The organism is Streptomyces sp. RLA012 (genome assembly GCF_056270325.1).
The window spans coordinates 5,321,667-5,549,925 of record NZ_JBWDPA010000002.1 but is presented as its reverse complement, the minus strand read 5'-3'; the positions used below and the strand labels follow the sequence as shown (position 1 = coordinate 5,549,925).

The window sequence follows — 228,259 nt, the reverse complement described above, 5'->3', positions numbered from 1 at the left end:
GTGCTGGTGTGGAGCCCGCTGGCCTCGGGCTGGCTGTCGGGCGCGATTCGCGAGGGCCAGGAGATCACCACCAGCCGCTCGACGTTCATGCCGCAACGCTTCGACATCACCATTCCCTCCAACCGGGCCAGGCTCGACGCCGTCGAGCGGCTGGCCGGCGTCGCCGACGAGGCCGGTCTGACGATGATCCAGCTCGCGCTCGGGTTCGTGACCGCGCACCCCGCCGTGACCGGCGCGATCATCGGCCCCCGCACCCTGGACCACCTGCACGCGCAGCTCGCCGCCGCGGACACCGTGCTCTCCGCCGACGTACTCGACGCGATCGACGCGATCGTCGCCCCCGGCACCGACCTCGCCGCACACGAGAAGTTCGACACCCCGCCCGCCCTGCTCGACCCCTCGCTGCGGCGCCGCCGATCGCTCGTGTGACGGGTGGCCGCCGACCGGCGAGTCGGCGGTCCACAGGCGTCCGTATGGTTCTTTTTCGCCTCAACAGGCAACCCAGGCACTGTTTTTACCGGTCTCACAGATTGCTCACAGATTCGGCCTCGGGCGCGTGGGGTGCGCCCGTGTCGTCGGCCGGTCGTGAGCTGTCCAGTCCGATGCCACTGACCCTGGCACTCGCAGACGAGGAACCGATGACCAGTCAAGAACGCCGTAGTCGCCTCAAGCGTGTGGCCCTCGCCACCGGGGCCGCACTCACCGCCGTCGCCGCCGGGGCCGGAGCCGCTCCCGGGGCCGGCGCGGCCCAGGCGGGCACGGCCGTGCAGCCGAAGCTCAAGCTGATCGCCGCGACGAACTCCGTGACGCTCGACCGCTGGGAGGTGGAGCCCGGGGTCAACGGGGTCTATCTGGACCTGGGGACGTATGTCACGGTCGACGGGGCGCCGCTGGAACTCAAGGTGACCCGGAAGTCGTACAAGGACCCCGTGGTCGCCCAGCAGATCATCCGCAACGGAACGAGTACGCAGACGAAGACACTGCCCGCCGGACTGGTGAAGGACTTCTCCGGTCTGCCCGGCTTCCTGGAGGTGTCGATCAAGAACGCGGCCGGTGCGGAGGTGTCGAAGAGCCTGGGCACCTTCTGCCCGAACAACGCCTCCGGGCGGCTGCGTCCGGACGCTCCGGCGACCTCGCACTATCCGGAGAGCTGCTCCACCAATCCGTTCACGCTGGGCTCGGTGTGGGGCGTCGAGAAGGGCTGGGCGGCCAACTCCAGCACGGTCGACTACGACCGGCCGGTGGATCTGCCGGCGGGCGAGTACACGGCCAAGGTCTCGGTGGCCAAGAAGTACCGCGACCTGTTCGGCATCCCCGACGACCGGCCGACCGTCAAGGTGACGGTACGGGAGAACACCGACGGGGGCGGAGTGGGAGTGGCCTCGGGGTCCCTCGCCCGCCACGCCGGCGGACACGACATGCACTCCGCTCACCACGACGGCCCCCGTGGCGCGGACGCGCCCACGCCGCCCGCCCTGTCGCACGCGCTTGAGGACCGCGGCACGGCACACCACCTGGGTGACGGACGTGGGCACACCGACGGCTCGCGCATCGCGCCCGCGCTGAAGCCGGCCGCCCAGCGGCCCGTCGGCCGTGCGGGTGCCCCGGCGAACGTGCCCAAGCCGGACCTGCGTTCGCTGCCCGCCTGGGGCATCGCCATCACCGACGGCGAGGACGGGGACGCGCCCGGCAAGGACTACCTCGCCTTCAGCGCGAACGTCTGGAACGCGGGCCCCGCTCCGCTCGTCGTGGACGGCTTCCGCAGCCCCGGCAAGGACCTGATGGACGCGTACCAGTACTTCTACGACGCGGCCGGCAAGCAGGTCGGGTACACGCCCACCGGCACCATGGAGTGGGACCCGCGGCAGGGCCACGAGCACTGGCACTTCACGGACTTCGCGAGCTACCGGCTGCTGAGCGCGGACCAGACCAAGGAGGTGCGCAGCGGCAAGGAGGCGTTCTGCCTGGCCAACACCGACGCCATCGACTACACGGTGAAGAACGCCAACTGGCACCCGTACAACACCGATCTGTCGACCGCCTGCGGCCAGCAGAACTCGATCTCCGTCCGCGAGGTCCTCGACGTCGGCTCCGGTGACACCTACACCCAGACCCGTCCCGGCCAGTCCTTCGACATCACCGGTCTGCCGAACGGCACGTACTACATCCAGGTGATCGCCAACCCGGCGAAGCGCCTCCAGGAGACCGACCTGAACAACAACGTCGCGCTGCGCAAGGTCGTCCTGGGCGGTACGCAGGGCGCCCGGACCGTGACCGTACCGCCGTACGACCTGATCAACGCCCCCTAGCGGAGCGCGGTACCCCCGGGCCCCGGCGCGTCGCCGCGGGCCCGGGGGTACCGCGGCGTCGCGCGAACGGCTCCTGCCCGGATCACCAAGTGCTTTTGAAGCGCTTTTCACGTGCTTCCGAAGTCTCTTCGAGTGTCAGGAGTTCAGGGTGGAGCTACGCGCGAGACCAAGGCGTGCGGTCGTGGCGGCAGGAGTGGCGTCCACGGCCCTTCTGCTGGCCGGTGCTCCGGGCGGGACGGCCCGGGCCACGCAGCCCGGCGGGTCGGCCGACGGGCGTACCGGGGTGGTGCTGGCCCAGGGCGCGCACGGCGCCGGTACGGGCAAAGCGGTGCAGACGGTGAAGACGGTGAAGACGGTGACGCTGGTCACCGGCGACCGGGTGCTGCTGGACGGCGCCGGCCAGGTCGCCGGGGTGGTGCGGGCGGAAGGCCGGGAGCGGATGCCGTTCTCGGTCCGGGTGGTCGCCGGGCACACCCAAGTGGTGCCCGCCGACGCGGAGTTGCTGCTGGCCCGGGGCAAACTGGATGCCCGGCTGTTCGACGTGACCCAGCTGGTGGCGGACGGCTACGACGACGCCGGCCGTTCCGACGTACCGCTGATCGTCACCTTCCGCGGCAAGAAGGCGCCCTCGATGAGCCCGTTCACCGGGGCCGGAGCGCGGATGGGCCGTGCGCTGCCCGTCGTCAACGGCAAGGCGATGCGCCCGGTGAAGAAGCGTGGCGCCGAGTTCTGGGACGCCGTGACCGGCGCCGCCGACCGCGACGCACGGGGAACGGCGGAGTTCACCGACGCGACGGCGGTGGAGAAGGTGTGGCTGGACGGCAGACGCCGGGCCGGCCTCGACAAGAGCGTGCCGCAGATCGGCGCACCGACGGCCTGGGCCGCCGGTTACGACGGCACCGGCGTCAAGGTCGCCGTGCTGGACACCGGGATCGACACGACCCACCCCGATCTCGCGGGCCAGGTGATCGCGGAGCAGGACTTCTCCGGCTCCTCGGGCCCCGGTGACAAGTTCGGCCACGGCACGCACGTGGCGTCCATCACGGCCGGTACGGGTGCCAAATCCGACGGCAAGTACAAGGGCGTCGCCCCGGGCGCGAAGCTCCTGAACGGCAAGGTCCTGGACGACGACGGCTACGGCTCGGACTCCGGCATCATCGCGGGCATGGAGTGGGCGGTGGCCCAGGGCGCCGATGTCGTCAACCTCAGCCTCGGCGGCACGGACTCCCCCGGTATCGACCCGATGGAGGAGACGGTCAACCGGCTCTCCGCCGAGTCGGACACGCTGTTCGTCATCGCGGCGGGCAACGACGGCGAGGCCGGCGAGCGGACGGTCGGCTCGCCCGGCAGCGCCGACGCCGCGCTGACCGTCGGCGCGGTCGACGACGGCGACAAGCTCGCCGTGTTCTCCAGCCGTGGCCCGCGCGTCGGTGACGGCGGGGTCAAGCCCGACCTGACCGCACCCGGTGTGGCCATCACCGCCGCCTCGGCCGCCGGCAGCGTCCTGGAGGGCTGGTTCCCCTCCGACATACCCGGCTACGTCACCCTCGACGGCACCTCCATGGCCACCCCGCATGTCGCGGGTGCCGCCGCCCTCCTCGCCCAGCAGCACCCCGACTGGACCGGTGAGCGCCTCAAGGCGGTGCTCACCGGCTCCGCGAAGCCGGGCGCGTACAGCTCCTTCCAGCAGGGCACCGGCCGTACCGACCTGGTCCGGGCGATCGACCAGAGCGTCGTCACCGAGCAGCAGCCGATCGACTTCGGCGAGCAGCGGTGGCCGCACGGCGACGACGCTCCGGTGACCAGGCAGCTGACGTACCGCAACCTCGGTACGGAGCCGGTCACCCTGGACCTGTCCGTCGACGCGTTCGCGGTGGACGGCAAGCCCGCCGCCGAGGGCATGTTCGCCGTGTCGCCGCAGCGGCTCACCGTGCCGGCGGGCGGCGAGGCGAGTGCCGCCGTGACGGCGGACACCCGCGCCGGCAGCGCCGACGGCACCTTCGGCGGCTCGGTGGCCGCCGCCTCGGCCGACGGCAAGGTCCAGGTGCGTACCGCCGTCGGGGTGGAGCGCGAGGTCGAGTCGTACGACCTGACGCTGAAGCACCTCGACGAGAACGGCGAGCCGACCGGTGACGCCGCCACCGCCGTCATCGGCTTCGACAGCGACTTCTACGCCGATTACGCCGACGAGCAGGACGGTGAACTCACCGTACGGCTGCCCAAGGGCGACTACAGCCTCAGCGGTGTGATCCACCCCACCTTCGAGTCCGCCACCCACAGCGTGCTGGTGCAGCCGAAGCTGAGCCTGGACGGGGACACCACCGTCACTGTCGATGCCCGGCAGGCGCGGCCGGTGGAGATCACCGTGCCCGACGCGGCGGCCGAGAACACCGAGGCCACGGTCGCCTTCGGCTACGACCGGGGCGAGGGGCAGCGCGCGGGCAGCCTGGAGTACCTGCTGCCGACCTTCCAGGGCTCGCGGTTCGGGCAGCTCGGAGCGGATGTGGCCGCCGGTGGGGCGTCCGCGCTGTTCGCCGGCGACTGGACACGCCAGGACGACGAGGGCCGGCCGGTCACGTACCACCTGGCCTGGGACCGCGCGGGCCGGCTGGACGGCTTCGCCGCCGAGGTCGAGCGCAAGCAGCTCGCCAAGGTCGACCTGCAGGCGGGTGTCCCCGTCGGGGACAGGCACGCCCAGGTCGAGGTCAGCCCCTTCACGGCCGACGGGGACCTGGTCTCCAGCTTCTCCGACCTGAGGGGAGAACTGCCGCTGCGCACCACGGACTACATCCTCGACAACGGTGTCAAGTGGTCCTTCCGCATGTGGCAGAGCAGCGGCGAGGGCCACGACACGCGCTACGAGAACTTCCTGATGAGGATGCCGAGGACCTGGCAGGCCGGACGCAGTTACGTGGAGCGGTTCAACGTGGGTGTCTTCGGCCCGGTCCTGAACGGCGCCGCGGACCTCGGACCCGAGCGGGGATTCCCGGGTATCGGGCGGCACGGGAACGTCATCAGGGCCTATCTGCCGCTCTTCGGCGACGGCGCCGGGCACTGGGGCATCAGCGACGGCACCTCGGTGGAGAGCACGCTGCGGGCGGACGGCAAGGAGATCGCCGACAACTACGAGACCTCGCCGGCCGACGGCATCACCGAGTACACCGTTCCCGCCCAGGACAGCGCGTACCGGCTGACCCTGGACAACACCCGTGATCCCGCGGTGTACCCGGTCAGCACCCGCGTCCGGGCGGAGTGGACCTTCCGCTCCGCCACCACCCCCGAGGACGAGCTGTCCGCGCTGCCGCTGTCGGTGATCCGCTTCTCCCCCGAACTGACGCTGTCCAGCACGGCGCGGGCGGGCAAGCGGTTCGAGGTTCCCTTCAGCATCGAGGGCGCGGCCGCCGGACAGCGTCCCGCGAAGCTCGCCTTCCAGGTCTCCTACGACGAGGGCGCCACCTGGCAGCCGGCCAAGGCCGTCGGCGGTACGCACCTGTCGCTGACGCACCCGGCCGAGGCGGGCTCCGTCTCCCTGCGGGCCGAGCTGACCGACCGGGCCGGCAACACGCTGGTCCAGACGATCGAACGCGCCTACACCACCACGCGGTGACCGCAACGGCAACCGCGACCGCTGGACCTCGCGCGTGATCTCGCCCGGGGCGGTGCGCCGACACCGTCCCGGGCGAGGCTCACGTGTTTCCTTAGATATCCGTAGTCGTTCGTCGTCTGCCGGCGCCATGCCATGTGCCGTTTTCGCGTGAGTGTGTGCGGGTCGAATGCGTGACCCTTTCCCGGGATGGTCGTTGATCGGATGACACCATCACGGACAGGCCCTCGGGCCCGGCGGGCAAGCGTCCGGAGGGACACGCTCACACGGACCGGACCCGGCTCCCCCGCGCAGCCCACCGGCACCAGGACGTGACAACGATCAGCACACCCACCACCGGCCACAGGCCACGAGGAGCAGCACTGGGCGCCGGGTTCCACCTGCACGCTCACGCCACCCCTCCACGGTGGACAGATCCCCCGCCAGACACCACGTCTGACATGGGATCCCTTAGCTGATCAGAGACGCTGTGCCGTCCGACAGCCGGCGTCCGGCGTCCGGGAGGCGGTCAGGTTCCGCTGATGGTGATGGCCAGGTCCGTGATGTTCAGCGGGAACTGGCCGATGGGGGTCGGCTCGCCGGTGAGGACGTTGAGGCTGTACAGCGACGGCGTAGTGGCGCCGTACGGCGTGAGCGTGGCGAAGGCGGCGGTCGAGGTCGTCTTGCCGTTGGTCAGGTAACTGAAGATGTCCAGGCCCGCGTTGAGACCGGCGTCGAAGCCGAGGAGGCCGGTCGTGACCAGGTTGCCGGCGTTGGGGGGCGACTGGATGACGACCTGGTCGTTGAGCGTGTCGATGTCGAACAGGGTCGTCCCGGTGGATCCGACCAGGTCGTTGTTCGTGTACCCGGCGGCGGTCACGCCCTGCGCCATCGTGGTCGACGGCGGGATGTTCAGGGCGCTGTCGGCGATCGTGGTGTGGTCGTTGAGGTTGTGCCGCAGATTCTGGCCGTAGTCGCTGATCACCCGCAGCCGGTCGGCCGCCGGGTTGAAGTCGATGTCGAAGGTCGTGCCGTAGAGCGCGATCTGGAGCTGGGAGACCTTGGTGACGACCACGTCGGCGGTGGTCGGCGGCGTCGTGATCGTGTAGAGGCCGCCCTTCTCGCCGAGGCCGTACATGAGGCCGTTCTGCACCCGGTGGTCGATGCCGACCAGCTTGGTGTCGCCGACGAGCCCGGTGATCTGCCGGACCCAGTCGAGCACCTGCGGCCGGTCGGTGGTGAAGGTGGCCATCAGCGTGCCGTCGCCGGTGATCCCGAACGCCCGTAAGCTCGGGGTGGCCGTGGGCGCGGCGGAGCTGGAGCCGGGCGCGCCGACCATGAGCGCGGTCGCCGCGGACATGAGGGCGACCGCCGTCGCGATTCTCTTTCTGGTCCCTGCTTTCATCGTTGTTTCCTCCCGTTTGAATGAATGTCATTTCTCGCCGCGCACAGCGAAATAGGGCGCCCTGGACGCCCGGTGAACAGCGAAGGAGCGCGTTGTCCGGCGGTTCGAATTACTCGCCGACCCGTCCGCCACGGGCGGCTGCGCGGTTCCCATTAAGCCCAGGCCGCAGCGGCCCCACAAGCGGATCGAGCGACAAGGAGGCCCCGGTCCGGGAACTTTGCGCAAGGTGATAAATCCACCGTCATCACATCCTTCACTGATTCACCCGGAGTGATATACGCCCGTCCGGTTTTCATCTGTCGGCACCTTTACCGCGGGTGACATGCTCACGCTCATGGGGAGCCTCTTCGCCGAACTGGCCCGGCAGGTGTCGACCAACGCACGCCGGGAGGTCGAGACGTATGTGCGCGAGATCCCGGAACTCGGGTCCCTGGACGCGAACTCCAGGGCCCGGGCCGAGACGTTGGAGTACGCGGTGTGGTTCCGACGGCGTACGGTCGAACTGGCCCCGGGCAACGACATGCTGACCGACGACGACCTCGGCTACATCGCGTCGATGGGTGAGTTGCGGGCCGGGTCGGGAATGTCGCTGGAATCGCGACAACGGGTCCTGGGCGTGCACACCGCGCTCATGCTGCGCGAGATCAACGAGGCGACAGAAGCCCAGCGTGGCGGCGACATCGACGAACTCATGCGGATCATGAGCTGGTTCGCCCCGCAGGGCGAGCGCGGCATCGGCGCCTACCACCAGGGCTTCGTGTCGGTGCTGCGGCGCCGCATGCCGTACGTCGAACGCGTCGCCCTGCTGGCCAGGGCGTTGCTGGCCGAGGACCCCGCGGCGCAGGAGCTCGCCCAGGTCGCCGGCATGGAACTGGCCGAGTACTACGCGGTCACGGTGATCCGGGTGCCGGACCGCCCCGTCGGCGACCGTGACCTGGAGCGCGAGATCGAGGCGCTGGTGCAGACGCACCGGGTGCCGGTCACCTGGTACCCGGAGCGCGCGGGCAGGGGCGGCGAGCTGATCGCCCTGGTCCCCGGTGCCGCCGAGACCGTGGGGCCGCACACCGAACCGGACCTCTTACCCGACTTACCCGACCTCTTACCGGATCTCTTACCGGATCTCGCCCCCGACCTCTTGCAGAACTTCGCCCAGGCCCTCGGCCGGCCCTGCGCCGCCGGCATCGCCACCGCACCGCTGTCCGGGCTCGCCGACGCGCTCGTCAGGGCCCGGCGGATCAGCAGGGCGGCCCCGTTGCGGCGGGCGTCGGCGCGGCTGCGGCCGCACACCATGGCGGAGGTCTTCGTCGAACTCGCGGTCGCGGACATGCCGTTCGTCGACGAATGGCTCCACACGGTGGCCCGCCGCCTGGAAGCAGGCCCGGACCTTCTTGCCACGCTCGACGCGTACTACCGCTACGACATGAACCGCGGCTCCACGGCGGCAGCCCTCAACGTCCACCCGCGCACCCTGGACTACCGCCTTCGCCGGGTGCGGGAGCTCACCGGCATCGACCCGGGCTCGACGCACGGCGTGCGGATCCTCAGCTCCGTCGGCACCCGGAGCCTGTCGGGGGCGTGGCGCTGAACCGGGCGAGCGCCCGGCGGAACCCGGGGCGGAGGGGCACCCGAGAAGGGCGCCACCGCGCCGCGGTGAGCCGTGTCGCACGACCGGAGGTGTCACGGGCCGGAGGTGTCACGGGCCGGAGGTGTCACGCGGCCGGAGGCGGTGAACCTCGGTGCTCGGGCCGGACGGTCGCCACGCGCCGGAGGAGGTCGGCGACGGCTCCGGGCTCGGTGATCGTCAGGTCGTGGCCGGTGTCGATGTCCCACAGGCGGCCGGCCGTACGGGCGGGCTCCAGGTCGGCCGGGTCGCGGTGCGGCAGGGTCGAGGTGCACACGATCCGGGTCTGCGGGATGCCGCGCAGGCGCGCCTCGTTCTCCAGGGGCAGCGGCCGTACGAAGCACTTCCAGGGACGGGGGGTGATCTTCGGTGCCGGCCAGGCGATGTCGTCCGGGTCGGTCAGGCCGTAGTGCGGCATGGGCTTCGGGCCCTCCTGTGCGACGAGGGCAGCGCCCGGATGATCAGCCACCTGCTGCACCGCGTCGCGCTCGCCGCCCGCGTCAGCCGCGGCCTGGCCGACGAGACCCCGCCCGCCGGAGCCGACCACGCCGCCGAGGCACCCCATGACCCGGTCGACGCCTTCCTGGCGGGCGCCGTCCTGGGCACGGTCATCGACTGGCTGCGCCGGGACTGCCCCGGCACGCCCGAGGAGATCGGTGCCGCGATCCGGCGGTACGCCCTTGCCTGCGCGGAGGTGTCGCCCGGGACGGGTCGAAGCTGAGCGCGCCCGAGGGCGGACCCGTGCTCTCAGCCGGCCGGGCCGGGTGTCTCCACAGGGGTGGTGTGCGGCCCTGTGGAGGATGTGGCGGATGCGGTGCTCCAGCTGGCGAGGATGTCGAGGGCCTCGGCTGAGGGGGAGGCGGGTTCGGGGGTGTAGAGGACGAGGGTCTGGTCGGGGTCGCCCTCGACGGCCAGGACCACGTAGTCGAGGGCGAGGTCGCCGACGAGCGGGTGGTGGAGGCGTTTGGTGCCGGTGGTGTGGGCCTGGACGTCGTGGTCGGCCCACATCCGGCGAAAGGTGTCGCTGTGCAGGGACAGCTCGCCGATCAGCTCGGTGAGCTGCGGGTCCTCGGGGTGGCGTCCGGCGTACAGGTGCAGGGTGGCCACACAGTCGCCGGCGACCCGCTCCCAGTCGCGGTACAGCGTGCGGGCGGCCTCGTCGAGGAAGACGAAGCGGGCGGAGTTGCGCTCGCGGCGGGGCCGGGCCTCGAAGTCGGTGAGGAGGGCGCGGCCGAGCCGATTGGCCGCCAGAACGTCCATGCGTCGCCCGAGGACGATCGCGGGGACGCCGAGGGCGTCCAGGGCCCGGTACACGGCGGGGCGGACCTTCTGCGGGCCGAGCGGCCGGGTGCGGTGGGTCCGGGCGGGGGTGGGCCGGGCGAGGTCGAGGAGGTGGGCGCGTTCGGCGTCGTCGAGTCGCAGGGCGCGGGCGACGGCCTCCAGGACGGTGTGGGAGACGCCCCGGGTACGGCCCCGCTCCAGGCGGATGTAGTAGTCGACGCTGACCCCGGCGAGCTGGGCGACTTCCTCACGGCGCAGCCCCGGCACGCGGCGGGCGCCCGGGTGGGGGACGAGGCCGGCCTGCTCGGGGGTGATCCGGGCCCGGCGGGTGCGCAGGAACTCGCGGATCTCGTTGCTGCGGTCCATGGGTCCACGGTACGGCGGGGCCCGGCCGGTCCGGGCGGGTGAAAGGGGCACTGGCAGACCCCCGGGAGAGCGGTACCTCCTACGGGAGCCCGGAGGGCGTCGGCGGGTGTTTGCCTGGACAGCGGGCCCACCGCACCGCACGACCAGAGAACAGGACACCTCTGTGAACCCCCCTGAGAACCCGCTTGTGAACCCCCTTGTGAACCCCCCTGCGAAACCCCCGGTGAAAGCCGCCGTGAAAGCCGCCGTGAAAACCCCCACGGCATCGACACTGTCCGGCACCGTCGCACTCGTCACCGGCGCGAGCAGCGGAATCGGCGCCGCCACCGCCCGCAGGCTCGCCGGGCACGGTGCCTGCGTCGCGCTCGTGGCCCGCCGCAAGGACCGTCTGGACGACCTCGCCGCCGAGATCGACAGGGCGGGCGGCACCGCCCTGGTGGTGGAGGCGGACATCACCGACCGCACCCGGGCCGAGGCGGCCGTCCAGCGGACCGCCGAGCACTTCGGACGCCTGGACACCCTGGTCAACAACGCCGGCCTGATGCTCCTGGGACCCGTTGTCGGCGCGGACACCGAGGACTGGGAGCGCATGATCGCCGTCAATGTCCAGGGTCTGCTCCACACCACCCACGCCGCCCTCCCGCACCTGCTCAGGGCCGCCGAGGAGGGTCCGCGCCGGGTCGCCGACATCGTCAACATCAGCTCGATCGCCGGACGCGTGGCGTGGAACGGCTACGGCGTCTACAACCTCACCAAGTTCGGCGTGAACGGCTTCACCGAGTCCCTGCGCCAGGAAGTCACTCGGCGGCACGTACGCGTCGGTGTCCTGGAGCCGGGCGGTGTGGACACCGAACTGGGCTCGCACAACAGGCCCGAGGTCCGGGGCGAAATGATCGACCCCTTCTACGAGTCGACCGAGGTCCTCGCCCCCGAGGACATCGCCGACGGCGTCGCCTACATGGTCACGCGCCCCCGCCACACCGCTGTCGGCGAGCTGTGGATCATGCCCACCGATCAGGTCTGACCGCGTCCGCGCAGCATCACCACACACGGGTGCCGGGTACGGCGCCCGAAAGGAAACCCCTCATGAGCAAGGTCATTTTCGTCACCGGTGCCGGACGCGGTCTGGGCACGGACATCGTCCGCGAGGCCCTCGCCCGCGGCCACCGGGTCGTTGCCACCGGACGTCGCCCCGCGGAGGTCGAGAAGACCCTCGGCGGGCCGCAGGACAACCTGCTGGTCACCAAGCTGGACGTCACCAGCCTGGACGACGCGCGGGCCGCCGCGCAGGCGGCCGTCGACCGCTTCGGCGGCATCGACGTCCTGATCAACAACGCCGGGAACTTCTTCGCCGGCTACTTCGAGGAGATCTCACCCGCGCAGATGCGGCGGCAGATCGAGACCAACCTCTTCGGTCCGATGAACGTCACCCGCGCCGTCCTGCCCGTCATGCGGGGGCAGCGTGCCGGCCACGTCATCACCATCTCCTCGTCCGCCGGTCTGATCGGGCAGGAATTCTGCGCCGCGTACGCCGCCTCCAAGTTCGGCGTGGAGGGCTGGATGGAGTCGCTGCACCACGACGTCGAGCCGTACGGCATCCGCACCACCGTCGTGGAGCCCGGCTTCTTCCGCACCGAACTGCTGGTGGACGCCTCCACCAGCTGGCCCGAGCTGTCCATCGACGACTACGCCGAGCGCACCGGCCCGACGATCGAGGCCTGGAAGAGCATGAGCGGCCGGCAGACCGGCGACCCCGCCAAGCTCGCCGAGGCCCTGCTGGTCCTCGCCGGCCAGGAGGAGCCGCCGCTGCGCTTCGTCGCCGGCGCGGACGCCATCGAGGGCGTCGAGGCCAAGGCCAGGGAACTCCTCGCCCAGGCCCAGGCGTCCCGGGCACTGGGCGGCAACCTGGCATACGACGCCGACGCCTGAGCATTCCAAGCGCTCGCCATCACAAGGGACTTGGTCCGGTCAGGCGCGGCCCTTCGCCGCGTCGTAGTCCTCCCGGGCCTTCTCCACCCGGTCCATCCGGTCGTTGGTCCACAGCGCCAGCGTGCGGATCTGTACGGCCGCCTCGTGGCCCAGCTCCGTCAGGGAGTAGTCGACGTGGGGCGGGATCACCGGCCTGACGTCGCGGTTCACCAGACCGTCCCGCTCCAGACCCTGCAGGGTCTGCGCCAGCATCTTCTCGGTCACCGGGCCGACGGAGTCGGTGGAGTCGATCGCCCGGCGCAGTTCGGCGAAGCGGTACGAACGCTCCAGGAGCCGGATCAGGACGAGGACACCCCATCGGCTGGTGACGTGCTCCATGGTCAGGCGCTGGGGGCACAGTCGCCCGGTACTCACGGCCATGTCAGTACCGTACTTCAAAGTACGTACTCACACAGAGTGACGAAAGCTCCTAGGGTCTTGGGCAGAGCCCCGCACACCCTCACACCCCCGACCAGGAGTCGTCATGAGCTTTGTCGTCACCGGAGCCTCCGGGCAACTCGGCCGTCTGGTCGTCGGAGGACTGCTGGAGAAGGTCCCGGCCGACCGGGTCACGGCGGTCGTACGGAGCGAGGAGAAGGGCGCCGCCCTCGCCGCTCGCGGAGTCCGGACCGCGATCGCCGACTACAACGCCCCCGAGACCTTCGACGGTCTCTTCACGGCGGGTGACAAGGTGCTGCTGATCTCCAGCAGTGAGATGGCCGAGGACCGTGTGGCCCAGCACGAGGTCGTCGTGGACGCCGCGCGGGCCGCCGGGGTCGCGCTCGTCGCGTACACCAGCGCCGCCGGCACCCACGAGGCCCCGCTCACCGAGGCCCACCGGGGGACGGAGAAGGTGCTCGTGGGCTCCGGCCTGCCGTACGTCCTGCTGCGGAACAACTGGTACAGCGAGATCTTCGTCGACCGGCTGGAGACGGTGGTCGAGCGCGGTGTCCTCGTCCGGGCCGCGGGCGAGGGCCGTATCGCCTCCGCGACCCGTGCCGACTACGCGGCCGCCGCCGTCGCGGTGCTCACCGGCGAAGGCCACGAGAACACGACGTACGAACTGAGCGGTGACCACGCCTGGAACTTCGCGGAGTTCGCCGCCGAGCTGGGCCGGCGGACCGGCAAGGAGATCGTCTACCGGCCGGTCGGCGTCGAGGCGTACGTCGACCTGCTGGTCGGCGCGGGGATGCCCGAGCTGTACGCCAGGATCCTGGCGGACGCCGACGCGTCCTTCGCGAAGGGCGAACTGGCCTTCACCAGTGGCGAGTTGTCCCGGCTGACCGGCCGCCCGACCACGCCGATCGGCGACACCGTCGCGGCCGCGCTGAAGGCAACGCGACCGTGACCCACCGACGGGGGAGCCGGAGCCGGTGGCTGCACCTGGCCGCACCCGACAGACTCACAGGGCGGTGCGGCGCAGGGTCAGATGGACGTCGCCGGCCTGGTCGGTCTTCTCGGTGAGGACCTCGTAGCCGTGTTCCCCGGCGAAGGAGAGCGCGCTCTCATGGCCGTACGTCTGCGTCAGCCGGCGCAGCCAGGCCGCGTTGAAACGGCTTCGGTCGTAGTCGCTGATGACGGCCTGGAAGCCGCCTTCGGCGGTGCGGGCGAAGCCGATGTCGTTGCTCGCGGCGCCGATGTGCGCGCGCCTGACGATCACTTCCGCCTGCTGGCTGCGGCGGTCGCCCTGGTACCCATAGAGCGACTGCGGCTGGGTGTGGCTCTCGACCTGGGCGAATCCGAGCCTCTTCAGGGCGCGTACCAGCGTGTCCTGGTCGTGCAGCGAGGTGCGGACGCGGGTGTAGTGGGACACGGGGACTCCTTCAGGCGAGGCGCACGATGGGTTGCCGGTCGAGGACCCAGATACGGCGTTCCAGGTCGAAGGCGGACACGGTGAGGCGCTTGTGCGCGTCGATGCGGAAGTCGACGCGGAACCGGTCCGCGCCCGCGCGGGCGGGCGGCTCCGCCTCCAGGAAGGTCGGGTTGTCCTCGTTGAGCCACAGCTGGGAATGCTCCTGCCGGTGCTGGGCGGTGACCGCGACGGTTCTGGCACCGCCGTCGGCGTCGAAGACGATCTCCAGATCGGCTCCCGCGTCCCGGTAGGTGGCGTGGGCCAGTTCGTAGACGGCGAGCCCCAGATTGCGCTGTCCGTCCCGGATGGCCTTGATGGTGAGGGTCCGGACCGGCTCCTCCGTCGGGTACTCGCTGCCCGCGCGGACCAGTGGCTCGAACTCGTAGACGCCGGTGTCACGGTTGACGTGCCGGATGGCGTAGTCGTGCTGGATGTGGTCGTGCAGCTCGTATCCGCCCGCGATGCCGGCGGCCCCGGCCGCCACCGCCTCCAGCGGACGGTCCAGACGCAGGACCTCCGGGGCGAACTGCCAGCGCAGCAGCTCCTGGACGGCCGGCATGAGACTGGAGCCGCCGACCAGGAACACCTGGGAGATCTCCTCGGCCGGGTAGCCCGCCGAGGACGCGCTGTCGAGGGTCTTGCGCAGCGCCCTGCCCACGCGCCCCAGCACGTCCCTCTCCCGCAGCAGAGTCTCGAAGTCATGGCGGGAGAAGTCGGTGCGGTACAGCTCTCCGGTCTCGGGATCCGAGGCCTCGACCACCGCGGTGGTGGCGTGGGTGAGCGCGGTCTTGGCCGCCTCGGCGGAGCGCAGCAGCCGTCTGAACACGCGGTTGTACGCCGCTGTGTCGCCGAGCGGCACCCCGGTGGCGTCGGCGGCGTGCTGGGCGATGAGGGCGTCGATGTGGTTGCCGCCCAGGTCGGCTCCGGCCTTGGCGATGGCCCTGACGCCGGCCCCGCCGCCGGTCGCGGACGGCTCCTGCACCCGCACCACGGAGATGTCCAGCGTGCCGGCGCCGAAGTCGAAGACCATGAAGGCGTCCCCGGGACGGAGCCGGGCGCTGTAGCCGACCGCGGCGGCGGTCGCCTCGTCGACCACGCGCAGCCGGCTGAGCCCCGCCGTCTCGCCGACCTCGCGCACCAGCCAGTCCCGGTAGGTGTCGAAGGCCTCGACCGGAGCGGTCGCCACGATCTCCAGGTCGTCCGTGCCGACGGCGAGCGTGGCGGCGGCCATCACATCGCCGAGGAACTGGGTGGCCGCGTCCCGGTTGCTGACCCGGCGGCCGCCGATCGTGCGCGGAATGTCGATCGACTGCCCGGTGACGCTGCTCTTCGTGGACTGGAACACGGCCACCGTCGGGTCGTCCAGCAGGGCCGTGTCGTGGGCGACGGCGGCACCGGTCCAACGCCGTTCGCCGTCCGCGGCGAAGGCGATCAGTGAGGGGATGACACGCTGACGTACGCCACCGCTGCCGTCGCGCAGCAGGTCGAGTCCCTCCAGCGGGATGGGCTCGCCACGGTCCAGGGCGTGGTCCCATCCGGCGACCACCGTGTTGGCGGTGCCGAAGTCGATGCCGATACGGGTCGTCATGGGGTCTCGGGGCTCCTCGGGGCTTGCTCCTGGTGCGGTCTTACAGCCGGTCTCACATGCGGTCTCACAGGCTGATGTCGTACTCACCGGCGGACAGGGTGGCGAGGTCGCCGATCTCGCCGATCTCGATGTCGAAGCGGAAGCGGTACTCCAGCAGGTCGTGCAGGAGTTCCAGGTACTCCCGTGCCGCCGCGGGCAGATCCGGCGCGGCCCGCGCGCCGGTCACGACGCCCAGGTCCGCGGGCACGCAGGCCACCAGGGGTCTGGCGATCAGCGAGGGCAGCGACCAGGTGCGCAGGTCGTAGAGGTCGGTGTGGCCCGCGTCGTACCCGACGGCGAGGAACTCGCCCCTCGGGGAGAGGTGGGCGCTGGTGACCGCGGGCCAGGCCTTCTCCGGCTGGGACGACCACTTCTGCTCCAGCGACTGGGCGTCCAGGACGACGATCTGTCCCCTCTCGTCGACGAGGACGACCTCGCCGCGGCCGGGGAGTGCTTCGAGGCCGCGGATCATCCCGGCGTTGACAGCGCCGGGGACCAGCTTTCGGCCCTTGCGTGTCAGCTGCTGGATGGTGCCGCGTTTGCTCGCCACGACCAGCGAGTCGGCGCCGGTGAACACCGCCCGGCCGATGATCATCCCGCCGTCGCCGTGGGCCACGACCTTGGTGGCGGTGCCGTCCGTGACGGCCAGCTCGCGGGCGAGGACCGCCAGCCGGCCGGATTCGAGGTGCGCCGTCACCGCCCGGGGCCAGTCGCTCTGGGGGTTCAGGCCGAGCTTCTGCACGGAGACCGCCTCGACCGTGCCGTCCGGTGCCCCCAGCAGGATCCGGCCCCCGCGCGTTCCGGCGGCGAAGGCGCCGTCCGTGGTCCTCAGGGTGAGCGCGGTGATGGGGCCGTCTTTGTGCAGCACCTGGTGGCCGCCGTCGCCGCAGCGCACGAGCCGGCGGCTCGCGTGGCTGTTGTTGGTGCGTTCCGCGCCGACGAACGAACCGCCGCCGGTGTGCACCACGTATCCGACCGAGGAGTGGAAACAGTCGTAGCGCTCGATCAGCTGTCCCCGTGTCAGGTCGACGACGCCGGCGACCTGTTGGGTTCCCGCGATCGCCAGCAGGGGAGCGTCGGGGGCGAAGGAGACGTCGTTGACCCTGCCGTAGAAGTGGATACGGCTGCTGCGCGTGACCGTCGGCCACCAGTCCTGCAGCCCCCGCACCAACCTGCGCGCCGACTCGGGGTCGGCCCGCCGCATCATCTCGAAGACCCGGCGGCCGTCCTCGTCGCGCGGCGCCCAGTCCCCGAAGAGAGCCATCAGCCCGAGCCCGACGGAGGGGGCCACGTCCTGCACCGTGTTCCACAGCTGCGGCCATTCCCCGCGCGCCGCGAGCTGCCGGGCCAGATAGGCGAGCTCGTCCTCCGCCATCTCCGGTATCCGCGCCCGCCGGTCGCTGCCCACCAGGATCCGCACCAGATCCAGGCCGCCGGTGGCGCGCATGGCCTGCTGGAGCCGGGTGCGGGTCTCCGGGGCGGCGGAGGCGTAGGCGAGTTCCAGCAGCCGGCCGTCGGGGTCCATGCCCCGGTACTGGTCCAGCTGCCCGGTCAGCAGGAAGAACACGACCCGCCGGACGGGGTCCTTGGGGGCGAGCCGCTTCTCGACGCAGAGCGGCACCAGCTCCGGGACGGACAGCGCCTCGTCGCAGAGGGCCTCCACCAGCTCCGGTGTGAGCGCCGCCAGGATCTTGCGGCGGGCGATGTCCCCCAGCGGATGGCCGGTGCGTGCGGCTGCCCGGAACAGGGCCGCACGGGTGGCCGGTCCGGTCAGCCGGGAGACGTCCGGCTCCAGGACGACGAGACTCGCGCCGCGTTCCGGCTCTCCCGGAGCGGGTGCCTGCCACGCGGACAGGGCGGTCAGCAGCCGCTGGTCGGGGGAGTGCAGCCAGGCGGTCCACAGCGCGGCCAGCGCCTCGGCGGGCGGTGCTGCCGCGGCGCGCAGCAGTACGGAGGTCAGCGGGGGCAGGTCCGTGGGGACCGGCGCGGACGCGGGCCCGTCGGCGGTGTGCTCGAAGGGGCGCGAGGCGATCCGCCACAGCGCCCGCGACAGCTCTCCGGTGGCGGTCGTACAGGCCGTTTCCACGGAGTGCCGGATCTGCGGGTCCGGGTCGGACAGCAACTCGTGTACGGCATCGGCCTGTTCCGGGGGCCAGAGGTCCGACAGCCGCTCGTGCAGGGCGGCCGTCCGGAGCCGGGCGAGGCCGTGCGGCGCCAACGCCCCGGTGTCCAGGACGACCTGACGCAGATCCGGATCGCGGGTGGTGTCCCAGCGCTCGGCGATCACTTCACCGGCGGCCTGCCGTCGTGGATGGCCGTCCTCCCGCGCGGCGCGCGACAGCAGCGCCACGGCCTGCGGATCGCCCTCCAGCGCGGTCGCGGAGAGCCGCCGCCAGGCTCCGCGCGCCCTGAAGCCCCACCACGAGGTGGCGTTCTCCCCCGCGGACACGCGCAGCCAGCGCTCGCTCCGCCGTTCGCTCAGCACCGGCCTGCTCCCCCCTGCGGACCCGTCACGCCGTACGTCGTACGCCGTCTCTCGCTGTTTCTCGTTCCCCGCGGTCCTTCGTCACGCCAGTTCCAGCCGTACCTGCGCCTTGGCCGCCCGTTCGGCCTCGGCGAAGGAGGCGGACTGTGCCCGCCCGTCGCGCAGCCACATCCGCAGGTTCTCGATGGACTCCCGCTGGGAGCGGCTGAGCGGGACCAGCCGCCCGATCGCCTCGACGATGTCACCGGTGGTGATGTCCCGGTCCTCGGCGAAGGCCCGGTACATGGCGTCGACGACGGCCTGTTCCAGCTCGGCGCCCACACAGCCGTCGGACAGCCGCGCGAGCTGCGCCGTGTCGAACCGGCCGGGGTCGCGGCGCCGCTTGCGCAGGTGCACGTGGAGGATCTCGCGGCGCTCGGCCTCGGTCGGCAGGTCCAGGAAGAAGACCTCGTCGAAGCGGCCGCGGCGCAGCATCTCCGGCGGCAGCGCGGCCACGTCGTTGGCGGTGGCGACGACGAAGACCGGCTTGGTCTTCTCCTGCATCCAGGTGAGGAGGGTGCCCAGAACGCGCTGCGACGTCCCCGAGTCACCGCCCCCGCCGACGGCGAACGACTTCTCCAGCTCGTCGATCCACAGCACGCAGGGCGCCACGGTCTCGGCCAGGGTCAGTGCCTGGCGCACCCGTTCCTCGGACTCGCCGACCAGCGATCCGAAGAGCGCGCCGACGTCCAGCCGCAGCAGCGGCAGCTGCCACATGCCTCCGATCATCTTGGCGGTCAGGCTCTTGCCGGTACCCGGAATGCCGATGAGCGCCAGCCCCTTCGGGGCGGGCAGCCCGTAGGCCGCCGCCTCGTCGCCGAAGGCGCGCTCGCGCAGGGTGAGCCAGCGCTTCAGCGCCTCCAGACCGCCGAGGTCGTCCGGGGTCTCCTCCGGCGCGGTGAACTCCAGGGCCTGGGAGGAGCGGATGACCGCTTTCTTCTCGGCCAGTACGGCGCCGATGTCCCGGTCGTCGAGCACCTGGTCGCGCACGATCGCCTTGGCGAAGGCACGCCGTGCCTGGGTGGAGGTGAGGCCCAGCGCCGCCTGGGCGAGCCGGGCCATGCCGTGCACGGTCAGCTCGGAGCGGATGCCGCCGGTCGCGGTGATCATACGGTCCAGTTCGGACCGCAGGGCCTCGGCGTCGGGCAGCGGCAGGTCCAGGATCACGGCGTCGTCGTTGAGCTCCCGGGGCACCTCACGGACGGGCATGGTGACCACCAGCGAAGACCCGGTGTACACCAGCTCGTGCGCCAGGTTGCGGACCTTGCGCCGGACGACCGGGCTCTTCGACCAGAACTCGTGGAAGTCCTTCAGTACGTAGAGGTCGCGCTTCTTGGGCGCGGCCTTCACCATCTCGCCGATCTTCTCCAGGGCCTTTTCCGGAGTCGGCGCCTGGGGCATGCTGCGTCCGGCCGCCGACCGGAACCCGTCGGCGATGTCCCAGCTGACGAGGTCCCCGGACGCGTCCCGAGCCGTACGCGCCGCGTCCAGCACCGCGAGCGCGCGCTGTTCCTCCACCGTGACCAGTACCAGAAGCGGGACACGGGCCCGCAGATACAGGCCGATGTCATTCTCGATGGTCACCGTGGACCGCCCTCCCACATCTGCATGCCCGTCAGGGTGATCGAGCCGTCCGCACCGATCACCAACTCCGCCTCGGGTACGTCGGCCAGGTCCGCGGCGCCGTACCGGTCGGTCAGTGCCCAGTACTCCTTGTTGGACGAGCCGCGCAGCCCGGCGCCCAGCCGCAGCCGCGCGTTGTACCGCCCGGCGATGACCAGGTCCGCGTCGGCCACCGCCGCGGCACGGCGCGTGTCGCTCTCCACCTCGGCGCGGGTGAACCCCGTCAGGACGATGATGCCGAGGTTCGTACGACGCCGGATCGCGGCACAGAACGCCCCGGTCGCGTCCGGCTGTTCCAGGGGCTCACCACCGGTCAGGGTCACTCCCTCGATGCCGTCGGTGGCGAGCACCTCGTCGACCACGTCCGCGACCCGCCGCACCTCGGCTCCGTGCGGGGAATGCGTGTGCGGATTGAAGCAGCCGGAGCAGCCCAGACCGCACCCCTGGCTCCACACCACGAAACGCACGCCCGGACCGTTCGCCGCACTGCGGGGGAGCGTCGAATGCAGCCGCCACCGGGGATCGGCGGCGGCCGGTTCACCCGCTACTCCCATAGCCGGTCGTGGTGTTCCTCGCCGATCTCGACGTACGCCTCGGCGGTGAGTTCCTGCGCCTCCACCTCGCCGCCGAGCCGGGAGATCAGTTCCTGGGTGTCGGCCAGGCATGCCATGCCCTCCACACCTTGGAGGTGCATCTCGACCCGTCCGTCCGCCCTGATGGTCACTTCGAGGATCTCGTCGGCCAACTCGTCCCCCCGGATCGGCTTCTGACCTGATTGACCGGCAATATATCTTTCCGAGGAGAGTCGCGTCAGGAGATCCGCACGACCCGGGAGACCGAGGAGGGTGGGATGGCGGCCGTGGAACTGGCGGAACTGATCGCGCAGTTGAGGGCGGAACTCGCCGAGGCCATGCGCGCCGGTGAGGACGCCGGGCTGCGGTTCGAACTGGGACCGGTCGAGCTGGAGCTGGCCCTCGCCGTGGGCAAGGAGGGCGGGGCCGGGGGAAAGGTCAGGTTCTGGGTCGCGGAACTGGGGACCGAGGGCAAGGTGTCCCACACCGCCACCCAGCGGATCAAGCTGGTGCTGGAGCCCCGGATCACCGGATCCCCCGATCGCAGGCCGTTGATCTCCGGCGAGGAAGTCGACGGCGAGCGGTGAGTACCGGGACCCTCGACCGTGCTCGTGTCGCCGAGCTGCTGGTGACCCACACCGAGGGGCGGCGGCGCGGTTCGGGCTACCGGGCCACCGCCGAGGTGGTCCTGACCGCCGCCCACCTGCTGGAGGACGCCGTCTTCGTACGCGTACGGTTCGAGCCCGATCTGCCCGGAGAGTGGACCACGGACGCGGTGTCCTGGTCGGCCGACGCGGCCTCGGACATCGCCGTGGTGACCATCCCGCCACGGCCGGGCGAACCGGCGCCCGCGCCGGCCCGGTTCGGGCGCATCGGGACACGGGCCGCCCAACTGCCGGTGCAGGCGGTGGGTTTCCCCCGGTGGAAGCTGCGCCGCGACCGCGGTGGTTCGCGTGCGGCGGACACCGGGAACACGGGCACCCGGACCACGACGACCTGGTTCAGGGACAGCGCGCACGTGGTCGGGTCGGTGGCGCTCCTGTCGCACTGGCGGGAGCGGACCCTGGAGGTGGTCGTGTCCGCCCGGCCCGCGCTCCTCGCCCCCGGGACGGGCGGCGCGGTGTCTCCGTGGGAGGGCATGTCGGGGGCCGCGCTGTGGGCGGAGGACCGGATCGTCGGCGTGGTCACCCAGCACCACCCGGGGGACGACCTGGGGATCCTGACCGCCGCGCGGTTCGACCTGGCGCTCGACGGACTCGATGCCGAGCGGCGGGCCCGGCTGCGGGAACTGCTGTCGGTGCCCGAGCGGTCCACGCAGTTGCCCGACGTGGTGCCGGCCCCCGACCGGGCGGACGAGGAGTTCGCCGACAGGTACCGCGCCTTCGTGGCACGCACACTGAACCGCTTCGAGTTCTTCGGCGTGGACCCGCGAGGCATCCCGCGCCGCCACACCTTCGCCACCGGCTACGTCCCCCTCACGGTGAGCCCGCGGGACACCGGCGACGAGCCGAAGAACGCCGTGACCGCCGGAGTCCGGGCCGACCAGGCCCTCGGAGACCAGGAGCGCGCCCTGGTGCGCGGCGTGGCCGGCTCGGGCAAGAGCACACTGCTGCGCTGGCTCGGCGTGCACGCCGCGCGGTCCTCGCGGTCCGCGCAGGACACGGGGGACCCGGCCCCCGTGCCGTTCGTCCTGGAGCTGGCGCGGTTCAGCGGCGGCCGGCCGCCCTCCCTGGACGAGCTGATCGCCCCCGTGCTGCGCCCGGAGATGCCCGCGGGCTGGGTACGGCGCATGCTGGCGGCGGGCCGTGTGCTGCTGCTCCTCGACGGCCTGGACGAGATACCCCCGCGTGAGCGGGTGCACGTCGAGGACTGGGTGGACGAGCATGTGGACGCGCACCCCGGCACCCGGTGCATCGTCTCCACCCGCCCCTCCGCGGTGGCCGAGCAGTGGTGGGCGGACCGTGGTTTCCAGCGGTACGACCTGCTGCCGATGAGCCGTCACAGCATCGACCAGTACGTGCACGGCTGGCACGACGCGGCCCGCGACGACCAGCCCGCCACCGCCCTCGGCGACGAGGTGCGCAGGGAACTGACCCGCTGTGAGCGGCAGTTGCTGATCACCCTGTCCAACCGGCCCGCGCTGCGCGGGATGAGCGCCAACCCGCTGCTGTGCGGGCTGCTGTGCGCGCTGCACCTGGAACGCGCGGAGCATCTGCCGGAGAGCCGCAAGCAGGTCTACGACGCGGCCCTGGACCTGCTGCTGGTGCGCTGGCCGCATCTGCGGCTGCGGCACCGCGCGCTGGACGACGGCGAGCGGGCCGGCGGCGCGTCCGACGGCTCCGCACCCGACTCGGGCGTCGGGGCCGAACCGCCGCTGCGTGGCGAGGGGATGCTGAAACTCCTCCAGCGGATCGCGTTCTGGCTGGTCACCAACCGCCAGCTGGTGCTGACCCCGCAGCTCGCCCGGCGCCGGGTGCAGTCGTCCATGCTCGGGCTGCGCGGCGACGGGGACCCGGAACGGGTGCTGCAGTACCTGGCTCACCAGAGCGGGGTCGTACGCGAACTGCCCGACGGCTCGCTGGAGTTCGTACACCGGACCTTCCGTGACCACCTCGCGGCGAAGGAGGTGGTCGAGGAGGACAACCTGCCGCTGCTGCTGGACAACGCCGACAAGCCGCACTGGCACGACGTGGTGGTGATGGCGGGCGCGCACGCCCGTCCCTCCGAACGGATCCTGCTGCTGCGGCAGTTGCTGGAGCGCGGCGACGCCGAACCCGGCCACAGCGACGCCCTGTACCTGCTCGCGGCCGCCATCCTGGAGCAGACCGACGTCCTCCCGGAGCAGGACGGGAACTCGCCCGACGTCCGCGTTCAGGTCAACAGGGCCATAGCCAAGCTGATTCCGCCCCGCGGCCAGGCCGCCGCCGACCAGCTCGCCGAGGCCGGCCCGTTCGTCCTCGACCTGCTGCCCGACCCCCGAAGCGTCGATGAGGAGCAGGCCGTGCTGGTGGTGCGCGCGGTGGCCCGGATCGCGGCCCGCTGGAACCCGCCCGGCGGCGTCGAGAAGATCCTCCAGTACATCGTGGCGGGCTTCTCCAGCCGCATGATCAACGAACTGCTGGAGGCGTGGGGCCGGCACGGGGACTACGAGACGTACGCGCGTGACGTGCTCGGCGAGATCGACTTCAGCCGGTTCGACGTCGAGTTGCAGAACGGCCGCCGCATCGACCACATCCGCCATCTGAGAACCATCCGCACCCTGACGCTGCGCAACAGCGTCTTCGATCTGAGCCCGCTCGCCGACCTGCCCGACCTGCGCCGCCTCACCCTGCGCGACAACGACATGACCTCGCTCCGCCCCCTGGCCGGGGCCCGCTCGCTGCGGGTCCTCGTCCTGGACCGGTGCGCCAGGAACGCAGGCGCCCTGCCCGTGGACCTGTCCCCGCTGCGCGAGCTGCGGCTGTCCAGGCTCGTCATCTCCGGCATCACCACCCAGGCGGACCTGGCCAGGCTGGCCGGCGTACGGCTGGACAGCCTGCGCCTGGAATCACGCCCGCGCGGCCTGGAACGCCTCCCGGCCGGCCTGCACGTACGCCGTCTGAGCCTGGTGGCCGGCGCGCGGGGGATCAGGTTCGACGAGGTGAGCGGCATCCGCTCGGTCATCCTCAACTGGTCACCGGAGGCGGACCTGCCCGCCATGACCGCCGGACTGCCGGACCTGCGCCGGCTCGTCCTGCGCCGGGTCCCCCCGGACACCCCCGTCCCCTCACTCCCCGGCATCCGGATCACCACCTGCCCCGTCCACCCGCCGACGGGCTGAACCGGGCGGACACTGCCGAAGGCAGCGGCTCCAGTTGTGTACAGGCACCGCATCGCGTATCGGCCGACGGCGTCACGTGGCTCGGCCCGGCGCCGCGAGGTTCGCGGGCACGTCCTGCCAGGCGTCCTGGGCGCTGGCGTACGGGGGGAACCGGTCCAGGAGATCGGCGGCCCGGAACACGAGGATCGCGCACGGCCGGGTGTACACGACGCGCACCCACCCCAGCCGTTCGCGGCAGTCCTCCCACGCCGAGCACAGCGGCGCCAGGACGCTGCCGTCCATGAACGTCACGCCGCTCAGATCGACGATGAGGTACGGGCGGCAGGTGCCTCGGCGGGCGTCCTGCAGGGCGTGGGCGAAGGCCGGGGCGGTCGTCAGATCCAGCTCGCCGCCCGCCCGGACCACGTGGCACTCGTCGAACAGGTCGGGATGCAGGCCCATATGACCCAACTCCTAGGTCTGTGGGGTGGCTTTCGCCTTGCGCAGTGCCTCTGTTGCGCGGTGCGGGACTGCACGGAGAGGGCCGGGGTCACGGGCTGCCGTACGGTCAGCGTACGGCCGTGCGGGGCGGCCGGTCGTGGAGCTTCGGGGATGTGCGGAAATACCGGCTGATGGGGAGGTATCCGACCGGTTCTGGCGGCCGCGGGGGCGAAAGCCGATCGGCGCGCTGTCAGCTCGACGGGGGAGCCGCCGCGCGGAGGTCCTGGAGGAGGGACGGCGGCACCGGAGCCGTCGGAGTGCCGAGGAGCAGGGGAGTGGAGCCGGTGCGTGCGAGGAGCCGCGCGGTCGGTGGGGACGGGTGGTGCAGCCGCAGCGACGCCTGCGTCGTGGTGGCGTGTTCCGACACGTCGAGGAAGACGTTCAGGCCGCTGTTGTCGCAGGAACCGACCGTGGTCAGGTCGACGTCGATGGTGGCGATGCCGTCGCCGAGGCACCGCTCGAGAGCGGCGCGCACCAGAGGTGCCGTGGCCGAGTCGATCTCACCGGCCAGGGTGACGAGCGCGCGACTCCCCCGGTCGTGCCGGTAGATGTTCAGGCGCGGAAGAGTCATGGCGTGTGCCTCGGTTCCTGGGATCCGCCGGTCGACGAAGGGGAGTGTCCGGACGGCTCACCTCTCGTTGTGGGCGGTGCGGCTCCGGTGGCGGCGCGGCGGGAAGCGGCCGCGGCCTCCGTCGCGGTGGTCGCGTCGGTCGGCCCGCGTCGTCTCGGACGGGTCCGGCTGGGCGGCCGGCCGGGCCGTGTTGTGGCCGTGCCGGCGGCTGGGCAGAAGGCTGCTGTACCGGTGCACGGCGATCCTTTCGGCGTGCTGGCTGTTGAGCCGGTGGATCACGTACGCCGCCGCCGCGATGAGCAGCAGGAACGCGGCGATGGTCAGGTAGATGTCCATGGTGCTGGCGCCTCACCTTCCGACGACGAGGCGGCTGGGCCGGCCGGAGACGGCCGCGGAGACGGGGGCGAAGGCGCCGTGGTGAGCCCGGTCGGCGGCGATGAGCGCGGTCGCGGTCGGCGGCGGGCCGTCGCCGTCGGTGTTCAGCGCGAGGCGGGCGGGCGGAGCCGCGACGGGTGCACGCCGTGGCAGGGTTGCTTCGAAGGTCGCGGACATGATGCGGACCCGTCTCCGGGCTGTCCCCTGGGGCCACGGCCCGGCTTCATCGCTCACCGAGAACGACCCGGCGTGGAGCCGGTGTGCGAAATGCTCTCGGTACCGTCCACCGTACTCTCGCCCGCACTCTGGCGGTTGGGGCGGCCGACAGGAGTACGGTGGGGTCTGCCGAGGGCACGTCGTACGCCGGTGACCTGACCGGTCTCGTCCTCGTCGCGCAGCGGACACGGGCCGCTTTGGTCCGGGGCAGGTTCCGCCCTATGACATCCGAAAGCCGCGCACCGACCTGACAGTCCCTGGTGGGTCCGGCCGACCCCGAAGCGTGTCCGTTCCGCGGAGTGCGGGGATGCGCCGCGGACCTGACGCACACCGACCCCCGCGCCACCTGATTGCCTCCCCTCAGCTCCCCTCCTCTCCCCTTTCTCCTCCCCTTTCATTTCTTTCGTCGGCGCGTTCCCTTTCATCCGCAGGACCGCCGAAGAGACGCAGCCCGTGACCCCGGCCGCACTGTTCGCCCCGAGGTCAAGGAGTGCCCATGTCTCTCAGCTCTGTCCGCCGTCCGTCCGGCGCCCCGCCGGACGTCGTCCAGCCGCCCGCCGCGGGGTACGACGGGACCGGAGCCTTCCCGTCCCACGGTCCGATTCCCGCCCGCAGCAGGGGCGAGCGGCTGTACGTGACCATCACGGCGCTGATCGTCGTGCTGCCGTTCCTGGCGCTCGGCCTGGCAGGCCGGCTGCTCTGGGGCAGCCTCATCCATCCCGCCGACATCGTGCTCGCCCTCGTCCTGTACACGGTCACGGGACTGGGCGTGACCGTCGGCTTCCACCGCGGCTTCACCCACAGCAGCTACCGGGCCGTGCGGCCGTTGCGCATCGCGCTCGCGGTGGCCGGGTCGATGAGCTTCCAGGGCGAGGTCATCGGCTGGGTCGCCACCCACCGTCGCCACCACGCCTTCACCGACCGGCCGGGTGATCCGCACTCCCCGTACCGCTACGGCACGCATCTGCGCGGCCAGCTGCGCGGGCTGGCGCACGCGCACGTCGGCTGGCTGTTCCGCAACGACCGCACGCCCGCGGAGCGGTACGCGCCCGATCTGCTGGCCGACCGCGACATCCACGCCGTTTCCCGGGCCTTCCCGGCCCTGTGCGTCCTCACGCTCGCGCTGCCGTTCGCGCTGGGATGGGCGATCGGCGGTTCCTGGCTGCACGGGCTGACTGCCCTGCTGTGGGCGGGAGTCGTGCGTATCGCTCTGCTCCAGCACGTCACCTGGAGCGTGAACTCCCTCTGCCACGTGATCGGTGAGCGGCCCTTCCGGACCCGCCGCCATGACCGGGCCACCAATGTGTGGCCGCTGGCCCTGCTCTCCTTCGGCGAGAGCTGGCACAACCTCCACCACGCCGATCCGACCAGCGCCCGGCACGGTGTCGACCGCGGTCAGCTCGACCCGTCCGCCGCCGTCATCCGCCTCTTCGAACGCCTCGGCTGGGTACGGGATGTGCGCTGGCCCACGCCGGACCGCATCGCCGCCCGCCGGGTGTGAGACGGCCGGCGGGCCCGGCCCCTACGAGCGGTCCGCCGTGGGGGCCGCGGCGGCCGGGTAGGCGGTGGTGTCACCCTCGTCCTCCCCGGTCTCCCCGGTCTCCGCGGACCCCGCGGAATCCTGGTCCCCGTCGGCCACGGAGCAGCCGTGGAGGGCGTGTTCCGCCGCCATGAGCGCGCTCGCGGTCGTCCGCGGGTCGGAGCTCCCGCTCGCGGCGGCCATCAGACGTGCGGCCGCCGGGGCGCTGGTCTCCGGCGGGATCACCAGCAGGTCCCAGCGGCCCGCGGTGTAGGACAGCAACAGGATCTCGTGGGGATCCAACTCCCGTGTGAACCAACCGACCTTCACCGCATGGCCGTTGACGGGCACGCGACTCGGGATGGTGGGCCAGTACGTCGGGTTGACGGCGATCCGGGTGATCCGCCCCCACAGCGGATCCAGTACGTCGGCCAGAGCGGAGAGCTCGTGGCTGAGGTCCCGGGAGCGGGGCCACCAGGCGCCGTCCAGAAGCCCTGGGGACGTGTTCACGGGATTCAGCGCGAGGCGGACGGTCGGCGCCCTGAAGGGCACGATCCGCAGCTGGGCTCGTTCGGTGGTCGCGGACATCGCGCGCACCCGTTCTCCCGGCGGCTGCCCGTGGGCGGCGGCCCGGTGTCGTCACTCGCCGAGAACGACACCGGCATGAAGGCCGGTGTGCGAAATACTCTCGATGGCTCCACGCTACTCCCCGGACCCGCCGAACGGACCCGGCGGACGGGACGGAGCGGTGAGCACCTACATGCGCAGCAGCCTCTGTGTGATCTCCCTGTACTGCCTCAGTGCGAGCCTGAGTTCGGTCGAGGGCGATTCGGGGTCCTGGTCCTGCCAGCCCGCGTGAAGCACGTGCCGGCGTTCGGTGAGGGCGCTCATGAGGTGAGCGACGGCCTCGTCGAATGCGCCCTCGGCCTCTTCCAAGGCCTGGCGTGGGCTGTCGGGGAAGGTGTTGATGGCGTGCTGGAGCCGTAGGCCGAGCTCGTCCGCTTTGTCCGACGGGACCAGCGGCTCCGGACCCGGCGTTCGGCGCCCGGCGGAACCGGGCCGTTGGTCCGGGGACTGCTGGGCGCGTGTCTGGTCGTACATCATCGTGTGCCGCTTCCCTGTGCGTGGTGCCGGCCGGACGTCATGGGTGACGGCGGGGTCGTACGTGGGCGTCGGACCCGTTCGACCTTTCCCTGCCGTTCGAGGGTTTTGTGACGGGCGGCCCGGCCCAGCGGAATCCGTGACATCGCCGGGCCTCCGGATCGCGGGGATTTCCTGGTTCCGCGGGGGCCGGGCGGAGCGGGAAGGGGGAATGCCGCGCCCGAATGATCCGGAGTGACATGGCCCAACGCCGTGCCTGTCAGTCAACGCCCGGAGCCTTCCGGAGTCAACGTGATGTCGACACGGGGCGACACGGGGCGACACGGGGCGACACGGGGCGACACGGGGGAGTTCTTGGGGCTTGGCCCGGCGGTCTGCTATTCGGGCCGCTGGGTCCGGTCGTTGTGGGCGAGGCCGTCCGGATGATTCGCCGTGCGCTCTCCAAGGGGAAGAACCAGTAGCCGTAGGGCTGTCGGTCCGGGCAGCCGGTGCATCTGCCCCACGTCCTGCCAGCCCCAGTCCTTCAAGGCGGCACGGGCCGGACGATCGGACTGAACCACCAGGGTGACGCCGAGCGAGGCCTGGTGGTCGGAGAGCAGGTGCTCCTGCATACGACGGGCGAGTCCGCGGGCGTGCTGGTGCGGATGGACGACGGTCTCAAGGATCGCGAAGACATGCCCGGACGCGGTCAGTTGCTCCAGATTCTGCGGCAGCGGCCCGTCGAACCCCCGCCACCAGGAGCCGTCGCGCGGCACGGGGAACCCGAGGACACAGCCGGTCAGGGCCGCCGCCTCGGCGACCAGCATGTCGAATCCCGGCAGTTGCACGTCGTCCGCCAGGCGGTGCAGGAACTCCTGCCGGTCGTGGAACTCCTCACCCGGCAAGGCGGGGGAAGACTCCACGTACAGATCCGCCAGGTCCTCCCGCAGGCCCTCGGCCTGCCAGCGGTTCAGCCGGCGCAGACGTACCGTGTCCATGGCGGAGGCCTGTGAGCGTTCGGGTTCGTGCGGTTGCCGCGGGGTGCGCATGGGGCGCCTCGGTTCAGGAGACCGGAAGACGTGCCGGGACCGGCATCGTTGCCAACTGGCCGTGCACCGCCGGGGTCTGGGACGTCTGCTCATCAGCATAGACCCCGGACCGCCGCGACGCCGCTGCCTGCCGGAGGGGACCCCGTGGGCGGCCGACGGGGTCCCCAGGGCCGCCGATCGCTGCTGCCGGGTCCTGGCCGGAACCGCGCCACCCGGGCGCCGATGACGGTGGATTCCGTGCCGACCTCGGCGGTCTCGTGCTCGCGGGCGAGGCACATCTTCCCGCCTCGCCCATGGCCTGTTCCCCAGCCGCATCGAGGCGAGAAATCGTACGTCATGCCCTGTTCCGCTCGTCCTGCATCTGCTCTAGGCTCCGAGCAGGGCAGGCGGGACTTCCTCCGTGTGAGTCACCAGCGGAACCGGAAAGTCCCCCACCCAGGCTCCCAGCCCCCGAGTCGCAATCGAGGCCGGCCGGAGCCGCATCGCCGGAGACAGCGGCTCCAGCTTCCGTCCTCCTGGCGTTTTCCACTCGGGGTGCTCCCGCCACCCCGCCGCCGCGGAGGACAGCGCGCGAGGACACGATGGCCGGGGGGCCTCGCGTCCTCGCGCCACGGCCGCCGCCGAGCACCATCGGCGGCGGCCGTCCGGCCCGGAAAGCGGAGTCGGTGAACCACAAGCCCGTGAACCACAAGTCCGTGAACCACAAGCCCGTGAACCACAGCCTGGGAGCTGCTGCTGACAGGCCGTGACATCGGTCAGGACCGCAGGCCGGGGAGGGGTTCGGATTCGTCGATGAAGGCGCGGGCCAGGTCGGACAGGCGCCGGTTGTGAGCACGGGCGTAACCGCGCAGTGTGGTGAAGGCCTGTTCCATGTCGATACCCCGGCGCTCGGCGAGTTTTCCCTTGGCCTGTTCGATCAGGACGCGGCTGTTCAGCGCGCTCTGCAGTTGCTCGTTGAGGACGGTGCTGCGGTGCGTCGAGCGCTGTTGCAGCAGGCTGATGGTGGCGACGTCGGCCAGGGCCTGGGCGAGTGGCGTGGCATCCGGGTCGAAGGGACCGGGGGTGGTGCGGAAGAGGTTCAGGGCTCCGACGACCTCGTCCCGCAGACGCATCGGCAGGGCCTGGACCGCCCCGAACCCGCTGCGGTGGGCCGCCGTGACGAAGCGCGGCCAGCGGTCGATCTCCCGGGTCAGGTCGGGGACGATCACCGGCGTTCCGGTGTGGAAGCAGTCCAGGCAGGGCCCCTCGTCGTTCTGGAGCTGGAAGAGCTCCAGCAGACGCACCTGTTCGTCGGAGGCGGCCATGACGCGGAGTTCGCCGTCGCGGTCCGCGAGCAGTACGCCCGCGGCACTCGCGCCGAGCATGCCCACACAGCGGTCGGTCAGCAGGCGCAGGAAATCGATCAGGTCGAAGTCGGCGACCAGGTTGTCCGCCAGCTCGACGAAGGTCTTGGCCAGGAGTCGCTGATTCATCGTGCACACCTTCTGTCGAGACTGATCCCGGCCCGGAGCGGCGGGAAGCGCTGCGCATTTCCTGGTCCGGTCTCTTGGTTCGGTCTCTTGCTCCGGCTCTTGGTCCGCTCTCTTGGCCGGGCTTCTCGGCCGGGCTTCTTGGTCCGGCTTCTTGCGTGGGCTTCCTGGTTCGGCGTCTTGGTTCGGCGTCCTGGCCCGACGAAGCAGTCAGGTTTCATCATCGGTCCGCTCCGCGTCCGTGCCCAGGGGGAATGTGAGCCGGTGGGCCACCACGTCGGCGGCCACCGCGCCGAGGCGGCGTCCCCGCGCGTAGGCGTAGGCGCGCAGTCGGACGAAGGCTTCTTCGACACCGACTCCGAGCTGGGCCGTGAGCATGCCGGTGGCCTGGTCGATCTCCGCACGGTACGCGCCCAGGTCCTCGAAATGACCGTCCGTCGGCCATCCGCCGGCCAGGTCCTCTTCCCCGTCGATCCGGGAGTCGAGCAGGACCAGAGTGGCGGCGTCGGCGAAAGCCAGGGCGTCGGCCAGCTCCTCCGCGTTCAACCGGCACGGGACGTGGGAGTACAGGTCCAGAACTCCGGGGCTGATCGCCCCCATTTGCAGAGGGAGGGCGAAGACGGCACGTGCCCCGGCTTCCAGGGCCGCGTCGGCGAACACGGCCCAGCGGTCCTGTACTTCAGCGATGAGCAGATCGGGCGTCAGCACGGCCGAGCCCTGTGTGAAGGCATCCACGCAAGGCCCCTCGCCCAGGGTGAGCTGGAGCTCCTCCAACTGCTCGCTGACATCGTCGGTGCTGCACAACGGATGGCTCGCCGCGGTTCTGGACATCGCGGAGAGTCCGGCCCCGCCGACCGGCAGCGCGGCCACGGCCGCGGTGCACACATCCACCACGCCGACCCGGGCACCCCGCCGGGCCGCCTGCTCGGCGACCAGCAGCTGGATCCGGGCCGACCGGCTGTCGGACCTCACCTGGGCCACCGGGTCCGGGCGAGGGCCGGGCGGTCGGCCCGATCCACCAAGGTGGCGCCGAGGGCCGCCTGGTGGTCGGTCAGCAGCCTCTCCCGCTCGAAGCCGAGCCACCGGCGGCCGTCGCTGTGTACCGGAAACCCGAAGGCGCACCCCACCGGACTGTCCGTCTCCGCGATCACCATGGCGAACCCCGGCCGGGCCATCACACCGCACCGCCCGACAGGACAGGTACAGGCGGAACGGACCGATGCGGCAGGACGGGAACGGTAGTGCCCGGGGCGTTCGCGGGAGGAGGCGGAAGATGCCCGAACGGGACGCCCAGGAGCAGGAATGCGCAGCCGGTGATGTCGAGCATGAGGACCAGTGTCCGGGGCGGACGGTGCAGTCGCAGCGTCCCCCCGGCCGCGGTGATGCGCTGTGAGGCGTGGAGGAAGGCGTTGAGGCCGCTGCAGTCGCAGAAGGTGACGGGGGTGAGGTCGACGTCGATGGTGCGGATGCCGTCGTGCAGACACCGTTCCAGTGATGCGCGCACCAGGGGCGCGGTTTCCAGGTCGATCTCACCGGCCAGCGTGATCAGTGCCCGTTTCTTGCGATCGTGACGGTAGACGGCGAGCTGCGGAAGGGGCATGACGCCTCGGTTCGGAAAACCATCCGGCAGCGGACTCGGAGGCGCCGGGATTCCGGCACCGTCGGCCCGCTTCCGGCTGCGGAGTACATTCGGCGGAGGTTGGGCAACGGCCGACTCGCCGGCCTGCGTGGCAGGACTGCGGAACCACCCGGTTCCCTCCAGGGATACGCCGCGCGACGGGCCTGCTCCCCGCGGCGATCTGTGCTCAGCAACGACGTGCCGTCGGGGTCTGGGACGTCTGTGCAAGCAGCGTAGTCCTCGCCAGGTGCGAGAGCGGGGCGGAGTGGCTCATTCCCAGCATGTGGACGGTATCCAGGCGTGGTGGCGTGCGGATGTCCTGTGCACCGCGCGGTACTTGGGAGTTCGACCTCGCGGAGATCCGAGCCGGGTGAGCCCCGCACCGGGCGTGCAGGTGCCGTGGTCACCTCGCGCGAGCCGGACACACGAATACCTCCGGTTCCACTCCCCGGGCCGACTGACTCTGATGCAGGCCCCTGTGTGTTCCGAGGGCAGGTCGGATGATCGGAAGTATGAATTTCAATGTTTTTTATCGCGCTTGCGCCGTTTGAATGAGAAGAAATTTCCCCCCCTTGTTTATGGTCGATGCGCGAATGTTCCTGCGTAATATGCGGCGCAGTAAAAAGGCTTCCCGGGCGATCCGTAGGGCCCGGTACGCCCCGGCCCGCACAGGAAATGGCCCTTAGATGAAGCTGAAGATCCCTCAAGCGGCTCACCGCCGTACTTTGTCCGGCTTGCTGGCCTCGGCTCTTGCCGCATCGGTCGCCGCTGCGATGGTTTTCCTGACGCCCACGGCGGCGTCGGCGATCGCATTGCCCGTACCTTTGGGCACAACCGCCAGCTATTCCGTTCTGGCGGGTCAGGGAGTCACCAACACCGGCAACTCGGTGCTCGCGCACGACCTCGGGACGCACCCGAATCCGGCCATCACCGGATTCCCTCCCGGCCTGGTGGGAGGTGCCGTGCACGCTGCGGACGCCGCGGCCCTCCAGGCGAAGGCCGACCTGCTCGTGGCGTACAACAACGCCGCCGGCCAGGCCGTGGACTTCGCGCTTCCGGCGGGAATCGGCGGAGGTCCGGCGCTGATTCCCGGCGTCTACCATGCCACGGCTGGTGTCGGCATCACCGGCGACCTGGTGCTGGACGGTCAGGGCAGCGCCGACGCGGTCTGGGTGTTCCAGATTCCCGAAGCCCTGACGACGGCGACCTCCAGCCGGATTCTCCTCACGAACGGCGCTTCGGCGTGCAACGTGTTCTGGCAGATCGGTAGTTCGGCGACGCTCGGCGTCACCTCCAGCTTCGTGGGCACCCTCATGGCCGGGATCTCGATCGGCGCCAACCAGGGGGCGAACATCGAGGGCCGGTTGCTGACCCAGGCAGGCTCTGTGACCCTCAACAACAACAGGATCTTCCTCAGCAACTGCGCGGCCGCCACCACTGGTGGAACGACGACCGGAACCGCCGGCACGACCGGTGGAACGACAACCAGTGGGCTGGTCAGCGGAGGGCTGGTCACCGGTGGCGTCCTGGGTGGACCCATCCTCGATGTCACGAGCGGTGGCACCGCGGGCAACATCGCCGGCAGCACGTCCGGGAACACCGCGGGCAACACCGCCGGGAACTCCACCTCCGGGAACACGCAAGGCAACACGGCCGGGAACGGCACCGCCGGAAACACCGTCGGCGGGAACGTCACCGGTGGGAACGTCACCGGCGGGCCGGAGCACGGGGGCAGGCCTGAAGCGCCGGACCACGACAGCAGGCCGGGAGGGCCGGAGCACGGCGGCAGGCCCGAAGCGCCGGAGCACGGCGGCAGGCCTGAGGCGCCGGACCACGGCGGCAGGCCTGAAGCGCCGGAGCACGGTGGGAAGCCGGACGCCGGGCACGATGTCGCGCCCGGTAAGCCGGACCACGACAAGCAGCCCGACGAGGACTACGGCTACGCCGACGTACCCAACGGCCACGAGGCCGACGACTACTCCAAGGGCTACGAGGGCTCCAAGGGCTCCAAGGACTAGGCAGCGCGCTGCAGCAAGCCCGCTCATCGGATGACGGCGCGCGGCGGAATCCTCATCGAATCCGCTGCGCGCCACCGATGGCAGGGTCCGCAGAAAAAGTCAGACGCGAGCAGCTGATATGAGAAAGACCGGGTGGGCGGTGTCGAGCGGAATTGAATCAGCGGACGTGCAGGAACTCCAGCACTCCGATTCCGGTCCGGCCGTACAGGAATGTCCTGACGACGATCCCCTGTCCGTCAGGCGGTCGAAGGGTGCCCGTGCACTGGAAGTGGGGCTGTGCACCGCCGTGATCCTGTGCGTGGCGACGACTCTCGTCCATGTCGTTCTGGTCTTCCTTCATGTGGCGCCCGTCAACACCGTCTCCAAGAGATACAGCCCGCTGATCAACGCATGGGTGTATCCCTTCTTCGAACAGAATTGGCGGCTTTTCGCCCCGGACCCCGAATCCGTCAACCGGCAGATTCTGGCGAGAACCGCGCATACCGACTCCGGCGGCTCGGTTCGGGTGAGCGCCTGGTTCGACCTGACCGCCGTGGACAGTTCCGCGGTCGAGCACGACCCGTTCCCCAGCCACACCGCGCAGAACTTGTTGCGCCGCGCCTGGACTTGCTATGTCGATTCACACGGCGGGGACGACAAGGCGCACACGGAACGGGCCTTGATGATGCAGAGGTATCTGCGCAACATCGCCGCGGACCGCGTCGCTGCCCACAACGGCGGCGCTGTCGACTTCGTTCAGCTCCGCGTCGTCACCCTGCCCATCGCCGCCTCCGGCGCCGCGGTCGGCAACCGCCCGCCGACACCCGTCGAGAACCGGCTTCTGCCCTGGTGGAAGGTGACCCCCCATGGGAAATGAGCAGACCCCCCAGCCTCCCCAGCCTCCCCAGGTCCCTCAGATCCCGCAGAACGCCCCCACGGCACCCACACCCCATCGGCCGACGGGGCACGCGACTGCGTCCTCCGGCGTTGCCTGGCGGCTCGTCAACCGGATCAGTGCCGTGGGGGAGCTTCTGACCGGCCGGCCGGTGTCCCTGTACGCCGCGTCGGTGCTGCGCATCGGCTACGGACTGCTCTACCTGATCTTCCTGCTGCGCGAGTTCCCGCACCGTACCGAGATCTGGGGCCCCGACTCCCCGTGGACACCCGCGTTGGCGCGACAGCTCTTCGACCAGACAGGGTGGAACAGCATCCTGACCCTGTCCGACAGTCGCACCTACTTCGAGCTCTGCTACGCGCTGGCCCTCGTCACGTCCGCGCTGTTCCTGCTGGGCTGGCGGACCCGCGTCATGTCCGTGCTCTTCGCCGTCGTAGTGATCTCGTTCCATGCCCGAGCGATCTTCATGACGGACGGGGGCGACAACCTGCTCCTGCTGATGTCCGTCTACCTCGTCCTCACCGCGTGCGGTCGGCGCTGGTCCCTGGACGCACGCAGACACCGGCTCAGGGCGGCCGGTGCGGGCAACGCGCCGCAGCCGGTGAGGAGCCGCTCCGCACAGCAACTCCGAGATGCCCGAACCACCTTGACCACGGTGGTGCACAACTGCGGCATGCTCGTCATCGCGGCACAAGTCTGCTTCCTCTACGGGTCAGCAGGCCTGTACAAGGTCCAGGGCGCTTCCTGGGGCGGCGGCACCGCTCTCCACTACGTGCTGAACCTCGGACTCTTCCAGCCCTGGCCCGCCCTCTCCCACCTCGTGGACGAGCACACGATCCTGATCTCGATCGCCGGCTATATGACGGTGCTCTTGCAGGTGGCCTTCCCGTTCGTGCTCTTCGGCAGGCTCAAGTACCCCGTTCTCACCATGCTGCTGGGCATGCACCTCGGCATCGCGGTGCTCATGGGGCTGCCTCTCTTCTCCGGCGCGATGATCGTTGCGGACGCCGTGTTCCTGTCCGACCGCTTCTACGCCTTCCTGCCTCACCTGTGCCGACGCGTGGCAGGGCGGACAGGCGTGCGGCGGCCGGAACCCGGACGAGCGACACCATCCGGATCCGTGCCTCCGCAAGGCAGGCCCGGCGTACTCAGCTCGACGCGTCGTGGAGACCGGGAAGGCATCGCGCTCCCCGCCGAGCTCGCGTCCGACCAGAGCTGAAGGCGGCTCGGGGCTCGACGCCTGCACCCTGCTCGACACCACCGCGCTCAAGCGCCTCCCCGGCGTCGACACGGACGCCGCACCGGAGGACCTACCCGAACTGGCGAGCGGCGCGTCGACGTCCGCCCAGCCGGGGACGATCACGGTGTCGGCGTGCCGGAGCCGGTCGAGCCCGTGGTCGGGCTCCAGCCGGAACCGGCCGACCCGCACGGCGTTCGGCGCGCAGACGGCGAGGTCGTACCAGGGGACGGTCACGTCGGCCGGGGCGGGGCCGAACACCTCGTACGCCACGGAGAGTTCGAAGTGAAGCATCCCGTCGGTGACGGCCAGCGCGACAGAGGTCATGTCCGGAACTGTACGTGGTGTGGCGTTCCGGACACTCACGGCGGAACGCCCGCCCTCGTCAGGCCGGTGCAGATCGAGGCCAACGTCGACACGTTCGCGCACTTCACGGACCGCGCCCGCGCCGCGGGAACGGTGGTGGTCCCGGCGATGGCCTTCTACGGCGGCCTCGGTGATCTGCTGGCCACCGCGGCGATGGGCGACTGGACGGCGGCCGACGAGGCACACATCGCGTACGGGCTGAGCGGTTGGCACCCCACCGCCGGGACACGCGCCGCGGGCAAGGTCTCCGGGGCGCGGCGGGGCGGCCGGCACGTCCGTTACACGAACGGGCGGCTGGAGCACCACGACGACGACCTGCCCACCCTGGAGTGGCCCTTTCCCGACCCGATGGGCACCAGGGCCGTCATCGGGGAGTTCACGATGGCCGATGTCGTCACCGTCCCCAGCCACCTGTCCATCCCCGAGGTGCGTACCTACATGACGACCGAGGCGGCCAGGGACCTGTCGGCCCCGGACACGCCGCCCCCGGCCGCGGTCGACGAGCGTGGGCGGTCCGCGCAGACCTTCCTCGTCGACGTGGTCGTGCGCTCGGGCGGCACCGAACGGCGCGCCGTGGCGAGGGGGCAGGACATTTACGCGGTCAGCGCGCCGCTCGCGGTGGAAGCGGTCCACCGCATCCTCACGGGGCGGACCAGGACGGTCGGAGTCGCCTCCGCCGGCGAGATCTTCGACGCCCCCGACTTCCTTCGTACGCTGTCCACGCACATCTCCTTCGAATTGTCCCAGCAGTAGACGGACCGCCCGTTGGAAGTCTTCGAGTGCTTGCACCGGCACGGAAAGGGAGGTCAGCGGTCCGGCGTGGCCGGTCGATCCGGCGCCGACGAGCAGACCCCCGGAAGGTGGTCCTCCGCCCACACAAGCAAGGCGGCCAGGGGGATGAGGAAGGCGTTGCCGTGCGGGGAGAGCGTGTACTGGGTTCGCGACGACGGGCCGGGCAGGACGTTTCGGGCGACGAGGCCGACCGCGGTCAGTTCCCGGAGGCGCTGGGCGAGCATGCGGTCGCTGATGCCGGGGACGCGCTCGCGAACCTGTGCGAAGTCGGCCGGGCCCTTGGCCAGGGCCGCGAGGATCAGGCCGTTCCAGCGTCTGCCCAGCAGGGCGAAGGCCCGAGTGGCGGCCGGAGGGGGCCCGGTCGGCTGCGGGGGGTCGGACCGGTGTGCCGCCTGAGGGTGGTGTGGGGTGGTCATGGTGTGTCCGCTCCGGCACGGCGCGAGGCATCGCGGTTCAACGCCTCGCGCCGTACGTCGTAGTCGTTGCTGTGTCGGGAGTCGGCCCGTGTGTCCGCCGGGCTGCGAACATGGCGCCCACGGCGACCAAGGCCAGGGGGTGGCCGTGCGTCGGCGGCTCATCCGCCTTCGACACCGGGCCGACGTCCTCGGTGGCCAGGCTCTGACGGCGGGCATGAAGCGCTCGGCGTCAGCCGTCACCGTCATGGCGACGTGCGTGCGCGTGCGCGTGACGCCGATCCGGCGAAGCGGCGCCGGACGGCAGGGCCGGGAGCAACGCTCCGGAAGCCGTCGCACCGGTCTTCGCACCGGTCTTCGCGCCGGGGACCTTCCCGGTGACCGAGCGGCCGAACAGGACTGCTGTGAGTCCGCAGACGCTCCACAGGGTGAGGACGGCAAGGTGGCCGGCGCCGCTGTTGCCGTCGAAGTACGCGGTGTCGCGAAGCAGGCCGGCTCCGGCGCCGGGGGGCAGCCACTGGCCGACGTGGGCCACTCCCTCGGGGAGCATCTCCGGAGCGGAGGTGGCGCCGGAGAAGGGGTTCCCGACGAAGACCATGAGCGCGGCGCTGAGTCCAAGACCCGCCGGCCCGACGAGCCGGATCAGCCCGGCAGTGGTGGTGCTGATGGAGATCAGGACGAGCGACAGGACCGCCAACGTGGCCATGTGATCGTGGGGCAGCGCACCCAGGAAACCCTGGGCCACGAGATAGGCACCGAGGCTCGCGGTGGCGCATGCGACGAGGAGTGTCAGCACTCGGTGCCACGGGCGTCGCAGGCCACGAGCCGTCGCGACGAACGACCCGATCAGGATGCCGCAGATCGTGAGCGGGAAGACCGCCGAGCTGAACACCACTCCCCTGGGGTCCTCCGCGGCGAGGGGCACCACGTCGACCGCCCTCACGTGGATCTTCGCCCGGGACTTGGCACCGGCGGTCTCCTGCTGGGCGGCCCGGTCGGCCAGCTGCTGTCCGACCTCGCCCAGAAGCTGGGCCACGGAGGCGCCGGCGGCAGAGGCCTTCAGCACGGTGATGTCCTGGCGTGAGATGGCGAGGGCGCCGTAGACGTCCCGGTTCTCGATCGCCGACCGCGCGGCCTGCTGGTCGGGGTAGAGGTGGAAGTCGAACGCGCCGGGTTTCCCATGGACCAGTGCCTCGACCGCGTGCTGGCTGGCCGCCCCGGTGCCCACGATCCCGACCGGGACGTCGCGCGGCGCGGACCGCCCCGCCGGCCAGGCGAACGCCATCACCACCAGGGTGATGACCAGGGGCAGCGCCACCGCGGCGACAGCCACTTCACGCCATGCCGGGTTTCCTGACAAGGGGCTCTTCACGGTCAGCCCTCCTATAAAAAAAGAAATGGTCGTTCTCTTAAATCCCCAGTCTGGCCCGATGTGCGAGGAACGTCAACACGAACGTTCGTTTTTTGATAGAGTGGGACCATGCCCAAGGTCACCCAGGAGTACATGGACGCCCGTCGTGAGCAGATCCTGGACGCGGCGCGCCGCTGTTTCCTTCGCGACGGTTTCCACTCCGCGTCCATGCAGGACCTGTTCGCGGAGGCGGACCTGTCCGCGGGTGCGGTGTACCGGCACTTCACCAGCAAGGACGAGATGATCCTCGCGATCGCCGAGGAGAACATGCGCGAAGTCCTCGGCATCACGCTCGCCGTCGCCACGAACCACCAGGGCCGATCCATGGGGGCGGTCATGGCGGAGCTTCTCGATGTGGTCCGGGCCAAGTCCGCCGAGGGGAACCTGGCCGGGCTCGCGGTTCTGGTCTGGGGAGAGGCCATGCGCAACCGCTCGCTGGCTCACAAGCTCGACCAGCTCATGGGCGGCATGCGCGCGAACCTGACCATCCTGGTCCGCGACCACCAGGAGCACGGCGACCTGCCCACCGGCGTGACGGCCGAGGCGATCGCTTCGACGATGCTCTCCGTCCTGCCGGGCTACCTCCTCCAACTGGCCGTGCTCGATCCGGCTGTGGTGGCCGAGGTGCCCGACGCGGTGCGGGCGCTGTGGCCGGAGTCGGCCGGCGAGCACTGAGCGGTCTCGCCGCCTCTCGCCGCCTTTCGCCCCCGTAGCGTTCCCGGCGGCGGGCGAGGTCCCGGCTCTTCGCCGGCGGTTCGCCATCTGCCCCGGGCCGCCCGCCGGCCGGCTTCCACCGCCCTGCGGCCCGGCCCTGCGGTGGCGGGGCGCGTCACAGCGGATACCAGGCCGCCCCCTCCCCGTCCGGCCGTACCCGGCCGAAGACCACGTCCGCGAAGTGGATGCCGAAGCCGAGGGTGTCCGGGCGCTGAAGTTCGGCGATCAGGCGGCGGCGGTGGCGTGCGGACTGGCCGGGGTCGTCGTCGGAGACCGCGGACCACTCGGGGTGCCGTACCTGGAGGGCGGAGAGCAGGGCGTCGCCGAAGGCGAGCAGGCGGGTGCCGTGGGAGGCGATGACGAAGCCGGTGTGGCCCACGGTGTGGCCGGGCAGCGCCAGCGCGTGGACACCGGGGAAGATCTCGTCGCCGGGCAGTACCAGCCGTACCCGGGGTTCGAGGGCCGCCGCCGCGGGGCCGCGGTGGTCCCACTCGGCCTTGGGGACCACGAAGGTGGCCCGGGTGAAGAGGGGCGGCTCGGCGCAGGCCCAGCCGATGTGGTCGGGGTGCAGATGGGTGAAGGCCACCGTCTCGATGTCCTCCGGCGACCGCCCCAGCAGGGCCAGATTGCCGGGCAGCGCGCCGCCGTGCACCGCGCCCCGGTAGGGATGGCCGGGGTCCTCCGGTACGGCGCGCGGGCCGAACCCGGCGTCGATCAGCAGGGCCCGGCTGCCGTGCTCGACGAGCAGGCCGCCGGTGTTGGCGACCAGCCGGCGCGTGTCGTTGAGGTAGGCGCCGTACGTGATCCAGTGCCGGTCCACGGCCGCGGGCAGACAGCCGGCCGGCTTCAGCAGCATGGCCCCGTCGGGCACATAGCTGACCTTCATCTCACCCACGCGCAGGGTGCGCACCGCGGAGGGCCTGCGCAGTCGGCTGTCGTTCACGGATGGTCTCCTCGCAGGCGGCGAAGGCGCCCGGAGCGGCTCGGACACGGGGGCGGCGCGCCCGTCCGCCGGGTGGGGGCGGACGGACGCGTCGGGTGCGCGGACGGTGCCGGCGCGGGGTGCCGGGTGCCGGACACGGGACGGCCTAGGCCGTGGTCCGCTTGCGCAGTACGGCGCCGACGAGCAGGGCACCGGCGAGGGCGACGACACCGGCCGTGACCATGCCCGCGTGCAGCCCGCCCAAAGTGTCGGCGTGGGACGGGGCGGCGCCGGACGCGAGGGCGTTGGTGCGGGCGGCGGCGATGGCGCTCAGCCCGGAGACACCGATCGCGGCCACGTACTGCGGCAGCTGTGACAGACCGCCGACGACACCCTGGTCCTCCTCGCTGACACCCGAGGTCATCACGGTGATGAAGGACACGACGCTGAAGACGTGACCGAGGCCCATGACGGAGGAAGTGACCAGCAGGACGGGCAGGTTGACGTTCTGCGGCAGGGCGAACATCGCGACCGTGCCGACGCCCTGGATGAGCAGGCCCGCGGTCAGCACCCGCACTCCGCCGAACCGGCCCAGCAGCCGGGCGACGACCAGCCCGCCACACACCGCGGCCGCGCCCTCGCCGAGATAGCTCGTGGCGTGGCGGTGCCAGCCGGGGTAGGACCGGCCGGCGAAGTCGTGCAGGCCCAGCTCGGCCTCCGCGACCCCGACCCGCGCGGCGGTGGCGGAGCCGATGACCGCGAGGGCCTGGGCCCGCCACGCCGGGGGCAGGTTGGTCAGCCAGATCCGGTCGGGCCGGAAGAGCGAGGTGGTCCAGACGCCGACCAGCAGGGCGGGCCGGGCCCCGGCCGGCAGCAGTACCGGCACGGCGCTGAGCCGGGGGTGCCCGGGGGCGAGGGAGGTGGCGGTGCGCGCCCCGGCATGCCGGCGCAGCAGGTCGACCGCCGCTTCCGGGGCCGGGTGGGGGGCCGGGTGGGGGGCCGCCGAGCCGGCCGGGTGGGGATCCGCGGCCGGGGCGAGGGACAGGGGCAGGGTGTCGGGCACGGCCACCTCGTCTTCTCGCAGGGTGCCCCGGCCTTCAGGCCGGGGGTGAATGCGAGCTCCTGCGGAGCAGGGCGGGAATAGCCGTTACGCCCCCGGGGCGGAACGGCGTTCGCTGTCCTCGACCGCGTGTCGCACGAGTGACACCAGCCATGAGTTGAGGGAGCGGTCGTCTGTGGCGGCAAGCGCCTTGGCTTTGACGTACAGATCGTCAGGAAGTCGAAGATTCAGCTTGATCACACATCAAGTGTGGCCCCAAAATGGGGCCATGTCCAGATTCCGGATGTACCCGACGAGCGAGCAGGCGGGCATCATGCTCCACCACTGCGCGCACGCCCGGTACGTGTGGAACCTGGCCGTCGAGCAGCACTCCCACTGGCGAAGGGGCAAGAAGACGGCGCCCGGTTTCACCGAACAGTGCCGCCAGCTCACCGAGGCCCGGCGCGAGAACGAATGGCTGCGCGAGGGCAACGCCGATGTGATGCAGCAGGCCCTCAAGGACTTCGCGCAGGCCAAGAACGCCCGCTTCACCTCCGGGTTCGGTGAACCGACCTGGCGCAAGCGGTTCCAGCACGAGGGCTTCCGCGTCATCGGCACCGACCGTGTTCCCGAGTCCGGACCGGACGGCAGCGCGAAGCTGAACGCCAGGACCGGCAAGCAGGTCATGGGCCGCTCAGTGGTGGTGCAGAAGCTCAACCGCCGCTGGGCGCAGGTGAAAGTGCCCGGCTGCGGGTGGGTGCGTTTTTGGCTCACCCGTGCAGGGCTGCCGAAGGCGAAGACGTTCCGCGTCACCTTCCGCGACAACCAGTGGCACATCGCGTTCGCCGTCATCCCCGTACCGGTCCCCGAGCCCGGCACAGGTGAGGTCATCGGCATCGACCGGGGTGTGACCATCACCGCCGCCCTCTCGGACGGGCGCAGGCTCGACTGCCCCCAGCTCACGGTGAAAGAGCGGGCGCAGATCCGCAAGCACCAGCGCCGCGCCGCCCGCGCCCCGAAAGGCAGCGAGCGGAAATCCGCCGAGTACGCGAAGGCCGCCAAACTCAAGGCCCGCGAAGCCGACCGGCGCAAGGACTGGTGCGAGAAGACCTCAACCATGCTCGCCCGGACGTACGGCGTGATCCGGTTCGAGAAGCTGAACATCAAGAACATGACCGCCAGGGCCAAGCCGAAGCCCGACCCCGAGCAGCCCGGCACGTTCCTGAAGAACGGCCGTGCCCTGCGCCGCCTGACGGGAAGCCGGAGTCCGGCGGACTCCACCGCGACCCCGCCGGACATCCAGGGGACCCGCACGCGGCTGCCGGACCGATGAGGCCGGCATCCTCGATGGCTGCTTGACACCGCCATCGCGAGCTTCCACGCTGGTGGATAATTCGCTTAAAGGCTCAAAGGGAGATAATCATGGCCATAAGCACCCGGAAGTACACCCGATACCTTTTCGGCGCGTCCTGCGCCGCCGCGCTGCTCGCCGGAACGGTGGGTGTGCTGGGCGCCCAGGCGTTGCCGCCGACCACGGCGCAGGCATCGAGAGCGGCGCCGCACGGGGACTGCACGGGTTACCACTACGACGAGAATCGCAACCGCGTCTGGGACCCGCCGGGCTGCACCCCGCCATGAACTGTGGCAGCCGTCATCGGCCTTACGCCTGTGCCGGAGCCCGGCGTCGTCACCACCGGTGTCTGTGCTGTGGCGAAGTGTGTCGTTCAGGGTGTGACCTGACGGCGAACGCCCTCTAGAAGGCGATCACCGACACCGAGTCCGAGCCCTTGTTGGCCACGTAGACCTGGCTCTCGGCCGGGGACACCGCCACCCCCTCCGGGGAGTTGCCGACAGGGATGCCGTCCGCGATGTCGTTCGTCGCGGTGTCGATCTCGGACACCGAGTCCGATTTCCCGTTGGCCACATAGACCTCTTGTCCGTCCTGGGACACCACCACGCCCGTGGGCCGCTTCCCGACGGGGATGGGCCTGCCGACGGTGCGGTGCTTCGTGGTGTCGATCACCGACATCGAGTCCGAGCTGAAGTTGGTCACGTAGACCTGGTGGCCGTCCGGGGACACCGCCACCCCTGTCGGCCGCTTCCCGACGGGGATGGGGCTGCCGACGATGCGGTTCGTCGCGGTGTCGATCTCCGACACCGAGGCCGGCTTCATGCTGGTCACGTAGACCCGGCGGCCGTCCTGGGAGACCGCCACCCCCGCCGGGAAGCGGCCGACCCGGATGGGGCTGCCGATGGTGCGGTTCGTCGCGGGGTCGATCACCGACACCGAATCCGATTTCCCGTTGGCCACGTAGACCCGTCCGTCCCGCGACACCGCCACCCCCTCCGGGGTGTCGCCGACGGGGATGGGGCTGCCGATGATGCGGTTCTTCGTTGCGTCGATGACGGACACCGAGGCCGAGTCGTTGTTGGCCACGTAGACCCGGCGTCCGTCAGGGGACACGGCCACCCCCGACGGGGAGTTGCCGACGGGGATGGGGTCGTCCACGGTGCGGTTCGTCGCGGTGTCGATCACCGACACCGAGTCCGAGCTGAAGTTGGTCACGTAGACCCGGCGGCCGTCGGGGGACGCCGCCACCCCAGCCGGGGAGTTGCCCACCCGGATCGAGGTCAGTTCGGCATCGGAGGAGGGGGGCTGTGTCAGGTAGATACCGCCGCCCACCGCGGCCAGCGCCACCGCCGCCAGCCCCGCGATGAGCCTGGCCCGTCGGTGTCCGGGCCGTCGCGGGCGGGGCGGGAGCCGGGCCTCGTCACCTTCGTGCGTCGGCGGTCCCGGGGGCGGGCCGGCCGGTTCCTCCGGCTCGGCGGTCGGCACGTACTCGGCCGGCAGCATGTACTCGGACGGCAGCATGTGGTCAGACGGTGGCACGGGCTCGGCCGGTGGCACGGGCTCGGCCGGTGGCACGGGCTCGGACGGTGGTACGTACTCGGTCGGCGGGTCCGATTCCCAAGGACGCGGCGGCTTCGAGTCGGGGGGCTGATCGGGCGCCGACGCCCCCGCCGGGAGAGTCGGCTGCCGCACAGGGGACGACGGGTGGGGCTGGTCGGCTATGGAGGCGAGCCGCTGGGCGGCCTCGTCGCCGGCCATTCTCGCCGCGGGGTCCTTGGTCAGCAGCCCGAGGAGGACCGGGGTCAGCTCCGCTGCCCGGCGCGGCGGGGTGGGAGGCTCGAACTGCACGGCGTTCAGCGTGCTGAACATGCAGTCGCGGTCGAAGGGACCGATGCCCTCGACCGCGAAATACAGGGTGGCGCCGAGTGAGAACAGGTCGGCGGCCGGGGTGGGCGCCTTGCTCTTGGCCCGTTCCGGGGCCATGTAACGCACGGACCCGAGGACCTCCAGGGTGGCGGTCAGGCGGGCCTCGCCGGAACTCGGCTCCACCGCGATGCCGTAGTCGGTCAGCAGCGCCTGGCCGCCCTCCGCGGGGTGGGAGTGCTGCGGGCCGGGGTGGGCCAGAAGGATGTTGGCCGGTTTGACGTCCCGGTGCAGGACGCCGAGCCGGTGGCCCTCCAGCAGGGCGTCGAGCACCGCGAGCCCGATCCGGGCGACGTCGGCGGGCGGCAGCGGCCCGCGCTCGTGCACCACCGCCTCCAGATCCATGGCGCCGGGGACGAAGTCCATGACGATCCATGGCAGGCCGTCGTCCTCCACGATGTCGTGCACGGTGACGACATGGGGGTGGTTGCGCAGCCGGGCGGCGTGCCGCGCTTCGCCGCGGGCCCTCGCGATCCGGGTGCCCACCTCGTGTTCCGGGATGTCCGGCGGCAGGATGATCTCCTTGAGCGCGACCTCGCACGCCAGTTCCTGGTCGTAGGCCAGCCACACCCGCCCCTGGCCACCGGCGCCGAGCCGACGCAGGAGCCGGTAGCGCCCGGTGATCACGCGCTCGGCTGCCTCGTTCGCTCCTGTCATGGCTCCCTCTTCCAGGATGGGCCAGCAGGGGTCTTCGGCGAGCGGTAAAAGGCTTCCCTCCACGTATCGCATATCAGGCAAAGAGTGGCAACTCGCCCATCATTTCACGTTATGACTCAATTAGGGCACACGTTCGATTATCAGGCAAGCGGGACGCCCGTGTCGGCGGTGTGGTCGTCGTCGGCGCCCTCGTGGCTGTCCTTGTCGACGAAGAAGCTCGACGCGGCCGTGAGGGTGGAGGTGACGGCGAGCCGCACGGCCCATTCGCCGACGGCACTGTTCCCGACGGCGGAGGTGAGGGCGGGCTCGTCGAGCAGGGCGCTGCTCAGGGGCCAGGAGCCCGCACAGGTCAGCAGATAGATCCACAGCGGAGGTTGGTTGGGGGCGGTGACGACCGCGGCCGCGACGATCACGACCACGCTGAGTGCGACGGTGAGCGAAGTGATGTCCATGGCCATCAGCATTCCGTCGGCCGGACGGCGAGTCGTCGGCGCGGCGGAGGACTGGAGCCTCTACCGCAGGATAGAGACGCGCCCCCCGTAACGCGGGAGCGCGCGTCCTGCCGTCCTTGCGGGTGAGCGTGGTCGCACGACAGTGCCCGACGGCGCGGGGGCGGCCGTCGGGCACCGAGTCTCTCCGGGAGCGGTGACCGAGTCTCCTACGGGAGCGGTCGGGGCCTGGAGTCCCCTACTGAACTGTCGCCGTGAGGGTCACCTCGATGTTCCCCCGGGTGGCGTTGGAGTACGGGCACACCTCGTGCGTGGCCTTCACCAACTGGTCGGCGGTGGACTGCTCCAGACCGGGCAGGTGCGCGGTCAGCGACACGGCCAGGGTGAAACCGCCGCTGTCCGGCGCGAGCAGGCTCACCTTCGACTGGACGGTGGAGGCGCCCAGTTGGACCCCCTGCTGACCCGCGATCAGGCGGAGCCCGTTGTGGAAGCAGGCGGCGTATCCGGCGGCGAAGAGCTGCTCCGGGTTGGTCCTGTCCCCGCCGGGGCCGCCCATCTCCTTCGGGACCGCGAGGAGTTCGTCCAGGACGCCGTCGAGGGAACGGACCTCGCCGTTACGGCCGTCACCGGTCGACAGGGCCTCGGTGGTGTAGAGCGCAGGCATGTTGTTTCCCGTTCGTGAGTGCTACGGATGGTGGGCAGATGTGGGGCAGATGCGGGGTGGGTGCTCGGGCCGGTGCCTCTTCGGAACCGGCGGGTGCCGGGGGCGTGGTCAGCGCACGTTCACCTGGCGCAGGGTGAAGCCGTCGTTGGGCTGCCCGGCGAGCAGGGCGGCCAGGCCGCCGCTGAGTGCGTAGGTCGTGCCCCGGGGGCCGGCCGTGACGGCGCTGGTGACCGGGTCGGTGACGGTGTCGGTGACCGTGACGGTGGCGGTCTTCCAGCCGTGGCCGGGGCGTACCCGCTGGACGACGGCGGCCTGCCCGGTGAGCAGTCCGCTGCTGACCGCGGTGATCGATCCGTCCGGCAGGACCCGGATGCCCGCGGTGATGGTCTTGAGACCGGTGGAGAGCCGGACCTTGGCGGCCTGTTCGGGGTGGTGGACCGGCACGCGTACCAGGCTGCCGTCGGCCATGGCGACGATCAGGATGTTCCCGGGCATCCATGCGACGGCGCTCATGCCCACGTCGTTCAGGAAGCCGGGGATGTCCAGCTCTCCGGCCAGCAGGTCGTCGCGCAGGAGGACGGAGGCGTGTCCGTGGCGGTCGATGCGGAAGATCGTCGGGGTGAGTTCGTCGACGGCGTACGCGGTGCCGTCCGGAGCGATGGTCAGGTCGGACACCAGGTGCTGTTTGCCGTCGCCCGCGGCCTTGTTCAGGTCGGCGTACCACTGCCGGTGTCCGCTGTCGGCATCGTAGGCGGCGACCCCCGCGATCCGGAAGCGGGTGGCGGGTGTGGAGCGGTCGGCCAGTCCGTAGTCCACGTCGGTGGCCAGGATCCGGTTCCGCCGGGAGTCCACCCGGACGGCCTGTACGGACACCAGGTTCTTGTCGTCGACGAGGGTACGTACCGTTCCGTCCTGGCCGACGGAGGAGATGGTGCTGTGCGCCAGCGAACCCACCACGAACGTCCGGGAGTCCGGGTCGTAGTCCACGGAATGAGGGAAGACACCCGGACCCTTGGCGTCGACGGTGGGCGCCGCCGGAGAGGAATGGCCGTGGCCGGACGCGGTGGCGTACTGGCCGGGCGTGGCGTAGGCGCCGGTGGTGCTGGTCAGCGCGGCGCCGAGGGCCGTCATGGCGGTGAGGGCCACGGCGATCGCGGAAAGCTTCAGCCTCATGGGTCGTGCTTCCTTTCGAACTTTTGAGCTTTCGAGCTTTCGAGCTTTCGAACTTCGAGCTTCGAGGGCGCGGTCCGGCCTGGTGCTCCGTGCACCGCGTGCGGGGTGGGCCGGGATGCGGTGCTTCTGACCGGGCCCCGGTACGTCGGCGTCCTGCTCGTGGCTCCGAGTGTGCGGCCGTCGGGCGGTTCCAGCCTGCCCATGCCAGGGGCAGGCTGACCGGCGTCCTGGTGCCCGACGCTCGGCGTATGAACAAGAAGTCGCGGTTGGGGGAGTTCCTCAAGATGCGGCGGTCGCAGTTGCGGCCGACGGATGTGGGACTCCCGGATGTCGCAGAGCGCCGTCGCGTGCCGGGGCTGCGCCGCGACGAGCCGGCACAGCTCGCCGGGGTGGGCCTGTCCTACTGCACGCGGCTGGAGCAGGGGCAATCGCTCTCCCCGTGGCGTTCCCGGAGAGGTTCCCGGCGACAGGGTCACCCTCTACCGCACCCGCAGCGACGACTGGGCGGGCCGCTGGTGGCAGACCCTCACCTGGGAGCACATCCACTTGCTGGCGCGCCAGTAGTGGCGTACGAGGTCGGGGAACTCCTGGCGCAGGCGGCGGGAGGAGACGCCCTTGAGGGAGTTGACGAGCTTGGTGACGGTGACCTTGGGCGGGAAGTTCACCAGGAGGTGGACGTGGTTGTCCTCGCCGTTGAACTCCACCATCTCGCATGCGAAGTCCGCGCACACCGACCGCATGATCTCCTCCGTGCGCGTCATCAGATGGGTATCGGTGAACACTCGGTGCCGGAATTTGGTCACGAAGACCAAGTGGACATGCATCACAAAAGCACAGTGCCGGCCAGTTCTGATCTTCTGCATCTCACCGATAACCCAAGTACGTAGTGTGGCCGTCATGCAGCTTCGGTACGCCTTCAGGCTGTACCCGGAACCGGGCCAACGCACGGCGCTGGCCAGGGCGTTCGGGTGTGCCCGCGTCGTGTACAACGATGCTGTGCGCGCCCGTGAGGATGCCCGCGGGGCGGGCGAAGCCTTCCCCACGGCGGGTGTGCTGTCCCAGAAGCTGATCACCCAGGCCAAGCAGACACCCGAGCGGTCCTGGCTGGGCGAGGTCTCCTCGGTGGTGCTCCAGCAGTCCCTGCGCGACGCGGAGGCCGCCTACAAGAACTTCTTCGCCTCCCTCAAGGGCGGGCGCAAGGGCGCGAAGACCGGTGCGCCCCGCTTCAAGTCCCGCAAGGACAGCCGTCAGTCGATCCGCTTCACGGCCAATGCCCGCTGGTCGGTCACCGTGATCAAGGACGCGGCCCGGATGCCCGGCACCGGCCAGACGGTCGGCATCGACCTCGGCCTCATCCACTTCGCCGTCCTCTCCGACGGGACGAAGATCGACAGTCCCCGGTTTCTGCGCCGGGCGGAGAAGAAACTGAAGAAGGCCCAGCGGGAGCTGTCCCGCAAGCAGAAGGGATCCAGGAACCGGGAGAAGGCCCGCCTCAAGGGCGCCCGCGCCCACGCGAAGGTGGCCGACGCCCGTCGGGAGTTCCACCACCAGCTCTCCACTCGGCTGATGCGCGACAACCAAGCGATCGGCGTGGAGGACCTGGCGGTCCAAGGACTCGCACGCACCAGGCTGGCCAGGAGTGTCCACGACGCCGGATGGTCGGCGTTCGTGCACATGCTGGAGTACAAGGCGGCCCGGTACGGGCGGACTCTGGTCAGGATCGGCCGGTTCGAGCCGACCTCCCAGACCTGCTCGGCCTGCGGTGTCAAAGACGGCCCCAAGCCCCTGAACGTCCGGGAATGGACCTGCACCGCCTGCGGCACCCTCCACGACCGGGACCACAACGCCGCGAAGAATGTCAAAACGGCCGCCGGACTGGCGGTGACAGCCTGCGGAGCGCCGGTAAGACCAGGACTTGTCCCGGCACAGCGCGAAGAAACAGGAAGCCACGGATTCCCGCCCGAACCCCGTGCCGCGTAGCGGCACAGCAACGATCGAGAAGGCCGGAATCCTCGGGCTTCAGCCCGAGGAGCAAGTCAATTCCGTTCGGCGGCGCAGAGTTCCGTGTCGATCAGGGCGTTCTGGGCCGACTCCGTGGACAGGTCGGACGCGCCGTCGCCCGTCGCCTCCAGGACGACGGTCCGGCGGCCGTCCGCGCTGACCCCGTCCCGGGTGGTGTAGCCGGACAGGTCGCCGGCGTGGCTGTAGTAGACGCCGCCACAGGACAACGGGATCTCCATCAGACCCAGGCCGTAGCGCGCGCCGGGCCAGACGGGGTCCAGGGACGCGGCCCGTACGGTCGTCTTCATCTCGGCCAGCTGGGCCGGGTGCAGCAGCCTGCCGCCCAGGAGCGCCGAGAAGAAGCGGGTCAGGTCGCCGGTCGTACTGATCATGGCACCGGCCGACCCGGCGGCCGACGGGTTGAAGTCGGTGACGTCGATGGTCGGGCCGGTGCCGCCGAAGTCGGAGTAGCCGTGCAGGTGCGGGCCGGGGATGCGGGAGGAGGTGTCGGGTGCGGAGGTGTCGCGCAGGCCCAGCGGACGGATGACGCGCCGGGTCACCTCCTGCTGCCAGGTGTGGCCGGTGGCCTTCTGGATGATCATTCCGGCGAGGATGTAGTTCGTGTTCGAGTACTCCCACTGGGTGCCCGGCGCGAAGTCCGGCGCGTGCCGCATCGCGATCCCCACGAGTTGCCGCGGGGTCCACGTGGTGTACCGGCCGGCCTGGAAGTCGTCCACGGTGGTGATCGCGGGGAAGTCCGCGGTGTAGTTGAACAGCCCGCTGGTGTGGTTCAGCAACTGCCGTACGGTGATGGCGCTGCCGTCGTTGCCGTTTCCGTCCACCACGCCGGGCAGCCAGTGTTCGACGGTGTCGTCCAGCGAGACGCGTCCCTCGCCGACCAGTTGCAGCATCACCGTGGCGACGAAGGCCTTGGTGCTGCTGGCGATCCGGAACCGGTCGGTGGCGCGTGCCGCTCGCCCCGTGGCGGTGTCGGCCACCCCGGCGGTGGCGTACCGCCGTCCGTCCGGGCCCGTCGACTGGGCCACGACGCCGACGGTTCCCGTCTTCTGGATGGCGTTCACGCTCTCCTGGAGCGTGCGCTGCCGGGACTCGGTGGCGCTCGCGGCGGGCGTCGCGAGGCCGAGGCCGACGGCGGCCAGCATGGTCGTGGACACTAGGTGACGGATCGTCATCATGGGCTGTCTCCTTGCGAGTTGGTGAGTCGTCGCACCGTGCTTGCGGTGTGCTCACCAACCTAGGAAAAAGACACGCGACCAACGATCCAGCCCGCGGGCCGGTCCGCCGTACAGCCTGCTGTACCGCCGTGCTCAGGCCAGCCGCCGCAGATCCTCCAGATACCGCAGCACGGCCGCGACCCGCCGGTCCACCTGGTCCGTCGGCGACAGGTCGAGCTTGGCGAAGATGCTGCGGATGTGCTTGTGGACGGCGCCGTCGGTGACGACGAGGCGTTCGGCGATGGCGGAGTTGCCCAACCCCTCGGCCATCAGGGCGAGTACGTCCCGTTCGCGGGGGCTGAGCCGCTCCAGACGGGTGTCCTGGCGCGAGCGGGTGAACAGCTGGGCGACGACCTCCGGGTCGATGGCGGTGCCACCGGCGGCCACCCGCCGCAGCGCGTCCAGGAACTCCTCCACCCGCCCCACCCGCTCCTTGAGCAGATAGCCGAGGCCGCTCACACCGCCGCCGAGCAGCTCCGTGGCGAAGCTCTGCTCGACGTACGCGGACAGCACGAGCACCGCCAGGTCGGGCCGCCGGCGCCGGGCCTCGACCGCGGCGACGATCCCCTCGTCGGTGTGGGTCGGCGGCATCCGTACGTCGAGGATGGCGACGTCCGGCTTGTGCGCGTCGATGGCGTCCAGCGCCTCGTCGGGGGTGCCCGCGGTGGCCACCACGTCCAGCCCCTCGGCGCGCAGCAGCAGGGCGAGCCCCTCGCGCAGCAACGGGTCGTCCTCGGCTATCACGATCCGCATGTCAGGCTCCGCATATCAGGCTCCACAGGTCGGGCTCCACAGGTCGGGCTCCGCTTGTCACAATCCACAGCTCAGGCTCCGCTCGTCACGATCCGCAGGGAAGATCCACTTTCAGGACGGTCGGGCCGCCGGGCGGGCTGGTCAGGGAGAGACCGCCGTCGTGCGCCGCGATACGGCGACGGATGCCGGTGAGTCCCGAGCCGCCGTCCTCGTCGGCGCCGCCCCGGCCGTCGTCCTCGACGCACAGCAGGAGCCGGCCGCCGCTGCCGCGTGCCGTGACGGTGGCGTGCTCGGCGCCGCTGTGCTTGGCGATGTTGGTGAGGGCCTCGGCGACGACGAAGTAGGCGGTCGCCTCGACGGAGGCGGCACAGCGTTCGGGCACGTCCACGTCGATCCGGCAGGGCACCGCGCAGTTCGCGGCAAGACCGGAGAGCGCGCCCGCGAGCCCCCGGTCGGCCAGTACCGGCGGCAGGATGCCGCGCGCGACCGTACGCAACTCGGCCAGCGCCTGTTCGGCGGCGGACTGGGCGCGTTCGAGGAGTTCGTCGGCGCCGGCCGGGTCGCGGGCCACCATGCGGCGGGACGCCCCGATCAGCACGGCGACGGAGACGAGCCGGTTCTGGGCGCCGTCGTGCAGGGAGCGCTCGATGCGCCGCAGTTCGGTGGCGTGGGCGTCGAGGGCGGCGGCGCGGGTGGCGGTCAACTCCGCGACGCGCAGGGAGAGATCGACGTCGGGACCGGCCGTCAGGAGCCGCCGCCCGGGCTCCGCCTGCAGCCGGGCCATGCCGGGAGTCAGCCCCAGGATGATGGCGATCCAGCCCACGCCCAGCAGCGCCACGGCAAGGGCGTCGGGCCAGGTCTGCGCGTTGCCGATGCCCAGGGATGTGGCCGTCGTGTTCTTGGGCATGAACGTCCAGTACAGCGGGAAGGCGCTGTCCCGCACGGCGGTGATCGGCAGCAGGACGCCGAGCAGCCCGAGCAGCGCGCCCACCGTGGCGTGCCGGACCAGCCAGCGCAGCTCGCGCCGGGTGGTGGGGTCGACAAGGGCGAGCCGCAGCCGGGTGGGCGGGGGCTCCGGGGCGACGACCTCGGGACCCCGGCGGGCGAGCCGGTCGCGTTCCCGTCCGGCCAGGGCGTGCAGGGTGCGCAGCAGCGCGGGCGCCATGAGCAGCCCCACCCCGACCACGCTCGTCGCGGCGGTGACGGCCAGCCACAGCAGCAACAGCAGGGCGAGCAGGGCCGTGTTGAGCCCGGAGGCGAGCTGGGCGATCGCCTGGCCGGCGGCGCTCAGGGTCCGTAGGGCGATGTCCTTGAAGCTCTCGCGGCTCTCGCGCCGGATCGCCGCTCCACCGCCCGCCTCGCTCGTGCTGGCTGTCATGCGAACGACCCTATGCCGTACGTCAGTTCTTCGTGGGCGGAGGGAGGGGGAGTACAGCCTGCTGTACCTCGAACCGGGCGGGCTGCGGGATCGGCCGCGAGGGGTGCTGATCCATAGCGTCGGTGACGACAGCGGGAACGGCGGAACGGCACAAGTCCACCGCACCGGACCACCGCACAAGTCCACCGCACACGATCACGGGAGAAGCCCCATGCAGAACACGACGACCCCCGATCCCGACCGGCTCAGCTCCGGGGACATCGCCCGCACCCTGCTCTGGACCGTGGTGGTGGCCAGCACGCTCACCAACATGGCGGCCTCCTTCGGCGGCGCCGACACCTGGGTGCACCTGGTGTGCGGCGCGGTCACCGTCCTGTGCGCGGGCATCCTCGTTGTGCGCAACCTGCGGGGCCGTCGATGAACGCCGCCCACGCCGCCGCCCACGCCGCCGCCCACGCCGCCACCCTCGCCCCCGCCATCGCCCTGGAGGGCGTCAGCAAGGCGTACCCGGGAGGCGTACGCGCCCTCGACGACGTGTCGTTGACCGTGGAACGCGGCACGTTCCTCGCCGTCATGGGACCGTCGGGTTCCGGCAAGAGCACGCTGATGCACTGTGCCGCCGGGCTGGACTCCCCGACCTCGGGCAGCGTCCGCATCGACGGCCACGAGATCGCCGGGCTGAACGAGACCCGCCGTACCGAACTGCGCCGGGAACGCGTCGGGTTCGTGTTCCAGGCGTACAACCTGATCCCCTCCCTCTCCATCGAGGACAACATCACGCTGCCGCTGCGGCTGGCGGGACGCACCGCGGACCGCGACTGGCTGCGGACGCTGGTGGAGCGGGTCGGGCTGACCGACCGGCTGACCCACCGCCCGGCCGAGCTCTCCGGCGGCCAGCAGCAACGGGCCGCCGTGGTACGGGCGTTGGTGGCCAGGCCCGCCGTCGTGTTCGCCGACGAACCGACCGGCGCGCTCGACCTGCGCAGCGCCCACGAGGTCCTCGACCTGCTGCGCGACCTCGTGGCCGACCTGCACCAGACGGTGGTGATGGTCACCCACGATCCGGCCGCCGCGGCCCGCGCGCACCACGTGCTGGTGATGGCGGACGGCCGGGTGGTCGAGGCCCTCAAGGCGCCGAGCGCCCCCGAACTGGCAAGCCGCATGGTCGCGTTGGGAGAGGTCTGAGTCATGTTCCGTCTCGCGATACAGATGGTCGGACACCGCGTCACCGCGCTGATCGCCGTGGCCTGCGCGGTCCTCGGCGGCGCGGCACTGATCACCGCCACCGGCGTCCTGGCCGAGTCCGGCCTCCGCTCCCACCTGCCTGCCGGCCGGCTGGCCGGCGCGTCCGTCATCGTCGCCGCCGACCAGGAGTTCCACCCGGCCGGCAACCTGCCGCTCGCGCTCCCGGAACGTCGTAGGGTCCCGGCCCGACTCGTCGGCGAACTGGCGGAGCTGCCCGGAGTCACCGCGACGGTCGGCGACATCAGCTTCCCCGCCGCCCTCGTCGACGCCCACGGGCAGGTCGTACCGGCCAAGGATCCCCAGGTGTCGGGGCACGGCTGGTCCTCGACGAAGCTGCTGGCCGGCGCGCACGTCACCGGCAGCGAGCCGAACGCCTCCGACGAGATCGCCGTGGACAGCGCCACCGCCGCCACGGCCGGGATCAAGCCCGGCGACCGGGTGCGGGTGGTGGTCAACGCCCGCCCCGCCACCGGCTACCGCGTCTCGGCCGTGGTCGACGCGCCGGACGCGGGCGTCTACTTCGCCGACACGACCGCCGTACGACTGTCCGGTCTGTCCGGTCTGTCCGGTCACGCGGATCGCGTCGACCTGGTGGGCCTGCGCACCGCGCCCGGCGCGGAGGAACGGGTCGCCGCCGAGGTCCGTACGAAGCTGAAGGGCACCGGGCTGCGAGCCGTCACCGGAGCCGAGCGGGGCGACACGGCCGCGCCCGGCGCCGGTGCGTCCCGCTCGCTGCTGGTGCTCCTCGCCGGTTCGCTCTCCGGGATCATCGTGCTGATCACCGGGTTCGTGATGGCGAGCGCGCTGGCCGTGTCGATCGCCGGACAGCGCCGCGACCTGGCGCTGATGCGGGCCGTCGGCGCGACCCCGAAGCAGATCCGCCGCCTGGCCGCCGCCCAGTCCACCGTCGTCGCGGCCGTGGCCGTGGCACCCGGCGTGGGCCTCGGCTACCTGCTCGCCGGCCAGTTCCGCCGCCTGCTCGCGGACCGCGGCGTCATACCGCCCGAACTCCCCCTGACCTTCAGCCCGTTGCCCGCCCTCGCGGCGATCCTCCTGCTGGTCCTGGCCGTCCAGGTGTCGGCCCGCTGCTCGGCCTGGCGCACCTCGCGGATGCCGGCCACCGAGGCGGTCGCCGAATCGCGCAGCGAGCCCCGCAACCCGTCGCGGACCCGGACCCGTATCGGCGTGCTCGTCATCGTCGTCGCGATGGCCATGTCGGCGCTGCCGCTCTTCTCCCGCACGGTCATCGGCGCCACGGCCACCTCGATCGCCGGCATCTTCGGGGCGATCGGCCTGGCGCTGGCCGGCCCGGCGCTCGTGCGGGGCATCGGCGGCGCGGCGGCCCGTGCGACGCGGTACGGCGGATCCGCCCCGACCTGGCTGGCGATGGCCAACCTCCGCGCCTACGCCCTGCGCAACGCGGGCATCGTCAGCACCCTGGCCATGGCGGTCGTGTTCGTGCTGACGTACACCTTCACCCAGACCACCGTGCTCGCGGCCACCGCCCACGACACCCGCACCGGCACCCTCGCCCAGCAGCGCCTGAGCGCACCGGGCCTGGGCGGACTGCCCGCCGGCACGCTCGCCGCCGTACGGAGGACCGCCGGAGTGAAGGCCGCCGCACCCGTCGGCACGACCACCGTGGTGTGGCAGTACCAGCAGTTCGGCGACCCGGCGGCCGAGTCGGGTTCCGCGACGATCCTCACCCCGGACGCGGCGGGCGTCCTCGACCTCGACGTACGGGACGGCGGCCTGGACCGCCTCACCGGCGCGACCGTCGCCGTCAGCAGCGACGTCGCCCACTCACGCTCCGCGACGGTGGGCCACCGGGTGAGTCTGATCCTCGGCGACGGCACACAGGTCGACGCCAAGGTCGTCGCCGTCTACGGCCGCGGCCTCGGCTTCGGCACGGTGGTGCTGTCCCACGACCTGGCGGCCGGCCACACCACGACGGCACTCGACCAGTCCCTCCTGATCCGCACGGACGGCACGGCGGCGGCCCGCCAGAACCTGACGGCCCTCGCGGCATCCAGCCCGGGCCTGACCCTGTCGCCCGCGAACTCCCCGTCCACCGGCGGCCTGAAGGACGCCCCGCCCGAGGTGTGGATCAACCTGGCCACCATCGTGGTCCTGCTCGTCTACCTCCTCCTGAGCATCGCCAACAAGCTCGTCGCGGCCACCGCTCAGCGCAGGGTCGAGCTGGGAGCCCTCCGCCTCAACGGCACCACACCCCGTCAGATCCGGTCGATGATGCGCCGCGAGGCCGCGGTGACCGCCGCCACCGCGCTCGCCACCGCCCTGCTGCTCTCCGCCCTCCCCCTCGCCCTCCTGGGCCAGGGCTTCCTCGGCCGCCCCTGGCCCGCGGGCCCCGCCTGGCTCCTGCCCGGCCTCGCGCTCACGGTCACGGTCACGGCCTTCCTCACCATCGAACTCCCCACCCGCCAGGCACTGCGCACACCACCCGCCGACGCCATTCGCGCCCACTGAGCCGGACGACGAACGGGCCGTATCCCTTCCGTCCCGAACGGACGGGCCGACATCCCCGGGCCGGCATGGAAAGCGGGGCCTCAGGGTGCCGGGATCGCTTTCGGATTCGCCCGGGCGCGGGGCGATCATGTCGAGGACAGCAAAAAGGCCCGGGTCGCTGACCTGGGCCTCTGCCATGGAGCGGGTGACGAGAATCGAACTCGCACCCTCAGCCTGGGAAGCGACGGTGCTTGTCGGCTGCTCGGCGACAGACCAGCGTGTGGTCGTTGTGCCGTCGCCGTTGCGCCGGCCCGATCGCACCGCTGGTGACCGTGGTTGTCCGCCCTCACGGGTACGGATGGGGCACGGCGGGGGCTACCGGGATTCATTCGCAGTGCATCGGGCTTCAGTCCGGTGGTGAAGCGAATCTCGTGACCGCGGCGCGGTGCGTCGCGGTGTCGTTCCGGCGGAGCCGGACAGTGCGGTCACCGGGGGTGAGGTGGGGAACGGGTGTTCCCGGCGACAGCCGGTATGGCTCGTTCTTACGATCCTCGTATGCAGCTTCGGTACAGCTTCCGCCTGTACCCGGACACGGCCCAGCGCACCGCGCTGTCGAAGGCGTTCGGGTGCGCCCGCGTCGTGTTCAACGACGCCGTGTACGCCCGCGAGAGCGCCCGCAAGGCCGGGAAGCCGTTTCCGAAGATCGGCGAGCTGTCCATACGGCTGATCACCCAGGCGAAGCAGACCGTGGAGCGGTCCTGGCTGGGCGAGGTCTCCGCGGTCGTTCTCCAGCAGTCCCTGCGCGACGCCGAGGCCGCCTACAGCAACTTCTTCGCCTCCCTCAAGGGCACCCGCAAGGGGCCCAGGACCGGTGCGCCGCGGCTCAAGTCCCGCAAGGACACCCGCCAGTCGATCCGGTTCACCGGCGAACGCCCGTTGGAAGATCACCAACAGCGGACGGCTGAACCTGCCGAAGATCGGGGCGGTGAAGGTGAAGTGGTCCCGCACGCTGCCCACCACCCCCACCTCGGTCACCGTGGTCAGGGATTGCGCCGGGCGGTACTTCGCCTCCTTCGTCATCGACACCGGCCCACAGGCGGATGCCGAGCGGATGCCCGCCACCGACCGCACCGTCGGCATCGACCTCGGCCTCACCCACTTCGCCGTTCTGTCCGACGGTACGAAGACTGACTCCCCGCGGTTTCTGCGCCGCGCGGAGAAGAAGCTGAAGAAGGCCCAGCGGGAACTGTCCCGCAAGCAGAAAGGTTCGAAGAACCGCGAAAAGGCCCGGCTCAAGGTCGCTCGCGCCCACGTCAAGGTCACCGATGCCCGCCATGAGTTCCACCACCAACTCTCCACAAAGCTGATCTCCGAGAACCAAGGGATCGCCGTGGAGGACCTGTCGGTGACGGGACTGGCACGCACCAGGCTGGCCAAGTCCGTCCACGACGCCGGCTGGGCCTCATTCGTGAACATGCTGGAGTACAAAGCACAACGGTACGGACGGACCCTGATCAAGATCGGCCGGTTCGAGCCGACGAGTCAGGTCTGCTCCACCTGCGGCGTCAAAGACGGGCCCAAACCCCTCGACGTGAGGGAACGGACCTGCGCCGCCTGCGGCACCGTCCACGACCGGGACCTCAACGCCGCGATCAACATCAAGACGGCCGCCGGACTGGCGGTATCGGCCTGCGGAGCGCCGGTAAGACCAGAACTCGTTCTGGCACAGCGCGAAGAAACAGGAAGCCACGGATTCCCGACCGAACCCCGTGCCGCGTAGCGGCACAGCAACGATCGAGAAGGCCGGAATCCTCGGGCTTCAGCCCGAGGTGCAAGTCAATTGTGCTTCCCGTTGGCCTTCCCGCCGCTTGCCTGGCCGTTTCCGGCCGCGTTGCCCGTGCCGCCGCCGTTGTTGCCGGAGGTGCCGTTGCCGGAGGCGCCGACGTTCCCCGCCTTGCCGTTGCCGGAGGCGCCGGCGTTCCCCGCCTTGCCGTTGCCGGCGGTCGTGCTCGGCGTGGCGGTCGCCCCCGCCAGCTGCTCGGAGCAGTATGCGGCGACCTTGTCCTTCCCGCCGGCGGCCGTGACGAGTCGCTGCCAGGCTCGCGAGTCGAGCGCCTTGCCGCGGTCCTTGACCTGCTCGTAGGCGCGGCAGTGGGCTTCGGTGTCCTGGGCGGTGGCCGGGCGGTCCGTCGGTCCGGGGCCGCCGGAGGACGCCGACGAGGCCCCACCGCCCGGCTGGTCAGGGGCGACCGCCGACGGGTGCGCGGTCCCGCGTCCGGCACCGGCACCGGCACCGTCCGTGGACGAGCCGACGGAACCGATGGTCGCGAACGCCACCCCACCCAGCGTGAGGCTGGCGAACACCACGCCGAGCGTCATCTTCACAGGACGCCCGGCACGCCGCTCCGCGGGCAGCCGCCAGTCGTCCCGGCGCCGGGTGCGCGCCCGGCGCGCGCCTGCGTCATGGGCGGCCCGGAAGGCGGTCAGGGCCCGCTGCTCGGCCTCGGGGTCGAGATGGCCTCCGCGGAGGACGGCGCCCAGCTCCGTTTCCAGCGTGGCGGCGTCACGTACCTCCCACGGGTCGGACGCGGCGCCGCCAGGGTGCACACGTCGACGGCCCGGAACTCCGTCGCCGCCCTGCCGTTCACCCATGTCCGCTTCCGTTCCTGTTCGACCGGTTCGACCGGTTCGATTCGTTCGACGTTCCGGGTCTGCTGCCTGTCCGTCGGTCACTGTTGCCGTCGTCGTTCATTTCGGCTCCCCCAGCGTTGGGGAAGCCTCATTCGTCACACCCTCGTCCGCTTCGCCGGCGACGCCCAGCTGGCGGGCGAGGCGTTTCAGGCCCCGGTGGGCGGCAGTGCGCACCGCTCCCGGGCGCTTGCCGAGGACGCGTGCGGTGGCGGGACCGTCCAGGCCGACGACGACCCGCAGGAGCACGGCCTCGGCCTGGTCCCGCGGCAGCCCGTGGACCAGTTCCAGCGCCCGCTCGGTGGACAGGGACTCCAGGGCCTCGTCATGAGTGCTGTGCCGGCTGGGCAGGTCCAGTACATCCTGTTCGGTCCCTCCTGGCCGGGGCCGTACGCGCTGGCGGCGCAGATGGTCCAGCGCCCGGTGCCGGGCGATGGTCGAGGTCCAGCCGCGGAACCCGGCCCCGTCCCCCTTGAAACGGCCGAGGTCACGGGCGATCTCCAGCCAGGCGTCGGAGGCCACGTCCTCCGCGTCGTCGCCGACCAGGCCGCGCAGATAGCCGAGCAGGCCCGGCTGCACGAACCGGTAGGCGACCGCGAAAGCGGCCTCGTCGCCGTCCTGGGCCCGCGCGACCGCCGCGCCCAATTCCCCGTCGTACGCCTGTACACGCCGGGGTTGCCGTACCTGGCCCAAGACTGTCCTCGTTCGTACCGGGTTCATGGCGAGTGCATGCCGCCCGCCGTGCTCCGGTCGCATCGACGGCCCCATGATGACCAGCGTCTGTTCTCACAGAAATGTCACAACGTCTCAGGCGCCCCTTCACGTCGTCGCCGGCGCCCGCCGCCCGGCCGCCGAGGACGCGAGGGCCGGCGCGGCAGCTTCGGCAGAGCCGCGCCGCGCCGGGCACGCGTGTCCGCGCCGGGCACGCGTGTCCGCGCCGGGGCATCCGGGGCCGCCCGACGGCTCCTCGGCACCCCGTGGATCCGGTGTGCGCAAGTCGCGGCGCGACCGGCACTGTCCCGGTCGGGTGATGTTTCGCGCCGGCCATCCGCTGGGTGAGTGCCGGGGCCGGGTTCGGTACCGCGCAGGCAGAGGGCGCCCGTCCACCGGACGCCGACGCCGCACCCCACGGACCTCTCTCCGTGCCGCTCTTCACTCCCCCCCCCCGTGAGCGGCACGGAGAGGGACGGGGCGGCCGGGACCCCGCCGACCGCACGGGGTTCCGGCCGCCCCACGCACGTATCGGGCCGGTGGCGGGCGGCCCGGCGCGGATCACGGACCTCACCGCGGCCGCCGATCCCGGGGTTCGGGTGCGCCCGCCGTCGCGTCGCGGCACAGCAGCCGCAGCGAGCCGTGTCCGGTGAAGCAGCGGCGGGCCTCGTCGATGGGGTTCCACAGCCGTCCCTCGGCCGTGCGGATCCAGTGGTCCCCGTCCGCCTCCCACCACTCGGCGCCCGCCTGGCGGACGATCACCTCACCCGTATACGCCCCGAAGCCGCGCAGCACGCTCTGCACGGCGGCGTAGGGCGTGTCCTCCCGCCGCAGGTCGTCGATCATCCGGTCGACGCGCCACAGGCTGGATGCCGAGTAGTCGAGGCGCAGCCGTGCCCCCTCCCGCATCGTCGCCACCGTGTCCGCCGCCCACCGCACGGGCCTGGCCGCCGCATGGGGTCTCGTCTCCTGCTCTGTCGTCACATTCGAAGAGAGCGAGGTCGGCGGTCGATCCGTTACCCGGTCACGGGGGGATTCCCGGCAACCGGCGCGGTACCGCCCCACCCCCGCGCGCACGACGGTCGAGCTGTCTTCCCCAAACGGGGTCCGTCGGGCCGCGTAATGCTTCGGCGCCCCCGTGCGCTCCCTCTGGCATGAGTACGTACCTCCGTCTGCGAGCGGTGCCGCCCCCCGCACTGCGCAACAGCACGACCTGGTTCGAACGGCTCTTCGAGGACGACTCGGAGACCGTCCGGCACCGGGTCGGCCGGCACTGTGAAGAGGAGCTGGACAAGCGTTATCTGGACCAGGAACGCATCTACGCCGGCGCTCCCCCGCATCGTGCCGAGGACCGGCCCCAGACCCAGGTGGTGCTCGGTGGCCGGCCGGTGTTCCGCGCCGACCGGCGCAAGCCGCCGTTCCTGGTGCTGACGGCGGCCCAGGCCCGCCGGGTGGCCGGGTTCCTGGCGATGGCCGACTTCGACGCGCTGTGGGATTTCGCCCGCGCCGAACTGCTGCCGCGCTACGGCGGCGTGACCGCGGAGCCGGAGACGTGGCATGCGTTCGCGGTGGCGCACCGGGAGTTGAGGGCGTTCTACGCACAGACGGCCGAGTACGGGGACGCGGTGGTGAAGTGGCTGCCGACCTGAGGCGCGCGAAGGGCGCGGATCCGGAATCCGCGGGCGGCAGAGGCACCGCGTGTCCGCCTCGCCGAGGGCGAACGGCACGCTTGCTCCCCGCCGGCCATGCTCCCGCGCGCGGGCCCTCGGCAAGCCGTCGTCATGATTGCCTGCCTTTCGTCCGACTCGCTCCTTTCGTCCGACTCGCTCCTTGCGGTCGAGTCGGTCCGTACGGCGAGGCCGAGGTGTAACACTTCCGGCCGAGTTCGCTCTTTCCATGCGGACGACCGCGTCGGTCGGCCGGGACAGGGGGGCACGACTCGTGCAGCGGACGGACGAAAGCGGCGGAGGGTACGGCGAGGACCCGTACGGCCAGGAACTGTACGGCGATGCCGGGTACGGGTATGCCTACGGCCACGAGTACGGCTGCAGCGTCGGTACGGACACGGACACGGGCACGGGCACGGACATGGGCACGGGCACGATGTCCTGGGACTCGGTGGAACTCGCGCAGTGGACGCACTCGGAGCGCGGCACCCATGTGACGGAGACGGACCCCCACGCCGCCGGAACGCGTCCCTACGTGGCCGGATCGGACCCCGTCACGACGGCGTGGGACTCCGCCCAGGGTGACGTCCTCACCGTGCCGCCCCCGGAGTTCGACACGGACGCCCCCCTACCGGAACCGGAGACGCCGGCCGACGAGTCGGTGCGGCCCGTCCTCGTCGATTCCTCGGGGCGACGCCGGCGCCGCGTGCCCCGCGCCGCCCGGCTGCTGGTGATCCCCGCCGGTGGCTGCGTCGCCCTGCTGGTCAGCGCGATGCTGGGCGGACCCGGCATCAGCTCTCCGTTCGGCCCGCAGCCGGACTCCGCGCACCCGGCCACGCCCCGGGCGACCGCACCCGATGCCTCGCCCGGCACGGGCCACTCCGCAGGGAGCGCGAGTCCCACCGCAGGGCAGCCGAACTCCGGCCCCGCGGTGCACAAGACCCCCGGTCCCACCGACCGGCCGGCCGCCTCCACTGCTCCCGCGGCCACGTCCGGGCCCACCGCAGCGCCCCCCGGGATCACGTCCCCGACCTCGCGCGCCGCTCCCACCCCCACCCGCAAGGGTCGTGCCATCGGCTCGTCCCACCATCCCGTGAAGTGATCCAAGACACCGCGGTTGTACTGAGAGGACAGTGATCAGAGCCCATGAGCGGACACCGGCGCCGACCGCCGCAGCGTTTCGACGGCGGCACGCGCGCCGGAGGTGACCGCGCCACGGGCCACCGGGCCGCACATCGTGACCAGGCCCCCCGACAGGACATGCCGCGCCGTGCCCGGAGAAGGGCACCGCAGAAGAAACGCTGGATCGACTACCCGCGCCGAGGCAGGACGGGCCCGCGCCGCTGGCTGCCGTCGGTGCGCCAACTGCTGGCGCTCTTCCTGCTCTTCTTCGGCGGCACGGCAGCGGCCGTCGGCTATGCCTACGCCACGGTCACCATCCCCGACCCCAATCCCACGACACTGCTGCAGAACAACGTCTACTACTGGTCCGACGGCACCGTCCTGGCGACCGACGGCAGCGTCAACCGGCAGAACGTCACCCTCTCGCAGGTACCCGCCGACGTGCGGTGGGACTTCATCGCCGCGGAGAACGCCTCCTTCTACACCGACCCGGGCATCGACCCGCGGGGAATCCTCCGCGCCGTCGTCCACATGGCCGCGGGCGGCTCCGTCCAGTCCGGCTCGACGATCACCCAGCAGTTCGTCAAGAACACCTACCTGGACCAGTCGCAGACGGTCTCACGCAAGTTCAAGGAACTGCTGATCTCCACCAAGATCGGCGCCGGCATGACCAAGGAGCAGATCCTCCAGGGGTATCTGAACAGCTGCTTCTTCGGTCGTCAGGCCAACGGCATCCAGGCCGCGGCCCGCATGTACTACGACCTCCCGGTGGAGAGGCTCGACGTGAGCCAGGGAGCCTTCCTCGCCGCGGCGGTCAACGAGCCGAGTCTCTTCCAGTACGCGGACTCCGATCCCGCGGCCAGGGCAAAGGCGGAAGCACGCTGGTCCTGGGTGCTCGACCGGATGGTGAAGACCGGCAAGCTGGCACCCGGGCAGCGGGCACGGTACGCGGCCGCCGGTTTCCCCACACCCAGGAAGTGGACCCGCGGTTCAGGGCTCACGGGCCAGACCGGCTACCTGGTCCAACTCGCCAGGTCGTATGCCGAGACACACGACCCGACCATCACCGACAGCAGCCTGAGCAGGGGCGGCTACCAGATCCACACCACCTTCGACAGGAAGCGGACGGCGGAACTGACGAAGGCTGTCGCCACGGTGCGGGGGCAACGCCTCGACCCCGCCCACCGGTCGGTCGACCGGGACGTCCAGGTGGGAGCCGCCTCGGTGGAACCCACGACCGGCAGGATCCTTGCCGTCTACGGCGGCCCCGGCTTCGACCACGCCCACTACTCGGACAACGCCGACACCTCCGGCGTCCCGGTGGGATCGACCTTCAAGCCCATCGTCCTCGCCGCCGCACTCCAGCACGGAGCCGTACTGCGACCCGGCAGGTCACCCGAGCCGATCACCCCGGCCGGCAGGTTCAACGGTGACGACGGCATCAAGATCAAGGACCAGCAGGGCAACTACGTCGCCGACCCCAAGGACCCCACCGGGCTCCTCCACCAGCACAACGACACCCCCCAGCGCTGGGGCTACATCCCTCTGCGCAAGGCCATGGAGCAGTCGGTCAACACGCCGTACGTGCAACTGGGAGAGGACGTCGGCTACCGAAACGTGGCGAGGACGGCACAAACCCTCGGCCTGCGCCCGGGCAGCCTCGCCGCCCCCAGCGCCGGCTTCTACATCGGCACCTCCACACCGAGCGCCATTCGCATGGCGGGCGTGTACGCGACGTTCGCTGCCGACGGGATGCAGGCCACCCCGTACTCGGTGACGAAGGTCACCCACAACGGCTCGGCGCTGGCCGGCTTCTCCGCCCCCGCTCCCGTGCGAGCCCTGCCGGCGGCGGTCGCCGGCAACGTGACCGACGTGCTCCGGGGCGTCATCGCCCGGGGCACCGGCACCAAGGCCCAGGCTCTCGGCAGGACCGCGGCGGGCAAGACCGGAACCACCGACGACTACCGTTCCGCCTGGTTCATCGGCTACACCCCGCAACTCGCCACCTCTGTCGTCCTCTTCCGAGAGGACTCGAACCACCCACAGCTGCAGTCCCTGGCAGGCGTCGGTGGCCTCCAGAAGGTGTTCGGCGGCGACATCCCCACCGAAATCTGGACCCAGTACATGCGCGACGCCCTCGCCGGCCTGCCCGACGCCCCCTTCCCCGCGCCGGCCCCCCTCGGCCGCGGCACCGACGAGCCCGGCGCTCCCACGCCCTCCCCGTCCGCGGCCCCCGACAAGCGGAGCGGCAAGACCGGCAAGACCGGCAAGAGGACGACCACCACTGCCGCCCCCACACCGGGCGCCCCAGCAACCGGTGCCAAGTGTCACGGCCACAAGTGCCGTTGACCGCGACAGCACCGGCCACCGCGACAGCACCGGCCACCGCGGGAGGCATCAGCCGATCGCCCGCGCTTCCGGTGCCGGACGGCCAAGGGGATGGCCGACGTCCGCAGGACACATCGCCCTCGCAGTGACCTGTATCACCGAGGCCTGTCGCCCCGTGATGTTCGTCGGACGCGGTGCGCTGTAGAGGGCGGCCACCTGTGTGACGGGTGTGCCTCATGTGACTTTTTTCTGTGGCCTTTCAGGGCCTTCTAGGGGTGGAGTACGTGGTGGGTCGTCGTACGTCGCATGTGTACAGACCGCTGAGCATGAAACGACGGGCGTGGCTGACGCTCGGCGCGGTGGTCCTCGGAGGCGGGGGCGTGGTGACCTACGCCGTCGCCAGCCCGTCCTCCGATCCCGGCGCGGCCGGCCGGGCCAAGCGGCCGGTGAAGGTGTACGACCTCGCGCTGAAAGGCGGCACAGCCGACAAGCGGGAGCTGCCGCGCACGGACACCGAGCGGTTCTCGATGCTCGGCGTCTCCTGGACGGGGGCGGCCGAGCGGCTCGCCGGCTCGCCGGCACGGCGCAGGTACGCACCCGCAGCCTCGACACCGGCCAGTGGAGCGCCTGGCAGGACCTCGAACTGAACGTCGACCCGCTGGAGAACCCCGGCGTCGGAGTGCGCGGAGCGTCCGAGCCGTTGTGGGTCGGCCCCTCCGACGGCATGCAGGTGCAGGTCATCCGCAAGAACGGCACCAGCGGCTCCGCCCTGCCCAAGGGCCTTGAGGTCAACCTGGTCGACCCGGGGGTGGTGACCGACGCCGAGACCGAGGCCGGCGGCACCGCGGCCGAGCGGGCCGCGTTCGTCGCCGATGAGAGTCCCGGCGCCACGGCATCCGCGCCCACCGACTCCGCCGCCCCCACCGACGGCACCACCGTCACGCCGACGGACGGCCAGATCACCACATCCCCGGCTGCGACGGACACCACGTCGGCGGCCACCGACTCCGTCCCGCCCTCCGCGCCGGCGTCCCCCACGGACTCCGTGTCGCCGTCGCCGAGCACGTCCTCCAGCGCGTCGCCCTCCGCGTCGCCCTCGGCGCCGCCGTCCGCGCCGCCATCAACCGTGCCCGAACCGCCGATCGTCTCGCGCGCCGACTGGGGTGCCGACGAGTCGATCAGCCCCGAGGCGCCGGAGTACAACGCGGACGTGAAGGCGCGGCACCTCCCACGTCCGCGTGAACCGGCCGGACCGCTGCCGCCAGCGGGTGTTCGAAGAGATCGAGGTAGGGGGAGGCGTCCTTGCCGAGTTCCCCGGCCATTTGGGCCGCGAGGTCGGCGCTGTGCGCGAAGTACGCGGCGGCGATGACATCCTTGGGGGTCTCGTCGCCGACGTTCAGCCGGTCGCCGCAGCTGCCCTTGGGCGACGCACAGTAGAGAAAGTTGCCCCTTCGAACGCCGGTATCGACCAGGGCCGGGGTTCAGCGCACCGGGAAGCCGAAGGAGTAGCCCTGCTCCTTGAGCCGGGGGAGGATCCGGCGCAGGGCCTCGACGGTCTGGGCGCGGTCGCCTCCCGCGTCGTGGAAGAGGAGCGTCGGCCCGCCCGGCAGCTCCCGCTCGACGGTGGCGACGATGGCGTCCGTGCCCGGCCGCTCGAAGTCCTTGGTGTCCACGTTCCAGCCCAGCGGGCGCATGCCGCGGGAGGCGGCGAGCGTGCGGCTGTACGGGGTGAAGGCCCCGCCGGGCGCCCGGTAGTACATCGGTCGTACGCCCCCGGACGCCTCGGTGATCATGCGTTCGGCGTCGAGGATCTGCTGTGACTGGTAGGCCTGGGACTTCTTGTCCATGGTGGTGTCGTGCGACACCGAGTGGTCGCACAGCCGGTGCCCGGCCGCGACCACCTTCTTCACGAGGTCCGGGTGGGCCTGCGCCTGCGTCCCCACCATGCAGAACGTGGCCTTCACCCCGTACTCCCGCAGTACGTCGAGCACTTGGGGGGTCCATATGGGGTCGGGGCCGTCGTCGATGGTGATGTTGACGCCGCGCGCCCCCTTGTCCGAGGCGTGCGCGATGGTCACCGCGACCGGCTTGACGTCACTGCCCGGCGTGGCCGACGCGGTCGCCTTCGGCGACGAGCCGCCCACGGTACCGGCCTGCGCGGTCCACATCGAGGCACCGCCGGCGAGCAACGCCACCCCGATCGCCGCGCCGAGCACCTTGCCGTACCAGCCCTGCCCGCCGCTGTGCCGCGCCATGTCCGCCCCGCTCTCCCGTAGTTCCTCGCCGATTCCTTGGTCACCTCGCGACCACCTGGTAGGACGAGGAACGGCGGCCACGGGATGCGTCCGTTACCGATCAAGGACAATTGCGGTGTGGTTCCCGGACAACCGAGCGAGCAGCGGGGGGGAACCGGGCCGCTCGGCCCGATCCCGCCTGTCCCCCCGGGCACTTGCGCGCACCCACCGCGGTGGCCCGTCGGAGCCGACGTCCCTCAGCCGAGTGGAGCGCCGCTCACGTCGGTGAGGCCGACGAGCTGAACACCGCTCGCGCCGGGGCGATTCGAGGGAGTTCCTACGCCGTTGCCCACTCGGGCACCGGCTGCATCGCCGCCGGCCTGGTAAGCGACGTCGCTTGCGTGGCTGCGTAGGAGCCGACCTGCGGTCTCCCGTGGCTGTCCGGCGATCTGCCGCTGTGAAGGAGGCCTCCGGCATCGAAGCCCCGGCCGCGGAAATGACCTCGGCGAGCATGGTTCGCCGTGCGCGCATCGAAGTTCAGGCTTGCTGAGGGAACGGCGAGCTGAGGTCCTGTGGCGCGGAAAGGTTCCGACTCGCGCTGCGAAACCGCAGGTCGACAAGAGGCTGCGAGGGTGGGCGGGTTACGCCCAGGGCCCCCGCCCGGTGCCCGTGCCCGCCACGTGCCCGATCTTCGTGCACTCTGTGCGCCGGAAACTGCCGGACCATCCTCGGCAAAACACAAGCCCCAGGCCGCAGACCTGGGGCTTCATCATGGAGCGGGTGACGAGAATCGAACTCGCACTCTCAGCTTGGGTGGCGACGGCGCTTGCGCAGCAAGATAGCGTCTGACCTGGGAATATCTTATCCGGCGTGGCATCCGAAGGTGCAGGGGCGCACCGCTGTTGACCGTGGCTGATCCGTCCTACGGGCACGCTACGGGCACGCCGTCCGATCGGAGTCGTCCGGAGCCCCTCTCAGTGGCTGATCAGCAGCCGAGCCCTGAAAGCGAGCGCCGACCGGAAGTATGCCGTTGCAGGAGCACGCTGAGGACGGTTCAGCGACGGCCGAACAACGTGGGGCGCAGACCTGAACAGTGCGAAGGACATGCGGTCACAGCGGGCTGGCGGAAGTGGCGAAGTCGGCGATTGCCTTTTGCAGCGGTCTGGCGGCGTTCTCTGGGGTCCCGCGGGTGTCGAGGCCCAGTACTTTGATGAGCCCCAGTTTGCCCCGTGGTCCCTCGATCCGCAGGTCGCGCTCGGTGGGCGAACCGTCGGGTGCGGGATGAACCACGAGGGCGAGCGCGTGCTCCGGGTCGGTGTAGCCGGCAATGTAGGTGAGGAGCTGGTGACGGTCGGCGGAGGAGACGTTCTTCGTCACGTAGCTCTTGTACTTCGCGTCCACGGCGAGGAAGCGAGGCGCGGGTGACCCCCCGACCCGCGGAGGGAATACCAGCAGCACGTCGGGATTGAACGGCGGGGTTCTGTCCGTCAGCCCTCCGTGGGTGCGGATGGCTCCTTCTCCTGGTCGCGCACCCCTCCCGCCCAGAGCTGTAGCCGCGTCGACCGCCATCCGGCGGACCACGTTCTCCCACAGCACGTTCAGATTGAGCAACAGGCTTTTTGCTCCGAAGCCGTAAGGATCCAGCAGATCCGTCACGCCACCCCCGCCAAGAACCATCTGTGCCCAGGCATGAGCGGCTCGGTAGTGAGTGTTCAGCCGCGTGTACTGCCCTCGTGCCAACAAGGACGCCGCTTCCAGTGGCCGGCGTGGGGACGGGAACTGCGCTGCGGCGTCGAGCAACCACCGGGTCTGTGCCGGGTCGGTGGACCGCCCGGCGGCGACCGTGAGCGCGGCACCGCACACCAGGTTCTCCCAGCCCCCGTCCTCGTACTCGAAGGTCTGAAGATGCAGCCGATCGACCGCGCCGTAGCACCGGGTTGCCTGCGCTTCGACGTCGAGCCGACCCCGCAGGACCGTGGCGACCCGAGGGCGGCGTACGTAGTCCCTGCGCAGACCGCGGCGCAACAGCAGACGGCATTCGTGGAGCAGGGCGGCGAGCACCAGTCCGGCATATCCGTCCTGGCCGAGGGGCCAGTTGCGCAGAGTCTCGTCGGGCTCACGTCGGCCGTTGGCGTAGCAGAGCCAATTGATCAGCTGTTTTCCGGCGATCGGGAACTTGGGGCGTAGAACAAGCCGTATCCGTTCGAGCTGGAGCACTCCCGTGGTCGCCCGAGCCTTGAGCACATAGCCGTTGCCGACCTCGACGACGCCGACGGCCTTGACCGAACGAAGTTTGTCGAGGTCGTCCCCGTACAGCTGGGAGCGGGGGACGGTGACGGACTCATGCTCGCCGAGGATCACTTCGTGCCGGGCGGCCGTCCGGGCCACCCCGCTACTCCCCGTCCCAGCGGGTGGCGTCGACGTCACCCGGCCGTTCCTCGCCCGCGGATTCAGTACCGGCGAACTCGTCGGCCAGCATCCCCGGCAAGTCCTGCGGGTTGGTCTGCACGACACGACCGGTGCGGTCGTCCACCAGCTTGCCGAGCACATCCCTCAAGAGGTCGGGCTGGCCCAGGCAGTAGTCCGTCACGAGCGGCACGATCTCGTGGTGGAAGGCGTGGGAGAGCTGTTCGGCGGTGGCCAGTGGCCGGTCGTCGGCCAGCAGATAAGCCTGTCCGAGCAGGTGATCCGGCCCGAAACAGGCATCGAGTTTGGCGTTCAGGCCCTCCAGGAGGTCAGCGAGGCCGAGTCCTTCTACTCCGCCGTCCAGTACATCGAGATCCGGTGGTACGTCGAGGAAGGCGAATCTGCGTCGGATCGCGGCGTCGATGTGCCCCACGCTGCGGTCGGTGGAATTCATCGTGCCGATGATGCGCACGTTCCGCGGTACCGTCTGCTGTCGGCCGCTGGTGGGCAGGGTGATGGAGACGGAACCCCGTTTGTCGAGTTCCAGAAGGGTGATCAGCTCGCCCAGAATGCGGGGCAGATCACCGCGGTTGATCTCGTCCACGACGATCAGGAAGGTCTGTTCGGGGGCAGCCTGGGCCGCTGCGCAGACGCGGCGGAACAACCCGTCCGTCATCGTCAGGTTCAGACCTGCACCGGCTGCCGCCGCGGCCGGCTTGAACCCCTCGACGAAGTCCTCGTACCCGTACGACGGGTGGAACGTCACCATGGTGAGGCGCGCGGCCTTCGCGCCCTGGGGCACCTGTGACAACTCGGCCAGCGCCGAGGCCCGTTCTTCCGACGGGGCGTCGATCAGATCACCGCGGCCCGCCACGGCGAGAGCCACGCTGAGAGCCAGCCGCGTCTTGCCGGTGCCGGGCGGGCCCTGCAGTACGACCTGTCCCTTGTGGTCGAGCAGGTCCCGCACCTTGCGTACGGCGTCGGGAAGTTCGGCGTCCGCTCCGACCTCCGGCTTCACCAACTCGGCCGGTGCCGCGCTGCGCCCGTTCCGGATCTCCCTCCACAGTGCTGCGGGAACCTTGGCGAGGGTTTGCTGCCAGGCGTGCCGTGGCGAGTCGAAGACCTGGGCATAGGACGTGTCCCAGTCCACTCCCACGGTGTGCCGGTGCTTCTCCGCGCCCGAATCGTAGGAGTAGCCCTCGGCGATCGTGCCCACAGCCAGCACCTCGGACTTGCCCCGATTGGCGACAATCACATCGCCGGGCTCCAGGTCGCGAAAAGCGAGCATCTGGCGGGCGAGCCGCAGGTTCCCGCCGGTACTGCCCGGCCAGTACGGGAATTCCCCCACTACCCGCAGCCGCTCCTCCTCTGCCCTGAGCGCGGCCTCCGCAACCGTCACTCGATCGAAGACCGCTATGCGATCCGCGAGGCCGTCCCGGAAATCCCCACTCTCAGCCATGCGCGCATTCTTCCGTACGCCGCGCGCTGCTTCCTGCGCCTCCGAGTGTTCTCCGCCGCTCTTCCCTGCTGTCGGCACCGACACACACCGAGGCAGGAAGAGTCGCGCGCCCGGACCAGTACATCACTCTGGTACATGGACTACACTTGGTACATGTCCATGAAGCGCACGAACGTCTACGCCGACCCCGAGGACCTGGCGATCATCAAGGAGGCGGCCAAGCGGCGTGGGATAAGCGAGGCCGAGATCATCCGTCAGGGGATCCATCTCGCGGCCATGGCGAACCGTGTCTGGGACGAGCCGCTGTTCTCGCGCACCTTCGAGGGACCAGGTCGTACGCCGTCCAAGGCCGAGGTCCGTGACGCGGTCGCCGACGCGGCCTGCCGCGAGACGGACCCCGGAACTGCCGCGTGATCATCGTCATCGCGGATACGTCCGGTCTTTTGGCCGCTCTCGACTCGACGCACCCGGAGCACGGGGCGGCGAACGAGGCGATCATGGCGGCCGGTCTCCTGGTCATGTCTCCGCTGCTGCTCGCCGAACTCGATCACGTCGCCACACGCGAGCTCGGGCGGGAGGCCGCCCTCAGTGCGGTCGACGACCTGCGACGTTGGATGAGCCGGGGCCGGGTCGTCATGCCGGAGGTCACGGAGGACCACCTGGGCGCCGCCCAGTCCGTCCGCGTGCGCCATGGCGCGCTGGACCTCGATCTCGCCGACGCGGTGAATGTGGCGCTTGCCGCCGACTACGACACCGACGCGATCCTCACTCTCGACCGGCGCGACTTCCGGGCCGTACGCCCGCTGGGCCGCTACAAGGCATTCCGGGTCCTGCCCGACGACCTCCCACTCTGATACGAGATGCTCTGCGGCCAAGGGTCCTTCTTCACAGGGGACTTGGCTCGCCTGCTGACGTGCGGGGTGACGTGGGCATCCGGCGCCGTTCGGGAATGGTGGGCTGAGCGCCTTCACCGCGCGAACCTCCCGATGGTCGGCGTGAAGTCGCAGGTCAGCAGCGCGCAATGACGTGAGCGGGCTGCGGCCGCGAGGCGCTCGCGCCCTCCGCGTGCCCAATCTTGGGGTGCAGAGGTGCCGGCAAAACACCAGACCGACTCACCCATACACAAGCCCCAGGCCGCAGACCTGGGGCTTCATCATGGAGCGGGTGACGAGAATCGAACTCGCACTCTCGGCTTGGGTGGCGACGGCGCTTGCGTCGCCAGATGCCTTCTGAGCTGGCCACATGTGCTGTGAGGTGGCGTTCGGGGGTGCAGGATCGCACCACTGATGACCGTGTCTGTCCGTACTTACGGGCACGCCGTGGGCATGGGCGCCGCCAGGTGGCCGGAGCGTACCGGTGCGCGGCTTTGTCCTGACCGAACCGTGTTGTCTCGCGGTCTGATCCGGGTGTCCGTAGCGACTGCACATGCACGGTGTCGATCCGGCGCCCCGCGTTCTGCCCCGCGTTCTGCCCCGCGTTCTTCGGCACCGTGCATTCCGGCCGGCCCTGCGGCCGGGTCATCTCCGAGGTAGGGGGCCCACATCAACGCGCAGGGGCCCTCCGCCGGCTCGCCGTGGGAGTGCGGCTCAGTGGTCGTCGCGGATGGTCGTCGCGATGCCGTTGCTGATCACGACCTCGGCGCTGAAGCCCTTCTGGGCGGCCGTCTCCAGTTCGCCCTCGGTGCACTGCATCTCGCCGTCTTCACCCGAGCAGATGTCGTCGTATCCCAGGATCTTGGTGTCCTCGGCGACGAGGAACTGCTGCTCGGTGCCCTTCATGTCGGAGACCGTGTACTTGCCCGGCGCCAGGTAGGAGACGTTGCCGAACCAGGTTCCGTTGACACCCTTGCCCTCGTCGATGCCCTCTACGACGGTCTCGCGGGAGTCGGAGTCGGAGCCGGCAGATGAGTCGGAGTCGGAGCCGGACGACGAGCCGGAGTCCGAACCCGAACCGGAGGACCCGGACCCCGCCTCGGACCCGGAGTCCTGCTGGGCGGCGCGCCGCTCTGTCACCAGGCTCGCGATGCCGTTCTTCATCTCCACGTCGGCGTTCACGGCACCCTTCTTGGTCGCCGCCTCCAACTGGTCCAGCGTGCAGGGCGCGTCCACCTTGGAGCTCGCGTCGCCGCATATCGTGCCGACGCCGTAGACCTCGGTGTCGTTGGCGACCCAGAACTGCTGGTCGCCCTTGCCCGGTACGGACACGATGTACTTGCCCGGGGCGAGATAGGTGACCTTGCCGTTCTTGAACGACCCGCTGACACCCTTCGAGTTCTTGGCGTCCGACGCCTTCTCCGCGACCGCCGGCGCGTCCGCTCCGCTCTTGCCGGACGAACTGTCGTCGGTGCCGTTCTGGCACGCCGTCATCAGCAGTCCGGCGGTGATCGCGGCGATGGCGACGACGGCCTGGCGCAGGTGGCGGTTCATCACGGGAGGTTCCTTCCGAGGCGGCGGTAGCAGGGAGCGGGTGGCGTTACCGCCGGTTTCCCGCTCTGTGATCACTATGAGGGACCCCGGAGCCCGCAGGTCACGTCTGACTTCCCTTCAGAACACCGCGGTAGCACAGCCGTGACACAGCAACACACCGGCTGCACACAGGAGTTCGCTGCCGCGCCGCCCCCGCGTTCCGACCGCTTCCGTCGCCTCTCGAAGGCGGCCGGCTCAGAACAGGCCCTTGTACCCCTGCCAGCCGGTGGCGATCTTCGTACGGCCGCCGAAGGAGCCCTTGCCGTTGCCGTTGTTGCGCCAGACGGTGCCTGCGGTGTCGCGGGAGACGAGGTCCGCCTTGCCGTCACCCGTGATGTCCCCGACGCCGACGACCGCGTTGTACGAGCCGCCCCAGTTGGCGAACAGCTTCACGCGGGCCTTGAAGGTGCCCTTGCCGGTGCCGTCGTAGCGGTACAGGTTGTTCGCCTTGTCCTGCGCGAGCAGATCACCGATGCCGTCGCCGTTCAGATCCCCGGCGCCCACGATCTTCTTGTACGTCTTCCAGTCGGCGTAGAGCTTGACGCGGGTGGAGAGTTTCCCGGCGCTGGTCCCCTTGTACAGGTAGACGGTGCCGGTGGAGGTGTTGCGGGCGATCAGGTCCGGTCGGCCGTCACCACTCACGTCACCGGGCGCGGTCAGCACGTCGTACTGCTGCCAGCCGCTGCTGCTCAGCGAGGTGTACGCGGTGGAAGGCGTCACCGCCTTGCCGCAGCCCGGCTTGTACAGGCGCAGGGCGCCGCTGGTGTAGCGGACCAGGACGTCGTTGCAGCGGTCACCGCTCAGGTCGCCGAAGGGCACGGCCTTGATCGATGTCGCCCAGCCGCTCCCGGTCAGCTTCCCGGTGAAGGTGCCCTTGCCCGTCCCGTACTGGTACGTCAGCCCACCCGAGCCGTTCAGCGTCATCAGCTCGCCGAAGCCGTCCGACCCGACGAAGTCGCGGCGGACCGCGGCGGCTCCGGTGACCTTGACCGTGCCCGTCCTCGTCAGCGCCGCGCCCTGCCCGTCCGCCGGGATGACGGTCAGCGTCCAGGTGTAGGCGCCGTTGGGCACCAGCCGGCCGGAGCCGTCCTTGCCGTTCCACGCCGGGCTCACCACACCGCGCGCCGGACCGCCGGAGAGGGTGCGGACGACCGCACCGGTGGCCTTGTTGCCGATCACGAGCTTCCAGGAGGCCGTGGGCTTGTTCAGCCACCACTTCGGGCTCCACTGCGTGGCGCCGCCCTTGACGTCCACCGAGGCGGCGACGGTGGCGTCGCGCTGGACGAGGGCGGAGACGGGGACGTCACTGGAGGTCAGACGGATGGCGTTGTCGGAGCGGAGCTGGGCGATCACGCCGGTGTAGGGGTCGACGTCCCAGGCGTTCCCCTCGAACTTCCCGGCGGTGTGCGACACGGGCGTCCCGCCGCGGACGTCGATCACCTTGAGCTGTCCGGCCTCGACCGTCGCGACGAAGCCGTCGCCGAGCTGCGCCTGTTCCCAGTCGGAGCCCGCGAGCGTCAGGTTCCGCTTGGTGACGGTGTCGTAGACGCCCTGCCCCTCCGAGTTGAGCACGCAGTTCCACAGCAGCCAACGGCCGACCGCCTGGAAGTCGTTCAGCAGGCAGCCGCGCCCGAACCACACCGGCTCGCCCTGCTTCCCGGTCAGCAGGTCGTAGGGGACCACGGTGTCGTTGCCGGACATCACCCACACGGTGGTGCCCCAGATCGCCCGCACGCTGTCCGTCGTCGTGAACACCGTGCGCCCGGAGTCGAGGTCGACGACCCGGGTCTCCGCCACGCCGTTGCTGTCGTACGGCCTGGTCAGGGCGGCGAAACGGCCGCCCGCGGCGGTCGCGGTCTGGTAGCTGCGGGAGCTGTCGATCCGGGTGCCGGGCAGCGACCGGTCGGCCCCGAGGAGCTGGGGCTGCTGGGCGGCGCTCGTGCCGTAGCCGGCGATGACCGTCCGGCCGTCGCCGGTGTCGAGGAGACGCGGGCGACTTCCCGAGTAGTTCTCCAGCGTGATGCGGCCGCGGGTGGTGCGTGCTCCCGCGGTGGGGGAGTCGGCCACGCCGGTCTCACGGGTGTGGAGATACGACCAGTCACCCACGGGGTCTGTCTCCACGGTGGTCAACCGCCCCTGGGTGAGGGTCAGTTGGGAGACCGTGTGGGCGGTCCGCGTCGGGTACGCGTCCGCGACCCGGCGCACGGTGACCCCGCCGCCCGCGGCCGCCTCGATGAGGGAGACGCCCCAGTGGTCCGTGTCGGCGCCACCCGCGACCAGGAGCCCGCCGTCCGGAGTCGGCACGGCCTGCCGTGACGTCCTGGCCAGCAGCGTGCGCGGCGCGGAGCCGTCGAGGGGGACGGCCTCGACCCGCGAGACCGCGCGGTAGGTGTCGTTCTGGCCCAGGGAGGAGTCGTACCGGGACACGATGACGTTGTCGCCGACCAGGCCCAGCACCTGCGAGATCTCGCCGACCGCCACGGTCCGCACGGCGGCGGCCGGGTCCTGGCGGGAGGCGACGTGCAGGGTGCCGTCCTCGTACCACACCAGGTGGGTGGGGCTGAGCGCGACCAGGTAGTACCACGACCGCACGGTGTACGGCAGGGCGGTGAAGCGCCCCTGCTCGATGTCGAGCCAGCCGGTGACGTCGTCGTCACCCTTGCGGTAGCGCACGACCTGTCCGCGTGCGTCACCCAGCCCGGCGGCGGACTGCAGATAGACGCCGGAGGGGACGCCTTGCACCGTGCGGTCGGAGACGGAGCCGTCGGCCCGCGCGTCCAGCAGATGCCACACGGAGTCGGTGCCCGGGGCTCCCGCCGTCGTGACGACCGTCGACCCGAGCGTGCTGAAGTACGCGTACCCGTCGGGCAGCTCGACGGTACTGACCTGGCCGGACGTCATGTTCCGCAGCGTCACGGTCCTGGCGGAGGTGTCATAGCGGGCGACGACGTCCGAGCCGGCGCCGGCACTCGTGACGCCGTACACGTCCGTGCCGGACGCGTCGACGACCGTGTCGACACCGTCGTACGTCGTCCACAGCTGGCCCCGCCCCTCCTCGTACCGGAGGAACCCTGAGGGCCCCGCGCTCAGCAGGCCCGTCCGGGGAACCATGGCCGTGGTGGCCGGTACGACCACCTCTCCAGTGACCGTTTCACCGTGCGCGCTGCCGACCGTCAGCGAGCTGAGGCCGAGAGCCAGTGTGAAGGAAACGGTTGCGGCGGTGGCGCCTCGTACGAGCGCACGTCTGCCCATTCAGAACCTCTCCAAGGACGGTAGACGAAGGCTTGGAGAGACTTGCGCGCGCCATCGAGCCGCAGGTCAAGGACCCGCAGCACAGATGACGTTCCGGCGCCCCCCAGGCAAGTGGCCGGATCTTAGCATTTTGCCTGGGCATGACCTTTGGGGTGGGGAGTGGCTTGTGCAGGGGCGGCTTGCGCAGGCGAGCCGCTGGACCCTGAACCAGGTCCACGCCTTCGAGGAGGGCGACCTCTCGCGCCGACGGTGGCGCGTCACCCAGACCCTGCCGCGAGCGAAGGCCGGAGGTCAGGAGTTCTGCCCGGGCAGCGGGACGTCGTCCGGTGCCCTCATGCGGTACATGCCGATGGCCCCCCCGTGGCGGAGGACCACGCCGTGCCATGTGTGGGGCACGGCGAGCGCAACCGCTTCGGGGGCCTTGTCCGAGAGGCCGGCATCGGTCCGCAAGCGGCGGAAGACCTCGACGGAGGGGACGCCCACACTCAACTCGTAAGGGTTCGGTGCGCTCGCGGGCTCTGTGGTCAGGGGCTGGGCACTCCCTCGGACGCGACCTGTCACAGCCGGTCAGTACAGGGCCTTGTAGCCCTGCCAACCGGCGGCGATCTGGGTGCGGGGACCGAAGGAGCCCTTGCCGTCGCCGTTGTTGCGCCACAGCTTGCCGGAGGTGTCGCGGGAGACGATGTCCGCCCTCCCGTCCCCGGTGATGTCGCCGGCGCCCACCACGACGTTGTAGGAGGCACCCCAGTTGTCGGCCACCTTGACCCGTGCCCTGAAGCCGCCGGTCGCCGTGCCCGCGTACCGCCACAGCTTGTTCGACGTGTCCTGCGCCAGCAGGTCTCCGTACCCGTCACCGTTGAGGTCGCCGACGCCGGTGATCTTCTTGTAAACGGACCACTTGGAGAAGATCTTCACCCGTGCCGAGAGCTTTCCGCTGCTTGTCGCCTTGTACAGGTAGATGTCACCGGTGGACGCCTGGCGGGCGATCAGGTCCGCCCGGCCGTCACCCGTGATGTCGCCCGGTGAGGTCAGTACGTTGTACTGGTTCCAGCCCGACGTTCCCAGCGTGGTGTACGGCGTGGATGTCGTCAGGGCCTTGCCGCACCCCGGGCGGTACGCCCGCAGCGCACCGCTGCTGAGCCGCACGAGCACGTCATTGCAGCGGTCACCGTTCAGGTCTCCGAACGGCACCATCGTGATCGAGGTCGGCCAGCCCGACGCCGAAGTCTTCGTCGAGAACTTCCCGGCGCCGTCGCCCCGGTGGAAGGAGAGCGCACCCTGGGAGGTGAGCGTGAGCAGGTCACCGATGCCGTCGGACCCGACATGGTCGCGTCTCACCGCAGCACCACCGGTCAGCTTCAGCGAGCCGGACGCCGTCGCCGACGCACCGCGCTTGTCGCCCGGAGTCGCCGTCAGCGTCCAGCTGTACGTGCCGTTCGGCACATACGCGCCCGTCGACGTCCTGCCGTTCCAGGAGGTGTGGACCGCGTCGTGCGCGGCGCCACCGGACAGGGTGCGCACGGTGGCCCCGGTCGCCTTGTTCCTGAGCACCAGCGTCCACGACGCGGCCGGCTTCGACAGCCACCATGTGCCGTCCCACGAGGACGACGAGTTCACCAGGGCGACCGAAGGCTGCGTCCTCGCTCCCAGGACCGCGATGTCCGTGGCGGGGATGCCGCTCCGTAGGACGTGGATGTCCTGGGAGGCCGAGTCCACGTAACCGACCAGGCCGGTGTACGGATCGACGTCCCACTTTCCGGCCTTGGCCGCCAGGGTCCGGTTCACCGCGGAGCCGCTCGTGACGTCAGTGAGGGTCAGCGCCCCGGATCCGGAGTCACGCGTGACCAGGAAGCCGTCGCCCAGGCGCTTCTCTCCGCCGGTGGGCACGGCGATGAGCGTCTTCCTGCGGGTGTCGTACACGAAGGCCTTCCGCACGCCGCCCTGGGGAGAATCGCACGAGCCGGACCAGTACACCCAGCGCCCCACCGCCTGGAAGTCGCCCACACCGCAGCCGCTGCCGACCGCCCGGAACGACGTGATCGTGCTGCCCGAACGCACCTCCGTGGCCGTGACAGTGCCGTCCGCTGCCGCCGTCCACAGCGTCTCCCCCCACAGGGCGGAGGGGACCGCACCGGCCGCGCCCGTGCGGGTGAGCACGACCTTCCGTGTGTCCAGATCCGCCACCATCAGGCCGTCTCCCGCGGGCGAGTGCCCACGCCAGGCCGCATACCGGCCCTCGACGTCCACGAGGCCATGGTTGTCCTGGAGGCCGGAGGTCAGGACGGTGCCGGGAAGGGACTGACCCCGGTCCAGGACGGAGACCTCTCCGGCCGTGTTATGGATGACCGCCCGGCCGTCACCCGTACCCATCAGGTCGGGACAGCTCCCGTAGTCCCCGGCCATGACCCCGCACCTCTGGGTCGCTCCCCGGTCCGTGCGTGTGCCCGCCGTCAGGGTCCCCGCCGTGGCCAGCGAGCGGCTGTACAGGTGCGTCGCCCCGTCGCCTGACTCGTAGGTCGTCAGCTCACCACCGCTCAGATCGAGCGACTCGATCCCCATGGGCACGGCCGGAAGGCCCACGATCCGGCGGACTCGGGGCAGACCGTCGGCCCCCGCTTCGACCTTGGCGATGCCGTAGTCCAGGGAGGACTCTCCGCCGGCGAGGACCAGGCCGCCGTCGGGGGTCACGACGGTGGCGGGATCCGCCCGCTTGAGCAGGGGCAGCTCCGCGGAGCCGTCGAAGGGCAGCGCCGACACGCTCCAGACGGAGGAGCCGCTGCTCCGCGCGACGACGAGCGCGTCACCGACGACGCCGAGGATCTTGTCCCCAGGGGTGTGGGGGAACGCGACCTCGTGCGAGGGAGCGTCGTAGGCACCCTGGGCGTACACCCGCGCCCGGGACCCGCTGTAGCTGACCAGGTAGTCGGATCCCACCACGGTGTAGATGTTCGCCACCAGTGGAGGCAAGAGCGTGGCGGCACCGGTCTCCGCATCCACCCAGGCGTACTGGAGGACCCGGTCCGGGCCGAAGTAGTTGACGAGGATGCCGGAGGCGGAACCCGTGGGAAAGAAGGGGAAGACCGTCCCGTCCGGGAATCCGGTCACGGGCTTCTGCACCGTGCTGCCGTTCTCGTCGTGCAGCAGGAACAGCCGCGTCCGTTCCCCACCGGTCGACGTGCTGGTCAGGACAGTATGTCCGTACGTCTGCAGATAGCTCTGGTCCGCCGGGACGGCCACGGTCTCCGTCGTACCGGTTCCCATGTCCCGGAGCAGGACCTGCCCACCACTGCTCTGGGACGGGCGAAGGGCGACGACGTCCGAACCGGTGCCGTACGAACCCGCGGTGCGCGGCTCGAGTCGCTCGCCGCCTTCCACCGGCTTTCGGCTGCCGTCGTAGCCGGTCCACCAGAGGCCGGAACCCTCGGCGGTGGAGCGGTACTCGAGGAAGCCGGAGGCCCCCGCGCTCTGCAGATACGCCGAGCGCGGAGTCGTGCGCATGGTGGCCGGAACGGTGATTTCCGTTGCGGTCTCCGCGTACGCAGGCGCCACCAGCGGCACGGCGGACACCGAGAGCGCCAACCCGATGACCGTGGCAAGAGAGCCACGCATGAAGGTATGACGAGTCACTTGATTCCCCTCCCCAACGGAGGGCCCCATCCCCCCGAACAAGCGGGCGGATACTAGCACTTGTTCAAGACGGACGACCTCACCGAGCCGGTTGGCCGGCCCGTGCGCGGACGGCGCGGCCCGCCCACGCGGACAAGCCGCGGAAGATACTCCCGCTCGGTTTGCGCCGGAAACGTGAGGCCGGTGGAGCCGGTAGCGGGCCGAGGCTGCAACAGAAAACCCCCGGGTCGATGACCTGGGGGTCTCGTATGGAGCGGGTGACGAGCATCGAACTCGCACTCTCAGCTTGGGAAGCGCCTCGGCCGCTCAGGTGGGCCCGTCAGGGCTCCGGGAGAAGGCCGTGTCGCCGGCCATCGCCACGATCGCGTCCTTGACGAGCAGTACTCGCGGCGGGTAGCTCTGCACTTTGTCCCCGGGGTCGTCCAGTGCGGAGGTGCGCCAGACCTCCGCTCCGGTGCGGCTGTCCAGTGCCAGCAGACGGCCGAAGCGGTTGGAGAAATAGACCCGCTTGTACGTCGCCGACACCGCGGGCGCGGACAGACTCTCCACGTCCGTCATCTTCTGCCAGAGTTGTTTGCCGCTGTCCGCCGACACCGCGGTGACCGACCCGTCGGACCGGACGAAGTAGACGACGCCGTCCACAAGGGTGGCCGCGCCGGTCAGCGGATGTGCCAGCGGTATCCGTATGACCTGCCCGGTTTCCGAGGCCACCCGCAGCAGCGCGTTGTACGGCCGTTCGTACCCGGCTTCGTACACGTCCTTCGCGGTCTGGGGGGCGAGGAACAGGGGTTGCCCGCCGACAGCGCCGAGCGCTTCCGCCTTCTTGGGCAGTGTGGCCGTTTCGGTCAGGCTGCCGGGTCCGAGCTTCATCAGCTCGACCGGGGCCTGGCCGGGCTCGTTGCCCTCCGAGCACAGGGCGTAGGGGACGCCTCCCAGCGCCGACGGAGTGCAGTACTCGTCCAGCGAGGACGCCTGCCACAGTTCCTTGCCGGTAGGCCCGTAGGCCACGAACGACGAGTAGTCGGGAGACAGGGTCAGCAACCCGCCGTCGTACAGGACCGCGTTCTCGGACTTGTTGATGTCGCGTTGCCACCGCCGGTGCCCGGTAGCGGCGTCGAGGGCCACCACGCGCCTGGTCCTGTCGTCCGGATCCTCGTACGCATAGACCAGCCCGTCGCGAACGCCGATCGGCTGCGCTCCCTGAGGGCGGGTGCCGGTCCGCCACAGGGTGCGGCCGGAGGCCGCGTCGACCCTGGCGACCGTGACGCCCGTACCGCCGCAGAAGAGGGCGCTTCCCTCCGCCACGCATCCGGGGCTGCTGTAGTCGAGAGGGACACCCTTCACGTCGTACCGCAGCTCCGTCTGCCACGGCCGCCAGCCGTCGGGCAGTGACGCGGCACGGGCGGTGGCGGTGGCATCGGAGGCGGTGGCGGTGGTGGTGGCGTCCGAATCGGACACGAAGACACCCACCCCGACACACAGCCCCGTGACGGCCAGCACCGCACCGAGGCCGGTGAGCAGCATCCGGGCTCGACGTCGCTTGCCGGGGCCGGGGCCGGGGCCGGAGCCGGTGTCGGTGCCCGTGCCGGTCGCGGCGTCCGCGGAGGTGGTGGCCGCGCTCCGGGAAGCGGGGCGGCGCCGGGGTTTCGCGGACTGTCCGGTCTTCGGGGACCCGGTGACGTCGGACTCCGGCAGCGCCTGGAGCATCCGGTGCAGGTCCGTCAGTTCGGGCCGTGCGGCCGGGTCCTTGTCCAGGCAGCGCTCGACGATGCCCAGGAGCGCTTCGGGCACCCCGCCGAGGTCCGGGGTCCCGTGCACCACCTGATAGCCGGTGATATACGGGCTGTCGGCGTCGAACGGTCCCGTGCCGACGGCCGCGAACACCAGCAGTGACCCCAGCGAGAACACGTCCGAGGCCGGGGTGACGTCCCGGGGAGCGGCCAGTTGTTCCGGCGACATGAAGGGCGGAGTGCCGATCATCCGCCCGGTCGTGGTGAGGCTCTGGCTGTCGGAAGCGCGCGATATGCCGAAGTCGATGACGCGCGGCCCGTCCTCGGTCATCAGGACGTTGCGCGGTTTGAGGTCCCGGTGCACCAGGCCCGCCCGGTGGATGTCGCGCAGCGCCTCGGTGAGCCCCAGCCCCAGCGCGCGCAGTTCCCGCTGGCTCAACGGGCCGTCCTTCTCGACGGCTTCGGCAAGGTTGAGCCCCGGCACGTAGAGCGTCGCCATCCACGGCCGGTCGGCGTCCGGGTCGGCGTCCACGACCGGCGCGGTGAAGGCGCCGCTCACTCTGCGCGCTGCCCCGATCTCCTGCCGGAAGCGCGTCCGGAACTCCTCCTCCTGGGCGTACGGCTCACGCACGAGCTTGACCGCGACCTGTCGTCCCGAGGCGGAGACTCCCAGATAGACGACTCCCATGCCGCCCGCCCCGAGCCGACCGAGAAGGGTGTACCCGCCTATGGACTTCGGGTCCCCGGTGCTCAGGGCCGTCATCGCCGATCATCCTTCCCAGCGCCTGCCTGCCTCACGGGGATCAGCGTAGGCCCTGCCGCCCCGGAAACGGAGCCGCGCCTGTCACGTACCGGTGTCCCTGTGCCCCTGAGCCGTGCGATGGGTCGTCCGTCCGGATGAGGGTTCAACTCCCGGCCGTCCAAGCCGATGTCGAGGTCGAGCCGCGGTCCGCCGCACGGCCCAGGTCTTCACTGCCGCCAGCGCCGCGGTGATCGCGGCCATCAGGGGCACGGCCGCGGAGGTCCAGGCCGCGGCCAGCACCAGAACCGCGGCCACCGGCGAGGCCGCGACGGCGGGACCGTGCAGCGGCGGGCCTACGCGCAGCCACCAGACCGTCGCGATCCAGGCGGCGAGGGGTATGCCGACAGCCAAGCCCTGCTGCAGGTGTGTGACGTGCGCATGGCCGATGAGGGCGTCGACGTCGACGGCGAGTGCGGCGCCGATCGCCGCGGTCGAGGCGAAGACGAGGTAGTGGCCGTAGCCCCAGATGATCGTCGTGGCCATGGAGCGCAGCATGCGCTGGGTGGTCCGGTCGAAGTAGAGCCACCACAGGCTGAAGACGAGCAGCAGACCGCTGCCGGCCAGGACCAGCAGGTCGACGTCGGTGCCGCCGCGCGAGTCGGCCGCGGTCTGCACGGCGACGGTCGCGGCCAGCACCGCCTCGCCGAGCACGATCATGGTGAACAGCCCGAACCGCTCGGTGATGTACTCCGGGTGAAAGGGCGTCACCTGCGCCCGCTCGGCCCAGATCGGGACCAGCAACTCGCCCACGGCCACCGCCAGCCCGACATAGAGGTACGTCGGCTGGTCGAAGGCGAGGCGAGCGACCCATCCAGCCTGTACCAGGGCGTAGCCGACGGCGTACCGCAGGGCGGTCGTACGCCCTTCCGGATCGGCCCTGGCCGCCCGCAGCCACATAGGACACGGTGTAAGTCGACAACCTCACCTGATGGGAAGCCTCGCCGTTTGGGCTCAACTTGTGCCGATCGCCTGCGGGTAGTTGAAGAATCCGGTCGGGTCGTATTTCCGCTTCACGTTGACCAGACGGGGGTAGTTCGTGCCGTAGTAGGCCTGCCGCCAGTTCTTCAGTGTCGGGTCGGGGAAGTTCTGGTACGCGTGTTCGGGCGACTTGTCGGCGAAGATGTCGTCGTAGAACTCTTTGAGCCAGTGGAGGTTGGCTTCGGCGACGCTGGGGAGGTCGTAGTCCGCCCACGAGGTCTCGGCGGCGAAGACGAAGAGGTCGTTTCGGTGTACGAACGCGGTCGCGTTCGGCGGTACCTGGTTGATCTCACCGCCGAGGGCGAACATCGCGAACCCGGCTCCGTCCTCGTTGTTGCTGCCAGGCCAGTCCAGCAGGCGCTCGGCTGCCGCGCTGACCTGCTGATCGGTCAAGAGAGTGCGGGAGTTCAGGATCGCCGATTTGGCGGCAAAGCGATCGATCGGTGTGGTGGCGCTCAGCAGTACGCTCGCCTCACCGGGCGTGACCTGACGAACGGACGCGCTGTTGCGGGCGCGTTCCTCGGCCGTGCCGATCTTGAGCAGCGGGTCGAGAATGGCACGCAGTTCCTGGACAGTGCCGTAGAACTGGCCGATGGCGTTGACGTTGGCGTTCGCGTGGATCTGTGTCCTGGTCATCCCGCTGGTACCGATACCCATACGCAGATGGAACCGCCTGTCGCCCGCGGTCTCCTGGGCAATGTGCTGCGCGGCCGCGACCACCGGCAGTACGGAGTCCAGGCTCCAGCGGAGCTGGTAGAACCCCACGGTGCCCTCGAACTGCTCGTACTGGAAGGTGAACGAGGTGTTGACCCCGAAGTTGTTGCCGGCCCCGCCGCGGCAGGCCCAGAACAGGTCGGGGTGCGAGTCCTGGCCGGCCTTGACCGCGCGTCCGTCGGCGAGCACAACGGTCGTGGAAACGAGCCGGTCGCAGGTCAGGCCGAACATCTTGTCGCTGAAGCCGATACCGCCGCCAAGCACCAGCCCTGCAACCCCGACACTGGGGCAACGCCCGGTCGGCACGAACATGCCGTGGTCCTCCAACAGCGGATGCAGGTCGCCATTGGTGACGCCGGCCCCTACGGTGACGGTACCGGCGTCGTGTACGACCTTCATCGGCCCGTAGACCCGAGAGCGGGCACCGCCCGGCACCGGGGTGGAGACGATGCTCTTCATACGGGCCATGTTCAACAGCAGGCCCGTGGTGGTCGAATACCCGGCGTAGTTGTGTCCCAGCCCGGTGCGCGGTACGGCGGGCAGCCCTACCTCACGAGCCCAGCGGACAGCTGCGGACACGTCCCCGGTGGTCGCGCAGGCAACGATGCCGGCAGGCCGGATTCCGGCGTACCTGTGGTTGAACGGCAAGGCCAGCGACGGGTACACCGAGCCCTGCGGCCGGTAGAGGGTGGCCCCAGGGGACAGCGCCTCGGCCAACCGCTTCCAGTCCCGATCGCCAACTGGCCCTGCTGCCTCAGCCGCCGCAGCCGCACTTTCCGGTACCTGAAGCCCCAGCGCCCCAGCAGCGGTTCCCCACACGCCCGCCCGCAGCACGTCCCGCCTGTCGATCACAGCGACCTACCCTCACGCAGCGGTCGCAGGCTCCTCCTGCGATCTCATCGGCCAGTTCGCTGATCGTCGACCGGTGCCATCCCCGTCGGCCGTCCACTCGCCGGACCCACCACACGAAAGGACGAGAGACGCACCGCCAAACAGCTCAGACACACCCAGGGCCGCTGTCTGCGAACGCGCCGTCAGCGCCTTCACCATGCGGTACTTGGCAAAGGCGCTGACGGCTTTCCAAACGTCCAGAGGATGGGTAGACCCGCGCGGTTCTCAAACCGGGAGCTGTGCCGACGTGACTATGGAGTTGCCCACGGTCTGGCCGGCGTGGCCGCGGCGGCGCCCATCGCCCATGAGCCCGGATCAGCCCTTCGTTGCCGGGCGTGAGTAGTTGAGGTACAGAAAGTGCCGCTGAGCTTGATCTTGCTGCGGTCGGGCTACTGGAGGGTGTCCGCGGAGACGCCGAGCAGTTTGGCCATCGAGGTGATCGAGCGGCCCGGGCGGCGCAGTTGACTTCCTCAGTGGCGAGGCTGGGCGCCCGCCGATCCGCCCGCAGGCGGGGGCGACGGCCGGGCCTGGTAGCCCCTCCGCAGGCATGGGCCACGGTGTCGTTTCACTGCTGATGCGGACGGCCCGGTCGTGTCGGCAGCAGCGCGTTGGCGAACACGTAGTCACCGACGTTGTTACCGATCTCGCTGCCGTCCTCGGCGTCCCAGCGGAAGTGCACGCCCAGCCAGAGTCGGCTCAGCTTGCCCTCCTCGGCGACCTGGCTGAAGTTGGCCATCCTGCGGTATGCCTCGAGGGTGTGCGGGTCCTCGGAGTGTGCGATGAACGAGACGTCGTCACGACCGAAGAAGTGCTTCATCGCGCTTGCCCACGCAGCCGTGAAGTTGGCGTGCCCGGAGGTCCAGGCGGGGAAGCACGGGGTGAACGGTGCCCCTGTGCGGTCCGCGCTGAGAGGCTCCCAGGTCGCGTTCGCGCCGCCCGTCGCCTGGATCGCGGACACCGGGCGCCACAGGTTGATCGAGGTGTCGAACTTGCTGTCCCAGGCCGCGATCCCGGCATCCGCCAACGACAGTGCCGACAGCGCGAACAAGTGGGTGGTCTCGTACGTGTCGAGCTTGAACTTCTTGGCGACGATCCCGGTCAGTTCGAGCAGTTGCCCCGGGGGGTGGTAGGTGTCGTCCAGGTCGTGGTCCCAGAACCAGCCGACGACGGTCTGATCGTAGGTGCGCTCGGTGGAGTCGACGGCACCGACCCGTCGCACCTCGTCGCGCTGGGCCGCGTACTCCGGGCTGGCCACCAGATCGGCGTAGGAAGTGAAGCCTCGCAGGCTGGGAGGCCGGAACTGCGAGCCGGAACGGAGCACGAACGGCTTGACCTTGCCCCAGTTCGGGGTCACCGCGTCGCTCGGCTGCTTGCAGTCCTCTTCACCCGTCGGCCGCCAGGCTCCAGGTGTGGTGGTGTCGCCACTGTAGACGTCCGGGTTGTCCGAACCGTCGCCCGCCCGGGCTTTGTTGATCTGCCTCACCACGGGGTCGACCACCAGGCGGTCGAGGGGGTCGTAGGAGTGGGGGGAGCGGCCGGTCCGGGCCCTGTACTGGGCGTCGATGTACGCCTGATCGCCCGGGTACAGCTGCGAGATCATCCGGTACGCCGTGCGGTCGATCAGCCGCTCCTCCTCGTCCGGACGCGGCTGCGAGTGTTTGTCGGCGTACTTCAGCGGCCGGTTGAGGTATGGCTCGTACTTCAGGGTTTCGTACGTGTACTGATAGGCGCTCTCCGCGTTGTAGATCGCCGCGAAGACCATCGCCCCGGACCTGGAGAGATCGCCGGGCGAGGCGGCCCAGCCCCGCGCATTGCGGAACGTCTGGAGCAGGACCTTGTTCCAGTACTGCGTCGGATCGCCTTTGTGTCTTGTCGCGGCGGCGGCCTGTGGCGCACCGGCCGCCACCGGATTCAGTCCGGCGAGCAGGGCACCGGCCACGACGGCGGCCCCTAGCCGTCCCAGGCGTCTGCCGGCACGGGACTTCAAGCGTGGGAGCACGGACTTCGCGGCCGACCGACGGCCATGATTGGGCTCGAGAGCCACGGCATTCCTTTCGACGTCGCTGATCGACAGCGGTAGCGTAAGGACGGATATGCGTAAATGAAGATCAACCACGCCGATATGTCGTGTGTGTCATGTGACTCCATGATTTACGCGGAAATGCTCATCCGGTCATGATTGACAGCCAAGCTGAGCTGTGATCGCCCAGACGTGGGGGTCTCACTCGTGTGAGCGATTTCCGGATCCATCGAAGGGTGGCTGTCTGACACTGACTCCGCGAAGAGAGCGTGCTCGCCCGGCAAGTCAGCCTGCCCTGTGGCCGTTCTCCAACAGGTGGATCGCCGCGAAGCCGCTGACGCCGAGGACGCCGCCGTCGTACAGGTACGCCACCAGCGGCGGCCGCCCAACGTCGTACACCTGGTCCACCGCGAGCAGCCGCCCGGGCTCGCGGTCGAGACCGATCTCTTCGACCGTCTCGCGGCGAGTGCCCTGGCGCGGCGTCTCACCGTCGTCGGGCTTGATGGTGCCGCCCGGAAGCGTATGCCGTTGATCAGCTGCCTCCTGGTCCATATCGGCGGCCGACCGGACTTTTTTGTTCTTTGGCGCCAGTGACTCCAGCACCGCCCACTGCTCGTCCGCCAGATCTCCGCGCGCCACAAAGCGCCGCCCCGGTTTGCCGCTGCGCTGACGGATCTCGTCTGGGCGAGGCCGATATGCGAGGCGGGGAGCTACGGCGTCAGACACCTTGGCCGTGGGTGCGAGTGTGTCGAGACGGTCCACCGTGGCTGCCCTTGCTACTGTCCACTTCGCCTAAATCATCCACAAAGGACCAATTCGCGTCTGCTGGTGGTCGACGCGTCTGCTGGTGGTCGAGAGGACATGGACCATGAACGACTTTTCCCGTCGCGGACTGCTCAAAGCGACGGCGGTCGCCGGTGCAGGTGCGGTCGTCGTGCCCGGCGCTGTGGTCGCCGCAGCCCCCGGTGCGAGCGCCGTGACCGGGGCATCCGGGGGCGAGGCGCATGGGGCGAAGTGCAGGCCGGCAAAGCTGACCGGCCGGATCGTCCGCCCCGAGGACCCCGGGTACACGGACGCGCGTCTCGGCTGGGACCAGCTCTTCTCCCACTATCCGCTGGTGATCGTCTTCGCCCAGAACACCCAGGACGTGGTGAACGCCCTGACGTGGGCGCGGCAGAACGACGTCGCGCTGCGGATCCGGAGCGGCCGCCACAGCCTTGAGGGCTGGTCGAACGTCGACAGCGGCCTGGTGATCGACGTCAGTGAGCTGAAGTCGGTCCACATCGACAGTGCCTCTCGCATCGCGACCGTCGGCTCCGGACTCAACCAGCTGGAAGCGGTGACCACGCTCGCGAAGCAGAATTTCGCGGTGACGACAGGGACTGAAGGCAGCGTGGGTTTGTCCGGTGCGACGCTCGGTGGAGGCCTCGGCTTCCTCACGCGCTGGATCGGCATGGCCTGTGACAGCCTGATCGGTGCTGAGGTCGTCGTCGCGGAAGGCGACGAGTGCGCCAAGGTGATCAAGGCTGATCTGAACCACAACTCGGATCTGCTCTGGGCGCTGCGCGGAGCGGGCAACGGCAACTTCGGAATCGTCACCTCGCTCACCTACAAAGTGGCTCCGCTGAAAAGCGTCACGTATGTGCAGGCGACGTGGGACGGAATCGGCGACCTGGGCAGGATCCTCGAGGCTTACCAGCGCACTGCGCCGTACACCGACGACCGCCTCGGCACCCAGCTCGAAATCCACCGGAACCAGATCCTGCTCTTCGCGGTCCTTGCGGAAGGAACACCTGCGGAGGCGACAAAGCTGCTGGCCCCGATCCTGTCGATCGGCAGCCCCCAGGTTTCGACGCAGGTAGGAAACTGGGGCGACGTGTATTCGGGATTCCAGATCCCGGTCGAGGACGAACCCGCGAACTGGAAGTTCTACTCGCAGTTCGCCAAGAAGCCGTTCCCGACCAAGGCGATCGACGTGGTCACGTCGTTCATCAAGGACGCCCCCACGGACGACAGCAACTTCTTCGTTCAGGCGTTCGGCGGGGCGGTCAGGAAGAGCCCCCGCGGCGGCACCGCGTTCCCGCACCGCGACGCGCTCTTCTACTCCGAACCCGGCGTCGGCTGGGGGAAGCGCAGTGACCAGCCGGGCATCTGCGACCCGCTCACCCCGCAGGCCCAGGCCTGGATCGCCGAATTCAGCCAGGCACTGCGCCCCTACGTGGACGGCGCCTACGTCAACGTTCCGAACATCGGCGTGCAGGACTGGGAGACCGCCTACTGGGGGTCGAACTTCAGTCGGCTGCGCAGGATCAAGGCGGATTACGACCCCCGCAACGTCTTCCAGTACGACCAGAGCATCCCGCCCGCGTCCAGCTGACCGAGCACGGCCCGTGCCCCCTCCCGACCGGTGAGGGGGCACAGCCATGCCCCCAACGTCCTGAGGCGGGTTGTGGAAGGTCGATGGGTGCCGGCCAGTCATTTGAACGCGGACTGTGATTCTTCCCGCGTTCCTTCACCGGGAGCTCCGTTGGCACCTGGAGAGCTATGCCGAGGCGGGACCGGACGGGCTTCTCTTCGTGGGTGAGAAGGGAGCTCCCTTCCGGCGCGGTACGTTCGGCCGGAAGTGGCGGAGGGCGCGGGAGGTTGTCGGTATGCCTGGGGGCTTCCGGTTCTACGACCTCCGGCACACCGGGCACACCCTCTCCACCCGTTCCGGTGCCACTCTCAAAGACACGATGGTGCGTGCCGGGCAGTCATCCGAGAAGGTGGCGCTGATCTATCAGCACTCCGACGACGAGCGACAGGAAGAGGTCGCCGGGGGCCTCCGCCACCGTCCGGAAAGCTCGGGCGGCGACCGCCGAAAAGGCACCCGACAAGCGTTCTGGCACGGATCTGGCACGCGGCAACCGATCACCACGGACAGCACAAAGGCCCAGGTCTCCGACCTGGGCCTTTGTCATGGAGCGGGTGACGAGAATCGAACTCGCACTCTCAGCTTGGGAAGCTGATGTTCTACCACTAAACTACACCCGCGTAAGACGCCGGTAACCCGGTGTCGAATGCGCGCTCACTCTACCTCATGCCCGACCCCTGGCGCTGAAGCCCAGGGGTCGGTGTGCGTTTCGGGGGGTGGACGGGGCTGCGGGGGACCGGAGTTGGGGCGTACGGTGGGGGTGTGGAAGAGGGTCCGGGCGGGGTCGGAGTGCCGCCTGGAGAGCCGTCTCTTTGATCCCGTAATGTGGCTTTCGTCGTCGGGGCATCAGCCCGACGCGGCTCTTGGGGAAGGGACTCTAGGACTTGATGGAGCGCACCGTCGTCCGTTGTGCCGAGGGGCACGTGTTCAGCACCGCTTCGTTCCCGATGCAGCAGGCCGAGCGGCTCGGTCCCGGTCGATTGATCCGGTGTCCGCGGTGTACGCGGCTCCGGAACGTCGTTCCGGTCACGCTGGAAAAGCGGTAGGGCAGCACAGGCAGGAGTGCCGGCAGCGGTACAGGCAGCAGTGTCGGCAGTGGCAGAGTCGGTAGCAGTAGTAGAGGGATGAGGTCGTAGGGAGCGGGGGAGGCGCGGGGGACTGTTCACAATTGCTGACAGTCCCCGCGTATCCTCGGGGCGTGCTTCTCTCAGACAAGGACATCCGGGCCGAGATCGACGCCGGCCGGGTCCGCATCGACCCGTACGACGAATTCATGGTGCAGCCGTCGAGCATCGACGTGCGGCTCGACCGCTACTTCCGGGTGTTCGAGAATCACCGTTACCCGCATATCGACCCCGCCATCGAGCAGGCGGATCTGACCCGGCTCGTCGAGCCCGAGGGTGATGAGCCGTTCATCCTGCACCCCGGGGAGTTCGTGCTCGCGAGCACGTACGAGGTGATCACGCTTCCTGTGGATCTTGCCTCGCGGCTCGAAGGGAAGAGTTCGCTGGGGCGGCTGGGGCTGGTCACCCACTCCACCGCCGGGTTCATCGACCCCGGATTCTCCGGGCATGTGACCCTTGAGCTCTCCAACCTGGCCACGCTTCCCATCAAGCTCTGGCCGGGCATGAAGATCGGGCAGTTGTGCATGTTCCGGCTGAGTTCGCCGGCCGAGTTCCCGTACGGCAGTGATCGGTACGGGTCCCGCTACCAGGGCCAGCGCGGACCGACCGCCTCCCGGTCCTTCCTCAACTTCCACCGGACCCAGGTGTGAGGGAGGAGAAGCCGCATGAGCGCGTCTGACGTGCGGGAGAACCTCACCTACGAGCGGTTCGGGGTCGCGGTGCGCGAGCTCGCCCAGACCATCGCCGACGACGGCTACCAGCCCGACATCGTGCTCAGCATCGCCCGCGGCGGTGTCTTTGTCGCGGGCGGGCTGGCGTACGCGCTCGACTGCAAAAATATCCATCTGGTAAATGTCGAATTTTATACCGGTGTGGGCACGACGCTCGAAATGCCCGTCATGCTGTCACCCGTCCCCAATGTCATCGACTTCTCGGCCAAGAAGGTTCTGATCGCCGACGACGTCGCCGACACCGGCAAGACCCTCAAGCTGGTGCACGACTTCTGCGTCGACACCGTCGCCGAGGTCCGCAGCGCCGTCATCTATGAGAAGTCCCACTCGCTGGTGAAGTGCGAGTACGTGTGGAAGCGGACCGACGACTGGATCAATTTTCCCTGGAGTGTCTTGCCTCCAGTACATAGGCCGGGAGAAGTGGCGAAGCCGAATAAGGAAGCGCTCTGACCTGTTCCTATGACGGGCATGCAGGGGGCATGGGGGCGGAGGGGCGATGTCGCAAACAACAGACTGGCTGAGCGCTGCCGGCGGCATCGTTGGCGCGATCGGTGGTCCGGCTGGTCTTTAGGCAGCCTGGAGTCAGCACCGACAAAGCCGTCGGCGCAGATATGGCCCGCCTGAAGAAATGGTTGGACTCCTGGCCAAGATCATTGTGTGGCGCACGACGCCACCCTCGGCTATCGCAACGAGGGCTGGATGGCTGCGTCGGGCTTGCAAGAGTCCGCCGATCGTCTCGACGAGTTGAATCATCTCGTGCGGGATCGATCACTGCGGGAATCGCTAGGTCTCGTCCATGCCCAATCCGGCCTCGTGCGACGCTCGGTTGCGAGTGACGGGGACAGCACCGAGCGGACTATGAACGCCGTCACCCGCCAGTCTCGGTACGCTAATGATCTTGAGAGGCTTGCCAAGCAAGCACTGGAGCGACTGCGTCGGCAACTTTGACCCCGGAGAGCGGCGCCTCCTTCGGGGCGCAAGCTTTGAGGTCTGGCCTCATCCCTGGCAGGTCGGTCACACACCCCTGCTACTCCAGGGGATGCAGCCGGTTCACCGGCCTCGCTGGTCGTTGGTGATCGGCCGTAACCGCCGGTGTTTGCTGCTGTTGGTGTCAGGCGCTGATGTCAGCGAGATCTGCTGTGCTGGACGCCTTCTGTCCGCCCTGTAGTCCACGCCATGCGGTCCGCAGACCTTCGAGCTCGTTGTGTGGGAAGGGACGTCGCCATTCCGCCTGGTAGCTGTCTTCGCCAAGCTCGTACCCGACTCGGTCGAATGCTCGGATGGCTGCGCGACAAAGGGTGTCGAGCGATTGGCGGCTAGCCCAAAGCACGACTCCCGACTCGGCCGGCGCTTGGTAGTCGTCAGCCATCACGATGCGGATGTCGACCTCGGAGCCGTCGCGGCGGAAGAACCAGTGGTAGATCTCCGGTTCCGCGTCGAAGGAACCATGGACCAGCGCGAGCACGACGTGCTCGAAGACGGTTCGGTCGGGGATCCGGCGGCGGTGACAGCCCAACGGGTGGCCGACGACGAACTTCTCCCGGACGGGGAGGAGCGCGGCGAACTGGTCCCACAGGGATTCGAGCAGGCAAGCCGGCAGCGCGGGCACGGCCGTCCTTCGTGATCACTGAGCGTAGAGATGACGAGCATGAGGTACGCGCAGGGCGGCGGGTCGACCGACCCTGAGCTCAGGGCAGGTTCACCACGGGAGGTTCCCGGATCGGTCGATGAACTGTCCCGTCGGCCCGTCCGGGCCGATCGTCGCGAGGGTCACGAGGGACTCTGCGCCGTCGGCGACGCTGTGTCCGAGGCCGCCGGTGAAGTCGGTCGCGGTCTGCCCGGGGTCTGCGGCGTTGACCTTCACGTCCTTCAGTTCCTTGGCGTACTGCGTCGTGAGCATCGTGACCGCGGCCTTCGAGGCGCAGTAGAGGGGCAGGGCATACTGCGACTCGATCCGCGCCGGGTCCTGGGTCATGCTGAAGGAGCCCATCCCGCTGGACACGTTGACGATGACGGGGTTCGGCGACTTGCGCAGCAGCGGGAGGAAGGCGTGCGTGACGCGCACGATCCCGACGACGTTCACGTCGAGCACGGCGCTCACGTCGGCCGCGGTGTACTCCTCGACGGGGCCGACCTTGCCGAGGACGCCGGCGTTGTTGACCAGGACGTCGATCGTTCCCTCATGCGCGGCGACATCCGCGGCTGCGGCCTGGACCGAGGCGTCGTCGGTCACGTCGATCTGAACGAACCGGGCGCCGAGCGACTCGGCCGCGGCCCGACCGCGCTCACGGTGGCGGGCACCGAGGAGGACGGTGTGGCCCGCCTCGACGAGGCGACGAGCGGTTTCAAAACCGAGGGACTTGTTGGCCCCGGTGATGAATGTGGTGGTCATGCTGGCTCCTCCTGGTCTCAGCAGCACGGTCGTGCGCTGTTCACGCACTCCATGCTGGGTCCCCGGGAGGGTTGGCGGGAGCTACGAAACTTCCTGGTACCGCGCGTACCACCCAGCAGCCTGGTCCACCGGACGAGGCGGAACGCGGGCCTTCATTTCTGAGGAGACATCCTCTGGACCCCAATGGCCGCAAGGAATTCGAGTTTGCTGCGGGCGTCGGTGCCTGGCTGCGGCGTGTACACCACGAGGCGGAGGTTCGTGTCCTGGGTGTTGAGGGTGTCGGAGTTCATGGCGATGTCTCCGACATCCGGGTGCTGGACGAGTTTGTGCGCACTCTGGTGACCGCCCACCGCTCGGCGGCTCCACAACTCACAGAACCGTGGGCTGAGGTTCAGCCTCGATACCAACGCCGCGAGGTCGGGATCGTCGGGATACCGGCTCGTCGTCGCGCGCAGGTCGGCGACGAGGGATTCCTCGAACGCCGCCCGCTCGGCCGCCGTCTGCCGGACCCGGGGCAGCTCACCCAGGAACTGCCAGACCAGGACGTTGCGATCTCCCACACCGCGGACCGTGGGATCGCCGAACGTGGCCGCGAACAGCGGATTCCAGTGCAGCAACTGCCAGGTGGCGTCGTAGATCGCCAACGGGTTGCCGGCGAGCTGGTCCACGATCCGGTACAGGCTCCCTGGGATCATTCGCCGAACCCGGGTCGGATCCGCTGCGTGACCAGCCATGCGCAAAAGGTGAGCATGCTCGTCGTCGGACAGGTGCAGGGCGCGAGCCAGGGCCGAGCAGACCTGCGCCGAGGGCGTCGCCACCCGTCCCTGCTCCAGCCGGACCACGTACTCGACCGAGATGCCGGCCAGCGTCGCCAGCTCCGCGCGTCGCAGACCGGGGACCCGACGGGGTGAGCCGTGTGCGAAGCCCACCGTCACGGGGTCCAGCCGGTCCCGCCACGCCCGCAGCGCGGCACCGAGTTGATCCATGCACACCATCCTCCCGCACACCCTGCCCCGCTGGGTGGTACGCGCTGTACCACGAAGCCCCGTAGCTCCCGCCGACGCTCCCCGGGGCTCAGTGTCGAGTCGTGAACGGCGCACAACGATGCTGTTCGGAGTCAGGAGGAGCAAGCATGACCACCACGTCGAACCACTACGTCACCGTGCTGTGGGAAGCCCGGGCCAAATCCGGGAAGGAAGCCGCGATGAAGGCGTTCATGACAGCCGCCGTCACCGCATCACGCTACGACGCGGGCAACATCGACTACGAGGCTCACCAGGTCGAGGGACAACCGGGCGCGTTCGTCATCTTCGAGCGCTGGGAGAGCCGCGAGGCCCTCGAAGGCCACCTGCAGGCACCCCGCATGCAGGACCTGGTGCCCCAACTGCTGGAACTGATGGACGGCAGCATCGAGGACGGGATCCGCTTCCTGCAGCCGTTCCGCCCGGCACGGTAGGCCGACCCGGAGCACGGCGGTCGTGATCGTCGTCCTCCGATGCTGAGCGGTTTCGAGTAGCAAGACGGCAGCGCGGGCACGGCCGTCCTTCGTGATCACTGAGCGTAGAGACTCCATGATCACGCCGGACCCGTGCCTGCTCTGCATCCTCCCCCACACCCGATGCCTATTGCCGGTCGTTCTAAGTCATGAGCCGGAACAATCTTGAAAACCGTCGTGGCGCGAGTCACCGTGGATTCAAATCCCACACCCACCGCATGGTGAAACGGCCTCTGACCTGGTGTTCAGGTTGAGGGTCGCTTCGTTTCGTGCTCCCCTTCGCTGCCCGCTGTTCCCCGTAGTTTCCCGTTCGACCGGGCACGGGTGGGGCACGTAGGTCATGCGTCCTGCTTCCTGCACAGGAACTCATGAGCAGGTATGACGGGCTCTCCGGGTGTCGGGTCGATCGCGCCGACTCTCACGATGCCGTCGACAAGGCCGCTGCGAAGGTCGTTCAACATCAGCTCGAACTCTTCGCGCACGACGTTGCGCTTGTACGCGGATACGTCGTTGTCCTCGTAGACCTTCACGGCCTGCCACGAGCGAAGATCCGTGCGGCGCTCGCAGTCCTGTTGCCGGCGGGCTACGCCGAGTGCGTCACCTTCGTCATCCCGCGAGATGCGGGTGTAGATCCCCACCCTGCGTGCCACGGTCGGGCCTCCCCTCTCCAGAGCAGGGCCGGACTACTACCGTCATTAAGACAAGTCAGCCTTGAGCGTCGAACCGCCGGTGATCAAGAGGGCCGGGCAGGTTCTCGACGCCTGAGTGCGGACGGAAGCCGTCTGAGTGCGGACGGAAGCCGTCTGAGTGCGGACGGAAGCCGTCTGAGTGCGGACGGAAGGCATCCGAGTGCCGGCGGAAGGCATCCGAGTGCCGGCAGAAGGCGTCCCAGCGCGGACAAGAAGAGGGGCTCCCGGTGCCTGGTGGCGTCGGGAGCCCCTCTTCTGTCTTCTTGCGCGCGAAACCGCTAGAACGTGCCCAGCTTGATAATCGACAGGATCGCTATCAGCTGGATCGCCGACGCGCCCAGTGCCTTGGGCCAGGGGAGGTCGTGGGACTTGCTGACCATGAGGGTCAGCAGGGCGCCCGCCGCCACCCAGGTCGCCCAGCCGAGCAGCTGGACGAAGGCCGCGTCGCCGCCGAAGAACATGGCCACGACCAGGCGCGGGGCGTCCGTGATGGACATGATCAGCATGGAGAGGCCGACCGTGGGCTGCCAGGCGCCGTCGCCGCCGAGCTGGCGGGCCAGGGTGTGGGTGACCACGCCCAGGATGAACGCGCTGATGACGATCGCCACGGCCGTCGTCAGGACGATCGGGACGGCGTTGGAGAGCGTGGCGTTTATGGCGTCCTTGCGGGCGCCGTCGAAGCCGAAGACCGCCAGCAGGCCGTAGAGGAACGTCACGATCAGGGCCGGGGCCCACATCGTGTAGTCGCGCATCTGGAGGAAGGTCTGGTTGGGGGACATGACGATGCCCCTCAGCAGGTCCTTCCAGTGCAGACGGGGGCCGACCGGCGGGGCCGCAGCCTGGCCGGCACGGTAGGTCCCGCCCTGGTTGTACGGGTCCTCGCCGACCGAGAACGCCTGGGTGTGACCCGGGCTGTTCGCCGCGTACGGGTCCGGGCCCTGCTGCGGGTGCCCGTCGCCGAAGTACTCCGGCTCGCCGTGGCCCCCCTGGCCGCCGTGGCCCGCGCCTCCGGCCTGGGGCCAGCCCTGCTGCCCGCCGTACTGCTGACCACCGCCATAGGGCTGACTCCCGTACGGCTGCTGCTGCTGCGGCGGCGCGGGCGGGTAGCCGTACGGCGGCTGCTGGCCTCCCTGGGGGGCCTGCTGTCCGTACGACGGTCGGTGTTGTTGCGGTCGCGCTTGCGGGGCCCGGTTGTCCCGGCTGCGTCCGATCCTGAATCCAGCCACGTCATCGAACGTACCTGGTCCCGCCGTGTGACGTGCCGGGCGCGGGCATACGAGGAGGGGTTTGGGTCCGAGCTGTGACATCCCCTAAGGGGAAAACCGCAGGTGTCCCTTACGCCCACACACCCACGGGACCAGCACTGGAGCAAGCACTTGACCAGCACTGGACCAGCAGTGGGGCGGTACTGGACAGGCGCTCGTGCGGGCCGGTGGGTCAGGAGGTCATGCCCAGGAACTCGGACGTGGAGAACGTGACCGTCGGTTTCGCCGCCACCAGCTCCGTCTTGCTGCCCGGGTACACCGCGACCGTGTCCTTCGTCTCTCCGTCGTACGTCCGTACGACCAGGTCCGCCCGCCCGTCCCCCGTGAAGTCGGCGACGGTGAGGACCCGGGTGGTGCCCCGGGCCGGAGGCGGCACGGTCACCGTTCCGGCCGCGGACAGTCCGCTCGTACGACCCCGCAGGATCCGCAACTCCGCACCGCTGGAGACGAGTTCGCTCACCCCGTCGCCGTCGAAATCCCCGGCGTCGAGCATCGAGCCGGGAGTGCTGATGTCGGGAGACCCGGCGCCGGCGTGCGTGGCGTCCGGGAGGTCGTAGCGCAGATACGTTCCGTCCTCCCCCACGCTCGACTTCGCTCGCGCGGGGGGACCCCCACCGCCGACCGCCGCGTCGAGCGCGCGGCCCCTCCCGAAACGGCCGAGCGCGACGTCGATGCCGGCCGGCAGGGCGGTGCCGGTGCGGGTGGGGCCGGCCGGGCCGCCGAGGACCAGTGCGGAGGTGGCGGGGCCTTCCGCCGTACGGACGAGGAGGTCGTCGTAGCCGTCACGGTTCACGTCGAGGGCGGGGCCCGTGGGCACGTTGCCGGGGGAGGGGAGGGGCTTGCCTGCCGCGCGCGGGGCGCCCTTTTTGTCGAACGGGCCGCGCAGATAGCTGAGTCGGCCGTCCGAGGCGTGCACGACCAGGTCCTCGGCGCCGTCGCCGTCGAAGTCGCCGCAGACGGGCTGGTCGGGCCAGTCGTTGCCGGCACGGGCCGGTGCGGGGACGGTGAGCTCGACCGCTTTGCCGGTGAGGCCCGCAGGGGAGCCGAAGAGGATCTGGAGGGGGACCGGGGGCCGCCCCTGGCCGTCGTAGGGCGGGTCCGTCGACACGATGAGATCGGTGAAGCCGTCCTTGTCCAGGTCGCAGCTCGCCTCCGCGTCGAAGACGGCGGGCGCCCGGCCCTTCGTACGGGCCGCCTGGCGGGACGGGCTCAGCAACTGCCGTGCGCCGGGCGCGAGTCCCTGCGTCGCAGATGGTCCCGGCGTTCCCGGCGTTCCCGGCGTTCCCGGCGTTCCCGATGTTCTCGATGCTCCCGGTGTTCCCGATGTCCCGTACACGATGCCGATGCCCGCGTCGTCGCCGTGGGCGTCGTCCGGGCCCTTGACGAGGTCGTTGAGGACCAGGTCGCGGTGGCCGTCGCCGTTGAAGTCGTCGGCGACCTCGCTGCCCTTGCCGTGGGGGACGGGGAGCCGGGCGGGAGCCTTTGCGGCGGTCACGGGTTCGTGCCGTGCGGAATCGGTGTTTCCGGTGCCCGCGCAGGCCCCGAGCAGCAGTAGCAGTACGCAGCCGATTGCTCCGGCCTGTATGCCGGCGCTCGCCCTACCGGCGCTCGCCCTACCGGCGCTCGCCCTACCGGCGCTCGCCCTACCGGCCCTCGTGATACCGGCCCCGGCTGTACCGGCTCTCGCGGCGACTTTTCCCCCGGCTGTTCGCCCGCTCACCGTTCACCTCATCCGCCCCACTGACAACAACCTCGCCATGATGCTCCGAATTCGGCAGGGCGTTAAGGGGCGTGCCGTGCGGCACCTCGCAGCGCGCTGTGTGTCAGCGATGAATTCAACAGAATTGTTGACAATCCTGAGCCCGCCAATTTACGTTCGCAAGGACCCGATCAACGGGGGTGGCACCCCACCGACCTGCTGTGCCTGTGGCCCTCTGACCAGCTGCGTAGGCCCGCCACGGGACCTCGCGCGGCAGCTCGTGCGGCAGTTCGCGGCCCGGCTGCGGTCAGGGTCGCAGTCAGGTCGTCCTCAGGTCTGTGATCGTCACGTCGGCGGCACTACAGCGCTCGCCGCGAACAGGGAGAAGGCTTTCAGTGAAGCACAGGGCAGTGAAGCGCAGGACCGTCGTCATGGGTATCGGCGCGACCGCCGGAGTCGCCGCGGCCGGCGGTTTCGCCTTGAGCGCGAACGCGTCGGGCACGGGTTCGCAGTCCGCGGGTGCGTCGGACTCCCTGGTCTTCGACAAGGACGCCTACACCGAGCTGACGACGACCATCACGGACGCCGACGGCACCGACCACACGGTGGTCTACCACTTCTGGAAGGCCATCACCTATGTCGCCGATCCGGTGGACGAGAAGTACCAGAGCCTGAACGTCAGCGTCCCCGTCAAGATCGACGGCAAGGCTGTGGACGCGACCGACGCTCCGATCGTCCTCGCCAACTCGGTCGGCGGCTACATGCCGTCCTCCGTGGCGGACGCCACCGGCGTGGGCGGTGCCGAGATGACCGGCGGCGGCATGCCCACGGGCGGTGCTGGTGGCAGCGCCTCCCCCAGCCCCTCGGCCTCCTCCAGCCCCTCGGCCTCCAGCAGCACCGGCACGGGCGAGGTGCAGTCCGGCGGCAACGCGATGGTGAACGCCCAGGGCGGGATGGTCAACCTCGGCAAGCTGGGCCTGGCGGCGGGTTATGTCGTCGTGGAACCGGGCGCGCGCGGCCGGACCCTCACCGACTCCGCCGGCGTCTACTACGGCACCGCGCCCGCCGCCATCGTCGACCTCAAGGCCGCCGTCCGCTACGTGCGTGCCAACAAGGGCCGCATCCCGGGCAACACCGACCGGATCGTCTCCACCGGTACGAGCGCGGGCGGCGCCCTGTCCTCCCTGCTCGGCGCGTCCGGTGACAGCCCGAGCTATGACAAGTACCTCAAGGCGCTCGGCGCGGCCGACGCGTCCGACGCGATCTTCGCCACCGGTGCCTGGTGCCCGATCACCGACCTGGAGCACGCCGACGGCGCCTACGAGTGGAACTGGGGCGCCAACGTCACGCGAGCACCGGCAAGGTCGTCGACCAGACAGTGTCGAAGGCGCTGCAGTCCCAGTTCGCGGAGTACCAGGCATCCCTGAAGCTGAAGGGCCTGAACGGCTTCGGTTCGATCACGGCGCGCAACTACGACGAGTACATGGTGAAGCACTACCTGGAGCCTTCGGCCACCAAGTACCTGACCGACCTGTCGGACTCCGCCCGCGAGACGTACCTGGCCGCGAACACGTTCATCACCTGGTCCGGCGGCGAGGCGACCTTCACGTGGGAGGACTTCCTCACGCACGTGGGTGCCCGCAAGAAGACCACGCCGGCCTTCGACGCGTTCGACCTGTCCGCGGGCGAGAACAACGAGTTCGGCGTCGACACGACCGAGGCGCGGCACTTCACGGCGTACGGCGCGAAGAACGACACCACCGGCCTCGCCACCAAGCGGGTCGCAAGCGACATCCCCGAGAAGCTCGACCTGATGAACCCGATGCACCACATCGCGGAGGAGAACCCCGGCCGGTCGAAGCACTGGTGGATCCGCCTCGGCACCAAGGACTCCGACACCTCGCTGACGGTCTCCGCCAACCTCGCCGCCGCGCTGGACAATCTGGGCGACGAAGTCGACCACCTCTACTACTGGGACGAGGGCCACGGCTCGAACATCGACCCGGGCGACTTCCTCACGTGGATCGCCAAGGTGACGGGCGGCAGGCGCTCCGCGAAGTAGCCGCCCCTACGCCCACCCCCAGACGCGGTGTCCGTGGCTTCTCGTCATAAGTCGCCCCAGGACACCGCCCAACTGCGACGCCGAGCCCGATCGGGCTCGGCGTCGTGGTGTTTCCTCACGCTTCAGCGGTGGGCTTCCCGGGCTTCTCGGCGACGAATGAGCCGAGGCCGACCTCGGCGCGGATGAGCCCCCTCCGTCTTGAGGTGGGCCAGCGCCTTCTGCGCGGTGGAAGCCGCGATGCCGAACTCGGCGGACAACTCGACGACGGACGGCACACGGGCGTTCACGGGATAGACGCCGTCAGCGATGCGGGTCGCGATGGCGGCGGCGACCTGTCGCCAGATAGGTCGGGTTCGGTCGAGCTCCGTGTTCATGCGGTGGAGGCTACGACTCTGCGGGCTTTGCGGGCTGCTCGGTGACGAACGAGCCGAGGCCCGGCTCGGTGTAGATGAGCCCTTCCTTGCGTAGCCCCTGGTGCACTTTCTGTGCGGTTGCCGTCGCAATGCCGAACTCTTCGATGATCTGGACGACGGATGGCACTCGTGTCCGCGGAGGGTATGTCCCGTCCACGATGCGACGGCGGATGACTTCGGCGACCTGGCGCCAGCGGGGGATGTCTGCGGCGAACTCCATCACCACACCACCATGCGATGCCGAGGACACTAGTGCGAGCCCTGATATGGCCTAGTACACCCTGCCTTACTGGCGCTAGAGTGGGGGACAACAGACCCCGGCGACGGATTGCAGCCGTCCCGGGGCGCGGCCACCAGCTGAACCCGATCGGAGGATCCCGCTCCCACCCACCGCAGCCCGTACGGCCTGGACACCCCCCTCGACGGCACCGCCACCGTCGCCGTACGCCCGTACGTGACCGCCTACGAGCAGCGTGAGCGGCGGCGTGAACTGGTCCTGGCCACCTTGGGGCTGGACTCGCCCGGTCCGTACTGGATTCATGGGCTGGAGGTCGCCTGATGGAGATGGAATCGCCACGTCTGCTGCCCTGGTCCAGTCCCGAGGGCAAGCCCTGTTACCTGATCACCGACGACTACGGTGGACCCGTGTCCCGCCTGGCCGATGTGACGGAGTCCATCCAGCTCGGCATGGGCACGGAACTCCTCGCGCACGCCCACGACATGCTCCCGGGGACCCCGCCGGGCGAACTCCGCTTCCTCGCCGAGCGCCTGACCGAGGCCCTCCAGGACGCACTCCGCGTCGCCGAGAGCCGTGGTCGAAGGCTGGGCCGCCTGAACTGACCCGGAACCGACGATGCCCCCTGCCCGGTGTGGGCAGGGGGCATCGGTCGTACCGATCAGCCGGTTACTTCACCGATTACTTCACCGATTACTTCACCGATTACTTCGCCGGTTACTTCACCGGCTCCGGCTCCGGCTCGCTCTCCGCCTCCGCGGCGCCCGCCGGGTCCACCGGCGTCCTGACGGAGTCGAGGAGGAGCTGGGCGACGTCGACGACCTGGATGGACTCCTTGGCCTGGCCGCCCGCGGCGGAGCCGCTATCAGATGCAGCCTTCTTGCCGTTGACCGAGTCGGTCAGCATGACGAGGCAGAACGGGCAGGCCGTGGACACGATGTCCGGGTTCAACGAAAGAGCCTCGTCGACGCGCTCGTTGTTGATGCGCTTGCCGATCCGCTCCTCCATCCACATCCGGGCGCCACCGGCGCCACAGCAGAACCCGCGCTCCTTGTGGCGGTGCATCTCCTGCTGGCGCAGACCCGGGACGGCGGACATGATCTCGCGCGGCGGCGTGTAGATCTTGTTGTGGCGGCCCAGGTAGCACGGGTCGTGGTAGGTGATGAGGCCGTCGACCGGGGTCACCGGGAGCAGCTTGCCCTCGTCGATGAGGTGCTGGAGCAGCTGGGTGTGGTGGATGACCTCGTAGTCGCCGCCGAGCTGCGGGTACTCGTTGCCGATGGTGTTGAGGCAGTGCGGGCAGGTCGCGACGATCTTCTTCGCCGACTTCGGCTTCTTCGTCGACTCGTCCTCGTCGTCCTCACCGAAGGCCATGTTCAGCGCGGCGACGTTCTCCATGCCGAGCTCCTGGAACAGGGGCTCGTTGCCGAGGCGGCGGGCGGAGTCACCGGTGCACTTCTCGTCGCCGCCCATGATCGCGAACTTCACGCCCGCCATGTGGAGCAGCTCCGCGAAGGCCTTCGTCGTCTTCTTCGCGCGGTCTTCCAGTGCGCCCGCGCAGCCGACCCAGTACAGGTACTCGACCTCGGACAGGTCCTCGATGTCGCGTCCGACGACCGGGATCTCGAAGTCGACCTCCTTGGTCCACTCCAGGCGCTGCTTCTTGGCCAGGCCCCAGGGGTTGCCCTTCTTCTCCAGGTTCTTGAGCATCGTGCCCGCCTCGGACGGGAACGCGCTCTCGATCATCACCTGATAGCGGCGCATGTCGACGATGTGGTCGATGTGCTCGATGTCGACGGGGCACTGTTCGACGCAGGCGCCGCAGGTGGTGCAGGACCACAGCACGTCGGGGTCGATGACGCCGTTCTCTTCGAGGGTGCCGATGAGCGGGCGTTCGGCCTCGGCCAGGGCGGCCGCGGGCACGTCCGCCAGCTGCTCCTTCGTGGCCTTCTCCTCGCCCTCCATGTTCTTGCCGCCGCCGGCGAGCAGGTACGGGGCCTTGGCGTGCGCGTGGTCGCGCAGCGACATGATGAGGAGCTTGGGGGAGAGGGGCTTGCCCGTGTTCCAGGCGGGGCACTGCGACTGGCAGCGGCCGCACTCGGTGCAGGTGGAGAAGTCCAGCAGGCCCTTCCAGGAGAACTGCTCGACCTGGCTGACTCCGAAGACGTCGTCCTCGCCGGGGTCGGTGAAGTCGATCGGCTTGCCGCCCGAGGTCATCGGGAGCAGCGCACCCAGGGCCGTGGAACCGTCCGCGTTGCGCTTGAACCAGATGTTCGGGAAGGCGAGGAAGCGGTGCCAGGCGATGCCCATGTCCGTCTTGAGCGAGACCGTGATCATCCAGATGAAGGAGGTCCCGATCTTGATCATCGCGGTGAGGTAGATCAGGTTCTGGAGCGTGCCGACGCTCGTCCCCCTGAAGGCGGCGACGATCGGGTACGAGGCGAAGTACGCGGCCTCGTAGCCGTGCACGTCGGCGAGGGTGCCCTCCAGGCCGCGCAGGGTCATGATGGCGAGGCCGATGATGAGGATGACCGACTCGACGAAGTAGGCCTGGCCCGTGTTCGAACCCGCGAAGCGGGACTTGCGGCCCGCCTTCCCCGGCCGGGACAGCTGGCGGATCACGATGAGCGTGAGGATGCCGAGGGTCGTCATCAGGCCGATGAACTCGACGAAGATCTCGTACGGCAGCCAGTGACCGATGATCGGCAGCGCCCAGTCGGCCTGGAAGAGCTGCCCGAAGGCGTTCACCAGGGTCGCGACCAGGGAGAAGAAGCCGACCGCCACGAACCAGTGCGCGACGCCGACCACCCCCCACCGGTTCATCCGGGTGTGGCCGAGGAACTCCCTGACCACCGTGACGGTGCGCGCGGTCCAGTCGTCGGTGCGGGTGTCCGCGGGGACGTCCTGGCCGAGCCGTACGAACCGGTAGATCTGCGCGATGGCGCGAGCGAACAGCGCCACGCCGACCACGGCGAGTACCAGCGACACAATGATCGCGGCGAGTTGCATTCGGGGGCTCCTCGGGCCTGCGAGGGGGGAGCTGAGGCGTGGCCTTCAGCCGATTACTAAGCGGTAACTTATGCAGTCCGTCTGAGACTACCCATATCTTCCGCCGCACTGTAGTCAGCGGTGCGGTGATCTGTGTCGCTGAGGGGGGCCTGAGTGGGGGGTGTCTCTCTCGGGGTGTGGTGGTCGACACGTCAGCCTGATCGTGTGACCTGCAGTGTATTTGTGACATTTAACCCTAAATTGGCGATGTGCTGTATGGAATCACCGCCGCCGTCGCCGCCCTGCTCCTCGCCACCGTGCTCGCCGCGCTGCTGCGGACGCTCGCCCTGCGCTGCGGCGTCGTCGAGCGGCGCCGGGCGCGCGTGGTGCCCTCGCTGGGCGGGGTGGCGGTGATCGGGGCGACCGGACTGGTCGCCGGGGCCGGGGACTGGACGGGCGTGGCGCCGCTGGGGTCCGCGGCCGGGCGGCTGCTCCTCGTCGGGGCCGCCGTCGGTGTCCTCGGGCTGCTCGCCGACCTGTTGCCGGTGACGCTTCCCCTCCGGGTGCCGCTGCAGGCGGCCGTCGTCACCGCCGCCGCCGCGCTGACCGTGCCGTACGACGAACTCGGGCCGGTGGCCGGGCCGGTGGCCGTCGGGTGGATCGTTCTGGCCACCCATGCCTTCACCTCGCTCGATCACGCCGACGGGGTGATGGGGACCGTCGCCGTGGTGACCGCCTTCGCGCTGAGCGGCTGCGCGGCCGCCGAGATCATGGACGGGCTCGCGGCGCTGCTGAGCGTGCTGGCCGCCGCGCTGACCGGCTTCCTGATGCACAACTGGCCGCCCGCGCGGATCGTGCCGGGGCGCTGCGGCGCGCTGTTCGCCGGGTTCGTGCTCGCCTCGGCGGCGGTCCTGGTGCACGCCGGGCGGACGGCCGGGGCGGGCGTGGGGGCCGTGTTCGCGCTGACGGCCGTGGCGAGCGTCGATGTCGTCCTGGTCCTGGTGTCACGGCGGCGGGCCGGGCGTCCGCTGCTGCGCGGTGCCCCGGACCATCTCGTGCACCGGCTGCGTCGTCTCGGGGTCACGCCCCAGGGGGCCGTGGTCGTCGTCGGGGTCACCGGCTTCGCGGGTGCACTCGTCGGAATACTGATCGACCTGGGATGGGTTGACGCGACGGCCGCCCTGGGGGTGGCGGGCGGCGCCTGCGCGGCCGTACTGGCGCTCCTTCGGGTTCCTGCGTACGGGGTACGGCGCATCCCTGGCCCTACGGCGCGGATGCCGGTGAAGACGCAGGTCGGAGTACCTGCTCAGACACACCTGCGCGTAAGGAACAGATAAGACTTGAGTCCCTTCGACTCAGGTCTGTTGACCGGGCGTCGGCCATCGTGCACACTTGAGTCCGTTCCACTCAAGTCATTGCTGGAGGAATTGAAATGGCACGTGCGGTCGGCATCGACCTGGGCACGACTAACTCCGTCGTCAGCGTTCTTGAAGGCGGCGAGCCCACCGTCATCACCAACGCAGAGGGCGCCAGGACCACGCCGTCCGTCGTCGCCTTCGCCAAGAACGGCGAGGTGCTCGTCGGCGAGGTCGCCAAGCGTCAGGCGGTCACGAACGTGGACCGGACGATCCGGTCCGTCAAGCGTCACATGGGCACGGACTGGAAGATCGAGCTCGACGGGAAGAACTTCAACCCGCAGCAGATGAGCGCGTTCATCCTGCAGAAGCTCAAGCGGGACGCGGAGGCGTACCTCGGTGAGAAGGTGACCGACGCGGTCATCACCGTCCCGGCGTACTTCAACGACTCCGAGCGCCAGGCGACGAAGGAGGCCGGCGAGATCGCGGGCCTGAACGTCCTGCGCATCGTGAACGAGCCCACGGCCGCCGCCCTCGCGTACGGCCTGGACAAGGACGACCAGACGATCCTCGTCTTCGACCTCGGCGGCGGCACCTTCGACGTGTCCCTCCTGGAGATCGGTGACGGCGTCGTCGAGGTGAAGGCGACCAACGGCGACAACCACCTCGGTGGTGACGACTGGGACCAGCGGGTCGTCGACTACCTGGTGCAGCAGTTCCGCTCCGGTCACGGCGTGGACCTGGGCAAGGACAAGATGGCCCTGCAGCGCCTCCGTGAGGCCGCCGAGAAGGCCAAGATCGAGCTGTCCTCCTCCACCGAGACCTCGATCAACCTGCCGTACATCACGGCCTCCGCCGAGGGCCCGCTGCACCTGGACGAGAAGCTCACCCGCGCCCAGTTCCAGCAGCTCACCGCGGACCTGCTGGAGCGCTGCAAGACGCCGTTCCACAACGTCATCAAGGACGCGGGCATCAACCTTTCCGAGATCGACCACGTCGTTCTCGTCGGTGGCTCCACCCGCATGCCCGCCGTCGCCGAGCTCGTCAAGGAGCTGACCGGCGGCCAGGACGCCAACAAGGGCGTCAACCCGGACGAGGTCGTCGCCATCGGCGCCGCCCTGCAGGCCGGTGTCCTCAAGGGTGAGGTCAAGGACGTCCTGCTCCTCGACGTCACCCCGCTGTCCCTCGGCATCGAGACCAAGGGCGGCATCATGACGAAGCTCATCGAGCGGAACACGACGATCCCGACCAAGCGGTCCGAGATCTTCACCACCGCCGAGGACAACCAGCCGTCCGTCCAGATCCAGGTCTACCAGGGCGAGCGCGAGATCGCGGCGTACAACAAGAAGCTCGGGATGTTCGAGCTGACCGGGCTGCCGCCGGCGCCGCGCGGTGTCCCGCAGATCGAGGTCGCCTTCGACATCGACGCCAACGGCATCATGCACGTCACGGCCAAGGACCTCGGCACCGGCAAGGAGCAGAAGATGACCGTCACCGGCGGCTCCTCGCTGCCGAAGGACGAGGTCGACCGGATGCGCCAGGAGGCCGAGCAGTACGCGGACGAGGACCACAAGCGCCGCGAGGCCGCCGAGACCCGCAACCAGGGCGAGCAGCTCGTCTACCAGACCGAGAAGTTCCTCAAGGACAACGAGGACAAGGTCCCGGGTGACGTCAAGACCGAGGTCGAGGCCTCCATCGCCGAGCTGAAGGAGAAGCTCAAGGGCGAGTCCGCCGAAGGTGACAACACAGCCGAGATCCGCACCGCCACGGAGAAGGTCGCCGCGGTCTCGCAGAAGCTGGGCCAGGCCATGTACGCCGACGCCCAGGCCGCGCAGGCGGCCGGTGGCCCCGAGGGTGCCCCCGGTGCCGAGCAGGCCAAGGCCGATGACGATGTCGTCGACGCCGAGATCGTCGACGAGGACCGCAAGGACGGTGCCGCGTGACGGAGGAGACCCCGGGCTTCGAGGAGAAGCCCGACGTCCCCTCCGGCGCCACCCCTGACGACGCCGAGCCGCAGGCCGCCACCCCCTCCACGGAGGAGGCGGCGGCCCCGGCCGGGGACGCATCAGCAGCAGCACAGATGGCCGGTCTGACCGCCCAGCTGGACCAGGTCCGTATGGCGCTCGGTGAGCGCACGATGGACCTCCAGCGGCTCCAGGCCGAGTACCAGAACTACCGCCGTCGGGTCGAGCGCGACCGGATCGCGGTCAAGGAGATCGCCATCGCGAACCTCCTGACCGAACTCCTGCCCGTGCTCGACAACATCGCCCGCGCGCGGGATCACGGCGAACTGGTCGGCGGCTTCAAGTCGGTGGCCGAGTCGCTGGAGACCGTCGCGGCGAAGATGGGCCTCCAGCAGTTCGGCAAGGAGGGCGAGCCCTTCGACCCGATGATCCACGAGGCCCTGATGCACTCGTACGCGCCGGACGTGACCGAGACGACGTGCGTGGCGATTCTGCAGCCGGGGTATCGCATCGGCGAGCGCACCATCCGCCCCGCACGGGTGGCGGTCGCCGAACCGCAGCCGGGGGCGCAGACGGTCAAGGCGGACGCATCGGAATCCGCGGAGACCGCCGACGACAAGGAGACCGGTGGCCCGGACGAGGGCTGACCTTGAACGCATGAGAGAGGAGGGACGTCGGGGATGAGCACCAAGGACTTCATCGAGAAGGACTTCTACAAGGTCCTCGGCGTTCCCAAGGACGCCACCGAGGCCGAGATCAAGAAGGCGTACCGGAAGCTCGCCCGCGAGTTCCACCCGGACGCCAACAAGGGCAACGCCAAGGCCGAGGAGCGCTTCAAGGAGATCTCCGAGGCGAACGACATCCTCGGTGACCCCAAGAAGCGCAAGGAGTACGACGAGGCCCGCGCCCTCTTCGGCAACGGCGGCTTCCGTCCGGGGCCCGGCGCGGGCGGCGGCAACTTCAACTTCGACCTGGGCGACCTCTTCGGAGGCGGCGCCCAGGGCGGAGCGGGCGGGGCCGGCGGCTTCGGCGGCGGCATCGGTGATGTGTTCGGGGGCCTGTTCAACCGCGGCGGCACGGGCACCGGCACCCGGACCCAGCCCCGGCGCGGCCAGGACATCGACACCGAGGTCACCCTGAGCTTCACCGAGGCCGTGGACGGGGCGACCGTCCCGCTGCGGATGACCTCCCAGGCGCCCTGCAAGGCCTGTTCGGGCACCGGCGACAAGAACGGCACACCCCGCGTGTGCCCGACCTGTGTCGGCACCGGCCAGGTCGCGCGCGGCTCCGGCGGCGGCTTCTCCCTGACGGACCCCTGCCCGGACTGCAAGGGCCGCGGTCTGATCGCGGAGCACCCCTGCCTGGTCTGCCAGGGCTCGGGCCGCGCGAAGTCGTCCCGGACCATGCAGGTCCGCATCCCGGCCGGGGTGAGCGACGGCCAGCGGATCCGGCTGCGCGGCAAGGGCGGACCCGGCGAACGGGGCGGCCCGTCGGGCGACTTGTACGTCACGGTCCATGTGGACGCCCACCCGGTCTTCGGCCGCAAGGACGACAACCTCACCGTCACCGTGCCCGTCACCTTCGTGGAGGCGGCACTCGGCGGCGAGGTGCGCGTGCCCACCCTGGGCGGCCCCCCGGTCACCCTGAAACTGCCCCCGGGCACGCCCAACGGCCGTACGATGCGGGCCCGTGGCAAGGGCGCGGTCCGCAAGGACGGCACCCGCGGCGACCTCCTCGTCACCGTCGAGGTCGCGGTCCCCAGGGATCTGTCGGGCAAGGCTCGCGACGCCCTGGAGGCGTATCGCGAGGCAACCGCGGAAGAGGACCCGCGGGCGGAGCTGTTCCAGGCCGCGAAGGGAGCATGAGCAGATGGACGGCCGTCGTCGGAACCCCTATGAACTGACCGAGGAGACCCCGGTCTACGTCATCTCGGTGGCGGCCCAACTCTCCGGCCTGCACCCGCAGACCCTGCGCCAGTACGACCGCCTCGGCCTGGTCTCCCCCGACCGCACGGCCGGGCGCGGCCGGCGCTACTCGGCCCGCGACATCGAACTGCTCCGCACGGTGCAGGCGCTGTCCCAGGACGAGGGCATCAACCTGGCCGGCATCAAGCGCATCATCGAACTGGAGAACCAGGTCGCCGCCCTCCAGTCCCGCGTCGCGGAGCTGGAGTCGGCCCTGGACGGCGCCGCCGCGGCCATGCAGCAGCGCGAGGCCGCGGTGCACGCCTCGTACCGCCGCGACCTGGTCCCGTACCAGGAGGTCCAGCAGACCAGCGCGCTGGTGGTGTGGCGCCCGAAGCGCTCGCCGGACTAGTACCCGCGCAGCGCAATCAGTACCCGAGCAGCACAAGGGGCCCGGAGGTCACGACCTCCGGGCCCCTTGTGTGTCCGCGTGCGCTCCTGGCTCAGGTCAGCGCGTGATCGCCGATCGGCGCCGATTCCGTCCCGTCCGCGTGGACGGCCGTGACCCGGTAGTACAGCGCGCTGTCGCTCTTCGCCGTGGGGTCGTCGTACCAGTACGCGTTCGCGTCGAGCGGGGTGTCCGTGAGCCGGACGTACGTCGCGGAGGCCGGATCCCAGCGGTAGACGTGGAAGCCGGTCGCCGCGCCCTGCGGGTCCGCCTCCGGCTGGTAGCTCCACTGGAGGGCGACGGGCCCGCCGAAGGGGTAGACCGCCAGCCAGCCGAACGGCGAGCCGTCCTCCGGGGTGGACTCGGTGGGCCGCATGTCGAGCTCGGTCACGTCCGCCACGGCCACGCCGGCGGCGGTCGGGGCGAGGCTGTTGCCGTCCTTGTCCACCGCGACGACCGCGTAGCGGACCTGCTCGCCGTCGGGCAGGGTCCGGTCGACGTTCTGGGACCACACGGTGCCGTACACCAGGCGGTCGGTGATGTCCGTGTAGGTCCACCTGCCGTCGGCGTACGTGCCCCGGTGGACCGCGTAGTGGTCGACGTCCCCGGCGGTGCTGTCGTTCCAGTCCAGCTTGACGCCGTTTTCGACGGGGGTCGCGGTCAGACCGGTCACCGGGCCGGGCGCGGTCCAGTCGCCGGTGTGGTGCACGGTGACCGCGGCCGATGCGGGGCCGGTGTTGCCGCGGTTGTCGAGGGCGCGGACCCAGTAGGTGTGGGAGGTCGAACGCGCGAGCCCGGTGTCCTCGAAGGAACCGGCGGCGGTGCCGATCCGGGCGCCGTCGCGGTAGACCTCGAAGTCGGCCAGATCCGCGTCCTTGTTGCCGTTCCGGGACCAGGTCAGCGTGACGCCGCGTTCCCCGTCGACGGCCTTCAGGTCGCTCGGGACGAAGGTCGGCGGGGTGTGGTCGTAGGTCAGGAACTCGGCGGTGCCCGACACGGCCGACTCGTTGCCGCGGGTGTCGACCGCCGTGACGACGTAGTAGTACGTGCGACCGGTCGCGGGCGGTGTCTCGCTGTAGCCCCCGCCGATCGGCGCGGAGCCGCTGACCAGGTTCGCCGCCGTGCGGGCGACGGGCTTGGCGGTGGAGCGGTAGACCCGGTAACCGGCCAGGTCGGGTTCGCGGTTGGAGTCCCAGAACAGCTGCACCTTGCTCACCGGGCCGGCGGCCCAGTTGTCCTCGACGCCCTTGGGCGCGGCGGGCGCCGTCTTGTCGGTCGTGGTGACCGGCTTGTCGGCGGTGCCGGCCGACTCGTTGCCCGCCCTGTCGTAGGCGCGGACCTCGTAGTAGTACGTGTCGCCGGTGGCGGGAGCGGCGTCGGTGTACGAGGTGGAGCCGGTCGTCGCCAGGGGCCTGCTGCCGAACGCGGCGCCCTTGAGACGCCGGTAGACGCGGTAGCCCGCGAGGTCCAGCTCCTTGTTCGCCGCCCAGGCCAGCCTGGTCCTGCCCGTCGCCCGGTCGTACGTCGCCGAGATGCCGCCCGGGGTGAGCGGCTTGACCTTGTCGACGGTGGCCGTCGTACGGGGGGTGTAGCCGAACGTGACGTTCGCGGCGCCGGTCCAGGCCGCGAAGTCGATGCGCAGGGTGTGCCGTCCCGCGGGGACGCTCACGTTGACGGTCTTCTTCTGGGTGGTGGAGACGTTCTTCCAGAGGTCGACCTTGCGGCTGCCGTCGAGATAGACGCGGATGCCGTCCTGGGAGGCCACGGGCAGGGCGAAGGGGCCGCCGGAGCCGAAGTCGCGGGTGACGGTCCAGCGGACACCGAAGTTGTCCTTGGGGAGGCCGGAGGCGGGTGCGCCCTTGCCCCAGTTCTCGTCGATCTTCGCGTCGCAGTCGGTCTTCCTCGGTGTGCCCGAGAAAGAGGTGTTTGCGAAGAACTGCCGCTTGTAGAGCGGCGATGCGCAGTTGGTGGCCGCGGCGGCGGAGACGGCGCCGAGCAGGCCCCCCGCGGTGGCGAGCACCACGGTGGTGGCGGCCGTGGCCGTCATGCGTCTGGCTGGGTTCATGCGTTTCTTCGTCCTTCGGTCCCGTTGGTCAACGGCGGGTCAAGCCGTTGACGATCAGGACACATGAGAACGCGATGTGGTTGTACGAGAGTTCAAATCTTTTACGCCTCGGCGCCGGACCCGGTCTCTTCGGTGTACCGGGGGCGCGTGAGTCGTATGCCATGGGCCTGTGATCAAATCGACCCGAGGGGGTCTGGTGAAGTGGCGGCCCAGGCCCTCCCCACCGCGTTCACCTGGGTCGCACGGAATGCTGTTGCCATCTCGTTAAGTGGTTACTCCTTGACGCTGAGGTGATCGACGCGTTGGCTTTCAGCCACCTGGGTCGCAAAGCAGCCACCTCGCCCGGAAGGCACCTGTCGTGAACACTCGTAACACCCGGCTTCGTCGCATCGCCATCACCGTGGCCTCCATGGCCATGACCGTCTCGGTCGCCGGTTGCGGTGTCGTGGACGGAATCGGCGGTGGCAGCACCAAGGCGAGCCCGACCAAGGGCGACGACATCACGGTGGGCCTGCTCCTGCCGGGGACGGCCCAGACCCGTTACGAGAAGTTCGACTACCCGATCATCAAGCAGCAGGTCGAAAAGCTCACCAACGACAAGGGCAAGGTCGACTACGCCAACGCGGACCAGAGCGTGTCCAAGCAGAGCAAGCAGTTCCAGCAGATGGTGGACGACAAGGTCGACGTGATCCTCGTCGACGCGGTGGACTCCAAGGCCATCGCCGCCGATGTGAAGAAGGCCAAGGACGCGGGCATCCCCGTCATCGCCTACGACCGTCTGGCGGAGGGGCCGATCGACGCGTACATCTCCTTCGACAACGAGCTCGTCGGCCAGGTGCAGGGCAAGGCCCTCCTGGGGGCGCTGGGCGGCAACTCCGCCTCGAAGAAGATCGTCATGATGAACGGCTCGCTCGCCGACCCGAACGCGGCGCAGTTCAAGACGGGTGCCATGGGCGAGCTCAACGGCAAGGTCGACATCGCCGAGTCCTACGACACCAAGGACTGGGACCCGGTCGTCGCCAAGGCCAACATGGAGAAGGCCGTCGCGAGCATCGGCCTCGACAACATCGCCGGCGTCTACGCCGCCAACGACGGCATCGCGGGCGCGGCCATCGACGTCCTGAAGACCTTGGGCGTCAGCGAGGTGCCGCCGGTCACCGGTCAGGACGCCGAGCTGGAGGCGGTGCAGCGGATCGTCGAGGGCGAGCAGTACATGACCGTCTACAAGTCGTACCCGCAGGAGGCCACCGCCGCCGCCGAGATGGCCGTGGCGAGGGTCCAGGGCCGCAGCATCGAGTTCGACGCGCTCACCCGCGACAGCGTCGACAGCCCCACGAACAAGAAGATCCCGGCCCAGCTCGTGCCGGTGGTCGCCCTCACCAAGGACAACGTCACGCAGACGGTGGTCCAGGACGGCATCTACACCGTCAAGGAGATCTGCACGACCAAGTACAAGGCGGAGTGCACGGCGCTCAAGATCAAGTAGCCGCCATCAAGTAGCCGCCACGGTGAACCAATCTGTGGCCACGGGTGTCTGAGAAGAAGTCCTGTTCTTCTGTTTCTTCTGTCGACGGAGGCACTTGTGGCCATGATCGGCCTGTTCTGGATCACCAAGGAGAGCGTGTACGTGGGCGCCGAACCCGAGGGGTACGGGCGCGGCGTGCGGCTCACCCCGGAGGGTCTGGAGGCCGTGGGCACGGACCAGAAGGGGTTCTGGCCCTGGGCGGACGTCCGTGCGGTCACCGTCCACGACGTGCAGGTGCGGTCCAGTACGCGGTGGCTGGTGAACAGCGTCGTGGACACGGTTCTCGACGTGGCGACGGGTGGCGGTGAGGCCCCGCCCGCGTTCGAACTCCACGTACGGACGGACGAGGAGAAGGTCGAGCTGACGGCGTACAACGCTGCCGTCGGGGGCTACGTCCAGTCCGAGTACGAGCTGTCGGTGGCGCTGCTGGACCGGTTCGTGGACGGCAGCGCGGATGTGGCCCGCCTGTTGGAGTGGGGCAGTGCCGAGGGCGACGGGGTGACACCCTGGCGAGCCGCCCGAGAGGCGTTGCTCAGGAGCTGGTCCGTCGCTTGATGTGCCGCAGGAGCGTGGCGAGGCGGGCGGGGGCGGTGGTGAGTATGGTGTCGGGTTCGTCGCTTTCTCGGAGGTGGATTGTTCCGTCGGGGGCCAGCGCGACGTTGACGCAGTTACCTTCGGCTCCGCCGCTGAACGATGACTTCTGCCACGTGAACTGGTGCATTCTCGGCTTTCCTCAGTAGGTGTAGAGCACGTGCTGGATCAGGGCGAGCGAGTCCTTGGCCGCGTGAGTCTCGGGTGTCGCCCGAGCGTCGATCGGTGCGAGTGCGCGTTCGGTCAGAGCATCGAACAGCGTGCCGTACTCGGCAAGGTGTGCGCTGTCGCCGAGGTGCAGTGACGCGATGGGGTGTTCGAGGACCACGGTACTCAGCTGATCGACTGTGGGCCGCGCGTATAGGAAGTTTCCGGTGTACGCGGCGTACACGTCTGCCTCGTACGGGAAGACCTGGATCGTGACATGGGGGAAGCGCGCCAACTCGATGAGGTGCAGCAGTTGCGCGCGCATGACGGCGGCGCCGCCGAACCGCATGCGCAGGGCGCCCTCATGGATGACGGCATGGACGGTCGGAGGGTTGTCCTCGGTGAGGATCTGCTGCCGCTCCTTGCGGAAGGCCACGGCGTCGTCGACAGTCCCGTGCGCCGGTTTGGCGCTGGCGAGGATGGCGCGCGTGTAGGCCTCGGTCTGGAACAGCCCTGGGACCAGCAGTGATTCGTGCGTGCGCAGCGCCGTGGAGCCGGCCTCCAGCTCCGCGAGGTCGAGGGCGGCGGGGCCGATGCGGTTTTTGTACGCTGTCCACCAGCCCTTTCCCGTTGCCTCGGACAAGGTAACCAGAGCGTCGACAAGCGGTGCATCTTTGCATCCATAGATGCGACACAGCTCGCGGAGCCGTTCCGTCAGGATGGTCGTCTTCGCGGTCTCGATCTGGCTCAGCTGGGCGCGGCCCATGCCGATCCGCCCGGCCGCCTCTCCTGCGTTCATCCCTGCTCGTTCGCGCAGTTGTTTGAGCTCGAAGCCGAGTCGTCGCTGACGCTCGCTGATGGTGGTGCGCAGTCCCACGGTCCACTCCTCATCCGGTCGCTCAAAGTCTCCCCAGGTCACGGGAGTTCGTCCACCGATCCGAGCGAACAGCTTGAATAATGTAAACCTTCTCCCCTACCGTGAGTGTGGCACCGTTAACGCTCCGGAACCGTACCGGAGTCGTCCAACTCCCCTGCCCACAAGCGAAAGCGCACCCGAGCCGTCGGCCAGGCGGATCCGGACAAGGCCATCGCGGGCGTACGTCAGGAGCTGATCCCCCCATGGAAGCTGCCCGCGGGGCACCCCACCGGCCTGCCCAACTCGCCTACGACTACAGCCTCTTCGCTCCCGCCGACGCCACCGCGCCCAAGGTCTGCCGGGACTTCGTGCGCGCGGTACTGCTCACCCTCGACCGCGAGCCCCTCGTGCTGCCCGCGACCCTGTGCACCTCGGAACTCGTCACCAACGTCCACCTGCACACCAAGGGCACGGCCATGCTGCGCGTCCAGCTCACCCCGGCCCGGCTGCGGGTCAGCGTGTACGACGAGAGCCGCGACCCGCCGGTCACACCCAGGACGCCGACCACCGCCTGCCGGGGCCGGGGCCTGGCCCTGGTCGCCGAGATCGCGGACCTGTGGGGTGTGGCCGCCGACCGGGCGGGGCGGTTCGCGAAGGGGGTGTGGTTCGAGTTGGAGGGTGGGCCGTTGCGATGTCCTGGTTCGGGTGAACGGGTGGCGGACGGAGCGCCGGGATGGCAGGTCTGTCGTTGAGCCCTGGCAGGCCATACGCTGGCCTCAGGTGCCCAGTCTTGTGATTTTTCTGCGCTACCGGGGATGAGAACCCCCTGATTGGAGGTGATTCACATGCTCCTGAGTTTTCGTGTGGCCAACCATCGGTCGATCAGGGATGAACAGCAGCTCAGTCTCAGCCCCGTCTACGACGCAGACCGGCCCGAAGGCACTGATTGGAGCGCTGTGCCGGTCGTTGCGCTCTTCGGCGCGAACGCCTCAGGCAAGTCCAACGTCGTTGACGCGCTGCGCTTCATGGCTCGTATGGTGAGAGCATCCCACCGGGATGCCGAGCCGGGCGGTGGAATCGACCGGTATCCCTTCGCGCTGGACCAGGACGGAATTGCCGAACCTTCCTGGTATGTGGTGGACCTTCTCCTGCGGGGAGTCCGGCATACCTATGGCTTCAGCGTGGACTCCGAGCGTGTTCTCGACGAGTGGCTCTACAGCTACCCGCGGGGCCGTAAGAAGAAGGTCTTCCATCGCACGGGAGACGAGATCGAGTTCGGTGACGGGGTACCCAAGCGCGAGCTGGACGTGATCAAGAACATCACCGAGCCGAACACCCTGTTCATCTCCATCGCTGCGCGTTCCAAGCAGGAGGCGGTTCAGCCGGTATACGCATGGTTCTTCGGCTCTGTGCTTTTCCGTGTGGGTGGTGCTCGCGGCTATGGCGTCAGCCCGGCCAGCATGAGGCTTTTGGAGGATCCGGAACGCGCCCCGGCCGTCGTCGAGCTGTTGCGCGCAGCCGACCTGGGCATCGAGAACGCAGGGGTGGAACGTGTCGAGGTCATAGAGGACTACTCTCCCGGGCTGAGGCGCCTGCGTGAGACGCAGCGCCGGGGCGGAGAGGGCCAGGCGGCGCTCTTCGGGGATGAGAATCCGGCGGTCTCTCGGGGGCCGGTCAAGGAGGTGCCGCGAGTCTGGGTCGAGCAACGGGGGCGTAAGGGCGCTGTTCGGCTCGATTTGCGGGATCAATCAGAAGGCACCCGCGTCCTCCTCGACTACGCCGGACCTGTTCTCGGGGCGCTTGAGCGTGGCGGACTGCTAGTGGTCGACGAGGTGGACGCCAGCCTGCACCCACGGCTCACGGCTCATCTGATCAAGCTGTTCCAGGAGCCTGAAACCAACCCGAGGAGTGCTCAGCTTCTCTTGACCACGCATGACGCGAGCCTGCTCGGGCGCAGTGGCGGAGAAGAAATTCTGAAACGTGACCAGGTGTGGTTCCTCGAGAAGAACGAGCATGGTGAGACCACTCTCTTCCCACTCTCCGACTTCAGGCCACGCCAGGACGAGAATCGTGAGCGCCGTTATCTGGGGGGCAGTTATGGCGCGGTGCCGTTCCTGAACGATGAGAGATTCACGGCAGCGGTCGTGGCCCGGGGGGAGAGGGATGACGAGAACGCCGAAGCCTAGTGGTCGGCGACGTCCTTCCTTCGACACGGATCTGTCCCGTGTCGAAGGACTGCGTGAGGCACGCAAGCGGCTGCTGGTGGTCTGTGGCGCACGAGTGACCGAGAGCACGTACCTGCGTGGTCTCAAGACACATTCCGCGAATCCGGCCGTTGCTCTGCGCGTGATGGAACGCCCTTGCGCTCCGTCTCAACTCATCGCGTACACAGCGGACTTCCGTGATCAGTCAAAGGAGGACTTTGACGAGGCATGGTGTGTCTTCGATATCGACGAATTTCGGGATGTGCCGCGTGCTGTGTCAGATGCGCTCCGCCAGGACGTCGAAGTCGCCATCTCCAACCCGTGCTTCGAGCTCTGGCTGTTGCTCCATTTCGCGGATCACTGTGCGTATGCCGAGTCGTATGCCAAGGTGCTGCCTCACCTTGCCAGGCACCTGCCCCGATACGACAAGACCCGCATTGACTTCCGTCATTTCGCGGACAGCTGGCGTGATGCTGTTCGAAGGGCAAAGGCGCTGGCGCCGGAGGGGAAAGAGCATGAGGTGAACCCGTCGAGTGGCGTCTGGCGCTTGGCGGAGGCGGTAGCCGGGTCAGCTCGACGAGGACCATCCTGACGGGCCGTCCCTCAATAACCGCATAGGCAATCCACAGAGTGGAAGCCGGCCCCGTTCACCCGATCAAATCGTTCCGCGCCACGTCACCTCTCCACCTGTCACATCATGCAGCGGAGAAGTGCGGCGACGCGGAATGCGATTTTCCGAGGCGCTGTGTACGACGAGGGCCATGACCGACCAGTCACTCTCGTCGCAGGGGGCAGGGGGCAGGGGGCAGGGGGCAGGGGGCAGGGGGCAGGTGCCTGCCGGGGCCGGGGCCTCGCCCTGGTTGCCGAGGTCGCGGACCTGTGGGGCGTGGCCGCCGACCGGGCGGGGCGGTTCGCGAAGGGGGTGCGGTTCGAGTTGTCGGGGGAGGGGGAGCCCGGTGGATCGTTGGAGGCGTGCCATGTCCGAGCATGAGGTCGATCCGGACGCCGCAGACCTGGACGAGGTCCTGTGGGAGGCGTGGAAGGCCATGGAACTTCCCGAGGGCTACCGCGCCGAGATCGTCGAGGGGGTTCTCGAAGTCCAGCGCATCGGTCGTGTGCGGCACGGCTTGATCGCGAACCGGCTGGGGGAGGCCCTGTCCAGGTGCTGGCGCAAGGGCGAGTACGGGGCGTATCACGGCATGGCCGTCACGCAGGGCCGTCATCGCGTATGGATGCCGGATCTGGTGGTGGCCGCACGGGAACCGGAGCCGAGCGCCGACAGCGAGGGCATCGGTGTCGTGGCCTCAGCTGTGCGTCTCGTTGCTGAAGTGGTCTCCCAGGGCGAGCGCCACCAGGAACGGGACCGCGTCCGCAAGCGCCGCGAATACGCCCGCGCCGGCATCCCCGTCTACGTCATCATCGACGACTACGACAGCCAGGGCACCGTCACCGTCCTCACCGAGCCCCAGCCGGAGAAGGCCGACTGGGTCGGTGTGCACCGCGTCCCCTACGGCACCGACGTCACCATCCCCGAAGGCCCCGCCAAGGGTTTCGTGATCGGGGAGACGGTCACCGGGCCCAAGCGGAGCTGAGCCCGCGCCCGCCCCCCCCGGGGGGGATACCGCACCCTCACGCCACCCGCGTGAACTCCACCGTCACCTCCGGCGGGCCGCCGGCCACTCCTCGGTAGATGCCCTTGTGCGGGGTCACGTCGTCGTAGTCGCGGCCTCGGCCGACGACGACGTGGGACTCGGCGGCGCGGGTGCTGTTGGTGGGGTCGTAGCCGGTCCAATCGCCGGCCCAGTACTCGATCCACGCGTGGCTCTGGCCGGCGACGGGGCGGTGGAGTTCGGCGTCGCGTTCGGGGTGGAGGTAGCCGGAGACGTAGCGGGTGGGCAGGCCCAGGCCACGGAGGAGGGCCGAGGTCAGGTGGGTGATGTCCTGGCAGACGCCCGCGCCCTGTTCCCAGGCCTCCATGGCGCCGGTGTTCACGCCCGTGGCGCCGGGGATGTAGCTGACCTGGTCGGTGACGAGGGAGGAGACCGCGATCGCCGTCTCGTGGGGGTCCAGGCCCGCCGACACCGCCCTCGCCCTCTCCACCAGCTCCTGCGTCACCCGCGTACGACTGGTCGGTGCGGCGTATTCGAGGAGGCGGGAGTTCGCGGTCGTTCTCGCCACCTCCGCCCAGGTCGGCGCGGGTGCCGGCGGACCCGGCGGGGCCGTTTCGACCAGGCTCGACGCCGTGATGGTCAGGTCCGCGTGCGGTTCCATCAGGTCGAAACCCGTCACCTGGGTGCCCCAGTAGTCCCAGTACGACCAGGTGGGCGTGGCGGGGGTCACGGTGACCCGGGAGTCCAGGGTCGTCTGGCCCGGGAACGTCAGCGGTGTCATGCGGACCTCGTTGTGGGAGGAGACCGCGGCCTGCGCGTACGAGACGCGGGTGGTGTGCCGGATCCGGAGCCGGCGCGTCAGGGGAGTGCTCATCCCGCTCACGCTCCTTCCTGGGCCCATTCGACGGGCCCCTGGTACGGGAAGAACTTCTCCGCCACCGCCTCCGCCGAGGCCATGCACGCCTGTTGCAGGTCGCGCAGCAGCAAGGGGAGTTGTTCCTCCAGGGCCGCCAGGTCCAGGTATTCCAGGCGGGTCCTCATACGGCCTATCGGGCGGCGGGCCGGGTCCTGGCGGGGGCGGCCGAGCGCCGCCAGGCACTCCTCCGCCGTCGTCAGGGCGTGCAGCGCCGAGCGGGGGAAGTCGCGGTCCAACAGAAGAAATTCGGCCACTCTTGGTGTGTCACCGAAACCGCCGTACACCCGTGCGTATGCCTCGTCCGCGCCGCTCGCGCTCAGCAGCGTCGGCCAGTCGGGGGCGTGCGCCGCGTCCAGGACCCGTACGCAGAGGAGCCGTACGGTCATGTCCACGCGTTCCAGGCTCCGGCCGAGGACCACGAAGCGCCAGCTGTCGTCGCGGCTCATCGTCGAGTCGGCGAGGCCGAAGAACAGGGCGGCCCGGCGGCGGACCAGCTCCAGGTACGCGTACGGGCCCGTACGGCGGGCCGCGAGGCGCTGGTCGGCCAGGGCGTGCCAGGTGGAGTTGAGGCACTCCCACATCTCCGAGGAGACGGCCTCGCGGGCACTGCGGGCGTTGAGGCGCGCGGCGCCCAGCGCGCCCTCGATCGAGCCCGTCGAGCGGGCGTCGAAGGCCAGCTGGTCCAGGACCTGTTGCATGTCGACGCGCTCGTCGCCGGCGTCGACGCCGAGGATGGCGTAGAGCGAGCGGCAGGCCATGTCCTCGTCGCGCCAGGGGTCTTCGAGGAGCCGGTGCAGGTAGGCGTCGAGGATGCGGCCGGTGGCGTCCGCCCGCTCGACGTAACGGCCCGTCCAGGTCAGGGCCTCGGCTATCCGGGAGAGGATCACGTCGCTCACTGCTGCGCCGCCCCTTCCTGTGCGGCACCGTGGTCGCCGTCGGGCCCGAGCTGGCGCGGGACGATGTCGGGCAGCGGGCCGGCGGGCTGCCGGGCGGGCTGTTCGGCGGGGCCCTCCGCGAGTACCCAGGTGTCCTTGGAGCCGCCGCCCTGGCTGGAGTTGACGATGAGGTTGCCCTCCTGGAGGGCGACCCGGGTGAGGCCGCCGGGCAGGACCCAGACGTCGCTGCCGTCGTTGACGGCGAAGGGGCGCAGGTCGATGTGGCGGGGTGCCATCCGGTCGCCCGCGAGGGTGGGGGAGGTGGACAGCGCGACGGGGCGCTGGGCGATCCAGCCGCGCGGGTCGGCGGCGACGGCCTCGCGGCAGCGCTCCAGGGTGTCCCGGTCGGCCTTCGGGCCGATGACGATGCCCTGGCCGCCCGCACCGTCGACGGGCTTGATCACCAGCTGGTCGATCTGGTCGAGGACCGCGTCCAACTGGCCGGGTTCGTCCGGCCGGTAGGACTCGACGTTCGGGAGAACGGGCTCCTCGCCGAGGTAGTACCGGATCAGATCGGGTACGTAGGTGTAGAGGAGCTTGTCGTCGGCGATGCCGTTGCCCACGGCGTTGGCGAGGGTGACCGTGCCCGACTGCGCGGCGCTCAGGACGCCCGGGCAGCCGATCACCGAGTCGGGCCGGAAATGCAGGGGATCGAGGAAGTCGTCGTCGAGCCGTCGGTATACGACATGCACCGGCATCTCGCCACGCGTCGTCCGCATCCAGACACGGTTGTTCCGGCAGACGAGATCGTGCCCCTCGACCAGCTGTACGCCCATCAGCCGGGCCAGCAGGGCGTGTTCGAAGTAGGCGGCGTTGCTGGGGCCGGGGGTGAGCACGACGACCCGCGGGTCACCGACCCCCTCGGGCGCGGCGGCGCGCAGGGCCGCCAGAAGTCTCTGCGCGTAGCCGTCCACGGGGACGACATGCTGTTCGGCGAAGAGGGACGGGAAGATCCTGGTCATCGCGCGCCGGTTCTCGATGACGTACGAGACCCCGGACGGGACGCGGACGTTGTCCTCCAGGACCCGGAAGTCGCCGGCCTCGTCCCGTACGAGATCGATGCCCGCGACATGGATCCGTACGCCGCCGGGTGGCTCGATCCCGTGCGCCGCCCGGTGGAAATGGGGGGAGTTGAGCAGCAGACGCCAGGGCACGACCCCGTCCTCGAAGGCGCGGCAGGGCCCGTAGGCGTCGGACAGATAGGCCTCCAGGGCTCTGACCCGTTGGGAGACTCCCCGCTGGATGAGATCCCATTCGAGGGCGTCGAGGATCCTCGGGACGAGGTCCAGCGGCCAGGGGCGCTCCTCGCCCGCGAAGGCGTAGGTCACGCCCCGGTCGGTGAACGCGCGGGCCATCTGGTCGGCCCGGAACCGCAGTTCGCCCGGCTCGATCGGCTGCAGTGCGGCCAGCACCGGCTCATAGGCGGTCCTGACTTCACCCGGCCGCTCAAACATCTCGTCCCACGCATCGGCCAACGCGTACGCGTCAAATATGTCCGCCATGGCCCGACGGTAGGTGCGGTACGTAACGTACCGATCACTCGGCGATTTCCGGCAGCTCACGCGATGTACGGCAGGCTTGGGGAGAGCCCCGGCCGGACGGTGATGTCCGGCAGGGGCGGGCCAGGACGCCGTGTCGCCCTGAGGAAGCGACTTCACGATGCAGCTGCCGGGCGTCTCGGCACCACCATCATGTTGCTGCAGGGTGCCGTGCGGAGGTAGGGATCTTTATGGACGTAGACGGGCAAGAGGGGGCGCGCGGAGGGCGTAGCCGTGTTGCGATGGCGGTCGTGGCCGCGCATAGTTGCGCTGCGGACGGCGCGGAGCGGTGTGCTGCGGACGGTGCTGAGCGGGCTGCCGTGGACGGTGCCGGGCGGGCTGCCGTGGACGGTGCCGGGCGGTCCGCCGAGGACGGTCCCGAGCCGTGTGTGGCCGAAGGCGCGGGGCCAGGTGGTGTCGAAGGCGCGGGGCGTCGTACCGCGCGGGTTGCTGGAGCCAGGGGCGGGAGCCAGGGGCGGGAGATGGCCGGGCACGGGAGGGACAGGCATCCGCACGGCGCTGACCGACTGTGCGACGCCGCGGACCGGGTGTACTCCCGGGCGGTGCGGCGCGGCCGGGTGCCGCGCGCGGACGCCGAAGCGGTGCCCTGCCTGCTGGAGTTGGCGCTGCTGCATCCGGACCCCGACGACATGGGGTGGCTGGTGCCCACCTCGCCCCAGGAGGTCATGACGCGCCTGCTGCGGGGCGTCTACGAGGAAGTCAGCGCGAGCCAGGCCCGGGTGGGCGACGCGGTGACGGCCTTCGAGTGGTACGCCGGGCTCGGCGGGCGCGTCCAGGCGCCGACCGAGGGCGTGGCGATCCGGGTCCTGGACGGGCTGCCGCGGATCCGGGCCGCGATGGACGAGGCGACCGAGGCCTGTACGGGTGAGGTGCTGACCGTGCAGCCCGGCGGCATCCGGCGCGAGGACGAACTCTCCGAGGGGCTGCACCGGGCGCTGGAGATGCGCCGGCGGGGTGTGCGGATGCGCGACCTCTACACGCATGTGGCCCGGCACGGCCAGGGCCTGCACAACTACATGGAGCTGATGGGGGGCGCGGCCGAGGCCCGTACCCTCGACGAGGTCGTGGAGCGGCTCATCCTCTTCGACCGCAAGGTGGCGTTCATCCCGGCCAACTCCGACCGTTCGATCGCGCTGGAGCTGCGGCATCCGGCGCTGGTCGACTATCTGGTGACGGTCTTCGAGCGGCTGTGGCGCCTCGCGATCCCGCTCGCCGCGCCGCTCCCGGACACCGGCATCGACGGGATCACCCATCGCGAGCGGTCGATCGCGGCGCTGCTCGCGGAGGGGCACCAGGACGCGGTGGTCGCGGAGCGGCTGGGGATCAGCGTCCGCACCTGCCGGGCGCACATCGCGCGTCTCTCGGAGACCCTGGGCGCGGCGAGCCGCACGCAGTTGGGCGTCCGGATCGCCCAGGCGGGCCTGGACGGGCCGCCGCGCTCACCGGAGCTGCTGCCGTTCAGCTCTCCTGGTCCAGAATCCCCGACCGGCCGATGAGGTAGCCGAGCTGGGCGCGGCTCTCGCTGCCCAGGAGGGCGGCCAGCCTGGCGATGTGGACGCGGGCGGTACGGACGTTCATGCCGAGGCGTTCGGCGATCGACGTGTCCGTGTGGCCCTCGACGAGGAGGCTCGCGATGGCGCGCTGGCGGGGGGTGACGCCGTTCTGGGAGGGGCGCTGGACGGCCTTGGGGTACATGGGCGTGGCCAGCCGCCAGAGGCGGTCGAAGGTGGTCACGAAATAGGCGACCAGGGCGGGGGTGCGGACCTCCAGGGCGAGGGTGCCGTCCTTGTCGGCGGGGATGAAGGCGACGGTGCGGTCGGCGACGATGAGCCGGTCGGTGAGCTCGTCGAGGCTGCGGGCCTCGGCGTCGCCCCTCAGCTGCTCGTAGCGGGCGAGGGTGGTGAGCGAGTGGCGGAGCGTGTGCTGGTAGAGGGTACGGATCCGGCCACCGCGGTCCAGCAGGGCCTGGTCGCGGACCAGGGCGACGGCCTCGGCGGTCTGGCGGCGCTCGCCGGAGTGCGTGTGCGGCTGGATGGTGAGGATTTCCCCGGTCGCGGCGGCCATGGCCTCGGTGATGGCCTGGTTGATCTGTGCCGTACCGCTGAGGACCCTGATCGTCGGGGCGTCGGGTGACGCCGTACGGCGGCCGTCGATCCGCATGAGCGGCTCGAACGCCGCGGCCAGCCGCTCCTCGCGGCGCCGTTCGTCGGCCACGCGTTCCTCCGAGGCCCGCAGCAGACGGTGCAGGACCACGGCGGGGGCCAGGGGCTCCCACCGGTTCAGGTCCTCGACGGCCGGGTGCAGCAGCCCGAAGTCGACGAGGCAGGGGGCTTCGGCGGCGTCCGCACCGCCCACGCTCCCGTCGCGCAGGGCCCGTTCGTACACCTTCGATCCGGCCTCGCACAGTTCTTCCACGCCGTGGGCCGGGTGCGGCGCCGGCATCAGGGCTCCTGGTCCTGGTCCTGGTCCAGGAGCCCCGACTGGGCGATGAGGAAGCCGAGCTGGGCCCGGCTGCCGCTGCCGAGAGCGGTGGCCAGCTTGGCTATGTGGGCCCGGCAGGTGCGGACGTTCATGCCGAGGCGGCGGGCGATGGCCTCGTCGACGTGGCCCTCCACCAGGAGTTTGGCGATGGAGTGCTGGATGTCCGTGATGCCGTCGGGGGCGGTCTCGTAGGGGGCGCCGGTGCTCAGCGGGACCGCGCGGCCCCACATGAACTCGAACACCTTGATCAGGTAGCGCACCAGTCCGGGGTGGCGGAGTTCGAGGGCGACCTGGTGGTCGTCGCGGGTGGGGATGAAGGCGACGGTCTCGTCGCAGATGATGAGCCGCTCGACCAGCTCGTCGATGGTGCGGTACTCCACCTTGCCGTTGGAGAGCTGGTCCACGTAGGCCAGCTTCTCCGGGCTGTAGCGGGCGGTGTGCTGGTACAGGGTCCGGATCCGGACACCACGTTCGATCAGCGGACGGTCGCGTTCCAGCCCCTGGATGAGGCTGCGTTCGGGGCGGTGACCGCTCGGCTGGACCGTGAGCATCTCGGTCTGGCACTCGGTCGTGGCCAGGTCGAGTGCCGCGTTGATCCGGTCGTTGCCCTCCAGGACGGTGATCGAGTGGGTGGTCGCGCCGGCCTGGGCGCTGAGGGCCATGAACGGCTCGAAAGCATCGGACAGTTCGATCGAGAGTCGTCGGCGCTCGGTGATCTCGCGTTCTATGGGGTTGAGCCGTTGCGCCAGGGCGATCGAAGGAGGCACCGGCCGCAGCCAGTTCGCATCGTCAGGATCGGGATGAAGAAGGGCGAACTGCATCAGGCAGGGCGCGCTCTCCACGTCCGCGCGGGCGATGCGTCCGGTGCGCAGCGCGTTGGCATAGAGTCGGCCACCCTCTTCGCACAACTCGGTCACCACATGGGGATGTGTCGTGTTAGTCCCATTTGTTGCCAAATCTCCACCCCCCAGGGTCCTGAACGTGCAGGAACATGATGCATCGATTGTGTGGCCATGACGTGCCCGAATGAGCCATCGTCGTACTCGACGGGGGAAGAGGGGACCTTCAAGTGAGGACGAAGCCGATTATGCGTAACAAAATGCTTCGCTCGGCGCTTGTCGCCGCCTTCTCCGCCGTCATGGCCTTCGGAGTGCTGACTGGCTTCTCCGATGCGAAGGGCGACGCTCGGGCGGACAGTGTCTGGCCGCCTGCGGTCGTGAACGTCCTGGCGGACGGCGACAGCACGTGGGCGGACACTCCCGTGGTCGTGACCGCCTCGGCGGACGGCGACAGCACCTGGGCGGACACGCCCACGGTCGTATCCGCCTCGGCGGACGGCGACAGCACTTGGGCGGACACGCCCACGGTCGTATCCGCCTCGGCGGACGGCGACAGCACTTGGGCGGAGGCTCCCACAGGCGCGGACGACAGCGTGTGGGCGTGACATGACCACTCCCCCCGACGACCGATCCTTCCGCCGAGAAATGGCCACCGCGTACCGCTCCGGCTGGCACTTCATCGACCTGGCGACCGCCATTCCCCACAGTGGCGACTCGCTGATGGTGACCGTGTTCGGTGAACCGGTCGTGGTCACCCGGGACGACGAAGAGGACGTGCGGGCGTACCGGTGTCTGCGGCGCCCGCGTGGTGCGCCGCAGCCTGTGCGGTGTGCCATCAGGTACGGAATGATCTTTGTGAACCTCGACCAGCGCGACCATCGGCTGGCCGGGCCGGAAGCCCCGGACGTACGAACCATCTCAGCCACCCCCCGCAGTGCCTGACGCGATTCCCCCGTCGTAGTAGATCGCGCAGGTACTTCCCCCCGCAGCGGCGTCACCGTGACCTGAACACGGTGACGCCGCTGCAGTTTTCGGTGAAACATCCTGGTATCCACCGGATCAACCGTGCCCCATCGCCGAGGTCAGTCGGATCTCGATCACCGCCCGGGAGGGGTTCGGCGAGGGCACCCTTCCGTATCGCTCCGCGTACCGCCGCTCCGCCTCCACGACGCGCGAGGGCTCCACGGAGATGGTCGCGCGCCCCTCCAGCGTCGCCCACCGCCGCCCGTCCACCTGGCAGACCGAGACCCGGGCCCCGTCGGACCCCGCGGCGAGCACATGCCCGGCCTTCGCGCTGGACTTGTTGGTGATCACCCGAGCCAGACCCGCCCGCGGGTCGTATGTAACCCCGACGGGCACCACGTGCGGGCTGCCGTCCGGCCGGAGGGTGGTGAGGGTGCACAGGTGGCGCTCCTGCCAGAAAGTGAGATACGCGGGGTCGGGATCGTGCGGGTCCACCGGGTATGCGCTCATGGTCTGAAATGTAGCCCCAGCTGTGTGCCCCATGGGCTCCCCGGCTCTCCTTGAGTGGAATAGACTCAACTTTGTGTACGTTGGGTGAGTCAGTCCGGACGGGAGGTTCAGCCCGTACGGGAAGTCTGTTCAGGAAGTCTGTTCAGGAAGTCCGTGCACAGGAGGAGAACACGAACGTGGACGCCGAGCTGACCAACAGGAGCCGGGACGCGATCAACGCGGCCACCAGCCGGGCCGTGTCCGAGGGGCACCCCGACCTCACCCCTGCCCACCTGCTGCTCGCGCTGCTCGGGGGGCAGGGCCAACAGGCGAGCGAGAACATCACCGACCTGCTGGCCGCGGTCGACGCCGACCAGGCCGCCGTACGCGCGGGCGCCGAGCGCGTGCTGGCCGGCCTGCCCAGCGTGACCGGGTCCACCGTCGCGCCGCCGCAGCCCAACCGCGAGCTGCTCGCCGTCATCGCCGACGCCGCCGAGCGGGCGAAGGAACTCGGGGACGAGTACCTCTCCACCGAGCACCTGCTCATCGGGATCGCCGCGAAGGGCGGCCCGACCGGCGACGTACTCTCCCAGCAGGGGGCGAACGCCAAGAAGCTCCTCGACGCGTTCCAGAAGAGCAGGGGAGGGCGCCGGGTGACCACCCCGGATCCCGAGGGCCAGTACAAGGCGCTCGAAAAGTTCGGTACGGACTTCACCGCCGCCGCGCGCGACGGCAAGCTGGACCCCGTCATCGGCCGGGACCAGGAAATCCGCCGGGTCGTGCAGGTGCTGTCCCGGCGCACCAAGAACAACCCCGTCCTCATCGGCGAGCCCGGCGTCGGCAAGACCGCCGTCGTGGAGGGCCTCGCCCAGCGGATCGTGAAGGGCGACGTGCCCGAGTCGCTCAAGAACAAGCGGCTGGTCTCGCTCGACCTCGGCGCCATGGTGGCCGGGGCGAAGTACCGGGGTGAGTTCGAGGAGCGGCTGAAGACCGTCCTCGCCGAGATCAAGGACTCCGACGGGCAGATCATCACCTTCATCGACGAGCTGCACACGGTCGTCGGCGCGGGCGCGGGCGGCGACTCCGCCATGGACGCCGGCAACATGCTCAAGCCGATGCTCGCCCGCGGTGAGCTGCGGATGGTCGGTGCCACCACCCTCGACGAGTACCGGGAGCGGATCGAGAAGGACCCCGCCCTGGAGCGCCGCTTCCAGCAGGTCCTGGTCGCCGAGCCGTCCGTCGAGGACACCATCGCGATCCTGCGCGGACTCAAGGGCCGCTACGAGGCCCACCACAAGGTGGTGATCGCGGACAGCGCGCTGGTCGCCGCGGCCACCCTCTCCGACCGCTACATCACCTCCCGCTTCCTGCCCGACAAGGCCATCGACCTCGTCGACGAGGCGGCCTCCCGGCTGCGCATGGAGATCGACTCCTCCCCCGTCGAGATCGACGAACTCCAGCGCGCCGTGGACCGGCTGCGCATGGAGGAGCTGGCCCTCGACAAGGAGACCGACCCCGCCTCCCGGCAGCGCCTGGAGAAGCTGCGCCGCGACCTCGCCGACAAGGAGGAGGAGCTGCGCGGCCTGACCGCCCGCTGGGAGAAGGAGAAGGAGTCCCTCAACCGCGTGGGCGAGCTGAAGGAGAAGCTCGACGACCTGCGCGGCCAGGCCGAACGCGCCCAGCGGGACGGCGACTTCGACACCGCCTCCAAGCTGCTCTACGGCGAGATCCCCACGCTGGAGCGGGACTTGGAGGAGGCCTCCGAGGCGGAGGAGGAGGCCGCCAAGGGCACGATGGTCAAGGAGGAGGTCGGCCCCGACGACATCGCGGACGTGGTCGGCGCCTGGACCGGCATCCCGGCCGGGCGGCTCCTGGAGGGCGAGACCCAGAAACTCCTGCGCATGGAGGAGGAGCTGGGCCGCCGGCTGATCGGCCAGAGCGAGGCCGTACAGGCCGTGTCGGACGCCGTACGACGCACCCGCGCCGGCATCGCCGACCCCGACCGGCCCACCGGATCCTTCCTCTTCCTCGGCCCGACCGGCGTCGGCAAGACCGAACTCGCCAAGGCCCTCGCGGACTTCCTCTTCGACGACGAGCGGGCCATGATCCGCATCGACATGAGCGAGTACGGCGAGAAGCACAGCGTCGCCCGCCTGGTCGGCGCCCCGCCCGGGTACATCGGCTACGAGGAGGGCGGCCAGCTCACCGAGGCGGTACGCAGGCGGCCGTACTCCGTGATCCTCCTCGACGAGGTCGAGAAGGCGCACCCGGAGGTCTTCGACATCCTGCTCCAGGTGCTGGACGACGGAAGGCTGACGGACGGCCAGGGGCGGACGGTCGACTTCCGCAACACCATCCTGATCCTCACCTCCAACCTGGGCAGTCAATTCTTGAGTGGGCACAGCCTGGTCGAGCCGCTGACCTCCGAGGAGGAGAGGAAGCAGCAGGTCCTGGAGGTCGTACGGGCCTCCTTCAAGCCGGAGTTCCTCAACCGGCTCGACGACCTGGTGGTCTTCTCCGCCCTCAACAAGGAGGAGCTGGAGCGGATCGCCAGGCTCCAGATCGAACGGCTCGCCAAGCGACTGGCCGACCGCAGGCTCATCCTGGAGGTCAGCGACTCGGCCCTGGCCTGGCTCGCGAACGAGGGCAACGATCCGGCGTACGGCGCCCGGCCGCTGCGCCGTCTCGTCCAGACCGCGATCGGCGACCGGCTCGCCAAGGAGATCCTGGCGGGCGAGGTCAAGGACGGCGACACGGTCCGGGTGGACGCCTTCGGGGACGGTCTGATCGTCGGAGCCGCGCAGTAGCCCCCAGGGGAGGCGGGAGCCCCTACGGGACGCGGGGCAGTCCCTGCGGGACGCGGGGCAGTCCCTGCGGGACCGCGCCGCGCTCACAGGCTGTGACGGCCTGTGGGCGCCGCGGTCCCTTTCCGCGTGCGCCGGGAGCGCCGGGACGGCCCGGTGAGGGTGGTGGTGTCCGTGCCTTTGCCTGCCGGGGTTGCCACTGACCGCCCGTGATGGGAGAGGATGGCAGCATCCGTACGAAGGGAAATACACGGTGAGCATCGACCCGTCCTCGATTCCGAATTTCGGGGGCCAGCCCGAGCCGCAGCCCGGCGGACCGGCGGGCCCCGTCGTCCCGGATCAGGACCTCGTGAAGCAGCTCCTCGACCAGATGGAGCTGAAGTACGTCGTCGACGACGAGGGTGACCTCGCGGCGCCGTGGGAGGAGTTCCGTACGTACTTCATGTTCCGCGGCGAAGGGGACCAGCAGGTCTTCTCGGTGCGGACGTTCTACGACCGGCCGCATCAGATCGACGAGAAGCCGACGCTGCTGGAGTCGATCGACGACTGGAACCGCCGCACGCTGTGGCCGAAGGTCTACAGCCACACGCACGACGACGGCACCGTCCGTCTGATCGGCGAGGCGCAGATGCTGATCGGCACCGGCGTCGCCCTTGAGCACTTCGTGTCGTCGACGGTCAGCTGGGTGCGGGCCGCCATCGAGTTCGACAAGTGGCTCGTCGAGCAGCTCGGCCTGGAGCAGGAAGTCAACGAGTCGGAGAAGCCCGAGGACGAGGACGACGACGAGTAGACGTGTAGTCCTCCTCTCCTTATCTCTCCCTCCTCCCACCTACAACGGCGTGTGCGCGATGACGACCAGGTACGCGCCGTAGGCGAACGAGAGCCCGGCCAGGGCGCCGACCACCAGGGCGGCGTGCCACGGCCGGGCTCTTGCCGTGCGCACCAGCGCCCGGGCGAGCGGCAGCAGCAGCGGGAACGCGGGCAGCAGGAAGCGCGGCTTGCACTCGAAGAACCCGGAGCCGCCGAGCGCGATCAGCAGCAGCACTCCGCTGTACACGAGCAGCGGCAGCGGGGCGCGGTCCGCGACCAGCAGCGCGTACAGCAGGACGGCCACCGCCATGATCACCATCGTCATGGGGAACACGAAACGGTCCGCGTGCAGCAGCAGGTGCTTGATGAAGCGCAGCGAGCCCGCGCCGAGGTCGAAGCGCGAGCCCCACAGCCGCTGCACCTCGAAGTACCCGCCGAGCGGATCGTCCCCGCGCCGGCCCACCCACAGCACATAGCCGGCCCAGCCGAGGGGCGCGAGCGCGGCGCCCGTCCACAGCCTGTGGGGAACTTCCCGGCCACGCCGCCGCCAGACCTCGCAGGCCGCCGCGGCCAGCACGGCCGCGGCCACCGCGAGCCCGTTCGGCCGCGCCAGGCCCGCGAACGCCGCCAGGACGCCCGCCCACAGCCACCGCCCGGTGAGCACCGCGTACAGCGACCAGGCGGCGTAGGCGGTGAGGACGGGCTCGGTGTACGCCAGGGACAGCACGACCGAGTGCGGGAGCAGGCCCCAGAGCAGCACGAGCACGGTGGCGACGGCGCGGCCGTACAGCCGGGCCCCGATCGCGTGGATCCCGCACGCGGCGGCCGCGGCGGCGGTCCAGGCGACCAGCAGGCCCGCCGCGCCCCCGCTCAGCGGCGTCAGCGTGGTGACGGCCCGGATCAGCCCCGGGTACAGCGGGAAGAACGCCAGGTCGCTGTGGACGACGGTGGGCCTGAGGTACTGGGTGCGCCCGTAGCCGTGCGCCGCGATCCCCAGATACCAGGCCGAGTCCCAGGACCGGCCGAGCAGGGCGAGCGGGTGTCTGCCCTGTGACCAGGCGGTTCCGGCGAGCACGAGCACACCGACGAGCCGGGCCGCCGTGAACAGCGCCAGCGCGTGCGCGACGGCCGTCAGGCCGCGCGAGGGGTGCGCCGGGCGGCCGCGGCTCTCGTCACCGGACTTCGGGGCGGCGGGGGCCGGAAGGGTACTGGCGTGGGTCACACCCGCACTGTGCGTCCCTTACGGGGTATTTGCGAGCTTTACACGCCCGGGTGCATCCGGGTTTCCCCGTTTCGGCGCGCCGCCCGCACGGCCGGGGACCCCCGCGCTACCAGGCTGCCTTGAGCCGCTTCGCGGCCTCTTCGAGAACCTCGGCAACTGCGTGGAGGTGGCAGACGGGTTCCAGGCCGTCGTCCCCGTCCGTGACAGCAAGGTCCCGCACGGTCCCGCGCTGTGCTTCGAAGCCGCCTCCTGGGCCGCCTTCATAGGCGAGTTGAAGGCCGTGCACCACCGTCCCTGAGGCGGCCGGGCTCCGGCAGCTTTCCGCCTTACGGGCTCACCGGGCCCTTGCCCGCGAGGGTCCGGCGAGCCACGGACCTCCTGAAAGAACCGGGGGAAAGAACTACCCGCCCACCCACCCTCCCCGGCCCGGAGGCTCGCGTCACCCGTCCGAGTGACCGGCTTGCAGGGGCGGGAGACGGACGGTTACGTTCGCCGCGACAACCGCAAACAGATACGGCCCCCGGCCGGGACGGCAATCCCGAACGAGGGCCTGACCAACCAGGAAGTAGCACCTTCCCAATGGCTGACCCGCAGTCTAACGCGCGCCTGCGCGCCGACGCCGGAGCTCCGACCTCCGGCGTGATCCACGTACGCACCCGCCTCACGGCCGACTTCACCGTGATCTCCAACGCCCTCGCCCAGCGGCGCGGCAGCGCGGTCACGGTCGGCGTCGCGGCGTACATCTCCTCCCTGCCCGACGGCTCGTCCGTGACCATCACCGCCCTGTGCGAGCACTTCACCGAGGGCGAGATCCTGGTCTCGCGGGCGCTCAGGGAGTTGGAAGCCGCCGGTTACCTGGAGCGCCGCCGCGAGCGAACGCCCTCCGGGCAGGTCCGTACCCGGACGTACTTCTATGACGTCCCCGGCGGCGATCCGGACCTGGATCCGGATCCAGGTCCGGACCCGGACGGGCCTCCCGAGCCGCCGCAGCCGCGTCGGCCCCGAAAGCAGCCCGCCGTCGCTGCGGCCACACCCGCGTCCGCGCCCGCGGAGGAAACGGTGGCGGCGCCCGTACAGGTCGAGGCGGAGGCACCGATCCCGCTCGCCGAGGCCGACCCGCAGGCCATCGCCGTACTCGCAGCCCTGCGCCGGGTCGACCCCCGCCTCGTCCTGTCCGCGCGGGAAGCCGCCCGCCTCGCCCCCGCCGTCACCCGGTGGCTCGCGGCAGGCCTCCTGCCCACACAGATCGCGGACCACCTCACCGCACGGCTCCCGGACAGCTTCCTGACCCGCCCGGTCGGCATCCTCGCCTACCGGCTCAAGGAGACTCCCCTTCCCCTGCCCGCACCGGCCAGAAGCGCGGAACCCCCCGTACGTCCGGCGGTCGTGCCCATGCGGAACTGCGACGGTTGCGACCGGGGGTTCCGCGCGGCGGAACCCGGCCGTTGCCGGGACTGCCGATCCGGTAACCGTCTCCGTGCGGCCGGTTGATCCGGTGGCCGGGTATGTGGTCCATCCACAGGTGGAAGCTTTGATGTGCGACGATGCGAAAGTCAGCGCCAAGAGGAGGTGGGGCATGGTCGACAGGTTCCAGGACGGGCTTCTGACGCCCACGGAAACGGCCTCCTACCTTGAGATCCCGCAGTCGACTCTCACCTCCTGGCTGAAGGGCAAGGCCGCCGGAGCACCACTGGTCCACCAGGTCGAGCCGGTACGGAAGGGGCAGCCTTCGGTACCGTTCATCGCGGTGGCCGAGGCGCACGTCCTTCGCTCTCTGCGGTCCTTGGGACTCCGCATGAGCGAGATCAGGGAAGCGGCAGCCGCTGTCCGGGACGCCTTCGACACCCCCTATGGCCTCGTGTCCCAGCGGATCGCCACAGACGGCGTGGACATCTTCATCGAGCACGGCTGGGGGGATCTCCGCAGAGCCCGCGACGGTCAGGTCCCCATCCAGGAAGTGGTCTCCGACTGTCTCCGCCACCTCACCTGGGAACCGGGCGACGATTTCCCCTCCAGCCTGCGACTGAGGCAGTACCCGGACTCCGTCCCCGTCGTGATCGATCCGAGGTTCGGCCATGGTCTCCCCGTGGTGGCCGCCAACCGCGTCACGGTCCAGGCCATCACCGACCTGTGGGAGGCCGGGGAGACCGTCGAGGACATCGCGTACGACTACGACATGACGCCTGAGCAGGTGGACGCGCTCTGCCAGGCAGTGGTGCACCTTGCCGCCTGAGTTCTTCCTAGACCGGAATCTCGGCACCGAGTTGGTCGAGCGGCTCGTCGCCCGCCGTGATGCGATCCACCGGGCCGTCGAGAAGGGTGGCCCGGCGGCGTACGCAGTGCGACACGACCGCATTGAGCTCAGCTGGCCCTGACGGGCGGGTGCCCCTTGGGGCAGCCCACCCACGGCCGGAGCTACTTCGCCCCAGGTGCCCACAGCGCGGCCACGATCTCCATCTGCTTGAGGACCAGGTCGATCGCCTCGCGCTCCTCCTCCGGCGGGTAGTCGAACATCGCCAGCATGCGGCCGATGCGGGTACGCAGTTTGGCGCGGACGGGCTCGCGGGAGAGTCAGTCGACGGAGAGGTTCTTCTGGATGTCCTTGACGAGGGCACGGGCGATCTTGGCCAGTGTGTCGTTGCATCGACCGAGGGACCGGCGCCGCGCGGGCGGGGAACACGGAGACCACAAGGTCGTCCGCCCCACCAGGATCCGGGCCCCGGGATCGCGGTACGCCCGGCGCGCCACGTACGTCAGAAACTGCTTCGCCGACCGTACGGCGGTGACGAGGTCCGGCGTGCCCGTCACCCAGCCCACTCCGTGTTCACGCACCCAATTTTTCCTGGCCGGCTGCCGTCTCGACATGGAAATCAGAGTGCAGTCTGATTGCAGTCAGGGTACAGTCTGAGTATGAGCATTGTGCGCATGGCAGCCGAATCGGAATCCGTCTCGTTCACCGACCTGTCCCGGAATCCGAAGGCAGTCGCCGCGAGGGCCGCCGCCCTGGGAAGTCTGCGTGTCACGCACCGAGACGCGCCCGACATGGTGCTGACCACGGCCATACACGCGGAGCTCACCGAGGAAAACCTGACCACCGCGTCCCGACTGTTCCTTGCCCTGATGAAACAGGACGGCGGCGCCAGGTCGCTTCTGCTCGCGCTGCCCGAGGTGTTCCCGTGGGTGCGCCACCTGGACGACGAAGAAGTCCGGGAATTCACCATCGAACTCCTGGATGCGCTGTCCGACGCCGCTGAGCTGGGCGCCAGGGAGGCTGTGCACCGAGCGATCGTCTCGTGGCGGGCAACGGCCCGCATCAACGCTGACCCTGACCAGCTCCGAGAAACACTTCGTCCGCTCGGTGAAGTTGACCTCGGTCCGGTCGAGGTGCACGAGTGAGCCCGAAGAAAGGCGATCGGGTCAGCGTCCCTCCGCTGAGCGGCTGGAGCGTCATCCACGGGACGACGGAGGCCGCGACCGGTTGGGAGGAGCTGTGCCGGGTGGCGTTGCCGAACGCACATCGCTGCCTGGAAGCCCTTCGCACCGACCCGCTGTCGAGGGCCAACTGGAACCGCCAGCACCAGCTCCGCGGCAGGCACGCACCAGGGAATGGAAGGGGTCCGAGGTGGAGCAGTGGGAGTACGAGATCACCAGCGGCGGCCGGGTCCGCTACCTGGTCAGCCCGGATACCTCGACTGTGATCCTGGTGTACGCCTCTCCGCGACACCCGAAGGACACTGAATAGCCTCAAGCGCGTCGCGCCTTCCCGGCCTCGACGACCTCGTCCCGCCCGCGGGTTGGTGAGTCAGCGGAGCCAGGGGGTGAGTTCGTGGGCGAGTACGGCATATGCGGGGTCAGTGGGAAGCCAGAGAAGTTTGTGCTGGGCCCCGTCATGCATGTGCACGGTGAGTCGGTCGGCGGTGATGCCGTGACGGAGATGGGCGGAGGCAATGCCGGCCAGAGGGATCACTTTGTTGGTCCGGTGCTCCGCCCGGATCTGCGCGGTGGCAGCCGCAGTGACGTCAGCCTCCGGCAACGGTACGACCACCGTTGGCCCCTTCCTGTTCGCCAGGGTGGCAGTGAACCCGAGCCGTCGGCGGACCAACGAGGACGGGAGCAGCCACAGCTCCCCATGAATCCAGTCACCCCACCCGGTCGTGCAGCTCCGTGTCAGCAGGCGCGCCCGTCCATCCATCGCGCCACCGTAGGGCCTGCGTCATCCACGCGCCACAGCGTGAGTCAGGCTCCCGGGGCTGCTGCGGGCGTTGTCCCTCCGTGCGTCCGCATGCGGTCCTCGTGGCGGTGCTCACGTGGCTCCTCCGGTGCGGCGGTGCGAATGCGTGACGGCTCGGAGCAACCGAGGCCGTGTGGCCGGTACCTTTGCTGCCACGTCTGTTGGCTGTTATCCGGCCAGCGTCTTGAGCCGGGAAACCGCCTCCTCCAGCACACCCGTCCGCTTGCAGAACGCGAACCGCACGAAGGGTGCGCCCGCCTCCCGGTGGTCGTAGAAGACCGCGTTCGGGATGGCGACGACCCCGGCCCGCTCCGGCAGCGCCCGGCAGAAGGCGAACCCGTCGGACTCGCCGAGCGGCCGGATGTCGGTGGTGATGAAGTACGTGCCGGCCGGCTGGAAGACCTTGAACCCCGCCCCCGTGAGCCCGGCCGCCAGCACGTCCCGCTTGGCCAGCAGGTCCGCGCGGAACGCCTCGAAGTACGTGTCCGGCAGCGCCAGCGCCTCGGCCACCGCGTACTGGAACGGCCCCGACGCCACGTACGTCAGAAACTGCTTCGCCGACCGTACGGCGGTGACGAGGTCCGGCGTGCCCGTCACCCACCCGACCTTCCACCCCGTGAAGGAGAAGGTCTTCCCGGCACTGCCGATGGTGACCGTCCGCTCCCGCATCCCCGGGAGGGTGGCCAGCGGCACGTGCTCGGCCTCGTCGAAGACGAGATGCTCGTACACCTCGTCCGTGATGACCAGGAGATCCCGCTCGACCGCGAGCCGCGCGATCTCGCCGAGCTCCGCACGGGTGAGGACGGCGCCGGTCGGGTTGTGCGGGGTGTTGATGAGCAGCAGCCGGGTGTTGTCGGTGACCGCGTCGCGCAGTTCGTCGAGGTCGAGCCGGAAGCGCCGGTGGGCGACTCCGTCGCGGATCTCCTCGTGCGGGCGCAGGGTGACCGGGATCCTGGTCCCGCCCGCCATCGCGATGCTCGCCGCGTACGAGTCGTAGTACGGCTCCAGGGCGATGACCTCGTCGCCGGGCTCCACCAGCGCGAGCAGCGCCGCCGCGATGGCCTCCGTGGCACCGGCCGTGACCAGCACCTCGCGATCCGGGTCGTACGACAGCCCGTACCGGTGCTTCTGGTGTGCGGCGATCGCCGTGCGCAGCTCGGGCACGCCCGGGCCCGGCGGGTACTGGTTGCCGCGCCCGTCGCGCAGCGCCCGCACGGCCGCCTCCCGGATCTCCTCGGGCCCGTCCGTGTCGGGGAAACCCTGGCCGAGGTTGATCGAGCCGGTGCTGAGGGCCAGGGCCGACATCTCGGCGAAGATCGTGGTGCCGAACTCGGCGAGTCGGCGGTTGAGCAGGGGGCGGCGGCCGTTGGAGGTCATGCCGGTCATCCTGCGCCGAAGCTCTGGACTTCCTCAACTCTGCTTCTCGGATCAGCACCTGCGCCAGTACCCGACGTGTCGTCTCTGAGCAGCGGGGGAGCCGTTGTCGACTGTCGTCATCTGTCATCGTCGAGCACCCCCGCACGGCCCAGAGACGGCCCGAGCGGGGGTCTCGCGGTGTGCCCCTCGATGCGAACTATGGGCGCGACGGTCGCTGAGGTCTGCCGGGCGATGGTACGGGCGCCGGTCCTGTGCCGCTGCGCGCCTGGGGCCCGACGCCGCGGGAGCGGCTGGGACCGGTCAGTCGACGAAATACTGGTCGTGCCTGTCGAAGAACTCGGCGCGCTCCGCGTCCGTGGCGTTGCCCATCTCCGACATCTTCTCGAAGAACTCCTCACGCGGTGCGCCCGGCGTGAAGAGCAGTAGCATCTCGGCCAGGGTGTCGGAGTCGTTGCGGAAGGCGTGCAGCCCGCCCTGCGGAACGTGCAAGAAGTCGCCCTCCCGCGCGTCGACCCACTTCTCGCCATTGAAGAGGCGGACGGTTCCATTGAGGATGAAGAAGGACTCCGAGATGGTCCGGTGGAAGTGCGTCTTGGGGCCACCCGCGTTCGCCCCCAGCATGACCCGGTAGAGGCCGAACTCACCGCGCGTGATGTCGCTCGTCGCGAGGTAGCGGATGGCCATGCCGTCTCCAGGTTCGCCGACATTCGGCGCGGTGTCGGCCGGCAGGAAGTGCGCGTTGATCTCGCCTCCATCGCCGAAATACACCTGCTTCGGGTACGACATGCAAACCATCCCCTTAGGCGCTCCGGAGGTCAGAGCCAGAGACCGCGCCTACCCCTCCATCCTGTGCACCGCATCCGGGGTATGCCATTCGGAGGACGGTCAGCGGTCACCGGCCGTGGAGTGTGTTGCCTCCAGTACATATGTCTGAAGAGGCGGCCAAGCCGAACAAGGAAGAGCTCTGACCTGCGAGTCTTCGTAGCTCGCTACGCTGCAGATACGTGAGGGCCCCTCGACTGATCATCGAGGGGCCTCGTGCTGTCCGGAGTGATGACGGCCTTCTGATCCGTAGCTCACAGAGGTCGGTCAACGGGGGTCGTAGAGGTCGCCGTCCGGTCGTGACCTTCGAGCCTGAGGGGCGTTGATCAGATCATGATGAACCGAAGTGTCCTCGCTGCCGCATTTCTCGCTTTCGGTATGGCCGTCACCGTCGCTGCCCCCGCACACGCAGGAATCCTCGACGGCACCCTCAGCAACCTCCAGATCATCGACCATCTCTCGGCGCTGGACACGAACATCAACAGCGACCCGCAGACCAGCGAGAACCGCAACGCCAACATCCGCGCCGACGGCACGCTGAACAATGCCAGCGGCCAGCACAGCTAAAACAATGGGTGAGTCAAGCCGCACAGGGTCTTGAAAACCGTCGTCGCAGCGATGTGACCGTGGGTTCAAATCCCATACCCACCGCAGATGATCGGCCCCTGACCAGGTAACTCGGTCGGGGGCCGATCTCGTGAGCGTTGCCCGTCAGTGACCGCGGCTCCCCGCTGTTTCCCGACCGAACGGGCACGGGAGGGGCACGCCGGGTGCAAGGTGCGGCGACTGGTCTGCCATGATCCCGCAGACTGATGGAGGAACGATATGGCCCTGGACTCCCGCACCGATCCTGCCCAGATCATCGCCAAGGTAGGCAACTTCGAGAATCGCGAGCGGGCCATCGAGGTGTGGATGTACCTGGCCACCAAGGCTGGCTGGCAGGTTCTCCTGGCGTCAGCCACGCCAGAGGGCTCCGATGACGGGGACTGCGGCATTGTCGAGGTGGAGGGCCTGTGTTACCGGATCCGCCTCACACCGCGCGTTCGAACAAAACTTGCTGACGACACGGGCGGCAAGCTCACATGGCGCACCGTGTTCACACACGCCGCATGGGCCGAACCAGTATTGGAGCCGGACAATTACGTCCCCTACCTCGGCCGCGGCTGACTTTCGTTGGGTGCAAGCAGTCAGTGCCCCCTCCATCTCGGAGCCTGAGCGCCCCCGCCGGAGGCTCGTTCTGACCGGGTGACTCCGTGGCAAGGTCTCTACTCGGGGCCGTAGCTCGCTGCGGCCCCAGGGGCCAGCCCGCGCTTGCGCGGGCACTTGACGGCAAGGAGTGGAAGCCCGCACTCGCGGTCGCGGGCCTCATTCCGGAAGCGGATGAGAACGGGAAGTACGAGTCGGCGCGCGAGCACGGCATGCACGCCCTGAGGCACTTCTACGCCTCCGCGCTCTTGGACGCGGGCGAGAACATCAAGGCCGTCAGTGAGCACATGGGGCATGCCGATCCAGCGTTGACGCTGCGGGTGTACGCCCATCTGATGCCCGACAGCCGCGAGCGTGCCCGGCGTGTCATCGACACCGTGTTTCAGCGTGCCTCTCAGGAAGATCACGGCCCACAGACGGCCCGGTGAGCCTCGGACGGCCCCTGATCTGCTCTTCTATGCAGGTCAGGGGCCGTTGCTCCGAGAGAACCCTCTGAACTTCCTCAACTCTGCTTTGGCCGGTGAGGCCGGAGGGCATCCCCCTGTCACGCAAGAGACGAGGCGCCCACGGGGGGTCGCTTCGGGGGAGCGAAAGGAGGGTGACGCCATGGTCATCGGCATCATCCTGGCGGTCGTCGTCATCGTGCTGGCCGGGTTCTTCAAGGCCGTGCGCGGCAGGAGCAACAAGAAGGTCGGGCTGTCGAAGGGGAGGGGCTCCCGTTCACGCGGAGGCTCTCTGAGCGGCGGCAGCGGGAGCACCAGCTGGTGGACCGGGGGCGACTCGGGCGGCCACCACGGCGGCCACCACGGGGGGCACTCGTGCGGGGGTGGCTCGTCCTGCGGAGGCGGGTCGTCCTGCGGCGGCGGGTCGTCCTGCGGCGGCGGGGGCGGATGCGGCGGAGGCAGCTGACACGGGGCAGCTGGGCTTCGCCGGGGGCGCGAGCGCGGGGCGCGTGGGGCGCGCGAGGGTGTGGGGGCGTGGGGCCGGCGAGATGTCACAGCCCCGCGCCCTCTACCGGCGTGCTTCGGGGGGCCGCGCTCGGGCTCCGCTTCCGCGCGCCCGGCGCACGCCGTGGTTGAACAGTTGAACTGTGGAGCCCTCGGGGGGATGGAAACCCTACGAAGTTGGGTAAAAACGCTGTGGCGGCACCACTGTTCATGATTCCCTCTAAAACACCAACGCAGCCCTCGGATCGTCCCTTCCTGACAGGGCAGACCGGGCTGACCGGGCCGATCCCCCGGTACCGACCGGGTGCGCCGGACCCCCACCTCCCTTTTTGCGTGCTAGCGGAGCCGACCCATGCTCACGACCCTGAACACCTCGTACACCGACACGCGCGCGGCCGACCTCGCCTGGGCCCTGGGCCGCGAACCGCTTCCCGCGCTCGCCACCCTCGACCTCGAACTCGACGGGGCGAAACTGCAGTTGCGGCTCCTCGGCGCGTCCCACCAGGTCCTCCTGGAGGAGGCACGGGGCAGTTGTTCGGAGACCGTGGCGTGCATCGCCGGCAGCAGTACACCGCTTCCGCTCGGGGTGGCCAAGCGGGTCGGCAACTGGGAGTACGAGTTCGCGGCGCGAGTGGAAACCCTCTCCTGCGGGTCCTTCGCGGGGCGTGCGCAGGAGTTGCTGGCCCTGGTCTCCGACCACCCCAACGGTCTCGCCGGTGTCTTCCCCGGCAGCCCGCACGCCTTCACCGCGCTGCTCGCCCAGCGCTACGAGGGCCAGGTCCACTGGCGTACGTGGCATGCGTACCCGCAGGACGGCCAGTTGGTGGCGACGCGCACGCGGGTGGGGGTACGGGTGGTGGCGGGGGTTCTTTGAGCAGGGGGGTTCTTTGAGCATGGGGGTGCTTTGAGTGCGGGGGTTCGTCGAGGTGCGGGGGTTCGTCGTAGTACGCGGGTTCGTCGTAGTACGGGGGTTTGTCGAGGTACAGGGGTTCGTCGTGGTGCGGGGGTGCCACTGACGGGGCTGCCCCAGGGGTGATCACATCAACGCCGGGTGTTACACATCAGGGCCGTATTTCCACACGTGTGGGTGACGAAGCGTCGCGGGGGCGTGACGTAGCGTTCCCAGCGTGATCGAACCGCACGCGCCTGCTCCCCCCGGCGCGCCGCCGCCCTGGGGCGTCCAGGGCCAGGCGCGGCTGCCCGTCCGCCCGGGCACAGGGCGGTTCCTGGTCCTCGCGGGCGCATTCATCTGTGCGGCCTGCGGACTCGTGTACGAACTCGAACTCGTCGCCCTCGCCTCCTACTTGATCGGCGACTCGGTCACCCAGGCCTCCGTGGTCCTGTCCGTGATGGTCTTCGCCATGGGCATCGGCTCCCTCGCCGCGAAGCGCCTGCGCCCGCGCGCCGCAGCCGGCTTCGGCGCGGTCGAGGCGGCGCTCGCCCTGGTCGGCGGCTGCAGCGCGATGGCCCTGTACGCGGTGTTCGCGTGGACCGGCGACTGGGGCGGGGTCTGGACGAGCGGCTCGCGTTACCTGCTGGCGGCCTTCTCCCTCGCCATCGGTCTCCTCATCGGCGCCGAAGTCCCCCTGCTCATGGAGCTGATACAGCGCATCCGCCGCCAGGACCCGGGCGGGGCGGTGGCGGACCTCTTCGCGGCGGACTATGTCGGAGCCCTCGCCGGCGGCCTGGCCTTCCCCTTCCTGCTGCTCCCGCTGCTCGGGCAACTGGAGGGCGCGCTGCTCACCGGAACGGTGAACGCGGTGGCCGGCGGCGCTCTCGTACTCGGTCTGTTCCGAAGGGACTTGAGCAGGCGCGGACGGTGGCTCCTCGTGATCGCCAACCTGTTGGTCCTCGGCGTGCTGGCCACGGCCGCCGCACTCGTCGACGACTTCGAACGGGCGGCCCGGCACGCCGTGTACGGCGGGGACGTACGCGTCGCCCTGCAGACCGGCGTCCAGGAGGTCGTCCTCACCGGTGGCACCCGCGGTCACCCGCTCGACCTCTTCCTCGACGGACGCCTGCGGGTCAGCGGCCGCGACGAACACCGCTACCACGAGGCGCTGGTGCACCCCGCGATGAACGGGCCGCACGCACGCGTGCTCGTCCTCGGCGGCGGCGACGGACTCGCGGTCCGCGAGGTGCTGCGCCACCCCGGTGTGCGCAGGGTCGACGTGGTCGAACTCGACGCCGGGGTGGTGCGGTTGGCGCGCAGCGACCCGGCCCTGTCGGCGCTCAACGGCCACGCGTTCGGTGACGCCCGCGTCCATGTGTTCACCGCCGACGCCTTCGGCTGGCTGCGGGAGGCCTCGTCGACGTACGACGTGGTGATCTCCGATCTGCCGGACCCCGGGATCACGGCGAGCACGAAGCTGTACTCGCAGGAGTTCTACGGCCTGGCGCGCCGCGTGCTCGTCCCCGAGGGCCGCCTGGCGGTGCACGCGGGCCCGGTCTCCTCCCGTCCCCGGGTGTTCTGGACGGTCGACGCGACGCTCCTCGCGGCCGGCCTCCGTACCGCCCCCTACTGCGTCGGCGGCCGGGACTCCGGCTTCGCCGCCGGCCCCGACCGCACGGCGGGCGCGTCGCGCGCCCCCCACGACTGGGGCTTCGTCCTGGCCTCCCCCGAGGGGCCGGCGCTGCGCCTCGACCCGCGGGGCCCGCGTCTGCGCACGCTCACACCGTCGTCCCTCGCCGCCGACGGCCGGGCCGCCGCGCGCACCCGGGTCCGCGATCTCCCGCCCTCCACGCTGGTGCATCCGCGCTACGCCGACTGAGCCGACCGAGCCGACGGACGGACGAATCCGGTGATACGAGCGTGCGGTGCGGGCCGGTCTGGGTAGGCTCGGCCGACATGGAGCATGAGGTGTTCGTTCCGGTTCCGGCCGAGCGGTTGCGGGAGGCGCTGGCCGATCCCGTACGGGTGGCCCGGGCGGTTCCCGGACTCCAGCAGGACGCGGGGACGCCGCCCGTCTCCGGGCGCCTGAAAGTCCGCGTCGGCGGCCACACCATCACCTACCGCGGGGCGGTCCGGGTCAGCGGCCGGGACGACGGTTCGTACGCCGTCGAGGGCGACGCCACCGAGGCGCGCGGCACCGGCACGGTGAAACTCGCCCTCACCGTCCACCTCGCCCCCTCCGACGCCGGTACGACCCTCACGTTCACCGGAACCGCCACGGCGGACGGCCGCGTGGCGGAACTCGCCCCGGAGGCGGTGTCCGCGGCGACGGGACGGTTGCTGAACCGGTTCGCGGAGAACTTGGCCGCGGGGACGGGGGAGACGGGTGCGGTGACGGAGACGGGCGTGGAGGCGGAGGCGGAGACGGGCGTGGAGGCGGAGACGGGCGTGGAGGCCGAGGCGGAGGACGAAACCGAGGGTGGGACCGGGGGCGAGACCGAGAACGGGGTCGAGACTGAGGTTGAGCCCGAGGTTGAGCCCGAGGTTGAGCCCGACGCCGATGTCGAGGCCGAAGTCCTTGCCGAGGGGGAGGGTGAACCGGAGCCGAGCACTCCGGGCCGTGTGCACCGGGAGGACGACATGGCCGAGGCGGCGCATGCGCGGCGGACGATGATCGGGCGCAGTGCGGAGGAGGTGGACCACGCTCCGCCGCGTGGTCGCTACGCACCCGTGCCGGCGCCGGAGGCCGCCGCGGCCCGCGCCACGCTCCGCTGGGCGGCGCCCGCCGCCGCCGTGGTTCTGGCCTCGGCCATCGCCGTCACCCGGGCGCTGCGGAAGCGACGCTGATGTCTTGCGGGGGGCTTTGACTGCGGGTGGGTGGGGGCTGGTCGCGCAGTTCCTCGCGCCCCTGAAAGCTGAAAGCCTTGGGCGTGGGCCCGTGTCTTTCGGCCTGTCCGGTGCTTGAGGGCAAGGTCGTTCAGGCCGATGAGGGTCTGGGAGCGGCGCACGCGGCAGTAGGGTCAACTTCGTGAGTAACGAAGACATCACGCTGACCGCGGGCGACGCGGAGGTGACCGTCACGCCGAGCAACGGCGGACGGGTCGGGAGTCTGCGAGTCGGCGGCGTCGAACTGCTGCGGCAGGGCCAGAAGTTCGGATGCTTCCCCATGGTCCCGTGGTGCGGAAGGATCCGCGACGGCCGGTTCCTGGACGGCGCCACCGTCCGGCAGATGCCGCTCAACGCCCCACCGCACGCCATCCACGGCACCGCCCGCAACGGCCCCTGGCGCACCGCCCGCACCACCAAGGCCGAGGCCGTGATCACCCACGACCTCGTGGACCCCTGGCCCCACCCCGGCCGCGTCACCCACGCCTTCGGCCTGACCGAGGACGCCTTCACGCTCACCATGTCCGTGGAGACGTACGAGGACTCGTTCCCCGCCCAGGTCGGCTGGCACCCGTGGTTCAACCGGAACCTGGGCCAGCAGGACGTCCAGGTCGACTTCACCCCGGTCTGGCAGGAGGAGCGCGGCGAGGACCACATCCCCACCGGCCGTCGCATCGAGCCGAAGGCCGGCCCCTGGGACGACTGCTTCGGCATGCCCGACGGAGTCGACGTCACGCTCACCTGGCCGGGGCAGCTGGAGCTGAAGGTCGCCAGCCGGGAGGAGTGGGTGGTGGTGTACGACGAGCAGGAGGCCGCGGTGTGCGTCGAGCCGCAGACCGGTCCGCCCAACGGGCTGAACACCCATCCCCGCCTGGTCACCCCCATCGAGCCCCTGGAGGCGACCATGACCTGGAGCTGGCGGCGCCTCTAAGCTGGCGGACATGAGTGACGTACGCGGCGCGCTGCTGCAGCAGATCAAGGACAAGGCCGTGGTGCACGGCAAGGTGACCCTCTCGTCGGGGCTCGAGGCGGACTACTACGTCGACCTGCGCCGCATCAGCCTCGACGGCGAGGCCGCGCCGCTGGTCGGCCAGGTCCTCCTGGACCTCACCGCCGAACTGGACTTCGACGCGGTCGGCGGGATGACCATGGGAGCCGACCCGGTCGCCGCGTCCATGCTGCACGCCGCCGCGGCCCGGGGGCGGCGGCTGGACGCCTTCGTCGTACGCAAGGCAGCCAAGGCACACGGCCTGCAGCGCCGTGTCGAGGGCCCGGAGATCAAGGGCCGGCGCGTGCTCGTCGTCGAGGACACCTCGACCACCGGCGGTTCCCCGCTCGCCGCCGTCGAGGCGGTGCGCGAGGCCGGCGCCGAGGTCGTGGCCGTCGCGACCATCGTCGACCGGGCGACCGGCGCCGCCGAGAAGATCGAGGCGGACGCCGGGGTTCCGTACCTCTTCGCCTACTCCAAGGACGAGTTGGGCCTGGACTAGGACTCCCGGCACGGGACCTCGCCGAACTCGGGGTCCCGTATCCCGGACGGGGTGTCCGGAGCATCCGGTCAAGTCTGGAAAGATGGGGACGACGATGACGTCGCCCCCCTAGGTCAGGGCCGAAAGCACCAGTCCCGTCGTACCGCAGCAGCGCTACGCAGACCCGCACATACAAGGAGCGGACAGATGCCCATCGCAACCCCCGAGGTCTACAACGAGATGCTCGACCGGGCGAAGGCAGGCAAGTTCGCCTACCCGGCCATCAACGTGACCTCCTCCCAGACCCTGCACGCTGCGCTGCGCGGCTTCGCGGAGGCGGAGAGCGACGGCATCATCCAGATGTCCACCGGTGGTGCGGAGTTCCTCGGCGGCCAGCACAAGAAGGACATGGTGATCGGCGCCGTCGCGCTCGCCGAGTTCGCGCACGTCGTCGCCGCCAAGTACGACATCACCGTCGCGCTGCACACGGACCACTGCCCCAAGGACAAGCTGGACACGTACGTACGTCCGCTGCTCGACATCTCCGCCGAGCGTGTCGCCAAGGGCGAGAACCCGCTGTTCCAGTCGCACATGTGGGACGGCTCCGCCGAGACCCTCGCCGACAACCTGGCCATCGCCCAGGAGCTGCTCGCCAAGGCCGCCGCCGCGAAGATCATCCTTGAGGTCGAGATCACCCCGACCGGCGGTGAGGAGGACGGCGTCAGCCACGAGATCAACGACTCCCTCTACACCACCGTCGACGACGCGCTGCGCACCGCCGAGGCCCTCGGCCTGGGCGAGAAGGGCCGCTACCTGCTGGCCGCGTCCTTCGGCAACGTGCACGGCGTCTACAAGCCGGGCAACGTCGTGCTGCGCCCCGACCTCCTGAAGCAGCTGAACGAGGGCGTCGCCGCCAAGTACGGCAAGCCGTCCCCGTTCGACTTCGTCTTCCACGGCGGCTCCGGCTCCTCGGCCGAGGAGATCGCCACCGCGCTGGAGAACGGCGTCGTGAAGATGAACCTCGACACCGACACGCAGTACGCCTTCACGCGCCCCGTCGCGGACCACATGTTCAAGAACTACGACGGCGTCCTGAAGGTCGACGGCGAGGTCGGCTCCAAGAAGACCTACGACCCGCGCACCTGGGGCAAGCTGGCGGAGGCGGGCATGGCCAAGCGCGTCACCGAGGCGTGCGAGATGCTCCGCTCCGCGGGCAACAAGCTCAAGTAGTCACCGGTGGCTACCGGTAGTCACCAGTAGTCGCCCGGGTTCTTCCCGGTCCGGACCGTACGAGTAAAGGCTCGGCACCCCGCGGTGCCGAGCCTTTCCGTATGCTCCGAGGTATGGCTGCGGCTTCGCGGGAGAATCCAGGCGAGGGACCGGGAACGAGTCCGGAAACGAACTCGGGACCAGATCCGGAAACGACCCCGGCGACGAATCCGGAAACGACCCCGGCGACGAATCTGGAACCGGCCCCGGAAACGGCCCCGGAAACGTCCTCGGGAACGGACCCGGGAACGAAGACGGGAGCGGGTCCCGGGGTACGGATCTCCAGTGCCACCGGCAAGTGGATTCTGCTGACCACCGTCCTCGGCTCCAGCATGGCCATGCTGGACTCGACGGTCGTCAATGTCGCGCTGCCCACGATCGGCCGTGACCTGGGCACGGGCCTCGCGGCACTGCAGTGGACCGTGAACGCGTACATGCTGACCCTGGCGGGCCTGATCCTGCTCGGCGGGTCACTCGGCGACCGCTTCGGACGGCGCAAGATCTTCGTCCTCGGTGTGGTGTGGTTCGCCTCCGCCTCGCTGCTGTGCGGCCTTGCGCCGACCGGGGGCGTACTGATCGCGGCCCGCGCCCTGCAGGGAATCGGCGGAGCCCTGCTCACCCCCGGTTCGCTCGCGATCATCCAGGCGTCCTTCCACCCGGACGACCGGGCCAGGGCCGTCGGCCTGTGGTCGGGCTTCGGCGGCGTCGGCGCGGCGGTCGGCCCGTTCCTGGGCGGCTGGCTGGTGGACGGCCCCGGCTGGCGCTGGGTCTTCCTGCTCAACGTTCCGGTGGCGCTGATCTGCGCCCCCATCGCCGTGCGCCACGTCCCCGAGTCGTCCGACGGCCGTGCGCACGACCGGGGCTTCGACGTCCTCGGCGCCGTACTCGGCGCCCTGGCGCTCGCCCTGGTGACGTACGCCCTGATCGAGGCCACGAGCGGTTCCGTACTGGTCTGGGTGTCGGCGGTCGGAGGCGTGGCGGCCGGTGTGGCCTTCGTGTACGTCGAGCGGCGCCGACCCGACCCGATGATGCCGCCGGACATCTTCTCGTCGCGGCAGTTCACGGCCGTCAACCTCGTCACGCTGTGCGTGTACGCGGCCTTCGGCGGCTTCTTCTTCCTGACCGCGCTCCAGCTCCAGGTCGTGGCGGGCTACTCGGCCCTGGGCGCCGGTACGGCACTGCTGCCGACGACCGTCCTGATGCTGCTGTTCTCCGCCCGCTCCGGCGAGCTCGCCCAGCGCATCGGCCCGCGCATCCCGCTCACCGTCGGCCCGCTGCTGTGCGCGACGGGCATGCTGCTCATGCTGCGGGTGGGCCCGCACTCCTCGTACCTCGGCGATGTGCTTCCCGCGCTGGTGGTGATGGGCGCGGGCATGGTGACCCTGGTCGCGCCCCTGACCGCGACCGTCCTCGCCTCCGTGGACGCCGGGCGGGCGGGCCTGGCCAGCGGGATCAACAACGCGGCGGCCCGCGCGGCCGGACTGATCGCAGTGGCCGCGCTGCCCCTGCTGACCGGGATGGGCCCGGAGGCGTACCGCTCGGCGGACGCCTTCAACGCCGCCTTCCGGCGTGCGATGCCCCTGTGCGCCGGGGTGCTGGCCGTCGGGGCGGTGCTGGCCTTCACGACTGTGCGCCGCCCGGCCCCCGACTGCCGACGCCCCCAGTGCCGTATGCACGGCTGTGTGACGGCCCCGCCGCTGGAGCCCTCGCGGACACGCCGGTCCCGGTGAGGCCCCGGGGCGGCATCCCGGGGTCTCACCGGGTACCCCGCTACGGCACAACCCCCCGAGGGTGCCGCAGACTGGAACCCATGACGATTCACGAGAACCTCCTCGGGGGCCCGCCCCCGACTCACCTCCCCGACGACCCGGAGCCGCGTGAGCTCCTCGCGAACGGCACGGCGCCCGCCGATGTCGCCGCCAAGTACCCGACCTCCTCGCTCGCCTGGGCCCAGCTGGCCGACGACGCGTTCGAGCGGGGCAGTGTCGTCGAGTCGTACGCCTACGCGCGTACGGGCTACCACCGCGGTCTGGACTCCCTGCGCCGCAGCGGCTGGAAGGGCCATGGCCCGGTGCCTTGGGAGCACGAGCCGAACCGTGGCTTCCTGCGCGCCCTGCACGCCCTCGCCCGAGCCGCTCAGTCGATCGGCGAGCAGGAGGAGTACGAGCGCTGCAGCCAGTTCCTGAAGGACTCCTCGCCGACGGCGGCGCAGACGCTGGGCTGAGTCCTCCGGGGTCTGAGTCCCTCCGGAGCCTGAGTCCTCCGGAGCATGAGTCCTCCGGAGCCTGAGTCCTCCAGGGCCTGGGTCTTCCGGGGCCTGAGTCGTCCTCTCAGGTCGTACTCGCAGCTCACATGGGTCTGCTGGGTCTGCTGGGTCCGCTGGGTCCGTCTGGTCGATGTGACCGGGCGGACCTTGCGGTTTCGGGGGACGATTGTGGAGGATGCCCGGTGGGGACCGGGGCCCCCGTGTCGAAAACGGCAGGGGCGGACCGCTACCCGGAGTACGCATCAGGAGACAGCGATGTCGTCCCAGCAGGCCCGGCCCGAAGCGGCTCAGGAGCCCGAGACCCCGCATCTCGACTTCAACGGAACGACCCCCTACGAGGACTACGTCCAGGCGGACGTCCTGACCCACCTCCAGCACACCCTCTCCGACGACCCCGGAGAGATGGTCTTCCTGGTGACCACCCAGGTCATGGAGCTGTGGTTCACGGTCATCGTCCACGAGTGGGAGACCGCGGCGGACGCGCTCCGCGAGGACCGGTTGCCGGTCGCGGTGGCCGCGCTGAAGCGGTCCGTACGGGAGCTGGAGGCGCTGAACGCGTCCTGGCGGCCCCTCGCGCAGCTCACGCCCGCCCAGTTCAACTCCTACCGCTCGGCCCTCGGCGAGGGCTCCGGTTTCCAGTCCGCGATGTACCGCCGGATGGAGTTCCTGCTCGGCGAGAAGTCCGCGTCCATGCTGGTCCCGCACCGGGGGGCGCCGCGGGTCCACGCGGAGCTGGAGAAGGCCCTGCACGAACCGAGCCTGTACGACGAGGTGCTCCGGCTGCTCGCGCGGCGCGGGCACGCCGTTCCGGCGTCCGTGCTGGAGCGGGACGTGTCCCGGCGCTACGAGTCCTCGCCGGAGGTGGAGGCCGTGTGGACGTCCCTGTACGCGGGCGACGAGCACGACGAACTCGCCCGGCTCGGCGAGGCGCTGACGGACGTCGCCGAACTGGTGTGGCGCTGGCGCAACGACCATCTCGTCGCGACGCGCCGCGCGATGGGCGCGAAGGCCGGCACGGGCGGCTCCGCGGGAGTGGCCTGGCTGGAGAAGCGGGCGCAGAAGAACGTGTTCCCCGAGCTGTGGACGGCGAGGTCTCATGTCTGAGCGGTCCGAGAGGTCTGGTCGGGTTGAGCGTTCTGAGCGTTCTGAGCGTTCTGGGCGGTCAGGGCGGTCTGAGCAGTTCGAGAGGTCTGGACTGGTGGTCCGGGCCGCGGAGCTGGACGCCTCCGACGAGCTCGCCAAACTGCGCGCCCAGTTCGTACTGGACGACGTGGTGTACCTGGACGGGAACTCGCTCGGCGCGCTCCCGACGTCGGTCCCCGGCCGGGTCGACGACGTCGTACGACGCCAATGGGGTGAACTCCGCATCCGCTCCTGGGAGGAGAGCGGCTGGTGGACGGCGCCGGAACGGATCGGCGACCGGATCGCGCCGCTGGTGGGGGCGGCCCCCGGCCAGATCGTGGTCGGCGACTCCACGAGCGTGAACGTCTTCAAGGCACTGGTGGGAGCGGTACGCCTGGCGGCTCTGTCCTCCGACGGGCGCGACGAGATCATCGTCGACGCGACGACGTTCCCCACGGACGGCTACATCGCGGCGTCGGCGGCCCGTCTGACCGGCTGCGAACTGCGCCCGTTGGACCCGGCGGAGGTCCCCTCCGCGCTCGGCCCCCGCACGGCGGCGGTGTTGCTGAACCACGTCGACTACCGCACCGGCCGGCTGCACGACCTCCCGCTCCTCACGTCCGCGATCCACGATGCGGGCGCCCTGGCGGTCTGGGACCTGTGTCACAGCGCCGGGGCCCTGCCGGTGGACCTCGACGCCCACGGGGTCGATCTCGCGGTCGGCTGCACGTACAAGTACCTCAACGGAGGTCCGGGCTCCCCGGCGTACCTCTACGTCCGCGCCGACCTCCAGCCCCGCTTCGACTCCCCGCTCCCCGGGTGGAACTCCCACGCCGACCCCTTCGGCATGAACCCGGCGTACGAACCGGCTCCGGGTGCCCTGCGCGGGCGCGTCGGCACGCCCGACATCCTCTCCATGCTGGCCCTGGAGGCCGCGCTGGAGGTGTGGGACGGCGTCTCGATCGAGTCCGTCCGCGCCAAGTCCCTGGCCCTGACCGACTTCTTCCTCGAATGCGTCAGCGCGTACGTCCCCGAGGGCCGGGTCGAGTCCGTCACCCCGCCCGCCCACGCCGAACGGGGCAGCCAGGTCGCCCTCCGCTGCGCGGAGGCCGGAGAGGTGATGAAGCGCCTCATCGAACGCGGCGTCGTCGGCGACTTCCGCCACCCCGACATCCTCCGCTTCGGCTTCACCCCCCTCTACGTGAGCTACGCAGACACCGAACAAGCCGCGAGGCTGCTGGCGGAAACACTGGCCTAACCACCCACCCCACCTGCCCTTTCCCTTCTCCCTCTCCCCCCGACGTGGCTGTCCAGACGGATGTGCGGGGCGGAGCCCGTGGGGGGGCAGGGGGGTTCGGGGTCGGTCCGTGCGTGGTGGGGTGCGGGGGCAGAGCCCCGCCGGGGGTGCGGGGGCGGAGCCCCCGGTGGGGTTGAAGGGGCGGAGCCCCTGGGGATGGGACGGGTAGGGGCGGCGGGGGCGAAGACCTACTTCGGCAGCCCCCACGCCGGGTCACCCCCCAAGCACATACACCCCAGCCACCGCCGCGGCGAACGCCCCCTCCGCCGCCCGATCGGCCGCATCCTCGTCCGGCACCACCCCACCCGTCAGCAACGCGTAATACAGCGGCGCCGACACCGCCCGCACGACCATCCCGGCATCGGTCCCCACCGGCAACTCCCCCCGGGCCACCCCCTGCTCGACACACGGCGCCCACTCACCCACCCGTACGTCATAGAACCGCCGCAACGCCTCCGCCGTACGCACGTCGCACGTCGCCGCGGCAATCACCGCCCGGAACAACGCCCCCTGCCGAGGATCGGCCAACGTCCGCCGCACCAGATCGGCGTTGGCGCGCAGATCACCCAGGACGGACCCGGTCTCCGTACGCGGCAGCGACTGCTCCGCCATGTCGCTCAGCAGATCGGCGACCAGCCCCGTCACCGACCCCCACCGCCGGTACACGGTCGTCTTCCCGACCTCCGCCCGCCGCGCCACATCCGCGAGATCGAGGTGCGCGAACCCTTCCTCGGCGAGCACGTCCCCGGCGGCGCGCAGCACGGCCGCACGGACACGGGCGGTACGCCCACCAGGACGTACGGTGCCGGGCTCGACGGACATGACGGACTCCTCGGCGGTGGCGTACACAGTGACGGCGGTGGCGTACACGGTGACGGCGGTGGCGTACACGGTGACGGCGGTGGCGTACACGGTGACGGCGGTGGCGTACACGGTGATCTTCAGGGTGGCGTACACAGGCGCGCACGCCACCCCTCCAGCGTAACGAAACAACGGACCCGTTTACCCCTCACCGAGCGTGACATCCCGCTGTAGACGCACGTCACGGGCCTGATACCGTCCCCGCCAACGGCCGAATTCTTCCCCGGACCGCCAAACCCTGTTCACCGCTGAGAGGTTGGAGCATGCCGGACGACGCCGCAACACGGGACGCCGCCGAGGAGGCATCGGCCTTCTCCCACCCGCCGGTCGACCCGGACGTCACCGCCCCCTACGGCGATCACCCCGACCAGGTGATCGATTTCTACACCCCGCGTGAGCCCGACCCCGCGGTCCTCGCCCCACTGGTGATCGTCCTGCACGGCGGCGCCTGGCGCGCCCCGTACGACCGTCGGCACGTCACCCCGTTCGCCGACTTCCTGGCCCGCCGCGGCTTCGCCGTCGCGAACGTGGAGTACCGCCGCGGCAGCGTGATCCCCGCGCAGGGCGGCGAGGGCGCGATCGCGGGCCGCTGGCCGGACACCTTCGACGACATCGCGGCCGCACTCGACGCGCTGCCGGCGCTCGCCCGCGCGCACCTGCCGCAGGCGGACCTCCGCCGCACGGTGATCACCGGCCACTCGGCAGGCGGCCACCTCGCCCTGTGGGCCGCCGCCCGCCATGTGCTGCCCGCCGACGCCCCCTGGCGCACCGACCGCCCCGCCCCGCTGCGCGGTGTCGTCGCCCTCGCCCCGATCGCGGACTTCCGGGTCGCCGAGAAACTGGACGTGTGCTCCGGCGCGGCCCGTCAACTCCTCGGCGGCGAGGCCGTGTTCGCGGAGCGGCAGCCGTACGCCGACCCGGCGTTCCTGCTTCCCACCGGCATCGCCACCACCCTCGTACAGGGCCGCACCGATGTCATCGTCCCGCAGGCGGTCGCGGAGTCGTACGCGGAGGCGGCGGCGAGGGCGGGCGAGGTGGTCGGCCTGACGCTGCTGGAGGACGTCGGCCACTTCCCGTTGATCGACCCGGCGGCGGACGCGTGCGCGGTGGTGGCCGAGGAGATCGCCCAACTGGCCTGGTGACAGCCGTGTGACACCGTGCGATACCCGTGCGATACCCGTGGGCGGTGCTGTCCGGAGGCCCCCGGTCATACCCGTAGTACCTGAGAGCTACCTCCCAGGTGAGCTCCCTGGTGGGACGCGAGCGACACGTCACGATCCGTAACTTCCCTTCCAGAGGCGCCCGACGAGCGGGCGATCAGGGCGGGGAAGGACACCATGGGACCCGGGGCGAAGCCGAACGCGGCGAGGAGGGCGACACGAGCCGCACACGAGGCGCCACCTGAACCGCCACCGCCACCGCCACCGCCACCGCCACCGACGACGACCTCAACGACCTCACCGACGACATCCGCATCCACCTCCGCATCCACCTCCGCATCCACCTCCGCATCCACCTCCGCATCCACCTCCGCATCCACCTCCGCATCCACCTCCGCATCCACCTCCGCATCCACCTCCGCATCCACCGCCACGGAAGAGGCATCGCCCGGACGCCGAGGCCGGGTCGTCGTCCGGCGCCTGTGTCGTACGTTCCTCGCCGCGCTGGTCACCGCCGCTGTGGTCGTCCCCGTCTCCGCTGCCGCCCGCCCCCGGATCCCCGCCCCGGCCCCCGCCGTACTCGCTCCCCTCACGCCCGCGACGCTGGACAAGGCGTACGCGGCGAACCGTGCGAACGCCGCGGAGGCCTCGCGTATGGCCGCAGGCCACGGCGACCGCAGCCGCGCCGCCGCGGACCGCGCACTGGCGGCGCCCTCCCGTGACCTGCTCTCCTTCGACGGCCGTGGCCAGGGCCGGGCCGTCGAGGTCGTCGGCGACCTCGCCCACGCCGGCCGCGTCGCGGTCCTGGTCCCGGGCTCCGACACGACCCTGGAGACGTACGGCCGCTTCCGAGCCGCCGCCCTCGCCCTGCACGCCCGACTGGACCAACTGAACCGACTGAACCAACTGAACCGACTGGACCGACTGAACCAACTGAACCGACTGGACCGACTGAACCAACTGGACCGACTCGGCCCGGTCGACTCGGGTACGGCGGTCGTCGCCTGGCTCGGTTACGAGACACCGGGCACCGTCAGCCCCACGGTGCTGACGACCGGGCGGGCCGAGGACGCGGCCCCGCACCTGAAGGGGTTCATACGCGAACTGCGCGGCGTCGTGGGGGAGAAGGCCCACGTCTCCCTGCTGTGCCACTCGTACGGCACGGTGGTCTGCGGTCGCGCGGCGCACGGCCTGGACGTGGACGACCTCGCCCTCATCGGCAGCCCGGGCACGGGCGCGGACTCCGTGGCGGCACTGCACACGTCCGCCCGCGTCTGGGCGGCCCGAGGCGCCGACGACTGGGTCGCGAACGTCCCCCACGTCGGCCTCGACCTCTTCGGCACCACCGTCGGCTTCGGCACCGATCCGGTGTCCCCGTCCTTCGGCGCCCATGTGTTCGCGGCGGGCGCGGGCGGACACAGCGACTACTTCACCCCGGGCTCGGTGTCCCTGGACAACCTCGCCCGGATCGTCCTGGGAGACACCTCGGAGGTGACCCGTGCGTGAATCGATCCTGCACCAGCCGCGCCAGCCGCGCCAGCCGCGCCAGCCGCGCCAGCCGCACCAGCCGCACCGGCGAAGGGCGGCCGCACACGACAGCGCGCAGGACGGCACACACGACAGCGCGCACGGCCGTAAGCACCACGCCATCCGCAAGGCCGCCCGCCGTATCGACGCCGCCACCCCCGCGGAGCGGGACCGTGCCGTCGACGCCCTGCGTGCCTTCGCGATCCTCGGTGTGGTCATGGGCCACTGGCTGGTGACGGCCCTGGTCGTGGACGGCGGCGCGCTGCACACGGCGAGCCCGTTGCAGCACATGCCGTGGCTGGCCCCCATTTCCTGGGTCTTCCAGACACTCGCCGTGTTCTTCCTGGTGGGCGGCCATGTGGCGACGAAGGGCTACGCGTCGGCGCGGGCGCGCGGCACGACGTACGGACAGTGGCTGCGCGGCCGCCTCGCGCGGCTCTTCAAACCGGTGGCCGCTGTGCTGACCCTGTGGACGGTGGCCGCGGTCTGTCTGCTCGCGTCGGGCACCGACCTCCGGACCGTCCACACCCTCGTCAAACTCGCCCTGTCCCCGCTGTGGTTCCTCCTGGTCTTCGCGGGGTTGACGGCCGCGACCCCGCTCCTCACCCGAATCAACCCGCTGTGGCCGCTGGCCGTCGTTCTCCATGTGGACCTCGTGCGCTTCGGACTCGGCGGCCCGTCCTGGCTGGGCTGGGTGAACGTGGCGGCCGGCTGGCTCGTCCCGTACACGCTGGGCGCGGCCTGGACGCGCGGCGAGCTGGACCGGCGGCGCGCCGGCTGGACGCTGCTGATCTGCGGCACGGCGGCGACCGCGGCGCTGGTGGCGTGGGCCGGCTACCCGGCGTCGATGGTCGGCGTTCCGGGCGCGGCGGTCTCGAACCTGGACCCGCCGACGCTCGCCGCGGTCACCTTCGGCCTGGCCCAGTGCGGCCTGGCCCTGCTGCTGCGCGAGCCCTTGCGCCGATGGCTGCGGCGGCCGTCGGCCTGGGCGGCGGTGGCGCTGGTCAATCTGTCGGCGATGACGATATTCCTCTGGCACCAGACGTCTCTGATGGCGGTCACCGCCGTGGGCCTGCTCGGGGGCCGGCTCCCCGGCCTGCATCTGGTTCCCGACGACCTGGTCTGGGTGGCGGCCCGCCTCGCCTGGCTCCCGGTCTTCGCCTTCGCCCTCGGCATCTGCTGGGCCGCTTTCCGCTTCTACGAACAGGGTCCGCGCCGCCGCACCGGACGTCCCTCCCGGGTGGTCCGCGTCCACCGTCGCGGCGGTCCGGCGGGGACGGGAACGGCCCGCCGTGCCTAGGGTTGACCGGGTGACCAGCGCCGAGCCCGGGGACTCGTACACCGATCGCACACGCAGGCTTCTGCGTGAGGTCCTCGCCGACCTCACGTCACCCGCCGCCGCCCCGCTGCCGCCGCTCTCCCGGCCCCGATGGCTGCGCCGGCTGCCGCACGTCGTGCTGTGCTTGATCTCCCTCGCCGTCGGGCTCGCGGGCGTGGCCGAGATGAACGACACCTACCGACTCGGCTTCCCGCTGGGCGTGCTGACGGGCCTCGCGCAGGGGGCGGCGGTCGTCCTGGCCCTGTGGCGGCCGGTGCCGGCCTGGTGGCTGTCGCTCGGTGCCACGGTGCTGACCGCGGCCGCGGCCGAGTCCAGGCCGCCCATGGCGGCGGGCATTCCGGCCCCGGGCCCCGACTGGCCGTGGGGCTCGCCGGCGCTGACCGCGCACGCCTTCGTGCTCTTCCTCCTCGCCCTGCGGATGCCCACGCGGGTGGCCGTCGGCGCGCTGTCCGTGACCGCTCTGGTGACGTACGTCGTGCAAGGCCTGCTCGGGGGACAGGCCTACCGTCAGACGGGGATGCTGGCCGTCGTCGTCTTCGCCGCGGTCGTTCTCCTCGGCATAGCGCTGCGCGGCCGCCGCGAGGCCCGCACCCAGCTCGTCGCGCAGGCGACGCGGACCGAGGAGGAGCGCGCCCACCGCACGCTCCTGGAGGAGCGCAGCCGGATCGCGCGCGAGCTGCACGACGTGGTCGCCCACCACATGTCGGTGATCTCCATCCAGGCCCAGGTCGCCCCGCACCTGGTCGAAAACCCTTCCGAGGAGCTGAAGGAGAACCTCGCGGGCATCCGGCAGAACGCCCTGGAGGCGCTGACCGAGCTGCGCCGCGTCCTCGACGTACTGCGCTCCGAGAACCCCGACGACCCGTACGGCCTCGGTGCCGGCACCGGTGCCGCCCCCAACTCCCCGCAGCCCACGCTGGACCGTATCGACGCCCTTGTCGAGAACACCCGCGCCGCCGGTCTTGAGGTGACCACGGAGATCACCGGCGAGCAGCTCCCGCTGGCGCCCGGCGTGGAGCTGTCCGCGTACCGGATCGTCCAGGAGGCGCTGAGCAACGCCCTGCGGCACGCGCCCGGTTCGGTGGTCCGTGTCGAGCTGTGGCACTTCCCGCGCGGTCTTCAGGTACGGGTGATCAACTCCAGACCCGTGCGCCCCGCCCCACCGTCTCCGGGCGCGGGGCACGGTCTGCTCGGTATGCGGGAGCGCGCCGCGATGCTGGGCGGCACCCTGGTGACCTCCGAGACCTCGCACGGCGGCTTCGTGGTGGCGGCCTTCCTGCCCCGCAACGGCGTCGCCGTCCCGCACGACTACTCCTCCGACTACTCCTCCGACCACTCACCCGACTACTCACCCGACTACTCCTCCGACGATTCCCCCGACGACGACTCCGCAGGCCCGACAGGAGAAAAGACCCCATGACGAGCGCGAGCGGCACCATCCGCGTACTGATCGCCGATGACCAGCAGATGGTCCGCCAGGGCTTCACCGTGCTGCTCAACACCCAGCCGGACATCGAGGTGGTCGGCCAGGCGGTGGACGGCCTGGACGCGGTGGCCAAGGTCGCGGAGTTCGCCCCGGACGTCGTCCTGATGGACATCCGCATGCCCGAGCTCGGCGGCATCGAGGCGACGAGACGCATCACCTGCGAGACGCCCCACATCAAGGTGCTGGTGCTCACCACCTTCGACCTCGACGAGTACGTGTACGAAGCGCTACGCGCGGGAGCCTCCGGGTTCCTGCTCAAGGACGCCTCCGCGGACCAGCTCGCCGAGGCGGTGCGGGTGGTGGCGGCGGGCGACGCGCTGCTCGCCCCGGGGATCACGCGCCGTGTCATCGCCGAGTTCTCCCGGCTGGACTCCACGCCCCGCGCCCCGCTCAAGCAGCGGGTGGGCGAGCTGACCGAGCGCGAGACGGAGGTGCTCGCACTGATCGCGCAGGGCCTGTCGAACGCGGAGATCGCCGAGCGCCTCGTCGTCGCCGAGCAGACCGTGAAGACCCATGTGGGCCGCATCCTGGTGAAGCTGGGCCTGCGCGACCGTACCCAGGCCGCGGTCTTCGCCTACGAGTCGGGACTGGTGCGGCCGTCCGGCTATTGACCTTCCTGGATCCCCTCTCCTGATCTTTCCCGGGGCGTTCCCGAACCCTCCCCGACCTCTCCGCGACCCCACCCCGGACCTCTCCGCGACCCCACCCCGGATCCCTCCGGGGGATACCCGTAGTACCTGAGACGGATCCCGGAGGACCCTTCTCACTGGTGACGACCGCGACCCGGCAGGCGGCCTACCGTTTTGAACGTGACCGAGACGACCCAGACGCAGATGACGCACATGACGCAGATGACGCCGCCGGGCGGGGCCAAGCCGCGCAGCCCGGAGTTCCGGCTGGCCGCGGACGCCCTGCGAGGGCTGCGGCAGGACCTTTTCCACGACGCCTTCGCCTACCGTCCGCTGCCGCGGATGCGGGTGGACGGCCCGCTGACCCGGCGCCTGCCCGAGGGGCTGCGGGAGCACGCGGCCTGGACCCCGCACGCGGCGGTCGTGGCGGCCGGTCTGCTGGCGACGGTGTGCTCCTCCGCCGACAGCAGCGATGTCGGCACCCTGCTGTGTGGTCTCCTCGCGCTGTTCCCGGTGCTGCTGACGCTGATCCGGCCGGTCGGTGCCTTCTGGTTCTCCATGGCCGCGACCCCGTTCGCCGGCGTGCTGGGCGACTCCTCGAGCAACTGGCCCTGGGCTGCCGGCAGCTTCGCCACCCATGTGACGGTGCTGACGGTCGTGGCGCTGCGGACCAGGCCGCGCACCGCCGCCTGGATGTGGACGCTCACGGCGGTGTACGGATTCGTGGTCGACAGCGCCCTGGGCGCCGCTCACTTCGAGACGAACACGGTGCCGCTGCTGTTCCTCTCCGCCCTGTCCCTCCTGGTCGTCACCGTCCTGCACATACGCCGTGAGGCCGAGCAGGAGGTGACCGCCCACCAGTCGGAGACCGCGCAGGAGCGCTCCAAGCGCACCCTCCTGGAGGAGCGCACCACGATCGCCCGGGAGCTGCACGACGTGGTCGCCCACCACATGTCGGTCGTCGCCATCCAGGCGGAGGCCGCCCCCTACCGGGTGGAGAACCCGCCGCCCGAGCTGGAGCAGGCCTTCGTCACGATCCGGGAGAACGCGGTGGCGGCGCTCACCGAGCTGCGCCGTGTCCTCGGTGTCGTCCGGGCCGCGGACTACGAGGCTCCGGACGCCCCGCAGCCCACCCTCGCCGACCTCGACGCGCTCCTGGCCAATGTGCGGGACGCGGGCCTGAGCGTGCAGAAGGCGGTCACGGGCGCGGTGCGCGCACTCCCGCAGGGCGTCGAGCTGTCGGCGTACCGGATAGTGCAGGAGGCGCTCAGCAACACCCTGCGGCACGCACCCGGCGCGACAGCCCGGGTGGAGATCGGCTACGTCCTCGGCGGGCTCGGCCTGCGCATAGTCAACGACCCCTCGCCGGTCACCACGCTGGTGAAGTCCACCCATGGAGCGGGGCACGGCATCACCGGTATGCGCGAGCGGGTCACGATGCTGGACGGAGAGATGACGGCGGGCGAGACGGACGACGGGGGATACGAGGTGGCGGTGTTTCTGCCGGTGCCGCTGCCGGCGGGGGAGGAGACCGGATGACGAACGGCACCATCCGCGTCCTGATAGCCGATGACCAGGTGATGGTCCGCGAGGGCTTCTCGGTGCTGCTCGGCGCGATGCCGGACATCGAGGTGGTCGGCGAGGCGGTCAACGGCCGGGACGCGGTCGAGCGGGTCCGTGAACTCGGCCCGGACGTCGTGCTGATGGACATCCGGATGCCGGAGATGAACGGCATCGAGGCGACCCGGGAGATCGTCACCGCGGACAGTGCCGCGAAGGTGCTGGTCCTGACGACGTTCGACCTCGACGAGTACGTGTACCAGGCGCTGCGCGCGGGGGCCTCCGGGTTCCTGCTCAAGGACGCTTCCGCGCGTCGGCTCGCCGACGGGGTGAGGGTGGTGGCGGCCGGGGAGGCGCTGCTCGCGCCGTCCGTCACCAAGCGGCTGATCACCGAGTTCTCCAAGCTGGCGGATGCGCCGAGGCTGTCGGCCACGGCACAGGCGGCCCACGGCGACCTGACCGAGCGCGAGACGGAGGTGCTGGTCCTGATCGCCCAGGGCCTGTCGAACGCGGAGATCGCCTCGCGGCTGTTCGTCGCCGAGTCCACGATCAAGACCCATGTGAGCCGCATCCTGGTGAAGCTGGGCCTGCGGGACCGTACGCAGGCGGCGGTGTTCGCCTACGAGGCGCGGCTGATCACGCCCAGGTGACCCGGGTGGCCCAGGTGACCGGCTGAACGGGGAGCGCGGAAGCCGGACCGACAGCCGGGCCGCCAGCCGGGCCGCCAGCCGGGCCGCCAGCCGGGCCGACGGCAGGGTACGGGGGTCCTTGCCGGCGGCCCGGCCGCCGAGACACCCCTGTTCAGCGGGCCCGAGTCGGGTTAGCGTCCGCCCATGGCAGCCTCGCACACCGCGCACACCGCGCACATCTCGCAGCCCCCGTCGGCCTTCGATCCCTGGAACCCGGAGTTCGTGGCGAATCCGTACCCCGCGTACGCGGAGCTGCGCGAGCGTGGTCGGGTGGTCCACTACGAGCCCACCGACCAGTGGCTGGTCCCGCACCACGCGGATGTGTCGGCGCTGCTGCGGGACCGGCGTCTGGGCCGGACGTACCAGCACCGTTTCACGCACGAGGACTTCGGGCGGACGGCGCCTCCGCCCGAGCACGAGCCGTTCCATGTGCTCAACGACCACGGGATGCTGGACCTGGAGCCGCCGGACCACACGCGGATCCGACGGCTGGTCTCCAAGGCGTTCACCCCGCGCACGGTCGAGCGGCTGCGGCCGTATGTGGACCGGCTGGCGAACGAGCTGGTCGACGGCCTGGTGGCGGCGGGCGGCGGTGATCTGCTCACGGATGTCGCCGAGCCGCTCCCGGTGGCGGTGATCGCCGAGATGCTGGGCATCCCGGAGTCCGACCGGGCGCCGCTGCGGCCGTGGTCGGCGGACATCTGCGGCATGTACGAGCTGAACCCTTCCGAGGAGACGGCGACGAAGGCGGTCCGGGCGTCCGTGGAGTTCACCGCGTACCTCCGCGAGCTGATCGCGAGGCGGCGCGAGGAACCGGGCGAGGACCTGATCTCGGGCCTCATCGCGGCGCACGACGAGGGCGACCGGCTCACCGAGCAGGAGATGATCTCCACCTGTGTGCTGCTGCTGAACGCGGGGCACGAGGCGACGGTGAACGCCACGGTGAACGGCTGGTGGGCGCTGCTCCGCCACCCCGACCAGCTGGCCGCCCTGCGCGCCGACCGCTCGCTGGTCCCCACGGCCGTGGAGGAGCTGATGCGTTACGACACCCCGCTCCAGCTCTTCGAGCGCTGGGTTCTCGACGAGATCGAGATCGACGGTACGACCGTCCCGCGCGGTGCGGAGATCGCCCTGCTCTTCGGGTCCGCCAACCATGACCCCGAGGTGTTCAAGGCTCCGGAGCGGCTGGATCTCTCCCGCGCCGACAACCCCCACATCTCCTTCAGCGCGGGCATCCACTACTGCATCGGGGCGCCGCTGGCCCGTATGGAACTGTCCGCCTCCCTGGCCGCGTTGCTGGACCGCGCCCCCACGCTCCACCTCGCCGCGGAGCCGACCCGCAAGCCGAACTTCGTGATCCGCGGTCTTGAGGGGCTCAGCGTCGCGCTCTGACCCGTCGGCCGAGGGCCCAGAGCCCCAGGGCGGCGGCCGTCCCACCGAGGACCAGGAGGGGCAGCTCGGCGTAGAGCACGCTCCAGTCGGGTCCCTGCTCGAACCGGCTGAACCGTTGACGGAAGCCGACGGTCCAGACCGCCAGCCCCGCTCCCGAGCCGACGACGGCGATCAGACATCCGCCGGCGGCCTGCATCCGTTGTCCCATGTCCGTCATGGACGTCGGTGGGGCGGCCCGGGGTTCCCGGACCGCCCCACCACGCACATGTGCCCACCGTCAGGTGTTCACGTCCAGCGTCAGGTGCTCATGTCCCGCCGCCGCAACGCCGCAAGGCCCGTGGCCGTCAGGGTCAGCGCGATCGCCGTGAGGATCAGTACCGGCGGCCACGCCATGTCACCGCCGGGCAGCTTGGGGAGGTGGCCGAAGGGGGAGAGGTCCATGGCGCCCTGGGGCACGTTCAGGGCGGGGCCGATCCAGCCCAGGAGGAGGGCGAGTCCGGCGGCCCCCCAGGCGCCGGGCGCGAGGCGGGGGGAGACACCGTAGAGCAGGACCGCCAGGCCGCCCAGCGTCCAGACGGCCGGGATCTGGACGAGGCAGGCCCCGAGGACGGCCCCGAGCTCATGGCCGTACCCCAGTCCGAGACCGAGTCCCCCCAGCACCATGATCAGCACCGTCCCGCCGAAGGCGACGACCAGATGACCGGCCGCCCACCGCAGCCGCCCCACCGCGTTCGCCAGCACCGGTTCCGCGCGCTGCGAGGTCTCCTCACCGTGCAACCGCAGCACCGACGAGACGACATACAGCGCGGCGACCATGCCGAGCATGCCGACCATCGTCGCGAGGAACGCGTCGGTGATCCCGGACTGCCCACCCATCCGCTCGATGATCCGGCGGGTCTTGTCATTGGTGCCGACCAGGTCGGACGCGCCCTTCGTGATCCCGCCGAACGCGGCCCCGGCGGCGAGGAACCCGAGGCTCCAGCCCAGCACGGCGCCCCGCTGCAGCCGCCGGGCCAGCGCACCGGCCGACCCCAGCCGCCCCTCCGCGGGCCCCGGCCGCGTCGGCAGGAAGCTCATCCCGACGTCCCGCCGCCCGGCGAGCCCGTAGGCGACCGAGCCCTGGACCACCACGGCGGCGACGAACAGCAGCAGCACCCACCACCGCTCCTGCGCGAAGGAGCGTTCGTTCTCCAGCCAGCCCAGGGGCGACACCCAGGTCAGCACGGACGAACCGTCGTTCGTCGACGAGTCCCCCGCCGCCCGCAGGACGAACGCCGCACCGAGCAGCCCGCCCGTCAGCCCCTTCGCGAGCCGCGCGCTCTCGGTCAGCTGGGCGACGATCGCCGCCAGGGTGGCGAAGACCAGGCCGGCGCCTCCGACCCCGAGCCCCAGCGCCACCGCGCCCGCCGAGCCCCGGCCGGCCAGCCCGCCCGCGATGAGCAGCGCGAGGACGCCGTTGGCGACGAGGGCCGCCAGCAGCGCCGCCGTCAGCGGGGCCCGGCGCCCCACCATCGCCGACGAGAGGAGTTCCTGCCGCCCGCTCTCCTCCTCCTCGCGGGTGTGCCGTACGACGACGAGCAGGCTCATGATCCCGGCGAACAGACCGGCGTAGCCGCCGATGCGCCAGGCGGTGAGTCCGCCGAGCGAGTCGTCGAACACCGGCCCGTACGTGGCGCGCAGCGAGCTGCTGGTGAGCATCTGGCGGGCGATGTCGGCGCGTTCGGCGGGGGTGCTGTAGATGGTGTTCAGGGAGTTCGGCATGGAGAGGACCATCAGCCCGATCACGCCGACCCAGAGCGGTGTCATCAGCCGGTCGCGGCGCAGGAAGAACCGCAACAGCGTGCCGGTTCCGGCGAGTCGACGGGAGCCCCCGGCCCGTACCCCGCTCCGTGCCCCGCCCCGTACGGCAGAGGTCGCGGCGGTCATCGCGCCACCGCCCCTTCGCCGTTCGTGGGGACGTCGTCCTGGTAGTGCCGCAGGAAGAGTTCCTCCAGGGTCGGCGGCGTCGAGGTCAGCGACCGTACGCCCGACTCGGTGAGGGAGCGCAGTACGGCGTCGATCTTGTCGGTGTCGACCTGGAGTTTGACCCGGTGGCCCTGGACGTCGACGTCGTGCACGCCGGGCAGGTGGGCCAGTCCGTTCGGCGGGCCCGCGAGTTCGGCGGTGACGCTGGTACGGGTGAGGTGGCGCAGGTCGGCGAGCGTGCCGCTCTCGACGGTCCGGCCCTTGCGGATGATGCTGACGCGGTCGCACAGCTCCTCCACCTCGCTGAGGATGTGCGAGGAGAGCAGGACGGTCCGGCCCCGGTCGCGCTCCTCCTCGACGCACCGCTGGAAGACCTCCTCCATCAGCGGGTCGAGGCCGGAGGTCGGCTCGTCCAGGATCAGCAGGTCGACGTCGGAGGCGAAGGCGGCGACGAGGGCGACCTTCTGCCGGTTGCCCTTGGAGTAGGTGCGCCCCTTCTTGGTGGGGTCGAGCTCGAACCGTTCGACCAGCTCGGCGCGCCGCGTCCGGTCGAGCCCGCCGCGCAGCCTTCCGTACAGGTCGATGACCTCGCCGCCGGAGAGGTTGCGCCACAGGGTCACATCACCGGGCACGTAGGCGACCCGGCGGTGCAGTTCCACCGCGTCCGCCCAGGGGTCCCCGCCCAGCAGTTGTGCCGCGCCCGCGTCGGCGCGCAGCAGGCCCAGCAGGACCCGGATGGCGGTGGATTTCCCGGCGCCGTTGGGGCCGAGGAAGCCGTGCACCTCACCGGCTTCGACGTCCAGGTCGAGGCCGTCCAGCGCGTGGGTGCGGCCGAACGACTTGTGCAGTCCGGAGACGGTGATTGCCTTGGTCGTGCCTTTGGTCGTGCCCTTCGTCATGCTTCAGAACCTACGCTACTTTCACAAAGTTGTGAAGTTAAGGAAATATATAAACCCCGGATACACTTGAGGCCGGTGCGCGGGCGGGGGAGAGGGCAGGGGAGATGATCGAGCGATGACCGAACCCATCGGGGCGGCGCGGGACGCGCAGGCGGTCTCCAAGTTCGTCGAGAGCTTCGCGGCACAGCTCGTCGAGGCCGGGATGCAGCGGATGCCGGCCCGGGTCTTCGGGGCGCTGCTCGCCTCCGACACCGGCACCCTGACCTCCGCCGAACTCGGTGAGCGGCTGCGGATCAGCCCCGCCGCCGTCTCCGGCGCCGTGCGCTACCTCGCTCAGCAGCACATGGTCTCGCGCGAGCGCGAACCGGGTTCCCGCCGCGAGCGCTATCGCGTGCACAGCAACCAGTGGTACGAGGCGCTCACCAACCGCGAGGCGGTCCTCAAGCGCTGGGAGTACGCCCTGCGCGAGGGTGTCGAGAGCCTGGGTCGCGAAACCCCCGCGGGCCGCCGTCTCGCCGAGACCCTCGCCTTCTTCGAGTTCGTCGACGGCGAGATCGCCGAGATGATGGAGCGCTGGCGGGTGCACCGGGAGAAGGTGTTCGGCGACGGGTGAGGCGCCGCCTCGGGGCCGGGGCGGACGCGCGGAGTGGGGAACCGCGGGACCGCCGTGGCCGGTCGCGCGGTTCCCCGCGCCCCTCGCGGGGCGCCGCCGTCACCGTTCCTTGGTCTCCTCCAGCACCGTCCGCCCGAGCAGCGCGTACCGCTGCGGCGCCCGGCGCTTGAGATACGTCGCGTACGCCACGCCGCCCACCGCGATCAGGGCGACGATCCAGGGGGTCGCCTTCAGCACCAGGGAGCCGGACTCGGTACCGGCCGCGGCGCCCATGTTGGACACCAGCAGGACGACCACGCCGAGCATGGCGAGGCCGCCGATCAGCGGGGCGGTGAAGGTCCTGAACCAGTGCCTGCTCTCCGGGTGGTTCCTGCGGAAGTACGCCAGCACCGCGAAGGAGCACACCGCCTGCACCACCAGGATGGCCATCGTGCCGAGGATCGCGAGCAGGACGTAGGTGCCGGTGTACGGGTCCTTGCCGGCGATCCAGAACGCGCCGATCAGGACGGCGCTGACGACCGTCTGGACGAGGCCCGCGATGTGCGGGGAGCCGTGCTCGGGGTGGGTGCGGCCGATGGTCCGCTGGAGCGACGGCAGTACGCCCTCACGGCCCAGCGCGTACATGTAGCGGGCGGCGCAGTTGTGGAAGGCCATGCCGCAGGCCAGCGAGCCGGTGATCATCAGCCACTGCATGACGTCGACGGCCCAGTGGCCGACGTAGTGCTCGGTGGGGTTGAAGAACAGGGCGAGCGGGTTCGCGGAGGACGCGGCCTGTACGGCCTCCGTCTCGCCGTTGCCGATGATGGCCATCCAGGAGACGAAGACGTAGAAGACGCCGACGCCCAGGACGGAGATCATGGTCGCCTTGGGGATGATCTTCTTCGGGTCGCGGGACTCCTCGCCGTACATCGCGGTCGACTCGAAGCCGACCCACGACCAGAAGGCGAAGAAGAGGCCGAGCCCGGCGCTGGTGCCCTTGAAGGCGTTGACCGGGTTGACCGGGCCGAAGGTGAAGCCGTGCGGGCCGCCGCCGTGCAGGGCGACGGAGATCGCCATCGCGGCGAGGACGGTGACCTCGGTGGCGAGCAGGACGACCAGCAGCTTCTCGGCGACGGACACCCCGAACCAGGTACCCGTGGCGTTGACGGCGAGCATCAGGATCGCGAACGCCCACCACGGCACGTCCAGTCCCGTCTGGTCCTTGAGGGTGCCGGTGGCGAAGGTCGAGAAGATGCCGATCAGGGCCGGTTCGAAGACGACGTACGCGAAGGTCGCCAGGAGTCCCGAGGCGAGCCCGGCGGTGCGGCCGAGACCGTACGAGATGAAGCCGTAGAACGCGCCGGTGGAGGTGATGTGCTTCGCCATCGAGGTGAAGCCGACCGCAAAGATTGCCAGGACGACCATTGCGACGAGATAGCTCGCCGGGGCGCCGATGCCGTTGCCCGCGGAGACCATGAAGGGCACATTGCCGGTCATGGCGGTGATCGGCGCGGCGGTGGCGACGGCCATGAAGACCACGCCGAGCAGGCCGATCGCGTTCGGCTTGAGCCGGTGAACAGTCCCGCCGGAGGTCTCCGGCGCACCCGCCGACTCAGGGACCACGCCCTCTTGCACTGCCATCGAGTGGCCCCTTCCCGTGGTTGCTCGCCGTCCGCACCCTGGGTGCGGACGGAGTGGATTACGGACCGGAATGCTGCATGAGAAATGAGTCCTGTCACCGGTCCGGGCGTTAAATATGTGTCACCAGACCATTAGAGGTCCGGGTGGAGCGAACGTCCTTGTTAACTCTCCGCCGGATCGTGGACCGTGCCCGGCGCCCCTCCGTACGGTCCCGGACATGAGCACCTACACCGCCACCCTCGGCGGCCGGACGCACTCCTTCGCCGGTCTCGCGCGGCTGCTCGCCGCCGCGAGCCCCGAGCGGTCCGGCGACCGACTCGCCGGGCTCGCCGCCGAGTCGGCGCAGGCGCGCGTCGCCGCGCGCTGGGCGCTGGCCGAGGTCCCGCTCACGCGGTTCCTCGCCGAACCGGTGATCCCCTACGAGGACGACGACGTGACCCGGCTCATCATGGACGGCCATGACGCCGTCGCCTTTGCACCGGTGGCGGGACTGACGGTCGGGGAGTTCCGCGAGTGGCTGCTGTCCGCCGCGGCGGACGCGACGGCGCTCGCCGCCCTGGCCCCCGGTCTGACACCGGAGATGGTGGCCGCGGTCTCCAAACTGATGGGCAACGCGGACCTGGTGGCGGTCGCCCGCAAGGTGCGGGTGGTCACCGCCTTCCGCTCCACGATCGGCCTCCCGGGCCGCCTGGCCACCCGCCTCCAGCCCAACCACCCCACCGACGACCCCGCGGGCGTGGCGGCGGCCCTGCTGGACGGACTGCTCCTCGGCTCCGGCGACGCGGTGATCGGCATCAACCCGGCCACGGACAGTCCCCAGGCGGTACGGGACCTGCTGGACCTCCTGGACGGAGTGATCGACCGCTACTCCATCCCCACCCAGTCCTGCGTCCTGTGCCATGTCACCACCAGCGTCGACCTGATGGAACGCGGCGCCCCCGTGGACCTCGTCTTCCAGTCCATCGCCGGTACGCAGGCCGCGAACGCGTCGTTCGGCGTCACGCTGGGACTCCTGGACGAGGCGTACGAGGCGGTGCGCTCGCTGGCCCGGGGCACGGTCGGCTCCAACGCCCTGTACTTCGAGACGGGGCAGGGCAGCGCGCTGTCCGCCGACGCGCACCACGGGGTGGACCAGCAGACGGTGGAGGCACGGGCGTACGCGGTCGCCCGCCGCTACGACCCGCTGCTCGTGAACACGGTGGTCGGCTTCATCGGTCCCGAGTACCTCTACGACGGCCGCCAGATCCTCCGCGCCGCCCTGGAGGACCACTTCTGCGGCAAACTCCTCGGCCTGCCCATGGGCCTCGACATCTGCTACACCAACCACGCCGACGCCGATGACGACGACATCGCCACGATGCTCACGATGCTGGGCGTCGCCGGCGCCTCCTTCGTGATCTGCACCCCCGGCGGCGACGACATCATGCTCAACTACCAATCCGCCTCGTACCACGACGCGTTGTACCTGCGCGAGGTGCTCGGGCTGCGCCCGGCGCCGGAGTTCGAGGCGTGGCTGGAGCGGAGCGGACTCCTGGACGACGGGGGCGGGATACGGGATGTGGCCGGTACGGGGCATCCGCTGACGGCGATCGGGCGAGGGCTGGCGGCATGACGGAACGTCAACTTGCAGTGGTGAAAGGCGAGTCACCCGCCACGCCGGCCGCAACCCCGCCGGCAGACCCGGACAGCGCGCTCTGGGACTCCCTGCGGCGGCACACCCAGGCCCGGATCGGACTCGGGCGGGCCGGTTCGGCGCTGCCCACCCGACACCGGCTCGAACTGCAGGCGGCGCACGCCGCCGCGCGGGACGCGGTGCACTCGCCGTTCGACCCGGACGTGGTGGCGTCCGCGCTGACGGATGTGCCGACGATACGGGTGCGCAGCGCCGCCCCCGACCGGCTCACCTACCTTCAGCGCCCCGATCTCGGCCGCACACTCCACGACCTGGACCGTGCGCATCTGCCCCGCGACGGCTGGGACGTGGTGTTCGTGGTCGCCGACGGGCTGTCGAGCCGGGCGGTGCACGAGCACGCGGCGGCGGTGGTGCGCGCGACGACGGAACGGCTTCCCTCCGACTGGCGCATCGCCCCGGTCGTGCTCGCCGAGCAGGCCAGGGTGGCTCTAGGCGACGATGTCGCGCATGCGCTGGGGGCCGGCATGGCCGTCGTCCTCATCGGGGAGCGGCCCGGGATGTCCGCCGCGGACTCGCTGGGCGCGTACCTGACGTACGCACCGCGCCCCGGCCACACCACGGACGCGGACCGCAACTGCCTCTCCAACATCCGGCCGCCGCTCGGCCTGTCCCATGCCGTGGCGGCCACGAAGTTGGCCGCGCTGATGCGCAGGGCCCGGCAACTGGGCCGCACCGGCGTGGCCCTGAAGGACGAATCGGCCCCGACACTGTGAGTGGGGGCTGGTCGCGCAGTTCCCCGCGCCCCTGAAAGCCTTGGGCGCAGGCCCGCGCCACTCAGCCCGTCCGGCGTTTGAGGACGAGGCCGTTCAGGCCGATGCGGGGGTCTGGGGGCGGCAGCCCCCAGGGGTGGGACGGGTAGGGGCGGCGGGGGCGAGGAACGCCCGGCTCAGCACGGGAGTGTGAGGCCCCAGCCCCCCTCCCGAACCGTCCACGTCCGCGACCGCACCGGCCCCGACACCACCGAATCCGCCCGATACCGAAAGTCCGCCCCGGACACGGTCACCCGCCGCCCCACCACCCGCAACGCCGTAGCCTCCGCCCCCACCGAAACCGGCCGGACCTCCACCACCGCGCCCCCGGACACCCCAGGCGTCACGAACACCCCCTCCACCGGCTGATCCAGATCGACCAGGGTGACCCCGTCGACCTCGACCCGCAGTCGCGACGGCACGGACCGGGTCCGGGACCGGGCACGGAACCGCGCCCCGGACCCGGACTCGACCCGGGGCTCGCCCCCGGCTCCGGCCCCGGGCACGGAGGCCGCCCGCGCCGGCCGCGCCGCGAGCGTCCGCACCAGCGACTGACAGGTCCGGAGCCACGCATGCCCGCCGAGCCCGGCGACACCACCCCCGAGACCCCCGAGGCCCGCCACCGCGGCCCCTTCGGCGACCGACCCGTCGGAAACCCCCACCGGCGGTATTCGCAACGTCCCCAACACCACCCCGTCGCTCTCGTCGACGAGCAGGTCGAGCCGCCGCTCGACCCCGTCGAGCACGGCCCGCGCCGCGGCCACCGCCCCGACGGGCACCCCGAGCGTCCGCGCCAGCGACAGCACACCGCCCACCGGCACCAACGACACCCCGCACACGGCCAACTCCCGCTGCCGGTGCAAAAGGGACACAGCGCGCAACAACGCCCGATCGTCGCCCACCACGACCGGCCGCCGGGACCCTCTGCGGGCCAGCGCCCGGGCAAATTCCTCGGGTCCTTCCGGCAGGCACACCTTCGTCGCCGCACCCGCGCTGAGCACGTCTTTCGCGATCCGTACAGACTCGCCGTCCGTCCGGCGGGCGACCGGGTCGATGACCACCAGGAGCTGGTCGGAAGCCGCCACCTCGGTCATGCCTCGCTTCCTCGGGTAGCATCTTTGTGCAAGAGCCCCTTGCGCTATTGCGCCAGGGGCTTCGTCTATTCCGGGGCATCCGGTCCGACGGTCGCGGCCAATGGAGGTCGCCGGCGTACGCAGCCGTAGCGAAATCCAGCCGCGTACGTCCCCGACCTTGGACATGCCCCGCCCGGAAGGGGTGTACGCCTGTGCCCGCACTTGTGCTGCTCGGTGCTCAGTGGGGTGACGAAGGCAAGGGAAAGGCCACCGACCTGCTCGGTGGATCCGTGGACTATGTGGTGCGCTACCAGGGCGGCAACAACGCCGGCCACACGGTAGTCGTGGGCGATCAGAAGTACGCCCTCCACCTCCTCCCTTCCGGAATCCTCACGCCTGAGTGCACTCCGGTGATCGGCAACGGAGTCGTCGTCGACCCGTCGGTCCTGTTCTCCGAGCTGAACGGACTGAACGAGCGCGGTGTCGACACCTCCAAGCTCCTGATCAGCGGAAACGCTCACATCATCACGCCGTACAACGTTACCGTCGACAAGGTGACGGAACGCTTCCTCGGGAAGCGGAAGATCGGCACCACCGGGCGCGGCATCGGGCCGACGTACGCGGACAAGATCAATCGCGTCGGCATCCGCATCCAGGACCTCTACGACGAGTCGATCCTGACCCAGAAGGTCGAGGCGGCTCTGGAGGTCAAGAACCAGCTGCTCACCAAGTTGTACAACCGCCGCGCCATCGAGGCCGGCCAGGTCGTCGAGGAGCTGCTGGGCTACGCGGACCGGCTGAAGCCGTACGTCGCGGACACGGTCCTGATCCTGAACCAGGCGCTGGAGCAGAACAAGGTCGTGCTCTTCGAGGGCGGCCAGGGCACGCTGCTGGACATCGACCACGGCACCTACCCCTTCGTGACGTCGTCGAACCCGACCGCCGGCGGCGCCTGCACCGGCGCGGGCGTCGGCCCGACGAAGATCAGCCGGGTCATCGGCATCCTCAAGGCGTACACGACCCGCGTCGGTTCGGGCCCGTTCCCGACCGAGCTCTTCGACGAGGACGGCGACGCGCTGCGCCGCATCGGTGGCGAGCGCGGTGTCACCACCGGCCGTGACCGGCGCTGTGGCTGGTTCGACGCGGTCATCGCCCGCTACGCGACCCGCGTGAACGGTCTGACCGACTTCTTCCTCACCAAGCTGGACGTCCTGACCGGCTGGGAGGAGATCCCGGTCTGCGTGGCGTACGAGATCGACGGCAAGCGCGTCGAGGAACTCCCGTACTCCCAGACCGACTTCCACCACGCGAAGCCGGTCTACGAGAACCTCCCCGGCTGGTCCGAGGACATCACCAAGGCGAAGTCCTTCGCCGACCTCCCGACGAACGCCCAGGCGTACGTCAGGGCCCTGGAGGACATGTCCGGCGCCCCGATCTCCGCGATCGGCGTCGGCCCGGGCCGCGACGAGACGATCGAGATCAACTCGTTCGTCTGATCCGTCGATGGCGGCGGCTGACCTGGTGTGAGGTGCCGGCCGCCGCCATCGCGCACCCGGCGACGTGGCCGGGACGGTGTGACTAGTCTGTCCGCCATGAAGGAGACAGGATGCTGCTGAGATTCAGGGTGGCGAACGTCCGATCCCTGCGTAACGAGCAGGAACTGTCATTCGTCGCACCGGAGGCTGCCGAGGGAGACCGTCCAGCGGTGGCCCGCGAGGTGGTGCTCTCTGACGGCCGGCGGCTCTCCGTCCACACCGTTCTCGGTATCTTCGGCGCCAACGCGTCCGGCAAGTCCAACGTGGTCACAGCACTGAAGAACATGCGCCACGCGGTCCTGCGTTCCTACGCCGACTGGACCTCCTACGACGGCATCCCCCGCGACGAGTTCGCCCTGGACCCGAAGGCAGCGTCCGAGACGACGTTGTACGAGGCGGACTTCGTCCTCGATGACGGAGTCCGCTGGACGTACGGCTTCGAGCTGGGACAGCGGAGAGTCGAAGCGGAATGGCTCTACGCCTATCCCAAGGGCCGCCGCCAAGTGTGGTTCGAACGGGACGCCAGCCATGAGAAGGACTTCGACTTCCCCGGCGACCGACTGCACGACCGCACCCGTTTGGCTCGTACCACCCGTCAGGACGCCCTTCTGCTGACCCGCGCCGCCAACGACGGGCACGACCAGCTCACCCCTGTCTTCGACTGGTTCAAGAACAACCTCTGGGACGTCACCCCCGAGACCGAGCGCGCCCAGCGCGAGGACTACACGGCGATGCGGCTGCTGCGGAGCAAGGACTTCCGGCAGCGTACCGAGGAGCTGCTGCGCGTGGCCGATCTGGGGATTGCCGACCTCGAGGTCGAGCAGTCGTCGTCCGGACGGCCTCTCGTACGCCTCGTTCACTCGGGCAGCGGTGAGCGGGTGACGCTGGACTGGGCTTCGGAGTCATGGGGGACCCGCTCCTGGTTCGCCTTGATCGGCCCGTTGCTCCTCGCTCTCGATACCGGTGCCGTACTGCTGGTCGACGAACTCGACGCCAGCCTGCACTCGCGTTTCGCGGCGGAAGTCGTACGTCTCTTCCAGGCCCCCTGGGTGAACCCGAAGGGCGCTCAGCTGGTCTTCACCGGGCATGATCCGTCGCTCCTACGGACGCCGGGCGGTGGACGGCTTCTGGAGCCGGGGCAGATCTGGCTCACCGAGAAGGACGAGCGGGGCGCCACCGAGCTGTCGTCGGTCGCTGAGTGGGAGCCGACGGAGGATGAGGACTTGATGGCCTCGTATCTCGCGGGTTCCTTCGGGGCGGTGCCGAAGGTGTCGGAGGGGCAGATCGGGCGGCGGCTGCTGCGGACGGACGAGACGGCACGGATGGAGGCGGAAGGGGTCTGATGGCGAGGCCAAAGGGAGGGGACGGTCTCACCCCCAAGAAGAGCGGCACGAAGGGGCGCGCCCACCGGGATCGTCAGGTGTACGTCTTCACCGAGGGCGAGGTCACCGAACCCGAGTACATCGACATCATTGTCAAGAACGGCGTTCTTGACAGGCCTGACCGCAAAGTCCAGCACCACATCGGGAACCCGAACGCGGAGGGGAAGCACCGCAAGCCCTACCGGATGGTGCAGGACGCCGTCCGTACGCTGCGTAAGGTCGAGCGGGAGGCCAAGGCTGCGGGGCTTAAGCCGTACCGGGTCACCGGCGGGGTCGAGGAGGGGGACTGGAACTGGCCCCAGGTATGGGTGCTCTTCGACCGCGACGACCACCGGAGCATCCCGGACGCCCTGCGCCTGGCGGAGAAGGAAGGGGTCCGGGTTGCGTACTCCCACCCCTGCTTCGAACTGTGGCGGCTGCTGCACTACACCAACTACACGAGCACGTTCGGCGGGGTCTGCGGCGACGCCAACAGCCGCCTGCGGTCGCGTGACGGATTCGCGGCCACGTACGGGCGCGGCGTCCGCACTGTTTCCGAGCAGCAGTCGAAGCACATGCGCGAGGAACAGGTGCTGAGCGCCGACGGACACCGCTACGAAGTCGCCAAGAGGTACGCGGAGAAGATCAACAACGGTCACTCCTCGACCAATCCACATGACTGGGACCCGTACACGGACGTTTGGCGTTTTGTGGAAAAGGGGCTACTGCTCAGCGGCTACTAGGCTGCGTCGACGTACGCCGCTCATCGCCCGGCGGTACTCAGCCTGCCTCTTGTTGCCTCTCGTCCGTATCCGACCACCATCAGGGAGCCCGTACGTGGCCAAGCTCACGCTCGATCAACTGGAGCGCCACCTCTTCGCGGCGGCCGACATCCTGCGCGGAACCATGGACGCCGCCGAGTACCGAGACTTCCTGCTGGTGCTGCTCTTTCTCAAGCGGGCGAACGACGAGTTCGAGGCCGCACGCGACCGCGTCATCGCCGAGGAGATGGCCTCGGGCGCCACGCGCGAGGAAGCCGAGGAGGAGGCCGACGAGCCGGCTCGTTACACGGCCCGCCGGATCATGTACGTCCCGGAAGAGGCACGCTGGGGGCGGCTGGCCGGTGCGGTGGACGACGTGGCGACGAAGGCTCTACAGCCGGCGCTCGACGAGTTGGAGGGGCAGAAGGGCAACGAGCGGCTGCGCGGCCTGTTCGGGCATGTGAACTTCAACCGGATCGGCGGGGGCGGCGGTACCGGCACCTCGGCGGCCAAGCTGGCCGACAAGCGGCTCGCCGCGCTCATCGGCCACTTTGGCAGTCTGCGGCTGCGCGGTGAGGACTTCGAGTTCCCCGACGTCATCGGTGCCGCGTACGAGTACCTGCTGAAGGACTTCGCCGACACGGCGGGAGCCAAGGGCGGCGAGTTCTACACCCCCCGCGCGGTGGTCCGAATGATGGTGGAGCTGGCGCGCCCCGCGGCCGGTCACCGCGTCTACGACCCGTGCGTCGGCTCCGGCGGCATGCTGATCCACGCCAAGGAGTACATCGAGGAGCACGGCGGCGACACCGAGGACCTCGCCCTGGCCGGGCAGGACGCAAACAACGGCTCCTGGGTCATGGCCACCATGAACATGCTGTTCCACGGCGCCAGCGACTTCGACCTGAAGACCGGCGACACCCTGACGACCCCGCTGCACCTCGACAAGTCGTACGACGTAGTACTCAGCAACCCGCCCTTCTCCATGGATTACAAAGCGGACGAGGTTGCCGACCTCGAAGACCGCATGCCGTACGGCCACACGTCCGAGAAGGGCAAGGCCGACCTGATGTTCCTCCAGCACATGCTGCACATGGTGGAGGGACGCGGCGGTTCCGTCTTCACGGTCATGCCCCACGGTGTCCTGTTCCGCGGCGGCGCGGAGGGCGACATCCGGGCCCGGCTGATCGAGGACGACCTACTGGAAGCGGTGATCGGCCTTCCGCCGAACCTCTTCTACGGAACGGGCATCCCGGCGTGCGTCCTGGTCCTGCGGGCGCGGGGCAGGAAGCGGGCGGTCGCGGACGACAACCGGCTCGACAAGGTCCTCTTCATCAACGCGGACCGCGAGTTCCACGCCGAGCGGGCGCAGAACGTCCTGCTGCCGGAGCACGTGGAGAAGATCGTCTCCACCTTCCACACCAAAGCGGGCACGGACGTGCCCCGCTTCGCGCGTTGGGTGAACCGGGAGGAACTGCGTAAGAACGCCTACAACCTCAACATCCGCCGGTACGTGGACAACACGCCGCCGCCCGAGCCGCAGGACGTACGCGCGCACCTGACGGGTGGGGTGCCGAGGGCGGAGATCGAGGCGGACGAGAAGGCGAGGCTGCTCAGGTCGTACGAGGTCAAGGTCACGGACCTGTTCGCGGAACGCCCGGTGGTTGGCGACGAGGAGGCTTCTGTCTACCTGGACTTCCTGCCTGAGGACCGGCGCCCGGACGCTGACCGGCTGACTGCGCTGGCCGAGAGCCGGGAGCAGGAACTCTGGCAGACGTTCGACAAGTGGTGGACGACGGAGACGGAGCAGATCGCGGGGCTCGCACCCTACGAGGGCGACGACCGCACGGGGTTCGAGAAGCGCGCCCATCTTGCCCGACTGCGCGCGGACTTGATCATCTCCTTCCCTGAACTGCTGCTGGGTGTGGGCCTGTTGGACCGGTACGCCCTGGCGGGAGCGGTCGCCGGATGGTGGCAGGACGCCCGGAACGAGCTCAAGGCCTTGGCCGGCAACGGCTTCAAGGGCGTTGTCGAAGGCTGGGTGGACACCGTCGAGACGATGCTGGAACCGGAGCCGAACCCGTGGACGGGCGGTGCGCGCAAGCGCTCGGGCGCGGAGCGCCGTACGGCGTACGCGCACAAGGTGGTCGCCCTGATCGCGCCCCGCTTCCTGGAGAAGCTGGCAGCGGCGGACGCGCTCAAGGCGAAGCTGGACGCGAAGGTGAAGGCGGCGGAGGAGGCGGAGGCGGCGCGGGCCGCCATGGCGGCGGGTGTGATGACGGAGGACGGTGAGTCCTCCGAGTCCTCCGAGGGCACTGCCCTCGACCCGGCGGTTGCGGAGGCACTGCTCAGCGAGGCGGACCTGAAGAAGCTCAAGCGCGAGCGCACGGCGGCCGGCAAGGCGGTGAAGGCGCTGGAGGAGGCGTTCTATCCGTTGGAGGGGATGGGGGAGGGCGCCTCGGTTCCGGTGAAGGAGACGGAAGGGTCGAAAGCTGCGGCTGCTGGCCAGACCGCGCTGGACGTGACGGGTTCGGATGATGACGACCGGCCGACACCGGGGCTGCACGAGGCGCGGGACGCACTGGACGAGACGGGCGCCCGGGAGATCGTACTCGGCATCCTCCGGGATGACCTGGCCTCGAAGCTGGAGGGCCACGTCGTGCGCAGACGACGGGAGTTGATCGACGCGTACCTGGGCTGGGAGCGCAAGTATCTGGTGTCACTCCAGGACATCGAGGCGCGGCGCGAGGCGGCTACGGAGCGGCTGAACGGGTTCCTGAAGGAGCTGGGTTATGTCGGCTGAGCCGGATGACGTCCGCTGGGTTCCCGTTGGGGAGGTCGGCGAGGTACGGATGGGGAAGCAGCTTTCGCCGGCCAGTAGGGATGCTGGCGGTCAACTGCCCTATCTGCGGGTCGCCAACGTATTCGAAGGGCACATCGACTACAGCGACGTGAAGACCATGGGCTTCACGGATGCCGAGAGGCGAATCTACTCCCTACGTCCTGGAGACATTCTTCTCAACGAAGGCCAGGAAAGTCTGTCTAATGTTGGGCGCAGTTCGATCTATATGGGAGGCGAAGGTCTGCTTTGCTTCCAGAACACGCTGATTCGTTTTAGGCCAGGAAGCGGTGTGCTACCTGAGTACGCGCAAGCGATCTTCGTCCAGTGGCGACGCTTGGGGGTATTTGCGGGCATCGCGGAAAAGACCAGCATCTCCCACTTGGGGGGAAGCCGGTTCGCGAAGATTCCCTTCCCTCTGATTTCGCTGGTGGAGCAACGTCGAATCGTTGAGATCCTCGAAGCGATTTCCGATTCGGAGCGCACTGCTGAGGCAGAGATTTATAAGCTGCGTCCATTGCGGGAGGCTTTTCTCGCAGAGCTGGTAGTCCATGATCGCGTTCCGTTGGACGATTTCATCTTGTCAGGCCCGCAGAACGGGTTGTATAAGCCCGCCGAGTCGTATGGGCAGACCGGATTTCCGATCGTCCGCATCAACAGCTTCTCTGGCGGGCCGTCGGACTTCACGCGCGACCTCTTGCGCGTCGATGTCTCACCCGCCGAAGCTCTCCGCTATGGGATTTCTGTTGGTGACTTGCTCATCAATCGAGTGAACGCGCCCGGGTTGGTGGGAAGATCAACCGTTGTATCTCGACTTGGTGAGCCTACGCTGTTCGAGTCGAACATTATGTGCTGCAAGATTGCGACGGATAAAATGGACCCGATGTTCCTGGAAGCATGGATGTCTACCTCGGTAGTCAAGGCGCATTTCGCGCGTCGTACAAAACCTGCGGTTTCGCAAGCGAGTATCAACCGTGCCGATGTTCATTCTTGTCCGGTCCCAAAGATTGGGATTGACGAGCAACGCAGGTTTCTTTCCCGTCTTCAGGTCATCGACGCGCGAGTCGCTGAGGCACGAGCGGAACACGCCAAGCTGCGGACCTTGAAGCAGGGCTTGGCCGATGACCTGCTCAGCGGCAAGGTCCGCCCAGTAGCCGCGCCAAGCGCGGTAGCTTGACACAAGGCGTGACGGGAGGAACTGCCCAATGCCTGTCCGAAAGCCCCCAACCGCCCGCCAGCGACGGCTCGGGGTCGAGCTTCGGCGGATGCGTGAGCATGTCGGGCTCTCGCTCACCGAGGCCGCCGTGCTGCACCGGGTGGACAAGACCGCGATCAGTAACACCGAGTCCGCTCGGTTCGGAGTGAGCCGTGACCGTGTGCGTGTGTGGGCGGCCAACTATGCGTGTCCTGACCAGGCTTATGTGGACGCGCTGGCGGCGATGGCCGGTGAGCGGGTCGGTTCGGACTGGTGGGACGAGTACCGGGACGCCATCGCCTCGTTCATGCTGGACCTCGCGGAGTTGGAGTACCGTGCCCTCGGTCTGCGGCACGTCCAGATCACGCACCTTCCCGGACTGCTGCAGCACGAGGGCTACGCCCGTGCCGTCTTCGGAGAGGCCGTACCCCCACTGACACCTGAAGCTCTGGAGCTCCAAGTGAACTTCCGGATGCGTCGCCGTGCGTTGCTGGGCCGGTCCGATCCGCCGGAGACCTCCTTTCTCCTCCATGAGGCGGCGCTGCGCATGGTGTTCGGTGACCGAGCTGTCGTGCGACGGCAGTTGGAGCACATGCTGGAGGAGTCCGAACGCCCGTCGGTGGCCCTCCGCGTCATTCCTTTCTCCGCAGGTGGATTTCCGAGCGCGGGCAGTTCGACGATGTACGTGAGCGGTCCTGCGCGACAGCTCGACACTGTGCAGATTGACGTCCCCTACGGTGTCACCTTCCTCGATTCCGAGACCCATCTCGCGAACTACCGTGCCGTACTTGATCGTATGGAGCAGCGGTCTCTGGAGCCCCGGCGTTCGCGGGACTTTATTCGCAAGGTGCTCCAAGAGCTGTGAAGGTGTGAGAGCAGTGCAGATAACGTGGCGTAAGTCGTCGTTCTCCGAGCAGTCCGGCAACTGCCTTGAACTGGCGATGGTCGACGGTCACGTGCTGGCCAGGGAGAGTGACGAACCCGGCGTGATCGTCAGGGTGACCCCCGGTGCGCTTGAGGCGTTTCTGGCCGGAGTCAAGATGCGGGCTTCGGTGGGCCGGCGTGAGTGACCGGGCGCCGATCCTCTTCTCGTAACTCCGGTGTACGTGAGAGACCTCAGTCGTGGCATATGCCAATCACGTCTCATTCGGCATAAATGTTGATGCGGCAGCACTGTTGAGGCTAGCCTTCAACTCCGGGCAGTAGTCGATCCGTTACTGCCCGGATGTGCAGCGCCCCGGCGGTGTCTTCAGCACCCCGGGGCATGGCCAACGCCAAGTAGGAGCGTCAGCATGTCCAACCGTATCCCGCCCGGACTTGGGCGAACACTCGTGCAGTTCATCGGCCTGGTCCTCGTGTGCCTCCGGCGCGCGCTCACCTCCGACGCCGATGCCGTGCCTGCCTTGGTGCCCGCTCCGAGCGGCCCCGCACCCCGCCCCGCCGTTCTCCCCGCGTCCGCCGAGCAACCAGCCCCGTACGTCCCCGGCTGGGGCGTCAGTGCACCCCCGCGCCCGCACCTGGGCGGCGCCCATCACACTCCCACCCCCCGAGTCCGCCCCTACCTCCGCGTACACGAGCAGCGCGCCCGCCGTACCGCGCTCGTCCTCGCGCTCGACGGGATCGACGTCGGGCCCCGGGTGATCCACGGTCACCGCGTCGGCAGCGCGGTGGGCGCCTCGGCGGGGGTGGCTGCCTGATGAGTGCGCCGCGCAACACGCAGACGCAGGTGAGCCGCGTACCCAGCAGGCCGGTGCGCCGTGAGGACGACGGGGCCTTCGCCATCGACCTCTGGCTGCGCCGGGAGGGAGCCTTCGACTCCGACGTCGCGCTGCGCCTCACGCCAGCCGAGGCCGAGGTGCTGCACGCCCAGCTCTGTTACGCGCTCGACGACGAGACCGCCGCTGTGGTCGTCCCCGAGGCGAGCCTCCCCGACTGCCGGAAGAGTGCTCTGACGAGACGGCGTCGCTGATCCGCGCCGAGGGCGTACCGGCATCGGTTCTCCGGGCTGCGCACGGATGAGGCGTGGTGGGCCCGGGGAGCCGATGCCGGCTGGGGGAACGGTCGGGACCAGGCGTAGGACGGAGGCTCGCGCGCTACAGTCCACTTAAGCCTTGCCGACCTCTCGCCACCGAGGTCGTCCGAGCCACCGGACACAGAGGAGATGGCAACGTGAGTGCTCAGCACGCCGAACCCGGTGACGCCCCCGTGATCCCGCGCCCGGAGCGCACCCCGGCGGCCTTGCGTGCGGCTTGTGCCACCATCGCCCCCCACCTCCTCCCTGCCTATGACCAGGCCAAGGAGAAGTCCCTGGCCGCAGCACTGGAGCACGACTCGGTGAGGCCCGTCCACGCCTACCTCGCGCATTGGGCCGCCCTGATCGAGATCGAGCGGCATCCCGAAACCGCCAAGGCGTACCGCCGCGCCGAATACCTCGCCCATATCGCGACCACTCCGGACGAGGCGCGCGACCATCTCACTACCGCGAGCAGCATCTACCGCGACGCGGCCGAGGCGGTGCGCGGCGCGTGAGCTGGAAGTGGGAGTACGTCCCGGATGAGGAGACGGTGGCTGCCGGGGCGCCACCCATGTTTCTCGCCGAGGTCGAGAAGGCGGCCGACGAACTCGCCAGAGCCGCCGAAGTCCTTTATCTCCACGGGCCCGGGTACCAGGATGCCGACGAGGGAGCGAAACACGCGTTCGTGAACGGCGGCTTCTTCGTCTACATGATCACGCCGCGCTCGGAACTCGTCTCCATCTGGCAGATCACACTCGATCCCGACCCGCGTGTCTGATCCCCTTCTGCCTGCCGGTCGAGTGCCGCGTGCACCGCAGGGGAAGTGAACCCCGCGCAGCCGCCTGCGCCGCGCACTCCCCACCAGTGGTGCGGCGGCCGACCGCACACAGCGGGCGGTTCGCTCATACCCGTGCGTCGACCTGACACGGTCCGAGTACCGTCGAGAGCGCAGCGCACCCCTACCACCGAATTGGCAGCACGACCGTGACTGCGCTGCCTGCGGAGCCGTGTGCCGGCGACCCGCTGATTCTCATGCTTGACAAGACTCCGGCAGCCCTCCGCGTCGCCGTAACTCGCCTCGACCCCACAAACGCTCTCCCGCGGTTCGACAAGCATGGGGAGGAAGCCACTCGGGAGGCCCGCGACACATTCACCCTGACCCCATGCCGCGCCTTCCTCGAACACTGGTTTGTGTGGGCCGCTGTCCATTGCCTCCCCGCTGTGGCGGCCCGTCGGGCCGAGTGCGAACGGATCGTCGCCACCTCCGACGACCGCGCAGATCGCCGTGCCGCCGCTGCCGAGATCGGCCGCATCCCGGCCACTGCGCAGGAGAGCCCCAGGTGAGTGACCGCCGTGCGCCGGGAACACGACCGTGACCGGAAGACTCGGCGGATGCATTGCGGAGATAGGGAAGATCCATGCCGACCGTGCACCGCACCCCATCTCGGTGCGGGGGCAGCGCCCCCGCCAGTCGGCTCAGACTGTTTCCGCCAGTCGGCGTTCGAGGCTGTCGCGCATCGTCGTCGCTCGTGGGTCGTCGAAGCCGGTCAGGAGCCGCAGTGCCTCTGCCCAGTTCCGGCGAGCTGCCTCGGGGGCCTCGTGGAGCAGGGCCGAGCCCAGGCCGTCGAGGGCCAGGGCCTCGTGCCAGGCGTCGCCGAGTTCGTGGTGGGTGGTGGCGGCCTGACGGTGGAAGTCGGCCGCCTCCGTGGGGCGGTCGAGCCGACGGTAGACTTCGCCCGTATGGTGCCAGGCGAACGCCTGTTTGCTGCGGTCTCCGAGGTGGAGCTGTAGCGTGGCGGATCGCTGGTAGGAGATCAGGGCCTCGGCGAACCGGCCGCCCGCCTGCTGGGCGTCCCCGAGAGTGAGCAGCCAGTAGGCCTCCAGGCGGAGGTTGCGAAGACCGAGGGCGATGTCGACTGCCGCCTGGGCTGAGGTCAGGGACTCCTCGATGTCGCCCTGTTCACGCTGGAGTCCGCTCAGTAGGCGCAGGACGTTGCCCTCGCCTCGTCTGTTGTTCAGGGCGCGGTGTGCTGTCAGCGCCTGCTCGACGACTGTCGCGGCCTCCGCAAGGCCCTCTCTGTCAGCCTTGGGTGAGACATCCCGTTCTGCGGGGTTAGCCTGAGAGGGCACGACAGGAGAACCGTCCCTTATGCCCAGCACAGAGCCCGTCGGGTCCGACCCGGCGCCGAGGCCGAAGCGCCGCACTTTCACCTCGGAGTACAAACTGCGGATCGTCGCCGAGTACGACGCCGCGCCCAGGAACGAGAAGGGTGCGGTCCTGCGCCGGGAACGGCTCTACCACTCGCATGTCAAGGAGTGGCGGACCGCCCGGGATGCCGGGGCCATGGAAAACCTGGTCGACCGCCGGACCAGCCCGGCCCGCGCGAAGAAGTCTGCCGCGGAGGTGGAGAACGAGAAGCTGCGGCAGCAGGTGGAGCGGTTGCAGAAGGACCTGGCCCGGAACAAGGCCGCGCTCGAGGTGATGGGAAAAGCTTCCGCGCTCTTGGACATGATCTCCGAGAGCGCGGACTGAAGCCTGCCGCCGCCCCTGTCGTGGACGAAGCGTTCACCAGCGTCGAGGCTCAGCTGGGCGTCACAGCCGCCTGCCGGCTGACCGGCCGCTCCCGCGCCACGCACTACCGCCGGCTCCGGCCCCCGCCGCCACGCAGAGCACGTGCCCCGCAGGTGCAGCCGTCGGCCCTGACGGCCGAAGAGCGGGCTGCGGTCCTGGAGTTGATGAACGGCGACGAGTACGCCGAGCTGGCGCCCGCACAGATCTGGGCCCGCGAGCTGGATGCCGGGCGCTATCACTGCTCCGTCTCGACGATGTACCGGATCCTGCGCGAGCAGGATCAGTCCGGGGAGCGCCGACGGCAGGCCACCCATCCCGCCAAGGCGGTGCCCGAGCTGGTCGCCACAGGGCCCTCGCAGGTGTTCACCTGGGACATCACCAAGGCAGCCGGACCGGTCAAGGGCGTCTGGTATCACGCCTACGTGATCATCGACATCTTCAGTCGATACATCGTCGGGCACACCGTCGAGCGGGCCGAATCGGCGGTGCGGGCCGAGGAGTTGATCCGCGAGACCATCGCCCGCAACGGCATCGTGCCTCAGACCGTGCACGCCGACCGCGGCACCTCGATGACGTCGAAGAAGGTCTCCCAGCTGCTGATCGATCTGGGCGTGACGCGGTCGCACTCGCGGCCGAAGGTCTCCAACGACAACCCCTACAGCGAGGCCCAGTTCAAGACCACGAAGTACATGTCGGACTACCCCGAACGGTTCGATTCGCTGGCCCACGCCCGCGAGTGGTTCGACGCGTTCATCGCGTATTACAACCACGAGCACCGGCACTCGGGCATCGGCTGGCACACCCCCGCCTCCGTCCACTTCGGAACCGCCGAGGAGGTCCGCGACCAGCGCGCGGTCACCCTCGCCGAGGCATACACCCACCACCCCGAACGCTTCGGCCGCCGCCCCCGACCACCCGAGATACCCCAGACGGCCTGGATCAACGACCCGGCCAAGCGCAGGAAACCCGCACCACAAACCTCATAGCGTCACGACCGTCTCACTGGACTTGAAATCTTCCGAGGCGTCCGGCTCGGTAGTGGGTGGTCGCGAGGTTGGACAGCGCGGTGGCGGCCCAGTGGGCCGCGCCTTGCTCCTGGAAGACGGTGATGGCCTGCTCGAAGTGGTGTGCAGCGGTGCCCAGTTGCCTGCCATGGAGGTGGTTCAGTCCGATCAGGTTGCGTGAGTGGGCGGTATTGAGGTGGTCGCCCAGATCACCCCAGATCTCCAGAGCGTTCCGGTGGCATTCGAGGCTCTCGGCCAGATCGTTGACCCGTGAGCAGGCCATACCGAGGTCCGTGAGCAGGAGACCCTCCGCGGTTCGATCGCCGGACCGGCCTGCCGCTTCCAGCCCGATACGGCTCACGCCCAGCCAGTCGGCGCCTGCGGCGGACGGGAACTGCGCGTGCCACAGGACGGCACACAGCTGCCAGGCGAGCCGGTCGTCCTCGGCGGTAGCCGCGGCGCGGACCGCTTGCAGGAGGTTGGTGTGTTCACGCTCGGCCCAGTCCACTGCCGTGTCGTAGTCGGGAAAGGATAAGGGGTGTACATCATCCGGTGGCGATGCGAGAGTCAGGCGGTCCTCTTCAGGGCTGATCCAGCTCTGCGCCGCGTCGGCGGTGTGGAGATACCACTCCAGAACGCGGCGCATCGCGGTTCTCCGCTTCTCCGGAGGCTCCTCGTGCTGTGCCTGGTCCATGGAGTAGGCGCGTAGCAAGTCGTGAAACTGGTAGCGGTCCGGGGCGGTCTGTTCCAGCAGGTGAGCGCCGACCAAGGAGTCCAGCAGCTGGCGGGCCCGGATCGTCGTCACACCGGTGAGGGCCGATGCGGCGGCCAGGCTGAACTCGGGGCCGGGATGCAGGCCCAGTAGACGGAAGAGCCAGGCAGCGTCGTCGGGCAGGGCGCGATAGGACCAGGCGAAGACGGTGCGGACCGCTTCGGCTTCGTCGTCGTCGCCGGTACTCAAGGCGTCCCACAGGGCGGATTCGTCACGCAGATCGGCCGTCAGGTCGTGCAGCCGCATGTGGGGATGGCTGGCGGCCCGTTCGGCGGCGATGCGCAGGGCCAGGGGCAGCCGCGCGCAGAGTTGGGCCAGTTCGGCGAGTTGCTGTTCGTCGTCCTGTGGCCGGTAGCCGGCGGTCACGGCCCGCAGCAGGGCGATGGCCTCGCGCTCGGGCAGCGTTCCCAGGGTGAGTCGGCGTGCTCCGTCCCGGACGGCGAGGCCGGACAACCGGCTGCGGCTGGTGACGACGACAAGCGAGCTCGCACTTCCGGGTAACAGCGGACGGACCTGGGCCACCGTGGCCGCGTTGTCGAGGACGACCAGTATCCGGCGGTCGGCAAGGAGCGAGCGGTACAGCGCCGCTGCGGCGTCGAGGTCCTGTGGTACGGATTGCGCGCGGACCCCCAAAGAGGTCAGGAGACGGTGCAGAGCCTCCTGGGCGGTGACCGGCTGCCCTGGGTCGTACCCGCGTAGATTGACATAGAGCTGCCCTTCGGGAAAGCGGTCGCGGACCTGGTGGGCCCAGCGCAGCGCGAGTGAGGTTTTCCCGGCGCCGGCAGTGCCGGCGATCACGTACACCGAGACGACGAGTGGACCGTCGCTGTCGCCCGTCAGCACCGCGTTGAGCTGGTCGAGCTCCTCGGTCCGGTTGACGAAACCGCGTACGTCGGCGGGCAGTTGCCGTGGCGTGGGGGTCGCGGAACTGCTGCGGTCCGGCGTCATCGCCTGTTCGTGGAAATGGATTCCCCCTGTGATGTCCCTGGCCTGTACAACGTCGCGGGATGACGTCCCCGACACTTCGGAGTGCGTGCTGCCGGGGCGCTTGTCGTCAGCACTGGACACGGTGATCGCGTACTCCGTCCTCTTCAGCGGCTGCTGTCGGGATGGCTACGGTGAAACGGGCGGGGGAGGTGCGCCACCTCGCGCTCGAAGTAGGACCTCACGTCTTCCCCTGCCTCGTAGAGCTTCCTGATGTAGTTCTCCCAGCTCCTGACCAGTTCCTGGTCGGTGTGGCGGACCGCGCCGACCGTGGCGCCGGTCTCGGTGTAGAGGACCTGGAAGAGGGTGCTGCGGCCGAGGACAACGATTTCCGGCAGCCGTCCCTCGCGCTCCGCCGAAACCACTTCCTCGGCGCTGACGACGCGAATCCGCTCTCCGTACTCCGCGCGCTGCCGATGGGAGTGGAGCTCCCACTGCACATACGGCGACAACGGCTTCTCGACCACCCGCACGCGGTGAAACACATGGCCCTTGCGTGCGTCTTCCTGGGCGGTGACGCGCAGAGCTTCGCGCCGGTCATCGAGCAGCCGCAGCGCCAGCCCCCACTCTTCTCGTCGCAGCGCGTCCCGGCTGGGGCTGCCCTGCTCTTCGAAGTGCTGCAGTCGCTCCAGTTTCCAGGAGTCCGCGTTGCGGATCGCCGCGTCACGTGTACGAAAGTCCCGTTTGTAGGCGTCCCGGGTGAGCCTTTCGCCATGTCCGGGCGCGAGAACCGGGGGAAGTAGGTCAAGCATCAGGGATGTCTGCCTTCGCCGCGCTGAGCATGCTTCCGGGGATGACGACCAACCGCTCGTCCGGGGCAAGGCTCACGCCGTCGGGAAGGCGAGAACGGTAGGCACCTGTGAGGTCCCTGCCGATGACAGCGATGTCGCCGTTGTCCATCTGCCAGATGTCAGGGCACTCATCACGGCCGTCCGAGGTACCCAGCTCTTTGGCCGACCTCCCCAGCCTTCGTTCGAATAACGCGGACGGATCGGCCTCCCAGGCGCGGGTCATTTTCCGCCTCCAGTCGATTTTGTTGCACATTCAGCTACTACAGATTGTATCCGTTTCGATACGGAGAACAACGGGACATTGGGCCACTGCGGGGCTCGTTCCAGCCGCTGCTGCTCCCAGGGCGCCGGGGATGGGGGTAGAAAGGCCATCACGTAAATAAAAAGAGCGGCTTGAGGGCGACGAGCCCGTTTGCCATCCGCTTCTGGCCAGAGGCCAGCGGTTTGTGACATCAGATCAGTACTGGCGCCCTGCCATCGCGCACAATGGACCCTCATACCGTCCAGGGTGACTCAAGGGGGGCGTGAAGCATGGCTGCCGGAGCGGTCGGGGCTGGGGGAACGGTCGAGCGGGGCGAGGCGGAGTTGCCGCTGCTGGAACACCTCAAGGCGATGGGGTGGCAGTACATCGAGGGAGCCCGGCTGAAGGACGCGGGGGAGCGCGGCGACTTCCGGGATGTGCTGCTGGAGCGGCGGCTGCGGGATGCCGTACGCCGGATCTCGCCCTGGATGACGGACGACGCGCAGACCGAGCCGGCCGTGCACCGGCTGCGTGCGGTCACGCGGCACGTGTCCGCCCAGTCGCTGGCGCAGGCCAACCGGGATGCCACCGAATTGCTGCTGCACGGTGTCCTGCACCAGAGACCGGACGAGCGGGACGTGAAGACGCACGTCGTCGACTGGTCGCGTGAGGCGCTGGAAGGGACCCGGGAGGAGATCCTGGCCCGTAACGACTATCTCGTCGTCGACCAGCTGCGGGTGTGCGACGCGGACGGGCGGGCGGCGGTGCTCGACCTCGTCCTCTTCGTGAACGGCATTCCGCTTGTCGTCATCGAGTGCAAGTCGCCGGACGTACGGGACTCGCTCGGCAAGGCCATCCGCGATCTGCGTGCCTACACCGGTCGGCCCGTGGACGACGACACCCGGCAGGGCGCGGGCGCGCCGCGGGGGATACCGCACCTGTTCGCCCCGGCGCAGCTGCTGGTCGCCGCCGACGGAAGGGACGCCGCGCTCGGTACGTACTCCTCGGCGGAGGAGCACTACGCGCTGTGGCGCAGCCTCACCCCGGACTACGGCAACCCGGACGTCCCCGGGGGCGACGGTGTCGAGACGCTCCGCCGTGAACTGCGTGGCTGGGAGCTTCTCGGGGCGAAGGAACAGCCCTCCCTGCAGCAGCAGTTGACCGCCATCGTCCTCAAGCCCGGCAACCTCCTCAACATCGTCAGGCACTACGTCTTCGAGAAGCCACTCGGAGAGGACGGGAACTCCGGTACCGCGCGGCCCAGGGCAGTGGAGACGAAGACGGCCAAGGTGGTCTGCCGGCACCAGCAGTACCGGGCCACGGAGAAGGTCGTTCTGCGGCTGCGTACGCGCCCCAGCCGCAAGGTCACCGGCCGGGACCGCGACGAGCGGGGCGGTGTCATCTGGCACACGCAGGGTGCGGGCAAGAGCTTCACCATGCAGTTCCTGGCCCGGCGCCTGCACATGAGCCCAGACCCCGAGCTCAACGGCATCACACTGGTCGCGGTCACGGACCGCAACGACCTCCAGCGGCAGCTGCGCAAGGCCGTCGGGCTGAGCGACTCCGAGATCCGCGAGGCCAAGTCCCGGACCGATCTGGAGAAACTGCTGCGCCGGGCCGGCCGTTCCGGCGGACGTGCGGTGATCTTCGCGACCATCCAGAAGTTCCTCGGCGATCTGGCTCCGGGCACCACCGAGGGGCAGGAGGGCGGCGAGGACCGGGCCCTGGCCGAGGACTTCGAGGCGGCGCGGCAACGAGTCGAGGCGGGGGAGAGCGCCGAGGAGGTCGCGGATCCCACGCCCGGCGAGAAGACGCTGCGCAAGGCGGAACGGATCTTCCCCGAGTGCAGCGACGAGGACCGGGTGCTCGTGCTCGTGGACGAGGCCCACCGCTCGCACACCTCCGTCCTCCACGCGTGCCTCCGTAAGGCGCTGCCCAACGCCGCCCGCATCGGGTTCACCGGCACCCCGCTCATGCGGGGACGGTACGACGACACCGGGCGCATCTTCGGCCTCGAACCGAGCACGGAGCCCGGCGGCTCCCCCGAGTTCCTCGACACGTACCGGATGACCGAGGCCGAACGCGACAAGGTCGTCGTTCCCGTTCGCTACGAGGGCCGTGCCACGAAGGCGGAGGTACGGGACAAGGAGCACATGAACGAGTGCTTCGAGGACCTGGTCGAGCCACTGGAGGAGGCCGAGCAGGAGAGGGTGCGGGACAAGTACGGCAAGCCCTCCGTCCGGGCCGTGGCCGAGTCGGCGCCGCTGATACGGCGTAAGGCGGTCGACATGCTGGAGCACTACGTCACCGGCCCGCTCACCGGCGGTTTCAAGGCCCAGGTGGCCGCGGTCAGCAGACGGGCCGCGGTGCTGTACCGCGACGCTCTGCGGGACGCGCGGGCCGATCTGCTGCGCCGGGTCGCGGAGTTCGACCGCAGCGGGCGACGTGAGAGTCTGCGCGGACGTGATCCGGAGACGTACACCGCCGAGGAATCGCTCCTGCTGCGCGCCTGGCAGTTCCAGGAACTGCTGCGCCGTATCGACTTCGTGCCCGTCATCTCCGCCGGTGCGGAGCAGAAGGACGGGCTGTGGACGGAGTGGACCGACGAGAAGCGGCAGCGCGAGCACATCGCCCGCTTTCTCACGCCGTTTCCCGAGCTCCCGCCGGACAACCCCTGGGCCGCCGCTCCTCCCGTCGAGGACGACCCCGTGCCGGCTGGTTCGGTGGGCAACATGAACCCCTGGAGCGATCTGGTCTGGGGCGAGGAGGCCGAACCACCGCCTGTCGCCTTCCTTATCGTCAAGTCCATGCTGCTCACCGGTTTCGACGCGCCCATCGAGCAGGCGCTCTACCTCGACCGGCCCATCCGCGATGCTGAGCTGCTCCAGGCGATCGCCCGAGTCAACCGGCCCGCACGCCGCAAGACCGAGGGCCTGGTCGTCGACTACTACGGGGTGCTGAACAACCTCGGCGTGACGCTGGCCGCTTACCGGGGCAACCCGCGGGCCCTGGACGCGCTGCGCAGCATGGCCGACGAGGTCCCCGCCCTGAAACAGAGTGCGGACGGGTTCCGCACCTTCCTCGCGGGCGCGGGCATCGACGCGGACGGTCTCACGTCTGCGGCCGGTCTCAGCCGCGCCGTCCTCGCCCTGGCGGAGCCCGGGCGGCGGGCCGACTTCGACAGGGTGCTCGGTGAGTTCCTGGGCGCCGTGGACCGTGTGCTGCCGCACGAGGACGCCCTGGAGTATCTCCCCGACATGCGGGCGTGGAGCGTGCTCCAGATGCGCGTACGACGCCACTACCGGGACGACACCGGCGGCGGCTTCGTGATGCGCGGCTACGGGCGCAAGGTGAGGGCGCTGATCGCCGACCACCTGGAAGCGCAGGAGGTGGTGCAGAGGATTCCGCCCGTGTCGATCCTCGCCCCCGACTTCGACGAGGTGGTCGCCACCATGCCGGTCCGCGAGGCTGCCGCCGAACAGGTGCAGGCCCTCCGCTATCACCTGGAGGAGCGGCTGGCAGTGGAGGAGCGGCCCGTGTACCGGCAGCTCTCCGAGGAACTGGAGCGGGTGCTTCAGGACTTCGCCGAGCGTTGGGACGTCATCGGCCGGGAGCTCGGTCCCTTGGTTGACAGGGCTCGGCGTGCCGAGCAGAGCGACCCCGCCATCGCCGATCTGACGCCGATGGAACGACGGCTGTACGTCCTGATCGGCGAGAAACTGACGGAGAGCGAGCTCCTGGAGAGTCAGCCACCGGAGGAGCTGCGGCGTCTCGTCGCCGAGATGTACGACGAGATCACCAGCCGGGTGAGACTGGCCTCCTTCGGCGGTGAGGAGGCGCACGTGACGATGCTGGAGGCGCGCCTGTACGAGCGGCTCCGTGCGGCCGGGTTCCGCCGCGGCGGTGAAGGGCGTAAGGAAGTGAAACGGCTCGCGTCGACACTCGCCGGATACGCTGCACAGCACCTGGACGCGTTCCGGGCCGAGGCCCGGAGAGAATAGGTTCATGCCGACGCAGCCCGCTCGCCCTGCGGCCCGTCTCGATGAGCCCGCGCTCACCGAGGGCGGGACGTTGGTCGTCGACGGGCGTGCGCTGAGAGTGCGAATCAGCGTTCGCCGCCGTCGCCTGGGCCTGACAGTCGAGCGGGACAGGTCTCTCACCCTGCACGCTCCTGAGGGATGCGCGGTTGGGCGAGCCGAGAAGTTCGTGCGTGGCAGCGAGGACTGGATCGCCGCAAAGACCCGCCTTAGCGACGAGCGCCGTCAGCTGCATCCCGTCCGTACCCTCCGGGACGGCGAGATCCATCGTTACCTGGGGCGGGACTATAGGCTCCTCGTTGTCGGCGACGAGTCCGAGGCGGACGCTGCGTTGGTCGACACAGCCAGAGCGTCTGCTGTTCGGCTTGTCGCGGGACGGCTGCGTATGGACAGCGCAGTTGCCGCTGATCCGGCGCTTGCGCGCAAGGCACTCGCCGATTGGTACAGCAGGGCTGGGCAGCGATGGATGCGGGGTCGGCTCCAGCCGTGGGCTGCCCGGATGGACGTTCCCGAACCGGCGGTACGAGTCCGTGGCCTAGGGCACCGGTGGGGAAGCTATAGCTCGGAGGCAGCCGACGGCGGACTTATCTCTCTGCACTGGGCGACCTTCCAACTGCCGATCCATCTTGTCGACTATGTCGTTGCCCATGAGCTGGCGCATGCCCGTGTGTCTGGGCACGGTCCTGACTATTGGCGGCTACTGGGCAGGGCCCTTCCGGAATGCCGACGACTCAAGACAGAGCTGGATGAACTGGGCCGACGGGTCTGGATGGGCGACCTTGCGCGCTGATCAGTTTCGGATGGCTGGGGCGCCGCCATGCATTTAGGCTCGGTCCCTGCAGGGGACATCTGTCTCCTGGAGTCGACGAGATGACTGCCCCGTCCGCACCACCAGAAGCGATCCTGGCGCCCTGCGAAGGCCTGATCGGGCTAGCGGTCGAGTCGTAGCTCAGCACGGCGTCCGTCGTGTGGTGGTCCTGCCTGCTGCGAGCCGGACGGAACGTGCTGCACGTGGTTCATCTTGCGGCCACGGTGATCGTCATGGCGGCGGTGTTACTGCACGTGAGCTGGGCCCTGTGGTTCAGGGGAGGCCGGCTTCAGAGTTTTGAACCTGACCCTGATCGCCGTACGCGGCATCGTGGTGCTCACGCCGTCGATCCTGATCCTTCAGGACAAGTAGCGTCGGCGGGACGCGATCCAACACTCCGGTGAATCTTCGGCGAAGCCGGGCGCCGCCCTGTCCCCGGCCGGGGGCTCCCCGCACCCGGCATGCCCATCCTTGACCTGGACATGGCCTGTTCCTGGTTCCTGAGGGGACGGTACGCGACGACGATCTACGCGTGTAGTGCACAGAGTCACGCAACTCCCCGCACGGCTCGCCCAGTTGCTCCCGTCAGCCAAGTCCCAGCCAGTCCCAGGAGACACGTATGCCCGTCAATCCCATGAACCGCCGGGAGTTCGTGAAGAAGTCGGCCGTCACCGGGGCGGCCGTCACCGTGGCGGGGGCGGTCGCCGCGACCCCGGCCCAGGCCCAGGCCGTGGACCGGAAGCCCGAAAAGGCGCCCCGTACCTGGTCGTTCTCCATCCTGGGCACCACCGACCTGCACAGCCACGTCTTCGACTGGGACTACTACACGGACGCGGCGTACACGGACAGCAAGGGCAACTCCGTGGGCGTCGCCCGCGTCGCCACCCTCATCAAGCAGCAGCGCGCCGCCAAGGGCGAGGAGCACGTTCTGCTTGTCGACGCCGGCGACATCATCCAGGGCACCTCACTCGCGTACTACTACGCCCGCGTCGACCCCATCGTCGCCGCCAAGGGCAAGCGCGCCCCCGTGCACCCCATGGCCATCGCCATGAACCACATGCGGTACGACGCCGCCGCCCTCGGCAACCACGAGTTCAACTACGGCATCGAGACCCTGCGCACGTTCGAGAAGCAGTGTCACTTCCCGCTGCTCGGCGCCAACGCCCTGGACGCCAAGACGCTGCGCCCCGCCTTCCAGCCGTACACCGTGAAGCGCGTCCGCGTGCCCGGCGCCCCGGACATCAAGGTCGGCATCCTCGGCCTCACCAACCCCGGAATCGCCCTCTGGGACAAGGACAACGTCTCCGGGAAGATGGCGTTCACCGGGCTCGTCGAGCAGGCGAAGAAGTACGTCCCGCGGATGCGTGCCCTCGGCTGCGACGTCGTGTTCCTCACCGACCACTCGGGCCTGGACGGCAGTTCCTCGTACGGCTCCGAGCTCCCGTACGTCGAGAACGCCTCCAACCTCGTCGCCCAGCAGGTCCCCGGCATCGACGCGATCCTCGTCGGTCACACGCACGTCGAGGTCTCGTCGTACACGGTGAAGAACGAGCAGACGGGCAAGGACGTCGTCCTCTCCGAGCCGTACTGCTGGGGCATGCGCCTGACCGTCTTCGACTTCGAACTCGAACTCGTCCACGGCCAGTGGAAGGTGACGAGCACCAAGGCACAGACCCTCAACAGCAACACGGCCGAGGAGGACCCGGAGATCACCAGGCTCCTCAAGGCCGACCACGACCTGGTCGTGAAGTACGTCAACACGCCGGTGGGCACCTGCACCGCGGACCTCTCCGCGGCCGAGTCCTGCTGGAAGGACGTCCCGGTCATGGACTTCATCCACCAGGTCCAGATGGACACGGTGGCCTCCGGCCTGTCCACCGCCGACGCCGCCCTTCCGCTGATCTCCGTCGCCGCGCCCTTCAGCCGCACCGCCGACATCCCGGCGGGCAGCGTCACCATCCGCGACGTGGCCGGGCTCTACATCTACGACAACACCCTGTACGGCAAGAAGCTCACGGGCGCCCAGCTCAAGGACTACCTGGAGTACGCGGCGAAGTACTACCACCAGGTCCCGTCCGGCACGAAGGTGGACACCGCCACCCTCACCAACGCCAACAACTTCTGGGACTACATGTACGACACCGCCGCGGGCGTCGAGTACGACATCGACATCGCGCAGGCCGAGGGCTCCCGCATCAAGAACCTCACCTACAAGGGCGCGGCCGTCACCGACGACCAGGTCTTCGTCGTCGCCGTCAACAACTACCGCGCCAACGGCGGCAGCGGCTACCCGCACATCGCCGCCGCCGACATCGCGTACAGCTCCACCAACGAGATCCGTCAGCTGATGATCGACTACGTCACGTCCAAGGGCAGCCTCGACCCGGCCGACTTCGCGGTCACCAACTGGAAGCTGACGCAGGACGGGACGGCGGTGTTCTAGATACCGCTGTTCTGGACGCCGGTGTTCTGGACGCCGGTGTTCCGGACGGGACGCCGGCGCGGCCCGGGCTTCGCCGGAAACGGTGACGCCCGGGCCTTGGCGTTCACCCCGACCACCCCGACGTCAGCCGGTACGTGCCCGCCCGGCGCACCGTCAGCCGCGTCCAGGGCCCCGCCGCCCGCACGCGCCCCCCGTCCGCATGGAGCCACGGCGAGTACGCGACCCGTACGGTCACCGTCCCGGCCCGCTCCATCCGCAGCAGCACATCCGCCTCGCCCGCACGCAGCACCCGCGCCGGGGCCGAGACGAGCGGGCGGGCGTCGGTGACGCGGTAGATCCTCCAGTACGGGTCGTGCCAGACGGGCCGGAGCCAGGGCTGCCGTCCGGCCCGGACCAGAGCGGCCTCGCGGCGGGCCGGGCCGTCGGGCTCCGCCTCCGGCAGGATCACGTATCCGACCGCCCAGTGGCGCAGCCAGGCGTGGTACTGGGCGCCGTCGAGGTGGTCGGCGTAGAAGAGGCGGCCCCGTTCGACGTCCAGCTGCCGGTTCCAGCCCCGTATCAGCTGCGCGTGCGGGGCGAAGAGGGCGGCCTCGCGGTGGTTGCGGGCCGGGACCACTTCGACCCGGCCGTGGTCGGCCCGCAGCCGGCGGAGTTCCGTGAGCACCCCGTGGGTGTGGCGCGCCCACGCCGGCACGGGTGCGGTGACGCGTACGTCGGTGGTCGTCATCACAGCGGTCCACGACACGGACCCCGCGAGCGCGAGCCCGGCAACGACGACACCGACGACACCGACGACACCGACGTACGCGCCGCTCCCGCGGCGCGGAGCCGATCGGGCGGACGGTCCGGTGGTGAGCAGTGCCGCGAGGAGGGCTGTCGGAGCGAAGAGGGCTGCCAGTCGCTCCACATTGGTGCCGATCGGGGAGGGGACCAGCCAGGTCAGTACGGTCCCGAGCGCGTACACGGTCGCCGCGCCCCGGGCGACCCGCCAGTCGCGCGGGGCCGCGGCCGTCACCGCCGCGGACAGGAGCAGCGGCAGCAGCATCCGGCCCGCGGCCATGGGCTGTTCCCCCTGGAAAGGGAACAGTGCGGCCGTCGACGCGACGACCGCCACCGGCGGCAGGGCGAGGGCCACGCACTTCGCGTACTGGCGGTCGAGCAGCTGACCCGCGCCCACGACCAGCAGGAACAGCCCGGCCACCGGGCTCGTCAGGGTGGCGAGGAGTGCGCCCAGGGCGGCCGTGGCGAGCCGGCCGGGTCGCGCACCGCGGCCCGCCACCGCCGACAGGCCCGCCAGTCCGAAGGCGAGGCCGAGGGCGAACGTCGTCCGCCCCGAGGCGACATTCGCCCACAGCGCGAGCGCGCCGAGCAGCGCGGGCCACAGCGGGGTCCGGCGCGCCCCGGCCATCGTCCGCGTCAACAGCGCGGCCAGCAGCCAGGTGGCCGTCAGACCCGCGAGGACGGAGACGGTACGTACGCCCAGCAGCGCCATCAACTCCGGTGACAGCACGCTGTAGTTGGCGGTGTGCGTGCCGCCGTACCAGAACAGCCCGTACACCGTGCCCGGGTGCCGCGCCGCGAAGCCCGCCCACGTGTACTGGGCCGCGAGGTCGCCGCCGCCCGTCGCGAGGAACGCGGCCCACACCCCGTGGAGCGGGAGGACTGCGAGGGTGGTGAGGAGCGGGACGCGGTGGGCCCGCGGTCCCGGTCCCGCCCCACGCTTCCCCCTGGGCGTGGCGGCTGTTCCGGGTGCTGTTCGCGCGACGGTCGTCACGGAAGGCGTGTGATCGGGCACGAAGGGTGACGATACCTGGGAACGGGGGAGCGGGTTCGGCCGCGGCCGGGTCGCACCCGTTCGTGCGCGGGTGAGGACAAGCCGGCGGATGAGGGGAAGGTGGAGGCGGGCGCCGGACGGGCGGGCCTAGGGCAGGCGGGCCTCGGGCAGACAGGCCTCGGGCAGGCGGGCCTCGGACAGGCCAGGGGTGGTGCGCGGAGTCGGCCCCACCCCTGGCCGGCGAGGGTCCGGCTCAGCTGAAGATGATCATCGATCCCTGGGCGAGACTACGGGTGGCCGCCGCGTGCAGCCCCAGCCAGACGTGCCGCTCGCGGGCGAACGGGCTCGCGTCGTAGGGGGCGGGCGCGGCCGGCTCCTCCAGCTCGGTGGGAGCCATCGGCGGCTGCGGGGCCGCGGGCGGGTTCGCCGGGTCGATGCCGATCGACGGGGCCACGAACTCCAGCTCCCGCAGCAGCGTCTGGGAGGAGCCCAGGGGGCCGCCCCCGGCGAGGAGCTCGTCGTTGGCGAGCGGATGCGGGAAGTCGACGGGGACGTACGCGCCCGCGTGGTCGTAGTGCCACACGAGGTGCGACTGCTGGGCGTTCGTCTCGAACATCTCCAGCAGCTGCTCGTAGTCGCCGCCCAGCTCGTCCACCGGGGTCACCGCGAGCCCGCACATCTGGAGCAGATACGCCCGGCGCAGGAAGTGCAGCGCGTCGTAGTCGAAGCCCGCGACCGGGGCCACGTCACCGGACAGCCCGGGCATGTACGCGTACACCGGGACGGGCGGGAGTCCGGCCTCGCCCAGCGCCTTGTCGTAGAGCGCCAGTTCCTCGGCGAAGGGGTTGTCAGGGGTGTGGCACAACACGTCGACGAGCGGGACCAGCCACAGGTCACAGGCCAACAGACGGCTCCTCTAGCTCCTGGGGAAGCACGGTGGTCGGGGAGTGGCTCCCCGGGGGGAGCACGGTGGTCAGGGAAGCGTAATGGGTGAGGCCCGTCCTCAGTCACCCTCGTGCAGATCCCATACCCACACCCCGTGCACCCACGTACCCGGGCGGCCCACCAGCTTGTCCACGGTCTCCCGCAGCTGGTCCTGGTGGTCCTGCGGAACCAGGACCAGCGCGCCCGCCTTCCAGTACGTGAAGTCGGCGCGGGCCTGTGCCTGCCAGTTCTCGCCGATCACGGGGACGACCCCCGTATACCGTACGTCGCGCAGCATGTTCGAGGTGTGGCGGGGCGAGGCCCCGTAGATGCCGACGTGGTCCTCGCCGTACGGGCCGTTGAAGTATCCGCCGGGCATCTTGAAGCCGAGGTGCGCGGCCGTCTGCCAGTGCAGTGCCTCCGCGTTGCCCGGGTCGGGCACCGGCACCGGCACCAGGGACTCGCCCTTCGCGGTGTCGACGTATGCCTGCCAGCTCCCGTCGGTGAAGAACGCGGGCACCGCCACCCGGTCCACCGTCTTCAGCGGCGCGGGCACGAGGGGGAGCAGCGCGGCGGCGACGGCCAGCGCGCCGAAGTACTGCGTGGCGGCACTGCGTGACCGCATCAGCGCCTCGATCGCGAGCGCCACCAGCATGCCCAGCGCGGGTGCGCAGATCATCGCGACCCGCCCCTCGATGACGGACTCGAAGAGGGGCTTGTGGGCCACCAGCGCCCAGGGCCCGGGCAGCACGGTGTCGGTCGTCGGGATCCGGAACTTCGGCCCCAGGGACAGCAGGGCCGCGGCGATCGCCGTGAACGCGAGCGCCTTCACGAGGGTCCGCTCCCACAGCCGTATGACGACCGCGAAGGCGAACGCGACCAGCGGCCACCCGTAGAAGGCGTTCTGTTCGGTCGGGTTGAGGGAGAGCGCGTTGGCGTTCTCCGCGCTCCCGGCGACGAGCGAGCGCTCGGCGAAGGAGAGGAGGGCGAGCGGGCTGTTGCCGGCGTTGTCGCCGTGCAGCACGCTCTTGTAGCTCTGCGGCCCCGCGAACTGCCAGTACAGCGGAAAGGCGACGACGGGCAGGCACACGGCGCCGGCGATCGCGATCCCCTTGAGCAGCGGACGCCAGGAGGCCCTGGCCACGTCCCGGCGCACGAGCCCGTACCCGAGGGCGAAGAGCACCATGCCCATCGACGCGAGCAGCAGGGGCTCCTCGCCGAGGAAGATCTGGTACGTCACCATCAGCCCGAGCACGATCCCGTCCCGGACGACCCGCGCGCCGGTGCACAGCCGCAGCGCGCGGTCGACGATCAGCGGGACCATGAACAGGACGACGAAGTTCGGGTGCGCGTTGGCGTGGCTGACCATCGGGGGAGCGAAGGCGGCGAGCGTCGCGCCGAAGAAGGCGGCGCCCCGGTGCCGTACGACCCGTTTGACGATCAGCCAGTACCAGGCGAGGCCGGTCGCGGCCAGCCCCAGCGTCATGACGAGGGTGAGGGCGACCGCGGGGCCGAAGGCCAGCGTGATCGGCGCTAAGGGGACGGACAGGCCCAGCATGACCGTGTTGGCCATGAGGTTCACGCCGTCCGGGAAGCCCTGGAGGGTGCTGAAGAGCGGGTTGTGGAGGTGGCGGACGCTGTCCGCCGTGACCGCGAAGAACCACTCCCACTGGTTCTGGTCCTGGAGAGAGTCCGGGAGGTAGCGGCCGTCCGGGTCCGCCCAGCGGCCGGAGTAGAGGACGACCGCCATGAGAAGGAAGAGGGCGGCGGCGAGGAGGTCGGCGGGCCGGACGGAACGGGCCTTGAGGAGGGTGAGTTCGGCGAGGACGCGGACGTAGTCGAGGGGCCGTACCTTCGAGCCGGGCTGATGCGACCAGCGGACCGGAACCTCGGCCACCGGCCACCCGGACCGCCGGAAGTGCTGCAGCACCTCTATGTCGATCCCCCAGCCGTTGAGCCGGGACGTCCCGAACGCCTCCCGGGCCCGGTCCCCCTCGAACAGCTTGAACCCGCACTGGGTGTCGCGTATGCCGGGCACCGCGAGCCGCTGTATGAGGAAGTTGCCCGCGCGGCCGAGGAACTCGCGCAGCCGGTGCTGACGCGCCTCTATCGTCGCGCCGGCCGTGGCCCGGGACCCGATCGCGGCCGCGTTCCCCTCCGCGAGCGCCTTGTCGAGCAGCTGCAGTTCCTCGATCGGCGCGGCGAGATCGGCGTCCGTGACGAGGACGCGTCGGCCGCAGGAGGCGACTACGCCCAGCCGCAGGGCGCTGCCCTTGCCGCGGTTGCGGGGGCTGGCGACGAGCTTGACGCGGGGCTCGCGGGCGGTGACGGCGGTGACGACGTCCCGCGTCCCGTCCGTGGACCCGTCGTCCACGACGACGACTTCCCAGGTGCCGAGGTGGCCCTCGTTCTCGCGCAGGTAGGTGACGATGGCGTCGAGGGTCGGGGCGAGCCGCCGCTCCTCGTTGTAGGCGGGAACGACGACCGTGAGATCGATGGCAGGGGCCGGCATGTCCTCTATGACGTCCATAGTCTGGGGGTGGGGGGCGCTCATTCGGCGGCCAGGCGCTCGATGAGGGCCAGGGAGTGTGCGTTGTACGCGGCGACGATCGCGTGCGCCGCGGCCGGGTCGCGGTGCGCGAGTGCGTCCACGAGCTCCGTGTGTCCCGCCCACAGGTGGCCCTTCAGGTCCTCCACCCGGCGTAGGTGCTGCACCGTGCACACCCAGGACTGGACGCGCAGGCGGTGCAGGAAGTCGGCGAGGTAGGGGTTGCCGAAGAGGGCGCTCAGCTCGCGCCAGAAGCGGAGGTCGTAGCCGATGAGGATGTTCAGGTCGCCGGCGAGGGCGGCGCGCTGGGCCTCCTCGCCGCGGCGGCGGACGCCGGCCAGGGCGGCGAGGGCGCGGGGGTCGTCGACCTGCGCCATGCCGCCGAGGGTGAGGCTGGTGAACATGCCGTCCGTGACGAGGCTCCTGGCCTCGATCATGCCGCGGTAGTCGTCCGTGGAGTACTCGTGCACGCGGAAGCCGCGGTGCTGGTCCGCCTCCAGGAGGCCCTGGGCCGACAGGTCGACCAGGGCCTCGCGGACCGGGGTCGCGGAGACGCCGTACTGCTCGGCGATCTCCTTCACCGTGAATTCCTTCCCCGGTTGGAGTCGGCCGGCCAGCACCTCGTCGCGGAGCGCGTCCGCGAGCTGCTGTCGCAGGGTGCTACGGGTTACGGCGCCGCTGCCGCCGGTGCCGGGCATGGTGTCTGGCTCCCCCATCGCGTACGGGTGCACGTCCGTGCGTGCGCGTTTTTGTGCTTCATCTATGAGCACGTCACATTACGCGTTGGGGTTCCATAAAAACCTCTCCCGTCCCGTCCGCCGCTGCCCACCCGGGGGCTCCGCCCCGGCCCCCACCGGCCCGCGGTGAAGGGATCTCCCGAGGTCAGGGGGCGGAGGCCCGGGTTGGGGCGGGGTGGTGGGGGCGAGGAACCGTTCCGTGGTGTCAGACCGTGTGCTCGTCCGCCACCGACAACGCCTCGTCCAGCACCGCGAGCCCCTCCTTCGCCTCCGCTTCGGAGACATTGCACGGCGGCACGACATGCGTACGGTTCATGTTGATGAACGGCCACAGCCCCAGCGCCTTCGCGGCCGAGCCGAACGCGACCATCGGCGCATTGGCCTCACCGGAGGCGTTGTACGCGACCAGCGGCTCCCGGGTCGACCGGTCCTTGACCAGCTCCAGTGCCCAGAACACCCCCGTACCGCGCACCTCACCGACACTGGGATGCCGGGAGGCCAGCTCCCGCAGCCCGGGCCCGAGCACCGTCTCCCCGATCCGCGCGGCCTGCTCGACGATCCCCTCCTCCTCCATCACGTTGATCGTGGCGACGGCGGCCGCACAGGCCAGCGGATGTCCGGAGTACGTGAGCCCCCCGGGGTAGGGCCGCCGTGCGAAGGTCTCCGCGATCGCCGCGGAGACGGCCACGCCGCCCAGCGGGACATAGCCCGAGTTCACGCCCTTGGCGAAGGTCATCAGGTCCGGCGTCACGTCGTAGTGGTCCGCCGCGAACCACTTGCCCGTCCGTCCGAACCCCGCCATGACCTCGTCCAGGACGAACACGATCCCGTACTGGTCGCACAGGGCCCGCACCCCGGCCAGATAGCCCGGCGGCGGCATCATGATCCCCGCCGTACCCGGAATCGTCTCCAGGATGACGGCCGCTATGGTCCCCGGGCCCTCGAAGACGATCGTGTCCTCCAGGTGCTGCAGCGCCCGCTCGCACTCCTGCCGCTCACTGTCCGAGTGGAAGGGCGAGCGGTAGAGGAACGGCGCCCAGAAGTGGACGACCCCCGCCGCACCGCTGTCGTTCGGCCAGCGCCGCGGGTCACCGGTGAGATTGATCGCGGTGGCGGTCGCCCCGTGGTAGGAGCGGTACGCGGAGAGCACCTTCGGCCGCCCGGTGTGCAGCCGGGCCATCCGGGTCGCGTTCTCGACGGCCTCCGCGCCACCGTTGGTGAAGAAGATCTTGTCCAGGTCGCCCGGGGTCCGCTCGGCGATCAGCCGGGCCGCCTCCGAACGGGCCTCAACGGCGAAGGCGGGCGCGAACGTGGACAGGGTCGCGGCCTGCTCCTGGATCGCGGCGACGACCTTCGGGTGCTGGTAACCGATGTTGGTGAAGACGAGCCCGCTGGTGAAGTCCAGATACCGCTTGCCGTCGTAGTCCCAGAAGTACGACCCCTCCGCGCCGGCGACGGCGAGCGGGTCGATGAGCTCCTGCGCGGACCAGGAGTGGAACACGTGCGCACGGTCCGCGGCCTTCACGGCGGCGCCGGCCTGGGGGTTGGGCTGAGGGGTCATGCGCCGAAGCGTAGGTGTCCACGGAGGGGCCGCGACATCGACGTCCTGTCTGCGGCCGGGGCCTTTCCGCGACAGTCTGTCGGGCTTGGCGACGAGCGACGGCCACGCCGAACCGTCGGCCGGACCGCCCGACGAGGAGGGAACGACAGCACCGGGAACGACAGCGCCGGGATCGTACGAGTTCGGGGCGAATGTCGGCGAATGTCGGCGGTTCTCGACGAGATCGACGGGGCTGCGACGGACGTCACGAACACGGCAGATGCTGTTACCGAACCGTAGACACCACCCCACCCGCCTCCCGTACGGCCGCACTATCCTCGGGCTCGGGCTGTTGCACAGGTACGGGGCAGGTACGGGGCAGGTACGGGGGAAGGCGGCGGGACGATGGAGAAGCTGGGGGCCGGGGATCCGCAGCGGATCGGGGCGTACCGACTGCTCGCGCGGCTCGGTGCCGGCGGGATGGGGCGCGTGTATCTGGCCCGCTCCGACCGGGGCCGTACCGTCGCCGTCAAACTGGTGCGGGAGGAACTCGCCGCGCAGGAGGAGTTCCGGGCGCGCTTCCGGCAGGAGGTGCGGGCCGCGCACCGGGTCGGCGGGTACTGGACCGCGCCCGTCCTCGACGCGGACACCGGGGCCGAGATCCCGTGGGTGGCGACCGGTTACGTCGCGGGACCGTCCCTGCAGACCGTCGTGGGCCACGACCACGGCGCGCTCCCGGAACGTTCCGTCCGCATCCTCGCGGCCGGACTCGCCCACGCCCTCAAGGACATCCACGCCGCCGGCCTCATCCACCGCGACCTGAAGCCCTCCAACGTGCTCGTGACGATCGACGGCCCGCGGGTCATCGACTTCGGGATCGCGCGCGCCCTGGAGACCGTCACCGAGGGCGGTCTCACCCGCACCGGCGCACTCGTCGGCTCGCCCGGGTTCATGGCGCCCGAGCAGGTCCGCGGCGACCGTGTCACGCCCGCGTGCGACGTCTTCTGCCTGGGCTCGGTCCTCTCGTACGCCGCCACGGGCGTCCTGCCCTTCGGGGCGGCGAACAGCGGGGTGCACGCGATGATGTTCCGCATCGCGCAGGAGGATCCCGACCTGGAGGGCGTACCGGAGGGCCTCGCCGGCCTCGTACGGCACTGTCTGCGCAAGGACCCCGCCGCGCGCCCCGGTCTCGACGAGATCCTGGCGCGCACCGGGGCGGAGGACACCGTCGCGGACGGGCGGGCCCGTGACCCGTGGCTGCCGAGTGCGCTGGTGGCCCAACTGGGGCGGCACGCCGTGCGGTTGCTGGACACGGAGAACCCGGCCGAGGCCCCGGCCCCGGGTCCCGCTCCGGCCACCACTCCGCAGACGGCCGGCGTTCCCGCCCCGGGAGCCGCCCCGGGCTTCGACCTGTCCAAGCCCCCGTCCGCCCCCGCCGTGCCGCCCGCCCCCGAGGTCGCCCCGGAACACGGCCCCGCCGAGGAGAGCCCCACGCCGCCCCCGTCCGGGCAGCCGGCCTCCGCGGACCACCTCCCCACGATGAGCGCGGGCGCGGGCGCGGGCGCGGGTGGGACGCCTGCGCCGCCCGCACCGCCCGCCGCGTACCCCGCCCACCCGGCCTACGGCTATCCCCAGCAGCACCCCAGCCCCTCGGGCCCCTCCGGCTACGGCTATCCGCAGAGCGGCTGGGGCGCCCCCGGTCCCTACGGCTCGACACCGCCGCACGGACCGGGCGTGCCCCCAGCGCCGTACGGGCCGGGATCGGCCACGTCGCCGTACGGTCCCGGAGGTGCTCCCGAGCCCGAGCCGCCGCGCAGAAGCGGCCGTTCCACCGCCGCCCTGGTGGCCGTGGCGCTGGTCGTCGCGCTCGGCGCGGGCGGTTCCGTCTACGCGCTGATGCAGGGCGGCGGCGAGGACACCGACGACTCCAAGGCGTCCTCGCCCACCGGCGCGCCCACGACGCCGGGCCCGACGACACCCGACCAGTCGTCCCCGTCGCCCTCCTCCGCCTCTCCCTCCAGTTCCTCTTCCTCTTCCTCTTCCTCTTCCGGTTCACCCTCGCCGCAGGCCCCCCAGGGCGGCGCGATCCCGGAGGCGTTCCTCGGCACCTGGAACTCCTCCATCGACAACGCGACCGGTCACAACACCCGCCAACTCGCCATCCAGCAGGGCGAGGTGGGCGGCACGGTCCTCTCGCTCGTCGCGGAAGGGCCGTCCGGCGCCGGCACGTACCACTGTGTCTTCCAGGCCACACTGACCGCCGCCCCGGTCACCGGCGGCCCCCTGGAGATCGGCCCCTCCGAAGTCCTCAGCGGCGAACCGGCGTCCTCCTGCACACCGGGCGCCGCCTCGGAGATCACCCTCCTGTCCGACGGCCGGCTGCGCCGGGTGAACACGGACTCCGGCGAGGCGCTGACGTACACGAAGAGCGGTTGACGCACCTGACGAGGCACTGGCACTGAACACTCTGTCGGTTGTCGTGACCGGCCGCTTAACTTCACCTCGCGTACCCCGGATGTTTCCGTCCCAGGCCGTACGGTGACCGCACCGTTGGGCTCGGGGGAGTGGCTCGCGATGGAGTGGCTGAGCGCAGAGAACGTTGTGGCTGTCGGGACCGCCGTGATCGGTGTCGTGGCCTCCGCAGTGATGGTCTGGTACGAGCGCCGGGTGCCGCGGCGCAAGCGGATCGGCTACCGGGTCCAGATGGACAACCCGATAGGCGACGACGTGCGCTCCGGGCGCGCCAACGTACGGCTGGGGCTGTTCGACGAGACGCCGGGCATGACGGACGCCACCCTCGTACTGCTGCGGATCGAGAACGACGGCTCGCAGAGCATCGCCGGGGACGACTACACGAGCCGCGAACGCCATGGCCTGACGGCGGTGTTCACCGACCGCACCATCCGCGGTGTGTCCGTCACCCAGCCGCCCGGCACCGACCACCTCATGGACCACTTCACCCCCGCCGCGGGCCTCAGCTACGAGGACGGCGTCCTGCGCATCCCGCGCGTCCCGCTCAACCGGGGCGAGCACTTCAAGCTGCTCGTGCTGCTGTCGGGCGGTGACGTGGGGCGGGAGATTCGGCTCATCGGCGGGCTGCGGGACGGCGAGGTCAGTCCCAACCGCAGTACGACACCGGACGACCAGCCGCCGCTCTTCAGTCGTGCGGCCCGGCTGATCACCGTGATGCTGACCGTGTGTGTCGTCACGCTCGCGCTGATCGTGGTGCTGCGTGACGACTCGCCGCCGCCGATCGGCTGTGAGCAGGGCACGCTGACGGTCACCGGCTCGACCGCCTTCGCGCCCGTGATGAGCGAGCTGGCCAAGAAGTACGAGCAGGACTGCGAGGGCGCCGACATCGTGGTCGACGCGCACGGCAGCACGGCGGGCGTGCGTGAACTCGCCGACGCGGGTGCCAAGGCCAAGAACGGCTCGCCGCCCGTCGTCGCCCTCTCCGACGGCCCCAAGCCGAGCGGGTTCCCGCAGCTGCGCGAGAACCGGGTCGCGGTCTCGGTCTTCGCGCTGGTGGTCAACGACGACGTACCCGTACGGAATCTGTCCCTCGCCGACGTGCGCCGTCTCTACCACGGCGAGATCAAGTACTGGAATGAGCTCGACGGCCCCGACGTCCCCGACGGCCCCCACCAGCCCGTCCTGCTCGTCAGCCGGGACGCCAACTCCGGCACCCGCCAGGTCTTCCAGCGACGCGTCCTGGGCCGCGGCGAGATCGCGAACTCCTCCCTGGACTGCGTCCACAAGGACGACGTGACGGCACCCGTGGTGCGCTGCGAACTCGACTCCACCGAGCAGGTGCTGAGCACCGTGGCCGGGCTGCCCGGTGCGATCGGCTACAGCGAACTCAACCTCGCCACCGGGTACAAGGGCCTGCACAAACTCACCCTCGACGGCCACATCGCGTCCGTGGAGGACCTGGAACACGGCGTGTCGGACTACCCGTACCGCGAGATCGAGTACGCCTACACCTACGGCTCGCCGCCCGCCGACTCCCTCGCCTCCAGCTTCCTCACCTACATCAGCCACGGCAACGGCCAGGACGTGATCCGCACCCACGGCCACCTCCCGTGCGGCACCCCGATGGGCCTCAAGATCTGCGGCGCCGGTTGAGCGGCCGCGCGGTTCCCCGCGTCCCCGGAGGAGCGCGGAGAACCGCGGGAAATCGCTAGCGTGGCTCCGGGGGGCGCTGGCGGGGCATGTTCGGGCGGGTGCCCGGCGGCAGCGGCAGCCGCCCGGCCGGCGCACCCTCCGACCGAGGGGCCCCGGCCAGGGAGGACTGGATCCCCAGCGGCGCCGGCCCGGTCCGGAACTCCACCATCCAGTCCGCGGTCTCGACCCGCACCAACTCCGTCACGTCCTCCGAAAACCGCCGCAGCACCCCAAGACACCGCTCCGCCGCCTCGCTGGCGGTCCCCTCCGTGGGCCCCAACACCTCCCGCACGCTCTCCGACGCCCAGTCGAACTGCAACACCTGAAGCCGCCGCTGCACGGCCTGCGCCGTGGCCACGTCCCTTATCCACCCGGAGGTCACACCGAAGAACCGGTCCCCGGCCACGCACGCCACCCCGAGCAGCAGCGCGAGATACCCCCAGGGGGCGACCCCGCCGACCACTCCCGTGAGGTCCAGCAGGGGGAGCGCGGCCCCGGCCACCGCCCCCGCCGCCGCCCCGCCGCGCAGCACCCGCGCGCCCCGCCGCTTCCACACCCGGTCCGCGAGATACCAGGCCGAGGTGTCGAGCGCCCCCCGCTCCACCCACCGGTACAGCTCATGGAGCCGCTCGGCCGGATCTCCCCAGTCCCCGAGCGGAAACGCCCGACCGGTCAGATCACCGGGCCGGGGCCCAGCGGCCTCGTCGTCCCGCCCGTCCTGGGCCGGCCCCTCGGGCTGCATCTCCGGCTGGCTCACCCGGCACTCCCTACTGGCGAAGGACGACGAAGCTGGTGACATTGCGTCTGGTGACGTTGTGTGATGTCAAGTGACGCATGGTGCCGAAGCGCCGTTTCCTTCCTACCGCCCAATGGGTGGCGATGGCCCGGGTTTCGCCGCTTTTCCGCCCAGAAGAGGGTCTTGATCAGGTATAGGCTTCAAGGTCGTCTCACTCGAAAGAGTGCTTGGGCGACGGCCCCGCCGACCACGTAGGCTCGTGCTGAACGGGAAAACCCCGTCCAGACAGCCGTACGAAACCAGGAGCTGATCGTGATTCCCGGTGGTGGCCAGCCCAACATGCAGCAGCTGCTCCAGCAGGCCCAGAAGATGCAGCAGGACCTCGCCGAGGCGCAGGAGGAACTCGCGCGCACGGAGGTCGAAGGCCAGGCGGGCGGCGGTCTGGTGAAGGCCACGGTGACGGGCTCCGGCGAGCTGCGCGCCCTGGTCATCGACCCCAAGGCCGTGGACCCCGAGGACACGGAGACGCTCGCCGACCTGATCGTCGCGGCGGTCCAGGCGGCGAACGAGAACGCGCAGACGCTTCAGCAGCAGAAGCTCGGCCCGCTCGCCCAGGGCCTCGGCGGCGGCAGCGGGATCCCCGGTCTGCCTTTCTAAGACCGGCGGCGGCCAACTACCGTACGTACTGAAAGATTCCAGGAAGGGCGGCAGTCCGTGTACGAAGGCGTGGTCCAGGACCTCATCGACGAGTTGGGGCGGCTGCCCGGCGTCGGTCCCAAGAGCGCGCAGCGGATCGCCTTCCACATCCTGCAGGCCGAGCCGACGGACGTCCGTCGGCTCGCGCAGTGCCTCATGGAGGTCAAGGCAAAGGTCCGCTTCTGCGCGACCTGCGGCAATGTGGCGCAGGAGGAGCTGTGCAACATCTGCCGCGACCCGCGCCGGGACCTGACCGTCATCTGCGTGGTCGAGGAGCCCAAGGACGTCGTCGCGGTCGAGCGGACGCGTGAGTTCCGGGGCAAGTACCACGTGCTCGGCGGTGCGATCAGCCCGATCGAGGGCGTGGGCCCCGACGACCTCCGGATAAGGGAACTCCTTGCCCGTCTGGCCGACGGAATCGTCACCGAGCTCATCCTGGCCACGGACCCGAACCTGGAGGGCGAGGCCACGGCGACGTACCTCGCCCGCATGCTCAAGCCCATGGGCCTCAAGGTCACCCGCCTGGCCAGCGGCCTCCCGGTGGGTGGCGACCTGGAATACGCGGACGAGGTCACACTCGGCCGCGCCTTCGAGGGGAGACGACTCCTAGATGTCTGACGCCACGCTGCACGCGACCAGTCAGGATCCCGACGACTTCGTGGTCCAGATCGCCGACCAGGTCGAGAGCTTCATCGTCGCTGTCACCGAAGTGGCGAAGGGCGACGAGCCGGACTCCGCCGTGCCCTTCCTCCTCCTGGAGGTGTCCCAGCTGCTGCTGGCGGGCGGCCGTCTCGGCGCGCACGAGGACATCGTCCCCGACGAGCGCTACGAGCCGGACCTCGGTCCGGAGCCGGACGTCGACGACCTGCGTGAGCGCCTCGCGGTCATGCTGGACCCGATCGACGTCTACTCCGAGGTGTTCGACCCGTACGAGCCGCGCAAGGCCCCGGTGGCCTGCCGTATCTCGGACGACCTCGCGGACGTCATCACCGATCTGCGTCACGGCATGGCCCACTACCGCGCGGGCCGCACCACCGAGGCCCTGTGGTGGTGGCAGTTCTCCTACTTCTCCAACTGGGGGTCCACCACCTCGGCGGCCCTGCGCGCCCTCCAGTCCCTGGTGGCCCACGTCCGCCTGAACCAGCCCCTGGACGATCTGAACGGCCTCGACACCGACCAGGACCTCGGCGAGGAGGTCCTCGCGGAGGAGGCGGGCCGCGTCATGGCCGAGGAGATCGGCGGACCGCTCGGCATCAGGTCGTCCAAGTAGCCCCGCCCCGGGGCCGGTCGGCGGGCCGGCGCGCCCGGGTGAAGACGGCGACCGGGCCGGCGATCCGGTACTGATCACCGGCAGCCGAGGACGCACGGACTCCTCCCCGGCAACAACTGTCGGCCGGCAGCCGAGGACGCACGGAAGGGGCCGTGCCGGTACGTCGCAAGCCCGTCGCGTACGCCCGGATCTGGCAGCGGCTCCCTCCCCCACCTCACGTCTGATCCACCGGCGACGGGCTCGACGTACCGGCACGGCCCCGACCCACCCACTCACCACCCGCCGCCCGCCGCCCGTCAACCGTCAGCCTAGCCCCCACAACCCCTTGCCCAAAGTGGTGAGTCCCCCCATCAGGGCAAGCAACAGAACCAGCACCCGGGCCCGCCGCTCCGGCACCCGCCCCGCAAGCACCCTCCCGACCGACGCCCCCGCGACCATCCCCGTCACCACGACCCCCCAGCGCCCCGCCCCAAGATGCGGAACGCCATTCGCAGCCACCGAGAAGGCGTTCACCACCACCCCGTAGAACAGCGCGTTCGGCACGAACTCCCGTACCGTCCAGCCCGCGTTGAGGGCGTAGAGAGAAACCGGCGGACCCCCCACCCCCGCCGCGGAGTTCATGAACCCGCCCACCGCCCCCGCGGCCACCGCACCCCGAGTGCCACGCAGCGCGGGCAGCCGGGCGCCCCGCATGACCACGACCACGGCCACCGTCACCAGCGCGCCCATGAACACGAGCAGCGCGGCCGGCGGCAGCCGCCGCGCGACCCGGCTCCCCACCGGAACGGTGAGCGCCGCCGCCACGCACAACGGCACCATGGCGCGCGCCCGCACCCGCCGCCACCCACCGGCGAGCCCCACGACACAGATCGCTCCGGCGGCGCAGTTCGCGAGGACGACCCCTTCGGCAGGCCCGAGCAGCAGCACCAGCGCGGGCACGGAGACGAGCGCGAAGCCCATCCCCGTCAGCCACTGCACACAGGACCCCACCAGCACGATCCCGCCCAGCATCAACTCGCCCGTCACCCACGCCCCTTACCCCACCCGCCACCCCCACACGCCCGTCACCATCCCCTCGCACAGCGTGAGTCGGGCGGGAGTTGGATCAGCCCTGCACGTCCGCCGGCCGGCCCCTAACCGGCGCGAAGAGAGGCTGGAGTCGCTCCCACAGCAAGCGGAGTACCCCCCACCGCGAGGCGGAAGCCGACACCCCGTACCGCCTCGATCGTGATCGCGCCGGCCAGCTTGCGGCGCAGGGCGGCGACATGGACGTCGAGCGTCTTCGTCGGGCCGAACCAGTTCGCGTCCCAGACCGCTTCCATGATCTGTTCGCGGGACATCAGCGCGCCCGGCTCCTCGGTGAGGAAGGCGAGCAGGTCGTACTCCTTGGGCGCGAGCGCCACCTCGACGCCGTCGAGGTGTACGCGGGCGGCCTTGCGGTCGACGGTGAGCCGCGGCCCGTACCGGTCGGGGCCGCTCTCCACCGGCGTACGCGGCTGGACGCGCCGCATGACCGCCCTGATCCGGGCGATGACCTCGCGTACACCGAAGGGCTTGGAGACGTAGTCGTCGGCGCCGATCTCCAGGCCCACCACCCGGTCGGTCTCGTCGCTGCGCGCGCTGATCACGATGATCGGCACGTCACCGCGGGCCCGCAGCGCCTTGCAGACGTCCAGGCCGTCGGTGTCGGGCAGGTCGAGATCGAGGAGGACGACGTCGTACGGGTTCTCGTGGGCCAGTGCCGCGTGACCGGTCGTGACCCAGGCGACCGTGAAGCCGTAGCGCAGCAGTCCGCGCCTCAGGGACTCGGCGACCGGCTGGTCGTCTTCCACCAGGAGTACGCGCACAGCCGAACCCTAGTGCTTGAGAGTTAAGTCACGGGGGGCCGGTGTGACGCGGGGCACTTTTCGGAGTGGCGGGGCGCGAGGGCGGGCAGGTGCCGCTCGGAGCGGCCGGAGGACCCTGCTGACCTGACATCCCGAAGTGATCACGTCGTGAGCGGGACATCTCACGATGTGATACTTCGGAGGGGATGTCCGGCCGCTCGTTAGACTGAGCCGACCGCAGTTGTGCGGTACAGAGACGGATTGAGCGAGGAGCGCACGTGGGCCTTGTCGTGCAGAAGTACGGAGGCTCCTCCGTAGCCGATGCCGAGGGCATCAAGCGCGTCGCCAAGCGAATCGTGGAAGCGAAGAAGAACGGCAACCAGGTGGTTGTCGTCGTTTCCGCGATGGGCGACACGACGGACGAGCTGATCGATCTCGCCGAGCAGGTATCTCCGATGCCCAGCGGACGAGAGTTCGACATGCTGCTGACCGCCGGAGAGCGGATCTCCATGGCCCTGCTGGCGATGGCGATCAAAAACCTGGGCCACAGCGCCCAGAGCTTCACCGGCAGCCAGGCAGGCGTCATCACCGACTCGGTCCACAACAAAGCGCGGATCATCGACGTCACGCCCGGTCGTATCCGTACGGCCCTCGACGAGGGCAACATCGCCATCGTCGCCGGTTTCCAGGGCGTCTCGCAGGACAAGAAGGACATCACCACGCTCGGGCGCGGCGGGTCCGACACCACGGCCGTCGCGCTCGCCGCGGCGCTGGACGCCGAGGTCTGCGAGATCTACACCGACGTGGACGGCGTGTTCACCGCCGACCCGCGGGTGGTGAAGAAGGCGAAGAAGATCGACTGGATCGCCTTCGAGGACATGCTGGAGCTCGCCGCCTCCGGCTCCAAGGTGCTGCTCCACCGCTGTGTGGAGTACGCGCGCCGCTACAACATCCCGATCCATGTGCGCTCGTCCTTCAGCGGACTGCAGGGCACCTGGGTCAGCAGCGCACCACTCGTTCAAAAGACACAGCAGCAAGGGGACCAGAAGGTGGAGCAGGCCATCATTTCCGGTGTCGCTCACGACACCTCCGAGGCCAAGGTCACGGTCGTCGGTGTCCCGGACAAGCCGGGCGAGGCCGCCTCGATCTTCCGCGCCATCGCCGATGCCGAGATCAACATCGACATGGTCGTACAGAACGTGTCGGCGGCCTCCACCGGTCTCACGGACATCTCCTTCACCCTCCCCAAGACCGAGGGCCGCAAGGCCATCGACGCCCTGGAGAAGGCCAAGGCCGTGATCGGCTTCGACTCGCTGCGCTACGACGACCAGATCGGCAAGATCTCGCTCGTCGGCGCCGGTATGAAGACGAACCCGGGAGTCACGGCGGGCTTCTTCGAGGCGCTGTCCGACGCGGGCGTGAACATCGAGCTGATCTCGACCTCCGAGATCCGCATCTCGGTCGTCACCCGCGCGGACGACGTGCCCGAGGCCGTGCGCGCCGTGCACACCGCGTTCGGACTCGACTCCGACAGCGACGAGGCCGTCGTCTACGGGGGCACTGGCCGCTGATGGCCGAACGGACCGGGCGACCGGCTGAAAGCCCTGGACGCCCCGGACGGCCTGGACGCTCCGGGCGGCCGACGCTCGCGGTCGTGGGCGCGACCGGGGCCGTCGGTACGGTCATGCTCCAGATCCTGTCCCAGCACGCGGACATCTGGGGCGAGATCCGTCTGCTCGCCTCCCCGCGCTCGGCCGGCCGCAAGCTGACCGTGCGCGGCGAGGAGGTCGAGGTGGCGGCGCTGAGCGAGGCCGCCTTCGACGGAGTCGACGTCGCCATGTTCGACGTCCCCGACGAGGTGGCCGAGCAGTGGGCCCCGATCGCCGCGGCCAAGGGCGTCATCGTGGTCGACAACTCGGGCGCCTTCCGGATGGCCCCGGACGTGCCCCTGGTCGTCCCCGAGGTCAACCCGCACGCCGCGCGCATGCGCCCGCGCGGGATCATCTCCAACCCGAACTGCACCACCCTCTCCATGATCGTGGCGCTCGGCGCGCTGCACGCCGAGTTCGGCCTGCGCGAGCTGGTGGTCTCCTCGTACCAGGCGGTGAGCGGCGCCGGGCGCGCGGGCGTCGAGACCCTGCGCCAGCAGCTGTCCCTCGTCGCCGGTACGGAACTGGGGACCAGCCCCGGTGACGTACGACGGGCCGTGGGCGACAACACGGGCCCCTTCCCGGAGCCGGTGGCGCTGAATGTCGTCCCGTGGGCCGGGTCGCTGCGCGAGGACGGCTGGTCCTCGGAGGAGATGAAGGTGCGCGACGAGACCCGCAAGATCCTCGGGCTGTCCGACCTGCCCGTGGCGGTGACCTGCGTCCGCGTCCCGGTGGTCACCACGCACTCCCTCACGGTGCACGCCCGCTTCGAGGGCCGGGTCACCGTGGCGAAGGCCCGGGAGATCCTGGCCACCGCGCCCGGGGTCGTCCTGTTCGACAACCCGGCCGCCGGTGAGTTCCCCACCCCCGCGGATGTCGTGGGCACCGACCCGACCTGGGTGGGGCGCGTGCGCCGGGCGCTCGACGATCCGACCGCACTCGAACTCTTCGTCTGCGGCGACAACCTCCGCAAGGGTGCCGCCCTCAACACCGCGCAGATCGCGGAGCTGGTGGCGGCGGAGCTCTACTGAACACCCGGTCGGTACCCGCGCCCGGTGTGACCTGGCCGGTATGTTCCCCGCCCCCGGGGTTCGGGAGCCAAAAACTCTCTGGCCGTGGCCGGAATCGTTTGTAGAATCTGTGTCGGTTGTCTGGCCGGAATAATGGTCCGGACCACTTGATCCGGGGCCGCTTGGCGTTTGAAGATTTTCTTCCCCGTTCTCCGCAACCGCGCGGAGGGCGGGGAGCGTCTTTGCGGTCGCCCTGAAACGGGTGCCCGGGGGCGGCACTGCATACGGGGCATAGGGGATGAGCTGTACGGATGAGGGCATTCAATGCACGGTCGGGCGCGCTGCCGGGCGCGTCGGCGGGTGTTCGAGCACGTGTCCCAGCGCGTGGTCCGGTACGTGTCCCAGCGGGGATCGACGTGTGCGCGGGAGCGGACACTTCGGCCGATGTGTCGCCTGAAGCGAATGTGATGCCTGTCGCGTACAACCCTGTTGGGGGTAGACGTGTCCAACAGGCGTGGCAGAGGTTCTCGATTTCACCGCGGTACAGACGAGGGGCACAGCCCTGCGTCCACCCCGCCGACTCCGCAGCCCCGGCGCGCCCGGCGGCATGCCGGTGATCGCGCCCATGCCCGCAGCGCGGCCCGCCCGCATACCGAGTCAGCGCGACGGCGCCGAGGACAGCGTGGCCGCCGGTACCACCGTCGACCATCTCACCGAGACCTACCGCGCCCACTACCGGTCGCTCCTGGGCCTCGCGGCGCTCCTGCTCGACGACACCGCCTCCTGCGAGGACGTCGTCCAGGAGGCCTTCATCCGGGTGCACTCGGCGCGCAAACGCGTCCGCGACCCCGAGAAGACACTCGCGTACCTGCGCCAGACCGTCGTGAATCTCTCGCGCTCCGCCCTGCGCCGGCGCATCCTCGGCCTCAAGCTCCTCTCGAAGCCGATGCCCGACATGGCGAGCGCCGAGGAGGGCGCGTACGACCAGCTGGAGCGCGACGCGCTGATCAAGGCGATGAAGGGCCTGCAGCGCCGCCAGCGCGAGGTTCTCGTCCTGCGCTACTTCGCGGACATGACCGAGGCCCAGGTCGCCGAGACCCTCGGCATATCGCTCGGATCGGTCAAGGCGTACGGTTCGCGCGGCATCGCGGCGCTCCGTGTCGCCATGGAGGCCCCGGCATGAGCGGGCGACGTGACAACCACGACCAACACGACCCACACGAGCCGTACGAGTGGCATGAGCCGATGAACCGGCCCGCGCCCCACGACGACGAGCACAAGCAGCACGCTGGGAACGGAACTGTGAACGACGGCCCCGACCGAAACGGCCCCCACACACAGGGCCCGGACGCTTCGGGCCCCAAGGCACTGGCCCCCAAGGCACTGGGCTCGAAGGCGCTGGAACCGAAGGCGCTGGACCCCGAGGTACTGGGCTCGAAGGCATCAGGTCCGGACGCGTCGGACCCGGACGCGTCGGACCCGGACACATCGGGTCTGGACACATCGGGTCTGGACACATCGGGTCTGGACACATCGGGTCTGGACACGTCAGGTCTGGACACATCGGGTCTGGACACGTCAGGTCTGGACCTACTGGGCTCCGAAGGGCTCGGCGCGGACGAGCTGGCGCTGCGCCGGCTGCTGCACCAGGCCGTGCAGGAGATCGAACCCCCCGACGGGACGCTGGAGCATCTGCGCCGCGCCGTGCCCGCCCGGCGCGCCCGCAAGCGCCAGGCCCTCGTCGGCGTGGCCGCCGCCGCGCTCTTCATCGGCACCGCCGTCCCGGCCCTGGTGCACGTCTCGAACGCCTCCGGGTCGAACGCCGACCCGTCCATAGCGGGCAACACCTCACAGGCCCAGGGCGGCACCAACCAGGGCAAGGGCCCGGACGGCGGGGAGAGCACCGCGGGCGGCAGCTCCGGCACCACCAAGGGCCAGACCAAGGGCGGCCAGTCCGGCAAGCCCGACAAGGGCAAGGGGGCGACCGCCGGAGCCTCCACCGGCGGCCCCGGTCCGTCGACCTCGCCGGCGACCGCGCCCGCGTGTACGGCGGCACAGCTCGGCGGGGCCACCAGCGCCATCGACTCCCCGGACACCACCGGCACGGTCTACGGCTCCTTCACCCTCTCGAACATCTCCGCCACCAGCTGCACCGTCAGCGGCGCGGGCACCGTGAGCGCCCTCGCGCAGGGGGCGGCGGACGCGACCAAGATCAGCACGGTCACGCATGTGGCGGGCGACGCGGCCACCGGGCTGCCGGACCCCACCACGGAGGTCGCCTCCCTGGTGCTGGGGCCGAGTGCCTCGTACGTCGTGAAGTTCGCCTGGGTGCCCTCGGAGACCTGCCCGGTCACCGAGGAGCCCTCGCCGAGCCCGAGCACCAGCTCGGACGGCACCACCGTCGGTACCGGCGCGGACGCCGGGGGCACCGGCACCTCGACCCAGCTCGTCACCGAGGACGGCGGCGTGGCGGACGGCAGTGTCTCCCTCTCGTACACGGCGGAGGCGGGCGCGGCACCGGCCACGACGACCGTGTCCAACGCGTGCGCGGGGACGGTCTACCGGACGGGGATGCTGCCGACGTCCTGAGCGGAGGTGTCCTGAGCGGTGGCGTCGCCGTCGGCGTGCTCGTCCGTGGTTCCGGCGGTGTCCTCGGCCGTGGTTCCGGTGTCGTCCTGGACCAGGCCCAGCTCGGCGTCCTTCGCGAACTCCGCCTCGCGGCGCAGCAGCCGGAACCACATGAAGACCACGAAGCCCGCGAAGACGAACCACTCACCGGTGTAGCCGAGGTTCTGGAACGCCTTCAGGTCCAGGCCGGTGCCCTGCGGCGCGGTCGCGGGCACCGCCGTCATCCCGCTGTCGGCCCGGGCGAGGGTGATCCAGGCGTCGTACACCTCGTACGGCACCAGGTTCACCAGCGACGCCGCGCTGATCGCGCCGGTCTGCCCGTCGGGGAGCCCCCCGGCGGCGGTCACGCCGTTCGCCCCCGGGCTCTCGGAGGCCTGCAGCGCACCGGTGACGGTGACCTCGCCGCTCGGGGCGGCGGGCGCCTTGGCCGGGTCCGCGGCACCGGGCAGCCAGCCCCGCACGACGGGCAGCGCCCTGCCGCCGTCGACGCGCAACAGCGTCAGCACGTAGAACCCGCGCCTGCCGTCGAGTTCGCGGTCCGGCACGAGGAGCTGTTTGCCGTACCGGCCGGTCGCGGTGGCCTGCTTCCCTGACGTGTCCGTGTTCACGGGCAACAGCTCGCCCAGCGGACGGGCCGGTTCCGTCCGGGCCGCCGCGGCCTGCTCACCGGCCGCGCGGTGGTCCTGCACGCGGGCCTCGAACCGGCCCAACTGCCACGACCCCATGAAGATGCAGAAGGGGATGGCCAACAGCACGAAGACGTTGATCCCCCACCAGCGGGGCGTCAGCAGGAACCGGTACACGACTTCCAAGGTACGGTGCCGCCGCGCGGGACTCGGCTTCGGGGCCCTGTCCGAGGGTGCGGGTCGGGGAAGTTATCCACAGGCTGGGGACCTCGTCGGCGCATCGTCGGTCGGGCCAGGCACTATGGGGCCATGACTGAGAGCAACGGGTCCGTCGAACAGCGGCAGACGGCCATGCCCGACTGGGAGAAGCGCTTCCGGGCGCCGCGGGTGTCGCTGCCCGACTGGGCGGAGGACGCCCCGCACCGCTCGCTGTTCGTCTCCAACGCCACGGGGACGTACGAGCTGTACGCGTGGGACCGCGAGACGGGACAGCAGCGCCAGGTCACGGACCGGGCGAACGGGACGACGGACGGGGTGCTCTCCCCGGACGGCGAGTGGATCTGGTGGTTCGACGACAAGGACGGGGACGAGTTCGGCATCTGGCGCCGCCAGCGTTTCACCGGACCCGACTCCGCCGAAGCCGCCGACCTGGACGAGCCCGCGGCCCCGGGGCTTGAGCCCTCGTACCCCGGGGGCCTGGCCATCGGCAGGGACGGACGGACGGCGGTGGTGGGCCGCTCGACGGACGAGGAGGGCTCGACGCTGCACGTGGTCCGGTCCGGCGAGGCCCCCGTGGAGATCTACCGCCACCGGGAGTCGGCGGGAGTCGGCGACCTCTCGCACGACGGCTCGCTGATCGCCGTCGAGCACACCGAGCACGGCGACGCGATGCACTCGGCGCTGCGCGTACTGCGCCCGGACGGCTCGACGGTCGCCGAGCTCGACGACAGCAAGGGCGGCACGGTCGAGCTGGGTCTGGAGGTGCTCGGCTTCGCCCCGGTCGACGGGGACACCCGGCTGCTCGTCGGGCACCAGCGGCGCGGCCGCTGGGAGCCGCTGGTGTGGGACGTGGTGACGGGGGAGGAGACGGACCTGGTCCTGGACCTCCCGGGTGACGTGGCGGCCGAGTGGTATCCCGACGGCTCGGCGCTCCTCGTCGCCCATGGCTTCGAGGCCCGCAGCGACCTGTGGCGCTACGACCTGGCGTCCCGCGAGCTGGTGCGGGTGCCCACCCCGCCGGGGACGGTGTCCGGGGCGACGGCCCGCCCCGACGGAACCGTGGAGTACCTGTGGTCCTCGGCGGCCGAGCCGTCCGCGGTCCGCTCGACCACCGGCGAGATCGTCCTCGATCCCCCAGGCCTGAAGTCCCCGGCCTCGGTCCCGGTGGAAGACGTATGGGTGGACGGCCCCGGCGGCCGCATCCACGCCCTCGTCCAGAAGCCGGCGGGCACCACGGGCCCCCTCCCCACCGTCTTCGACATCCACGGCGGCCCGACCTGGCACGACAGCGACTCCTTCGCCGCGGGCCCGGCGGCCTGGGTGGACCACGGGTACGCGGTGGTGCGGGTCAACTACCGGGGCTCCACGGGCTACGGCCGCGAATGGACGGACGCCCTCAAGCACCGAGTCGGCCTGATCGAGCTCGAAGACATCGCCGCGGTCCGCGAATGGGCGGTGACCTCCGGCCTCGCCGACCCCGCCCGGCTGATCCTGACCGGCGGCTCCTGGGGCGGCTACCTCACGCTCCTCGGCCTCGGCACCCAGCCGGACGCGTGGACCCTCGGCATCGCCGCCGTCCCGGTCGCCGACTATGTGACGGCGTACCACGACGAGATGGAAGCCCTGAAGGCCATGGACCGCACACTCCTCGGCGGCACCCCCGAGGAGGTCCCCGAGCGCTTCGAGGCGTCCTCCCCCCTCACGTACGTCGACGCCGTCAAGGCCCCCGTCTACATCTCGGCCGGCGTGAACGACCCGCGCTGCCCCATCCGCCAGGTGGACAACTACGTCACCCGCCTCGCCGCCCGAGAAGCCGTCCACGAGGTGTACCGCTACGACGCGGGCCACGGCTCCCTGGTCGTCGACGAACGCATCAAGCAGGTGAAACTGGAACTGGACTTCGCAAAGAGACACCTGGAGCTGTAACGGCCAGGGGGGACCGCGCCCGCCGACAGGAGCGCCCCGTCAGGGGCGCGGGGAACTGCGCGCCCAGCCCCCACCCACCCGCAGTCGAATCCGGGCCCCGGTCGGGGTGCAGGGGCGGAGCCCCTCGGGGGTCTGGGGCGCAGCCCCAGGTGCGGGCTCCCCCACCACACCCCGGCCGAACCCCCCTCGCCCCCGCCCGGAGGGCCTACGTTCCGGCCCCTTCCCGAGGCCGCCGCCCCAACAACTCCGCAAGCCCCCGCCGAGTAGCAGCCAACACCACCCGATCCTCCGCCCGAAGCACATACGTGGAAGGAAGATCCCAGACCAACCCGGACGCGGCTCCCCGCTCACCACCGGTGGTCCCCCGCTCACCACCCCCACCAGCTCCCACGGCCGCCCCGGGATCACCACCCCGATCACCACCCCGCCGTCCCCCCGACACCGCCGTGTCCAGCGCGAGCACCCGCCACGCCCCCGCCCGAAACGCCTCCCCCACAGTCCGCCCCTCCAACTGCGGATGCCCGCCCACACCCATGGCCGCGAACAGCAGCACCCGCCGCTCGACCGGAATCGCCCCCAGGATCTGCCGCCCCATCATGGCTCCGGCAAACGCGGGCGCGGCCAGATGCGACACGCTACGACTGCGGGTCAACGCCTGCGGATGCGCGGCCCGCAGGGTCCGGTACACGGCGGTGGCGAAGTCGTCGTCGTACAGCCGCAGCACGACCCGAAGATCGGGCCGCACGCTACGGGCGTACAACGCGGCCTCCAGATTCGTCGTGTCCGCGCTGGTCAGCGCGAGCAGCGCATGCGCCCGATGGATCTTCGCGGCTTCGAGCACACCCTCCTGAGTCACATCCCCCAACACCACCGGCACCCGCAACCGCCGCGCCAGCGCCAGCCCCCGCGCCTCGGGATCCGCCTCGACGCACACCACCGGAATGTTCAGCTCCCGCAGCCGCGCCAGCACTCGCGTACCGATCTTCCCGACCCCGAGCAGCACCACATGCCCGGACAGCCCCCGCGGCGGTTTGCGCAACGCGGACCCGCTCCGGAACGTACCGAGCGCCTCCAGCACGGCGGCGAGCAGTACGGGCAGCAGCAACAGGCCGACGAGCCCGGAGAACAGCTGAAGAACCTGCCGCCCGACGGGCTCCCCGATGGCGGGATTGTTGATGGCGAAGAGATCGAGCAGCGTCAGATAGGTCGCCCGCAGCGGAGGCTCCCCGGTGACGACCATCGACGCGACCGCCAGCCCGACCACACACCCCACCAACCCGGCGAACGACCAGCGCAACCGCCGTGACAGCAACGAGCCGAAGGGCACCACACTGCGCCCGGCGGAGGGCGCGGTCCCGGTGTACGACACGGTCTCCAGGACGATGGTCCCGCGTCCGGTGGCCGCCGCCACCGCCCCTTCGTCGGGCAGCAACCGGGGTCCTTGCGCACCGCTGCTCTCGGAACCGTCGGCCCCGGCGGGGTCGTTGGTCGTGGCGGACAGCAGGGCCAGCGTGCACAGCCCGGGGTCGGCGACCTCCCCGGGCCCCGGCGGCGGCCGTTCCACCGCCCGCAGCATCAACCCGTCCGTCTGTACGACCTTGCTGGTACCGGCGACGGCGGTCGCGGCCAGCGCGGGCGCGGCCGTGTCGGCGTCGGAGAGCACGGTGGTGGACGCATCGAACCCATGGACTCCGGAGCCGCCGCCACCGCCGGCACCGGGTGGCGTGCCGTCTCCGTCGATTCCCGCCATGGCCAACGCCGCGGCCTGGTCGAGGAGTTCCTCGATGTGCTGCCCCAGACGCCGGTTGTAGAGCCGGATGACGAGCCGCAGCCGCGGATTGAGGCGGCGCGCGGTGAGCGCGGCGCGGATGTTGGTCTCGTCGTCGTCATGGACGAGCGCGAGGGCGGTGGCCCGTTCGATGCCCGCTTCGGCGAGCACGGTCTCGGTGAGCTCGGTGGCCTCCAGAACCCGCTCGGATCCCGGGGGTTCGGCCGTCCGGCCGGGCGGTGCCTCCCCGTTGCCCGCGGCCCGGTTCACCGCCGCGGACACCCGGTCGAACAGGGTCGAGGCCCGCGCCGCCCGTCCGACCACGGGCGGCCGTACGCTGCGCTGGGCGGGCGGCACGACGAGGGTCACCCGCTCGCCGTACACACCCCGCAGTTCGGCGGCCAGCCGGTGCGCCAGGGCGTCGTCCCCGGCCACCACCATGTGCGCGGCGTCGGGCGACGGGCTTTGGTACGGAAGGGTCCCCACAAGGGAGAAGAGTGCCGTACCGGGACGGGTGGTTCCACCGGGCCCACCGGGCCCACCGGTCCGCACCGACGGTAGCCGCCGCGCCCCCGCTCTTGGGCTCGTGCCTCATGGGGCTTCACCATGTGGTGAAGAGAAGACCGAGGAGCCGGCCGTCTTCGCTCCGGGCCTCGAACCCCGTCATGCTGATGTCGTAGAAAACCGGGAACGCCAGCATGTTCGCGCCGGTCTCCGGATCGACGACCTCGTCGGTCCAGTTGCCCCTCTTGGAGAGGGCCTGGCCGGACAGCAGTTTCTTCTCCGTCCTGAGCAGGATCTCGTTCTTCTCGTCCCCCCAGTGGGGAAGCGTCGCACGACTCGCACGCTCGCTCCACAGACATGCGTAGTTCTCGAAGACCGGGCCTCTGCTGTCATACCCGCCGTCCCAGCTCGCCGTGGTCAACTGCTCGGGTTCCGCGAGAGGTATGAACAGCGTGGTCACGTAGTGGCGCGGCCCGTTCTCCTCGTCGTCCCACGGAATGCTGCCCGCGTAAACGGGATACGTTCCGTCCGGCACCTCGTGGGCGCGGCCGCCCCCCTCGTTCTCGTATTCGGGGGTCGTCCATCTCACGCTGCCGCCGGCCACCACGAGATCTCCGGCCCGGTCGATCAGCGGGGCCGAGTCGGGCATGTAGTCGAGCTTGATGTCGTCCCAGGCCCGACCGATGAATCCCGGCACGAACGCATCCATATTCACAACCCGACTCCTCCATGTGCGTGGATCATCTCCAACCGGCCTGCACAGTAAGGGAGTTGCGGGAGTTGCGGGAGTCGCGTGTCGTCGGTGCGCGGTCCCCACCGACGAGTCGTACCGGCGTCCACCTCAAGACCGGACGGCAGAGATGTTGCGCGAAGTCTTGACGCGCCCCGCCCCGTTGCGTAGATATGACTGCGCAGTCATGACAGCGCAGTCATACATCGGACCGGAACCGGGGTTCGGCTGCCGAAGATCGGGAGACACCATGACACCAGCGGCAGGACGCGGCGCAGGGGCCGCGCCACGCAGTGTGGATGTGGCGCGCCTGGCGGGTGTGTCGCAGAAGACGGTGTCCCGGGTCATGAACGACGAGCCGTACGTCTCCGACGACGTGCGCCGTCGCGTCCTGGCGGCGGCCGAGGAACTCGGCTACCGCTCGAACAACGCGGCCCGCGCGCTGGCCTCCGGACGCACCCGGTCCATCGGTGTGGTGACGCTCGGCACGGCTCTGTACGGCCCGGCCTCGCTGCTCATGGGCGTCGAGCGTGCCGCGCGGGACACCGGCTACGCACTCCGTGTGGTCAACACCATGGAGGGCGAGACGGCGGGCATCGCCGGGGCCGTGGACTCGCTCCTGGACCAGGGCGTGGACGGCATCATCATCTCCGAGCCGATCGACGAGGAGGGCGGCGCGGATCTCTCCGCACGGGTCGACGTGCCGGTCCTCGTCCTCGGGGCGCCGCCGCCCTTCGCCGCCCCCCACGTGGTGACGGCCGGGATCGTCTCCAGCCAGATGGCGCGAGCGGCCACCGAGCACCTGCTGGAGCTGGGCCACACCACCGTCCACCACCTGGCGGGTCCACAGCGTTGGTACTCGGCCCGGGACCGTTTCGAAGGCTGGCGCGCGGCGCTCGCCGCGCACGGCCGGGCGGAACCGCCGGTCGTCGAGGGCGACTGGTCGGCCGCCTCCGGCTACGCGGCCGGCCGTGAACTCGTCGCCGACCCGGGCGTGACCGCGGTGTTCGCCGCCAACGACGACATGGCCATCGGCCTGATCCGCGCGCTGACGGAAGCCGGGCGGCGGGTGCCGGAGGACGTCAGCGTGGTCGGCTTCGACGACATCCCGGTCGCCGCCTATGTGACCCCGCCGCTGACCACGGTGCGTCAGCCGTTCGATGCCATGGCGCAGGACGGCCTGAAGCTGCTCGTACACGCCATCGAGAACCCGCAGGCGCACCCGCTGCCGATGGCCGACCCACCGGTCGAACTCGTCGTCCGCTCCTCGTCCGCACCCCCGCCGCCCCGCAAGGCCCCGGGCCGTACACAGGCCGCACGCTCCCCCCGTCCCTGAGTCCCGCTCACCCACGGAGGTCCGCCCACACCAGAGCCATCCACCGCTTCCGGCGTCGTCTCAACCCGGTTCGTCTCAACCCGGTTCGTCTCAACCCGTTTCAGCTCAACCCGTTTCAGCTCAGCTCAGTTCATTTCGGCTCGGCTCAGTTCCCCAGCAGCACCCACAGCCGCTCTCCGGGCCTCGATCAGGCCCCGCACCGGCCGCCGTTCCCGCTCGCGCCCTCCCCGGCGTGACCCCTCAGTACACGTACACATACGCACATACGTACACGTACATGTACACGTACACAACACGGACGACGCGCGTGGGCCAGAGCCCGCGAGGGCGCCTCCCCGACATGACCAGGGCCCGCGAGGGCCCCTGACATGACAGGCCCGCCCTCCCTGCCCCGCCCGTCACGCCGCGCACAGTGCCGTACACCACCCGAATTCAGCTTCAGCACGCCGTCGCCGGTGTGCCGGTCCCCTACACCCTTCTGCGGGAGTTCACCATGTCCGGACCCTTCTCCTCCCCGTCACCCCTGAGCCGTCGTGGCTTCCTCGCCGCCACCGGCGCGCTGTCGCTGGCCGCCACACTGTCCGCCTGTGGCGGCGACGGCGGCGGCAGCAGCGGTTCCTCCTCCAAGCCGGTCGGCCAGGCCGACATCGACAAGGCCATGAAGACCCCGACCCAGCTGACGTTCTGGACCTGGGTCCCGAACGTCGACAAGGAGGTCGCGCTCTTCGAGAAGAAGTACCCGGCCGTCAAGGTCAAGGTCGTCAACGCCGGTCAGGGCACGCCCCAGTACACCAAGCTCCGCACCGCGCTGAAGGCCGGAAGCGGCGCGCCCGACATGGTGCAGATCGAGTACCAGGCCATCCCGACCTTCACCATCACCGACAGCCTGCTGGACCTGCGGCCCTACGGCGCCTCCACGCTCAAGTCCACGTTCGTGGACTGGACCTGGGGGCAGGTCAGCGGCAGCGGCGGCGAGGTCTGGGCGATCCCGCAGGACACCGGCCCGATGGGCATGCTCTACCGCAAGGACATCTTCGACCAGCACGGCATCGAAGTCCCCAAGACCTGGGACGAGTTCGCCGCCGCGGCCCGCAAGCTCCACAAGGCGGATCCGGACGTCTACCTCACCAACCTCGCCGCCAACCAGGTCGCCGCCTGGCACGGTCTGCTCTGGCAGGCGGGCGCCAAGCCGTACGTGACCTCCGGCAAGAGCGACATCACCGTCAGTGTCGACGACGCGGTCTCGAAGAAGCTCGGCGAGTACTGGGGCGCCCTCGCCAAGGAGGGCGTGATCGGCGTCGAGCCGGACTTCACCGACGGCTGGTACGCCGCCCTCAACAAGGGCAAGTACGCCACCTGGCTCACCGGGGCCTGGGGTCCGGCCTTCCTCTCCGGTTCCGCCAAGGCCACCGCGGGCAAGTGGCGGGCGGCCCCGCTGCCGCAGTGGGACGCCGCCAAGCCCAGCGCGGGCAACTGGGGCGGCTCGACCACCGCGGTGATCCGCTCCACCAAGAACCCGGTCGCGGCCGCGATGTTCGCGCAGTTCCTCAACAGCGACCCCGTCGGCGCCAAGATGTTCGCCACGGAGCAGTTCTTCTTCCCGGCGACCAAGACCCTGCTCGCCGACGAGAGTTTCCTCGGGGACACCCCCGCCTTCTACGGCGGCCAGAAGGTCAACCAGGTCTTCGCGGACATCAGCACCCAGGTCAACCCCTCCTTCCAGTGGCCGCCGTTCCTCGACCGGGTGGCCACGGACTGGACCGAGACCGTCGGCAAGTCCCTCGCCGACAAGTCCGACACCGTCCGCGCGCTCGGCGCCTGGCAGTCGCGCATCACGACCTTCGCCAAGGGCCAGGGCTTCACGGTCAAGGGAGGCTGACGATGGCCACCACCGCAACGGCCGCCCGCACAGCGTCCGCCCGCACGAAGTCCCCAGCCCGTCGCCGGCACGGCACGGCAGGCGCCCTGTTCATCGCCCCGTTCATGGTGCTGTTCCTGCTGCTCTTCCTCGCCCCGCTCGGCTACGCCGCCTACCTGAGCCTGTTCCAGGAGAAGCTCATCGGCGGCTCGTCGTTCGTCGGCCTGGACAACTACCTGACGGCCCTGAAGGACCCGCTCCTCCTCAAGGGCATCGGCCGCGTCGCGCTGTTCTTCCTGATCCAGGTCCCCGTGATGCTGCTCCTTGCCCTGGTCTTCGCACTCGCGCTGGACAGCGGTCTGCTGCGGCTGTCCCGGGTGATCCGGCTCGGCATCTTCATCCCGTACGCCGTCCCGAGCGTGATCGCCACCCTCATGTGGGGCTACCTCTACGGTCCCGACTTCGGCCCCTTCGCCCAGATCAGCCGGCACCTCGGCCTACCGGCCCCGCACTTCCTCAGCGGCGGCTGGATGCTCGGCAGCCTCGCGAACATCGTGACCTGGGAGTTCGTCGGCTACAACATGATCATTCTGTACGCCGCCCTGCGCACCATCCCGCACGAGCTCTACGAGGCGGCCGCCGTGGACGGCGCCGGGGCCTGGCGGATCGCCTGGTCCATCAAACTCCCCGCGCTGCGCCCGGCGTTGACCCTCACCCTGCTGTTCTCGGTGATCGGCAGCTTCCAGCTGTTCAACGAACCGAACCTGCTGATGAAGGTCGCCCCGGACGTCATCGACAGCTCCTACACCGCCAACCTCTACGCCTACTCCGTCGCCTTCATCAGCCAGCAGACCAACTACGCGGCCACGGTGTCCTTCATCCTCGGGCTGGTCATCGTGATCGTGTCGTACGCCTTCCTGCTCACCGCGAACCGCAGGAGGACCGCATGACCACCGTGACGTCCACAGCCGCCGCCACCCCGGAGGCGAAGCGGCTTCCGGCCGAGGCCCGGACACGGCGCCGGTCTTCGTCGACCCACCGCCGCAGCACCCCGCTCACGATCGCCATGCTGGCCGTCCTGGCGTACTTCCTGCTGCCCCT

General features: G+C 70.1%; 202 protein-coding genes, 1 tRNA gene and 10 pseudogenes (2 of these 213 only partly in view). 114 read left to right on the top strand and 99 right to left on the bottom strand.

The features are described from left to right. The 3 genes and pseudogenes from RV986_RS25360 to RV986_RS25350 form a co-directional block, all read left to right on the top strand. Positions 1 to 429: pseudogene (locus RV986_RS25360) on the top strand (aldo/keto reductase); its annotated part reaches 60 nt to the left of the window's first position; the annotation flags it as partial. Positions 430 to 638: 209 nt separating this feature from the next. Beyond that, entirely contained in the window at positions 639 to 2,309 is a 1,671-nt protein-coding gene (locus tag RV986_RS25355) for a lysyl oxidase family protein (RefSeq protein WP_475919596.1), read from the top strand. Positions 2,310 to 2,490: 181 nt separating this feature from the next. Next, complete coding sequence (locus RV986_RS25350; RefSeq protein ID WP_475919595.1) at positions 2,491 to 5,916, top strand: S8 family serine peptidase; 3,426 nt, start codon at positions 2,491 to 2,493, stop codon at positions 5,914 to 5,916. A gap of 505 nt (positions 5,917 to 6,421) precedes the next feature. On the opposite strand, the gene RV986_RS25345 is transcribed toward RV986_RS25350, so the two are convergent. Further along, positions 6,422 to 7,297 carry a DUF4394 domain-containing protein gene (locus RV986_RS25345; RefSeq protein ID WP_475919594.1) on the bottom strand — a complete coding sequence of 292 codons (876 nt, stop codon included), beginning with the start codon at positions 7,295 to 7,297 and terminating at the stop codon, positions 6,422 to 6,424. A 334-nt stretch (positions 7,298 to 7,631) separates the two neighbouring features. On the opposite strand from RV986_RS25345, the gene RV986_RS25340 reads away from it, so the two are divergent. Further along, positions 7,632 to 8,882 carry a PucR family transcriptional regulator gene (locus RV986_RS25340; RefSeq protein ID WP_475924421.1) on the top strand — a complete coding sequence of 417 codons (1,251 nt, stop codon included), beginning with the start codon at positions 7,632 to 7,634 and terminating at the stop codon, positions 8,880 to 8,882. Between the two features lie 124 nt (positions 8,883 to 9,006). On the opposite strand, the gene RV986_RS25335 is transcribed toward RV986_RS25340, so the two are convergent. Continuing rightward, positions 9,007 to 9,387, bottom strand: a complete 381-nt coding sequence (locus RV986_RS25335; protein ID WP_475919593.1) for a hypothetical protein — start codon at positions 9,385 to 9,387, stop codon at positions 9,007 to 9,009. On the opposite strand from RV986_RS25335, the gene RV986_RS25330 reads away from it, so the two are divergent. Further along, complete coding sequence (locus RV986_RS25330; RefSeq protein ID WP_475919592.1) at positions 9,376 to 9,639, top strand: TetR-like C-terminal domain-containing protein; 264 nt, start codon at positions 9,376 to 9,378, stop codon at positions 9,637 to 9,639. The genes RV986_RS25335 and RV986_RS25330 overlap by 12 nt on opposite strands. A gap of 26 nt (positions 9,640 to 9,665) precedes the next feature. Here RV986_RS25330 and RV986_RS25325 read toward each other — a convergent pair whose 3' ends face one another. Next, complete coding sequence (locus RV986_RS25325; RefSeq protein ID WP_475919591.1) at positions 9,666 to 10,565, bottom strand: helix-turn-helix transcriptional regulator; 900 nt, start codon at positions 10,563 to 10,565, stop codon at positions 9,666 to 9,668. A 247-nt stretch (positions 10,566 to 10,812) separates the two neighbouring features. Here RV986_RS25325 and RV986_RS25320 point away from each other — a divergent pair, with 247 nt between their 5' ends. Next, positions 10,813 to 11,589, top strand: a complete 777-nt coding sequence (locus tag RV986_RS25320) for an SDR family NAD(P)-dependent oxidoreductase (RefSeq protein WP_475919590.1) — start codon at positions 10,813 to 10,815, stop codon at positions 11,587 to 11,589. A gap of 62 nt (positions 11,590 to 11,651) precedes the next feature. Continuing rightward, the gene (locus RV986_RS25315; RefSeq protein WP_475919589.1) at positions 11,652 to 12,494 is read left to right on the top strand and encodes an SDR family oxidoreductase; all 843 of its coding nucleotides are present in this window, start codon (positions 11,652 to 11,654) and stop codon (positions 12,492 to 12,494) included. Positions 12,495 to 12,533: 39 nt separating this feature from the next. Here the strand turns inward: RV986_RS25315 and RV986_RS25310 are convergent, their stop codons facing one another. Next, positions 12,534 to 12,914: a winged helix-turn-helix transcriptional regulator gene (locus RV986_RS25310; protein WP_475919588.1), complete on the bottom strand. Its 381-nt coding sequence runs from the start codon at positions 12,912 to 12,914 to the stop codon at positions 12,534 to 12,536. 103 nt (positions 12,915 to 13,017) lie between these two features. On the opposite strand from RV986_RS25310, the gene RV986_RS25305 reads away from it, so the two are divergent. Beyond that, positions 13,018 to 13,881, top strand: a complete 864-nt coding sequence (locus tag RV986_RS25305) for an SDR family oxidoreductase (RefSeq protein ID WP_475919587.1) — start codon at positions 13,018 to 13,020, stop codon at positions 13,879 to 13,881. Between the two features lie 54 nt (positions 13,882 to 13,935). Here RV986_RS25305 and RV986_RS25300 read toward each other — a convergent pair whose 3' ends face one another. The 6 genes from RV986_RS25300 to RV986_RS25275 form a co-directional block, all read right to left on the bottom strand. Then, the gene (locus RV986_RS25300) at positions 13,936 to 14,346 is read right to left on the bottom strand and encodes a DUF1257 domain-containing protein (protein WP_475919586.1); all 411 of its coding nucleotides are present in this window, start codon (positions 14,344 to 14,346) and stop codon (positions 13,936 to 13,938) included. A 10-nt stretch (positions 14,347 to 14,356) separates the two neighbouring features. After that, complete coding sequence (locus RV986_RS25295; RefSeq protein ID WP_475919585.1) at positions 14,357 to 15,973, bottom strand: Hsp70 family protein; 1,617 nt, start codon at positions 15,971 to 15,973, stop codon at positions 14,357 to 14,359. Between the two features lie 64 nt (positions 15,974 to 16,037). Next, positions 16,038 to 18,497, bottom strand: a complete 2,460-nt coding sequence (locus tag RV986_RS25290; protein WP_475919584.1) for a hypothetical protein — start codon at positions 18,495 to 18,497, stop codon at positions 16,038 to 16,040. An 81-nt stretch (positions 18,498 to 18,578) separates the two neighbouring features. Continuing rightward, the gene (locus RV986_RS25285) at positions 18,579 to 20,120 is read right to left on the bottom strand and encodes an AAA family ATPase (RefSeq protein ID WP_475919583.1); all 1,542 of its coding nucleotides are present in this window, start codon (positions 20,118 to 20,120) and stop codon (positions 18,579 to 18,581) included. After that, the gene (locus tag RV986_RS25280) at positions 20,117 to 20,713 is read right to left on the bottom strand and encodes a 4Fe-4S cluster-binding domain-containing protein (protein WP_475919582.1); all 597 of its coding nucleotides are present in this window, start codon (positions 20,711 to 20,713) and stop codon (positions 20,117 to 20,119) included. Before RV986_RS25280 ends, RV986_RS25285 begins: the two co-directional genes overlap by 4 nt. After that, complete coding sequence (locus tag RV986_RS25275; protein ID WP_475919581.1) at positions 20,704 to 20,904, bottom strand: DUF2997 domain-containing protein; 201 nt, start codon at positions 20,902 to 20,904, stop codon at positions 20,704 to 20,706. The genes RV986_RS25280 and RV986_RS25275 overlap by 10 nt, the downstream gene beginning before the upstream one ends. Before the next feature lie 105 nt (positions 20,905 to 21,009). On the opposite strand from RV986_RS25275, the gene RV986_RS25270 reads away from it, so the two are divergent. Further along, positions 21,010 to 21,318, top strand: coding sequence for a trypco2 family protein (locus RV986_RS25270; protein WP_475919580.1), 309 nt, complete (start codon positions 21,010 to 21,012; stop codon positions 21,316 to 21,318). Next, positions 21,315 to 24,551, top strand: a complete 3,237-nt coding sequence (locus RV986_RS25265; protein ID WP_475919579.1) for an NACHT domain-containing protein — start codon at positions 21,315 to 21,317, stop codon at positions 24,549 to 24,551. Before RV986_RS25270 ends, RV986_RS25265 begins: the two co-directional genes overlap by 4 nt. Positions 24,552 to 24,623: 72 nt before the next feature. On the opposite strand, the gene RV986_RS25260 is transcribed toward RV986_RS25265, so the two are convergent. The 4 genes from RV986_RS25260 to RV986_RS25245 form a co-directional block, all read right to left on the bottom strand. Beyond that, positions 24,624 to 24,992: an STAS domain-containing protein gene (locus RV986_RS25260; RefSeq protein WP_475919578.1), complete on the bottom strand. Its 369-nt coding sequence runs from the start codon at positions 24,990 to 24,992 to the stop codon at positions 24,624 to 24,626. A gap of 229 nt (positions 24,993 to 25,221) precedes the next feature. Then, entirely contained in the window at positions 25,222 to 25,602 is a 381-nt protein-coding gene (locus tag RV986_RS25255; protein WP_475919577.1) for an STAS domain-containing protein, read from the bottom strand. A 57-nt stretch (positions 25,603 to 25,659) separates the two neighbouring features. Then, positions 25,660 to 25,938, bottom strand: a complete 279-nt coding sequence (locus RV986_RS25250) for a hypothetical protein (protein ID WP_475919576.1) — start codon at positions 25,936 to 25,938, stop codon at positions 25,660 to 25,662. A gap of 12 nt (positions 25,939 to 25,950) precedes the next feature. Continuing rightward, positions 25,951 to 26,154 carry a hypothetical protein gene (locus RV986_RS25245; protein ID WP_475919575.1) on the bottom strand — a complete coding sequence of 68 codons (204 nt, stop codon included), beginning with the start codon at positions 26,152 to 26,154 and terminating at the stop codon, positions 25,951 to 25,953. A gap of 535 nt (positions 26,155 to 26,689) precedes the next feature. Here RV986_RS25245 and RV986_RS25240 point away from each other — a divergent pair. Further along, entirely contained in the window at positions 26,690 to 27,694 is a 1,005-nt protein-coding gene (locus RV986_RS25240) for an acyl-CoA desaturase (RefSeq protein WP_475919574.1), read from the top strand. Between the two features lie 21 nt (positions 27,695 to 27,715). On the opposite strand, the gene RV986_RS25235 is transcribed toward RV986_RS25240, so the two are convergent. From RV986_RS25235 to RV986_RS25205, 7 genes are all read right to left on the bottom strand, one after another. Then, positions 27,716 to 28,300 (bottom strand): DUF5994 family protein, encoded by a 585-nt coding sequence (locus tag RV986_RS25235; protein ID WP_475919573.1) that lies wholly within the window; start codon positions 28,298 to 28,300, stop codon positions 27,716 to 27,718. A 168-nt stretch (positions 28,301 to 28,468) separates the two neighbouring features. Then, complete coding sequence (locus RV986_RS25230; protein WP_475919572.1) at positions 28,469 to 28,816, bottom strand: hypothetical protein; 348 nt, start codon at positions 28,814 to 28,816, stop codon at positions 28,469 to 28,471. A 374-nt stretch (positions 28,817 to 29,190) separates the two neighbouring features. Then, entirely contained in the window at positions 29,191 to 29,790 is a 600-nt protein-coding gene (locus RV986_RS25225; RefSeq protein WP_475919571.1) for a hypothetical protein, read from the bottom strand. Between the two features lie 806 nt (positions 29,791 to 30,596). Continuing rightward, the gene (locus tag RV986_RS25220) at positions 30,597 to 31,313 is read right to left on the bottom strand and encodes a GAF and ANTAR domain-containing protein (RefSeq protein WP_475919570.1); all 717 of its coding nucleotides are present in this window, start codon (positions 31,311 to 31,313) and stop codon (positions 30,597 to 30,599) included. Between the two features lie 207 nt (positions 31,314 to 31,520). Beyond that, a complete protein-coding gene (locus RV986_RS25215) occupies positions 31,521 to 32,282 on the bottom strand; it encodes a GAF and ANTAR domain-containing protein (protein WP_475919569.1) in 762 nt (253 codons plus the stop codon). After that, complete coding sequence (locus RV986_RS25210) at positions 32,279 to 32,485, bottom strand: hypothetical protein (RefSeq protein WP_475919568.1); 207 nt, start codon at positions 32,483 to 32,485, stop codon at positions 32,279 to 32,281. Before RV986_RS25210 ends, RV986_RS25215 begins: the two co-directional genes overlap by 4 nt. After that, positions 32,485 to 32,910 carry an STAS domain-containing protein gene (locus tag RV986_RS25205; protein WP_475919567.1) on the bottom strand — a complete coding sequence of 142 codons (426 nt, stop codon included), beginning with the start codon at positions 32,908 to 32,910 and terminating at the stop codon, positions 32,485 to 32,487. The genes RV986_RS25210 and RV986_RS25205 overlap by 1 nt, the downstream gene beginning before the upstream one ends. An 842-nt stretch (positions 32,911 to 33,752) precedes the next feature. Between RV986_RS25205 and RV986_RS25200 the strand changes: the two genes are divergently transcribed. Next, on the top strand, positions 33,753 to 34,946 hold the full coding sequence (locus RV986_RS25200; protein WP_475919566.1) for an ice-binding family protein: 1,194 nt from the start codon (positions 33,753 to 33,755) through the stop codon (positions 34,944 to 34,946). A 157-nt stretch (positions 34,947 to 35,103) separates the two neighbouring features. On the opposite strand, the gene RV986_RS25195 is transcribed toward RV986_RS25200, so the two are convergent. Next, a complete protein-coding gene (locus tag RV986_RS25195) occupies positions 35,104 to 35,286 on the bottom strand; it encodes a hypothetical protein (RefSeq protein WP_475919565.1) in 183 nt (60 codons plus the stop codon). Here RV986_RS25195 and RV986_RS25190 point away from each other — a divergent pair, their 5' ends adjacent. Both RV986_RS25190 and RV986_RS25185 read left to right on the top strand, forming a co-directional pair. Further along, the gene (locus RV986_RS25190; protein WP_475919564.1) at positions 35,287 to 35,802 is read left to right on the top strand and encodes a DUF5819 family protein; all 516 of its coding nucleotides are present in this window, start codon (positions 35,287 to 35,289) and stop codon (positions 35,800 to 35,802) included. Further along, on the top strand, positions 35,792 to 37,039 hold the full coding sequence (locus RV986_RS25185; RefSeq protein ID WP_475919563.1) for an HTTM domain-containing protein: 1,248 nt from the start codon (positions 35,792 to 35,794) through the stop codon (positions 37,037 to 37,039). Before RV986_RS25190 ends, RV986_RS25185 begins: the two co-directional genes overlap by 11 nt. Before the next feature lie 114 nt (positions 37,040 to 37,153). On the opposite strand, the pseudogene RV986_RS25180 reads toward RV986_RS25185, so the two are convergent. Then, positions 37,154 to 37,384, bottom strand: a pseudogene (locus RV986_RS25180) (AraC family transcriptional regulator); the annotation flags it as partial. A 69-nt stretch (positions 37,385 to 37,453) separates the two neighbouring features. Between RV986_RS25180 and RV986_RS25175 the strand changes: the two are divergent. Beyond that, positions 37,454 to 38,176 (top strand): annotated as a pseudogene (locus RV986_RS25175) (saccharopine dehydrogenase family protein); the annotation flags it as partial. 53 nt (positions 38,177 to 38,229) lie between these two features. Here the strand turns inward: RV986_RS25175 and RV986_RS25170 are convergent. Beyond that, complete coding sequence (locus RV986_RS25170; protein WP_475919562.1) at positions 38,230 to 38,631, bottom strand: winged helix-turn-helix transcriptional regulator; 402 nt, start codon at positions 38,629 to 38,631, stop codon at positions 38,230 to 38,232. A 229-nt stretch (positions 38,632 to 38,860) separates the two neighbouring features. Beyond that, positions 38,861 to 40,000, bottom strand: coding sequence for an ABC transporter permease (locus tag RV986_RS25165; RefSeq protein WP_475919561.1), 1,140 nt, complete (start codon positions 39,998 to 40,000; stop codon positions 38,861 to 38,863). A gap of 108 nt (positions 40,001 to 40,108) precedes the next feature. On the opposite strand from RV986_RS25165, the gene RV986_RS25160 reads away from it, so the two are divergent. Further along, complete coding sequence (locus tag RV986_RS25160) at positions 40,109 to 40,714, top strand: TetR/AcrR family transcriptional regulator (protein WP_475919560.1); 606 nt, start codon at positions 40,109 to 40,111, stop codon at positions 40,712 to 40,714. A gap of 154 nt (positions 40,715 to 40,868) precedes the next feature. Here RV986_RS25160 and RV986_RS25155 read toward each other — a convergent pair whose 3' ends face one another. The 3 genes from RV986_RS25155 to RV986_RS25145 all read right to left on the bottom strand — a co-directional run bounded on the left by RV986_RS25155 (position 40,869) and on the right by RV986_RS25145 (position 42,975). Beyond that, entirely contained in the window at positions 40,869 to 41,696 is an 828-nt protein-coding gene (locus RV986_RS25155) for an MBL fold metallo-hydrolase (protein ID WP_475919559.1), read from the bottom strand. Positions 41,697 to 41,841: 145 nt separating this feature from the next. Then, on the bottom strand, positions 41,842 to 42,744 hold the full coding sequence (locus tag RV986_RS25150) for an MFS transporter (protein ID WP_475919558.1): 903 nt from the start codon (positions 42,742 to 42,744) through the stop codon (positions 41,842 to 41,844). Between the two features lie 78 nt (positions 42,745 to 42,822). Next, positions 42,823 to 42,975, bottom strand: coding sequence for a toxin-antitoxin system HicB family antitoxin (locus tag RV986_RS25145; protein ID WP_475919557.1), 153 nt, complete (start codon positions 42,973 to 42,975; stop codon positions 42,823 to 42,825). A 28-nt stretch (positions 42,976 to 43,003) separates the two neighbouring features. On the opposite strand from RV986_RS25145, the gene RV986_RS25140 reads away from it, so the two are divergent. After that, on the top strand, positions 43,004 to 44,047 hold the full coding sequence (locus tag RV986_RS25140) for an RNA-guided endonuclease InsQ/TnpB family protein (RefSeq protein WP_475919556.1): 1,044 nt from the start codon (positions 43,004 to 43,006) through the stop codon (positions 44,045 to 44,047). Positions 44,048 to 44,136: 89 nt separating this feature from the next. Then, positions 44,137 to 44,352 (top strand): hypothetical protein, encoded by a 216-nt coding sequence (locus RV986_RS25135; RefSeq protein ID WP_475919555.1) that lies wholly within the window; start codon positions 44,137 to 44,139, stop codon positions 44,350 to 44,352. Between the two features lie 115 nt (positions 44,353 to 44,467). Here the strand turns inward: RV986_RS25135 and RV986_RS25130 are convergent, their stop codons facing one another. From RV986_RS25130 to tnpA, 5 genes are all read right to left on the bottom strand, one after another. After that, positions 44,468 to 46,645, bottom strand: a complete 2,178-nt coding sequence (locus RV986_RS25130; protein WP_475919554.1) for a protein kinase domain-containing protein — start codon at positions 46,643 to 46,645, stop codon at positions 44,468 to 44,470. Positions 46,646 to 46,785: 140 nt separating this feature from the next. After that, on the bottom strand, positions 46,786 to 47,097 hold the full coding sequence (locus RV986_RS25125; protein ID WP_475919553.1) for a hypothetical protein: 312 nt from the start codon (positions 47,095 to 47,097) through the stop codon (positions 46,786 to 46,788). A gap of 235 nt (positions 47,098 to 47,332) precedes the next feature. After that, complete coding sequence (locus tag RV986_RS25120) at positions 47,333 to 47,758, bottom strand: organic hydroperoxide resistance protein (RefSeq protein WP_475919552.1); 426 nt, start codon at positions 47,756 to 47,758, stop codon at positions 47,333 to 47,335. 108 nt (positions 47,759 to 47,866) lie between these two features. Then, a complete protein-coding gene (locus RV986_RS25115) occupies positions 47,867 to 48,931 on the bottom strand; it encodes a hypothetical protein (RefSeq protein WP_475919551.1) in 1,065 nt (354 codons plus the stop codon). A gap of 479 nt (positions 48,932 to 49,410) precedes the next feature. Continuing rightward, the gene (tnpA, locus tag RV986_RS25110; RefSeq protein ID WP_475924420.1) at positions 49,411 to 49,803 is read right to left on the bottom strand and encodes an IS200/IS605 family transposase; all 393 of its coding nucleotides are present in this window, start codon (positions 49,801 to 49,803) and stop codon (positions 49,411 to 49,413) included. A gap of 25 nt (positions 49,804 to 49,828) precedes the next feature. Between tnpA and RV986_RS25105 the strand changes: the two genes are divergently transcribed. Further along, positions 49,829 to 50,911 carry an RNA-guided endonuclease InsQ/TnpB family protein gene (locus RV986_RS25105; protein ID WP_475919550.1) on the top strand — a complete coding sequence of 361 codons (1,083 nt, stop codon included), beginning with the start codon at positions 49,829 to 49,831 and terminating at the stop codon, positions 50,909 to 50,911. A gap of 56 nt (positions 50,912 to 50,967) precedes the next feature. Here the strand turns inward: RV986_RS25105 and RV986_RS25100 are convergent, their stop codons facing one another. From RV986_RS25100 to RV986_RS25090, 3 genes are all read right to left on the bottom strand, one after another. Then, a complete protein-coding gene (locus RV986_RS25100; RefSeq protein WP_475919549.1) occupies positions 50,968 to 52,128 on the bottom strand; it encodes a serine hydrolase domain-containing protein in 1,161 nt (386 codons plus the stop codon). Between the two features lie 132 nt (positions 52,129 to 52,260). Continuing rightward, positions 52,261 to 52,920, bottom strand: a complete 660-nt coding sequence (locus RV986_RS25095; protein WP_475919548.1) for a response regulator transcription factor — start codon at positions 52,918 to 52,920, stop codon at positions 52,261 to 52,263. 85 nt (positions 52,921 to 53,005) lie between these two features. Further along, on the bottom strand, positions 53,006 to 54,298 hold the full coding sequence (locus RV986_RS25090) for a sensor histidine kinase (protein ID WP_475919547.1): 1,293 nt from the start codon (positions 54,296 to 54,298) through the stop codon (positions 53,006 to 53,008). A 211-nt stretch (positions 54,299 to 54,509) separates the two neighbouring features. Here RV986_RS25090 and RV986_RS25085 point away from each other — a divergent pair, with 211 nt between their 5' ends. The 4 genes and pseudogenes from RV986_RS25085 (at position 54,510) to RV986_RS25070 (ending at position 59,789) form a co-directional block, all read left to right on the top strand. Continuing rightward, positions 54,510 to 54,719 carry a hypothetical protein gene (locus RV986_RS25085; protein ID WP_475919546.1) on the top strand — a complete coding sequence of 70 codons (210 nt, stop codon included), beginning with the start codon at positions 54,510 to 54,512 and terminating at the stop codon, positions 54,717 to 54,719. After that, positions 54,716 to 55,483 (top strand): ABC transporter ATP-binding protein, encoded by a 768-nt coding sequence (locus RV986_RS25080; protein ID WP_475919545.1) that lies wholly within the window; start codon positions 54,716 to 54,718, stop codon positions 55,481 to 55,483. The genes RV986_RS25085 and RV986_RS25080 overlap by 4 nt, the downstream gene beginning before the upstream one ends. Before the next feature lie 3 nt (positions 55,484 to 55,486). Beyond that, a complete protein-coding gene (locus tag RV986_RS25075; protein WP_475919544.1) occupies positions 55,487 to 58,030 on the top strand; it encodes an ABC transporter permease in 2,544 nt (847 codons plus the stop codon). 534 nt (positions 58,031 to 58,564) lie between these two features. Continuing rightward, positions 58,565 to 59,789 (top strand): annotated as a pseudogene (locus RV986_RS25070) (RNA-guided endonuclease InsQ/TnpB family protein). 56 nt (positions 59,790 to 59,845) lie between these two features. On the opposite strand, the gene RV986_RS25065 reads toward RV986_RS25070, so the two are convergent. The 3 genes from RV986_RS25065 to RV986_RS25055 form a co-directional block, all read right to left on the bottom strand. Then, positions 59,846 to 60,661, bottom strand: coding sequence for a hypothetical protein (locus tag RV986_RS25065; protein WP_475919543.1), 816 nt, complete (start codon positions 60,659 to 60,661; stop codon positions 59,846 to 59,848). Positions 60,662 to 60,757: 96 nt separating this feature from the next. After that, positions 60,758 to 61,390, bottom strand: coding sequence for an RNA polymerase sigma factor (locus RV986_RS25060; RefSeq protein ID WP_475919542.1), 633 nt, complete (start codon positions 61,388 to 61,390; stop codon positions 60,758 to 60,760). A 588-nt stretch (positions 61,391 to 61,978) separates the two neighbouring features. Next, positions 61,979 to 62,392, bottom strand: coding sequence for a hypothetical protein (locus tag RV986_RS25055; protein WP_475919541.1), 414 nt, complete (start codon positions 62,390 to 62,392; stop codon positions 61,979 to 61,981). 170 nt (positions 62,393 to 62,562) lie between these two features. Here RV986_RS25055 and RV986_RS25050 point away from each other — a divergent pair, with 170 nt between their 5' ends. The 5 genes from RV986_RS25050 to RV986_RS25030 all read left to right on the top strand — a co-directional run bounded on the left by RV986_RS25050 (position 62,563) and on the right by RV986_RS25030 (position 67,894). Continuing rightward, positions 62,563 to 63,057 (top strand): DUF1877 family protein, encoded by a 495-nt coding sequence (locus RV986_RS25050; protein ID WP_475919540.1) that lies wholly within the window; start codon positions 62,563 to 62,565, stop codon positions 63,055 to 63,057. A gap of 247 nt (positions 63,058 to 63,304) precedes the next feature. Next, complete coding sequence (locus tag RV986_RS25045; protein WP_475919539.1) at positions 63,305 to 64,177, top strand: hypothetical protein; 873 nt, start codon at positions 63,305 to 63,307, stop codon at positions 64,175 to 64,177. A gap of 44 nt (positions 64,178 to 64,221) precedes the next feature. Then, on the top strand, positions 64,222 to 66,546 hold the full coding sequence (locus RV986_RS25040) for a transglycosylase domain-containing protein (protein ID WP_475919538.1): 2,325 nt from the start codon (positions 64,222 to 64,224) through the stop codon (positions 66,544 to 66,546). 305 nt (positions 66,547 to 66,851) lie between these two features. Next, positions 66,852 to 67,172 carry a hypothetical protein gene (locus RV986_RS25035; protein WP_475919537.1) on the top strand — a complete coding sequence of 107 codons (321 nt, stop codon included), beginning with the start codon at positions 66,852 to 66,854 and terminating at the stop codon, positions 67,170 to 67,172. 32 nt (positions 67,173 to 67,204) lie between these two features. After that, positions 67,205 to 67,894 carry a hypothetical protein gene (locus RV986_RS25030; RefSeq protein WP_475919536.1) on the top strand — a complete coding sequence of 230 codons (690 nt, stop codon included), beginning with the start codon at positions 67,205 to 67,207 and terminating at the stop codon, positions 67,892 to 67,894. Between the two features lie 112 nt (positions 67,895 to 68,006). On the opposite strand, the gene RV986_RS25025 is transcribed toward RV986_RS25030, so the two are convergent. From RV986_RS25025 to RV986_RS25015, 3 genes are all read right to left on the bottom strand, one after another. Continuing rightward, complete coding sequence (locus tag RV986_RS25025; RefSeq protein WP_475919535.1) at positions 68,007 to 68,780, bottom strand: polysaccharide deacetylase family protein; 774 nt, start codon at positions 68,778 to 68,780, stop codon at positions 68,007 to 68,009. A gap of 1,089 nt (positions 68,781 to 69,869) precedes the next feature. Beyond that, positions 69,870 to 71,147, bottom strand: a complete 1,278-nt coding sequence (locus RV986_RS25020; RefSeq protein WP_475919534.1) for a 5-methylcytosine restriction system specificity protein McrC — start codon at positions 71,145 to 71,147, stop codon at positions 69,870 to 69,872. 4 nt (positions 71,148 to 71,151) lie between these two features. Next, entirely contained in the window at positions 71,152 to 72,624 is a 1,473-nt protein-coding gene (locus RV986_RS25015; protein ID WP_475919533.1) for an McrB family protein, read from the bottom strand. A gap of 153 nt (positions 72,625 to 72,777) precedes the next feature. On the opposite strand from RV986_RS25015, the gene RV986_RS25010 reads away from it, so the two are divergent. Both RV986_RS25010 and RV986_RS25005 read left to right on the top strand, forming a co-directional pair. After that, positions 72,778 to 73,038, top strand: a complete 261-nt coding sequence (locus tag RV986_RS25010) for a ribbon-helix-helix domain-containing protein (protein ID WP_475919532.1) — start codon at positions 72,778 to 72,780, stop codon at positions 73,036 to 73,038. Then, entirely contained in the window at positions 73,035 to 73,478 is a 444-nt protein-coding gene (locus RV986_RS25005) for a PIN domain-containing protein (protein ID WP_475919531.1), read from the top strand. Before RV986_RS25010 ends, RV986_RS25005 begins: the two co-directional genes overlap by 4 nt. A 732-nt stretch (positions 73,479 to 74,210) precedes the next feature. Here the strand turns inward: RV986_RS25005 and RV986_RS25000 are convergent. The 9 genes and pseudogenes from RV986_RS25000 to RV986_RS24960 form a co-directional block, all read right to left on the bottom strand. After that, positions 74,211 to 75,050: a hypothetical protein gene (locus RV986_RS25000; RefSeq protein ID WP_475924419.1), complete on the bottom strand. Its 840-nt coding sequence runs from the start codon at positions 75,048 to 75,050 to the stop codon at positions 74,211 to 74,213. Positions 75,051 to 75,284: 234 nt separating this feature from the next. Next, positions 75,285 to 78,341: an FG-GAP-like repeat-containing protein gene (locus RV986_RS24995; RefSeq protein WP_475919530.1), complete on the bottom strand. Its 3,057-nt coding sequence runs from the start codon at positions 78,339 to 78,341 to the stop codon at positions 75,285 to 75,287. A gap of 333 nt (positions 78,342 to 78,674) precedes the next feature. Then, positions 78,675 to 78,869 (bottom strand): annotated as a pseudogene (locus RV986_RS24990) (GNAT family N-acetyltransferase); the annotation flags it as partial. A 39-nt stretch (positions 78,870 to 78,908) separates the two neighbouring features. Next, complete coding sequence (locus tag RV986_RS24985; protein WP_475919529.1) at positions 78,909 to 81,950, bottom strand: FG-GAP-like repeat-containing protein; 3,042 nt, start codon at positions 81,948 to 81,950, stop codon at positions 78,909 to 78,911. Between the two features lie 324 nt (positions 81,951 to 82,274). Next, complete coding sequence (locus tag RV986_RS24980; protein WP_475919528.1) at positions 82,275 to 84,461, bottom strand: protein kinase domain-containing protein; 2,187 nt, start codon at positions 84,459 to 84,461, stop codon at positions 82,275 to 82,277. Positions 84,462 to 84,542: 81 nt separating this feature from the next. Then, entirely contained in the window at positions 84,543 to 85,397 is an 855-nt protein-coding gene (locus RV986_RS24975) for a low temperature requirement protein A (RefSeq protein WP_475919527.1), read from the bottom strand. A gap of 54 nt (positions 85,398 to 85,451) precedes the next feature. Next, on the bottom strand, positions 85,452 to 87,011 hold the full coding sequence (locus tag RV986_RS24970; RefSeq protein WP_475924418.1) for an FAD-binding oxidoreductase: 1,560 nt from the start codon (positions 87,009 to 87,011) through the stop codon (positions 85,452 to 85,454). Between the two features lie 637 nt (positions 87,012 to 87,648). Further along, positions 87,649 to 89,022, bottom strand: a complete 1,374-nt coding sequence (locus tag RV986_RS24965) for a vanadium-dependent haloperoxidase (RefSeq protein WP_475919526.1) — start codon at positions 89,020 to 89,022, stop codon at positions 87,649 to 87,651. A gap of 387 nt (positions 89,023 to 89,409) precedes the next feature. After that, positions 89,410 to 89,622, bottom strand: a pseudogene (locus RV986_RS24960) (NUDIX domain-containing protein); the annotation flags it as partial. Between the two features lie 349 nt (positions 89,623 to 89,971). On the opposite strand from RV986_RS24960, the gene RV986_RS24955 reads away from it, so the two are divergent. Both RV986_RS24955 and RV986_RS24950 read left to right on the top strand, forming a co-directional pair. After that, positions 89,972 to 91,480, top strand: coding sequence for an FAD-binding oxidoreductase (locus RV986_RS24955; RefSeq protein ID WP_475919525.1), 1,509 nt, complete (start codon positions 89,972 to 89,974; stop codon positions 91,478 to 91,480). 109 nt (positions 91,481 to 91,589) lie between these two features. Next, positions 91,590 to 92,004 (top strand): annotated as a pseudogene (locus RV986_RS24950) (tyrosine-type recombinase/integrase); the annotation flags it as partial. Between the two features lie 58 nt (positions 92,005 to 92,062). Here RV986_RS24950 and RV986_RS24945 read toward each other — a convergent pair. Next, a tRNA-Gly gene (locus tag RV986_RS24945) sits at positions 92,063 to 92,136 on the bottom strand. A gap of 578 nt (positions 92,137 to 92,714) precedes the next feature. On the opposite strand from RV986_RS24945, the gene dcd reads away from it, so the two are divergent. The 3 genes from dcd (at position 92,715) to RV986_RS24930 (ending at position 94,319) form a co-directional block, all read left to right on the top strand. Next, complete coding sequence (gene dcd / locus RV986_RS24940; protein WP_475919524.1) at positions 92,715 to 93,290, top strand: dCTP deaminase; 576 nt, start codon at positions 92,715 to 92,717, stop codon at positions 93,288 to 93,290. Positions 93,291 to 93,305: 15 nt separating this feature from the next. Continuing rightward, complete coding sequence (locus tag RV986_RS24935; RefSeq protein WP_475919523.1) at positions 93,306 to 93,821, top strand: phosphoribosyltransferase; 516 nt, start codon at positions 93,306 to 93,308, stop codon at positions 93,819 to 93,821. A 207-nt stretch (positions 93,822 to 94,028) separates the two neighbouring features. Beyond that, positions 94,029 to 94,319, top strand: a complete 291-nt coding sequence (locus RV986_RS24930) for a hypothetical protein (RefSeq protein ID WP_475919522.1) — start codon at positions 94,029 to 94,031, stop codon at positions 94,317 to 94,319. 493 nt (positions 94,320 to 94,812) lie between these two features. On the opposite strand, the pseudogene RV986_RS24925 reads toward RV986_RS24930, so the two are convergent. From RV986_RS24925 to RV986_RS24915, 3 genes and pseudogenes are all read right to left on the bottom strand, one after another. After that, positions 94,813 to 94,980 (bottom strand): annotated as a pseudogene (locus tag RV986_RS24925) (IS5/IS1182 family transposase); the annotation flags it as partial. 90 nt (positions 94,981 to 95,070) lie between these two features. After that, positions 95,071 to 95,763 (bottom strand): SDR family NAD(P)-dependent oxidoreductase, encoded by a 693-nt coding sequence (locus tag RV986_RS24920; RefSeq protein WP_475919521.1) that lies wholly within the window; start codon positions 95,761 to 95,763, stop codon positions 95,071 to 95,073. A gap of 152 nt (positions 95,764 to 95,915) precedes the next feature. Further along, positions 95,916 to 96,749 (bottom strand): helix-turn-helix transcriptional regulator, encoded by an 834-nt coding sequence (locus RV986_RS24915; protein WP_475919520.1) that lies wholly within the window; start codon positions 96,747 to 96,749, stop codon positions 95,916 to 95,918. 146 nt (positions 96,750 to 96,895) lie between these two features. Here RV986_RS24915 and RV986_RS24910 point away from each other — a divergent pair, with 146 nt between their 5' ends. After that, positions 96,896 to 97,219: a putative quinol monooxygenase gene (locus tag RV986_RS24910; RefSeq protein ID WP_235458112.1), complete on the top strand. Its 324-nt coding sequence runs from the start codon at positions 96,896 to 96,898 to the stop codon at positions 97,217 to 97,219. A gap of 377 nt (positions 97,220 to 97,596) precedes the next feature. Here RV986_RS24910 and RV986_RS24905 read toward each other — a convergent pair whose 3' ends face one another. The 3 genes from RV986_RS24905 to RV986_RS24895 form a co-directional block, all read right to left on the bottom strand. Next, complete coding sequence (locus RV986_RS24905; protein ID WP_475919519.1) at positions 97,597 to 97,896, bottom strand: recombinase family protein; 300 nt, start codon at positions 97,894 to 97,896, stop codon at positions 97,597 to 97,599. A gap of 329 nt (positions 97,897 to 98,225) precedes the next feature. Next, positions 98,226 to 99,254 (bottom strand): Yip1 family protein, encoded by a 1,029-nt coding sequence (locus RV986_RS24900; RefSeq protein ID WP_475919518.1) that lies wholly within the window; start codon positions 99,252 to 99,254, stop codon positions 98,226 to 98,228. 130 nt (positions 99,255 to 99,384) lie between these two features. Beyond that, positions 99,385 to 100,797 (bottom strand): FG-GAP repeat domain-containing protein, encoded by a 1,413-nt coding sequence (locus tag RV986_RS24895; RefSeq protein WP_475924417.1) that lies wholly within the window; start codon positions 100,795 to 100,797, stop codon positions 99,385 to 99,387. Positions 100,798 to 101,342: 545 nt separating this feature from the next. Here RV986_RS24895 and RV986_RS24890 point away from each other — a divergent pair. Beyond that, positions 101,343 to 102,973 (top strand): annotated as a pseudogene (locus RV986_RS24890) (subtype B tannase). Between the two features lie 122 nt (positions 102,974 to 103,095). Here the strand turns inward: RV986_RS24890 and RV986_RS24885 are convergent. Beyond that, a complete protein-coding gene (locus RV986_RS24885) occupies positions 103,096 to 103,347 on the bottom strand; it encodes a GntR family transcriptional regulator (protein WP_475919517.1) in 252 nt (83 codons plus the stop codon). 10 nt (positions 103,348 to 103,357) lie between these two features. Beyond that, a complete protein-coding gene (locus tag RV986_RS24880) occupies positions 103,358 to 103,606 on the bottom strand; it encodes a GntR family transcriptional regulator (protein ID WP_475924416.1) in 249 nt (82 codons plus the stop codon). A gap of 338 nt (positions 103,607 to 103,944) precedes the next feature. On the opposite strand from RV986_RS24880, the gene RV986_RS24875 reads away from it, so the two are divergent. After that, a complete protein-coding gene (locus RV986_RS24875; protein WP_475919516.1) occupies positions 103,945 to 104,226 on the top strand; it encodes a hypothetical protein in 282 nt (93 codons plus the stop codon). 112 nt (positions 104,227 to 104,338) lie between these two features. On the opposite strand, the gene RV986_RS24870 is transcribed toward RV986_RS24875, so the two are convergent. Then, positions 104,339 to 106,630, bottom strand: a complete 2,292-nt coding sequence (locus tag RV986_RS24870) for a (Fe-S)-binding protein (RefSeq protein WP_475919515.1) — start codon at positions 106,628 to 106,630, stop codon at positions 104,339 to 104,341. A gap of 248 nt (positions 106,631 to 106,878) precedes the next feature. Between RV986_RS24870 and RV986_RS24865 the strand changes: the two genes are divergently transcribed. The 5 genes from RV986_RS24865 (at position 106,879) to RV986_RS24845 (ending at position 112,244) form a co-directional block, all read left to right on the top strand. Beyond that, a complete protein-coding gene (locus RV986_RS24865) occupies positions 106,879 to 107,946 on the top strand; it encodes an MraY family glycosyltransferase (protein ID WP_475919514.1) in 1,068 nt (355 codons plus the stop codon). 95 nt (positions 107,947 to 108,041) lie between these two features. Then, positions 108,042 to 109,907 (top strand): molecular chaperone DnaK, encoded by a 1,866-nt coding sequence (dnaK, locus tag RV986_RS24860; protein WP_475919513.1) that lies wholly within the window; start codon positions 108,042 to 108,044, stop codon positions 109,905 to 109,907. Then, complete coding sequence (grpE, locus tag RV986_RS24855; protein WP_475919512.1) at positions 109,904 to 110,575, top strand: nucleotide exchange factor GrpE; 672 nt, start codon at positions 109,904 to 109,906, stop codon at positions 110,573 to 110,575. The genes dnaK and grpE overlap by 4 nt, the downstream gene beginning before the upstream one ends. 33 nt (positions 110,576 to 110,608) lie before the next feature. Further along, positions 110,609 to 111,793, top strand: a complete 1,185-nt coding sequence (gene dnaJ / locus RV986_RS24850; RefSeq protein WP_475919511.1) for a molecular chaperone DnaJ — start codon at positions 110,609 to 110,611, stop codon at positions 111,791 to 111,793. Between the two features lie 4 nt (positions 111,794 to 111,797). Then, complete coding sequence (locus RV986_RS24845) at positions 111,798 to 112,244, top strand: heat shock protein transcriptional repressor HspR (RefSeq protein ID WP_475919510.1); 447 nt, start codon at positions 111,798 to 111,800, stop codon at positions 112,242 to 112,244. Positions 112,245 to 112,335: 91 nt separating this feature from the next. Here the strand turns inward: RV986_RS24845 and RV986_RS24840 are convergent, their stop codons facing one another. Next, positions 112,336 to 114,345: a PA14 domain-containing protein gene (locus tag RV986_RS24840; protein WP_475919509.1), complete on the bottom strand. Its 2,010-nt coding sequence runs from the start codon at positions 114,343 to 114,345 to the stop codon at positions 112,336 to 112,338. Positions 114,346 to 114,754: 409 nt separating this feature from the next. Between RV986_RS24840 and RV986_RS24835 the strand changes: the two genes are divergently transcribed. Together RV986_RS24835 and RV986_RS24830 are read left to right on the top strand one after the other, a co-directional pair. After that, positions 114,755 to 115,831, top strand: coding sequence for a sugar ABC transporter substrate-binding protein (locus RV986_RS24835; protein WP_475924415.1), 1,077 nt, complete (start codon positions 114,755 to 114,757; stop codon positions 115,829 to 115,831). Between the two features lie 102 nt (positions 115,832 to 115,933). Further along, positions 115,934 to 116,425, top strand: coding sequence for a hypothetical protein (locus RV986_RS24830; protein WP_475924414.1), 492 nt, complete (start codon positions 115,934 to 115,936; stop codon positions 116,423 to 116,425). Here the strand turns inward: RV986_RS24830 and RV986_RS24825 are convergent. Further along, positions 116,403 to 116,591 (bottom strand): DUF397 domain-containing protein, encoded by a 189-nt coding sequence (locus RV986_RS24825; protein ID WP_475919508.1) that lies wholly within the window; start codon positions 116,589 to 116,591, stop codon positions 116,403 to 116,405. The two genes, RV986_RS24830 and RV986_RS24825, sit on opposite strands and share 23 nt — an antisense overlap. Before the next feature lie 12 nt (positions 116,592 to 116,603). Further along, a complete protein-coding gene (locus RV986_RS24820) occupies positions 116,604 to 117,485 on the bottom strand; it encodes a helix-turn-helix domain-containing protein (RefSeq protein ID WP_475919507.1) in 882 nt (293 codons plus the stop codon). Between the two features lie 242 nt (positions 117,486 to 117,727). Between RV986_RS24820 and RV986_RS24815 the strand changes: the two genes are divergently transcribed. The 4 genes from RV986_RS24815 to RV986_RS24800 all read left to right on the top strand — a co-directional run bounded on the left by RV986_RS24815 (position 117,728) and on the right by RV986_RS24800 (position 121,260). Continuing rightward, on the top strand, positions 117,728 to 118,216 hold the full coding sequence (locus RV986_RS24815; RefSeq protein WP_475919506.1) for an ATP-binding protein: 489 nt from the start codon (positions 117,728 to 117,730) through the stop codon (positions 118,214 to 118,216). Between the two features lie 93 nt (positions 118,217 to 118,309). Next, a complete protein-coding gene (locus tag RV986_RS24810; RefSeq protein WP_475919505.1) occupies positions 118,310 to 119,650 on the top strand; it encodes an AAA family ATPase in 1,341 nt (446 codons plus the stop codon). Next, positions 119,586 to 120,260, top strand: coding sequence for an RloB family protein (locus RV986_RS24805; RefSeq protein WP_475919504.1), 675 nt, complete (start codon positions 119,586 to 119,588; stop codon positions 120,258 to 120,260). Before RV986_RS24810 ends, RV986_RS24805 begins: the two co-directional genes overlap by 65 nt. 385 nt (positions 120,261 to 120,645) lie before the next feature. Beyond that, complete coding sequence (locus RV986_RS24800) at positions 120,646 to 121,260, top strand: Uma2 family endonuclease (RefSeq protein ID WP_475919503.1); 615 nt, start codon at positions 120,646 to 120,648, stop codon at positions 121,258 to 121,260. A 37-nt stretch (positions 121,261 to 121,297) separates the two neighbouring features. Here RV986_RS24800 and RV986_RS24795 read toward each other — a convergent pair whose 3' ends face one another. The 4 genes from RV986_RS24795 to RV986_RS24780 form a co-directional block, all read right to left on the bottom strand. Next, on the bottom strand, positions 121,298 to 122,152 hold the full coding sequence (locus tag RV986_RS24795; protein WP_475919502.1) for a transglutaminase family protein: 855 nt from the start codon (positions 122,150 to 122,152) through the stop codon (positions 121,298 to 121,300). A gap of 5 nt (positions 122,153 to 122,157) precedes the next feature. Further along, on the bottom strand, positions 122,158 to 123,090 hold the full coding sequence (locus RV986_RS24790) for an alpha-E domain-containing protein (RefSeq protein WP_475919501.1): 933 nt from the start codon (positions 123,088 to 123,090) through the stop codon (positions 122,158 to 122,160). Next, positions 123,087 to 124,631: a circularly permuted type 2 ATP-grasp protein gene (locus RV986_RS24785; protein ID WP_475919500.1), complete on the bottom strand. Its 1,545-nt coding sequence runs from the start codon at positions 124,629 to 124,631 to the stop codon at positions 123,087 to 123,089. Before RV986_RS24785 ends, RV986_RS24790 begins: the two co-directional genes overlap by 4 nt. A 152-nt stretch (positions 124,632 to 124,783) precedes the next feature. Next, on the bottom strand, positions 124,784 to 125,161 hold the full coding sequence (locus tag RV986_RS24780; RefSeq protein ID WP_475919499.1) for a hypothetical protein: 378 nt from the start codon (positions 125,159 to 125,161) through the stop codon (positions 124,784 to 124,786). Between RV986_RS24780 and RV986_RS24775 the strand changes: the two genes are divergently transcribed. Next, complete coding sequence (locus tag RV986_RS24775) at positions 125,150 to 126,184, top strand: helix-turn-helix transcriptional regulator (protein WP_475919498.1); 1,035 nt, start codon at positions 125,150 to 125,152, stop codon at positions 126,182 to 126,184. The genes RV986_RS24780 and RV986_RS24775 overlap by 12 nt on opposite strands. On the opposite strand, the gene RV986_RS24770 is transcribed toward RV986_RS24775, so the two are convergent. After that, the gene (locus tag RV986_RS24770) at positions 126,147 to 127,130 is read right to left on the bottom strand and encodes a helix-turn-helix transcriptional regulator (RefSeq protein WP_475919497.1); all 984 of its coding nucleotides are present in this window, start codon (positions 127,128 to 127,130) and stop codon (positions 126,147 to 126,149) included. The two genes, RV986_RS24775 and RV986_RS24770, sit on opposite strands and share 38 nt — an antisense overlap. Next, positions 127,130 to 128,125 carry a helix-turn-helix transcriptional regulator gene (locus RV986_RS24765; RefSeq protein ID WP_475919496.1) on the bottom strand — a complete coding sequence of 332 codons (996 nt, stop codon included), beginning with the start codon at positions 128,123 to 128,125 and terminating at the stop codon, positions 127,130 to 127,132. Before RV986_RS24765 ends, RV986_RS24770 begins: the two co-directional genes overlap by 1 nt. A 131-nt stretch (positions 128,126 to 128,256) precedes the next feature. Here RV986_RS24765 and RV986_RS24760 point away from each other — a divergent pair, with 131 nt between their 5' ends. Then, positions 128,257 to 128,613, top strand: coding sequence for a hypothetical protein (locus RV986_RS24760; RefSeq protein ID WP_475919495.1), 357 nt, complete (start codon positions 128,257 to 128,259; stop codon positions 128,611 to 128,613). Between the two features lies 1 nt (position 128,614). After that, positions 128,615 to 128,950, top strand: a complete 336-nt coding sequence (locus RV986_RS24755) for a hypothetical protein (protein WP_475919494.1) — start codon at positions 128,615 to 128,617, stop codon at positions 128,948 to 128,950. Positions 128,951 to 129,067: 117 nt separating this feature from the next. Here RV986_RS24755 and RV986_RS24750 read toward each other — a convergent pair whose 3' ends face one another. Further along, entirely contained in the window at positions 129,068 to 129,481 is a 414-nt protein-coding gene (locus RV986_RS24750; RefSeq protein WP_475919493.1) for a pyridoxamine 5'-phosphate oxidase family protein, read from the bottom strand. Positions 129,482 to 129,657: 176 nt separating this feature from the next. Between RV986_RS24750 and clpB the strand changes: the two genes are divergently transcribed. After that, the gene (gene clpB, locus RV986_RS24745) at positions 129,658 to 132,267 is read left to right on the top strand and encodes an ATP-dependent chaperone ClpB (protein WP_475919492.1); all 2,610 of its coding nucleotides are present in this window, start codon (positions 129,658 to 129,660) and stop codon (positions 132,265 to 132,267) included. A 250-nt stretch (positions 132,268 to 132,517) separates the two neighbouring features. Continuing rightward, on the top strand, positions 132,518 to 133,054 hold the full coding sequence (locus tag RV986_RS24740; RefSeq protein ID WP_475919491.1) for a YbjN domain-containing protein: 537 nt from the start codon (positions 132,518 to 132,520) through the stop codon (positions 133,052 to 133,054). 39 nt (positions 133,055 to 133,093) lie between these two features. Here the strand turns inward: RV986_RS24740 and RV986_RS24735 are convergent, their stop codons facing one another. Then, positions 133,094 to 134,296, bottom strand: coding sequence for a hypothetical protein (locus RV986_RS24735; RefSeq protein ID WP_475919490.1), 1,203 nt, complete (start codon positions 134,294 to 134,296; stop codon positions 133,094 to 133,096). 160 nt (positions 134,297 to 134,456) lie between these two features. On the opposite strand from RV986_RS24735, the gene RV986_RS24730 reads away from it, so the two are divergent. From RV986_RS24730 to RV986_RS24720, 3 genes are all read left to right on the top strand, one after another. After that, a complete protein-coding gene (locus RV986_RS24730) occupies positions 134,457 to 134,594 on the top strand; it encodes a DUF397 domain-containing protein (protein WP_475919489.1) in 138 nt (45 codons plus the stop codon). Positions 134,595 to 134,875: 281 nt separating this feature from the next. Then, positions 134,876 to 135,787 (top strand): hypothetical protein, encoded by a 912-nt coding sequence (locus RV986_RS24725; RefSeq protein ID WP_475919488.1) that lies wholly within the window; start codon positions 134,876 to 134,878, stop codon positions 135,785 to 135,787. Between the two features lie 85 nt (positions 135,788 to 135,872). Next, positions 135,873 to 136,529, top strand: coding sequence for a DUF433 domain-containing protein (locus tag RV986_RS24720; RefSeq protein ID WP_475919487.1), 657 nt, complete (start codon positions 135,873 to 135,875; stop codon positions 136,527 to 136,529). A 182-nt stretch (positions 136,530 to 136,711) separates the two neighbouring features. On the opposite strand, the pseudogene RV986_RS24715 reads toward RV986_RS24720, so the two are convergent. Continuing rightward, positions 136,712 to 136,852 (bottom strand): annotated as a pseudogene (locus tag RV986_RS24715) (type I restriction enzyme endonuclease domain-containing protein); the annotation flags it as partial. A gap of 15 nt (positions 136,853 to 136,867) precedes the next feature. After that, entirely contained in the window at positions 136,868 to 137,161 is a 294-nt protein-coding gene (locus RV986_RS24710) for a hypothetical protein (RefSeq protein WP_475924738.1), read from the bottom strand. A 45-nt stretch (positions 137,162 to 137,206) separates the two neighbouring features. On the opposite strand from RV986_RS24710, the gene RV986_RS24705 reads away from it, so the two are divergent. Then, entirely contained in the window at positions 137,207 to 137,692 is a 486-nt protein-coding gene (locus RV986_RS24705) for a prevent-host-death family protein (protein ID WP_475919486.1), read from the top strand. A 406-nt stretch (positions 137,693 to 138,098) separates the two neighbouring features. Here the strand turns inward: RV986_RS24705 and RV986_RS24700 are convergent, their stop codons facing one another. The 3 genes from RV986_RS24700 to RV986_RS24690 all read right to left on the bottom strand — a co-directional run bounded on the left by RV986_RS24700 (position 138,099) and on the right by RV986_RS24690 (position 140,690). Continuing rightward, the gene (locus tag RV986_RS24700) at positions 138,099 to 138,341 is read right to left on the bottom strand and encodes a hypothetical protein (protein WP_475919485.1); all 243 of its coding nucleotides are present in this window, start codon (positions 138,339 to 138,341) and stop codon (positions 138,099 to 138,101) included. A 354-nt stretch (positions 138,342 to 138,695) separates the two neighbouring features. After that, a complete protein-coding gene (locus RV986_RS24695; RefSeq protein ID WP_475919484.1) occupies positions 138,696 to 139,913 on the bottom strand; it encodes a pyridoxal phosphate-dependent aminotransferase in 1,218 nt (405 codons plus the stop codon). A gap of 291 nt (positions 139,914 to 140,204) precedes the next feature. Beyond that, positions 140,205 to 140,690 (bottom strand): cupin domain-containing protein, encoded by a 486-nt coding sequence (locus tag RV986_RS24690; RefSeq protein ID WP_475919483.1) that lies wholly within the window; start codon positions 140,688 to 140,690, stop codon positions 140,205 to 140,207. Positions 140,691 to 141,104: 414 nt separating this feature from the next. Between RV986_RS24690 and RV986_RS24685 the strand changes: the two genes are divergently transcribed. From RV986_RS24685 to kynU, 14 genes are all read left to right on the top strand, one after another. Further along, the gene (locus RV986_RS24685) at positions 141,105 to 141,293 is read left to right on the top strand and encodes a hypothetical protein (RefSeq protein WP_475919482.1); all 189 of its coding nucleotides are present in this window, start codon (positions 141,105 to 141,107) and stop codon (positions 141,291 to 141,293) included. A gap of 258 nt (positions 141,294 to 141,551) precedes the next feature. Then, a complete protein-coding gene (locus tag RV986_RS24680) occupies positions 141,552 to 141,893 on the top strand; it encodes a hypothetical protein (protein ID WP_475919481.1) in 342 nt (113 codons plus the stop codon). Positions 141,894 to 141,979: 86 nt separating this feature from the next. Further along, positions 141,980 to 142,360, top strand: a complete 381-nt coding sequence (locus tag RV986_RS24675) for a tyrosine-type recombinase/integrase (RefSeq protein WP_475919480.1) — start codon at positions 141,980 to 141,982, stop codon at positions 142,358 to 142,360. Positions 142,361 to 142,538: 178 nt separating this feature from the next. Beyond that, positions 142,539 to 142,841, top strand: coding sequence for a hypothetical protein (locus RV986_RS24670; protein WP_475919479.1), 303 nt, complete (start codon positions 142,539 to 142,541; stop codon positions 142,839 to 142,841). A gap of 390 nt (positions 142,842 to 143,231) precedes the next feature. Further along, entirely contained in the window at positions 143,232 to 143,753 is a 522-nt protein-coding gene (locus RV986_RS24665) for a DUF2617 family protein (RefSeq protein ID WP_475919478.1), read from the top strand. A gap of 253 nt (positions 143,754 to 144,006) precedes the next feature. After that, complete coding sequence (locus RV986_RS24660) at positions 144,007 to 145,650, top strand: polyamine aminopropyltransferase (RefSeq protein WP_475919477.1); 1,644 nt, start codon at positions 144,007 to 144,009, stop codon at positions 145,648 to 145,650. Between the two features lie 77 nt (positions 145,651 to 145,727). Continuing rightward, positions 145,728 to 146,618 carry an SRPBCC domain-containing protein gene (locus RV986_RS24655; RefSeq protein WP_475919476.1) on the top strand — a complete coding sequence of 297 codons (891 nt, stop codon included), beginning with the start codon at positions 145,728 to 145,730 and terminating at the stop codon, positions 146,616 to 146,618. Positions 146,619 to 146,799: 181 nt separating this feature from the next. Then, positions 146,800 to 147,588 (top strand): aldose epimerase family protein, encoded by a 789-nt coding sequence (locus tag RV986_RS24650; RefSeq protein WP_475919475.1) that lies wholly within the window; start codon positions 146,800 to 146,802, stop codon positions 147,586 to 147,588. Positions 147,589 to 147,598: 10 nt separating this feature from the next. Then, on the top strand, positions 147,599 to 148,147 hold the full coding sequence (pyrE, locus tag RV986_RS24645) for an orotate phosphoribosyltransferase (RefSeq protein ID WP_475919474.1): 549 nt from the start codon (positions 147,599 to 147,601) through the stop codon (positions 148,145 to 148,147). 186 nt (positions 148,148 to 148,333) lie between these two features. After that, complete coding sequence (gene fbaA / locus RV986_RS24640; RefSeq protein WP_475919473.1) at positions 148,334 to 149,356, top strand: class II fructose-bisphosphate aldolase; 1,023 nt, start codon at positions 148,334 to 148,336, stop codon at positions 149,354 to 149,356. 371 nt (positions 149,357 to 149,727) lie between these two features. Next, the gene (locus tag RV986_RS24635; RefSeq protein ID WP_475919472.1) at positions 149,728 to 151,125 is read left to right on the top strand and encodes an MFS transporter; all 1,398 of its coding nucleotides are present in this window, start codon (positions 149,728 to 149,730) and stop codon (positions 151,123 to 151,125) included. An 80-nt stretch (positions 151,126 to 151,205) separates the two neighbouring features. Beyond that, positions 151,206 to 151,619 (top strand): DUF3151 domain-containing protein, encoded by a 414-nt coding sequence (locus RV986_RS24630; RefSeq protein WP_475919471.1) that lies wholly within the window; start codon positions 151,206 to 151,208, stop codon positions 151,617 to 151,619. Positions 151,620 to 151,916: 297 nt separating this feature from the next. After that, the gene (locus RV986_RS24625) at positions 151,917 to 152,765 is read left to right on the top strand and encodes a tryptophan 2,3-dioxygenase family protein (RefSeq protein ID WP_475919470.1); all 849 of its coding nucleotides are present in this window, start codon (positions 151,917 to 151,919) and stop codon (positions 152,763 to 152,765) included. Next, positions 152,758 to 154,041 (top strand): kynureninase, encoded by a 1,284-nt coding sequence (kynU, locus tag RV986_RS24620; RefSeq protein ID WP_475919469.1) that lies wholly within the window; start codon positions 152,758 to 152,760, stop codon positions 154,039 to 154,041. Before RV986_RS24625 ends, kynU begins: the two co-directional genes overlap by 8 nt. A 252-nt stretch (positions 154,042 to 154,293) precedes the next feature. Here the strand turns inward: kynU and RV986_RS24615 are convergent, their stop codons facing one another. Beyond that, the gene (locus RV986_RS24615; protein WP_475924413.1) at positions 154,294 to 154,902 is read right to left on the bottom strand and encodes a TetR/AcrR family transcriptional regulator; all 609 of its coding nucleotides are present in this window, start codon (positions 154,900 to 154,902) and stop codon (positions 154,294 to 154,296) included. Positions 154,903 to 155,204: 302 nt separating this feature from the next. On the opposite strand from RV986_RS24615, the gene RV986_RS24610 reads away from it, so the two are divergent. Next, a complete protein-coding gene (locus RV986_RS24610; protein WP_475919468.1) occupies positions 155,205 to 156,083 on the top strand; it encodes an alpha/beta hydrolase in 879 nt (292 codons plus the stop codon). Positions 156,084 to 156,148: 65 nt separating this feature from the next. Here RV986_RS24610 and RV986_RS24605 read toward each other — a convergent pair whose 3' ends face one another. After that, positions 156,149 to 156,535, bottom strand: a complete 387-nt coding sequence (locus RV986_RS24605) for a hypothetical protein (protein ID WP_475919467.1) — start codon at positions 156,533 to 156,535, stop codon at positions 156,149 to 156,151. 85 nt (positions 156,536 to 156,620) lie between these two features. Here RV986_RS24605 and RV986_RS24600 point away from each other — a divergent pair, with 85 nt between their 5' ends. The 7 genes from RV986_RS24600 to RV986_RS24570 all read left to right on the top strand — a co-directional run bounded on the left by RV986_RS24600 (position 156,621) and on the right by RV986_RS24570 (position 164,723). Continuing rightward, the gene (locus tag RV986_RS24600; RefSeq protein ID WP_475919466.1) at positions 156,621 to 157,607 is read left to right on the top strand and encodes an alpha/beta hydrolase; all 987 of its coding nucleotides are present in this window, start codon (positions 156,621 to 156,623) and stop codon (positions 157,605 to 157,607) included. A gap of 142 nt (positions 157,608 to 157,749) precedes the next feature. Beyond that, complete coding sequence (locus RV986_RS24595; RefSeq protein ID WP_475924412.1) at positions 157,750 to 158,928, top strand: acyltransferase family protein; 1,179 nt, start codon at positions 157,750 to 157,752, stop codon at positions 158,926 to 158,928. Between the two features lie 10 nt (positions 158,929 to 158,938). Further along, on the top strand, positions 158,939 to 160,387 hold the full coding sequence (locus tag RV986_RS24590; RefSeq protein ID WP_475919465.1) for a sensor histidine kinase: 1,449 nt from the start codon (positions 158,939 to 158,941) through the stop codon (positions 160,385 to 160,387). Then, entirely contained in the window at positions 160,384 to 161,064 is a 681-nt protein-coding gene (locus tag RV986_RS24585) for a response regulator (RefSeq protein ID WP_475919464.1), read from the top strand. The genes RV986_RS24590 and RV986_RS24585 overlap by 4 nt, the downstream gene beginning before the upstream one ends. Positions 161,065 to 161,286: 222 nt before the next feature. Continuing rightward, positions 161,287 to 162,621 carry a sensor histidine kinase gene (locus RV986_RS24580; RefSeq protein ID WP_475924411.1) on the top strand — a complete coding sequence of 445 codons (1,335 nt, stop codon included), beginning with the start codon at positions 161,287 to 161,289 and terminating at the stop codon, positions 162,619 to 162,621. Next, positions 162,618 to 163,292 carry a response regulator gene (locus RV986_RS24575; RefSeq protein ID WP_475919463.1) on the top strand — a complete coding sequence of 225 codons (675 nt, stop codon included), beginning with the start codon at positions 162,618 to 162,620 and terminating at the stop codon, positions 163,290 to 163,292. Before RV986_RS24580 ends, RV986_RS24575 begins: the two co-directional genes overlap by 4 nt. Before the next feature lie 183 nt (positions 163,293 to 163,475). Then, positions 163,476 to 164,723 carry a cytochrome P450 gene (locus tag RV986_RS24570; protein WP_475919462.1) on the top strand — a complete coding sequence of 416 codons (1,248 nt, stop codon included), beginning with the start codon at positions 163,476 to 163,478 and terminating at the stop codon, positions 164,721 to 164,723. Here RV986_RS24570 and RV986_RS24565 read toward each other — a convergent pair. From RV986_RS24565 to RV986_RS24555, 3 genes are all read right to left on the bottom strand, one after another. Continuing rightward, the gene (locus RV986_RS24565; RefSeq protein ID WP_475919461.1) at positions 164,707 to 164,940 is read right to left on the bottom strand and encodes a hypothetical protein; all 234 of its coding nucleotides are present in this window, start codon (positions 164,938 to 164,940) and stop codon (positions 164,707 to 164,709) included. The genes RV986_RS24570 and RV986_RS24565 overlap by 17 nt on opposite strands. An 80-nt stretch (positions 164,941 to 165,020) precedes the next feature. After that, positions 165,021 to 166,649 (bottom strand): ABC transporter permease, encoded by a 1,629-nt coding sequence (locus RV986_RS24560; RefSeq protein WP_475919460.1) that lies wholly within the window; start codon positions 166,647 to 166,649, stop codon positions 165,021 to 165,023. Continuing rightward, positions 166,646 to 167,587 carry an ABC transporter ATP-binding protein gene (locus tag RV986_RS24555; RefSeq protein WP_475919459.1) on the bottom strand — a complete coding sequence of 314 codons (942 nt, stop codon included), beginning with the start codon at positions 167,585 to 167,587 and terminating at the stop codon, positions 166,646 to 166,648. Before RV986_RS24555 ends, RV986_RS24560 begins: the two co-directional genes overlap by 4 nt. 115 nt (positions 167,588 to 167,702) lie before the next feature. Here RV986_RS24555 and RV986_RS24550 point away from each other — a divergent pair, with 115 nt between their 5' ends. Next, a complete protein-coding gene (locus RV986_RS24550) occupies positions 167,703 to 168,200 on the top strand; it encodes a GbsR/MarR family transcriptional regulator (RefSeq protein ID WP_475919458.1) in 498 nt (165 codons plus the stop codon). A 99-nt stretch (positions 168,201 to 168,299) separates the two neighbouring features. Here the strand turns inward: RV986_RS24550 and RV986_RS24545 are convergent, their stop codons facing one another. Then, positions 168,300 to 169,820, bottom strand: a complete 1,521-nt coding sequence (locus RV986_RS24545) for an APC family permease (RefSeq protein WP_475919457.1) — start codon at positions 169,818 to 169,820, stop codon at positions 168,300 to 168,302. A gap of 217 nt (positions 169,821 to 170,037) precedes the next feature. On the opposite strand from RV986_RS24545, the gene eutB reads away from it, so the two are divergent. Both eutB and eutC read left to right on the top strand, forming a co-directional pair. Beyond that, a complete protein-coding gene (gene eutB, locus RV986_RS24540; protein ID WP_475919456.1) occupies positions 170,038 to 171,432 on the top strand; it encodes an ethanolamine ammonia-lyase subunit EutB in 1,395 nt (464 codons plus the stop codon). Continuing rightward, a complete protein-coding gene (gene eutC, locus RV986_RS24535) occupies positions 171,429 to 172,226 on the top strand; it encodes an ethanolamine ammonia-lyase subunit EutC (protein WP_475919455.1) in 798 nt (265 codons plus the stop codon). The genes eutB and eutC overlap by 4 nt, the downstream gene beginning before the upstream one ends. 173 nt (positions 172,227 to 172,399) lie before the next feature. Here the strand turns inward: eutC and RV986_RS24530 are convergent, their stop codons facing one another. Beyond that, on the bottom strand, positions 172,400 to 173,356 hold the full coding sequence (locus RV986_RS24530; protein WP_475919454.1) for a diacylglycerol kinase: 957 nt from the start codon (positions 173,354 to 173,356) through the stop codon (positions 172,400 to 172,402). Between the two features lie 191 nt (positions 173,357 to 173,547). Between RV986_RS24530 and RV986_RS24525 the strand changes: the two genes are divergently transcribed. The 12 genes from RV986_RS24525 to RV986_RS24470 all read left to right on the top strand — a co-directional run bounded on the left by RV986_RS24525 (position 173,548) and on the right by RV986_RS24470 (position 184,381). After that, on the top strand, positions 173,548 to 174,831 hold the full coding sequence (locus tag RV986_RS24525) for an adenylosuccinate synthase (RefSeq protein WP_475919453.1): 1,284 nt from the start codon (positions 173,548 to 173,550) through the stop codon (positions 174,829 to 174,831). Positions 174,832 to 174,941: 110 nt separating this feature from the next. Beyond that, entirely contained in the window at positions 174,942 to 176,213 is a 1,272-nt protein-coding gene (locus RV986_RS24520; RefSeq protein ID WP_475919452.1) for an AAA family ATPase, read from the top strand. Beyond that, positions 176,213 to 176,974 (top strand): RloB family protein, encoded by a 762-nt coding sequence (locus RV986_RS24515; RefSeq protein ID WP_475919451.1) that lies wholly within the window; start codon positions 176,213 to 176,215, stop codon positions 176,972 to 176,974. The genes RV986_RS24520 and RV986_RS24515 overlap by 1 nt, the downstream gene beginning before the upstream one ends. Before the next feature lie 94 nt (positions 176,975 to 177,068). Continuing rightward, entirely contained in the window at positions 177,069 to 179,792 is a 2,724-nt protein-coding gene (locus RV986_RS24510; RefSeq protein ID WP_475919450.1) for a type I restriction-modification system subunit M, read from the top strand. Further along, complete coding sequence (locus RV986_RS24505) at positions 179,782 to 181,005, top strand: restriction endonuclease subunit S (protein ID WP_475919449.1); 1,224 nt, start codon at positions 179,782 to 179,784, stop codon at positions 181,003 to 181,005. The genes RV986_RS24510 and RV986_RS24505 overlap by 11 nt, the downstream gene beginning before the upstream one ends. A 28-nt stretch (positions 181,006 to 181,033) precedes the next feature. Continuing rightward, the gene (locus RV986_RS24500) at positions 181,034 to 181,888 is read left to right on the top strand and encodes a helix-turn-helix domain-containing protein (protein WP_475919448.1); all 855 of its coding nucleotides are present in this window, start codon (positions 181,034 to 181,036) and stop codon (positions 181,886 to 181,888) included. Positions 181,889 to 181,901: 13 nt separating this feature from the next. Further along, a complete protein-coding gene (locus RV986_RS24495) occupies positions 181,902 to 182,093 on the top strand; it encodes a DUF397 domain-containing protein (RefSeq protein ID WP_475919447.1) in 192 nt (63 codons plus the stop codon). A gap of 222 nt (positions 182,094 to 182,315) precedes the next feature. Continuing rightward, entirely contained in the window at positions 182,316 to 182,720 is a 405-nt protein-coding gene (locus RV986_RS24490) for a hypothetical protein (protein ID WP_475919446.1), read from the top strand. Then, positions 182,720 to 182,992, top strand: a complete 273-nt coding sequence (locus tag RV986_RS24485) for a hypothetical protein (RefSeq protein WP_475919445.1) — start codon at positions 182,720 to 182,722, stop codon at positions 182,990 to 182,992. The genes RV986_RS24490 and RV986_RS24485 overlap by 1 nt, the downstream gene beginning before the upstream one ends. Before the next feature lie 200 nt (positions 182,993 to 183,192). Continuing rightward, a complete protein-coding gene (locus RV986_RS24480; RefSeq protein WP_475919444.1) occupies positions 183,193 to 183,552 on the top strand; it encodes a hypothetical protein in 360 nt (119 codons plus the stop codon). Then, positions 183,549 to 183,815, top strand: a complete 267-nt coding sequence (locus RV986_RS24475) for a hypothetical protein (RefSeq protein WP_475919443.1) — start codon at positions 183,549 to 183,551, stop codon at positions 183,813 to 183,815. Before RV986_RS24480 ends, RV986_RS24475 begins: the two co-directional genes overlap by 4 nt. Positions 183,816 to 184,069: 254 nt before the next feature. Beyond that, positions 184,070 to 184,381: a DUF6247 family protein gene (locus RV986_RS24470; RefSeq protein ID WP_475924410.1), complete on the top strand. Its 312-nt coding sequence runs from the start codon at positions 184,070 to 184,072 to the stop codon at positions 184,379 to 184,381. 132 nt (positions 184,382 to 184,513) lie between these two features. Here RV986_RS24470 and RV986_RS24465 read toward each other — a convergent pair whose 3' ends face one another. Beyond that, on the bottom strand, positions 184,514 to 185,167 hold the full coding sequence (locus RV986_RS24465; RefSeq protein WP_475919442.1) for a tetratricopeptide repeat protein: 654 nt from the start codon (positions 185,165 to 185,167) through the stop codon (positions 184,514 to 184,516). A 19-nt stretch (positions 185,168 to 185,186) separates the two neighbouring features. Between RV986_RS24465 and RV986_RS24460 the strand changes: the two genes are divergently transcribed. After that, positions 185,187 to 185,570: a transposase gene (locus tag RV986_RS24460; RefSeq protein WP_475916209.1), complete on the top strand. Its 384-nt coding sequence runs from the start codon at positions 185,187 to 185,189 to the stop codon at positions 185,568 to 185,570. 20 nt (positions 185,571 to 185,590) lie between these two features. Continuing rightward, positions 185,591 to 186,595 carry an IS3 family transposase gene (locus RV986_RS24455; protein ID WP_475916208.1) on the top strand — a complete coding sequence of 335 codons (1,005 nt, stop codon included), beginning with the start codon at positions 185,591 to 185,593 and terminating at the stop codon, positions 186,593 to 186,595. A gap of 13 nt (positions 186,596 to 186,608) precedes the next feature. On the opposite strand, the gene RV986_RS24450 is transcribed toward RV986_RS24455, so the two are convergent. The 3 genes from RV986_RS24450 to RV986_RS24440 form a co-directional block, all read right to left on the bottom strand. Further along, positions 186,609 to 188,333 (bottom strand): ATP-binding protein, encoded by a 1,725-nt coding sequence (locus RV986_RS24450; protein ID WP_475919441.1) that lies wholly within the window; start codon positions 188,331 to 188,333, stop codon positions 186,609 to 186,611. A gap of 143 nt (positions 188,334 to 188,476) precedes the next feature. Further along, complete coding sequence (locus RV986_RS24445; RefSeq protein ID WP_475919440.1) at positions 188,477 to 189,121, bottom strand: DUF6879 family protein; 645 nt, start codon at positions 189,119 to 189,121, stop codon at positions 188,477 to 188,479. Beyond that, complete coding sequence (locus RV986_RS24440; RefSeq protein ID WP_475924409.1) at positions 189,114 to 189,383, bottom strand: hypothetical protein; 270 nt, start codon at positions 189,381 to 189,383, stop codon at positions 189,114 to 189,116. The genes RV986_RS24445 and RV986_RS24440 overlap by 8 nt, the downstream gene beginning before the upstream one ends. Before the next feature lie 308 nt (positions 189,384 to 189,691). On the opposite strand from RV986_RS24440, the gene RV986_RS24435 reads away from it, so the two are divergent. From RV986_RS24435 to RV986_RS24425, 3 genes are all read left to right on the top strand, one after another. Beyond that, the gene (locus RV986_RS24435) at positions 189,692 to 193,402 is read left to right on the top strand and encodes a type I restriction endonuclease subunit R (RefSeq protein WP_475919439.1); all 3,711 of its coding nucleotides are present in this window, start codon (positions 189,692 to 189,694) and stop codon (positions 193,400 to 193,402) included. 4 nt (positions 193,403 to 193,406) lie between these two features. Further along, the gene (locus RV986_RS24430) at positions 193,407 to 194,228 is read left to right on the top strand and encodes a M48 family metallopeptidase (protein WP_475919438.1); all 822 of its coding nucleotides are present in this window, start codon (positions 193,407 to 193,409) and stop codon (positions 194,226 to 194,228) included. A gap of 637 nt (positions 194,229 to 194,865) precedes the next feature. After that, positions 194,866 to 196,689 (top strand): bifunctional metallophosphatase/5'-nucleotidase, encoded by a 1,824-nt coding sequence (locus RV986_RS24425; protein WP_475919437.1) that lies wholly within the window; start codon positions 194,866 to 194,868, stop codon positions 196,687 to 196,689. Between the two features lie 103 nt (positions 196,690 to 196,792). Here the strand turns inward: RV986_RS24425 and RV986_RS24420 are convergent, their stop codons facing one another. The 5 genes from RV986_RS24420 to RV986_RS24400 form a co-directional block, all read right to left on the bottom strand. Further along, positions 196,793 to 198,463, bottom strand: coding sequence for a hypothetical protein (locus tag RV986_RS24420; protein ID WP_475919436.1), 1,671 nt, complete (start codon positions 198,461 to 198,463; stop codon positions 196,793 to 196,795). Positions 198,464 to 198,716: 253 nt separating this feature from the next. Beyond that, the gene (locus RV986_RS24415; protein WP_054231368.1) at positions 198,717 to 199,367 is read right to left on the bottom strand and encodes a hypothetical protein; all 651 of its coding nucleotides are present in this window, start codon (positions 199,365 to 199,367) and stop codon (positions 198,717 to 198,719) included. Between the two features lie 99 nt (positions 199,368 to 199,466). Next, entirely contained in the window at positions 199,467 to 201,917 is a 2,451-nt protein-coding gene (locus RV986_RS24410) for a dolichyl-phosphate beta-glucosyltransferase (RefSeq protein WP_475919435.1), read from the bottom strand. Between the two features lie 20 nt (positions 201,918 to 201,937). Next, positions 201,938 to 202,633 (bottom strand): GntR family transcriptional regulator, encoded by a 696-nt coding sequence (locus tag RV986_RS24405; RefSeq protein WP_475919434.1) that lies wholly within the window; start codon positions 202,631 to 202,633, stop codon positions 201,938 to 201,940. 244 nt (positions 202,634 to 202,877) lie between these two features. Continuing rightward, on the bottom strand, positions 202,878 to 204,233 hold the full coding sequence (locus RV986_RS24400; RefSeq protein ID WP_475919433.1) for an aminotransferase class III-fold pyridoxal phosphate-dependent enzyme: 1,356 nt from the start codon (positions 204,231 to 204,233) through the stop codon (positions 202,878 to 202,880). 384 nt (positions 204,234 to 204,617) lie between these two features. Between RV986_RS24400 and RV986_RS24395 the strand changes: the two genes are divergently transcribed. After that, positions 204,618 to 206,648 carry a serine/threonine-protein kinase gene (locus RV986_RS24395; protein ID WP_475919432.1) on the top strand — a complete coding sequence of 677 codons (2,031 nt, stop codon included), beginning with the start codon at positions 204,618 to 204,620 and terminating at the stop codon, positions 206,646 to 206,648. Between the two features lie 138 nt (positions 206,649 to 206,786). Continuing rightward, positions 206,787 to 208,337, top strand: coding sequence for a substrate-binding domain-containing protein (locus RV986_RS24390; RefSeq protein WP_475924408.1), 1,551 nt, complete (start codon positions 206,787 to 206,789; stop codon positions 208,335 to 208,337). Positions 208,338 to 208,392: 55 nt separating this feature from the next. On the opposite strand, the gene RV986_RS24385 is transcribed toward RV986_RS24390, so the two are convergent. Then, on the bottom strand, positions 208,393 to 209,133 hold the full coding sequence (locus RV986_RS24385; protein ID WP_475919431.1) for an SLATT domain-containing protein: 741 nt from the start codon (positions 209,131 to 209,133) through the stop codon (positions 208,393 to 208,395). A gap of 291 nt (positions 209,134 to 209,424) precedes the next feature. Here RV986_RS24385 and RV986_RS24380 point away from each other — a divergent pair, with 291 nt between their 5' ends. From RV986_RS24380 to RV986_RS24370, 3 genes are read left to right on the top strand one after another with little or no spacing between them, the layout of a single operon-like run. Continuing rightward, positions 209,425 to 209,769 (top strand): YbaB/EbfC family nucleoid-associated protein, encoded by a 345-nt coding sequence (locus RV986_RS24380; protein WP_475919430.1) that lies wholly within the window; start codon positions 209,425 to 209,427, stop codon positions 209,767 to 209,769. Between the two features lie 57 nt (positions 209,770 to 209,826). Continuing rightward, a complete protein-coding gene (gene recR / locus RV986_RS24375; protein ID WP_475919429.1) occupies positions 209,827 to 210,426 on the top strand; it encodes a recombination mediator RecR in 600 nt (199 codons plus the stop codon). Next, positions 210,419 to 211,078 (top strand): DUF5063 domain-containing protein, encoded by a 660-nt coding sequence (locus RV986_RS24370; RefSeq protein ID WP_060899733.1) that lies wholly within the window; start codon positions 210,419 to 210,421, stop codon positions 211,076 to 211,078. Before recR ends, RV986_RS24370 begins: the two co-directional genes overlap by 8 nt. Positions 211,079 to 211,381: 303 nt before the next feature. Here the strand turns inward: RV986_RS24370 and RV986_RS24365 are convergent, their stop codons facing one another. Continuing rightward, entirely contained in the window at positions 211,382 to 212,089 is a 708-nt protein-coding gene (locus tag RV986_RS24365; RefSeq protein WP_475924407.1) for a TSUP family transporter, read from the bottom strand. 122 nt (positions 212,090 to 212,211) lie between these two features. Then, complete coding sequence (locus RV986_RS24360) at positions 212,212 to 212,925, bottom strand: response regulator transcription factor (protein WP_475919428.1); 714 nt, start codon at positions 212,923 to 212,925, stop codon at positions 212,212 to 212,214. Between the two features lie 257 nt (positions 212,926 to 213,182). On the opposite strand from RV986_RS24360, the gene RV986_RS24355 reads away from it, so the two are divergent. The 4 genes from RV986_RS24355 to RV986_RS24340 all read left to right on the top strand — a co-directional run bounded on the left by RV986_RS24355 (position 213,183) and on the right by RV986_RS24340 (position 218,152). Then, the gene (locus tag RV986_RS24355) at positions 213,183 to 214,475 is read left to right on the top strand and encodes an aspartate kinase (protein WP_475919427.1); all 1,293 of its coding nucleotides are present in this window, start codon (positions 213,183 to 213,185) and stop codon (positions 214,473 to 214,475) included. Further along, complete coding sequence (locus RV986_RS24350; protein WP_475919426.1) at positions 214,475 to 215,584, top strand: aspartate-semialdehyde dehydrogenase; 1,110 nt, start codon at positions 214,475 to 214,477, stop codon at positions 215,582 to 215,584. Before RV986_RS24355 ends, RV986_RS24350 begins: the two co-directional genes overlap by 1 nt. Positions 215,585 to 216,170: 586 nt before the next feature. Further along, entirely contained in the window at positions 216,171 to 216,746 is a 576-nt protein-coding gene (locus RV986_RS24345; protein WP_475924406.1) for a SigE family RNA polymerase sigma factor, read from the top strand. After that, a complete protein-coding gene (locus tag RV986_RS24340) occupies positions 216,743 to 218,152 on the top strand; it encodes a hypothetical protein (protein ID WP_475919425.1) in 1,410 nt (469 codons plus the stop codon). Before RV986_RS24345 ends, RV986_RS24340 begins: the two co-directional genes overlap by 4 nt. Here RV986_RS24340 and RV986_RS24335 read toward each other — a convergent pair. Beyond that, positions 218,122 to 218,994 (bottom strand): SURF1 family protein, encoded by an 873-nt coding sequence (locus tag RV986_RS24335; protein WP_475919424.1) that lies wholly within the window; start codon positions 218,992 to 218,994, stop codon positions 218,122 to 218,124. The two genes, RV986_RS24340 and RV986_RS24335, sit on opposite strands and share 31 nt — an antisense overlap. A 132-nt stretch (positions 218,995 to 219,126) precedes the next feature. Between RV986_RS24335 and RV986_RS24330 the strand changes: the two genes are divergently transcribed. Next, a complete protein-coding gene (locus tag RV986_RS24330; protein ID WP_475919423.1) occupies positions 219,127 to 220,962 on the top strand; it encodes a S9 family peptidase in 1,836 nt (611 codons plus the stop codon). Positions 220,963 to 221,167: 205 nt separating this feature from the next. Here RV986_RS24330 and RV986_RS24325 read toward each other — a convergent pair whose 3' ends face one another. Beyond that, a complete protein-coding gene (locus tag RV986_RS24325) occupies positions 221,168 to 223,171 on the bottom strand; it encodes an NAD-binding protein (protein WP_475924405.1) in 2,004 nt (667 codons plus the stop codon). A gap of 160 nt (positions 223,172 to 223,331) precedes the next feature. Next, positions 223,332 to 223,949, bottom strand: a complete 618-nt coding sequence (locus RV986_RS24320) for a hypothetical protein (protein ID WP_475919422.1) — start codon at positions 223,947 to 223,949, stop codon at positions 223,332 to 223,334. Between the two features lie 265 nt (positions 223,950 to 224,214). On the opposite strand from RV986_RS24320, the gene RV986_RS24315 reads away from it, so the two are divergent. The 4 genes from RV986_RS24315 to RV986_RS24300 form a co-directional block, all read left to right on the top strand. Next, positions 224,215 to 225,300 carry a LacI family DNA-binding transcriptional regulator gene (locus RV986_RS24315; protein WP_475919421.1) on the top strand — a complete coding sequence of 362 codons (1,086 nt, stop codon included), beginning with the start codon at positions 224,215 to 224,217 and terminating at the stop codon, positions 225,298 to 225,300. 493 nt (positions 225,301 to 225,793) lie between these two features. Beyond that, entirely contained in the window at positions 225,794 to 227,179 is a 1,386-nt protein-coding gene (locus RV986_RS24310) for an ABC transporter substrate-binding protein (RefSeq protein WP_475924404.1), read from the top strand. Positions 227,180 to 227,181: 2 nt separating this feature from the next. Next, positions 227,182 to 228,108 (top strand): carbohydrate ABC transporter permease, encoded by a 927-nt coding sequence (locus tag RV986_RS24305; RefSeq protein WP_475919420.1) that lies wholly within the window; start codon positions 227,182 to 227,184, stop codon positions 228,106 to 228,108. Further along, a protein-coding gene (locus RV986_RS24300) for a carbohydrate ABC transporter permease (RefSeq protein WP_475919419.1) crosses the window boundary here: on the top strand, positions 228,105 to 228,259 show its 5' portion. 784 nt of this gene lie beyond the right edge of the window; the window shows 155 of its 939 coding nt (coding positions 1-155); the start codon lies at positions 228,105 to 228,107; the stop codon falls past the right edge of the window. Before RV986_RS24305 ends, RV986_RS24300 begins: the two co-directional genes overlap by 4 nt.

Bases quoted from the DNA above. Each gene is read 5' to 3' on its own strand.
- RV986_RS25355 (WP_475919596.1), top strand. From the start codon at position 639: ATGACCAGTCAAGAACGCCGTAGTCGCCTCAAGCGTGTGGCCCTCGCC.
- RV986_RS25345 (WP_475919594.1), bottom strand. From the start codon at position 7,297: ATGAAAGCAGGGACCAGAAAGAGAATCGCGACGGCGGTCGCCCTCATG.
- RV986_RS25340 (WP_475924421.1), top strand. From the start codon at position 7,632: ATGGGGAGCCTCTTCGCCGAACTGGCCCGGCAGGTGTCGACCAACGCA.
- RV986_RS25330 (WP_475919592.1), top strand. From the start codon at position 9,376: ATGATCAGCCACCTGCTGCACCGCGTCGCGCTCGCCGCCCGCGTCAGC.
- RV986_RS25325 (WP_475919591.1), bottom strand. From the start codon at position 10,565: ATGGACCGCAGCAACGAGATCCGCGAGTTCCTGCGCACCCGCCGGGCC.
- RV986_RS25315 (WP_475919589.1), top strand. From the start codon at position 11,652: ATGAGCAAGGTCATTTTCGTCACCGGTGCCGGACGCGGTCTGGGCACG.
- RV986_RS25310 (WP_475919588.1), bottom strand. From the start codon at position 12,914: ATGGCCGTGAGTACCGGGCGACTGTGCCCCCAGCGCCTGACCATGGAG.
- RV986_RS25305 (WP_475919587.1), top strand. From the start codon at position 13,018: ATGAGCTTTGTCGTCACCGGAGCCTCCGGGCAACTCGGCCGTCTGGTC.
- RV986_RS25295 (WP_475919585.1), bottom strand. From the start codon at position 15,973: ATGACGACCCGTATCGGCATCGACTTCGGCACCGCCAACACGGTGGTC.
- RV986_RS25280 (WP_475919582.1), bottom strand. From the start codon at position 20,713: ATGGGAGTAGCGGGTGAACCGGCCGCCGCCGATCCCCGGTGGCGGCTG.
- RV986_RS25270 (WP_475919580.1), top strand. From the start codon at position 21,010: ATGGCGGCCGTGGAACTGGCGGAACTGATCGCGCAGTTGAGGGCGGAA.
- RV986_RS25260 (WP_475919578.1), bottom strand. From the start codon at position 24,992: ATGGGCCTGCATCCCGACCTGTTCGACGAGTGCCACGTGGTCCGGGCG.
- RV986_RS25255 (WP_475919577.1), bottom strand. From the start codon at position 25,602: ATGACTCTTCCGCGCCTGAACATCTACCGGCACGACCGGGGGAGTCGC.
- RV986_RS25250 (WP_475919576.1), bottom strand. From the start codon at position 25,938: ATGGACATCTACCTGACCATCGCCGCGTTCCTGCTGCTCATCGCGGCG.
- RV986_RS25245 (WP_475919575.1), bottom strand. From the start codon at position 26,154: ATGTCCGCGACCTTCGAAGCAACCCTGCCACGGCGTGCACCCGTCGCG.
- RV986_RS25240 (WP_475919574.1), top strand. From the start codon at position 26,690: ATGTCTCTCAGCTCTGTCCGCCGTCCGTCCGGCGCCCCGCCGGACGTC.
- RV986_RS25235 (WP_475919573.1), bottom strand. From the start codon at position 28,300: ATGTCCGCGACCACCGAACGAGCCCAGCTGCGGATCGTGCCCTTCAGG.
- RV986_RS25230 (WP_475919572.1), bottom strand. From the start codon at position 28,816: ATGATGTACGACCAGACACGCGCCCAGCAGTCCCCGGACCAACGGCCC.
- RV986_RS25225 (WP_475919571.1), bottom strand. From the start codon at position 29,790: ATGGACACGGTACGTCTGCGCCGGCTGAACCGCTGGCAGGCCGAGGGC.
- RV986_RS25220 (WP_475919570.1), bottom strand. From the start codon at position 31,313: ATGAATCAGCGACTCCTGGCCAAGACCTTCGTCGAGCTGGCGGACAAC.
- RV986_RS25210 (WP_475919568.1), bottom strand. From the start codon at position 32,485: ATGGCCCGGCCGGGGTTCGCCATGGTGATCGCGGAGACGGACAGTCCG.
- RV986_RS25205 (WP_475919567.1), bottom strand. From the start codon at position 32,910: ATGCCCCTTCCGCAGCTCGCCGTCTACCGTCACGATCGCAAGAAACGG.
- RV986_RS25195 (WP_475919565.1), bottom strand. From the start codon at position 35,286: ATGAAGGAAGACCAGAACGACATGGACGAGAGTCGTCGCCACGCACAG.
- RV986_RS25185 (WP_475919563.1), top strand. From the start codon at position 35,792: ATGGGAAATGAGCAGACCCCCCAGCCTCCCCAGCCTCCCCAGGTCCCT.
- RV986_RS25170 (WP_475919562.1), bottom strand. From the start codon at position 38,631: ATGACCACCCCACACCACCCTCAGGCGGCACACCGGTCCGACCCCCCG.
- RV986_RS25160 (WP_475919560.1), top strand. From the start codon at position 40,109: ATGCCCAAGGTCACCCAGGAGTACATGGACGCCCGTCGTGAGCAGATC.
- RV986_RS25140 (WP_475919556.1), top strand. From the start codon at position 43,004: ATGTCCAGATTCCGGATGTACCCGACGAGCGAGCAGGCGGGCATCATG.
- RV986_RS25135 (WP_475919555.1), top strand. From the start codon at position 44,137: ATGGCCATAAGCACCCGGAAGTACACCCGATACCTTTTCGGCGCGTCC.
- RV986_RS25130 (WP_475919554.1), bottom strand. From the start codon at position 46,645: ATGACAGGAGCGAACGAGGCAGCCGAGCGCGTGATCACCGGGCGCTAC.
- RV986_RS25125 (WP_475919553.1), bottom strand. From the start codon at position 47,097: ATGGACATCACTTCGCTCACCGTCGCACTCAGCGTGGTCGTGATCGTC.
- RV986_RS25120 (WP_475919552.1), bottom strand. From the start codon at position 47,758: ATGCCTGCGCTCTACACCACCGAGGCCCTGTCGACCGGTGACGGCCGT.
- RV986_RS25115 (WP_475919551.1), bottom strand. From the start codon at position 48,931: ATGAGGCTGAAGCTTTCCGCGATCGCCGTGGCCCTCACCGCCATGACG.
- RV986_RS25105 (WP_475919550.1), top strand. From the start codon at position 49,829: ATGCAGCTTCGGTACGCCTTCAGGCTGTACCCGGAACCGGGCCAACGC.
- RV986_RS25100 (WP_475919549.1), bottom strand. From the start codon at position 52,128: ATGATGACGATCCGTCACCTAGTGTCCACGACCATGCTGGCCGCCGTC.
- RV986_RS25095 (WP_475919548.1), bottom strand. From the start codon at position 52,920: ATGCGGATCGTGATAGCCGAGGACGACCCGTTGCTGCGCGAGGGGCTC.
- RV986_RS25090 (WP_475919547.1), bottom strand. From the start codon at position 54,298: ATGACAGCCAGCACGAGCGAGGCGGGCGGTGGAGCGGCGATCCGGCGC.
- RV986_RS25085 (WP_475919546.1), top strand. From the start codon at position 54,510: ATGCAGAACACGACGACCCCCGATCCCGACCGGCTCAGCTCCGGGGAC.
- RV986_RS25080 (WP_475919545.1), top strand. From the start codon at position 54,716: ATGAACGCCGCCCACGCCGCCGCCCACGCCGCCGCCCACGCCGCCACC.
- RV986_RS25075 (WP_475919544.1), top strand. From the start codon at position 55,487: ATGTTCCGTCTCGCGATACAGATGGTCGGACACCGCGTCACCGCGCTG.
- RV986_RS25065 (WP_475919543.1), bottom strand. From the start codon at position 60,661: ATGGGTGAACGGCAGGGCGGCGACGGAGTTCCGGGCCGTCGACGTGTG.
- RV986_RS25050 (WP_475919540.1), top strand. From the start codon at position 62,563: ATGAGTACGTACCTCCGTCTGCGAGCGGTGCCGCCCCCCGCACTGCGC.
- RV986_RS25045 (WP_475919539.1), top strand. From the start codon at position 63,305: ATGCGGACGACCGCGTCGGTCGGCCGGGACAGGGGGGCACGACTCGTG.
- RV986_RS25040 (WP_475919538.1), top strand. From the start codon at position 64,222: ATGAGCGGACACCGGCGCCGACCGCCGCAGCGTTTCGACGGCGGCACG.
- RV986_RS25035 (WP_475919537.1), top strand. From the start codon at position 66,852: ATGAAACGACGGGCGTGGCTGACGCTCGGCGCGGTGGTCCTCGGAGGC.
- RV986_RS25025 (WP_475919535.1), bottom strand. From the start codon at position 68,780: ATGGCGCGGCACAGCGGCGGGCAGGGCTGGTACGGCAAGGTGCTCGGC.
- RV986_RS25015 (WP_475919533.1), bottom strand. From the start codon at position 72,624: ATGGCTGAGAGTGGGGATTTCCGGGACGGCCTCGCGGATCGCATAGCG.
- RV986_RS25010 (WP_475919532.1), top strand. From the start codon at position 72,778: ATGTCCATGAAGCGCACGAACGTCTACGCCGACCCCGAGGACCTGGCG.
- RV986_RS25000 (WP_475924419.1), bottom strand. From the start codon at position 75,050: ATGAACCGCCACCTGCGCCAGGCCGTCGTCGCCATCGCCGCGATCACC.
- RV986_RS24995 (WP_475919530.1), bottom strand. From the start codon at position 78,341: ATGGGCAGACGTGCGCTCGTACGAGGCGCCACCGCCGCAACCGTTTCC.
- RV986_RS24985 (WP_475919529.1), bottom strand. From the start codon at position 81,950: ATGCGTGGCTCTCTTGCCACGGTCATCGGGTTGGCGCTCTCGGTGTCC.
- RV986_RS24980 (WP_475919528.1), bottom strand. From the start codon at position 84,461: ATGACGGCCCTGAGCACCGGGGACCCGAAGTCCATAGGCGGGTACACC.
- RV986_RS24975 (WP_475919527.1), bottom strand. From the start codon at position 85,397: ATGTGGCTGCGGGCGGCCAGGGCCGATCCGGAAGGGCGTACGACCGCC.
- RV986_RS24955 (WP_475919525.1), top strand. From the start codon at position 89,972: ATGAACGACTTTTCCCGTCGCGGACTGCTCAAAGCGACGGCGGTCGCC.
- RV986_RS24935 (WP_475919523.1), top strand. From the start codon at position 93,306: ATGAGCGCGTCTGACGTGCGGGAGAACCTCACCTACGAGCGGTTCGGG.
- RV986_RS24920 (WP_475919521.1), bottom strand. From the start codon at position 95,763: ATGACCACCACATTCATCACCGGGGCCAACAAGTCCCTCGGTTTTGAA.
- RV986_RS24915 (WP_475919520.1), bottom strand. From the start codon at position 96,749: ATGGATCAACTCGGTGCCGCGCTGCGGGCGTGGCGGGACCGGCTGGAC.
- RV986_RS24910 (WP_235458112.1), top strand. From the start codon at position 96,896: ATGACCACCACGTCGAACCACTACGTCACCGTGCTGTGGGAAGCCCGG.
- RV986_RS24900 (WP_475919518.1), bottom strand. From the start codon at position 99,254: ATGTCACAGCTCGGACCCAAACCCCTCCTCGTATGCCCGCGCCCGGCA.
- RV986_RS24885 (WP_475919517.1), bottom strand. From the start codon at position 103,347: ATGAACACGGAGCTCGACCGAACCCGACCTATCTGGCGACAGGTCGCC.
- RV986_RS24880 (WP_475924416.1), bottom strand. From the start codon at position 103,606: ATGGAGTTCGCCGCAGACATCCCCCGCTGGCGCCAGGTCGCCGAAGTC.
- RV986_RS24875 (WP_475919516.1), top strand. From the start codon at position 103,945: ATGGAGATGGAATCGCCACGTCTGCTGCCCTGGTCCAGTCCCGAGGGC.
- RV986_RS24870 (WP_475919515.1), bottom strand. From the start codon at position 106,630: ATGCAACTCGCCGCGATCATTGTGTCGCTGGTACTCGCCGTGGTCGGC.
- dnaK (WP_475919513.1), top strand. From the start codon at position 108,042: ATGGCACGTGCGGTCGGCATCGACCTGGGCACGACTAACTCCGTCGTC.
- dnaJ (WP_475919511.1), top strand. From the start codon at position 110,609: ATGAGCACCAAGGACTTCATCGAGAAGGACTTCTACAAGGTCCTCGGC.
- RV986_RS24845 (WP_475919510.1), top strand. From the start codon at position 111,798: ATGGACGGCCGTCGTCGGAACCCCTATGAACTGACCGAGGAGACCCCG.
- RV986_RS24840 (WP_475919509.1), bottom strand. From the start codon at position 114,345: ATGAACCCAGCCAGACGCATGACGGCCACGGCCGCCACCACCGTGGTG.
- RV986_RS24835 (WP_475924415.1), top strand. From the start codon at position 114,755: ATGGCCATGACCGTCTCGGTCGCCGGTTGCGGTGTCGTGGACGGAATC.
- RV986_RS24830 (WP_475924414.1), top strand. From the start codon at position 115,934: ATGATCGGCCTGTTCTGGATCACCAAGGAGAGCGTGTACGTGGGCGCC.
- RV986_RS24825 (WP_475919508.1), bottom strand. From the start codon at position 116,591: ATGCACCAGTTCACGTGGCAGAAGTCATCGTTCAGCGGCGGAGCCGAA.
- RV986_RS24815 (WP_475919506.1), top strand. From the start codon at position 117,728: ATGGAAGCTGCCCGCGGGGCACCCCACCGGCCTGCCCAACTCGCCTAC.
- RV986_RS24810 (WP_475919505.1), top strand. From the start codon at position 118,310: ATGCTCCTGAGTTTTCGTGTGGCCAACCATCGGTCGATCAGGGATGAA.
- RV986_RS24805 (WP_475919504.1), top strand. From the start codon at position 119,586: ATGAGAGATTCACGGCAGCGGTCGTGGCCCGGGGGGAGAGGGATGACG.
- RV986_RS24800 (WP_475919503.1), top strand. From the start codon at position 120,646: ATGTCCGAGCATGAGGTCGATCCGGACGCCGCAGACCTGGACGAGGTC.
- RV986_RS24795 (WP_475919502.1), bottom strand. From the start codon at position 122,152: ATGAGCACTCCCCTGACGCGCCGGCTCCGGATCCGGCACACCACCCGC.
- RV986_RS24785 (WP_475919500.1), bottom strand. From the start codon at position 124,631: ATGGCGGACATATTTGACGCGTACGCGTTGGCCGATGCGTGGGACGAG.
- RV986_RS24775 (WP_475919498.1), top strand. From the start codon at position 125,150: ATGGCCGGGCACGGGAGGGACAGGCATCCGCACGGCGCTGACCGACTG.
- RV986_RS24770 (WP_475919497.1), bottom strand. From the start codon at position 127,130: ATGCCGGCGCCGCACCCGGCCCACGGCGTGGAAGAACTGTGCGAGGCC.
- RV986_RS24760 (WP_475919495.1), top strand. From the start codon at position 128,257: ATGCGTAACAAAATGCTTCGCTCGGCGCTTGTCGCCGCCTTCTCCGCC.
- RV986_RS24755 (WP_475919494.1), top strand. From the start codon at position 128,615: ATGACCACTCCCCCCGACGACCGATCCTTCCGCCGAGAAATGGCCACC.
- RV986_RS24750 (WP_475919493.1), bottom strand. From the start codon at position 129,481: ATGAGCGCATACCCGGTGGACCCGCACGATCCCGACCCCGCGTATCTC.
- RV986_RS24725 (WP_475919488.1), top strand. From the start codon at position 134,876: ATGGCTGACCCGCAGTCTAACGCGCGCCTGCGCGCCGACGCCGGAGCT.
- RV986_RS24720 (WP_475919487.1), top strand. From the start codon at position 135,873: ATGGTCGACAGGTTCCAGGACGGGCTTCTGACGCCCACGGAAACGGCC.
- RV986_RS24710 (WP_475924738.1), bottom strand. From the start codon at position 137,161: ATGTCGAGACGGCAGCCGGCCAGGAAAAATTGGGTGCGTGAACACGGA.
- RV986_RS24705 (WP_475919486.1), top strand. From the start codon at position 137,207: ATGAGCATTGTGCGCATGGCAGCCGAATCGGAATCCGTCTCGTTCACC.
- RV986_RS24695 (WP_475919484.1), bottom strand. From the start codon at position 139,913: ATGACCGGCATGACCTCCAACGGCCGCCGCCCCCTGCTCAACCGCCGA.
- RV986_RS24690 (WP_475919483.1), bottom strand. From the start codon at position 140,690: ATGTCGTACCCGAAGCAGGTGTATTTCGGCGATGGAGGCGAGATCAAC.
- RV986_RS24685 (WP_475919482.1), top strand. From the start codon at position 141,105: ATGGCCGTCACCGTCGCTGCCCCCGCACACGCAGGAATCCTCGACGGC.
- RV986_RS24680 (WP_475919481.1), top strand. From the start codon at position 141,552: ATGGCCCTGGACTCCCGCACCGATCCTGCCCAGATCATCGCCAAGGTA.
- RV986_RS24670 (WP_475919479.1), top strand. From the start codon at position 142,539: ATGGTCATCGGCATCATCCTGGCGGTCGTCGTCATCGTGCTGGCCGGG.
- RV986_RS24665 (WP_475919478.1), top strand. From the start codon at position 143,232: ATGCTCACGACCCTGAACACCTCGTACACCGACACGCGCGCGGCCGAC.
- RV986_RS24655 (WP_475919476.1), top strand. From the start codon at position 145,728: ATGGAGCATGAGGTGTTCGTTCCGGTTCCGGCCGAGCGGTTGCGGGAG.
- pyrE (WP_475919474.1), top strand. From the start codon at position 147,599: ATGAGTGACGTACGCGGCGCGCTGCTGCAGCAGATCAAGGACAAGGCC.
- fbaA (WP_475919473.1), top strand. From the start codon at position 148,334: ATGCCCATCGCAACCCCCGAGGTCTACAACGAGATGCTCGACCGGGCG.
- RV986_RS24635 (WP_475919472.1), top strand. From the start codon at position 149,728: ATGGCCATGCTGGACTCGACGGTCGTCAATGTCGCGCTGCCCACGATC.
- RV986_RS24630 (WP_475919471.1), top strand. From the start codon at position 151,206: ATGACGATTCACGAGAACCTCCTCGGGGGCCCGCCCCCGACTCACCTC.
- RV986_RS24625 (WP_475919470.1), top strand. From the start codon at position 151,917: ATGTCGTCCCAGCAGGCCCGGCCCGAAGCGGCTCAGGAGCCCGAGACC.
- kynU (WP_475919469.1), top strand. From the start codon at position 152,758: ATGTCTGAGCGGTCCGAGAGGTCTGGTCGGGTTGAGCGTTCTGAGCGT.
- RV986_RS24615 (WP_475924413.1), bottom strand. From the start codon at position 154,902: ATGTCCGTCGAGCCCGGCACCGTACGTCCTGGTGGGCGTACCGCCCGT.
- RV986_RS24610 (WP_475919468.1), top strand. From the start codon at position 155,205: ATGCCGGACGACGCCGCAACACGGGACGCCGCCGAGGAGGCATCGGCC.
- RV986_RS24585 (WP_475919464.1), top strand. From the start codon at position 160,384: ATGACGAGCGCGAGCGGCACCATCCGCGTACTGATCGCCGATGACCAG.
- RV986_RS24580 (WP_475924411.1), top strand. From the start codon at position 161,287: ATGACGCACATGACGCAGATGACGCCGCCGGGCGGGGCCAAGCCGCGC.
- RV986_RS24575 (WP_475919463.1), top strand. From the start codon at position 162,618: ATGACGAACGGCACCATCCGCGTCCTGATAGCCGATGACCAGGTGATG.
- RV986_RS24570 (WP_475919462.1), top strand. From the start codon at position 163,476: ATGGCAGCCTCGCACACCGCGCACACCGCGCACATCTCGCAGCCCCCG.
- RV986_RS24565 (WP_475919461.1), bottom strand. From the start codon at position 164,940: ATGACGGACATGGGACAACGGATGCAGGCCGCCGGCGGATGTCTGATC.
- RV986_RS24560 (WP_475919460.1), bottom strand. From the start codon at position 166,649: ATGACCGCCGCGACCTCTGCCGTACGGGGCGGGGCACGGAGCGGGGTA.
- RV986_RS24555 (WP_475919459.1), bottom strand. From the start codon at position 167,587: ATGACGAAGGGCACGACCAAAGGCACGACCAAGGCAATCACCGTCTCC.
- RV986_RS24550 (WP_475919458.1), top strand. From the start codon at position 167,703: ATGACCGAACCCATCGGGGCGGCGCGGGACGCGCAGGCGGTCTCCAAG.
- RV986_RS24545 (WP_475919457.1), bottom strand. From the start codon at position 169,820: ATGGCAGTGCAAGAGGGCGTGGTCCCTGAGTCGGCGGGTGCGCCGGAG.
- eutB (WP_475919456.1), top strand. From the start codon at position 170,038: ATGAGCACCTACACCGCCACCCTCGGCGGCCGGACGCACTCCTTCGCC.
- eutC (WP_475919455.1), top strand. From the start codon at position 171,429: ATGACGGAACGTCAACTTGCAGTGGTGAAAGGCGAGTCACCCGCCACG.
- RV986_RS24530 (WP_475919454.1), bottom strand. From the start codon at position 173,356: ATGACCGAGGTGGCGGCTTCCGACCAGCTCCTGGTGGTCATCGACCCG.
- RV986_RS24520 (WP_475919452.1), top strand. From the start codon at position 174,942: ATGCTGCTGAGATTCAGGGTGGCGAACGTCCGATCCCTGCGTAACGAG.
- RV986_RS24515 (WP_475919451.1), top strand. From the start codon at position 176,213: ATGGCGAGGCCAAAGGGAGGGGACGGTCTCACCCCCAAGAAGAGCGGC.
- RV986_RS24505 (WP_475919449.1), top strand. From the start codon at position 179,782: ATGTCGGCTGAGCCGGATGACGTCCGCTGGGTTCCCGTTGGGGAGGTC.
- RV986_RS24500 (WP_475919448.1), top strand. From the start codon at position 181,034: ATGCCTGTCCGAAAGCCCCCAACCGCCCGCCAGCGACGGCTCGGGGTC.
- RV986_RS24490 (WP_475919446.1), top strand. From the start codon at position 182,316: ATGTCCAACCGTATCCCGCCCGGACTTGGGCGAACACTCGTGCAGTTC.
- RV986_RS24485 (WP_475919445.1), top strand. From the start codon at position 182,720: ATGAGTGCGCCGCGCAACACGCAGACGCAGGTGAGCCGCGTACCCAGC.
- RV986_RS24470 (WP_475924410.1), top strand. From the start codon at position 184,070: ATGCTTGACAAGACTCCGGCAGCCCTCCGCGTCGCCGTAACTCGCCTC.
- RV986_RS24460 (WP_475916209.1), top strand. From the start codon at position 185,187: ATGCCCAGCACAGAGCCCGTCGGGTCCGACCCGGCGCCGAGGCCGAAG.
- RV986_RS24450 (WP_475919441.1), bottom strand. From the start codon at position 188,333: ATGACGCCGGACCGCAGCAGTTCCGCGACCCCCACGCCACGGCAACTG.
- RV986_RS24445 (WP_475919440.1), bottom strand. From the start codon at position 189,121: ATGCTTGACCTACTTCCCCCGGTTCTCGCGCCCGGACATGGCGAAAGG.
- RV986_RS24440 (WP_475924409.1), bottom strand. From the start codon at position 189,383: ATGACCCGCGCCTGGGAGGCCGATCCGTCCGCGTTATTCGAACGAAGG.
- RV986_RS24435 (WP_475919439.1), top strand. From the start codon at position 189,692: ATGGCTGCCGGAGCGGTCGGGGCTGGGGGAACGGTCGAGCGGGGCGAG.
- RV986_RS24430 (WP_475919438.1), top strand. From the start codon at position 193,407: ATGCCGACGCAGCCCGCTCGCCCTGCGGCCCGTCTCGATGAGCCCGCG.
- RV986_RS24425 (WP_475919437.1), top strand. From the start codon at position 194,866: ATGCCCGTCAATCCCATGAACCGCCGGGAGTTCGTGAAGAAGTCGGCC.
- RV986_RS24410 (WP_475919435.1), bottom strand. From the start codon at position 201,917: ATGGACGTCATAGAGGACATGCCGGCCCCTGCCATCGATCTCACGGTC.
- RV986_RS24405 (WP_475919434.1), bottom strand. From the start codon at position 202,633: ATGCCCGGCACCGGCGGCAGCGGCGCCGTAACCCGTAGCACCCTGCGA.
- RV986_RS24400 (WP_475919433.1), bottom strand. From the start codon at position 204,233: ATGACCCCTCAGCCCAACCCCCAGGCCGGCGCCGCCGTGAAGGCCGCG.
- RV986_RS24395 (WP_475919432.1), top strand. From the start codon at position 204,618: ATGGAGAAGCTGGGGGCCGGGGATCCGCAGCGGATCGGGGCGTACCGA.
- RV986_RS24390 (WP_475924408.1), top strand. From the start codon at position 206,787: ATGGAGTGGCTGAGCGCAGAGAACGTTGTGGCTGTCGGGACCGCCGTG.
- RV986_RS24370 (WP_060899733.1), top strand. From the start codon at position 210,419: ATGTCTGACGCCACGCTGCACGCGACCAGTCAGGATCCCGACGACTTC.
- RV986_RS24365 (WP_475924407.1), bottom strand. From the start codon at position 212,089: ATGCTGGGCGGGATCGTGCTGGTGGGGTCCTGTGTGCAGTGGCTGACG.
- RV986_RS24350 (WP_475919426.1), top strand. From the start codon at position 214,475: ATGGCCGAACGGACCGGGCGACCGGCTGAAAGCCCTGGACGCCCCGGA.
- RV986_RS24345 (WP_475924406.1), top strand. From the start codon at position 216,171: ATGCCGGTGATCGCGCCCATGCCCGCAGCGCGGCCCGCCCGCATACCG.
- RV986_RS24340 (WP_475919425.1), top strand. From the start codon at position 216,743: ATGAGCGGGCGACGTGACAACCACGACCAACACGACCCACACGAGCCG.
- RV986_RS24330 (WP_475919423.1), top strand. From the start codon at position 219,127: ATGACTGAGAGCAACGGGTCCGTCGAACAGCGGCAGACGGCCATGCCC.
- RV986_RS24325 (WP_475924405.1), bottom strand. From the start codon at position 223,171: ATGGTGGTGGCCGGGGACGACGCCCTGGCGCACCGGCTGGCCGCCGAA.
- RV986_RS24315 (WP_475919421.1), top strand. From the start codon at position 224,215: ATGACACCAGCGGCAGGACGCGGCGCAGGGGCCGCGCCACGCAGTGTG.
- RV986_RS24310 (WP_475924404.1), top strand. From the start codon at position 225,794: ATGTCCGGACCCTTCTCCTCCCCGTCACCCCTGAGCCGTCGTGGCTTC.
- RV986_RS24305 (WP_475919420.1), top strand. From the start codon at position 227,182: ATGGCCACCACCGCAACGGCCGCCCGCACAGCGTCCGCCCGCACGAAG.